Genomic DNA, 230686 nt, shown 5'->3' with positions numbered 1-230686 from the left:
CGAGCTGGAGTGGCGGCTCGGCGTGGTCGGCCTCGGTCGGCCGCGCGTGCTGCACGTCTGCTCCCTCGGGGTGGTGCTGGCGCCGGGCGCCGACGACGTACTCGCGCTGCTGGAGCGCGTCCCGCCGGAGACGCTCGTCTCCTACGACATCAACGTCCGGCCCTCGATCACCGGCACCGGCACGGGGCTGATCGATGCGGTGGAGCGAGTCGCTCGACATGCCGACCTGGTCAAGGCCAGCGACGAGGACCTGGCCGTCCTCTATCCCCAGCACGACGTCGAGCAGGCCGCCCACCACCTGCTCACCCTCGGGGCCCGAGCCGTCGTGGTCACTGAGGGCGCGGGGGGCGCCCGCTGGGTCACCGCGACGCAGACCATCGCCGTGGCCGCCGTCCCGGTCACCGTTGCCGACACCATCGGAGCCGGCGACACGTTCTCGGCGGCGCTGCTCGACGCGCTCTGGGACGACCCGCACCGCGACCCGCGCGAGGTCCTCGGCCATGCCGTCCGCGCGGCCGCTGTCACGGTGTCGCGTGCCGGAGCGAACCCGCCGTACCGGGACGAGCTCTAGCCTCGCCTCACGAGCCGACGACCTGCTCCAGGGAGCGCGCCGGATGCCCGGTCAGGTCGGCGATCGCTGTCGAGACGCCGGCGAGCGAGCCGTCCGCGATCGCGAGGTACGTCGAGACCCAGGCGTCGAGCTGCCAGTCCGGGGCGCCGTACACGGCGCGGGAGGCGTAGGCCTCCGGGACCGTCTCGGCGTGATAGCGGATCGAGCGACCCAACGCCGCCGAGAGCCGCGTCGCGACCTCGTCGAGCGTCAGCGCCTCCGGTCCGGTCAGGTCGTAGGTCGCACCCGCGTGGGCCGACGGATCGCGCAGCACCACGACGGCGGCATCGGCGATGTCGTCCTGGCCGACGGCTGCCACAGCGCCGTTGCCGGCCGGACCGCGCAGCACGCCGTCCTCCCCCACCATCAGCGGCAGGAAGTCGGCGTAGAGGCTGTCGCGCAGGAACGTGGAGCGCAGCCCGCTGGCACGGATGTGCTCCTCGGTCGCCCAGTGGTCACGCGCCAGCGTGAACGTAGCGTCCGGCGCGGCGCCGTAGAACGAGATGTAGACGAGGTGCTCGACCCCCGCGACAGCCGCCGCATCCACGAACGTCCGGTGCTGTGCCACCCGGTCGGGCGTCTCGGCGGCGGAGACCATCAGCACCGTGCCCGCACCGGCGAGCACGGCTCGCACCGCCTCACCGTCGGCGTACGTCGCCTGCGCGACCTCCGCGCCGGCCAGCCGCGGCACCCTGCCCGGGTCGCGCACGACCAGTCGCTGGGCCACGCCCAGCTCCGCCAGCCGGTGGGCGACCCTGCCGCCCAGCCGGCCGGTCGCGCCCGTCACCACGATCGGCGCCGCACTCATGGCCCGATCATGCCACCCACCGACGGAGCGCTAGTGGTGGTGCCCGCCGCGTTGGTGCGCGTGGCTGTGCTCGACCCGCTGCCCCTCGCGCAGGTGGACGTGGCTGTGCTCGTGGATGAGGTTCGCGCTCAGCAGCAGCGCGGTGTCGTCGAGGATCGCCCCCGGCGGCCCGCTCGCCAGGATCCGGTGGTCCTCGGAGAAGACCACGCAGCGGGTGGCGATCTGCTCGAGCACGTCGAGGTCGTGGGTGGCGTAGACGATGGTCTTGCCGGCCGCGTTGAGCTCCACGATCAGCTCGGCCAGCCACTGCTGGGAGCGCGGGTCGAGGGCCGCGGTGGGCTCGTCGAAGAGCAGCACCTCGGGGTTCATCACCAGCACCGAGGCGATCGCGACCTTCTTCTTCTGGCCGCCGGAGAGCTGGAAGGGAGCCCGGTCGGCCAGGTCGGCGATGCCCAGCATGCCCAGGACGTCGTCGACCCGTTGCCGGGTCTCCTCGGCGGAGAGCCCGAGCTGCAGGCAGCCGAAGGCCACCTCCTCGCGGACGGTGGGCGAGAAGACCTGGGTGTCGGAGTTCTGGAACACGAAGCCCACCCGGGAGCGGAACGCCTCGACGTACTGCTCGTCCTCGAGGTTGCCCTCGGTGACCAGGTGACCGAACGCGTGCAGGGTCCCCTCGCTCGGGAAGACCAGGCCGTCGAGCACCTTGAGCAGGGTCGACTTGCCGGAGCCGTTCGCGCCGAGCAGCGCGACCATCTCGCCCGGCATCACGTCCAGGTCGACGCCGTCGAGGGCCGCGAACCGGTCGAGGTAGGAGTAGCGCAGGCCGCGGGCGACGAAGATCGCGCCCGGCGGAGCGTCGGCCGGAAGCGGGGCGTGGTCACCCGCGGACAGGGTGGGCGGGCCGGCGTGGTCGTGACTGATGAGGCTCTCCTGGGTGGTCATCGGCCGAGCATCCGATCGGCGGTGAGCATGAGCGCGGTGGCGAGGACCGCGACGGCCAGGGCGACCAGGTCGGCCCGCCGCAGCCGCAGGGTGTCGAGGACCCGGGCCTCGCCACGGTACCCCCGGGCCACCATCGCCTGGTGCACCTCCTCGGAGAGCTGGTTGGCCTTGCCGACCAGCGCACCGGCGCTGGCACCGACGAAGGCGCGCGCGGTGCGGTCGTGCTTGACCCGCGCCATCGTGCGGGCCTTGCGCGCCTCATACATGTCGGTGACCGAGTCCAGCAGCAGGAAGATGTAGCGGTAGGCCATCCCGATCACCAGGATGAACATCCGCGGCACGCCGAGGCCGCGGAGGCCGGCGAGCAGACGGTTCCACGGCGTGGTGACCGTGACGAGCACGACCAACGAGATCGAGACGGCGACGCGGGAGACGACCAGCGCTGCCGAGCGCAGCCCTTGGGCGGTCAGCCCCTGAGGCTGGCCGTGCCAACTCCACAGCTCGACCACGACATCGCCGTGCGTGACGATCGAGAGCGTCGCCGGCAGCACCACGATCAGGGTGAAGATCGGCACGAAGAGCCAGACCCGCTTGAGGAAGAAGCCGAGCGGGACGCGCGACGCGCCGGCCAGCGCCAGCACGACGACGTACGTCGCCAGCAGCGTCTCGAGGTGGTGCGCCAGCCCCGCCCCGATCAGCAGCAGGAGCATCCCGCCGAGCTTCGCGCGCGGGTCGAGCCGCTGCAGCAGGCCGGAGCGGCGGGCCAGGTCGTCGCTGAACATCACCTGGCGCAGCAGGTCCGAGCCGCCGGTCAGGGTCTTCTCGACGAACGAGCCCTTGGTCCGCTTGCCGATGCAGCCGCACGGGCACAGCCCGACGTTGCTCGAGAGCAGCCACGATGGCGTGGTGGTCGTGGTGTGCTCAGCCAAGGCGCTGTGGCTCCTGCTCGCGCTCCCGGTCGGCATCGCGGCGGCCGAGGACCGCCCGCATCACCAGCCCGATCAGCAGGATCGCCACGCCGACCACCACGATGCCGATCAGCGCCGAGAGGATGTAGCCCAGGTCGGCGTGGTCGCCACTGCTGAAGCCGTAGCCGCCCAGCAGGGTGTGGCTCCAGAAGCCGTTGTACTTGTCCAGCCCTGCCGGCACCGCGTGCAGCCCCAGCTTGTTCAGGTTGAGGTCGTTCGGGTTGTCCTCGCCGAAGGCGCCGCCGGGCGCCAGCAGGCCGAGCGGGCTGAGGACCACCATCAGGACGACGAAGCCGAGCGCGACCCTGGCCGGGGCCAGCGTCCGGGCCGGCCGTGGGGCCCGGTCGGCCTCGGTGAGCGGGATGCCGGGATGGCTGGGCACCAGCCGCGACACGTCGGCCCGCTGGAGGTAGGCCACGATCGCGGCCGACATGACCGCCTCGACGAGCCCCGCGATCGTGAGGTGCGGGATGGCCATCGCGGGGATGGTCTGGCTCAGGTGGTACGGCGAGTAGAGCGGCGTGCCGTCGGCGCTCTTGAACAGGTCCGGCTGGATGCCGAACTCCACTGCTGCGGCCAGGGCGGCGGCGTTGATCCCGACGTACCCGCCGATGGCGGCGGCGACGACGCGGCGCCCGCTCGTCAGCGGCGTGCGCCCGGCGATCAGCCGGTAGATGCCGTAGCCGACGAACGGCAGGATGATCGCCATGTTGACCACGTTGACGCCGTACGAGAGCACGCCGCCGTCGCCGAAGAGCAGCGCCTGGAAGAGCAGCGCCACCGAGACGGCTATCACCGCCGCCCACGGCCCCAGGCAGATCGCGATCACCGCTCCCCCGACCGCGTGCGCCGTGGTGCCGTCCGGGATCGGGACGTTGAACATCATCACCAGGAACGAGAGCGCGGAGAAGACCGCGAGCATCGGCACGTTGCGGGTCTTGACCACCTTGCTGACCCGCTTGCTGGCGATCGCCCACGTCGGTATGGCGACGGCGTAGCCGACGGCGCAGGTGGACGGGCTCAGGTAGCCGTCGGGGATGTGCACGTGGGACCTCTCGTCGATCGCGCACGGCGCGCATCGATCACACCGGCACGTCGATGCTATCGCCATCCCCTGCTTGTTGCGAGTGCCTCGCAATAACGTGGACTACCGCTGCGGCCGATGGGCTCGTCAGCCGTGGAGCCGGTCCGGCACCGGTGACCCGGCGGGCCGCGGCGCCTCGATCTCGACGATCACGTTGGTGGCCTTCACCACCGCGCTCGCCGCCACGCCGGGCTCGAGGCCCAGCTCGTCGGCAGCCTCGCGGCTCATCAGCGAGACCAGCCGATACTCGCCGCAGGCGAGCTCGACCTGCGCCATCACGCCGTCACGGACCACGGAGGTGACCACGCCCGTCAGCCGGTTGCGCGCACTGGAGACCCGCTCGCGGCTGCGGGTCGCGGCGAGCAGCTCGGGCAGTCGGTCCGCGTCGAGCACCCGCTGGTTGCCCCGCCGCTCGAACGCGATCCGGCCCTCACCCTCCCAACGGCGCAGCGTGTCCGGGCTGACGCCCAGCGCCTGGGCCACCTCGCCGATTCGCAGGTACTGGGGCATGGATCGAGGCTAGCGGCTCAGAGCGGGAAGCTGACCCCGCCGGTGCTGGCGAGACCAAGTACCTGGGTAATACCTAGGAAGTATGGTTCGATTCGATCATGCGGACACGGATCCTCGGGCTCTTGGTAGCGGCGCTGATGGTTGCCGGCGGCGCCTCGGCGTGCGGAAGGTCCGACAGTGGTGGCGGCGGTGGCAGCGGGTCGAAGACGACCTTGACGGTCTTCGCCGCCGCATCCTTGACCTCGACGTTCCAGAAGATCGGCGACAAGTTCGAGGACGAGCACCCCGGGGTCAAGGTCGAGTTCAGCTTCGGCGGCTCCTCCGACCTGGTCTCCCAGATCCAGCAGGGTGCGCCTGCGGACGTCTTCGCCTCGGCCGACACCGCGAACATGGACAAGCTGACCGCCGCGAACCTGCAGGCCGGCGACCCCAAGAACTTCGCCTCGAACACCCTGGAGATCGCCACTCCGCCCGACAACCCGGCCGACATCGCTTCGTTCGCCGACCTGGCCAAGCCGGGTGTCAAGGTCGTCGTGTGCGCGCCCGAGGTGCCCTGTGGCGCGGCAGCCGTGAAGATGGAGTCCGTGACCGGAGTGACCCTCAAGCCGGTCAGCGAAGAGGAGTCGGTGACCGACGTGCTGGGCAAGGTCTCCTCCGGTGAGGCCGACGCAGGACTCGTCTACGTCACGGACGTCGCTGCCGCCGGCGACAAGGTCAAGGGAGTCCCCTTCCCCGAGTCGAACAAGGTCGTGAACACGTATCCGATCGTGGCGCTGAAGGACTCCAAGCACTCCGACATCGCCCAGGAATTCGTCGACACGGTGACCGGCGAGACCGGCCAGTCGATCCTGGCAGCCGCCGGCTTCGCCAAGCCCTGAGCACCCCGGTCCTGTGAGCCGACACGATCTCGGTCACGCCTACCCGAGCTGCTCCTCAGTAGGGTCGCCGGGGTGAGCGATCGAACCGTCGGGCTACCCCGGTGGATCTATGTCCCCGCGGTGCTCGGCGCAGCATTCGTTCTGCTGCCCTTGGTGGCCATCGTGGCGAAGGTCGACTGGACCCACTTCGGGTCGCTGATCACCTCGCAAGCATCCAGGGACGCCTTCGTGCTCAGTCTGAAGACCTCCGCGATCAGCACGGGGCTGTGCGTCGTCTTCGGCGTCCCGATGGCACTCGTCCTTGCTCGCCGCGACTTCCCCGGCCTGGCAGTCATTCGCTCCTTGGTGCTCCTCCCCCTCGTGCTCCCGCCCGTCGTGGGTGGTCTCGCGTTGCTGTACACGTTCGGGCGCCGCGGACTGCTCGGCAGCACGCTGGACGCGGCCGGTATCCAGATCGCCTTCACCACGATCGCGGTGGTGCTCGCCCAGACGTTCGTGGCGCTGCCCTTCATGGTCGTCTCCCTCGAAGGTGCACTCCGCACCGGCGGCCAGCGCTACGAGGTCGCAGCAGCCTCGCTCGGGGCGCGCCCGACGACCGTGTTCCGACGCATCACCCTTCCCCTCGTCGTGCCAGGACTGATCTCGGGCGCCGTCCTTGCGTTCGCGCGCTCCCTGGGCGAGTTCGGTGCGACCATCACCTTCGCCGGCAGCCTCCAAGGCCGCACCAGGACCCTTCCGCTCGAGATCTACCTTCAGCGCGAGACAGACCCCGACGCCGCCGTGGCACTCGCGTTGGTGCTGGTCGTCGTCGCCGTGCTGGTCATCGGCCTGGCGGGTCAAGGTCGCGGCACACGATGAGCCTGCAGTTCTCCGCACGCGTCGATCACCGAGACGTCGACATCGCCTTCGAGGTCGCCACCGGCGAAACGCTGGCCGTCCTGGGTCCCAACGGGTCGGGGAAGTCGACGGCGCTGGCCATCACCGCCGGTCTCCTGATCCCCGACAGGGGCAAGATCGTGCTGGACGGACGAGTGCTGACCGATGCCGGTCCCGCGACGTCGCGCGTCGCCGTCGCGCCGCATGCGCGCCGCACCGCGCTGCTGGGCCAAGAACCCCTGCTCTTCCCTCACCTCAGCGCGCTGGAGAACGTCGCGTTCGGGCCGCGTAGCCACGGCACGCGACGTAGCGAGGCCCGGCGAATCGCGCAGAGGTGGCTCGACGAGGTCGGCGTGGGCGATCTCGCGGCGCGCCGGCCGTCCCAGCTGTCGGGAGGACAGGCCCAGCGAGTGGCCGTGGCCCGGGCCCTGGCGGCCGACCCGGGCCTGCTCCTGCTGGATGAGCCGATGGCCGCGCTCGACATCGCTGTCCTTCCGGCGCTGCGCCACACGCTGCGTCGCGTTCTCGCCGACCGGACCGTCGTCCTCGTGACACACGATCCTCTCGACGCCTTGCTCCTCGCAGACCGGGTCGTGGTCCTCGAGGCCGGCCGCGTCATCGAGTCGGGCATCAGCGGCGAGGTTCTCAAGCGACCACGCAGCACCTTCGTCGCCCGCTTGGCCGGCCTCAACCTGCTCGACGGAACGTGGCGCGGAGACCATGTGGAGACCAGTCGCGGCGACCGCATCACCGGCATGGTCGATGGCGATGCGCCCGCCTCGGGAACACCCGTCGTCGCGGCCTTCCGACCTTCCTCGGTCTCGGTGTTCCGCGAGCCGGTTCACGGCAGCCCACGCAACTCGTTCCAGGTGCGGATCAGCGAGCTGGAGCCTCATGCCGACCTCCTCCGCGTCCGAGCCGGCGACCTCGCCGCGGACGTCACGCTCGTCGCGGCGGCCGACCTCGAGCTGGAGACCGGGCAACGTGTCACGTTCTCCGTCAAGGCGACCGAGGTAGCGATCTACCTGCTCTGATCGTCGTCCGGAAGAACATCTACCCCGCGCGGGGTGGTGCCGCACCACCCCTCTGGTTCGGACCATGGTGACTCACCACAAGCAAGCGTCGGTCGAGCCGGGCTCGGCCGGGCCACGGCCGAGTTCCTGCCGGGACCTGCCGGGAGTTGGGAAACGACATGCCAGCAGCCGCCAGCGACGACCCACCCACCCCGAACCCGTCCGCGCTCGATCCGGACATCGTCGAGTACATCGTCATCAGCCTGCCCGACCTGGCGTCGAGCATGACGGTCGCTGAGGCGCTCAAGGGTCTCGCCGAGTCGTCGAAGATCAGGATCCTGGATCTGGTGGGCGTGGTCACCGACGTCCACGGGCGGTATGTCGCCGCCGAGCCGGAGCTGGTCTCGGCCCTGGTCACCCTGGCTGACGTGGACGGCGAGGTCGGGGGCATCCTCAGCGACGACGACATCGCGATCGCGTGCCGGGCGCTGCGCTCGGGCTCATCCGCGCTGATCCTGGTCGCTGAGGACCTCTGGGCCCAGGAGCTGGCGGAGGCGGCCCGCACTGCGGGCGGACAGGTCGTGGGCGGCGAGCGGATCCCGCGGCAACGGCTGGCACAGGCTGCGCGTGCACGTGAGGCACGCCGATCAGAGCGGGGTGAGTGAGATGCGGCGGGTGGCAGGGTCCCGACACGACCACGTGGGCGTTCTGCGCGGGCGACCGCCGCTGGACCCGATGTACGACGCGACGCCGGGCGGCATCACGCCGCGGCGGGTGGACGAGATCCGGCAGGTGCTCGCGCTCGTCGACCGTGGCCTCCTGTCCGAGGAGGAGTTCGACGCCCAGATGATGAAGGTCTACGGACTCGCAGGCGTGATCGATCCTTAGGGTCCCCGCATGAGATCGAGGCGGCGGGCGGCCTCCACCGCCTCGGCACGCGAGTTCACCCCGAGCTTCTGGTAGATCACCCGGACGTGGAACTTCAGGGTGTTGTGGGAGACGAACAGCTCGTCCGCGATCTCCCGCACGGTGAGCCTGGTGGGCAGCAGCCGAAGCACGTCGAGCTCTCGCGCGGTGAGCTCATCCACGAGCGCTCCGGGATGCGGCCGCAGCGTTCCTCTGCCGATGACGACGTGCCGCAGCCGGTCCATCCAGCCATCAGGTACGCGCCAGGCCGCCAGCTCGAGGATGTCGAGCAGCTCGCGACCCTCGGAGCCGACGGTCTCGAGCATGCCGTGCTCGGTCGCGGTCTCCACCGCCGCAGCGACCTTCTTCTCCGCCGCATCCCGTTCACCGACCAGGACGCGAGCCTGCATCAGGTGACGGATCACCTGGTGCCGCGCGCACCGTGGGACCGCCGCAATGAGCGACTCGTCGGCCCGCGCGACCTGCTGCCGGCACAGCGACACGCGTGCCTCCCCCACAGGACGCCAGAACGGATCCTCGACCAGCTGCGACCACTGTGCTGCCGCATCGAGGTCGCCGCGGGCCACCTCCAGCTGGACCCCGCGACGCGCGACCCAGCTGGTGCCGCCGCGCCCGGGGTGCCGACGCTCGGAGGTCTCGACCGCCTGGCGGAACGCCCGGTCCGCGCTGTCGACATCGCCGATCGACAGGTACAGCTCGACCAGCTCGAGCTGGGCCACGAGCCGGACGAAGACGTGCGAGACGGACGCCGTCGTCGACAGCTCGTCCAGGAGCTGCCGGGCCTGCTCGCCGTCGCCCAGCTCGCGCAGGGCGACAGCGTCGGCGAGGCACAGCTCCGCGTGCAGCGTCCTCATCTCGCCGGCGGCCGCAAGACGTCGTACGCCGGCGCTGGTCCGCAGCGCGTCGAGCGGCTGACCAGCCAGTGCCAGACCGACGGCCCGGGTGCCTTCGAGCGCGATCAGACGCTGGGTGTCGTGGCTGATCCCGCGAACGATCGCACCGACCTCAGGAGCCCCGTCGAGCCACCGTTCGTCGAGTGCGATGCCGTGCGCCATCAACGTCCACGCCATCCGCCCCAACGGGTCGAGCCAGGGCGACTCGGGCGCCTGGAGGACCGCGAGTCGAGCGAGCTCCTCACACCGGTGCCAGTCACCGCGGGAGAGCGCCGAGGCCGCCTGCAGCACCAGGAGCCGGCCCGGCTTGACGTCGTCGACCGATGCCGCGGCGGCGCCCTCGGCTGCCGCCAGGGCCGCGTCGACGGAGGGGCCGTCGGCCAGCAGCTGACACCACGCGTACTCGACGAAGGCGTCGGCGTCCGACCCGGCCGGGACCGGTTGGATCTGGTCGATGACGCGGCGGATCTGGGACGAGCGGCCGCTCTCGAAGAGTTCGACGGCGAGGTCGGCGAGCAGCCGGAGCGCCTCGCGGTGCATGCCCGCCGCCAACCAGTGCTCGAGCGCGCTGCTGCTGTCGTCGGCGGTCTCGAACCACCGCGCGGCGCGCGCGTGCTGGCGGCGCAGCCGCTGGGGCCAGCGCCGCTCCAGCTCGGCGAGCAGCATGTCCTTGACCAGCTCGTGCACCTCGAACCAGCCGCCCGACTCGAGGCTGGTCACGAACAGGCCGCGCCGCTCGGCCTCCATCAGGATGTCGCCCGCATCGGCCCGATCCCCGAGGGCCTCCGCCAGCGGGTAGTTCACCCGGTCGACGACCGACACGTCCAGCAGCAGGTCGATCACCTCGGGCCGCTCGGCTCGCAGCACCTCGCGCCACAGGTAGGTGTCGACCAGACGATCGGATCGGGTCGACGGGTCGGGTCCGGCACGAGGCAACGGGACCGCCGCCGTCCGCTGCGTGCGCATGGCGAGTGCAGCCAGTTGGAGCGCCGCCGCCCATCCCCCGGCCCAGAGGGTGAGCTGGGGAAGGTCCTCGGCCGCCACCTCGGGGCACAACGCGGTCAGCATCTCCGTCGCCTCGGCGGGCGAGAACCGCAGCGCCTCGAAGTCGAGATCGGCGAGGACACCGCCGGCCCGCAGTCGGTCGATGGGAAGCACCAGCTGTCGCCTGCTCAGCAGCAGGACGCTCAACCAGGCCGGCGTGTGCTCGACGAAGGAGGCGAGGCAGCTTGCCGCCTCCTCGTCATCGTCGACGAGGTGGACGTCGTCCACCACCAGCACGGCCGGGTCCGCATCGAGATCCTCGAGTGCCTCGACGAGCGCGCGCACCGCGTCACCGGGTTCGTGGGGGCCGCGCAGCATCGCCAACGCCGTCGTCGCCACACCCGGGTCGAGCTGGTCGACCGCAGCGGCGAGTGCGGTCGTGAGCTGGTGAGCCGCACGGTCCGTGTCGTCGAGCGCCAGCCAGGCCGCCCGCCTGCCCGTACGGCGCACCCAGTCCGCGGCGAGCGCCGTCTTCCCCGCGCCGGCCGGGGCGACCAGTGCGGTGACCGGATAATCGGCGAGCGCGTCGAGCACCTGCACCAGACGGGGCCGCCGGACGAAGTGGCCGGGGGCTCGGGGCACACGGAACTTCGACCCGAAGAAGGGCGTGTCGTAGCGTCCCCTCTGCGCGGGCGTCGAGCCGTCTGCCTGGTGACCCATCGGATGTCCTTCGGGAGCCCTGCGGTGAAACTCAACGGGTTACGCGAGCAGTCGGGCCTTCTGCGCGTCGAACTCCGCTTGGGTCAAGACCCCCTGATCTCGCAGCGCGCCCAGCTTCTCGAGCTGCTCGATCAGGTTGTCCCCGCTCGACGGGGCCGGTGCAGCCGGGGGCGGCGGGGGTGGTGCGTAGGCCTGCTCCTGCTGGGTTTCCTGTCCGGCCCAGCGGCCGGCCTGTCGTCGTGACACCCGGTTCGACACAGCCGTCGCGGTACCCGCGACGACTGCCGTTCGGGCCATTCCACGGATGAGTCCCATCTGCGTCCCCTCTCAGGCTTCTTCGGTTTCGAGCGCCTCGAGGACCGCGATGACGTCGTCGGCAGGCAGCCGCCCGCTCGCGATCACCTCGGCACCCGCGTTGCGCATCGCGGTGATGAACGGGCCGGCCCAGGTGTTCTCGTAGAGAAGCAGACCGACGGCATTGCCCGGCTTGACCAGCGCAGCACTCTGCGCGACGTCGTCATCGTCGAGCAGCCCGGACTGAACGCCCTCGAAGACGGCCAGGTCGAGTGACCCGTCACCGTCGAGGTCGGCCAGCTGCACGACGGCGAAGGACCCGTCCTCGGCGACCTTGGCCACCACGAGATCGAGGATCCGGATCGTCCCTCGCTGCGTCAGCTCCAGCAGCGCCTCCAGGCCCTCGCCGTCCAGTCTCGCCCCTGGAAACTCCAGGGCCAGGTAGTCAATGGGGCCCACATCTTGGTCCGGCATCTGGGTTCTCCTCGCTCTGGCGGTCACACGATCGCTTTCGAGCGTGCCACCGCCCTACGCGTGCTGACATCACCCGAAACGGGGTGGGTGCCCGCGCGGCGCGGCCCGTTCCGTCAGGCCCTCGTCGCGACGGTGCTCCATGCGTGGAGCGGACCCGATCACCTCTTCCACCCTCGCCGGGGTGAGGCGCCCCCACCCGGCGCCTGGGCAGCCTCGACACATACCCGTCGACGTTGTCCGACCAGGAGGGACCGATGACGACCCAGGACGCTCACGGCTCAGTCATCCAGCGACATGCCGACCCGGTCGCGACCACTTCCACGGACGTGGCCCGTGACTTCGATGTCGACCCATCGCAAGGGCTCTCCGCCCAGGAGGCCGCCGCGCGCCTCGCCTCCGGTGGTCCGAACAAGCTCGCTGCGGGCAAGCAGGAGCCCGCCTGGCGCGCGTTCGTACGACAGTACGAGGACTTCATGCAGCTGGTCCTCCTCACCGCCGCCCTGCTCAACCAGATCGTCACCGGGGACACCGGGACGACCGTGGTGCTCGCCGGCCTGACGGTGTTCAACGCGGTCATCGGCCTGCGCCAGGAGGCCAAGGCCGAGGAGAGCGTGAAGGCGCTCTCGCAGATGATGAAGACGATCGCCCGCGTACGACGTGGCGGGCAGGCCATCGAGATCAATGCCGAAGAGCTCGTGCCGGGCGACATCGTGCTGGTCGAGGCCGGCAACCGGGTGCCCGCCGACGGCAGGATCTGCGTGGCCGCGACGCTGGAGATCGAGGAAGCGGCACTCACCGGTGAGAGCCTGCCCGTCGGCAAGAGCACCGACCCCGTGCCGGGTGAGGACATTCCCCTCGGCGACCGGCTGTGCATGGCCTACATGAACACCTCGGTCACGCGGGGCCGCGGCGAGATGATCGTGACCGCGACCGGCATGGGCACCGAGATCGGCCACATCGCCGACATGCTCGCCAACACCAAGACCAGCAAGACGCCGCTCCAGAAGCAGCTCGACTCGCTGTCCAAGGTGATCGCCTCGATCGCGGGCGTCGCCCTGATCCTGGTCATCCTGCTGGGTCTGGCGCAGGGCGAGTCGTTCGACACCCTGTTCATCACCGGGGTCGCGCTCGCGGTCGCGGCGATCCCGACCGGGCTGCCCGCCGTCGTGACAGCGCTGCTCTCGATGGGCACCCGGGAGATCGCTCGACGCAACGCGATCGTCAAGCGGCTGCCGGCCGTGGAGACGCTGGGCTCGACGTCGGCGATCTGCTCGGACAAGACGGGCACGCTGACGCTCAACAAGATGACCGCCCGCGAGATCGTCATCCCCGGCCAGAACCGCTACACCGTCTCGGGCGAGGGCTACAGCATCGTCGGCGACATCAAGCACGTCGGCGGTCAGCGCTACGACCTGGACCCGTACCTCCTGCCGATGGTGCTGTGCGCGGACGCCGTGCTCGACGGCGAGGCGCTGATCGGCGATCCGACCGAGGGCGCGCTCATCGTGCTGGGCGCCAAGGGCGGCCTCGACATCGACGAGACGCGCCGGTCGCTGCCCCGGATCGCCGAGGTGCCGTTCGACTCCGACTACAAGTTCATGGCGACGTTCCACGAGATGACCGGCGACGACGGCCGACCGGTGGCGCGGTGCTACGTCAAGGGAGCGCCCGACGTCCTCATCGCGCGGTCGACCTCCCTCCGGCTGCCCGACGGCACCCTGATGTCGCTGACCGCCGACAACCGGCACCTCGCCCTCGAGGCCAACGACCAGATCGCCAACGCCGGCGAGCGCGTGATGGTCGTCGCCCAGCGAGACCTCGATCCGGCGGTGGTCGCGGCGGGGGGTGACCTGATCGGACTGGTCCAGGACCTGACGCTCCTGGCCATGGTCGGCATCGTCGACCCACCCCGGCCCGAGGCGAAAGCCGCGATCGCCGAGTGTCACGAGGCCGGCATCCGGGTCCGGATGATCACCGGCGACCACGCGACCACCGCAGCGGCGATCGCCGGCGAGCTCGGCATCGAGGGCCGCGCGGTGACCGGCGCCGAGTTCGCCGCGATGGCCGACGACGTCCTGCGTGATCAGCTGGACGAGATCGGCGTCGTCGCACGCGTCGCGCCCGAGGACAAGGTCCGGCTGGTGCGGCTGCTGAAGGAGAAGGGCAACGTCGTCGCGATGACCGGTGACGGGGTGAACGATGCCCCGGCTCTGAAGACCGCCGACATCGGGGTGGCGATGGGCATCACCGGCACCGAGGTCTCTAAGGAGGCCGCGGTGATGATCCTGACCGACGACAACTTCGCGACCATCGTGGGCGCCGTGTCGTACGGTCGCACGCTCTACGACAACCTGTTGAAGTATCTCCGCTTCCAGATGTCGACCCTGGTCGCCTACATCGCGATCTTCATCGGGGCGGGCATCTTCGGGATCGCCAACGGAGCGCCGCTGAACCCGCTGCAGATCCTGTGGCTGAACATGGTCGTGGACATCCCGCTCGCGATCGCCCTCGGCTTCGACCAGCCGGCCCGCGGACTCATGTCCCGGTCGCCGCGACCGGTGGGAGCACCGGTCCTCTCGCGCAACAACTGGTACCGGCTGTGCGCCCAGGGCGCGGTCATGACGATCGGCTCGCTGTGCGCCTACCAGATCGGCCATCACCAGGACGGCGCGGTGGTGGCCTCGACCATGCTGCTGACGACGTTGTCCATCTTCCACGTCTTCGGCGCCCTGCTGAGCCGTGACCAGCGCGGCACGATCTTCGACCGAGCCGCGATCCCGGGCCTCATGCAGCTTCGCCGCTACGCCCTGGCACTGCTCGCGATCGTGGCGGTCACCGCACTGAACATCCTCGAGCGCATCTTCGGCACCACCGGACTCGACTTCAACCAGTGGTGCATCTGCCTCGGGATCGCCGCCTCCCTCGTCGTCGTCGAGGAGCTGATCAAGCTCGTGCTCCGTTCCCGAGGATCGGGAGCACACGACGCCCTCCGTCCCGACTGGACCGCTCCCGTCCAAGAACCCGCCTGAGCAAAGGAACCGCCCATGTCCTTCAACCTTCGTCACCGCAGCTTCCTCAAGGAGCTGGACTTCACTCCGGGCGAGCTGAAGTTCCTCCTGACCCTCTCCCGAGAGCTCAAGGCCGCGAAGTACGCCGGCTACGAGCGCCCCACCCTCACCGAGAAGAACATCGCGCTGATCTTCGAGAAGACCTCCACCCGGACGCGCACGTCGTTCGAGGTGGCGGCCAAGGACCAAGGGGCGCACGTGACCTATCTGGAGCCCAGCGGCTCACAGATCGGCCACAAGGAGTCCATGAAGGACACCGCGCGCGTGCTGGGGCGCACCTTCGACGGCATCGAGTACCGCGGATCCGCTCAGGAGAACGTCGAGATCCTCGCGCAGTACGCCGGCGTACCGGTCTGGAACGGTCTCACCGACGAGTTCCACCCCACCCAGATCCTGGCCGACGTCCTGACCATGACCGAGCACAGCGACAAGCACCTCTCCGAGATCGCCTTCTGCTATCTGGGCGATGCCCGCAACAACATGGGCAACTCGCTCATGGTCGGCGGCTGCAAGTACGGCATGGACGTCCGACTCTGCGCCCCGAGGGCGCTGTGGCCCAGCGACGAGCTGGTCGAGACCTCACGAGGCATCGCGAAGGAGACCGGCGCACGGCTCACCCTCACCGAGGATGTCGACGAGGGCGTCGCCGGGGCCGACTTCCTCTACACCGACGTGTGGGTCTCGATGGGCGAGGACAAGGCGGTGTGGGCCGAGCGGATCGACCTGCTGAAGCCCTACCAGGTCAACGCGGACGTGCTCGCCCGCACCAAGAACCCGCAGACCAAGTTCATGCACTGCCTGCCGGCCTTCCACAACCGGAGCACCAAGGTCGGCGAGGACATCTTCCAGCAGTTCGGCCTGGACGGGCTCGAGGTCACCGACGAGGTCTTCGAGTCCGCCAGCTCGATCGTGTTCGACCAGGCCGAGAACAGGCTGCACACCATCAAGGCGATCATGGTCGCCACCCTCGGGGACTGAGCGGCCATGCGCGCCGTGGTGGCCCTCGGCGGGAACGCGCTGCTCAAGCGCGGCGAGCCGATGACGGCAGAGAACCAGCGCACCAACGTGCGTGTCGCCGCGCCTGCGCTCGCGTCCGTGGCGCGTGCGCACCAGCTGGTCCTCTCCCACGGGAACGGGCCTCAGGTCGGACTGCTCGCCCTGCAAGCAGCGGCGTACGCCGACGTCGACCCCTATCCCCTCGACGTCCTTGGAGCCCAGACCGAGGGGATGATCGGCTACGTCCTGGAGCAGGAGCTGGGCAACGTCCTCTCCCGCGACGTCCCCCTGGCCACCATCCTGACGATGGTGCAGGTCGACCCTGCCGACCCTGCGTTCAAGGACCCGACCAAGTTCGTCGGTCCGATCTACACCCGCGCCGAGGCCGACGCACTGGCCGCCGACAAGAGCTGGACCTTCAAGCAGGACGGCGACAGCTGGCGAAGGGTCGTGCCCTCGCCGCAACCACACCACATCTTCGAGATCCGCCCGATCCGCTGGCTCCTCGACCACGGCGTCGTCCTCATCTGCGCCGGCGGCGGCGGTGTGCCCACGATGTTCCTGCCGGCCGCGGAGACCACCCTGATCGGCGTCGAGGCCGTCATCGACAAGGACCTCGCCAGCGAGCTCCTGGCGCGCGAGGTGGACGCCGACCTGTTCGTGATGGCGACCGACGTCGACGCCGTGTACGTCGACTGGGGAACCCCGCAGCAGCGAGCACTCGGGCAGGTGAGCGTCGCGGAGCTGCGCCGGCGAGAGTTCCCGGCCGGCTCCATGGGGCCGAAGGTCGAGGCGGCCTGTCGATTCGTCGAAGCCACCGGAGGTCGTGCCGCGATCGGCTCACTGAGCGAGATCGATCAGATCGTCGAAGGCGTAGCAGGCACCCAGGTGGTGCCGGGAATGGAGGAGCGATGACACTCGGAGTGCACTCGGAGGTGGGCCGCCTGCGCAAGGTGATGGTCCACCGGCCCGACCTGAGCCTCAAGCGGCTCACCCCGTCCAACCACGACGAGCTGCTGTTCGACGACGTTCTCTGGGTCGACCGGGCGCAGTACGAGCACGACCAGTTCGTGGCGAGGATGCGCGAGCGAGGCGTCGAGGTGTTCCTCCTCCAGAACCTCCTCGGCGAGGCGCTGGCCGCGAGCGACGAGGGCCGCCAGCGCCTGATCGAGGTGACCGCGTCGGAGTTCACCGTCGGCGCGTCCATGGTCGAGGACGTCCGCAGCCTGCTCTCGGAGATGCCGGCGGAGAAGCTGGCCACCCACCTCATCGGCGGCCTGACCGTGGCCGAGTCCGGCCTCGACCTCACCCGGCTGCGCTCGACGTCGGTCATCGCGGCGGCGGTCGACGACCCCGGCCTGTTCGTGCTGCCGCCGCTGCCCAACACCCTCTTCACCCGCGACTCCTCGTGCTGGATGTACGGCGGGGTCTCGATCAACCCGATGTTCTGGCCGGCGCGGCGGCTGGAGGCCTACAACGTCGCGGCGATCTACCGTTACCACCCGATGTTCGCTGCGGAGGACTTCGAGTTCTGGTATCCCGAGCTGGGCGACGACAAGAGGTTCTCCATCGAGGACTTCGGCAAGTCCTCGCTCGAAGGTGGCGACGTCCAGCCCATCGGCAACGGCACCGTGCTGATCGGCATGAGCGAGCGGTCGCAGGCGCGGATGATCGAGCAGGTCGCCCGCGCCCTCTTCGAGAAGGGTGCGGCCGAGCGGGTGATCGCGGTCGTCATGACCAAGGACCGGGCGCACATGCATCTCGACACCGTCTTCACCATGCTCGACCGCGACGCGGTCACGCTCTACCCCCAGGTGATGAGGTCGGTCCGGGCGATCAGCCTGCGCCCGGGCGTGAACGGTGCACTGTTCCACGTGACCGAGGAGAAGGACTTCCTCTCCGCGGTCGCGGACGCCGTCGGCGTACCCGCGCTCCGCGTGATCGAGACCGGCGGGGACGCCTACCAGCAGGAGCGCGAGCAGTGGGACGACGGCAACAACGTCGTGGCCCTGGAGCCCGGTGTGGTCGTCGCGTACGAGCGCAACACCTACACCATCGCCAAGATGCGCGAGGCCGGCATCGAGGTGATCCCGATCGAGGGCTTCGAGCTCGGCAAGGGTCGCGGCGGCGGTCACTGCATGACCTGCCCGTTCGAGCGGGATCCGCTGTGAGCACGGGCGTGCGCTGGGTCGTCATCGGCGCCTGCGCCCTGCTCATCGTCGGCCTCCTGATCTGGGCCCGGGGCCCGGAGCACCACCGCGGCAGCGAGGTCGGCGCCACGGCGCAGGTCGCGAGATGACCGACCCGCGCCCACCGAGCCTGTTGGACGCGCTGCTGCCCATCGTCGTCCTGATCGGCCTGCTCGCCCTGACGATCGGCCTCTTCGGCGTATCAGCAACCGACGGTCCGCTGCAGGTGGCGCTCCTGCTCAGCGCGGCGTTCGCCAGCCTGATCGCGTTCAAGAACGGCTACACCGTCCAGACCGTGGCCGATGCAGCGGTGGCAGGGGTGACGGCCGCGATGAGCGCGGTGTTCATCCTGCTCGCCGTCGGGGCGCTGATCGGCACGTGGAACATGGCCGGAACCATCCCCACCGTCGTGGACTACGGGATCAGGCTGGTCAGCCCGGCGTGGTTCTACTTCGCCACAGCAGCCGTGTGTGCCCTGGTCGGGATGGTCACCGGTAGCTCCTGGACGACCGCGGGCACCCTGGGGGTCGCCTTCGTCGGGATGAGCAAGGTGCTCGGCCTGGACGAGGCCATCGCCGCCGGAGCCGTCATCTGCGGCGCCTACTTCGGCGACAAGATGACGCCGTTGTCGGAGACGACGATCTTGGTTCCGAAGCTGGTCGGCGGCGGTCTGACGACGGGGCAGCACGTCAGGAACATGATCTGGACGGCGGGCCCGGCCCTCGGCATCAGCCTGGTCATCTTCCTGGTGCTCGGCCGCTCGGCCAGCGGTGACTCGCAGGCCTCCGTCGACCAGGCCCGCGCAGCGCTGGGCGACGCGTTCAACATCTCGGTCCTCAACCTGCTTCCGCTGGCGCTGCTCGTCATCCTCGCCTGTCTGCGGATGCCTCCGTTCCTCTCGATCCTGGGCTCGGCCCTGTCCGCCGCGATCCTCGCGCCGTTCCTGCAGTGGGACGCGGTCGTGGCCTTCGTCGACGACCCCAGCCAGGGCAGGCTCAGCACCGCGATCGAGGCGGGGTACGCCGCGATGGCCACCGGGTTCACCAGCCACTCCGGCTTCGCGCCGGTCGACGACCTCTTCTCGCGGGGCGGGATGGCCAGCATGCTGACGACGATCTGGCTGGTGCTCGGCGCACTGTCGTTCGCCGCGATCATGGAGCGCGCCGGATTCCTCCAGCGCCTCCTCGAGCCGGTCGTCGCCCGGGCCCGGAGCCGCGGCTCGCTCATCGCCGCGGTCATCTGCAGCGGGATCGGCCTCAACGTCATCGCCGGAGACCAGTACGTCGCGGACGTGCTGCCGGCGCGCACCTTCCGTGCCGAGTTCGCCCGGCGCGGGATCGCTCCGCAGGTCCTCAGCAGATCGGTCGAGGACTCCGGCACGGTGACCTCGGTGCTGGTGCCGTGGAACACCTGTGGCGCCTACATCTCCGGCGTCCTCGGAGTGTCCACCGCTTCCTACCTGCCGTTCTGCTTCTTCAACCTGCTCAGTCCGGTGCTGGACGTCATCTACGGCTTCGTGGGCTTCAAGGTGCCCGACGCCGATGAGCCGTGGAGCGACGAGCAGCCGCCCGCCTCCGTACCGAGCCTCCCCGAAGGGAACGCGTGATGTCTGCCTCCACCGACACCGACCCTGTCGAGTCCCACCGGGGCTTCAAGCTGCCGTCGGCGTACACCATCTTGTTCGCGCTCATCGTGCTGATGGCGCTCGCCACCTGGATCGTGCCGGCCGGCGTCTACGACCTCGACAAGGCCGGCAGCCCGATCCCGGGGACCTACCACTCGGTCCCCTCCCATCCCGCGCACATCCTGGTCGACTCGCTGACCGCACCGATCAACGGGCTCTACGGCATCCAGGACAGCAAGGGGAACATCAACTACTACAACAGCGGGTCGCTGTTCGGCGCGATCGACGTCGCGCTCTTCATCATCGTCATCGGCGGGTTCCTGGGCGTGACCATGCGCACCGGCGCCATCCAGAACGGCATCGGTCGCCTCGTGCAGCGACTCCGCGGCCGTGAGCGCTGGATGATCCCGATCCTGATGATCGTGTTCGCGCTCGGCGGGACCACCTACGGCATGGCCGAGGAGAGCCTGGCGTTCTACTCCCTGATCGTGGCGGTGATGATCGCCGCCGGGTACGACGCCATGACGGGCGCGGCCGTCGTGCTGCTCGGATGCGGCATCGGCACCTACGGCTCCACCATCAACCCGTTCGCCACCGGCATCGCCTCCGGGTTCGCCGGTGTCTCGATCAGCGACGGCCTGGTGCTGCGACTGGTGATGCTGATCGTGGGTCTCGGCGTCGGGATCTTCTTCGTCCTGCGCTACGCCGACCGGGTGAAGGCGGACCCGTCCCGCTCGATCGTCGCCAACATGCGCGAGGAGAACGAGCAGCGCTTCAGTACCGGGACTGACGGCGCCGATGCGGCGCTGACCGGGCGGCACAAGCTCATCCTGGCGGTGTTCGCACTCGCCTTCGGCGTGATGATGTACGGCGTCATCCCGTGGGAGGACCTGAACCTCCCGCTGCCGACGCTGTGGTGGTGGTTCCCGGAGATGACGGCGTCGTTCATCCTCTTCAGCGTGATCATCGGGCTCATCGGAGGGCTGTCCGAGGAGAACCTCACCGGCTCCTTCGTCGACGGCGCGCGGGACCTCCTCGGGGTGGCACTGATCATCGGCATCGCCCGCGGGATCACCGTCATCATGAACAACGGACAGATCACCGACACCGTTCTGAATTGGGCCGAGCAGGCCCTGGGCGACGTCGGGCAGGCCGCGTTCGCGATCGTGATGTTCCTGCTCTTCCTGCCGCTGTCGTTCCTGATCCCCTCCTCGTCGGGCCTGGCGACCGTCGCGATGCCGATCATGAGCCCGCTGGCCTCCTTCGCGGATGTTCCCTCCGAGCTCGTCGTGACCGGCTTCCAGAGCGCGTCGGGAATCATGAACCTGTTCATCCCCACCTCCGCGGTCGTGATGGGCGGCCTCGCCATCGCCCGCGTTCCGTACGGGAGCTACCTGCGCTGGGTCTGGCCGCTGCTGGCGATGCTCGTCGTGCTGAGCGTGGTCGCCCTCGGCCTGGGCGCACTGTTCTCGTGATCGACCACCCTGATCGGGGGAGCCGACCTGCCCCGGCACGGAGAAGAGTTCAACCGGGGCGCGCCCCGACGATCGGTCCGGCACCCTCGGCCGGACCGGCGACCAACGACGGGAGGAAGTCGCGATGACGACGTTCACGGTATGGAAGTTCGAGGACCCCGACGGGGCCTCGCAGGCGGAGAAGGTGCTCAAGGCCGCGTCCTCCGACGGCCTGGTCAGCATCGTCGACCACGCGCTGATCACCTGGCCTGACGGCGCCGACAAGCCGGACCTGCACCACGTGCACGACAGCCCGAAGCGCGGTGCCGCGTGGGGGGCGCTGTGGGGCATCCTCGGCGGCGCGCTGTTCGCCATCCCGGTCGCGGGTCTGGTCGTCGGTGCGGGGCTCGGCGCGCTGGCCAGAGCCACCTCGGGCACCGGCATCACGAAGGAGGACCTGGAGCGGGTGCGGACCGAGATCGGCCCCGGCACCTCGGCCCTCTTCCTGGTCACCGAGGACGCCGACCTGGACCGCCTCGGTGAGCGCTTCCACGCCCGCGGCGCCAGACTGATCACCACCAACCTCACCGAGGCCGAGCGCTCGACCCTGCTGGAGACATTCGGTGGAAGCTGACCCACCTCGGACGGGCGTGCTCAAGCTGTTCGCCGGTGGTGAGGGCGCGATCACCGGAACCGTGGTCTGTGCCGCCGTGATCGCGTACGGCGCCGGCCACGCAGGCTCGACCGCGCAACTCAGCGGGGCGATCGTGGTCACGGTCGGGGTCTACTGGCTGGCCCACCTGCACGCTGTCACGATCGGCAACTCGCTGACGCACGGGCACCACCCGCTGATAGCCGCTCGCCACGCGCTGAGGGAGACGGCTCCGGTCGCCGCCGCCTCGATCCTCCCGCTCGCGGTCCTGCTCATCACCCGGCTCCTCGGCGCCGGCCTCTCCGCGTCGGCCTGGATCGCACTGCTGGCGACGATCGCGCTGCTGGCGATCTACAGCTACGTGGCCGGCGCCCGCGGCGGCCTCGACATCCTCGGCCGCCTCACCAGCGCCGCGGCAGGCGCGGGCATCGGCGTCATCGTCGCGCTGCTGAAGGTCGCGCTGCACTGACCTCGCGGCGCGAGTGCCGCAGCCGCCGCATGATGTCTCCGAAGCCCGCCCGCGATCGGTCGCAGGCCACCCCGACCGGGGTGGGGATCGACGCCTGGACCCGGTGGAACGATGACCCGGTGACGGGAGCGCCATGAGCGGGCGGAGCGAGGTCTACGAGTCCCTGGACCTGGCGCTCCGCGTCGGCGAGCTGCTGCTCTCGTCCGGCGCGGCAGCCACCGACGTCACCGCGACGATGCTGGCCGTGACGTCCTCCTGCGGCGTGCGCCACGTGACCGCCGACGTCACGTTCGTGGACCTGACCCTCCGTCACCAACCGAGCGCCGAGGAACCCGCCGCTCTCCAGATCCGTCGGCTGAGTGGCGCTGTCGTCGACTACACCGCCTTCACCAACACCGACCGGACGGTCAACGATCTCGTCGCCGGGCGCATCACGCGATCAGAGGCTAGCGCGCAGATCGCACAGATCGTCGCGGCCGAACACCCCCGGCGACGTTGGGCGGTGAGCATCGGTTGGGGGGTGATGGGGTCGGGCGTCGCGCTCACGCTGGGAGGAACCTTGCTCATGTGCCTGTTGGCGTTCCTCGCGGCCTGGGCGATCTACTGGACCCAGCGGCCGATGTTCCGCCGGCATACCCCCACCTTCTACGTCCAGCTGGCGGGCGGCTTCGTCGCCACCCTCGTGGCGGTCCTTGCCGCCGCCGCCGATACCGACCTCAACCCGTCACGCGTCGTCACCGCCGGCATCGTGATGCTGCTGGCCGGCGTGGGCATCATGGGCGCCACCCAGGACGCTCTGACCGGCTCGCCGGTGACGGCGAGCGCGCGCCTCCTCGTCGCCGTCCTGGACACGACCGGCATCATCGCCGGGGTCAGTGCCGGCCTGACAGCCGGCCGGATCTTCGGCGTCGGGCTCGGCACGATCAAGGCCGGCGCGGCGGGCAACGCTGACCTGAGGACGACGCTGGTCGGCGCGGCGGTGGCGGCGGCTGCATTCGGGTACGCGTCGTACGCACCGGCGCGCTCCCTGCTGGTCATCGCCCTGGTCGGCGCGCTCGGGCAGGGCGTCGACTTCGCGGTGGGCTCCTCGACGAAGGTCGGGCAGACCTGGGCGGCCGCACTCGCGGCCGTGACGATCGGGGCGGTCTGCCGTACCGGGGCTCGGTGGTTCCGCGTCCCGCCGCTGGTCGTCGTCATACCCGCCGTGGTGCCGTTGCTGCCCGGCCTGGCCATCTACCGGGGGCTCGCACTCCTGGCAGGCGGGGAGGACGGAGTCCTTCAGCTCGCCTCGGCCTTCGCGACAGCGCTGGCCCTGGCCGCGGGCGTCATCCTCGGTCAGTACGTCGCTCACCCGTCCGGGTGGGGGCCACGCCGGCTGGAGTGGCGGGTCCTTCGCTGGTCGGGGCGTTTCGCAAGCACGAGCGGCCAAGGGCGTCGTCGACAGAATACGACGCAGACGCCGTCCGGGCCGGATCCGACAACGCGAGGAGTCGAGCATGGTTGAGGGAGACCAAACCCCTGGTCAGCGACCGGCGGGACCGATGGAACCGACGCGGCGGCCTCTGACGGTCCGCCAGGCGGCGTTCATCGGGGTCGGGTCCATGGTCGGTGCCGGAATCTTCGCGCTGCTCGGTGCGGCCGGCGAAGTGGCCGGCTCGGCGGTCTGGGTCTCGTTCCTCCTGGCCGGGGCGGTCGCTGCGCTGCAGGGCTACTCCTTCGCCAAGCTCGGGGCGAGATACCCGTCGGCCGGCGGCTTTCTCGAGTACGTCATCCGCGGATGGGGGCAAGGACACTTCACCGGTGTCATCGCCTGGATGCTCCTGACCGTCAATGCCGTCATCACCGCCATGGTCGCCGTCTCATTCGGCAGCTACGCCAGCTCGGCGGTCGCCGACAACGCGGACTGGGTCGTCCCGTTCGCGCTCCTCATCCTGGTGGTGATGGCGCTGCTCAACGTCCTCGGCTCCCACATCGTCGCGAGGGCGCAGACGGTGGTCGTAGTCGTGGTCGTGGGGATCCTGACGCTGTTCTCGGTCGTGACCCTGGCCAACATCGACCCTCACCTCCTGGCCTTCTCGGGCTATCCCCCGCTGGGCGACGTCGTCTCCAGCGTGGCGCTGACCTTCTTCGCCTTCCTCGGCTTCGGGGTGATCACCTTCACCGCCAAGGATCTGCGGGACCCGGCCCGCCAGCTGCCGCGGGCCGTCTACCTGGCCCTCGCCATCGCCACCGTCGTCTACGTCGCGGCGGCGCTCGGAGTCTTCGGCACCCTGACCGTCGCCGAGGTCAGTGCTTCCGGCGGTACGGCGTTGGCCGTGGCGGCCGAACCGGTGCTCGGCTCCGCGGGCTACTGGTTGATGACCGTGACGGCACTGTTCGCCACGGCCGGAGCCACGAACTCCGGGCTGTACCCGGCCACCGGCCTGAGCGAGGAGATGGCAGCCGCGGGGCAGTTCCCGCCCTTCATGGCCCACCGGGTCGGGGGGAAGGCGCCCATGGGCATCATCGTGACGGCGGTCGCGGCGATGATCCTGAGCGCATTCTTCGACCTCAACGCGATCGCGTCGATCGGCAGTGCGGTGGCCCTGATCGTCTTCACGCTCGTGACCTTCGGTCACCTGCGGATCCGACGCGAGACCGGCGCGCAGGCCTGGCTGCTGGTGCTGGCGGACCTGACGACGCTGGTGGTGCTGGTGGCGTTCGCTGCGACAACGTTGGTGGACGAGCCGGGGACCGCAGTCGCCCTCGTCGCGATCGTGCTGCTGGGCGTGGTGCTGGACCTCGTGTGGAAGCGAAGGCGAGCGGCGGCGCCGGACGCGATGTGACAGCACGGAGCAGGACCACCAGCCATGGACCGGCCTCTACCGTGGGAGTCGGGAAGTCCAGCTCGAGGAGAAGGAAGACAGCATGCGCGCGCTCATCCAGCACCGGTTCGGCGACCCCGCCCAGGAGCTGCACGTCGAGGAGGTCGAGACCCCCTCCCCCGGCCCGGGCGAGGTCCTGGTCCGGACGACGCTCTCGCCGATCCACAACCACGACCTCCTCACCGCCAGCGGCGACTACGGGTTCAAGCCCGAGATGCCGGCCCGGTCGGGCACCGAGGCGGTCGGCGTGATCGAGCAGCTCGGCGAGGGCGTCACCGGTCTCAGCGTCGGTCAGCGGGTCTCGGTCGGCGGCGTCTTCGGTGCCTGGGCGGAGTACTTCGTGGTCTCCGCGGGCGGCGTCATCCCGGTGCCCGAGGGGCTCCCCGACGAGGCGGCGGCGCAGCTGGTGGCGATGCCGTTCAGCGCGATCGCGCTGCTCGACTTCCTGGAGGTCACCGAGGGGCAGTGGATCATCCAGAACGCCGCCAACGGCGCCGTCGGCCGGATGCTCGCCCAGCTGGCCCGGGCCCGGGGCGTCAACGTCGTGGGCCTGGTCCGACGAGCGGCCGGCGTGCAGGAGCTGGCCGAGGCCGGCATCGACAACGTGGTCGCCACCGACACCGATGGCTGGCAGGACGACGTACGTCGGATCACCGCGGGTGCGCCTCTGGTCGCCGGCGTGGACTCCGTCGGCGGCACGGCCAGCGGCGACCTTCTCGACCTGCTGGCCGAGAACAGCACCCTGGTGATCTTCGGGGCGATGGGCTCGACCCGGCTCGACCTCGCGCTCGGCGACGTCCTGTTCAAGCAGGCCACCGTCAAGGGCTTCTGGGGCGCCAAGATCAGCCCGGCGATGGACCCGGCCAAGCGCCAGGCCCTCTTCGGCGAGCTGCTTGCCCGGATCACGTCGGGCGAGATGACGCTGCCGGTCGAGGCGACCTTCGACCTGGAGCAGATCGCCGATGCGGTGGCCGCCAGTCGACGCCCCGGCCGCGGCGGGAAGGTGCTCCTGCGCGCCTGAGACCGGCTGCTCCTCGGCCGGCGGGCACCTCAGCCGTCGGCGCGACGGGCCTCGAGGAGGTGCCGGGTGGAGTGGGCGACGAACGGCGTGCCCGAACGCATGCTGCGATCCAGCTCGCGGAGCCTGTCGCCGTACTGCTCGACGCTGAAGTCCGGGACCCACCACACGCACTTGCGCAGCAGCCAGACGACGGCACCCACGTCGCGGATCTCGATGCGGCACCGGGCGGTCCGCAGGTCGAGGATCTCCAGGCCTGCGGCCCGCGCGGCCGCCGTCTCGAAGGTGGGGTCGCGGGCCAGGCGCTCCCGCTCGAGGGGCCCCAGGAAGAACTCGATGAGCTCGAACGCCGAGGCAGGGCCGACGTGCTGGCCGAGGTAGTGCCCGCCCGGGGCGAGCACCCGATGGATCTCCGGCCAGTCCGGCGCGACCGGGTGACGGGAGGTGACCAGCTCGAAGGACCCGTCCGGGAAGGGCAGCGGTGCACCGGCCTCGGTGGCGACCACCTCGACGCCTCGCGGACCCAGCAGGGCGCTCGCCCGGGCGAGATTAGGCGGCCACGACTCGGTGACGGTCATCCGCTCGGGCAGCGTCGGCGCCTCCGCGACGACCTCACCGCCACCGGTGTCGAGGTCGAGCGCGGATCCGACGCCTCGCCAGCGCTCGGCCAGCAGCCGCGCATATCCCCAGCCCGGCCGCTGCTCGCTGGCCCGGCCGTCCAGCCAGCCGAAGCCCCACCCGGTCACGTCGGCGGCCAGCGCCTCGGCGATCAGCTCCTCGAAGCTCCGCATGCGCTACCCGAGCGGGTTGTCGACCATGTTGCCGATGATGCCACGCAGGACGTTGGTGCCGTCCTCGCCCCGCAGCTCCTCGTACCAGGCCTCGGTCAGCTCCGGATCCTCGCCGTGCATGAGCGCCGCCCGACGACGGGCCCAGAGCACGAGGTCGCCGGCCCGCCGGCTCCGCGCCGCCGCGTAGCGCGCCAACGTGTCGGGCACGCTGATCGTGGTGGTGGCGAACGCGCGCTCCAGCACGACGGTGTCCTCCAGCGCCGAGCACCCGCCCTGCCCGATGTCGGGCGTGGTGTTGTGGGCAGCATCCCCCAGCAGCGCCACGCGACCCTTGACCCAGGTGTGGAACGGGTCGAGGTCGAAGATCTCGACCCGGTTGGTGGTCTCCGGGTCCATCAGTGAGATGAGCCGGTGCACCTCCGGCGCCCAGCCGGCGAAGTGCGCGGCCAGCGACTCGCGGACGGCACCGCGCTCGGGGCGGAGGCCCGCCGGCTCGACGACGTCGAAGAAGAAGTAGAACCGGTCACCGCCGACCGGCATGACCGAGACCCGCTTGCCCGCACCCACCCACAGGGTCCACTGGTCCGTCGGCGCGACCTCGGGGTCGGCCCGGACCAGTCCGTTGACGTTCACGTAGCCGGCGTAGCGCCGTTCCAGCTCCTCGCCCACGACATAGGCACGGGCGAGCGACTTGGCACCGTCGGCGGCGATCAGGGCGTCGCCGGTGGCCGTCGTACCGTCGGCGAACGTCACGGTGACCGAGTGCTCGTCCTGCTCGATGGCGCTCATCCGCTTGCCGAAGCGGATGTCCTGCACGCCGAAGGCCTCCATCAGCATCGCCTGGAGCTCCGCCCTGGCGATCGGATAGGGGCGCTGGCCCATCTGCTCGGTCACCGGGGCCAGGCTGAAGCGGCACATCGTCTCGCCCGTGGCCGCCTCCCGGTAGGACATGAACTCCACCCGGCCGCCCAGCGCGGCCGTCTGGGCGCCGAGTCCGAGCCAGTTGAGCACCTTGACGCCGTTGGGCCACACCGAGATCGCGGCGCCCACCGGCCTGTTCTCAGTGACCTGCTCGTAGATCTCGACCTCGTGGCCCAGCCGCCGCAGCGCGATGCCCGCGCTCGCTCCGCCGATGCCCGCGCCGATGATGAGGATCTTCACGTGGTCGCCTCCGTTCGCGGGGTCATCAGACGTCGAGGGTGAGCACGGGGGTGCGGGAGCGGGACACGCACACGTTGATCTGGCTGTTCGCGGCGTGCTCGGCAGCGGTCTGCACCTCGTCGCGGTGGTCGGGGACACCGTCGACCACGCGGGTCAGGCAGGACCCGCAGATCCCCTGCTCGCACGAGAGCACGACGTCGTAGCCGCTGCGCTCGAGGACCTCGGCGATGGTCTCGCCGTCCGCCACCGCCATCCGCTCGCCCGTCGACGCGGCGACCACGGTGAAGGCGTCCCCGCCGAGGTCGGCCGGCACCTCGGCGGTGAAGCGCTCGACCCGGACGCGATCCGCCGCGAGCCCGGCATCGGCGGCGCGCTCCCGCACCGCATCGAGGAAGCCCGCCGGTCCGCAGGCGTAGACGACCGTGTCCTCGGTGATCGACCACGCCGGCGCCGCCTGCCGCAGGGAGTCGCCAGCGTCGCTGTCGTGCCAGCGGACGCGATCGGCGTACGGCTGGCCGGCGACGTACTCGGCCAGGGGCAGTCGGCCGCGGCCGTAGCAGTGCAGCTCGAAGCTCATCCCCTGCGCCTGCAGCCAGCCTGCCATGCCCAGCAGGGGCGTCAAACCGATGCCACCGCCGAGGAGTACGGCGTGGTGCGCACCGTCCTGCACCGCGAACGTCGACCGCGGCGCGGAGATCGTGAGCCTGTCGCCGACGCGGAGCCGCTCGTGCACGTGCCGCGACCCTCCGCGGCCCTCGGGCTCGCGCTGGACGCAGATCAGGTAGCGGCTCGGGTCGGTGACGTCGAGCAGCGAGTACTGCCGCACCGCCGTGCCGGGTGTCATCGGGAGGTGCAGGTCGACGTGCGCCCCGGGCGCGGCCGGCGGCAGGTCGACGTCGACGGGTCGCAGCTCGACCAGCAGGGCCCGCTCCGAGGCCAGGGTCTGGGCGTGCACCACCACTGGAATCGTGCTCATACGGTGAAGAACGTGCTGAGACCGAGCCCGCGCAGGGCGCGGCGATAGGCGATCGAGGAGCGGTCGGCCGGGATGTGGACCTCGAGCTTCGGGTCGAGCGGGAGGTTCTCCGGCTTCTGCGCCTCCACCATCTCCCGGTCCTCCTCGAAGATCTGCTGGTTGAAGTCGTAGACGTCCTGGAGCGGCCCGTCGGTGTCGAAGTCACGGACCCGGGCGTCGAACATCCGCGTCTTCGTGGCCGAGACCGGAGAGGCGGCGTTCATGATCGAGAGCTTGGTGCCGTCGGGGAAGTCGATGACGAGCGTGGCGGTGAACGGCACGTGCAGCCGGAAGTGTCGCGACCAGACGTAGTCCGGCTCCGCCTTGAGGCCGGTGAAGTGCGGGTAGTTGCCCACGCTCGACAGGTAGCGGGCCTCGAAGCCGTCGCTCGTGGTCTCCACGGTGTAGTCCGGGACCTCCGCGTTCTCCGGGTCGGCGAACGAGCCTTCGTGCACGAAGGCGAAGTGGGCCACGTCCAAGAAGCCCTCCACCTGGCGGCCGGCGAACGCGGCCACGTCGATCGACGGGCAGTTGATCTGCTGGAATCCCGCGTCGCCCCAGTGCGGCACCGGCGGGATCGCCGCGTCCTCGACCGGGTCGGAGGGCAGGCTGGCCAGGCACGTCCAGACCAGCCCGTAGCGCTCGATCGCGCCGTACGCGTGCAGGTTCATCCGGGCGGGGATCTTGTTGGTGGGGTGCGCCGGGATCGCGGTGCAGGTGCCCTCGGCGCCGAACCGGAGCCCGTGGTAAGGGCAGCGGATGCCGAGGCCGTCGTCGAAGGCCTTGCCCAGCGAGAGCTGCATGCCCCGGTGGGGGCACAGGTTGTCGGCGACGACGACCCGGCCCTCGAACCGGTAGATCACGAGGGGCTGGTCGAGGAGGGTGGTGCCCTGCGGGTCGGCGGTGACCTCGCTCGCCACGGCGACCGGGTACCAGTAGCGGGCGATGATCTGCCAGTCGTCGGGGTCGAAGGTGCAGCGGCGCGGGATCGGGAGGACGCGCTCGGCGTACGGGAGGGCGGTGGCGGAGACGTCGGTGGGCACGGTGGGCTCCTGGGCTGTCGAGAGGTCGGAGGGGCGCGACGGGCGCGCTGGGCGCGGCGAACGCACCGGCCGCGAGGCGGCGAGGACGAAACGAACGTCTCGGGCCTCAGCGGCCGTGCGCGACGAGGCCTCGCGGCCAGGCGGTGCCGTGGCAGAGGCGGCGAAGATCAGGCACGGTCGCCGGGGTAGCCGGGGTCGCCGTCATCGACATGGCCGTCCTCCTCGGGGGCTCGAACTCCGCTCGTGATGCCAGTCTGGGCGACGGATGTGTCCTCCGCGTTACGTCTCGATCTCCGAGGGAAACGGACCTGACGTCATCGGCGGATCGCCCAGGAACACGGATGAAACATTCGTTCCATACGGTGCTCGGGTGGCCCTCCCCCTCCTGCAGCTCGGCGACGGCGCGATCCGTGGCGCCTACCTGCCCAGCACGACCGACAACGTGATCTGGGGACGGCTCCCGTGCGCCGCCGACGCCCCCGCGCTGTCGGTGGAGCCGGGCACGGAGGTCACCGTGGACACCCTGAGCCACGAGGGGATCCTGGAGGACCAGGGTCGCGACCCCCGCGCCTTCTTCGCGCCGTACGACGTCGACGTGCTCGAGGACGCCGTCGCCCTCGCGGCGAGCGCCGTCCCCCGGACCGCCGGGGTGGACGGTCCCCACGTCGTGAGCCGCCCGATCGAGGTGATCGGCGCACGACCCGGCGACCTGGTCGCGATGACCGTGCTGGAGACCACGCCACGTGTCCCCTACGGCGTCATCTCCAACCGGCACGGCCGCGGTGCCCTCGCCGGCGAGCTCCCGCGGGACGGCGCGCCCCTGCACTGCGTCTTCGCCCGGGTGGACGAGGACGCCACCCACGGTCTGCTGCCGCTGCGCGAGGACCAGGAGGAGGGCGGCCCCAGGGCGCGGTTCGAGCTCGCGCCGTTCCTCGGCATCATGGGCGTGGCCGTCCCGGGCAGCGCCCGCCCCCACTCGGTGCCGCCCGGGCCGCACGGCGGCAACCTCGACATCCGGCTGCTGACCACCGGCAGCACCCTCTACCTGCCCGTGCAGGTCGAGGGCGCCCGTGCCTACGTCGGGGACCCGCACTTCGCCCAGGGCGACGGGGAGGTGAGCCTGACCGCGATGGAGGCGAGCCTGCGCGCGACGATCCGCCTCGACGTCATCGCCCGCGAGGAGGCCGTCCGGCGCTTCGGCGAGCTGGCCGGACCGCTGGCCGAGACCTCGGAGCTGCTGGTGCCCACCGGCCTCGACGAGGACCTCGACGTCGCGGTGCAGAACTGCGTGCGGGCCGCGATCGCGCTGATCAGCGCCCGGTTCGGCATGGACGAGCGGCTCGCCTACGCCTACCTCTCGGCCGCCACCGACTTCCGCATCTCCCAGGTCGTCGACGTCGTGAAGGGCGTGCACGCGACCATCCGCAAGGGAGACTTCCCCTCGTGAGCGGATCCGTGCTGCGCCCCGTGCCCGACGGCCTGATGACGGCCTTCCGCGCCTATGAGTCGGCGCTGATGGCCGACGACCTGCCGATGCTCGACCGGCTCTTCGCCGAGGAGCCCGGAACCCTGCGCGGCGATGCGGAGGGGCTGCTGGTCGGGCACGAGCGGATCAGCGCGTTCCGTGGCCGTCGCGGCGGTGCCGCGCCGCGCAGGATCGTGCAGACCCACGTGCAGGTGATCGACGACGACCACGTCCTCGTGGTCGCCGTCACCGAGCTCGCCCGAGGCGGCCGCGGCCAGCAGACCCAGCTGTGGGCACGCTCCGCCGACCGCTCGCGCGGGCTCGCCGGCTGGCAGGTGACGGCTGCCCACGTCGCGGTGCCGGCACCCGCTCTCGACACGCGGGTGTGGCGCGTCGTCGGCGACCCGCTGGCTCCTCCCCTCCAGGCGGGACCGCTGAGCGGGGAGAGCATCGCGGTGAAGGACCTCTACGCGGTCAAGGGCCAGCCGATCGGCGTGGGGAACCCGGCCTGGCTCGCCGCGGCAGCGCCCGAGACCGAGTACGCCGCCGCAGTCCGCGCCCTGCTCGAGGCCGGAGCATCGATCCGCGGCATCGCACGCACCGACGAGCTCGCCTACAGCCTCGCCGGACAGAACGCCCACTACGGCACGCCGCCCAACCCGCGCGCGCCGTACCGGATCCCGGGCGGCTCGACGTCGGGCTCGGCCACGGCTGTGAGCCTCGGGCACGCCAGCATCGGTCTCGGCACCGACACCGGCGGGTCGATCCGCGTGCCCGCCGCCTACCAGGGTCTCTTCGGCGTCCGGACCACGCACGGCGCCGTCGACCGCACCGGCGTGGTCCCGCTGTCACCCACCTTCGACACGGTCGGGTGGCTGACCCGCTCGGCCGCGTTGCTGTCACAGGTCGGCGAGGTGCTGCTCCCCGCCGCACCGGTCCACGGTTCCTCCGACCTGGTCGTCGTGCCGAGCCTGCTCGGGCTGGCCCAGCCGGACGTCGCCACTGCCATCGAGGAGTGGCTGCCGGGCCACGCCGTACGGGAGTCCTGGCGGCTCGACGACCTCGGCGGATGGCTCGCGGCGTTCCAGACCTGGCAGGCCTTCGAGGCCTGGCAGGAGCACGGCGGTTGGCTCGCGTCCCGGATGGACAGCCTCGGGCCCGACGTCCGCGGACGCTTCCAGGTCGCGGCGAGCATCACCCGCGAGCAGGCGGCCGCGGCGTGGGACGTCGTGCAGGCCGCCCGGTACGCCGTCCGCGAGCTGGTCGGCGACCGCGTGCTCGTCCTGCCGAGTGCGGCATCGGTCGCCCCGGAGCCTGCCGAGGCCCAGGCGGCCCGTGACGCGACGATGCGACTGACCTGCCTGGCCGGCCTGGGCGGGCTGCCGGCGGTGAGCCTCCCGCTGCGGACCGCCGCCGGGCTGCCCTGTGGCGTGTGCCTGCTCGCCGCGCCGGGCCGGGACCGCGATCTGCTCGACCTCGCCGTCCGGCTCGGGTCGTAACGGAACTGAAACTGGAGTTTCATCGACGGTCACATCTGTTTCCTATGGTCAGGGGACACGACGGCGCAGTGCCACCTCGAGAGGGACGGAACCTTGGAGATAGTCGACTTCAACGCGATGGACGCCGATGCCGCCGCGGCGTACGTGCGGCCCTGCGCCTCGATCGGATCGTTCGTCTCGGGCCTGGTGACCGGGCGGCCCTATCCCGACCGGACGACGCTCCTGGCCCATGCGGAGCGGCTGGCCTCGGAGTGGACGCGCACCGAGGTCGACGAGGCGCTGGCGGACCATCCGCGCATCGGCGAGCGCCACCGCGGGACCGGTGCGAGTGCCGCGATGTCGGATGCGGAGCAGTCCGGTGTCGCGTCCGACGACGACGTCCGGCGACGACTCGCCGAGGCGAACCGGCGCTACGAGGAGCGGTTCGGCCAGGTCTACCTCGTGCGCGCCAAGGGACGCAGCGCCGAGGAGCTCCTCCTCCTGCTGGAGCAACGCCTGGGCAACGACGACGCCGCCGAGGCGGAGGTCGTCCACCAGCAGCTGACTCAGATCGCGCTGCTGCGGCTGAGCGCGCTCGTCGAGGACGCCGCATGAGCTGCACGATCAGCGCCCACGTCCTCGATGCCGAGCGTGGCCGGGCGGCGTCCGGGATGAGTCTGCGGCTCACGCTCGCCGACGGCACCACCCGCTCGGGCACCACCGACGCCGACGGCCGGGTCCGCGTCGCCGCTGAGGTGACCGCAGGCGTCCACACCCTGAGCTTCGCGACCGGCCCCTGGTTCGAGAGCCAGCGACGCGCCACGTTCTATCCCGGCATCGACGTCACGTTCGAGACCGAGGACGACGAGCACTACCACGTCGCGCTGCTGCTGAGCCCCTTCGCCTACACCACCTACCGCGGGAGCTGATCGATGCGCATCGACGCGATCCGTGCCCAGCACGTCCTGATCGACGACGACTTCGTCCCGGCGACCCTACGACTGCGGCAGGGTCGGATCGAGGCGATCGAACCGCCGGAGTCGGAGGTCGCGGGGCTGCTCCTCGAGGTCCCCGACACCGCCTACGTCGTCCCGGGTGTGGTGGACACGCACGTGCACGTCAACGAGCCGGGCCGCACCCACTGGGAGGGCTTCCTCAGCGCCACCGAGGCCGCGGCTCTGGGCGGGGTGACCACCCTGATCGACATGCCGCTCAACTCGGTGCCGCCCACCACGACCCTCGCCGGCCTGCGGGCCAAGCAGGAGGCCGCGACCCGCAAGCTGATGGTGGACGTCGGCTTCTGGGGCGGCGCCGTGCCGGGCAACCTGCAGCACCTGGAGCCGCTCTGGGATGCGGGCGTCTTCGGGTTCAAGTGCTTCCTGGCGCCCTCCGGCGTCGACGAGTTCCCACCACTGGACGGCGCGGGGTTCACCGCCGCCCTGACGGAGATCGCGCGCTTCGGCGGCCTGATGATCGTGCATGCGGAGGACGCTGGTGTGCTCGACGCGCACGCGCCCACCTCCGGCAGCCGGGCGTACGCCGACTTCCTGCTCAGCCGGCCCGACGAGGCCGAGCTGGCCGCGATCCGGCAGGTGATCGACGGCACCCGCGAGACCGGGGCGCGGACCCACATCCTGCACCTCTCCTCGGCCCGCGCCCTGGACCTGATCAAGGACGCCAAAGACGAGGGACTCCCCCTGAGCGTCGAGACCTGCCCGCACTACCTCTGCTTCGCCAGCGAGCAGATCCCCGACGCCTCGCCGCAGTTCAAGTGCTGCCCGCCGATCCGCGACGCCGGCAACCGGGAGGAGCTCTGGCAGGCGCTGCGCGCGGGGGTCATCGACACCATCGTCAGCGACCACTCACCGGCCGACGCCGAGGAGAAGGGCCGCGGCGACGGCGACCTCCAGCAGGCATGGGGCGGCGTCTCCGGTCTCCAGGTCGGCTTCAGCGCCGTCGCCACCGAGGCGAGACGGCGCAACATCGGGCTGAGCCGGGTGAGTCGCTGGATGTCTCGCAACACCGCCGACCTCGCCGGGCTGCGGAGCAAGGGACGCATCGAGGTCGGCGTCGATGCCGACCTCGCGGTCTACGACACCGGCGCCGAGCTCCGCGTCGACGCGACCCGGCTGGCCCACCGCCACCCCATCTCGGCGTTCGACGGGCTGCGCTACGGCGGCCGGGTCACCCACACGATCGTCCGGGCGAACGCCATCGACGTCGAGCGTCCCGACCACGTGTGGGGACGCCAGCTCAGGAGGGTCTCGTGACAGCACTCCCACCACTCTCGATGCCGCCACGACTGTTGATGGGCCCCGGACCGATCACCGTCGACCCACGCGTCCTGCAGGCGATGTCGACCCAGCTGGTCGGCCAGTTCGATCCCACCATGACCGCCGCCATGGGTGACGTGATGGCGCTCTACCGGACCGTGTTCGCCACCGCCAACGACCAGACCTTCCTGGTCGACGGGACCTCCCGCGCCGGGATCGAGGCCGCGCTGGTCTCGTTGATCGAGCCCGGTGATCCCGTCCTGGTGCCGATCTTCGGGCGGTTCGGGCACCTCCTGGTCGAGATCGCCGAACGCTGTGGCGCCGATGTCCACACCGTGGAGGTGCCCTGGGGCGACGTCGTTCCCGCCGAGGACGTCGAGCGGGCTGTGCGCGCCGTACGGCCGAAGGTGGTCGCCGTCGTGCACGGCGACACCTCCACCACGATGTGCCAGCCGCTCGCCGACATCGGCGCGATCTGTCGCACCTACGACGCGCTGCTCTACGTCGATGCCACCGCCTCCCTCGGGGGCAACGCCTTCCGCACCGACGACTGGGGCGTCGACATCGCGACGGCCGGGCTGCAGAAGTGCCTCGGCGGGCCGTCGGGCAGCGCGCCGATCACCGTCTCCCCGCGGGCCGTCGCGGTCATCGAGGCCCGCAAGCACGTCGAGGCCGGCATCCGCGACGACGGCGACACGGCCACCGGCCTGCGGATCGCCTCGAACTACCTCGACCTCGCGCAGGTGATGGACTACTGGGGGCCACGGCGGCTCAACCACCACACCGAGGCGACCTCCATGCTGTACGCCGCCCGCGAGTGCGCGCGGCTACTGGTCGAGGAGGGGCTCGCGAACGCGATCGACCGGCACGGACTGCACGGGCGGGCGATGCTGGCCGGCGTCGAGGGCCTAGGACTGAGGGTCTTCGGCGACGTGGCGCACAAGATGTCCAACGTGGTGGCCGTCCACATCCCCGACGGCGTCGACGGCGACTGGGTCCGGGCGGCGCTGCTGACCGACTACGGCATCGAGATCGGCACCTCGTTCGGCCCGCTCCACGGCAAGGTCTGGCGGATCGGCACGATGGGCTACAACGCCCGCCGCGACGCCGTCATGCTCACCCTCGCAGCACTCGAGCAGGCGCTCCGCTCCGCCGGTGCGCAGGTCCTCGCCGGTGGCGGCGTCGGCGCTGCGCGCGAGGTCTACGAAGGGGGCCGACCGTGACGCCTCTGGCGACCACCAGCGCGACCGAGGTGCTGCGCCGGTGTGCCGAGCTCGACCGGCACTCGGCCAGCCCCACCCACCTCGAGCGGACCTACCTCACCCCCGAGCACGCGGCGGCCAACCGGGCGACGGAGGGCTGGATGCGGCAGGCCGGCCTGCGGACGTGGGTCGACGCCGCCGGCAACCAGTACGGGCGCCGCGAGGGCCCCGAGCCCGGCATGCCCGCACTGCTGCTCGGCAGCCACCTGGACACCGTCCCCGACGCCGGGTCGTACGACGGCATGCTCGGCGTACTGATGGCCATCGCCGTGGCCGAGCGGCTCCGCGCGACCGAGCTGCCCTTCGCACTCGAGGTCGTCGGCTTCAGCGACGAGGAGGGCGCCCGCTTCGGCAAGGCGCTCCTCGGCAGCCAGGCCGCCGCCGGCACGTGGGACCAGGCCTGGTGGCACCTGCGGGACCGCGACGGCGTCACGCTCCGGGAGGCGTTCGTCGGCTTCGGGCTGGACCCCCTGCGGGTGCACGAGGCGGCGCGGAGGCCCGGCGAGCTCGTCGGCTACGTCGAGGCCCACATCGAGCAGGGGCCGCTGCTCGAGGCCGCCGATCGGTCACTCGGCTACGTCACCGCGATCGCCGGCGCCCGCCGCTTCCACCTCACCGTGCACGGGGAGGCCAGGCACGCCGGCGGCACGCCGTACGAACGACGCAAGGACGCGCTCGTCGGCGCCTCCGAGGCGATCGTGGTCATCGAGCGGCTGGCACGGGCGAGCACGTGCATCGCGACCGTGGGCCGCATCGAGGTCCAGCCGGGTGCGGTCAACGTGATCCCCGGCCGGGCCGACCTCAGTCTCGACCTCCGCGCCGCCACCGACGCCGAGCGCGACGCGATGTGGCAGCGGATGGAGGCCGAGATCACCGCGCTCTGCGAGGCCCGAGGACTGCGGCTCAGCACCGAGGAGACCCACCGCGCGTTCGCCGCACCGTGCGCACCGTGGCTGCAGGACGCCGTCGGCGTCGGCATCGCCGCAGCCGATGCGAGCTACCCCGCGGGAGCCGCGCCGATGGGGCTGTGGAGCCGCGCGGGGCACGACGCGATGGCCATCGCCGCGGTGACAGAGATAGGAATGCTGTTCGTGCGCTGCTTCGACGGCATCAGTCACCATCCCGGCGAGGACGTCCGCGAGATCGACGTGGCCCGTGGTCTCGACGCGCTCGAACGAGCGGTCCTGGAGGTCGCTCGCGTCGTACGGGAGCGATCGTGACCGCGCCGCAGACCGGCCACCGCATCGACGAGCGGATCGCGCTGTGCCACGACGCCCTGCCGCCCCAGGAGCGGCGCGCCGCGGAGGCTCTGCTCACCCATCTCGACGACCTGGCCACCTACCGGGCGGCCGAGCTGGCCAGCCTGGCCGGGGTGTCGAAGGCGACGATGAGCCGGCTGTTCCGGTCCCTCGGCTTCGCCGACTTCGACGAGGTGCGCGACCACATGCGTGGCCTGCGCATCGCCGGTGAGCCACGCCGTACCGAGGGGGCGCCGAGCCTCGCCGGCCACATCGCCAATGAGGCCGACGCGATCCGGCACCTGCTGGAGAACGCGCCGATCGCCGAGGCCACCGCCCTGCTCGCCGAGGCGCGGCAGGTCCTGGTCGCCGGCTGGCGCAACAGCTATCCGGTGGCGCTGCACCTGCGCGAGCAGCTGGCCCAGACCCGTCCCGCCGTCACCCTCGGGCCGCAACCCGGCCAGACGATCGGTGAGGAGCTGGCCGGCTTCGGCGCCGAGGACGTGGTGATCGCTGTCGGATTCCGCCGGCGACCGGCGGGCTTCTCCTCCTTCGTCGGCGAGGCGGTCCGCTCCCGGGCCGCCGTCATCGTCCTTGCCGACCCAACCGCTGCGGCCCACCTGCGCCGCGCCACCGTCGCGCTCGAGTGCGCCGTCCAGGGCGAGCTCGCCTTCGACTCCTACGCCGCGGCGATGAGCCTGGTCAGCGTGCTGGCCGACGGCGTGCTCGAGCGGCGTGGGCGCGAGGGGCGCGACCGCGCCTCCGCGATCGCGTCGGCCTACGACCGGCTCGGCGAGATCGAGTAGGACGGCGCCGGCGCCGGCGCCGGCGGCCCGGGAGACCGAACGAGCGTTTGGCGTCTGTGAGGCACGTGCGCGCACCGAACAACCGTTCGGCGCCGCGAAGCACCACCCCCACCCCGAACAACCGTTCGCCCCCGCGAAGCACCACCCCCACCCCGAACAACCGTTCGGCGGCGGTATCACCCCGGATGGCGCGCGATGTCCCAGCCCGCGTCCGTGCGGGTGCACAGCAGGCGGTTCGACGGACCGTCCGCGTCACCGCGCCAGAACGCGATCCGCCGCGGTGTGAGCGCATAGCCCACCCACGTCGACGGCGGCTCGAGAGCCGGGTGCGCAGCGTCGAAGGCCGCCCATCCGGCCTGGCGTTCCTCGACCGTCGCGGCTGCTGCAGCATCGTCGTTGAGCCACGCGAGCAGCTGCAGGTAGCGCGAGCGACGCTCGTAGGCCTCGACCTGACCGGCTGCCTGTTGTACCGCGACGTCACCGGACACGGCCAGCTGCCGGGCCAGGCCCGGCCAGACCACCGCCACGCTGGCGCGCGGGTTCGCGGCCAGCTCGGCGGCCTTGCGTGAGCGGCTGTCGGTGTGGAAGGCGATCCGGCCCTCCTCGTCGCAGCGCGAGAGCAGCACGTGCCGGCTGTCCGGATAGCCCTCGGCGTCCACGGTGGACAGCGTCATCAGCGGGGTCACGTCACCGTCGCAGTGGGCGAGCCAGCCACGCAGGAGGGCGATGGGGTCGACGATGGCCTCGTCGATGGCGACGTCGTACCCGAAGCTGTCGTCCGGGTTCACCCGGCCTGCTTGTGGTCGAAGCGGGCGATCTCGTGCAGCGAGGCGACGGCCTGGGCGACCGACGCGTCGTACAGCTTCGCGCCGAAGGCGGTGGTGGCCTGGGTGGGATCGCCCACCACCCCGCCGGTGCCGAAGTCGCTGGAGAGCCACCCGAAGCTCACCGGGAGACCGTTGAACCCGATGTGCCGGAAGGCGGCCAGGTGCTCGGGCACCCAGCGCTCGGCCCGGCTCAGGTCCACCAGCTCGGGGCGCATGTGCATCACGATCGAGGTCTCGGCGGCGCCGCCGTGGATGCCGAGGTTGCGCTCGTCGAGCCCCTCCCCCGCCGGCGGGTCCGTGCGGATCAGGGTCGGCATCAGGAAGGTCTTGAGGCCGTAGAGCTTGCGGATCTCGCGGAGCACCACCTGCAGCAGCGCGGTGTTGCCGCCGTGCCCGTTGGCGAAGACCAAGGTGCCGGCGCCCATCGTGTCGACGGCCCGGCCGATCTCGACGCAGGTCCTGTACATCGTGTCCCAGTCCAGCCAGACCGTGCCGGGTGCCCAGCTGTGCTCGTCCGACTTGGTGAAGGCGAGGGTGGGCAGCCGCCACACGTCCAGGCCGTCGACCGCGGCCTGCTCCACCGCGGCGCCGCCGATGACGTCGGCGAGCAGGTAGTCGGTGTTGAGCGGCAGGTGCGGGCCGTGGTGCTCGATCGCCCCGGTGCCGACCACCACGATCGTCTCGCGGGTGAAGTCCGCGGCGACGTCCGGTCCGGGGAGCTCGACGAGATCGCGCCTCATGCCATCAGTCCTTCTGCCGCCGCCTCGCGGGCAGCCTGGTCGTTGACGTGTCCGGCGGGCTGCGCCGAGGCGGTGCTGTTGCCCAGCACCACGTCCTCGGGGGCACCCAGCTTGCCGGGGTTGAGCAGCCCGCGCGGGTCGGTCCTGGCCTTGAGCGCGAGCACGTTGTCGATGTCGTGGTCGACGTACCACTGGTGCGGGCTGTGCACCCGGACCCCGAGCTCCTGGAGCTTGGGGTAGCCGGCGTACACGTCCGCCGCACCCGTGTACGGCGCCGCCAGCATGCCGATCGGGAACAGGTGGGCGGCCTCGATGTGCAGCATCGCGCCCGGATAGACCGCGTGCACCTCCTCGACCCGGTCGATCAGCGCCTCGCCGCCGACCTCGACGTGGAAGTAGGTGGTCTCCGGGGTGTTCTTCTTCAGCCAGTAGATGGGGTGGTTGTAGGAGAGCATCGAGAGCCGCACCGACTGCTGCATCCCCTCGCGGACGTCGAGCACCGCGCCGCCCGCGGTCTCGATCAGGCTCCGGGCCTCCGGCGCGGTGGCGGCATCGAGGATGGCGCGCAGGCTGCAGCCGTCCTTGGGGATGCCGGGGTCGTCGGGCAGCTTGGCGCTGATGGTGGGTGTGTCGGCCGAGACCAGTCGCGGCGCCGGCTCCAGGCCGCGCAGCGAGCGCAGCACCGCCTGGGCGGTCGCGAAGGAGGAGAAGGAGGCATACAGCGAGCGCCAGTCCTGGGCCGGCTCGAGCCGGACGGTGGCACGAGCGATGACGCCGGCGGTGCCATAGGTGTGCACGAAGGTCTGCGCCTCCTCGCCCTCGACGTGCAGCAGCGTCGGCTCCTCGCCCGGCAGCGCCACGTCCAGCGCGGTGACGAAGCCCATCCAGTTGGAGCCGTGGGTGATGGAGCCGGTGCCGCCGGATCCGCCGGAGAGGAAGCCGCCGATGGTGCTCTGGGCGGTCGAGGGATACATCCACAGCTGCTGGCCGGCCTCGTTGGCCGCCTGCTCCATGGCGATCATGGTCGCGCCGGCCTCCGCGGTGATGACGCCGTCCTCGACCGAGACCACGGCGCGGGCGCGGCTGGTGTCCAGCACGAGGCCGCCGTGCATCGGGATGCCCTGGCCGTAGTTACCGGTGCCCTTGCCCCGCGGGGTGAGCGGCACGCCGTGGCGGTACGCCGCCGACACCACCGCGGCGATCTCCTCGGCGTTGGTCGGCCAGGCGACGAGGTCGGCGAGACCGAGCGGGAGCTGCTCGGCGATGATCGGCGACATCGTCGCCTCGTCGACCGAGGCGCGCTCGCGGGTGCGCTGGTCGATGCTGGCGCCCCGCTCGCCGAGGAGCTGCACGAGCTCGTGGTGGAGGGCCGAGACTGCGTCAGGGGCGACCGGTGGGGTGCTCACGGGTGGGTCCTTCGCTGGTCGGAGGGTCGGGGAGGTCGGGGCCCGGGGCCGCCGCCGGGATGGCGGCGGCCCCGGGAGTGCGGGTCAGAAGCCGAGCGAGATCTTCTTGTCGAGGAACTGGTTGGTGAACAGGTCCTCCGGCTTGAGGCCCGCCTTCACCCCCGCGTCCTTGGTCTTGTCGAAGATCGGCACCGCGACGTCCATGAACTGCTGCACGCGGCTGGCGTCGAGGTCGCCGACGTAGCCGTCGGTGCCGTCGGAGGCGATCTGGAGCGTCTTCATCTGGTCGGCGGCGAACTGACCGACCTGGGCGTCGTAGGTCCAGCCGTTGTTGTAGGACTTGACGAGCTTGTCGATCAGGTCGTTGGTCGGCGTCGGGTTCTTGAAGTAGTCGACGTCGGCCTGCTGCATCACCGGCACCAGCTTCTGCAGGCACGGGGTCAGCTTCTGCAGGTCACCGGTGCGCACCGACATCGTCTCGGGGTACGGGTTCCAGCCGGTGTCGGCGATGAGCTGGTACTTGACCGGCTTGCCCCACGCCTTGACCTCGTGCTGGTAGATGTAGGGCTCGGCGGTGGCGAAGCCCTGCTGGGCGGACTTGCCCTGGTCGGTGACGAACTTGGCCGGCGTACCGTCGTAGGAGCCGTCGGTGACGTCCTTGGAGAGGTAGCCGGCGCCGATGAGGTGTTCCATGTAGGCCGCGCCGCTGAAGTAGCGGACCACGCCGCCACTCTTCTTCAGCGCGGTGCCGAGGCTCTTGATGTCGGTGACGTTGAGATACTTCGCCGGGTCCCACATCACCACCATCGGGGACTTGTCGTTCTCGGCGAAGACGGCCGTGGTCGGCAGCTTGCCGGAGAACTCGACGGCCTCGTCGGTGGAGACGTAGCCCATCGTGATGGACTTGTCCTGGTACATCTGCGCGCTGACCGTCGAGTAGCCGATCGCCGGGCCGCCGGCGCGGATCTCCAGCTTCACGCCGGTGGACTGGCCGTTGGCGTACAGGTCGCCGGTGACGCTCTTCTTGTTGCTGTCGATGGTCGGGTTCGGCCCGAGCATCTGGTAGAGGTGACCGTGGTCGGCCTCCGGGTTCCAGTCGGTCTGTACGACGACGGTCGAGGGGCACACCCCCGAGAGGTCGACGGCCGCGCCGGTCGCGGCCGAGGAGGCGGCAGCAGGCGCGCTGCTGCCGCTGTCGGCGGCGCTGGTGTCGGACGAGTTGCTGCTGCCACAGGCGGTGGCAGCGAGAGCGAGAGCGCCGAGAATCGCTCCGGCCGCGGTCATACGCGATCGAGTGCGCATGGTTCTCCGTTTCCTTGGGTGGGTGCGGGTGCTGCGGTTGGGACGGTGCGGTTGGGACGGTGCGGACGACCTCGGCCGCGGATGATCGGCTCGCGCCTCGCTCAGCGGAACGAGTACCAGCGGCCGATCGCGAGCTTCCCGAGAAGCCCGAAGAGCAGGAACACGGCGACGCCCAGCAGGGAGGCCGTGAGGATGGCGGCGTACATCTCGGGCCCGAGCAGGCGCGAGGCGTCGACCTGGATCAGGACCCCGAGCCCGGGAGTTCCGCGCTGGAAGAACTGGTCGCCGACGATCGAGCCGATCACCGACAGTCCGGCGGCGATCCGCAGGCCGACGAAGATGCTCGGCAGCGCCGCCGGGATCTGCAGCTTGGCGAGCCGGGTCCAGGCACGGGCGCCCTGCAGCTGGAAGAGCTCGCGCTGCCCCTGGTCGGTGGCCTGCAGGCCGAAGAGGGTGTTGGACACCATCGGGAACAGCGAGATCATCACGGTGACGATCACGCGGGACTTGAACTCGTAGCCGGCCAGCGCTCCGATCAGGGGGACGAGCGCCAGGATCGGGATGCACTGCAGGATCACCGCGTAGGGGTAGAGCGACTGCTCGATCCACTTCGCCTGCGCCATCAGCACCGCCCAGGCCATGCCGATCACGATCGCGATCGCCAGGCCCGTCAGCGCTACCTCGGTGGAGCGCCACAGCGCCACCACCAGGTCGTGCCGGGTCGTGGAGTCCAGGAACATCGCGTGGAAGACGTCGTGCGGGTAGGGCACGAGGTAGGGCAGGCCCTTGTCGGCGTAGTGCTTGGCGGCGGCGTACCAGAGCCCGATCAGCGCCGCGAAGACGACCAGCACCTTCCACCACGGCGCACGCCCGAGTCGGCTCAGCGGACTGGGCCGCCGGTGCGTCGGGGTCGCGGCAGTCGCCGTGTCCCCGGTCGTCTCGGTCGTCTCGGTCGTCTCGGTCGTCTCGGCTGCTTCGGTCGCGGCCATCAGCGGTGTCCTTCCCTCAGCGCACGGGAGACCCGGCCGACGAGCTCGCCGAACTCGGGGGTGAAGCGGATGTCGGGATCGCGAGGCATGTCGAACGGCACCTCGAAGGTGTCGACGACGTTGCCGGGCCGGCCCGACATCACCACGACCTTGGTCGAGAGGTAGACCGCCTCGGAGACGGAGTGGGTGATGAACAGCCCGGCGAACCGCTGCGCGACGAAGAGCCGCAGCAGCTCGTCGTTGAGGCGCTCGCGGGTGATCTCGTCGAGCGCGCCGAAGGGCTCGTCGAAGAGGAAGAGCTCGGGGTCGAGGGTGAGCGAGCGGGCCAGCGAGACGCGCATCCGCATGCCGCCGGAGAGCTGGCGCGGCAGCGACTTCTCGAAGCCCTGCAGGCCCACCAGCTCGATCGCCTTGGCAGCCTTGGTCGCGCGGGCCGATCGCGACGTCCGTCCGTCCAGCTCGGCCAGGAGCTCGACGTTCTTGGTGACGTTGCGCCACGGCAGCAGGGTGGCGTCCTGGAAGACGTAGCCGATGTGGTCGGTGTTGACGCTCGCGACGCCGTCGGAGGCCGTCTCGAGACCCGAGGCGATCCGCAGCAGGGTCGACTTGCCGCAACCGGAGGGGCCGACGACCGAGACGAACTCGCCCCGACGCACGGTGAGGTCGACACCGCGCAGCGCCACCGTCCCGTTGGGGAAGGTCATCTCGGTGTTCTTGAAGTCGAGCAGCACCCCGGTCGGTGGTGCGGCGGGCTCAGCGGTGAGGGTCACGGGAGCTCCTTGGGGCGTCTCAGGCGGACAACACGGGTACGGCGACGCTGCGGTGCAGCGCGGATCGGGCGACGACGCGACCGGCGTGGATGACGACCCGGTCGGCCGGAGCGTTGGCGATGGCGTCGAGCAGGTTGGTCGCGCGGACGGCGAGCAGCTCCGCGCGGGCGCCGGCACGAGGACCGGCGAGGGGCAGGCCCATCACCGAGCGCGCGCCGTCGCTGACCAGGTGCCAGGCCTCGGCCGGGGACAGGTGGCCGGCGCTGACCAGCAGGGAGGCGGTCTCGAAGGCGTCGCTGCGCCCTACCGGGTTGAACGGGTCGCGGACGTTGTCAGCGCCGGCGGCGACCCGGACGCCGGCGTCGATGAGCTCGCGCAGCGCGGTCAGTCCGCGTGGCTTGGCCACGGAGTGCTGCCAACCCTGCAGGTAGAGGTTGGTGATCGGGTTCGCGATCACGCCGATGTCGGAGAGCCTGACCTCCTCGACCATCTCCGCGAGCTGGTCCGGCGGCATCGTGCCGAGCCGGCAGCAGTGCCCGGCCGAGTACTGCCGGTCGCGGGGCAGGTCGCGCACGGCGCGGGCGTAGACGTCGAGGGTGACCGGGCCGTCCAGGCTCTCGTCGGTGTGCAGGTCCATGCCGAGGCCGCGCCGACGGGCGACGGCGACCAGCCGGCGTACCTCTCCGGCGGGGTCCTCGGCCAGGTGCGGTGCGCCGCCGACGAGGTCGAGGCCGGCGTCGAGCGCGGCCTCGATGTCGGCGTCACCGGCGAAGGTGCTGCACAGCGCCACCAGCTCGATGTCGACCAGGCCGGCCAGCTCGTCGCGGACCCGCACCAGCGCCTCGGCGCCTCGGGTAGGCGCACCGGGGTGGACATCGACGTGGGTGCGGATCGCGGTGATGCCGTTGGCCAGCATGGCGAGCGCCTGGGCACGGGCCCGCTCGACGATCGAGTCGACCGTCATGGTCCCGGCGTACGCCGTCCAGGAGGCGATCGCGGAGCCGAGGTCGCCGTGCGGCGGGTCGATCAGGTCGAAGCTGAGCGCCTTGTCCAGGTGCGCGTGCGGCTCGGCCGGCGCGGTGAGTAGCAGCCACCCGTCGAGATCGATCGTCTCCTCGGGGTCCGTGACAGGCACGCTGCCCGCCGGGGCGAGGCTGCTGATGACCGGCCCGTTGAGCACCACGTCGCAGCGCCCGCCGTCGGCGAGGGTGGCGTGTCGCAGCAGCGTCACCGAGGTGGGCAGGGAGGTCATGGAAGGAACGTACGAAACGCTCGTTTCCTCGGTGTAAAGAGCAGGGCCGGGCAATATTTCCGCATGTTGCCGCGTGTTACCAGCGCCTGAACTTCTGCGCAGCCTCCCGCGTGGAGGCACCTCGGACGGCCCTGAGACGTCTGTTCCAAGGCTAGGTTGACGCCCATGACCGCGGACCGTCTGATCCCCTTGCGCGTGGCCGAGCGCCGCGCCATCGCCGTCGGCGTCCTGGAGCTGCGCCTCGAGCACGCCGAGGGCCGGGCACTCCCCTCCTGGGAGCCCGGCGCGCACGTCGACCTGGTGCTGCCGGACGGCACCGAACGCCAGTACTCCCTGTGCGGACCCCGCGCCGACGACGCCTGGACGGTGGCGGTGCTGCGCGAGCCGGCCGGGCGCGGCGGATCGGCGTACGTCCACGACATGTTGCCGGTCGGCACCCCCGTCCCGGCCAGGGTGCCGCGCCAGCACTTCTCCTTCGAGCCCAGCCGCCCGGCCCTCTTCATCGCCGGCGGCATCGGCATCACGCCGCTGCTCTCGATGATCGCCGCCGCCGAGGAGGCCGGCACCGACTGGTCCCTCGCCTACGCCGGCCGCAGTCGCGAGGCGATGGCCTACCTGGCCTCGCTGGAGGAGGCGTACGGCGAGCGCGTAAGCGCCTACCCCGCCTCCGAGCGGAGACTCGACCTGGCCGGCGCGCTCGCCGAGGCCCGTCACGCGGACCGGGCGGTCTACTGCTGCGGGCCCGCGCGGCTGATCGAGGAGGCCGAGCGGCTCTCCGCCGATGCCCCGGCCGGGTCGGTGCGCTTCGAGCGGTTCGTGCCCAAGGCGCACGAGCAGCACGAGGAGGTGGCCTTCGAGATCGAGGCCGGCGGCCAGGTGCTCACCGTGGCGCCGGACCGATCCATCCTCGAGGTCTGCGAGGAGGCCGGGATGCTGGTGCTCTCCTCGTGCCGGGAGGGGACCTGCGGCACCTGTGAAACACCGCTGCTGGAGGGCCGGGCCGACCACCGCGACTCGGTCCTGACCCCCGAGGAGCAGGCGGACGACCGCAGCCTGATGATCTGCGTCTCCCGCGCGCTCTCACCACGCCTGGTGCTCGACCTGTGACGCCGGACCGGACGACCTGCAGACCGACAGGGGGAGAAGCATGCTCACGCTGACCAACGCCGTGGCCATCGTCGGTGAGGTCGACGGCGCCGAGAGGCAGGGCGATCTCGTCCTGCCGAGCACCGCCGAGGAGACCATCGACGTCGGTGACTGTGTGGTCACACCCGGCCTGGTCAACGCCCACCACCACCTGCTGCAGAGCGCGTTCCGCACCTTGCCCGGCACCCGGGGGGTGGCCATGAGCGCGTGGCTGCCCACGATGGCAGCGGCCTACGGCCGGGCCGGGCACGATCCGGAGATGTACGGGCTGGCAGCGAGCGTGGGCGTTGCCGAGGGGCTGCTGTGCGGTGTGACGACCGTGGCCGACCACCACCTCAACTGGCCGCACGATGCCTCCGCGGACGCGACCGTGGAGCTGGCCGCGGCGACCACCTCGGCAGCACGGGAGGTGGGTCAGCGGCTGGTCTTCGTGCGTGGCTCGGCGCGGGACGACGCCGCCCGGGCCGCGGCGTCGGCCGAGGCGATCCTCGCGGCGTTGCTTCCCGGCGCGCCCGGCGGCGTCAGCGCCGACGGGATGCTCCAGCTCGCGGTCGGGCCGGCGGGCGTGCACTCCGACGGCCGGGAGACGTTCGCGGCGCTGCGCGAGGTGGCGCTGCGGCACGGGCTGCGGCGTCGTACCCAGGCCAACGAGCAGGTCGACACCGCCATCGCGCTGGAGCACTACGGCCGCCGCCCGCTCGACCTGCTCGAGGAGTGGGGCTGGCTCGAGCCCGGCGTGACGATCGCCCACCTGTGCGACGTCACCGAGGCGGAGATCGCCCGGCTCGCCGCGGCCGGGGTGTCGGCGACGCATGCGCCGGGGTGCGACGTACCGATGGGCTGGGGTGTCGCACCGGTCGCCGCGCTGCTCGCGGCGGGGATCGCGACGGGGCTCGGGACCAGCGGCGGCGGCAGCAACGACGCCGGCCACCTGCTCGCCGACGCTCGCCTCGCCATGCAGGTCTCCGGCCTGGTGGGCCCCCAGCTCCCGGCCCGCACCGTGCTGGGGATGGCGACGGCGGGCTCGGCCGCCGGGCTCGGCCGGTCCGACCTCGGCCACCTCGGACCGGGTACGGCGGGCGACGCCTGCGTCTGGGACGTCGGCGGTGTGGCGGACGCCGGCATCGCCGATCCCGTGGCCGGCCTGCTGTGGGGATCACCCGGTCGCCGGCCGCGACACGTGATCGTGGGAGGCCGCGTCGTAGTGCACGACTACCGGCTCACCACGATCGACGAGCAGGAATTGGTCGCGCGGCTGCGCGAGCGGCTGCGGCGTACGCCGGTGGCGTGAGCGCCCCTACCTGGCCAGCACCGACAACCGCCGGAGTCCCGCCCGCGAGACCAGCTCGGTGGCCAGCGGCCGCGAGCGCTGCACGACCTCGGCGACGTCGACACTCACCACCTCGCCGTCGGCAAGGCTGAGCTCTCCGTCGACCCAGACCTCCTTGACCTCCCGGCTCCCGGCCACGAAGACGACCGCCTGGTAGGGGTCGTGGACGTTGGCGAGCGTCGGACCGGAGCCGTCGAGGACGACCAGGTCGGCCTTCTTGCCGACCTCGACCGAGCCGATCTCGCTCTCCATCCGGAGCGCACGCGCGCCCCCGATCGTCGCCATCTCGAAGGCCTCCCGGGCATGCATGGCGGTGGCCTGCAGGTCGCGGACCCGGGCCAGCAGGGCCGCGGTCTTGATCGCCTGGAGGTAGTCCTGGCTGTCGTTCGAGGCCGCACCGTCCACCCCGATGCCGACGTCGACGCCGAGCTGGCGCAGCTCGGCCACCGGGGCGATGCCCGAGGCCAGGATGCCGTTGGCGACCGGGTTGTGGGCGACGCCGACGCGATGCTCCGCCATGAGCTGCCGGTCGGCGCGGTCGACCCACACGCAGTGCGCGGCCAGCGTCGGGGCCGCGAAGAGTCCCTCGTGCGCGCAGTGCCCGACGACGGTGCGGCCGGTCCGCTGGTGGGTGGCGGTGACCTCCTCGCGGATCTCCTGGACGTGCATGTGCACGCCGTGCCCGCTCTCGATGGCGTAGCGCACCGTCTCGGTGAACATCGCGTCCGACTGGAGTCCCAGCGCACCGACCCCGACCCGGAAGGTGGAGAGCCGGGAGGACTTCGCCGCCTCCTCCAGCGCCTGGTGCTCCTCGAACTCGGCAGCGATGCTCGCACCCGGTCGCTGGTCCCCCGCGCCGAACGAGACAACGCCGCGCAGCCGCAGGTCGTCGAGCGCGCGCACCACGTGCGGCGTGATCGGTGCGGCGGTGCCCGGGTCGCAGACGAACATGTCGTTGGCCGTGGTGACACCCGAGCGCAGCATCTGGATGCCGGCCACGAGGGTGCCGACGTACGCGATCTCGGGCGTGTAGTGCGGACGCAGCGGGTTGATCAGGTCGTGGATCCACTCCCACAGCGTCAGGTCGCTGCCGATGCCGGTGACCAGGCCCTCGGAGAAGTGGCCGTGGGTGTTGACGAAGCCGGGCGTCACGATGTCGTGCGCACTCCCGTGGACCGGTGCCTCCGGGTGCGCGGCGGCCAGCTCGCGGTAGGACCCGACGGCGAGGATGCGGTCGCGTTCGACGAGTACGGCGCCGTCCGCGATCGGCTCGGGGCTCATCACCCAGCCGCCGCGAATGAGGTGGGTCATCGGGTCCTCCCGTCGTGTGGCGCGGGGCACGGGTGGGGTCCCGCGTCCCGCCACGACGCTAGGTCCTGCGCCGGCGACCCGAGGGGTGCGTCACACGGTGTTTACGGCTGCCGCCACAAGGTTTTCGCCGCCGTTACACGGCAATGGCGGCGGCTCCGCGTGCTCATCTCACGAACGACGGGCGATCAGGTCCAGCATCGCGTCGAGGGCGGCCTCCAGAGCCGTGGTGTCGCGCTCGATCTGGGTCAACAGCAAGCCTCCCTGGAGCGCGGCGAGCAGCGCCAGGGCGAGCGCGTCCGGATCAGTCTCGGACGACAGGCGCCCCTGGGCATGCATCTCGCGGAGGCCCCGACGGATGCTCGCTTCCCACCGCTTGAACCCCGCGGCGACCTGGTCGCGGCCTTGGGAATCGGTCTCGGCCAACTCGCTTCCCAGGGAGCCGATCGGGCAGCCACCGACGCAGGAGGTCTCGCGCTGGTGCTGCACGACCCAGTCGCGCCAGGTGCGGATGCCTTCCAGCGTGCTGAGATCGAACGTCTCCTGACCGCCGACGATGACGTCGGACTGGTGCTCGATGACCGCTCGAACCAGGGCGGGCTTGTCGTCGAAGTAGTGGTACAGCTGCGAGCTGGAGACACCCGCCGCAGCACGGACCTCCTCGATCGTCGTGCGCGCGACACCCTGCTCGAAGATCAGGTCGGCCGCAGCCCCCACGATGCGCTGGCGCGTCTCCTGTCCCTTGCGCGTCAGACGACGCGGCGAGGACGCGGCCGAGGTGCTCATGGCCACATCCTACCAACGTAATGGATCAAGCAATCCATTTCGTGCTAGTTTGGATTGCGCAATCCATTTTATCCGGCCGGCCAGTACCGGCAGAGCAGGGAGCACAGGCATGACACTCACAGGCAAGACAGCACTCGTCACCGGCGCAACGTCCGGCATCGGCCGCGCCGTCGCCGAGCGACTCGCGAGCCAGGGCGCCGCGGTGATCATCACGGGCCGCGATCGGGTCCGGGGCGATGAGGTGGTCGCCACCATCGCGGCCGCCGGTGGACATGCCCGCTTCATCTCCGCCGACCTGGGGGACTTCGCGGACGTCCAGCGGCTCGCCGAGGCGGCGAGCGACGTCGACATCCTCGTCAACAACGCTGGGGTCTTCCCCGGTGGCCCGACCGCCCAGACCACGCAGGATTCCTTCGACCTGACGTTCGACGTCAACGTCAAGGCGCCGTTCTTCCTCACCGCCACGATCGCCCCACGGATGGCGGCCAGGGGTGGCGGAGCCATCATCAACGTCTCCACCATGGCCGCCACCATCGGCATGGACGGCCTCGCCGTCTACGGCGCCTCCAAGGCTGCGATCGAGTCGCTCACCAAGGCCTGGACCGCGGAGTACGCCGCCCAGGGCGTCCGGGTCAACACCGTCGCGCCCGGCCCGACACGCACCCCGGCCAGTGCAGCCATGGGCGAGATGTTCGACGTCCTGGCCTCCAGCACGCCGGCCGGACACGGCGCCACCCCCGAGGAGATCGCCGCTGCCGTCGCCTTCCTCGCCTCCGACGACGCGAGCTTCGTCTACGGCGCGATCCTGCCTGCCGACGGCGGCCGCGTCGCGGTCTGACGCCCCGCGACAGGCGCATGCCGGGCAGCCCTTGTCAGCGCCGGAACCGACGAGGCCCTCGCCCAGATGGCGAGGACCTCGTCCCGGAAGATTGCGAGGGTCCTCCTAGGTGAGGCCCGGAAGCAGCACCGAGAACCGGCAACCTCGGGTGCTCTCGACGTTCTCCACCTGCACCCGGCCGCTGTGTGCCTCGACGATCCCCTTCACGATCGCCAGGCCGAGGCCGGCACCCTGCGCCAACGACCCGTCTGCCCGCGTCCGCGCCTGGTCTCCTTGCCAGCCCAGGTCGAAGACTCGTTGGAGCTCCCCCGGCCGCAGGCCACCACAGCCGTCACTGACCGACAGCTCGACGGCGTCGCCACGGCGACGTCCGGTGACCTCGACGACACCATCGGCCGGAGTGTGTCTGATCGCGTTCATCAGGAGGTTCGAGAGCACGCGGGAGAGGCCCGCGGGGTCGGCGCTGACCTCGAGGCCCGCATCGACGCTCCCTCCGATGCGGATGCTGTGAGCGGTCGCGACCGGCGCCGCGCCGGCGAGTGCCTCGCTGACGAGATCACTCAAGGCGAGCGTGGTCGGGTTGAGCTTGAGGACGCCGGCGTGGATCCGGGAGAGCTCGAAGAGATCGTCCACCATCGCGGCCATCCGGTCGACGTCGGCACGGATCTGCCGGTGGAAACGGTCGGGATCCGCGGCGATGCCGTCTTCGAGTGCCTCCGCCATGGCGCGGAGCCCCGCCAGCGGCGTGCGCAGGTCGTGCGAGACCCAGGACACCAGTTCACGCCGGGACTCCTCGAGCCACAGCTCGCGCTGTCGGCTGCTCTCCAGCCGCTGCTGGACATCGGCGAGCTCCGCCGAGAGCGCCCGAAGCTCTGCAGGGCCGCGATCGTCGAGGCGCGGCGGGGTGCCGAGCTCAAGACCCCGGACCTGCTCGTGCAGCACGGTGGACCACCCGCTCACTGCCCGCCCGACCACTGCCGCAACGAGGGTGGCCACGACCGCCGAGACGCTGCTGACCAGCGTCATCACGGTCAGATCATGCGCGGAGAGGAACATCAGCTGAGCGATGGCCAAGGCTCCGGCGTACGCGCCGAGAGCCGCCACTGTGGCAACCAAGAGGAGCTGCCAGCGCAGGGAGCGTCGGCGGATCAACCGCGCGACCAGCAGGCCGATCGCCCCGACCACGAGTGCGCAGCCGAGCGCGACGCCGAGGATCTCCGCTGCTGCCCCGGTCGTCATGCGCTCGCCTCCCAGCGGTAGCCCACGCCCCACACGGTCATCAGTCGTCTCGGACGCGTCGGATCGTCCTCGAGCTTCTCGCGCAGCCGCCGCACGTGGACGGTGACCGTCGAGCGGTCGCCGATGGTCCAACCCCAGACGTGCTGCAGCAGGTCCTCGCGGGTGTACGCCGTGCCCGGGTGGCCCACCAGGAAGCGCAACAGCGCGAACTCACGGGTGGTCAGGGGCAGCGGCTCGCCGGCGAGGGTCGCAACGTGACGGTCTCCATCGACGACAAGCGCACCGTCGCGGACGACGCCACCGCTTCCGGCCGAGGAGCCCGACGTACGCCGCAGCACCGAGTCGACGCGCAGGGCGAGCTCTCGTGGGCTGAACGGCTTGCCGACGTAGTCGTCCGCGCCGAGCTCGAGCCCCACCACGCGGTCGGCCTCGTTGCCGAGCGCGGTGAGCATGATGATCGGGACGTCGCTCATCGCACGCAGCCGACGGGTGACCTCCAGTCCGTCGATCCCCGGCAGCATCAGATCGAGTACGACGAGGTCCGCCGGCCGCTCCCGCATCAACCGGAGGGCCTCTTCACCGTCGCCGGCCTCGACGGCGTCGTGCCGGTGGGCTCGCAGATAGGAGGCGAGCACCTCACGAACCGTCAGGTCGTCATCGACGACGAGGACGCGGGCCATGCGCCATTCTCCCTCGGGATCGGTGGGACCGGTCGAATCGGTGGACGAGCCCCGAGGCCGCGGCCCCGACGGCAGTGGTGAGAAGGATCAGTGCGATGACGAGAATCCAGCCGCCGACGTAATCGCGGTCGAGGAGCGTGTGGTTGGCTCCCCCGGCGGCGTACCCGTCGAGGACGGGGATCGCGACGATCGTCAGTGTCCCCGCCAGGACGAAAGCCACCGTGGCCGCGCGCGCCACCGTTCGAGGCAGTGCCCGCCCGCCGATCCATCCGAGCGTCAGGGCGAGCGGCGCGATCAGAGCGTCGTGCAGCACCACGGCCGCGAGCGCCCAGGTAGTGGCCTGGGCGAGCTGGGCCGGCCGCTGGGTGTGGAGGAGCAACCATCCTCCGTAGGCAAGCAGGATCAGGCCGACGACGACCAACCCGGCCCGGATGTGGACCATCAGAGCGCCTCGATCCGGCTGATCCACTTGGTCTGGAGCGTGCCCGGCCGGTCCGGCGCCATCAGCCGGGCCGGGTAGCCGTGGTCCAGCGAGAGGGGCTGACCGTCGAGCAGCAAGGCGACGAGGGTGCGCTCATCGTCGGCGACGTTCGCCGGAAGCACCGTGACCCGGTCCGCGCCGCGTTCCTGCAGTGAGTGCACCTGGACGTTGCGGCCACGAGGGATGCCGACGTGGTCCAGGAGGGTGCGCAGCGGAACTCCGGTCCACGTTCCGTTGGCGCTCCAGCCTTCGACACAGGCGATCGGCAAGACGTGCGTGGCCTGCGGAAGGGCGAGGAGCTCGGCGCGCGAGAACCCGGCGGCTTTCTCGCCATGCACCACCTCGCAACGGTACGAGCCGCTCATGGCCGAGGCCGCCACGCCGACCTGGGAGGCCGTACGGTTGATCGGGATGCCGGAACGCCGCGACCGCGGCGACAGGACTGCGAGACGGTCGAGGCCGCGGATGGTTCCCGCAGCGCTGCTGCCGACCAGGGCGGCGAGCAGCGCAGCGCCCCAGGTCGTCCGGAGCAGGGTGCGACGGCTGAACGCACCGGGACGTACCGCCTGCGGACGGTCCGCCTCAGTGTCCTCGACATCTCCTCCGAGCGCCTCTCGGGTGATCGGCAGCTTGACCGCGATGTGGATCATCAGGGCGCCGATCACGACGAAAGCGAGGGCGTAGTGAACACGCTTGAAGCTGAAGTCCCAGGCGTACCACTGCGCGACGTTCATCAGCCCGATGGCCAGCTCGAGGATCGAGCCGGCCACCAGCACCGCGATCGAGCCACGCTCCAGACCCACGAGGACGATCTCACGAAGGCGGCGCGGGAGCGGGGCGAAGAGCTTGGGGTAGACCGCCCACAGCTTGACCAGAAGCAGGGGGATCGCCGCGGTGCCGGTGGTGACGTGGAGGCCTTGGGTGACGCGGTAGAGCCAGACGGGATCGTTCGGGAACGGCACCGGCTGGTGGGTGGACTGCGCGTAGTGGCTGACCAGGCCGGTCACGAAGGCGACTCCGAAGCAGACGCCCAACCACAGCCCGATGCGCGCCGCGACCGCCGCGCTGCGCAGCCGCGAGGAGAAGGACTCCTCGCGGGGCACCGGGACGTGAGGACGGGCAGGCAGCTGGACCCTCATCATGGCTCCTCGAGGACGACAGCCCAGCGCTCGCCCAGCCGGGTTCGGTGGGCCACGACAAGACCGACCCGGGATGCCAGTGTCGCGATGTCGTCGACGCCGACGATCGCCCAGGAGAACGGGTCGCTGGTGCCGCAGTCGCAACCGAGCCGGGCCCGGAAACGCACCGATCGGACGCCCGGAGGGCCCACCTCGACGACGATCCTTCCCCCGGGGGCGAGCAGGCGACGGACCCGGCCGAGGAGCACCGTGGGATCGCCGCCGATGCCGATGTTGCCGTCCGCGAGCAACGTGGTGTCCCAGCGTCCCTCCCCGGGGACGGGACCGAAGACATCGCGTCGTAGAGCCGGCGCACCGCGGCGGACCGTCTGCTGTACCGCTTCGTACACCAGGTCGATCCCCAGCGTGACGTGCCCCAGCAGGCCGAGCTGCTCGGTCAGCCGCCCGGGACCACAGCCGATGTCGAGCGTGCTCCCCCGGCACAGACGCAACAGCGCTCGGTCCTCGACGTCGGCGGCGCGGGTCCAGTCTGCGACGGGCAGGAGGTCCGACGTGGGCGGGCCAGAGGATGGTCCGATCAGATAGGTCGGCTCGCCGCGCAGCGCGTGGGCGAACACCTCCTCCGCAGGCAGTTCGGCCGAGGTGAAGAGTTGGAGGGAGGGCAGGCTCACCGGACGGCCTGCCCGAGCTCGCGTCGGACGCATCGGGCGAAGTCCGTCGCCGGAGCCGCGTCGGCCACCGTCAGTGCGTCGTCGAGGTGGTCGACATCGGTGAGCACCGGTGCGGAGGCGACGACGAGGCCCGCGGCGGCGAGCGCGGCACGCGTGTCGGCGTACGTCGTCGGCGTCGACATCCGTACGCCTGCCAGCGGCCTCGCCAGCCGACCGTCGCGCAACGCCAACACCCACCAACCGCCATCGGAGGCGGGGCCGAGGACGGCGTCGTGGTCGCGGAGCCCGGCGACCACCTCGCTCAGGAGCGCTGGCGTGATCTGGGGGGTGTCCATCCCGACCTGCACGATCGGACCGCTGACCTCGGCGTGAGCGGCGGCCAGCCGCTCGCCGAGACTGTCGCCCCGCTGGCCGACGATCTCCCAGTCAGCCAGCGCGTGGCGGATCTCAGCGCCACGGGTCGCGCCGCCCAGGTCCCCGGTGAGCGCGATGCGGCGCCGGCAGTGGAGGGCGTTGCCGAGCGCGATCGTGTCGAGCAGCGCCGCGGCGGCGAGCTCCGCGGCGAGGAAGGGGTCGTCCACGTCGGCGGCCAGCCGGGTCTTCGCCACACCCGGAACGGGGGCCTTCGCGACGACGAGCAGCGTCAGAGCCTCGACCGGGGTGCTAGCCCAGGTGCGTTCGACGTGCGTGGACGCCCTCATGCGAGGACCCGCCAGAAGTCGCGGGCGGCACGCACGGTGCCACGCACGGAGCCGGAGACCTTCGACCGGGTCCCGGCGGCTCGCGGGAGATAGCGCACGTCCTGCTCGACGATCCGCCAACCGGCCTGGGCAGCGCGGTCGAGCAGCTCCACCGGGTAGCCCATTCCGCGGTCGGCGACCTCGAGCCCCAGCAGCGACTCACGTCGCGCCGCTCGCAGGGGACCGATGTCACGTACCCGCACGCCGAGCCGACGTCGCAGGAGGGCCAGGACGAGCGCGTTGCCGAGGCGTGCGTGCCAGGGCCAGATCCCGCGTCGTACCGGAACACGTCGCCCCAGCGCCAGATCGGCCTCACCGAAGCGCACGCGGGCGAGCAACGGCACGATCTCTCCTGGATCGAGGGAACCGTCGCCGTCCATCACCACGACGTACGGCGCCGTCGCCGCCTCGAGCCCGGCGTGGACCGCGGCGCCGTACCCGCGTCTGGGCTCGGTCACCACCTTCGCGCCGTGGGACCGGGCGACCGCCGCGGTGTCATCCCTGGAGCCGTTGTCCACCACGATCACACCGAGGCCGCGAGGCACACGCGGCAACAGCTCGCGCAGCGCCGGTCCCTCGTCGAGACAGGGCAGGATGAGCTCGCAGTCGGGGGGTCCTGGGGTGGAGTGCGCCATGCCGATCAACGTAGGAAGGTCGAGACGTCGACGGGGCGTTCAATCCTTACGGTCCGGTGACGGCACCGGCTGAGCCACCCCCGGCAGGCGCCACGGTTCCTAGGGTCGCGGTCATGACCAAGGCGCCGTGGATCGGCTTGAGTGCCACGCTCGTGCTCATCGGGCTGGCAGTCGTGGTGCCGTTGGCTACCGGCTGGCAGGTCCACGCCCGAGCCGGCTCCTCGCACGGCGTCGCGCCCCTGCACGCGCTGTGGGCCCCGAACGTCGGCCCCGGGACCGTGCCGTCCATCGCGCTCGCCCTCGGCGCGGTGTGCTGGGCGCCGGCGCTGGCCGAGCGCATGCCCTGGGGTCGGCTCCTGCTGGCGGCCTACGTCGCCAGCCTCGCGTGGCTCTCGTGCTTGGCGTTGGTCGACGGCCCCGCGGGCATCAGCCGGGTGCTGGGAAACCCGGACGAGTACCTGCGCTCGGCGCGGCGGGTCGGCAACGTCCATCTGCTGCTGGAGAGCTACATCAGCCGGATCCCACTCGCCTCCACCGATCACTGGCCGGTCCATCTTGCCGGGCATCCGCCCGGGATGGTGCTGTTCTTCGTCGGCCTGGTCCGGCTCGGGCTCGGTGGCGACCTGGCCGCCGGCCTGGTCGTGATCGTGCTGGCGGCGACGCTGCCGCTCGCGGTCCTCGTCACGCTGCGGACGCTGGATCGCGAGGAAGTGTCCAGGCGGGCCGCGCCGTACCTCGTCTGGACTCCGGCTGCGGTCTATCTCGCCGTATCGGCGGACGCGGTCATGGCCGTCGTCGTGGCCTGGTCGATGGCCTGCCTCGCTCTCGCCAGCCAGCGACCGCCGGTGCGCGGATGGCCGTGGGCCGCCGTCGCCGGGCTCGGATTCGGTGCTGCGGCGATGATGTCCTACGGGCTGGTTCTCGTGGCCGTCCCGGCCCTCGCTCTGCTGTGGGCCGCACGCGTGTGGTGGCCGATCCCCGTGGTGGGCATCGTTGCGATCGGCGTCGTGCTGGCCTTCGCCGCCTGCGGGTTCGCCTGGTGGGAGGCCTACCCGGTCTTGCGGCGGCGTTACTGGGACGGGATCGCGTCCTCGCGTCCGGGCGCCTACTGGGCCTGGGGCGACCTGGCCGCGCTGGCGCTGAGCGCGGGCCCGCTTGTCGGCGCGGGTCTCGCCTCCACCTGGGCCCGTCGCGACGACGATGGGCGGGATCGGGTGGTGCTGGCGCTCGTCGGCGGGGCCGTGCTCGCCGTGGGCCTCGCGGACGCCTCCCAGATGAGCCGAGCAGAGGTGGAGCGGATCTGGTTGCCGTTCGTCCCGTGGCTCACCCTCGCGCTGGTCTCGCTGCCCGACCGCTGGCGCCGCCCGGCGCTTGCCGGACAGGTCCTGACCGCCCTGATCGTGCAGCATCTCCTCTACACGAGCTGGTGACTCTCGCGCAGCGGCGACGAGGCGAACGCCGGCAGTCCGACCGCCGGGCTGATCCGGGCCCGGAAGCCGAGCTCGGCCTCGGCGCGGGCCGGGGAGGCGACGATGTGCCGGACGTCGCCGAGTCGGTAGCCGCCGGTCGTCTCGGGCGTGATGCCCGATCCGGCGCCCAGGAGGGCGGCGACCTCGCCGATCGTGATCGGGTGCCCGGATGCGACGTTGTAGGCCGACACGTGCTCCTGCGCCGCTGTCGCGACAGCTGTGAGAGCTGCGGCGTTGGCGCGCGCGACGTCCTCGACGTGGACGAAGTCCCGCGTCTGCCGCCCGTCCTCGAAGACCTGAGGTGCCTCACCGCGCTCGAGCGAGGAGCGGAACATCGCGGCGACGCCTGAGTAGGGGGTGTCGCGGGGCATGCCGGGTCCGTAGACGTTGTGATAGCGCAGCGCGATCGCCGCGCCGGCCGCCTGACGCGCCCAGGCTGCGGCGTAGTGCTCCTGGGCGACCTTGCTGGCCGCGTACGCGCTGCGCGGCTCGAACCGCGCGTCCTCCGGGACCGCCGCCCAGTCCAGGGCCCCGCCGCAGACAGGGCAGGGGGTGTCGAACCGCCCGGCCGTGAGCGCTGCCACCGGCCGGGTTCCCGGTCGTTGCACGCCGTGTTCGGCGCACCGGTAGCGGCCCTCGCCGTACACGACCATCGACGAGGCCAGGACGAGGCGCCGTACGCCGCGCGCGGCCATCGCGGCGAGCAGTGCCGCCGTGCCCAGATCGTTGTGCGACGCATAGGCCGGCAGATCGGCGACGGTGACGCCCGCGCCGACGACCGCTGCCTGGTGACAGACGACGTCGACGCCCTCGAGAGCCGAGGCCCAGGCCGACTCACCAGCGGCGAGGCGTACGTCGAGGCGAAGGACCCCGGGTGGGGTCACGGACTGCCCGTGTGCTTCAGGCAGCATCAGGTCGATCCCGACGACGTCGTGGCCCGCGGACTCCAGCTCGTGCCGGACGGCACCGCCGATGAAGCCCGCGGCACCGGTGAGCAGCACCCGCATCAGAGCCGTGCTCCAGCCACCGCCGGCACGGTTGCCGGGATCTCGTAGGCCAGATCCAGTCCCGCTGCCCAGGTTTCACAGCCACACCCCGCCGGGTCGGGAAGTCGCTCGATGGCCGCGGCGAGGACCGCGCCGAGCCGGCCGAGATTCGCCGCGAAGCGCGCGTAGACCTCGACCTCGCCGACGCCGTCCCCGGTGCCGACGCCGGCATCGAGGTCGGTCACGAGTGCGAGGGCGGCGTAGCAGATCCGCATCTCGCGGGCAAGCACGGCCTCGGGGTGGCCGGTCATGTTGACCAGGTCCCAGCCTTGCGCGGCGTACCACTGCGACTCGGCCCTGGTGGAGAAGCGCGGTCCGTCGATCACGACCATCGTGCCGCCGAACCGCACGTGCGGATCGGCCCTCGTCAGCGCCGCGCTGACACGCGGGCAGTAGGGATCGGCGAAGGGCACGTGGGTGGCGCCCGACTCGACGAATGACTGCACGCGGCCGGTGGTCCGGTCGACGAGCTGGTCGGGCACCACGAGGTCGCCCGGGGCGACCTGGTCGGCCCGCAGGCCGCCCACCGCGCACGGTGCGATGATCTGGCGTACGCCGAGCGACCGCAGCGCCCACAGATTCGCCCGGTAGTTGATCCCGTGCGGCGCAAGCGCATGGCCCTCGCCGTGTCGGGGAAGGAACGCCACCTGCTGTTCGCCGACCTCGCCGATCGTGATCGGCCCCGACGGCGCTCCGTACGGCGTCTGGACCACGACCGCCGTGGTCTCCACGGAGTCGTCCAGCCACCGATCGAAGCCTGTACCCCCGATGACGGCGACCAGGGATCTCGCATCTCTCACCATGCCAGCCAACGTGGCAGTGCAGCGCGTCTCGCGACAGTGCCGCGGCCCATCCGTCACTGATCGGTAAGAACTGCGGGGCTCGCCACAAGTGTTCCGCGACCGGCTCGACGACCGCCCTTTAGGGTCTCCGGCATGACCTCGACCGCGACTCCCGCACGGGCCCGCACGCTGTCCTACGGCTGGTTCGCCGCCATCGTCATCGCCTACCTGGTGGTCATCAAGGGAGTCGGCTACCTGTGCGGTCAGATCTGGGACACCAACGACGGTCTGTACACGACCAAGGACGTCATCGTTCAGATGTGGATCCCGCTCGGGGCAGCCTTCGTCTTCACGTACGCCGTCGTGGCGGTGCTGCGCTGGTGGGATCCGGTCCTGCGGGAGTCGCGGCCGGTGCAGCGCTGGGTCTGGGTGGTCCCGATCATCTTCGCGATCTGCATCGCGATCGCGATCGACTACGCCGACCTGTTCGACAAGTCCCTCGGCTACATCCTGGCGCTCCTGGTCGCGACCCAGCTCGTCGGCTGGGGAGAGGAGGGCATGTTCCGAGGCATCGGTGTCACGACCCTGCGCTCCCACGGCCTGACCGAGGGGAAGGTCGCACTCTGGTCCAGCATCATCTTCGGCGCCGTCCACATCAGCAACGCGCTGACAGGTGACCTGTCCAAGGCGCTGCCCCAGGCCATCGCGGTGAGCTTCGCGGGCTACTTCTTCTACCTGATCCGCCGGGTGAGCGGCGGGAACGTGCTCAACTCGATCATCCACGGCATGTTCGACTTCTCCATCCTGACCGGGACCGCCCTTCTCGTCGACCAGGGCGCCTACGCCGGCTCGGCGGCGGCGATCCTGGCCTACGTCATCGTCGCGGTCGTGCTGATCATCCGACGAAAGTCGATCGAACCCGCGCCGGCGCGGTAGGACTGAGCGAGATGAGGAAGGCCTCCTGATCTACGTTTCCGCAGATCAGGAGGCCACTCCTGTCCGTACCCCGTACCGGATTCGAACCGGCGCTACCGCCGTGAAAGGGCGGGGTCCTGGGCCGCTAGACGAACGGGGCGCGAGCGTCGCTCAGCATAAGGCGCGCCGGGCGAGGCGCCCAACTCAGTGCCTGGTTTTCAGTGCAGCTCGACAGCTACCCGTTCGCGCAGCTCGGCGAGGGTGATGCCGTAGGTCTCCCGCACGGTCGCGCCGTCGGGGCCGAGGTCGAAGACGGCGTGGTCGGTGTAGACGCGCGAGACACAGCCGACACCGGTCAGCGGCATCGTGCAGGCCTCGACCAGCTTGGCCTCCCCGTTCTTCGCGAACAGCGACATCATCACGAAGACATCCTTGGCGCCGATGGCGAGGTCCATCGCGCCACCGACGGCGGGGATGTCGCCGGGCTTGCCGGTGCTCCAGTTCGCCAGGTCGCCGGTGTGAGCGACCTGGAAGGCGCCCAGTACGCAGACGTCGAGGTGGCCGCCGCGCATCATCGCGAAGGAGTCGGCGTGGTGGAAGTAGGAGCAGCCGGGGGTCTCGACCACGGGGACCTTGCCAGCGTTGGTGAGGTCGGCGTCGACCTCGTCGCCCTCGGCTTTGCGGCCCATGCCGAGCATGCCGTTCTCGGTGTGCAGGATGACGCCGAGCTCGGCCGGGAGATGGTCGGCGATCTTGGTCGGCTGGCCGATGCCGAGGTTGACGAAGGAGCCCTCGGGGATGTCCCGGGCGATCACCTTCGCCAGCTCGTCCATGGACAGCGGGGCGTCCGAGAGCTGGGGCGCCTCTGCGGCTTCGGCGTACGTCTCATCAGTCATCAGCGGGCTCCCTGCACGGTGTAGTGGCGGGCCTCGACCTGGACCACCCGGTCGACGTAGATGGAGGGCGTGACGACGGCCTCCGGGTCCAGCTCGCCGGTCGGTACGACGTTGCTCACCTGCGCGATCGTCGTGGTCGCGGCGGTGGCCATCACGGGGCCGAAGTTCCTGGCCGTCTTGCGGTAGACCAGGTTGCCCAACCGGTCGGCGGTGTGGGCCGCGATGAGCGCGTAGTCACCCTTGATCGGGTACTCCAACACGTAGTCGCGTCCGTCGATGGTGCGCTGCTCCTTGCCCTCGACCAGCGGCGTGCCGACAGCCGTCGGGCAGAAGAAGGCGCCGATGCCGGCACCGGCCGCGCGCATCCGCTCGGCGAGGTTGCCCTGCGGCACCACCTCGAGCTCGATCTCGCCGGCCCGGTAGAGCTCGTCGAAGACGTAGGAGTCGACCTGCCGCGGGAAGGAGCAGAGCACCTTGCGCACCCGGCCGGCCTTGAGCAGTGCCGCCAGCCCGACCTCGCCGTTGCCGGCGTTGTTGGCCACGATCGTCAGGTCCTTCGCCCCCTGGCGGATCAGCGCGTCGATCAGGTCGAACGGCATGCCCGCCAGGCCGAAGCCGCCCACCAGGACGGTCGAGCCGTCCTCGATGCCGGCCACGGCCTCGTCGGCGGTCTCGAGGATCGAGGTCTTCGCCATCTCAGGCCACCCCCGTCGCGTCGGTGTTCTCCAGGACCACGGCCAGGCCCTGTCCGACGCCGATGCAGATCGCCGCCACGCCGTACCGCTGCTTCTTCTCGCGCAGCACGGCGGCCAAGGTGCCGAGGACGCGGCCGCCGGAGGCACCCAGCGGGTGGCCGATCGCGATCGCGCCGCCCTTCTGGTTGACGATCTCGGGGTCGCTCAGCCCCTGGCCCAGCCAGGTGTCGACGCAGACCAGGCTCTGCACCGCGAAGGCCTCGTTGAGCTCGACGGCACCGACCTGGTCCCAGGTGATGCCGGCGCGGGCCAGAGCGCGGTTGGCCGCGTCGACCGGCGCATAGCCGAACTCCTGCGGGTCCAGCGCGAAGGCGCCGCGGCCGATGATGCGGGCGATCGGGTCGACGCCGATCGTGTCGCGGGCCTGCTCCGAGCCGAGCAGTACGGCGGAGGCACCGTCGGAGAGCGGTGAGGCGTTGCCGGCGGTGATGGTGCCGTCCTTGCGGAAGGACGGCTTGAGACCGGCCAGCTTCTCCACACTGGAGTCCGCGCGGATGCCCTCGTCACGGGCGAGGCCCTCGACCGGGGTGATCAGGGCGTCGTAGAAGCCGTCGTCCCAGGCCTGCGCAGCGAGACGGTGCGAGCGGACCGAGAACTCGTCCTGCCGCTCGCGGCTGACGCCGTACTTCTCCTGGAGCTGCTCGTTGCACTCGCCCAGGGAGATCGTCCACTCCATCGGCATGTTGGGGTTGACCAGCCGCCAGCCCAGCGTGGTCGAGACGGCGGCGAGGTCGCCGGCCGGGAAGGGGCGGCCCGGCTTCGGGAGAACCCAGGGTGCCCGCGTCATCGATTCGACCCCGCCGATCAGGACGACGTCGGCGTCGCCGGTCTCGATGGCGCGCGAGCCGATCATCGCGGCGTCCAGCGAGGAGCCGCACAGCCGGTTGACGGTCGTGCCGGGGACGGACGTCGGCAGGCCCGCGAGCAGACCGGCCATCCGGCCGACGTTGCGGTTCTCCTCGCCGGCGCCGTTCGCGTTGCCCCACACGATCTCGTCGATCGCTGCCCTCTCGAGGCCGGGCGTCCGTTCGAGCAGGCCGGTGATGGCTGCGGCAGCGAGGTCGTCGGGCCGGGTCCCGGCCAGCGCCCCGTTGAACTTGCCGAACGGCGTACGCGTCACGGCGTAGAGGAAGGCGGTCATACTGAAGACGCTAACCCGTCGGAGCAATATGGTGAAGTATCGATATTCACGTGCATTAGGATGCTCGCAATATGGATCTTCGTCACCTGCGTTACTTCGTCGCCGTCGCCGAGGAGAGACACTTCGGCCGCGCCGCCGAGCGCCTCCACATGGCCCAGCCGCCACTCTCGCAGTCGATCCGCCAGCTCGAGTCCGAGCTCGGGGTGACGCTGCTGCAGCGCACCACCCGCCGGGTCGACCTGACCGAGGCCGGGCGGGCCTACCTCGAGCGCGCCCGCGGCATCCTCGGCGACGTGGAGGGTGCCGCCGATCTCGCCCGTCGAGTCGCGGCCGGGTCGGTCGGTCACCTCACCATCGGTTGCGTCGGTACGGCGACGTACAGCGTGCTGCCCACCCTCTCCCGGCGACTCTCCGACGAGCTGCCGGGGGTCGACTTCGCCTTCCGCGGCGAGATGCTCGTGCCCGACCAGCTGACCGCGCTGCACGACGGCGCGATCGACGTGGCGCTGCTCCGACCGCCGGTGGCCGACCTCTCGCTGGCCGTGGAGCCGCTGCGCAACGACCGGCTGATGGTGGCAGTGCCTGCCGACCACGGGCTGGCGGCGCGTGCGGAGATCCGGGCGCGCGACCTGGCCAGGGTCGACCTGATCGTGCACTCGGCGGACCGCCGATCGGTGATGTACGGCGTGGTCCTGCGGCTGCTGCACGACGCCGGCGTGGAGCCGCAGATCCGGCACGAGGTCGGCGAGACCTCCACCCTGCTGACGCTCGTCGCCGGCGGCCTTGGCGCCGCGATCGTGCCGGAGCCGGTCACCGCGCTGGCGCTCGAGGGCGTCGCCTACCGCCCGCTCGTCCAGCCCACCGCGAGCGTGGAGCTCGCCGTGGCCCACCGCGCGGACCGAACCGAGCCGCACCTGCAGCGCACGGTGCAGGTCATCCGCGCGCTGGTCTGAGCCCTCACGCGCCGACGGGCGCGAGCACGATGTCGAACCGCACCCGGCTCCACGTGCCCTCGACGACCCGGCCGTCCGGCGTCGGCGCCCCGGCCGCCTGCTGCTCGAACCGCTTGACCAGCGACTGCTTGAGCCCGAAGACCGAGTCCCGCTCCCCGATCGGATCACCCTCGGGGAAGATATGCGTGACGAGCGTCCGGGTGCCCGGGTGGCTGACCATGAAGTGCAGGTGGCTGGCTCGCAGCGGGGAGCGGCCGACCGCGGCCAGCATCTGCCCGACCGGGCCGTCGTCGGGGATCGGGTACGGCGTCGGCGTGAGCCCCCAGAACCGGTAGGACCCGTCGGCGGCGCTGAAGAGATGGCCGCGCGCCGAGCGCTTCCCGGCGTCGTACTGCACGTCGTAGAGGCCGTCCTCGTCCGCCTCCCAGACCTCGATCCGGGCGCCGGCGAGCGGGTTGCCCTGGGTGTCGGTGACAGTGCCCTCGACCCAGCAGGGCTCGCCGGGGGCGCCGAAGGCCACGTCGCCGCCGAGCTCCACGTGCGGTGCGTCCTCCACGAAGAAGGGGCCGAACACGGTGGCCTCGGTGGCATTCTCGTAGGCGGCGTTGTTGATGTTGATCGTCTGCATCGAGGCGCCGAGGGTGTCCGAGAGCAGGATGAACTCCTGGCGTACGTCGTCGGTGATGTGTCCGGCCCTGGTGAGGAACTCGATCGCCTCCCCCCACTCCTCCTCGGTCAGGCGCACGTCGCGGATGAAGGCGTGCAGGTGGCGCACCAGGGAGACCATCAGCTCCTTCAGGCGTGGGTCGCTGCAGGCGTCGAAGGAAGCGACGACCGCCTCCACCAGACGGGCCTCGACGACCTCCTGCTCAGGGGAGGTGGCGGGTCGGGTCATGCCGGGTCTCCTTCCCACGCCGCGCGCAGCAGCGCGGTGAGGTTCTGCTCCGTGACCGGAGTGGGGTTGTCGGGTGGAATGGCGGCGAGGACGGGAGCCACCGCCTCGGCGATGCCGTCCTCCGGCATGCCGTAGTCCCTCAGCGCACGCGGCGCATCCACCGCGGCCCGCAGTGCCGCCATCCCCTCGACGGCCGTGCTGCTGCCGAAGGCGGCGGCGATCCGTCGCTCTGCCTCTGGGGCGTTGGGCGCGTTGAAGGCGAGCACGTGCGGCAGCACGACGGCATGGGTCTGCGCGTGCGGCAGGTTGAACATGCCGCCGAGCACGTGGCAGATCTTGTGATGCATCCCCGAACCCGCCGAGGCGAAGGCGACGGCGGCGAGGTAGGCGCCGTACAGGGTCTGCTCGATGCCCTGCACCAGCGCTCCTTGCCGCGCTCCTTCCCGGGCGATGACCGGCAGCCCACCGGCGAGGCCACGGATGCCCTCACCGGCCAGCGCCTGGTCGATCGGGTCGACCCGCGGACCCCACATCGCATCGATGCAGTGCGCGAGCGCGTTGAGGCCGCTCGCGACGCTCAGCTCCGCCGGCAGCGAGGTGAGCAGCGTGGCGTCGTAGACGATCGAGCGCGGCAGGACCGCGTCGTCGACACCGGTGGACTTGGTCGTGCCCTGCGTCAGGCCCCAGACGTTGGTTGCCTCAGAACCGGCATAGGTGGTCGGTACGGCGAGGATCGGCAGCCCACCCGGGCGCTCGCTGGCCAGTGCCACGGCCTTGCCCAGGCCCGTGGCCGAGCCGCCTCCGACGGTGAGGATCGCATCGACGCCGGCCGCCGCCGCGGCCGTGCGGGCCCGGTCGGCCACCTCGACCGGGACGTGCATCACGACCTCGTCGTGGTGCAGCACCACGGGCAACGCCGCGGTGATCGGGGCCACCAGCGCGGCCTCCCGGGCGGAGGCGATCAGCATCACGCGGGTCGCACCCAGCGCGGCGATCTCGGCGGCCAGCGCCGTCGCGGCGTCCCCGCGAGCGAAGACCACCCGCTGCGGCAGCGTCTCGTGGGTGAACCTCATGCCCGACCCACCAGCCTCGTGGCGGCTTCGCGCAGCGCCGCGGCAGGGTCGTCGGGCAGGCTCATCGACCGCCAGGCGACATGCTTGTCGGGCCGGACCAGCAGTGCGCCGGACTCCTCGACCTCGCGCAGCTTGGCCCAGTCGTAGTAGAGATCGGTGACCTCGTGGCCCGGTCCGATCACGACCGTCTGCAGCGGCAGTCCGAGCTCGGCCGACACCTTCGCCGCGGCCGCGGCCCACGCCTCGCCGGCGACCCCGGTGAACAGCGTCCAGCGGGAGTAGGGCGCGAGGTCCATCAGGGCGTGCTTGTCCACGTTGTTCCCTACCCAGGCGTGCGGCAGGTGCGCGCCCGGCGACGTCGACATGACGTGGTAGAGATCCTCGTCCGTGCTGGGGGCCGGCCGGGTGCCGTCGGAGAGGATCGCGTTCGACTCGTAGAACTGGCCTAGCTCCACGCCATGGGCGTTGAACTCGTAGTTCTTGGTCTCCATGGCTCGGACGAGCGCGGCCCGCTTGGCCGCGCCCTCGGGCGTGTTGGCCTTCCGCTCCTCGATCGCGGCGGCCATCTCCTCGCCGGACAGACCGACCACGCCGAGCGCGGTGAAGATGTCGCCGAACTCGCGGGCCGAGGTGTTCGCACGGGTGACGATCCGCTTGGCGACCGGGGCGCGCTCGGCGGTGTAGGAGTCGAGGAGGGAGGTCGCGGCGTACCCCTGGAGGACGGCGGCGAGCTTCCAGGCCAGGTTGTAGGAGTCCTGCACCGAGGTGTTGGACCCCAGCCCGTTGCTCGGTGGGTGCCGGTGGATCGCGTCGCCGACGCAGAACACGCGGCCCTTGTGCAGCGTGGTCGCATACATCTCGTTGACGCCCCAGAGGCTGTAGCCGGTGATCTCCGGCTCCAGGTCGGGCATGCCCAGCAGGTCGCGGACGATCTCGGTCGCCATGGTCGCATCGAGCTCGGGCGTCGGACCGTCGATGTCGTAGCCCCACACGATCAGCCACTCGTCCCACGGCCGCACCATCCGGACCAGGCCGGTGCCGATGCCACCGACGTTGGAGCCGGGCTGGATCACCCAGTAGAGGACGCTCGGGCGGTGGTCGACGAGCGCCGAGATGTCTGCCTTGAAGGTGATGTTCATCGAGCCGGCGATGTCCATCCGGCCCTCGAAGGGCAGCTCGATGTCCGCGGCGACCTGGGAGCGGGCGCCGTCGGCACCGATCACGTACTTGGCGCGGATCTGGTAGGCGTGCCCGGTCAGCCGGTCGCGTACGTCGACGGTCACGCCGTCGGCGTCCTGGACCAGGCCCAGGTACTCGGTGGAGAACCGGGTCTGGGTGCCGCGCTGGGTGGCGTTGCGGACCAGGATCGGCTCCAGGTAGGTCTGCGGGATGTCGACCGTCAGGCACGGCGAGGCGAGACGGTAGTCGGCCTCGCGGTCGGGGCGGGTGCCCCAGGTGTGGATCCGGCCGATCTCCTCCCCGGCGATGCTGGTGCAGAACACCGTGTCCCCCACCAGCTCGTGCGGCGTCGCGTCCGCCAGCACCTGGTCCTCGATCCGCAGGTCGCGGAAGATCTCCATCGCGCGCTGGTTGGTGATGTGCGCCCTGGGCGTGTTCGCCGTCCAGCGGTACTTGGTGATCATGATGGTGGGCACGCCCAGCTCGCTTAGGAAGAGCGCGGCCGCCGCGCCCGCAGGTCCCGATCCGACGATCAGCACGTCGGTCTCCACCACCGATCCGGTGGGTGCCTCGGTCTCAGCGAGGCCATCGTCGAACACCGGCATGGCGCACCTCTTTCTCTCGTCTGCCTCCGAGTCTTCTCAGCGGCTGCCGGGTGCGGAAAGCGTGCGCAGCGAGGTGGCGGAAATGCGTAGGTCGAAGGCCACCGTCGCGCTCGTGACGTGTGCCACGATGGACGGCGGAGGTGGCAGGCAGATGGCGCGGATCCCGTGGGCGCAGATCCCGCAGGCGCAGTCCTACGAGGTGGACCAGCAGGTCGACCAGTGGGAGGAGCACAACGCGCGGTCGCTGATCGAGCTCACCTGCGGCGTCGCGCAGGACGCCCGGTTCCGTGCCCGCCAGGTCAACCTCCAGCTCGACCAGCTCCACCTGGCCCAGGTCACCGCGACCGCCCACCGGGTCAGCCGCGACCGGACCGTGATCGCCAGGCGGCCGGCGGGCGCGATTGCCGTCTACGTCGGTCTGCGTGGCGACTCGCTCTTCGAGTACGACGGCGGCCGCCGCGTCATGCATCCGGGCCAGCTGCTGGTCTGCGACGTGGACCAGCCCTTCGCCCGCGACTTCGGGCACGGACTCCACGAGCTCGCCGTGAAGGTGCCGCGCGCCGCGTTCGCGACACACACCGAGACCGCCACCCTGACCACCCCGCTGGTGCTGGAGGCCCGCGGCCCCGACGACGACCCGTATGCCCGTGCGCTCGCCCGGCTGGTCGGCCGCGCCGTGGCGGCGACCGTGCCGGTGCCGGCTGACGAGCAGGCGGTGCTCGAGCTCGTCGCGGTGCTGGCCACCGGCAGCCGCAGGAGCTTGCCCCTGGCCCACCGAGCGGCCGCACGGGCGTTCATCGACGACCACCTGAGCGACCCGAGCCTGTCAGCCACGGCGGTGGCTGCGGGTGCCAGCATCTCGGAGCGGCACCTGTCACGGCTCTTCGCCGACGCGGGTACGTCGGTGCCGCGCCACATCCTGGGTCGTCGGCTCGACCTGGCGCACAGCATGCTGACCCACGGCGTACCTGCGCACGTCCGGATCGTCGACGTGGCCGCGCAGTGCGGCTTCACCTCGATGGCGCACTTCGCCCAGGCGTTCAAGCGGCGCTTCGGCGCGACTCCGGGCGAGGTGCGCTTCGGCGCCGGAGCCGGAGCCGGACCGGCCTGAGCGGGTCATCCGGGCACTGGGCGGTCCGGGCGAGCCGCTACTCCTCGGCCAGCACCCGGCGAGCGACACCGAAGGCGGTGTTCGCCGCCGGTACGCCGATGTAGACGGCCGACTGCAGCAGCACCTCGATGATCTCCTCGCGGCTCAGCCCGTTGCGCAGCGCCGCGCGCAGGTGGAACTCCAGCTCCTCGAAGTGCCGGCCGGCGACCAGCGCGGTCAGCACCGCGATCGAGCGGTCCCGCCGGGCCAGGCCGGGGCGGGTCCAGATCTCGCCCCAGGCGTAGCGGGTGATGAAGTCCTGGAAGTCGGCCGTCACCTCGGTGGTGCCGGCGATCGCGCGGTCGACGTGCTCGTCCCCGAGTACCTGGCGCCGGACCTGCATGCCGGCCGGCGCGGGGTCGTGACCGACCAGCGCCTCGACCAGGCTGGCCACCGTGCGGGGGGCCTCGGCAGGTGCGAGGTGGGCGACGCCGTCGAGCTCGACGAACCTCGCGCCAGGGATCCGCGCGGCGTGCTCGCGCAGGGTGGCGGCCGGTGTCGGCACGTCCTCCGCACCGCCGACGGCCAGTACCGGGACGCTGATCTCGCCGAGCCGCTCGCGCACGTCGAAGGCGCCGAGCGCCTCGGTGACCAGCGCATAGCTCTCGGCATCGGCATGCTGCAGCGACCGCAGCAGCTCGGTGCCGACCTCGGGCTCGCGCTCGAGGAAGCCGCTGCCGAACCAGCGCTTGGCCGAGGCCTCGACCACGGCCGGGGTGCCGGAGGCACGCACCACCGCCGCCCGCTCCGCCCACGACTCGGTGGTGCCGATCTTGGCGCCGGTGCAGAGCACGGCGACCCCCGTCAGCCGCTCCGGTACGTCGAGGGCGAGCTGCAGCCCCACCGCACCGGCGACGGAGTCCCCGGCGTACGCGAAGGTGACCTGGCCGAGCGTGCTGTCGATGGTCGCGACCACGCCGGCCGCGACGTCCGCGAGGGTGAACGGCTCGGTGGTGGGAGCGCCGTGGCCGTGGCCGGGGAGCTCCCAACCGACGACGTGGAAACGCTCGCCGAGAAGCTGCGCGGCCCTGTCCCACAGCGCCGTCACCGACGTGCCGAGCGAGGGGCCGACGACCAGGACGGGCTGTCCCTCCGCGCCGGCAAGGTGGACGAGCGAGAGCTGCATCAGAGGTCACTCCAGACTCGAGCAGCGCGCTCGAGGATGTTGTCGATGAACAGGTCGTTGGCACCCAGGTAGGCACCGGTCGCCGAGCCTGTCGAGGCACCGGTCGCCGAGCCCGTCGAGGCGCGCATGCTGCGCTGCTCGGCGTGCAGGGTCTCCTCGACCTCGCTGACTCGGGCGGCCATCCGGTCGGCGTCGACGACCAGACCCTCCAGCAGGTCGGCGGCCTGAGAGGCCGCGACGACGCTGCGGCGGCCGAGCGTGGCGAGGGTCTCCCACTCCACGTGCCAGCCGCCGTCGGGACGCTCGTCGACGTAGGTCGCAGCGGCGACATGCAACGTCGCGGCCAGCTGCGGAGCAGCCAGCGCGTGGCGGCGCAGCAGGATCGAGAGCACCGGGTTGGCCTTGCCAGGCATCGTCGAGGAGCCGCCACCGGCGCCCTCGCGCAGCTCGCCGATCTCAGGGCGGGAGAGCAGCGCCACGTCACCAGCGAGGTGGCCGAGCGCGTCCGCGAGAGTGACGAGGGCGTCGGCGGTCGCGGTCAGCGGCGTCCGGCGAGTGTGCCAGCGCGCACCACCTTGCAGGTCCAGGTCGTCCTTGACGCGGCGCACCAGCGAGAGCGCCGTGGCCACCGGGTCCTCGTGGTCCCTGGCCAGCTCGACCACGGCGGCGAGCGTGCCCGCGGCTCCCCCGATCTGCACCGGCAGCTCCTCGCGGACGCGGCGCAGCTCTCGCACGGCCTCGTCGAGTCCGGAGAGCCAGGTGGCGGCCTTGAGCCCGAAGGTGATCGGGACGGCGTACTGGGTCAGCGTGCGGCCGACCATCGCCGAGCCGCGGTGCTCGCGCGCCAGCCGCGCAAGCGCGCGCGCGGAGCGCTCGACGTCGGCGAGCGTCGCATCGACCGCGGCGCCCAGGCACAGCACCAGCGCGGTGTCGAGGACGTCCTGCGAGGTCAGCCCGCGATGCACGTCGGGCGACTGCGCGCGCAGCGCCTTGACCAGCGGAATGACCGGGTTGCCCCCGGACTCGGCGCCGGCAGCGACCACCTCCAGCGGTGGCACGCTCAGGGACGCCGGCGAGGCCAGGCCCGCGCCCACCAGGGCGTCCAGCCACGCCTGCTCGACCCGGACCATCGCGGCCAGGAACGCCTCATCGGTGAAGACGTCCCCCGCGCGGGCGTCGCCCGGCCAGAGAAGATCACCCATGGGTGAGGAAGACGGTCTCGCGCTCGCCCTGCAGGTGGATGTCGAATCGCAGCCCCTGTGCATCGGACGCCGCGACCAGGGTGGCGCGCTCGTCGTCGGGCAGCGAGGCGAGCAGAGCGTCGCTGTCGTTGGCTGCGTGGCCCGGCAGGTAGATCCGGGTGAGCAGCCGGTCGAGCAGCCCGCGGGCGAAGACGGTGACCGCGAAGAACGGCGCCTTGCCGTCCTCCGTCGCGCCCGGGAGCACCGTGCTGAAGGAGTAGTGCCCGGTGGCATCGGTCGAGCAGCGACCCCAGCCGGTGAACGTCCAGCCGTCGCGGTGCAGCGAACCCTCGACCTGCGGCACCTCACCGGCCGCATCGGCCTGCCAGATCTCGATCAGGGCGTCGGGGATCGGCGTACCGGCGCCGTCCAGGACGTCGCCGTGCAGCCGGATCGCGTCGGCCCGGCCCGGCGGGACCAGCTCGTTGTCGCCCTCGTAGGGCAGCGCCTGGCCGTAGAAGGGGCCGACGGTCTGTCCGGGCGTCAGCAGGCCCGGGTGGGAGAAATCAGTGCTCACTGGTCTGCCTCCTCAGGCTCCATCCAGGTGCGGTCGCCACCGGACAGGACGATGTCCCATCGATAGCCCATGCTGTACTCCGGCACGGTCAGATCATGGTCGTACGTCGCCAGCAGCGCATCCCGGGCCCTCCGGTCGGTGATCGCCTGGTAGATCGGGTCGAGCGCGAAGAGCGGGTCTCCCGGGAAGTACATCTGGGTGACCAGGCGCTCGGTGAACTGGTTGCCGAACAGCGAGAAGTGGATGTGCGCCGGCCGCCAGGCGTTGCGGTGGTTGCCCCACGGGTAGGGGCCCGGCTTGATGGTCTTGAACCAGTACTCCCCCCGCTCGTTGGTCAGGCAGCGGCCCACGCCGGTGAAGTTGGGGTCGAGCGGAGCCGGGTGCTGCTCGTTCTTGTGGATGTAGCGGCCGGCGGCGTTGGCCTGCCAGATCTCCACCAGCTGGCCGGCGACCGGACGGCCCTCGCCGTCGACGATGCGGCCGCTGACGGTGATCCGCTCGCCGATCGGCTCGCCCCAGACCTGCGAGTTGGTGCCGGCGTGGGCACCGAGCGTCAGGTCGGACTCGAGCTTGTGGACGTCGCGCTGCCCGAAGACGGGCGCCCAGCGCTCGATCGTCTCGGGGTCCGCGTGCCGCGGGTCCTTGGTGGGGTGGCGCAGGATGCTGGAGCGGTAGGGCGGGTAGTCGATCCGCGGCTGCTGCCCCGCCGTCTGCTTGCGGGCGCCGATCTCGGCGATCTCGGCGGAGATCTCCGCCTGCGTGGTGGCGGCGGCGTCGGACGACGGCACAGCCGTCTCCTCCGCCGCATCGGTCCTCGGTGTCGTGCTCACCGTCACAACCTACGGACCTGCGGGCTATCCTGCCGAGGGGACGCTTCCACTGAGCGGAAGGAATGTCATGGCTGGCCGTGCCGGCACACCAGGAACGACCGTCACGTCGCGCACCTTGGCGATCCTGGCGGCCTTCAACGAGCAGCACCGGTCCCTGACGCTCACCGAGATCGCCACGCGCTCCGGGATCAGCCGACCGACCGCCCACCGGCTCATCGCCGAGCTCACCGGCTGGGGCGCCCTGCGCCGCGACAGCCACGGCCGCTACGTCATCGGCCGGCGACTGTGGAACCTCGGCATGCTCGCGCCTGTCCAGACCGACCTGCGCGAGACGGCCTCGCCCTTCCTGCACGACCTCTACGGCGCCACCTTGGAGACCGTGCACCTCGCCGTCCGGGACGGCCTCGAGACGCTGTACGTCGACCGGCTCGCCGGCCACCGCTCCGTCCCGATCGTGAGCACCATCGGCTCGCGGCTGCCGATGCACGCGACCGGCGTGGGCAAGGTGCTGCTCGCATTCGCTCCGCCAGAGGTGCAGCAGGCCGTGCTGGGAGCACCGCTACGGCGCTTCACCCGCTACACCGTGACCACTGCCCCGCGCCTCGCCGACCAGCTCGAGCGGGCGCGCAGCGAGGGGTATGCGACGACGGTCGAGGAGATGAGCGCAGGGGCCTGCTCGGTGGCCGTCCCGGTCCTGGTGGAGAACACCGCCGTGGCCGCGATCGGCTTCGTGGTGCCGGACCTGCGGCGTACGCGTCCTCGACTGGTCGCCGCCCTGCAGGTCGCCGCTCAGGGCATCGCCCGCTCGCTCTGATCTGACCTGTCAGACGCCTCCGCCGGCCGCGGCACCCGGTCAACCCGTCCTGGACTCACTCCCCCAAGTACGGATCGGCCCAGGCGCTGACGATGCGCGCCGCCCGCTTCGCCTGGCCGGGCGCGGTGAGGAGGTGGTCGGAGCCCTCCAGCGACACGAAGCTGCGCGGGTGACGCGCGAGGTTGAAGATCTCGCTGGCGTTCTCGATGCCGACGGTGACGTCGGTCGGCGAGTGCATCACGAGCAGCGGGCGGTGCAGCTTCGGGATGACGTCGAGGAGCTGCGCGTGGCGTACGTCCTCGACGAAGGCGCGCTTGAGGGTCAACGCCTTGGAACCACCCACCAGCCACTGCGCCGAGCCGTCGTCGAGCACGCGGTCGACCACCGCGTCGTACTGGTGCTCGGCATGGCTCGGGTCGGAGGGCGCACCGACCGTCGCGACGGCACGGACGCCCTCCACCCGCCCGGCCGCGGCCAGGACGGCGCAGCCGCCCCACGAGTGCCCCACCAGCAGCCGGGCCGGGGTGCCGCGCTCGGCCATGAACCCGACGGCCTCGATCGTGTCGGCCACCTTCACGGTGAACGAACCGTCGCCCCAGTCGCCCTCAGAGTCCCCCAGGCCGAGGTTGTCGAACCTGAGCATGCCGATGCCCTCGCTGGCGAGCTGCCGGCAGATCCGGGCCGCAGCGGGTGAGTCCTTGCCCAGGGTGAAGCCGTGGGCGAAGACGCCCCACCCTCGGACCTCGCCCTGAGGGAGATCGATCAGGCCGGCCAGCATCGGACCGGTCGAGCTGCGGAAGTGCACGCGTTCAGCCACGAGCACCGATCTTCCCGCAGGTCCGGCCCGAGCCGGAATTCCTTGCCACGACCGGGCCGATCAGACCGGGTCGCCCACCAGCTCGACGTCGACCGTCTTCGGGATGGCGTCGTCGTACGGCGCGTCGCTGCGACCGTAGCTGCGGTGCAGCGCCATGTAGACCAGCCCGAGCACGACCACCACGGCCGCGCTCAGCAGCACCAGGTAGTTGTCGTACCAAGCGGCGTCGGGCGTGCGCGGCCAGGCCATGTTGACCATCGCGCCGACGCCGTAGGCCAGAGCCAGGATGTTGACCGGCAGGCCCCACTTCCCCAGCTGGTAGACGCCCGACGGCTTCCAGCCCTTGATGCGTGCACGGAGCGCCGCGAAGACGACCATCTGGAAGCCGAGGTAGATGCCGAAGCCGGCGAAGCTGACGATCTTGGTGACAGCGTCCGCGCTCACCTCGGAGAGCAGGATGATGAGGGCCGGCACGACCGCGGCGAGGACCAGCGAGTACGGCGGCACCCCGCGCTTGGCGTCGAACTTACGGAACAGCTGGGACCCCACGATCATCTCGTCGCGGCCGTAGGCGTAGGTCAGTCGACTGGCGGCCGCCTGCAGCGACATCGCGCAGGAGAGGAACGAGATCAGCACGACGCACAGGACGATCCGGGCGCCGACGGATCCGAAGGCGTCGGTGAGCACGGTGTTGATCGGGTCGGCGTCCTTGCCGCCGATGACCGCCGGGATGTCGGCGACCGACATGGTCAGCGCGAGGCAGACGAAGATGGCGGCGGCGCCGCCGATGTAGATGGTGCGACGCATCGCCTTGGGGATGAGCTTGCCCGGGTTCGGCACCTCCTCGGCGACATCGCCGCAGGCCTCGAAGCCGTAGTACTGGAAGATGCCGATCAGGCTGGCCGCGAGGAACGCCGAGACGTAGTGGCCGTGGCCGGCGCCGTAGCTGTGGAAGATGACCCCGATGCCGTGGTAGCGGTGCGTGAAGATCAACCAGAAGCCGACCGCGAGCGCGCCGAGGAGCTCGGCGCTGAAGCCGATGATCGCGCAGATCGCCAGCACCCTGGTGCCGAGGAAGTTGATGATCGTGGCCAGCACGATGGTCGCGATGCCGCACAGCACGACGGTGTTGGTGCTCGCCTCGATGCCGAGGACCGGCGCGACGTAGAAGCCGGCGGTGTAGGTCACGGAGGCGATCGTGGTGAACAGGGCGATCATGTAGACCCACCCGGTCATCCAGGCGTACTTCTTGCCCCACAGGCGGCGGGCCCACGGGTAGACGCCTCCGGCCACCGGGAACTGCGCGACGATCTCGCTGAAGACGAGGGCGACCAGGAACTGGCCGATGCCCACGATGACCAGCGACCAGATCATCGGCGGGCCCGCCAGCGCCAGGGAGAGCGCGAAGACGGTGTAGATGCCGACGACCGGGGAGAGGTAGGTGAAGCCGAGCGAGAAGTTCGCCCAGGGGCTCATGTCGCGACGGAACTCGGACTCGTAGCCGAGGGCCGCGAGGTGCGCGTCGTCAGAGTGATGCATGGTGGGCCTTCGGGGTCGGAAGATGGGCAACGAGCGGAAACATACAGAACTAGAGGTTTCGTGGCTAGGGTCACATCCGACATACCTCGCGTAAATTCCGCACCACCGGCGAAGCATCGACCCAGGGAGCGACCATCGACACGTCCATCCTGATCGCGCCGTTGCGTGGCGCCAGTCGCGCGGCGGAGATCGCCGACCGGGTCACCGAGGCGATCCACCTCGGCCTGCTGGCGGACGGCGAGCGGCTCCCGCCCGAGGCCGAGTTCGCCCACAGCCTCGGCGTCGCGCCGATGACGTTGCGCGAGTCATTCGCCTTCCTACGCGAGCGTGGCCTCGTCGAGACCCGGCGCGGACGCAACGGCGGCACGTTCGTACGCCGCAACCTCGAGCCCCCGGCCGAGCCGGATGCCGCCCGCCTCCGGTCGATGTCGGTCGGCGCGCTGCGCGACCTCGCCGACGAGCAGATCGCCATCTCGGCGACCACGGCCCGGCTCGCGGCCGAGCGCGCCACCGCCCACGACGTACGCCGGATCGAGATGCTTGCGGGGCAGCTCGCCGTGGCGACGACCCGCGGCGCCCTGATCAAGTCCGACAGCCGTTTCCACGTCGAGATCGCGATCGCGACCCGCTCGGAGCGACTGCTTCGCCGCGAGGTGGCGCTGCAGGCCGAGTCCGCCGGCATGCTGTGGCTACCGGGGCCAGGTGCCGAGACCGTGGGCGCCGCGGCAGCGGAGCACCTGCGGATCGCCGAGGCGATCCGCGCCGAGTCGGGCGAGGCGGCCCATGCCGCCGCGATCCACCACGCCCGCGAGAACCTACGACGCCTCGCCGCCACCCGCCAGGAACTGGTCGAGGCAGAAGGGAGCCCGGCATGACGTTCGAGGACGTACGCCGTCAGGTCGCCGCGCTGGTCGAGCACGAGCTCGCCCCCGTGATGACCCTGGCCCGCGCCTACGAGGAAGCGATCCAACCCGCCCGGATCGGCCGCCTCGGGGACGCCGAGATCGCGGAGAAGGTCGGCGTCCTGCGCGAGGAGCTCGCCACTACCGAGGCACTGGTCGGACTGGGCTTCGCCGCCGGCCGCGGCACGATGGCGGCCGGCGACAACTACCTATTCTGGCTGCTGAAGACCGCGCAAGGGATTCGGCGGCTCGCGCTCAACCTGCAGCCGGGCGACCCGGACCTCTACGACTACCACGGGTCAGAGTGGTTCACCGGCGCCCAGACGCAGCGCACGCCGTCCATCTACGGGCCCTATCTCGACTACAGCGGCGCGGGCCTGCTGATCCATACCGCCGCGGTGCCGATCACCAGGGGCGACACCTTCATCGGTGTCGCCGGCGGCGACCTGCTGGCCGACACCGTCGAGGAGCAGCTGTCCCGACTGCTGCGTGGCCTCCACGGCGATGCGCTGATCCTCACCCGCGACCGGGTCGTGATCGCGGCCACCGGGTCGCGGTGGCTGCCCGGCGAGCGCCTGGCCACCCATCCGGTCGAGGGGCAGTGGGCCTCGGTCGCCCCGATCGGCGACTGGACCGGTTGGACGATCGCCGCCGGCCCCACGGACTGACCCGCGACCCGACCCGCGACCTGACCCACGGCGCCGACCCCACAACTCGCCCTCGGAAGGCTCTTCCCAAATAAAAACTCTAGTTCTAGAGTAATTGCATGATGATCACCGGCATCAAGAGCCGGCCCGTCTACGACGTCCTGACCCCGATGCCTGGCGCGCTGCGCCACGTGCTCGCAGGTCAGGGCAGTGGCGGTGCCCCGCTCGTGCGCCTGCTCGGCGAGATGAGCCCCGAGCAGCGCGCTGCCACCACCGTGCTCTACGCGACCGAGTCCTTCACCGGACGCAACCACCTCGAGGACCTGCGCGCGGCCGGGCCGGGCGGCCTGCTCGTCTTCGCCGCCAACGCCCAGGCCGTGGCCGGACTCGACCAGGTCCTGTCCACCGCGACGATGGGCACCCGGCTCTACCTCGCCGGTTCGGAGAGCTTCATCGGCACCGCGATGCAGGTCGCCCAGTCCTACGACCTCGACCGCGACGAGGTGCTGCGCGAGCACGCGGGATCGGTGACCCGCCGGGTCTGGTGCGCGCACTGCAACACCTACACCGAGAACGTCACGCGCCGCGTCTTCGAGTGCCCCGGCTGTCACCTCGACCTGATCGTCCGCGACCACTACTCGCGCCGCCTGGCCGCCTTCCAGGGCGTCAAGGCCGACGGCGAGGTACCCGGAGAGCTGCCCGAAGCAGAGGAGCTGGACACGTGAGCACCGCCCATCAGGGGACGCTGGAGGTCCGCGTCGAGCGGATCGAGCCGGTCACCCCCGAGATCAACCGCTACACGCTCTGCGCGGCGGACGGCTCGTGGCTGCCGCCCTTCTCCGGCGGCTCCCACGTCACCGTGCTGATCCCCGACGGCGAACAGACCCGCCGCAACGCCTACTCGCTGATGAGCTCTCCCTACGACGCCGGCACGTACCAGATCGCCGTACGTCGGGTCCCGGACGGCAAGGGCGGCTCGCGCGCCATGCACGACGGGATCAAGGAGGGCGACCTGCTGGACATCACCATCCCGGCCAACCTCTTCCCGCTGTCCAAGCACGCCCGCCACCACGTCTTCATCGCCGGCGGCGTCGGCATCACGCCGGTCTTCGCCCAGCTCGAGGAGCTGTCGATGAAGGGTGGCTCGTTCGAGCTGCACCTCGCGGTGCGAGGGCCGGAGCACTCCACCCTCGGCGTCGAGCTGGCAGCGAGGTACGGCGACGCCGTCACCATCTGGGAGGACACCTCGGAGGTACGGCTCTCGATCGCCCAGGTGCTCGCCGATCGCCCGCTGGGCACGCACGTCTACGTCTGCGGTCCGGCCGGGATGATCGAGGCGGTGCTCGCCACCGCGCACGGCCTCGGCTGGACCGACTCGCACATCCACTACGAGCGGTTCGACGACCTCGGCTCGACCGGCGAGCCGTTCACGGTGACGCTGGCCAGGTCCGGCGTCGAGGTGTCCGTCTCCCCCGAGCAGTCACTGCTCGAGGCGGTGGAAGGGGCCGGCCACCGGCTCCCCTACCTGTGCCGGGGCGGGGCCTGCGGCGAGTGCGAGACGGAGGTCGTCGAGCTCGTCGGCACCATCGACCACCGCGACGACTGGCTCTCGCAGAGCGACCGCGCGGCCAACAAGCTCATCATGCCCTGCGTCTCGCGGGCCACCTGCAGCAAGCTCGTCATCAACGCCTGAGGAGACGGACATGACCACGTACAAGCTCGACGAGACCTACACGCCCGAAGGCGCCTACACCTACGAGAACTCGCGGGAAGCCGTACGACGCCTGCCGTTCCCCTTCCCGGACGACGAGTACATGTACTCGATGAACCTGGAGCCGCACGTCCCCGCCGGGGAGGGCGCCCTCAAGGCGCGCTTCGACATCGATGAGCACTACGTCTCCGAGTGCCGGCACCGGGCGGCCACCATCGACGCCGCGCCCGGCGTGCACTACCTGGCCCTCCCTCACATGATGGAGGCGCAGTGGGACATGCTCGAGCTGATCTTCGAGTCCTATGCCGCGGACTACCCGCAGCACTTCACGCTCACCAAGAACGGCAACGAGTGGCGCTGGCAGAACCGGCTGCTCGGACTCGACGACACCTTCACCTTCGGTGACCCGACCACGCTCCCCTACGAGCCACTCGAGTACGCCACCCGGCAGGCCCAGGGCGAGTTCGTCGTCCTGGAGGAGAAGGACGGCACCCTCATCATCGGCGCCGGCATGACGACCCAGCGCGCCGACTACTCGCTGCGGTTCAACATCGGGATGAACTTCACCGAGTTCCACGGGCCCGTCCCGAAGCTGCACACCATGGGCATCCTCGATCGTGCCCTGAAGTTCCTTCTCCGGATGAAGCCCGGCCACCCCGTACGTCGGGTGAACTGGTCGCTCACCGTGAACCCCCGCCTGGAGACCTCGGTCGAGACCCTGCCCGACTGGGCTCCGGACCGCGCCACGGTCACGGCCGAGAACGCGGGCGAGCTGGTCAACCTGCGCATCGAGCTCCAGCCGCTGCACCGCCTGCCGCGCTCGAACGCGATCGTCTTCCCGGTCCGCACCTACCTGGTCTCGCTGCAGGAGCTGGTGGACCACGCGCCGGACTGGGCCAAGCGGATCCACCGCGCGCTGGCCTCGCTCGACCCGGAGCTGGTGGACTACAAGGGCTTCCACCGCTACCACGCCGCGGCCGTCGAGTGGCTGTCCCACCACGACGACGGTGCTCCGCTGGCATCCGGCTACCCGTGGTACCCCGACGGCATCCAGCCCGGCTGAGGACCCCTCGTCCCGAGCCTCTCAACCCTCGGTTGGCAGAGCGTCAATCGTACTGTCGGGTAGTTTTCCAGGACGGTCGACCGCAGCGCATAGTGGACGCCATGAAGACCGCCACCGCCGCTTCGAACTCCATCACGATGCGCCTCCACACGGCCCCCGACCACGGCGTGGTGGGTGCGGTCGCGACGGCGATCTCGGGCGTGGGCGGCGTCGTCACCGCGATCGACGTGGCCGACTCCAGCCACGATCGGCTGGTCGTCGACGTGACCTGCTCGGCCGCCGACGCGGAGCACGCCGTCGAGCTGGAGAAGGCGGTGGCGTCGGTTGAGGGCGTGACGGTGCACAAGGTCTCCGACCGCACCTTCCTCGCCCACCTCGGCGGCAAGATCGAGGTCGGCTCCAAGGTGCCGCTCAAGACCCGGATGGATCTCTCGATCGCGTACACGCCCGGCGTCGGCCGCGTCTCCAAGGCGATCGCCGAGCACCCCGAGGACGTCTCCCGCCTCACCATCAAGGGGAACACCGTCGCCGTGGTCACCGATGGCTCAGCCGTGCTCGGGCTGGGCAACATCGGCCCCGGCGCGGCACTGCCGGTGATGGAGGGCAAGGCGGCGCTGTTCAAGCGGTTCGGTGACATCGACGCGTGGCCGATCTGCCTGGACACCCAGGACACCGACGAGATCGTCCGCACGGTCGAGCTGATCGCTCCCGGCTTCGGCGGGATCAACCTCGAGGACATCGCGGCTCCGCGCTGCTTCGAGATCGAGGCCCGGCTGCGCGAGCGGCTCGACATCCCGGTCTTCCACGACGACCAGCACGGCACCGCGATCTGCGTGCTCGCCGGCCTGACCAACGCCCTGCGCGTGGTCGGCAAGAAGCTCGAGTCGGTGAAGGTCGTCGTCTCCGGCGGCGGCGCAGCAGGTACGGCGATCGTCGGCCTCCTGCTGGCCGCGGGCGTCACCGACGTGGTCGTCTACGACCGCCTCGGCTGCCTGGTCGCCGGCGACGAGTCCCTCTCCCCCGCACACCGGGAGCTCGCCGGCCGGACCAACCCCCGGCGGGTCGCGGGCGACCTACGCACCGCGTTGCAGGGCGCCGATGTCTTCATCGGCGTCTCGGCCCCGGGTGTGCTCCAGCCCGAGTGGATCGCCGAGATGGCCGAGAAGGCGGTCGTCTTCGCGATGGCCAACCCGGACCCGGAGGTCGACCCGGTCGCCGCCGCGAAGTACGCCGCCGTCGTCGCCTCCGGCCGCTCCGACTTCCCCAACCAGATCAACAACGTGCTGGCCTTCCCGGGCGTCTTCCGCGGTCTGCTCGACGCCCGCGCCCAGCAGGTCACCGTCGAGATGATGCTGAGCGCGGCCGACGCGATCGCCCACGTCGTGAGCGATGCCGAGCTCAACCCGAGCTTCATCATCCCGAGTGTGTTCCACCCCGACGTGCACACCGCGGTGGCGAACGCGATCGCCGGGCACTGAGCCTCCTGCGTACGCCGCCGGCAGGTGTCGCGCGCCGGTGACGCGGTGACGCCGGGGCTGGTCGCTTACTTCGGCGAGGGTTGCACGAGCATCCCGTCGTTGTCGGGATAGGCCCCGTGGTTGGGTGCTTGGGCACACCCGCGCCCATAGGCCCCCCTCGCCGTCCAGGTCGCGGTACCCGCCTGGGCGGTGCGCGTCGCCGTGATGGTGCCGCGGACGTCGACGCATCCGGTCAGCGGAACGTAGAGGAGCCCCAGGTCCTCGCTCTTGTCGGTGCCGGCGCGGGTGAAGGTGACAGGGAGACCGTCCTCGCCGTTCCCGGTCGCGGTCACGACGACGGACGTGATGGCCCAACCCGCCTCGTAGAACTCGGTGTCGGTCTGCACGCACAGGCCCGTTGACAGGGTCCCGACCGCCAGGAGGGACTGGAACCGGGCGAGCTGCGCGGCTTCTCCAGCCGCGGGCCTGAACCTCGTCGCATCCTGTTGATGCGCCCAAGCCTCGACACAGGGCGCTGAGACCTTGGTCGCCGACCCGCCGCCGTCATCGACCGAAAGCGTGGCGACCGCTGCCACCGCAGCGCCGGCCACAGCAGAGGCGACCGCGACCCCGGCCAGCCTGCGGGTGCCCACCATCTCGACAATCACCTGCTTCTCTTGATCAGTCGAACAGCTTGTTGCACGCGTCGTTCTCCTCGGCGAGGACGTACCACGACCGGCCCACCTCGATGACCTCTCGCCCTTCCTCGCCACCGTTGTGGAGCGGGAAGTAGGCGAGATCCAACGTGGCCGATGCCGACCCGCCGCCCGTCACGCTGCTCGGCGGCGAGACCCGGGCCCATCTCACCGGCGCACCCGCGACGGGATGCAGGTGCGCCAGACCCTGCTCCTCCAGCCGTGCGCACTCGAGGGGAATGCGCGCGCCCGTCACCAACGAGTCGGGGTCTCCGTCCGGCTGATAGGCCAAGAACGAGCGGAGCGCCTCCGCATCGGACTTCTCGATGGCGGCAAGGTAGCCCTGCACCGCCGCCGGCTTCGTCCGAGCGTCGTCGGAGCTGCAGCCAGGGCACAGGCAGACCAGTCCGATGCAGACAGCAGCCAGCGCCGATCTTCGGCCGCCAGTCCCGCCGCTCACGTCGGCTAACGGGTCACCGCGTAGCCGAGCAGAGTGCGGGTCGCAGTCGGCTTGTAGCCGGTGTAGGCATAGCCGTGTGTCTGCTGCTTCACCGCGGCCCACTTGTAGGTATAGGCCGGTCGCGTCGCGTTGAAGGTGAACTTCGGCACCTTCTTGTTCGCCACCTTCTCGGAGAAGGCCAGATCGACCAACCTCATGTCGCTCGCATGGGCACTACGCCACGCAGCACCCGTGGTCGTCAGGGACGCTCGAGTCACCGTGGTACTCGCACAGAGGACCTGACCCAGCGAGATCGACGGTCCGACGCCGAAGAACGAGTAACCGACACTGACCGACGGGCATCCCGACAGCACGGTCTTCCGGTAGGTCGGCGTCGCGTTGTAGACCCTGCTCTTGGCGGGCAGGGACGACGCGACCCTGACGGCCCACGTGCCGTCCCTGCCTTCGAGTCCAGCGTCAGCCTTCTGGGTGACCTTGAAGGACATGCGCACTTCGCTGATGTAGTAGTCGGCCGAGGTGTCCTTGTCGCTGAGCCGGTACTTGTACGTGCAGTAGGTCACCGTGCCGCCCGCGCCGTGGCCCTTGTAGCCCGGGTACAGGTCGGGAACCTTGCCGTCGCCGATGCCCTCTCGGTAGCCCAGCGCCGCACTACAGCCTGACGTCACGATCCTCGCCGGCACGCTCACCGGCAGCGCCTCGGCGCTGGGGACGGCCATCAGGCCGGCACCGAGAGTGATCGCCAGGGCACCGACGCCCAGCCATGGGTTAGCACGCATAGATCTACGCCTCTCAACTTCCCGGATCGGACCGTGTCGGGAGGTCAAGAAACACGCAACGCATGCCAAGCACCCCGAGCTACACCAGGCACTCAAGCACAGATATGGTCTTTCATCAATCTTTTGTGCCTTTTACTGACTCTTCGGTGTTCAGTGCCACTACCGCTCGACTCCGCGGACGCGCTGCGGCGGTCGCACGGTCTCCGGGGAGGCCTTTCGGGTGCTCAGGACCGGCCGAAGGCCCGCTCGACGATGTGCTCCGCGATGGCCAGGCTGGAGGTGGCGGCGGGCGAGGGCGCGTTGCGCACGCTGGTGATCCCGTCGCCGGAGTGGATGACGAAGTCGTCGACCAGCGAGCCGTCCCGCTCCAGCGCCTGGGCGCGCAGCCCGAGCCCCGCCCGTACGACGTCGGCGGCACCGATCTCCGGCACGTACCGCTGCGCGGTGCGCATGTAGGCCCGACGCGACAGCACGCCGCGCAGCTCGGTGACGCCGGCGCGCCAGTTCTCCCGCGCGAAGCTCCAGAACCCGCCGAACGCGAGCGTGTCGCCCAGGTCGCGGGCGTCGAAGGAGAGCCGGCCGTAGCCGCTGCGGCTGAGCGCCAGGAACGCGTTCGGTCCGACCTCGAGGCTGCCGTCGACCCGGCGGGTGAAGTGCACGCCGAGGAACGGGTAGCGCGGGTCCGGCACCGGGTAGACCATCCCGCGCACCAGCTCCTGCTTGGCCTCCGCGACCCGCATGTACTCGCCCCGGAACGGCACGATCCGGGGCGAGGCCGGACCGCCGACCAGCGCACCCAGCCGGTCCGACTGCAGCCCGCCGCAGATCACCAGCTGATCCACCGTCCACACCTCCGTCGAGTCGGGCCTCCGTCCCCGTCGAGTCGGGCCTCCGTCCCCGTCGAGTCGGGCCTCGGTGCGCACCTCGACCCCGCCGGCGACCCGGCGGACGCCGGTGACCTCGGTCCCGAGCAGCACCCTCCCTCCGGTCTCCTCGATCTCCCGGCCGAGCGCCTCGGCGACCGCGACGTAGTCCGTGATGGCCGTGGCCGGCGAGTGCAGGGCCGCGATCCCGAACGCGTGCGGCTCCACCTCGGTGATCTCGGCTCCGTCGAGCCGCCGCAGGCCCGGTACGCCGTTGGCGCGGGCGTTCTTCTCCAGCGCATCGAACCGCTGCATCTCCCCGGGGTCGACCGCGACCACGAGCTTGCCGCACTCGAGCAGCGGTACGCCGTGCTCTGCGGCGTACTCCTTGAGCAGGTCGCGCCCCCGCGCGCACAGCTGCGCCTTCAGGCTGCCGGGCTTGTAGTAGATGCCCGCGTGCACCACACCGGAGTTGTGGCCGGTCTGGTGTGCGGCCAGCCGCGGCTCCCTCTCGAAGAGCGTCACGATGGTCCCGGGCCGCCGTCTGACGACCTCCCGCGCGACGGCGAGGCCAACGATCCCACCGCCGACGATGCCGACGGTCTGTGGACTGGAGGCGATTGGGTGCGAAGGGGTCACATCCGGTAGTGTCTCGCATCGCTTGGCCAGGTAGCTCAGTTGGTACGAGCGATCGACTGAAAATCGATAGGTCGGCGGTTCGACCCCGCCCCTGGCCACCACACTCAGAAGGCCGCCTCATCACCCGTGAGGCGGCCTTCTGGTTTGTGAGGGCGTCCCGCCAGGGCTGCTCCTGACGGACACGTCGGCCCCCATCCGAGTGCGTCTGCGACACGCAGAGGGTCAGTCTTGTGGCGTTCCGACCTGATCGATCGCGATCCCCAACTGCCGACAGACATCGAAGACGTGCTCCTCATGTAGCCGCTTGTCCAAGTCGTCGCGGTGGGTGATGGCTTCGAGCAGTCGGTCGTGCTCGAACTCGACCAGGACGGCGTCGTCAGACCTGCGGAGGACGCGCAGCACGGTCGGGTCCTTCGGTTCCCAGTCGAACACCAGCCACAGCGGCTCGGGGCTGAACCAGACGATGAAGGCCCAGACCCGATGCCGGACGCGTGCAGCTCCACTGACCGACACCGGGTCCAGACGCACGCGCAGGTACCGTGCCGCCTTCGAGGAAGCAGGCACGGCATCAGCATCGGTAGTGCTCACGGCGAGATCGTACGAGCCACAGCCTCACAGAGTGCGAGGTCCGCGCATACGCACCCGCATGGGCGAAGTGCCCAGGAGCCGAGCGATACTCAGAGCGCCCTGGAGGCAACGCCAAACGGATCGCCCACCGACCCCGCCAGCGAAACCGACACATGGCCGCAGCACCGGCTCCAGAACTCGTCCCATCGCCCACTCCCGGTGGCCGGCTGCCCTCACCAGCACTTCGCAAGCGTGTCGAAGGCGTTTTGTTCGCCACGAACAAAACTCGGTGCCCCTTCCACGTCGCGCCCACATGAACCGGCCAGTAAAGACGGCCACGATGGTCGCACCATGGTCGACATCAGCTATCCCGCCGTCATCGCCGCCGCCCGCACCTGGTTCAAGCTCGGCGACCTCCGCATCAACATGACCGGTGAGGAGAACATCCCGACCGAGGGCGGAGCGCTGCTCGCCGTCAACCACCTGTCCTACGTGGACTACATCATCGCGGGCTTCCCCGGCGCTGAGCGCCACCGGCTGACCCGCTTCATGGCCAAGCGCGAGGTCTTCGACCACCCTGTCGGCGGCCCCGTGATGCGCTCCTTCCACCACATCAGCGTGGACCGCTCCGCGGGCGCCGAGGGCATGATGGTCGCCGCCCGCAAGCTGCGCGAGGGCGAGCTGGTCGGGATCTTCCCCGAGGCCACCCTGTCGCGCAGCTTCCAGATCAAGGATCTCAAGTCCGGCTCGGTGCGGATCGCTGCCGACGCGGGTGTGCCGCTGATCCCGGTGGTTCTCTTCGGCACGCAGCGGATCCTCACCAAGGGCCGCAAGCTCGACCTGACCCGGCACCGCACCGTCGGCATCGAGGTCGGGGAACCGATGCATCCCACCGGCACCGACCCGGTCGCGGAGACCGCCGAGCTCAAGGCCCGGATGGAGCAGATGCTCGACCGGCTGATCCGCAACCACCCCGCCGACGAGATCGAGCCGAACGCCTGGTGGATGCCGAAGGCGTATGGCGGCTCCGCGCCCACGCTCGAGGAGGCCGAGGCGATGTACGCCGAAGAGCGTCGCGAGCGCGCAGCGCGCAAGCGGGCCAAGGCGCAGGCCAAGAAGCGCTGAGAGCTCGCTGCCGCTCGCACCGCGACCGTCGGGAACGGCGCTACCGGACGACCCGTCGGCTCATGAGATGCGAGAGGATCGCGGGGTGCACCTGCCCCGGTTCGAGCCCGCTGCCCGGCTGCGTCCGGTCTCCCTGCTGAGCACGGTCCAGGTGCGCGCCCACGGATCGCGCTCGGCCGCACCCTGCCCGCGGCCGGCGCCGTACGCCGCGGTTCTCGCCTCCGGCCCCGGCGAGCGACTGGTGCTCTTCTGGCGCTCCGGGGAGGACCTCCTGGAGGCGGAGTACGCCGCGGGTCGCGTGCTGCTGCGCGTCACCACCGGTGGCCGCACCACCGAGCACCGCAGTCGTCGCTTCTCCCGGCTCGGCTCGCCCGCGACCGATGTCGCCCTGACCCTGACCGGGACGCACCTGACCGTGCTCACCCGCAGCGCCGGCGAGGACTGGCTCGCCCGCGCGCGGGTCGACCTGGCGAGGGCAGCCAGGTCCGGCACGGCCGCGCTCATCGACACCCGGAACGCGGCCTGGCTCGGTGCGCTCGAGGTCGGCCACGAGGGTGCCGTGGAGGCCCTGGAGGCGGGCGGGTTCGGCCAGCTGGGGCTCCGCGACCTGCGGCTCGCCAGCCATGCCGACGGCACGGCGTACCGACTGCGCGACGGCCGCCCGGTGCTGACGGCGACGAGCGCCGGGCCGGGGTTCTTCGACACCGCCCACACCTCGGTGTGGGCGCTCGACCCGGTCGCGCCGACGCTCGAGCACCTCAGCGACCTCTACTTCCACCGCCCCGACAGGCCCGGCGTCTTCGGAGATCACGCCACCCACCTGGTCCGGGATGAGAGCCCAGACACGGGCCCAGAAACGGGGCCGGACGGCGGCCGCTGGCTCGTCGCGACGAGCACCTGGGGTGACTTCGATGCCAACCGTGCGGGTGCCAGCGTCGAGGTCACCTTGGCCCGGACCGACGCCGACCTGCTCGACGGCGAGCACGTGTTGGAGACCGAGCCGCTCAGGCTGCCGACCGACGGCTTCACGTCGGTCGGGGTGTGGGACCCACACCTCGTCCGGGTCTCCGCAGGCTCGACCGACTCCACCGACCCCACCGGCACGACCGGTGAGGAGAGCTGGCTGGTCGGCTACGTCAGCGCACGGCGGTTCTTCCGCTTCCACCCCGTCCTCGCCGCCGGCCCGAGCCTCGATCGACTCACCGTGCGCGGCGTGGACCCACGCCGCCGGGCCACCGAGGGGACCACGCTGGCGCGGATCGCTGGCGCCAGCGCCGACCCCACGCCCGCCGACCCAACGCCCGCCGACCCAACGGCGCCCGAGGGCGACTGGGTCGTCCTGGCCAGCGACGGTCGGGACGGCCGCACCGGGCAGCGCGAGCGCTACCCGGTGTTCGACCTCGACCTGCGAGAGATCGGCACGTTGTCCGCGCCGTACCCGACGAACATCCCCTGGCCCACGCTCGTGCCGACCTCAGCGGACGGAGACGAGCAGGTGCTGGTGGGATTCGACGGCACCGGATGGGGTGGCAGCCTGCTCGGCTACGGAACCCACGGTGACGTCGTGATCGCGAGGAGCGTCAGCGACTGAGTCGCTGCGTCAATCGCGCGAGGGACCTCGATAGTCGGACCATTGGTCTGACTCATCGATGGTGTCAGACTCATCCGTATCGGCTTCATCGCCGTGCAGCTCTCGCGCAAGAGCACCGAAGTCGGTGTCATGAGTGCGGTACTTCAGGTCGCGAGCGACCTTCGTCTGCTTGGCTTTAGCTCGGCCGCGCCCCATAGGGTCCAGCCCCCTCGCACACTTGGCCGGGATGACTCCCGGACTGCCTCAAAAGTTGTCGTGGGGGCAACGCTACCTGTTCGGTGCCGCCAAACGCACACCCACGGATCGAAAAGGCGTTCGCGCGCGGCGAACGTCACGTTTCGAGGGGGTCCCTCACCAGCCCGCGTGCTGGCCGACGAGCTCCACCCGACCGCCCGCGGCGCCCGTGGGGGCAGCCGTCACCTCGCCGGCGACCCAGGCCTCGATGCCGCTCTCCGCGAGTACGGCGAGGGCGGCCTCGACCGCGTCGGGAGCGGTCAGCGCGACCATGCCGACACCCATGTTGAGGGTCGCCTCGACATCGGGCTGGGAGACGTCGCCGGTGCGCTTGACCAGGTCGAAGATCGGCCCAGGGGTCCACGTCGAGCGGTCGATGGTGACCGCCACCGACGCCGGCAGCACGCGCTCGAGGTTGTTCGCCAGGCCACCGCCGGTGACATGGCTCATCGCGTGCGTGGCGGTCTCGCGGGCCAGGCGCAGCGCCGGCTTGGTGTAGAGGCGGGTGGGGACGAGCAGCTCCTCGCCCAGGGTCTTGCCGAGCTCGTCGATGTGCCGCTCCAGCGGCAGCGCGGCGGTCGTGAGGAGCACGTGCCGCACCAGGCTGTAGCCGTTGGAGTGCAGGCCGCTAGAAGCCATCGCGATCACGACGTCGCCCGCGACGACCTTGTCGGGGCCCAGCATCGCGTCGGCCTCGACCACACCGGTGGTGGCGCCTGCGACGTCGTACTCGCCCGGCTCGAGCAGGCCGGGGTGCTCGGCGATCTCGCCGCCGACCAGGGCCACGCCGGCCTCGGCACACGCGTTGGCGATGCCGGTCACGATCGCGGTGATGACCTCGGGGACGACCTTGCCGGTGGCGATGTAGTCGGTCATGAAGAGCGGCTCGGCACCGCAGACGACGAGGTCGTCGACGACCATGCCGACCAGGTCGAAGCCGATCGTGTCGTGGATGCCGAGCGCCTGCGCGATCGCAACCTTGGTGCCGACGCCATCGGTCGAGGTGGCCAGGACCGGCCGGTCGTACGCCTTCAGCGCGCTGGCGTCGAAGAGGCCGGCGAAGCCACCGAGACCGCCGATCACCTCGGGCCGCTTCGTCTTCGCGACCGCCCCCTTGAACATCTCGATCGCGGCGTCCGCTGCGTGGATGTCGACACCGGCTTGGGCGTAGGCGTTGGTCACTGGACTCCTCGTGGATCGAGCTGGCGAGATCAGGGGTTGTTGAGGACCGGGAGGGCCTTGCCGGCCGTCGGGGACTGCAGCGAGACCTCGAGCAGGTGCTTGCCGAGCAGGCTCTCGTCGGGGAGGGCGACGGGGTACTCGCCGGTGAAGCAGGCGGCGCAGAGCTGGTCCGCGGGCTGACGAGTCGCCTCGATCATGCCCTCGAGCGAGATGTAGCCCAGCGAGTCGGCGCCGATGGAGGCGGCGATCTCGTTGACGTCGAGGCCGTTGGCGATCAGCTCGGCGCGGGTGGCGAAGTCGATGCCGTAGAAGCACGGCCACTTCACCGGCGGGGAGGAGATCCGCACGTGCACCTCGGCGGCACCGGCCTCGCGCAGCATCCGGATCTGGGCGCGCTGGGTGTTGCCGCGCACGATCGAGTCGTCCACGACCACGATCCGCTTGCCCCGGATGACGTGCTCGAGCGCGTTGAGCTTGAGCCGGATGCCGAGCTGGCGCAGCGTCTGCGACGGCTGGATGAAGGTGCGTCCGACGTAGGAGTTCTTCACGAAGCCCTGGCCGAAGGGGATGCCGGACTCCTCGGCGTAGCCGGTCGCCGACGGCGTACCGGACTCCGGCACCGGGATGACCAGATCGGCCTCGACCGGGAACTCACGCGCGAGCACGCGGCCCATCTCCACACGCGACTCGTGCACGTTGCGGCCGGCGATGTTGGCGTCGGGTCGGGCGAGGTAGACGTACTCGAAGACACAGCCCTTGCGGGCCGGCTCGGCGAACTTGTGCGAGCGCAGTCCGTCCTCGTCGATGACGATCATCTCGCCCGGCTCGATCTCTCGTACGACGCTGGCACCGACCGTGGCCAGTGCGGCGTCCTCGGAGGCGACCACCCAGCCGCGGTCCAGGCGGCCCAGGACGAGCGGACGGATGCCCTGCGGGTCGCGGGCGGCGTACAGGGTGTTCTCGTTGATCCAGACCAGGCAGAACGCGCCCTTGACCAGCGGCAGCAGCTCGATCGCACGCTGCTCCAGGCTGGTGTCGGGGTGGTGCGCGAGCAGCTCCGTCAGCAGCGAGGTGTCGTTGGTCGAGACCGGCTCGGAGGCACGGACCGGGTCGGCCGCACGCTCGGGCAGCGCGGCGACCATGTCACGAAGGTCGTGGGTGTTGATGAGGTTGCCGTTGTGGCCCAGCGCGATCGAGCCGTCAGCCGTCGGCCGGAAGGTGGGCTGTGCGTTCTCCCAGGTGGAGGCGCCGGTGGTGGAGTAGCGGGCGTGACCGACGGCCAGGTGACCCTTCAACGAGTCGAGGGTGGTCTCGTCGAAGACCTGCGAGACCAGGCCCATGTCCTTGTAGACCAGGATCTGGCGGCCGTTGCTCACCGCGATGCCTGCCGACTCCTGGCCACGGTGCTGGAGCGCGTAGAGACCGAAGTAGGTCAACTTGGCGACGTCCTCACCTGGCGCCCAGACGCCGAAGACGCCGCACTGGTCCTGAGGGCCCTGGTCGTGGGGGTCGAGGGCCGCGGTCAGCCGACCGTCGCCTCCTCGGCGGGGACTGCCGGTGCGACTCGTGTAAGGCACTCATCCATCGTACGGGCCACCCGCCATCGCGGCCGAAACCGCGCGAAGAGGTGCGCGGATGCTCCACACTTGGGTCGCTCCCAGTCCACCCCACCCAGCCGGTGACGATGTTCTCCATGCTCTCGCCCCTCGGCGTCGCCGACGCTGACGGTGATCTCGACGACCTGCTGCAGTCCTCGTTCGACCTGATCGCCGACGCCACCTGCGCGTTGGCCGGCTTCACCGCCGTCGCACTGATGGTCCGGGTCGGGGAGATGGTGCGGAACGTCGCGATCTCGGGCAACGAGGACGCTCGAGCCGCCCTGCTCGGCGCGGAGATCCCGCTGGCCGATCTGGAGAGCATCCTGCCCAGCGGCGAGCAGCACGGGCGCTACATCTTCCTGCCTGCCGAGGCCGACTACCCGGAGTCGTTCGACGGGCACTCCTGGATCCCACCGATCGAGGCCAGCGACGACCCGGAGCGCTGGCACCCCGAGGACGCCCTGCTGGCGCCCCTGCGCGACGACGACGGCGACATCGTCGGCATCTTGAGCCTCGACCTGCCGGCGAGCGGACGCCGCCCCGCCGGCGCGGAATGGGACGCGCTGCAGGTCTATCCGGAGCAGGCCCGCAACGGGCTGCTCGCCGTGCTCGAACGGCTGAAGGTCGCCCAGCAGCTGCACCAGTTGGAGTCGGCACGCGACCTGATCCGGGCCGCCATCCATGACTCGGGCGACGCGGCCGGCACCCGGGAGACCGGGGAGACCGGCGAGACCGGCGAGAAGCTGGAGCCGGTGCTGCGCCGGGTCGGCAATACCCTGTTGACCCACTTCGGGCTGGACGCAGCGTGGTTCCATGTGTTCGGCGGACCGGGCCGGGAGTCGACCACGCTCGACACGACGGGGCCCCGCGACCTGCCCATGGAGCTGCGCTTCATCCCGTACGGCGAGGACATCTCCCGGCGGCTGTGGAGCGCGCAGGAGCTCGCCGTGCTCGGTCGCACGCAGCGGATCAACGTGGACGAGTCCAACACCGGCGCCCTCGAGCTGGCCGGCGCCTACCTCGCGGACAACGACGTCGAGTCGATGCTCTACGTGCCGCTGGGCGTCGGCGCCGAGTGCCTGGGCCTGATGATCCTGCTCCGGCCCCTGGGAGCACTGCCCTGGCGGCGGGTCGAGCGCGAGGCGATCGTCGAGATCGGGCGCGACCTCGGCGGGCTGATCGCCGGCGTGTTCGCCCGGCAGCGGGACGAGCAGGTGCTCGCCGACCTGCGCGTCCTGGAGGCCTACAAGAGCGAGATGGTCTCCACCGTCTCGCACGAGCTGAAGAACCCACTCGCCGCGATCCGGACCAACCTCGAGCTGCTCGCGGAGACCTCGGCCCCCGACGAGGCGGCGTACCTGCTGGCGGCGGTACGCCGCAGCGCCGCCCGGATGTCGGCCATCGTCGAGGACCTGCAGAGCCTCGGCTCGGCCAGCAGCGCCGCGCACCGAGGCGTGCGGCCGGTCGAGCTCGACAGGATCCTGCGCGACGTCTGCGCCCACAACGAGGACACCGCGCAGCGGCGCGGGCTCCGCCTCACCCTCGACCTGCCTGCTCGCAGCGTGCTCGTCGCGGGAGCGGCGGCAGAGCTGGACCGGTTGGCCGGCAACCTGGTGAGCAACGCGGTGAAGTACTCCCCCGCCGGCGGCGAGATCCGGGTCTCGCTCACCGAGGTCGGCGACGGCGCGGTGCTGAGCGTCTCCGACGACGGCATCGGCATCTCGGCGGAGGACCAGGCGCTGCTGTTCACCGAGTTCTTCAGGACCAACAACGCCGAGGCCCTCCTCGAACCCGGCACCGGCCTCGGCCTGGCGATCGTACGTCGGATCGTCGAGCGCCATTCCGGTCGCATCGAGGTCGACTCCCAGCTTGGCGAGGGCAGCACGTTCCGCGTCCACCTTCCCCGCGAGGTGGCGAGATGACGGCCGTGGGCGGGCAGCCGAGCGGCTTCCGCCCCGACCCCACCGACACCCGCTTCTTCGAGTTGGTCGCCGACGGAGTCGGCCGGATGCTCGGCTTCGGCATGGTCGTGGTCAGCGTCCGCGACGGCGACGAGCTGGTGGCGGTCGCGGTCGCCGAGGGCGGCGAGCTCGGCCGCCTGCCCGATGGTCGGCCGGTGCCGGCAAGGGGGCTCCTCGGCGCGCGGTGGCACGTCGACGAGGCCGCCGAGGTCCTCGCCGCGAGCGAGGACTGGGGCACCTACAAGTTCAGCGGCCGCTACCGCACCGATGACGGCGCCCGCGGGGCCGGCGACGCCGGCGGGTCCGATGATCTCGACGACCTCGGTCGCTGGCATCCCCAGAGCGCCCTGCGAGCGCCGAGCTACGCGCCCGACGGCCGGCTCATCGGGATGCTCAGCGTCGCGCTGCCGCACGACGGCCGGGTGCCCGGCCCGGAGCAGCTCGCGGTTCTCGAGCGCTACGCCCGTCAGGCCGGGAAGGCGATCTTCTCCGCCTTGGAGCGCAACCGGCTGGCCGAGCGGGCGCAGCTGCTGCGCATCGCGCGCGACGCCGTACGCCGGGCCTCGGCGCACACCACCCTCGCAGGTGCGGTCGATGAGGCGAGCTCCGCGATCTTCGAGGGCTTCGACGTCGTCGGCCTGCGGGTGCGCATCTTCGATGCGGAGGAGCCAGGGTTCGTCCGGGGTCTGGGGCAGCGGCCGATCTCGATGAGTCGCGAGCTGCTGGCGGTGAGCGAGGCCGCTGCCGAAGAGCTGTGGCGCCGCGGCGAGGTCCTGGTCCGCGGCGTGCGCCAGCCCCTGTCTCCGACCCAGCTTCAGACGGCCGCCACCCAGATGGTGCTCGCGGATCTGGCCGACAACGGGCTCGACTCGTTGCTGCACGTCCCGCTGGGCTCGGGCGAGCACTGCTGGGGCGCGCTGGTGCTGCTGCGCGACGTCGGTGCACCGCTGTGGACCGACGTGGAGTGCGCCGTCGCGCTCGACATCGGTCGCGACCTCGGGCGGGTGCTGCACCGCGCTCGGATCCAGGAGCGGCAGCGTGCGCTGATCCGCGACCTCTCCGCCCTCGACGACTACCAGAGCAGCCTGATCGGCACGGTCGCGGAACAGCTGCGCGGACCCCTTCGGACGATCGAGGAGAACCTCGAGCGGATCGGTGACCCGGCTCGTGCCATCGACGAGGCGGCCGTGGCCGGCATCGAGCAGGGCGCCGGTGTGATGATCAAGGTGGTCGAGGCGCTGCTGCTGCTCTCCCGCCTCGCGCATCCCGACGACCATCCGCACCGCGAGGTGCTCGACCTGCGCACCATCGTGCGCGGTACGACGAAGGCGGCAGGCCCCGAGGCCGCGGCCAAGGGGCTGGCGCTCAGCGCCCGGCTGCCGCTCGGCCCGGTGCTGGTGAACGGCGACGGTGACGAGCTCAGCCGGCTGATCTGCGAGCTGATCGAGAACGCGTTGCGCTACACCCCGACCGGGGGCTCGGTGACCGTGCGGCTCGAGCAGCACGGCACCGAGGCCTCGCTCACCGTCGCGGACAACGGCATCGGCATCCCCGAGGACGAGCGCGCGCACGTCCTGGACGACTTCTTCCGCGGTGCCGCCGCGCGGGCCGGCGGGCCCTCGGGCATCGGGCTGGGCATGCCGATCGTCGACCGCATCGTCCGGCGCCACGGCGGCAGCTTGGAGATCCAATCGGAGGTCGACCCGGAGGTCGGGACCGGGACCCAGGTGCGGGTCACGCTCCCGACCAGCACCGTCGCCGGGGCCTGAGGGATCAGCCCTGGGCGAGGTTGCGCAGCAGCAGCGCCTCGCCGAGCACGACCCGCTCGAACTCGGCCAGGTGCAGGCCCTCGTTGGGCCCGTGTGCACGGGTGTCGGGGTCCTCGACACCGGTCACCAGCACGCTGGCGGCCGGGAACGCCTCCTTGAACTCGGCGATGAACGGGATCGATCCGCCCACGCCCATGTCGATCGGCGCGACGCCGTCCCAGGCCTCGGTGAAGGCAGCGCGCGCCGCGTCGTACGCCGGACCCGTCGCCTCCAGCACCGTCGCCTCGCCGGTGTCGATCACCTTTGTGGAGAGCTCCGCGCCCCACGGCACGTGCTTCTCGAGGTGGGCCTGCAGCCGCGCCACGGCGTTCTCGCCGGTGTCGCCGGGTGCGATCCGGATGGTGACCTTGGCCCGGGCGACCGGAGTCAGCGTGTTCGAGGCGCCGTCGACCTTGGGGGCGTCGATGCCGGTGACGGTGACGGCCGGCTTGGTCCACAGCCGCTCGACCGAGGAGCCGGTGCCGACCCAGTGGGTGCCCGGCGCGGCGCCGGACTCCGCCCGGAGCCGCTCCTCGGGGTAGTCGACGTCCGCGGCCGGGCCGCTGACCAGGCCCTCGACGGCGCACGAGCCGTCCTCGGTCCACAGCGTGCTGAGCAGGCGGGTCAGCGCCATGATCGCGTCCGGCACCAGGCCGCCCCACATGCCGGAGTGGACCGCGTGGGTGAGCGTGCGGACCTGGACGTCGACGCGGATCAGCCCGCGGAGCGAGGTGGTCAGGGCGGGGACGCCGATGTCCCAGTTGCCGGAGTCGCCGATGATGATCACGTCGGCCTTGAGCCGGTCCTGGTGCTTCTCCAGCAGCTCGGGCAGGGTCGCCGAGGCGACCTCCTCCTCGCCCTCGATGAAGAGTCGCAGCGTCACCGGCAGACTGTCACCGAGGGCACGCACCGCGCCCAGGTGCATGGCGATGCCCGCCTTGTCGTCGGCCGCACCTCGGCCGTAGAGCCGGTCGCCGCGCACGGTCGGCTCGAAGGGCGCGCTGTCCCAATCGGCCGGGTCGTTCTCGGGCTGGACGTCGTGGTGGGCGTAGAGCAGCACCACCGGGGCGCCCTCGGGGCCCTTCTTCTCGCCGACGACCGCCGGCGGGGCACCGTCGTAGGCCCGGACGATCTCGGCCTCGAAGCCCTCGGCGGCGAAGAGGGCGCGGGTCTTCTCCGCACTCTTCTCGACCTCGCTCAGCCGGGCCGGGTCCGCGCTCACGGACTCGATCCGGACCAGATCCTTCAGGTCTTCCAGCAGGGCCGGCATGAGGTCGTGGACGGTCGTCTTGAGGTCGGTCATGGACCGAGCGTAATCGGCCGGGCAGATCACCCCGGAGCCGGCGGTGGCACACGCCTGGGTCGGATCGATGTCGTGGGGGCGGGGTGCCGTTGCGGCGGCCCGACTACGCGAGGGGCAGGTATGGAGCCAGGTCGGCCCGCTCGCCGCTCGCGCTGATCCGGCCGCTGTCCTGCGCCTCGCTCCAGGTGGACTCGCCGGTCGCCAGCTCGATCCAGGTCGCGGCGTCGGTCTCGATCACCGCCGGCGGCGTGCCGCGGGTGTGCCGTACGCCGGGAACGCACTGGATCGCCGCGAACGGCGGCACCCTGACCTCGACGCTCCGGCCCGGCGCCTTGGTCTCCAGCAGTGCGAGGTAGTGCTTGGTCAGCAGCTTGAGGTCCGCCTTGGCGGGAGCCTCGCCCGCTGCCGCGGCGGCGCGGAGGCGGCCGAGTGCGGCGAGCACGTCCTCGCGCGCGGCAGGCTTGAGCCGGGCAGGCATCAGTCGTCCTCCGGATAGGGCTGGATCAGCTGGTAGACCGAGTAGGTCACCCGGCCGTCGTCATGCCCGCGGGTGCGGTCGCGCCAGCGCTGGTGGAGCTGCTCGATCTCGTGGGCGAACTCGACCAGCTCGTCGGGGTGGAAGCGCAGGGACGCGTTGAAGACCCACTTCTCGGCGTCGGGGACGTCCGGCTCGACCGAGCGATCGACCAGCTGGTGGCCCCAGGCACGTGCGCTGCGGCGGTAGACCTCCATCGCCGCGTCGCCGCCGGGTTGGGCGAGCATGTCCTCGCTGCGGAAGGAGATGCCGTCGTCGGCGGCCATCCGCCAGACCCGGTCGCGCTTGTCGCGGGCCTCGTCGGGCGCCTCCTCCACGAGTCCGTACTTCGCCAGCTGGCGAAGGTGGAAGCTCGCCTGGTTGGCCGGCATGTCGAGGGTCCTGGCGACGTCGGCAGCGCGCAGGGAGCCGCCGGCGTAGAGCTCGGAGAGGATCCGCCGGCGCGCCGGGTGCGCGATCGCACGCAGGATCCGCGGGTCGTCGTACTGGGCCACGAGGGGATCCTAGCGAATTCCGCACGCACTATTGCGCAACGATCGTTGCGCAACATAGGGTGCGGGTATGGCCGCACCCTTCGAACAGCACTGGCGCGCACTGGCTCGCAACCACGACTTCAGCGTGTTGTGGGTGGGCCAGACGATCTCCGAGCTCGGCACCCGGGTGAGCACGTTCGTCTATCCACTGCTCGGCTTCGCCCTCACCGGATCGGCGCTGTGGGCCGCATCGGTCGAGGCTGCCTACCTGCTCGGCATGGTGACCACGCTGCTTCCGGCCGGCCTGCTCGCCGACCGCTTCCACCGGCTGCGGATCATGCGGATCTCCTCGGCCCTCGGCGTGGTGCTCTACGCGTCCCTCGTCGTCGCCGGCATCCTCGGCGTGCTGACGATCGGGCACCTGTTGGCGGTCGCGCTCGCGACCGGCGTCGCGAGCGGGCTGTTCTCGCCAGCGGAGATGTCGGCGATCGGCGCCGTCGTCGCCGACGAGGAGATGCCCACCGCGATGGCCCAGCAGCAGGCTCGCCAGCATGTCGCCGGCCTGGTCGGCGCCCCGCTCGGGGGCGTGCTGTACGGCCTGACGCGCTGGGTGCCGTTCCTCTTCGACGCCGTCTCGTACGCCGTGGCGTGGGTCTGCCTCGGCCGGATCAGAGCCGACCTGTCGGCCGCACCCGTGTCCGTCTCCAGGCCGGTGCGTGACCTGCGCGAGGGGCTGCACTTCACCTGGCAGCAGCCCTACCTGCGGGTGCTGCTGATCTGGTCACCGCTGGTCAACCTGACGACCAACGCCCTGTTCCTCGTCGCGATCCTCCGCCTGGTCCAGGACGGCACCCCGCCGACCGCGATCGCCATCGTCGAGGTGGTGGGTGGACTGTGCGGCATCGCCGGCGCTGCCTTCGCGCCGTGGCTGATCGACCGGTTCCCGACCGGCCGGCTCACCCTGGCGGTCGTGTGGAGCATGCTGCCGCTGATGCTGCCGATGGCCTTCTGGGGCGCCCCGCTGGTCGTCGCCGCAGGGTTGGGCGCGATCCTGCTGCTCAACCCGGCCGGCAACGCCGGCACCAGCTCCTACCGGATGGCGGTCACGCCGGGTCCTCTCGTCGGCCGGGTGCAGTCGGCGATGCAGTTCACCTCGCTCGCCCCGATGCCGCTCGCCCCGGTCCTGGCCGGCCTGCTGCTCGGAGGTGTCGGCGGCCGGGAGGCGATCCTGGTGCTGGCCGCACTCACCGCGTTGGTCGCGCTCATCCCCACGCTCTCGCGAGCGGTGCGCTCGGTCCCCCGCCCGGCCGAATGGCCGACGGATCGCGTCAGCGCTCGGTCAGCCGCTGCGGCGTGACCTCGACGGCGAACGGGCGCTCCAGTCGCATGGTCTCCTCACCGACCGCGCGGCCCGCCTCGACGTACGCGCCGTCACCGAGCTCCCAGGCGACCACGGACGGCTCGTCCGGGTCGACCACCCAGTAGTGCCGGCAGCCGAAGTCGCGCAGCCGCGCATGCTTGGTGGTGAGATCGGTCGTGCGAGTGCTCGGCGAGAGCACCTCGATCGCCAGCACCGGCGGGGCCGGCAGGTTGCGCTCGGTGAGATCGGCCATCCGCGCGATCAGCACGTCCGGCTCGAAGGCGGTGTAGTCGTCGATGACCACGTCGAACGGTGCCGTGAACAGCTCCCAGGCGGGCAGCGTCAACGGGTCCAGAAGACGCACCAGCTGGAGAACCACGCGCTGGTGCAACCGCGAGGGCGAGGGACTCACCAGCAGCGCCCCGTCGAACAGCTCGTAGCGACGCCCGTCATCGGGCATGCGCTCCAGGTCGGCATACGTCAGCGGGCGCGACGGGACCGGGAGGTCGAGGGTGCTCATAGCAGTCATGGTAGGTCTCCTTCGAGGTCATGACCACGAGTCAACGGCCGCCTCAAGAGACGCACAACGGCCGCCTCGACGCCTGTGGAGACCGGTGCCGGAGGCGGCCGTTGTGGACGAAATCCGCCAAGTTGGTAGCCCAGCCGATCAGCCCAGCGCGGCCGGCAGAGTGGCCTTCCAGGCGGCGGTGAGCTCGTCGAGCGGGATCTCGATCCGGCCCGCAGCCGTGTCGACGGCGTACGACGACCCGCCGGTCTCGCCCAGCTCGGTCAGCGCCACGCCGTGCTTGGCGGCGAGCTCGGCGAGCGTGCCTGCGCGCTCCGCGGGCACCGTCACGAGCACGCGCGCGGTGGACTCGGAGAACAGCGACACGAACGGGTCGCCCTCGACCGCCACCGAGACGCCGATGCCCGAGGTCATCGCGGGCTCGGCCAGTGCCTGCATGAGGCCACCGTCGGAGAGGTCGTGCGCGGAGGAGGCGACGCCGACCAGCTCGTGCAGCAGCTCGGCCAGCGCCTTCTCGGCGGCAAGGTCGACCCGCGGGGGCAGGCCGCCGAGGTGACCGTGCGCGACGTGGGCCCACTCGGAGCCGGAGAGCTCGTCGCGGGTCTCGCCGAGCAGGAAGACGCGCTCGCCGGCGGCCTGGAACTTCGACGGCGTGCGCGCCGTGACGTCCTCGATCACGCCGAGCACCGCCACCACCGGCGTGGGGTTGATCGCCACATCGCCGGTCTGGTTGTAGAGCGACACGTTGCCGCCGGTGACAGGGATGCCGAGCTCGAGGCAGGCATCCTTGAGGCCGCGGCAGGCCTCGGCGAACTGCCACATCACGGCCGGGTCCTCGGGCGAGCCGAAGTTGAGGCAGTCCGAGATCGCCAGCGGCACCGCGCCGCCGGTGGCGACGTTGCGGTAGGACTCCGCGAGGGCCAGCTGAGCACCGGCGTAGGGGTCGAGCTTGGCGAAGCGGCCGTTGCAATCCGTGGAGACCGAGACGCCCAGGTTCGTCGACTCGTCGACCCGGATCATGCCGGAGTCCGACGGCTGCGCGAGCACGGTGTTGCCGCGCACGTAGCGGTCGTACTGGTCGGTGATCCAGGACTTGTCGCACAGGTTGTCCGAGGCCACCAGCGCCAGGACGGTCGAGCGCAGCTCTGAGGCCGAGGCCGGACGGGCGAGCGTCTCGGCGCCGTCGGCCTGGAGGGTGTCCTGCCACTGCGGGCGGGCGAAGGGGCGCTCGTAGACCGGACCCTCGTGGGCGACGGTGCGCGGGTCGACGTCGACGATGGTCTCGCCGTTCCAGTCGATGACCAGGCGACCGCTGCCGGTGACGGTGCCGATGGTGGCGGCCTCGACGTCCCACTTCTTGCAGATCTCGTAGAACGTGGCCTCGTCCTCGGGCGCAATGACGGCCATCATCCGCTCCTGCGACTCGCTCATCAGGATCTCCTCCGGCGCGAGCGTGGAGTCGCGCAGCGGCACCTTGGTCAGCTCGACGTGCATGCCACCGTCGCCGGCCGCGGCCAGCTCCGAGGTGGCGCACGAGATGCCGGCGGCGCCGAAGTCCTGGATACCGCGCACGATGCCGGAGGCGAACAGCTCCAGCGTGCACTCGATCAGCAGCTTCTCCATGAAGGGATCACCGACCTGGACCGAGGGTCGCTTGGCCGGACCGTCCTCGTCGAACTCCACCGAGGCCAGGATCGAGGCGCCGCCGATGCCGTCGCCGCCGGTGCGGGCGCCGTACATGATGACGAGGTTGCCCGCTCCCGAGGCCTTGGCGAGGTGCAGGTCCTCGTGCTTGAGGACGCCGATCGCGAGCGCGTTGACCAGCGGGTTGCCCAGGTAGGAGGCGTCGAAGACCGCCTCGCCGCCGATGTTGGGCAGGCCGAGGCAGTTGCCGTAGCCGCCGACGCCGGCCACGATCCCGGGCAGCACGCGGTGGGTGTCGGGCTCGGAAAGCGGGCCGAAGCGCAGCGGGTCCATCACGGCGACCGGGCGGGCGCCCATCGCGAGGATGTCGCGGACGATGCCGCCCACGCCCGTCGCGGCGCCCTGGTAGGGCTCGACGTACGACGGGTGGTTGTGCGACTCGACCTTGAAGGTGACCGCGTAGCCCTGGCCGACGTCGAGCACGCCGGCGTTCTCGCCGATGCCGGCGAGCATCTTCCCGGCGGGCGTCTCCTGCGGGATCTCACCGAACTGCCGCAGATGCACCTTGGAGGACTTGTAGGAGCAGTGCTCGCTCCACATCACCGAGTACATCGCGAGCTCGGCGCCGGTCGGGCGACGCCCGAGGATGCGCTTGATCTCGGCGTACTCGTCCTCCTTGAGCCCGAGCTCGGCCCACGGCTGGGACCGGTCGGGATCGGAGGAGGCGTTGGTGACGGTGTCAAGGACGGGCTGCACGGGCGCGGTCACGGCGCCAAATCTATCCGGCGCGGGCCGTCTGCACCGACTCGGCGATGAGCCGCGGACGCCAGCCCCGCGCCAGGATCAGCCCCAGGTCCGCCTCAGGGTCAGCCCGGCGTCAGGCCAGCAGGCCGTCGGCGACGACCTCGAGCATCGGCCGTACGGCGTCGGTGTCGAGGTCGGCGTTGTCCGCGACGGTGGCCACGCCGCCGATCAGCCGCGCCATCTGCAGCGGCTCGATGCCGCTCTTGAGGGCGTCGCCGAGCTCGTCGATCACCCGACCGTTGGCCTGGGTGAGGATCTGGCACTTGGTCAGGATCGGCGAGGCCGGATCGCCCATCGCCGAGGTCAGCTTGGCCGGGTTGCCCTTGTAGGAGCTGATCAGGCCGACATAGCTGTCGAACCAGCCGAGCAGCACCTCACGCGGCGAACCCTCGCGCGCCAGGGCCTTCTCGGTGGCGACGTCGACACTGTCGACCCACGCCTGCATGACGGCGTCGAGCAGCGCGTCGCGAGTCGGGAAGTGCCGGTAGAGCGTGCCGGCACCCACGCCTGCCTTCTTGGCGATCTCGTCGAGCGGGGCGTCGTAGCCCTTCTCCCGGAAGACCTGCCGCGCCACTCCCACGATCTTGTCGTAGTTGCGCTTGGCGTCTGCGCGCACGGCCTTCCTCCTCCTGGATCCGGGCTGGATCGGTGCTGCACGACCATAGCCCCTTGCTAAACGGAGACATTCTCCGTATCGTTGTCAGCGAACCGGAGGAACTCTCCGGGTTCAACTGTACCTCGGCCTCTCCGGCCAGAACAGGAGAAACCATCCATGTCTTCGACCGTACTGTCGCGCGCCCACAAGGCGCCCCTGCCCACCGAGCTGCCGCCGAACGCCGGACGCGCCGCCACGGGCATCTTCATCGTCCTGATCGCCCAGCTGATGCTGGTCCTCGACGCCACTGTCGTGAACGTCGCCCTCCCGCACATCTCCACTGATCTTTCCTTCAGCCCGGCCGGACTGTCGTGGGTGCTCAACGGCTACACGCTGGCCTTCGGCGGACTGCTGCTGCTCGGTGGCCGGCTCGGTGACGTCTTCGGACGGCTCCGCGTCTTCTGGCTCGGCCTGGCCGTCTTCACGCTCTTCTCCTTCGTCGGCGGCTTGGCCCAGTCCGCCGAGATGCTGGTCATCAGCCGCGCCCTGCAAGGAGTCGGCGCGGCGATCGCCGCCCCGTCGGTGCTGGCCCTGCTGACCACCAGCGCGCCCGACGAGGCGGCGCGCAACCGCGCACTCGCCCTCTTCACGGCCGTCTCCTCGGGCGGCGGCGCGCTCGGGCTGATCCTCGGCGGCGTGCTGACCGACCTGATCTCGTGGCGCTGGACGCTGTTCATCAACGTCCCGATCGGGCTGTTCGTCCTGCTGACCGTGCGCCGCTTCGTCACCGAGACACCGCGCCGTCCCGGTCGGTTCGACATCGTCGGCGCCATCTCGGCGACCGGTGGTGCGGTGGCGATCGTGTGGGGCCTCATCGGTGCCCCGGACCACGGGTGGGGCTCCGTGCACACCATCGGTGCGCTCGCACTGGGCGCCGTCCTCATCGCCGTCCTGGCGGTGACCGAGCGCCGGGTCGCCCACCCGCTGCTGCGCCCCAGCCTGCTGCGTAGCCACGATCGCGTCGCCTCGCTGGCGATCATGGCCATGTTCTACGGCGGCATGATGGCGATGTTCTTCCTGATGGTGCAGTTCCTCGAGGACGACCTCGGCTTCTCGCCACTCACCACCGGGCTGGCGTTCCTGCCGATGCCGCTGAGCATCTTCACCCTGGCCCGGATCACGCCCCGCCTGGTCGCCCGCTTCGGTCAGCTCCCGCTGATCGTGGTCGGCACGACCGGCATGACCCTGGGCTTCCTGCGACTGGCTGCGCTCGGCTCCGGCGCCGGCTACGTGGACGTCTTCCCCTCCCTGCTCACCCTGGGCATCTCGGCGGGCCTGACATTCATGCCGATCACCTCGCTGGTGCTGCGCGGCGTCGAGCCGGAGCACGCCGGTGCCGCCTCGGGTCTGCTGCAGACGATGCAGCAGCTCGGCGGCTCGGTCGGGCTGGCCGTGATCGCCTCGGTATACGCCGCCAACGCCGTACCGGGCGACTTCCTGCACGGCGCACGTTCCGGCTTCCTCGCCTCTGGGATCCTCGCGGGGCTGGCTCTGGTCAGCGCGCTCTCCCTGGTGGCGCGGCGGATGCCGAGGCGGGCACCGCGGGCCGTGCTCGACTGACCCGGAAATCGCGTTGCCCCAGGTCAGAAGGCATTTAATTACATCCATGTAGTTCACCGCGAAGCCTGTTACTCGTGTGACTGGAGTGCTTAGAGTGCTCTCGCCATGCCTGTCATCTCGCCTCGCAACCTCACCGCCGCAGGCCTGCTCCGACTCCTCGGAGCAGGCCTTGCGGCCCTGTTGGTCGCCACCCTGCTCACCGTCCCGCACCGCGCCGGGTCCGCCCCGATCGCACTGGTCAAGGCCACCGCCTCGACCAACCCCCCGACACCGGGCAGCTTCACCGGCTACGGCTTCGACCAGTGCCAAGCTCCGAGCCAGGCGGCGATGGACACCTGGCTGGCGACCTCGCCGTACCTGGCGGTGGGCGTCTACATCTCGGGCAACTCGCGGGCCTGCCGCACCCAGACCAACCTCAACGCCACCTGGGTCAGCACCCAGCTGGCCAAGGGGTGGAAGCTGCTGCCGATCACGCTCGGCCCCCAGGCCAGCTGCAGCACGCGCTTCCCGCGCTACGGCACCGACCCGGTCATCAACGCCACCAAGACCAGTGGCAAGTACGCCGCGGCGACCGCCCAGGGCAAGGCGGAGGCGGACAAGACCCTCGGCGTCGCGGCCGGCCTGGGCCTGGTGCCCGGCAGCACCATGTACTACGACCTGGAGGCGTTCGACTCCACCAAGACCAGCTGTCGCGAGTCGGCGCTGACCTTCCTGTCCGCCTGGACCACCGAGATCAAGGCGCACGGCTACCTCTCCGGCGTCTACTCCAGCGCCAGCTCGGGGCTGAAGATGCTCGACCAGGTCCGGCAGACGACCCCGACCGCCTACGTGCTGCCCGACCAGGTCTGGATCGCGGACTGGAACAAGCAGGCCAACACCGCCTCGACCTACGTCTCCAGCACCGGCTGGATGCCGCACGCCCGGGTCAAGCAGTACGTCGGGGGCCACAACGAGACCTACGGCGGCGTGACCATCAACATCGACCGCGACTTCCTCGACGTCGGACAGGGCAGCACCGCTCCGGCCGAGTCGCACTGCGGCGGCGTGCCGGTGGACTTCTCGACGTACCCGAACCTCAAGGTGCCCGCGCCCGGCAGCACGGTGCCGGCCTCGAGCAAGCCGTACGTGAAGGCGCTCAAGTGCCTGCTGACCGAGCGTGCGGGCTATCGCGGCAAGGTCAACGCGAAGTTCGGCAAGCCGCTGGTCGCGGCGGTGCACAGCTGGCGTGCCGCTCACCGGTTCGCCACCACGTCCAGCACCTGGAACAAGAAGCTGTGGCTCTCGCTCTTCGCCACCAACGCCCGACCGACGCTGAAGTACGGCTCGGCGTCGAGCGCCGTCCGCGATCTCCAGCGCGCGCTGACCATCGCGGTGCCGACCGCGCGGCCCGCCATCACCGGCCGCTTCGACAGCCTCACCGCGACGGCGCTGACGGCGTACCAGAAGAAGCTCGGGGTCAAGCACCAGGGGATCGCCGCCGCGACCACCTGGGCGATGATCGGCGCAGGCAAGCGCTGAGGCACCTGCGCCCGGTACGAAACGGTGGCGGCGACGGCGTGTCGCCCACCGTTTGGTACGGGGCGCGGGTGCTCAGGCGAAGACGCGCTCGACCACGCCGGCGAAGAAGCCGAGGCCGTCGGTGCCGGAGCCGGTCAGGTCCTCCACGGCATGCTCGGGGTGCGGCATCAGGCCGACGACGTTGCCGCGCTCGTTGGTGATGCCCGCGATGTCGCGCAGCGATCCGTTCGGGTTGCCGTCGAGGTAGCGGGCCACGACCCGGCCCTCCCCGTCGAGCCGGTCGAGGGTCTCGCCGTCAGCGACGAAGCCACCCTCACCGTTCTTGAGCACGATGGTCACCTCGGCACCCTCGGCGTACGTCGAGGTCCAGGACGTCCGGTTGTTCTCGATCCGGAGACGCTGGTCCCGGCAGACGAACTTGCGGTGCTCGTTGCGGATCAGCGCACCCGGGAGGAGGTGCGACTCGCACAGGATCTGGAAGCCGTTGCAGATGCCGAGCACGGGCATGCCCTTGCCGGCGGCCTCGATCACCTCGGCCATCACCGGCGAGAACCGCGAGATCGCGCCGCAGCGCAGGTAGTCGCCGTAGGAGAAGCCACCGGGCAGGATCACCGCGTCCACGCCCTTGAGGTCGTGGTCGCCGTGCCACAGCGCCACTGCCTCGTTGCCTCCGATGCGGACCGCGCGGGCGGCGTCGACGTCGTCGAGCGTGCCCGGGAAGGTGACGACGCCGATCTTCACTTCTGGTCCACCCGGACGGTGTAGTTCTCGATGACCGTGTTGGCCAGGAAGGTGTCGGCGATCTTCTCGATCTCGGCCAGGACCTCGTCGGTCACCTCGGGCACCTCCAGCTCGAAGCGCTTGCCCTGGCGGACCTCGCTGATCCCGGAGAAGCCGAGCCGCGGCAGAGCACCGAGAACAGCCTTCCCCTGCGGGTCGAGGATCTCGGGCTTGGGCATGACGTCGACGACGACTCGAGGCATGGCGCGGATTCTATCCGGCACACTGGGGGGCATGAGCAATCCTGCCGTGCAGTCCGCACTGGGCGCCGCCCGGTTCCGCCTGCAGTTCCCCCAGTCACTGGCGACGTACGACGACTATGCGACCGCGCAGAAGACCGTCGACTTCCTCTCCGACGAGGGATTCCCCGTCGAGAACTGCATGATCGTCGGCACCGACCTGAAGCAGATGGAGCGGATCACCGGCCGCCTCACCACCGGACGGGTCGCCCTCAGCGGCGCCATCTCGGGCCTGTGGCTGGGACTGTTCGTGGGCATCCTGTTCAGCTTCTTCGGCACCGCCAACGCCGTCGCCGAGATCGTCTCCACGATGCTGCTCGGCCTCGTCTTCGGCCTGGTCTGGTCGCTGGTCGGCTTCGCGATGAGCCGTGGACAGCGCGACTTCGCCTCCGTCACCCAGGTGATCGCGACGAAGTACGAGGTGCTGGTCGAGCACAAGGTCGCAGCCCAGGCGCGCGAGGTGCTGGCGAAGCTTCCGGGCGCGCTGCCCAACCCCTTCGCCTGAGCCACATAGTCGAGAGGTCACTTTCCGCGGGTCGAGTGTCCAGCTCGCTGGACACTCAACGTGCGGAAAGTGACCCCTCGACGCTCTCAGCTCAGCTCGCGCTTGAGGATCTTCCCCGTCGCGGTCATCGGCAGCGACGGGACGATCTGCACGACCCGCGGGTACTTGTAGTTGGCCATGTTCTCCTTGCACCACGCGACGATGTCCTCGCCCGTCGCGCTGGCGCCCGGCTTGAGGATCACGAACGCCTTGATCTCCTCGCCGTGCACCTCGCTCGGCACGCCGATCACCGCCGAGAGCGAGACGGCGGGGTGCGTCATCAGCACCTCCTCGATCTCGCGCGGGTAGACGTTGTAGCCGCCGCGGATGATGAGGTCCTTGGTGCGGTCCACGATGTAGTACCAGCCGTCGGCGTCGCGCCTGCCGAGGTCGCCGGAGCGGAACCAGCCGTCCGGACTGATCGCCGCGGCGGTCGCCTCGGGGCGCTTGTAGTAGCCCTTCATCACGTTGGTGCCGCGGATCGCGATCTCGCCCACCGCGTGCTCGTCCCAGGCGATCGGGTCCCAGCTCTGCGGGTCGATCAGCTCCAGCTCGCAGCCCACCACCGGCATGCCGATCGAGCCGGGCCGTGCGGGCTCGCCCCAGACCGAGAACGACGCCACCGGCGAGGTCTCGGAGAGGCCGTAGCCCTCCATGATCGTGACGCCGAAGCGAGCCTCGAACTCCTTGTGGATCTCCACCGGCAGCGCCGATCCGCCCGAGACCGCAGCACGGAGGTTGGCCTTCAGCGCCGTCACGTCCACCGTCTCGTCGAGCGCGCCGAGCAGGCCCCAGTACATCGTCGGCACGCCGGCGAAGAAGGAGACCTTCTCCTTCAGCATCAGGCCGAGCGCGGCACGGGCCTCGAAGCGCGGCAGCATCACGATGGTGCCGCCGTACGCGAGCGCGCCGTTCTGCACGACGGTCTGCCCGAACGCGTGGAAGAGCGGGAGTACGGCGAGGAAGGTGTCGGGGTGCTCGGTGCTCGCACCGAAGGCGGTCGCACCGATCTGCGCGTTGTCGCGCAGGTTGCGGTGCCGCAGCTCGGCGCCCTTGGGCTGGCCGGTGGTGCCGGAGGTGTAGAGGATGACGGCGGTGTCGTCCTCGTCGGTCGCCACCGTCTCGAAGACCGACGGCTGCTGGCCGATCGCGCCGAAGAGCGTCTGCACCGGATTCTCGGGGCTGCCCTCGATGGAGGAGGCCGCCATCGGGTCGGCGGTGATCAGGAAGAAGTGCTCGCAGGTCTCGGCCTGGTTGAAGCCGGCCCAGCCGTCGGCGCCGGTGGGCAGCTCGGGGGTGCCCTCGAAGCAGAAGAACGCCTTCGCCTCGGAGTCGGTCAGGTGGTAGGCGACCTCGCGGCCCTTCAACAGCACGTTGAGCGGCACGACTACGGCACCGGCCTTGAGGATGCCGAAGTAGACGATGGTGAAGTACGGCGTGTTGGGGCTCGTCAGTGCGACCTTGTCACCCGGTCCGATGCCGCGGGCCTGAAGCGTGTTGGCGACCTGGTTGGCGAGGCCGTCGACCTGGGCGTAGGTCAGACGGGTCTCGCCGATGACGATCGCATCCCGCTCGGGATGGTCTGCAGCTCCGCGCTCGAGCAGGTCGCTGAGGTTGTACGCGCTCATGTCTCCTCCATCGCGTTGGCACGTGTGCAAGCAACCTACTCGCCAGTCACATGAGCCAGGATCGCGGTGGTCCAGCAGCGCTCAGAACCGCTCGCCGGTAAGCCGCTCGAAGGCCTCGATGTAGCGGGTGCGGGTGCGCTCCACGATCTCCTTGGGGAGCGCCGGAGGGCGCTGACCCGAGCCCTTGTCCCAGTTGTCGAGGAGCCAGTCGCGCACGATCTGCTTGTCGTACGACGGCTGCGACTGCCCCGGCTTCCACTCCTCCAGGGACCAGAACCGGGAGGAGTCGGGCGTGAGCACCTCGTCGGCGAGCACGATCGCGGGCTTGCCCCCACCGAAGTCGCGCTCGTGGTCGTTGCGCATGCCGAACTCGAACTTCGTGTCCGCCAGCATCAGCCCCACGCCGCGGGCGATCTCGTCGGCGCGGGTGTAGACCTCGAGGGTCAGCCGGCGCAGCTCGGCGGCGTCGGTGTGCCCGATCTCGCGGGCGACGTGCTCGTAGGAGACGTTCTCGTCGTGGTCGCCGACGGCCGCCTTGGTGGCCGGGGTGAAGATCGGCTCGGGCAGCCGACTGCCGTCGACCAGCCCGGCCGGTAGCGGGATCCCGCAGACCTCGCCACGCTCGCGATAGTCGAGCAGACCCGAACCGGTGAGGTAGCCGCGCGCCACGCACTCGACCGGGAACATCTGCAGCTTCTGGCAGATCACCGCACGGCCCTTGACCGCCTCAGGGACGTCGGTGGAGATGACGTGGTTCGGCACGATCTCCGACAGCTGGTCGAACCACCACAGCGACATCCGGGTCAGGATCTCGCCCTTGCCCGGGATGGTGGTGTCGAGCACGTAGTCGAACGCCGAGATCCGGTCGCTGGCCACCATGAGGAGCTGACCGGCGTACTCGCCGTCGGTGAGCTCGTAGAGGTCACGGACCTTGCCGCTGTGCAGGTGCCGAGCACCCTCGATCGCAGGAGCGGGGGGAATGTTCAGCTCGGGCACGGGAACAGCCTAGAAGATCTTCGCCTCAATGCCCTTATGGAGTTAGTACACTGGCTCACACCACTTAACTTTGGGGGTGCCAAGGTGAGCATCAGCACGCGAGCGCCGCGTCCCGACTTCCTGATCGTCGGAGCGCCGAAGGCGGGCACGACCGCGCTGCACAGCGCGCTGGCACGCCATCCGGAGGTGTTCATGAGCTCGCCGAAGGAGCCGAAGTACTTCCTCTGCGACCAGGCCCCGCCGCCGCACTGGCGCGGGCCCGGGGACAAGCACTCGCAACAGGAATGGGTCTGGCGGCGCAGCGACTACGAAGCGCTCTTCGCCGAGGCCCCGGCGCATCACGTGCGCGGCGAGTCGACGCCGTTCTACCTGTGGAGTCGCGGCGCCCACCGGCGCATCGCCGAGGCGCTGCCCGACGTACGGCTGATCGCGGTGGTGCGCGACCCGATCGACCGGGCCTACTCCAACTGGATGCACCTGTGGTGCGACGGCCTCGAGCCGGTGCCGGACTTCCTCAAGGCCTTCAGGATGGAGCCTCGACGGATCCACGACGGCTACGCGCCGTTCTGGCGCTACCGCGAGCTCGGTTGCTACGGCGAGCAGCTGCAACACCTCTTCCGGTACGTCGACCCCGACCGGGTGCTGGTGATGCGCTACCGCGAGCTGATCGAAGACCCGTGCGGGGCCGTCGACCGGGCGAGCTCGTTCCTCGGCATCACGACCGGCCACGTCGGTGAGATCCCGAGCGACAACGCCCGGACCTATGTCGAGCCGAGCTGGCGCACCCGCGCGCTCGGGCCGGTCGTGCGAGGTGGAGCGTGGCTCGGGCAGTTCGCACCGCCGCAGGTGTGGCGCCGCGCCGCGCCTCCGTTGATCCGGCAGCTGGGCGGATCCGGCGAGGCGCACCGCCCGCTGCTGAGCGAGGAGCAGCGCTCCTCGCTGATCGACGTCTTCGCCGACGACATCGGCCTGCTCACCGACATGACGGGGCAGGACTTCTCGCAGTGGCTCTCGCCGGTGAGCCGAGGCTCGTTCCGGCAGCGCGCCACCGCGTAACGGTCGCCGAGCCTGTCGAGGCGCCTCGACAGGCTCGGCGGACGTCTCTACAGGCTCGGCGGACATTTCTACAGACTCGGCGGATGCCTTCCGCTCAGCGCACGACGGTGACCAGGTCGTGGGCGCCGTCGGGCCTGGCGGCCTCGACGTAGTAGCGGATCCGACCGTCCGGGAGGGGTACGGCGGCGGCATAGCGGAATGCCCCGTCGGAGTGCGGCGAGGTGATCGGGGCGATCTCGGCCTCCGGCACCAGCCGGCTGCCGTCCCAGCGCGCCACGCCGGTGGTCTCGAACCAGTTGGACGCCGCATCCGGCCGCCCGTCGTACAGGTAGAGGTCGGTGCCGATCGGGGTGGTGACGCGGGCGCCGCGCTCGTCCCACTCCCCCGCACGTCCGGCCAGGACGACGCCGTGGTCGTCCCAGGTCAGACCGTCGACCGAGGTCAGCCGGCGGGTGGTCATCCGATCCTCGTGACCGGGCTCGGTGAGCGGGTGGCAGCACAGCCACATCTCCCAGCCGTCGGCACCGGCCGTGATCACCGGGTCCTTGACCGCCTCGACGTCGTCGCCCGCCAGCACGACCTGACGGCTGCCCTGCGGCAGCTCCTCAGGGGTCGCCGCGGTGAGGCTGTCGACCCACCAGTGCTTGGAGTTCCAGGTGGCGCAGGAAAGGTAGAGCCTCCACCCGCCCTCGGGCAGCGCGATCAGCACCGGCCGTTCCAGCGACTCGCAACCGAAGATGTCGCGGCTGACCTCGGCGACCGTCTCGAAGTGGACGCCGTCGGTCGAGCGGGCGACGTCGACCGTCACGCCGCGTCCCTCGGCGAGCGGGCGGCGATTGCGCCAGGTCAGCCAGTAGACGCCATCGACCAGGATCGCGCTCGCCGCGCCGGCCCAGTTCCCCGGCCCGTCACCCGGTGCCTCGATGACGACCTCTGCACCGTCGTACGAGGGCAGGGTGGGCAGCGCTGTGATCGACATGTCGCCACTTTAGTCGACCAGCGAGATCGACAATCGGATTGTCGACAAGCCACCCGCGGATCGCGACGATGGCCGGCATGTGGAATGAGCTGATGCACGTCCAGACCCCGCTCGGCGACAAGGTCATCCGCACGGTGGTGGTCTACCTGGTCCTGGCCGTCATCCTGCGACTCTTCGGCAAGCGCGACCTTGCCCAGCTCAACGCCTTCGACCTGGTCGTGATGCTGCTGCTGTCCAACGTCGTGCAGAACGCCATCATCGGGCCGGACAACTCGTTGCTCGGCGGTGTGATCGGCGCGTTCGTGCTGGTCGGCGCCAACGCGATCGTGGTGCGCTCCATGCGCCGCTCGGATCGGCTGGCGCGACTCCTCGAGGGCACCGCGACGGTGCTCGCCCGTGACGGGCACTGGGAGGACGAGGCTCTGCGAGCCGAGGGTTTGCGCCGCGCCGACGTCGAAGCGGCGCTGCGCCGTCAGAACGCCAACCGGGTCGAGGAGGTCGAAGAGATCTCGATCGAGCCGGGCGGCGCGATCGTCGTCACCCTCAAGCCCGGCGAGGAGTCCGCGACGGTCCAGGACATCCAGCGGCTCGAGGCCAAGATCGACGCCCTGCTCGCGGCCCGCTGAGGCAGGAGTGGTCCGGTAGGGCCTGGGGTAGGGCCTGGGGTAGGGCCTGGGGTAGGGGCTATCTCCGACGTGCGGTCCCGGGTGCCGGTTCCTCGGCAGCACGTGCCCGTTTCTGAGCCAGAAAAGTGCCACATCTCACCGTCAGGACGGCAACGGCCGCCCTCAGATCGGCAACGAAATGAGCGAGTCCCAGATGGCCCGGCACTGGGGTGGAATCACTAGAAATCGGGACCCCCGAATCTTTACGTTCCGCCCTAGGATTCATTCGCCACCAGCCGATCTGAACAGGTAGGCGGAACGCGCGTCACCGCCCCAAATCCACGCGCACGTCTCCTGTGACGGGCGCAAGAAAAGAGGATCGATCACCGTGCTTCCTCTCCAGCGCCGGCTCCGCCGAGCCGTTCCGACCCTCGTTACCCTCACCCTCTCCCTGGGCGTGGCTCCCGCGGCCCACGCGGCCGCCCCGGACCGGGTGCCGTCAGTGACCGCCACCTCGAGCGGGCCCACCACCACTATCCTGGTGACCGGATCCGCGGCCGCCGTGCTGCAGGGCAAGCAACTGGTGCGACACGACAGCAGCTTCACCGACCTGCCGGTCATCCGCGGCTTCTCGGTGAAGGCGAGCGCCGCCGAGCGTGCCCAGCTCATCGCCCTCGGCCTGAACGTCACCGAGAACGTGCCTGTCAGCGTCGCCGACGCCGACTGGGGCCAGGACAGCCACGACGCCTCGGCAATCTATCCCCAGGTCGACGGTGCCACCAGCGCCTGGGCGAACGGCATCGACGGCAAGGGCGTCGGCGTCGCGGTGATCGACACCGGCATCAGCGACACCGGTGACCTGGCTGGCAAGGTCATCGATGGCTACGACTTCTCCGGTGAGGGCAGCTACACCACCGACAGCTTCGGGCACGGCACCTTCGTCGCCGGCACGATCGCCGGCTCCGGTACGGGCTCCGAGGGCGCGATCAAGGGTGTCGCACCTGGCGCGAACCTGGTCGCCCTCAAGGTGGCCGGTGCGGACGGCTCCAGCGACGTCCTGCGGGTGATCACCGCCGTGCAATGGGCAGTCAACCACGCCGCCAAGGACAACATCCGCGTGCTCAACCTCTCACTGGGCACCGACTCCACCCAGGACTGGCGGATCGACCCCCTCGACGCGGCCGTCGAGGGCGCGTGGCGCGCCGGCCTGGTCGTCACTGTCGCGGCTGGCAACAACGGAAGCGGCGGCATCGGGAAGCCGGCCGACGACCCGTACGTGATCACGGTCGGCGCGAGCGACGACGGCACCACGCTGGGGACCGACGACGACTCCATCGCGCCCTTCTCCTCCACCGGTCCGACCGCGGCCGGACTCGCCAAGCCCGATCTGGTCGCTCCCGGCACCCACATCGTCTCGAGCCGCTCGCCGGGTTCGACGGTCGACACCACCTACCCCGACTCCGAGGTCGGGTCGAGCTACTTCCGCGGTAGCGGTACGTCGTTCGCCGCTCCTCAGGTCGCCGGCGCGGTCGCACTCCTGCTCCAGCAGCGACCCAACCTGACCAACAACCACATCAAGGGCATGCTGATGCGCAGCGCGGTGCCGCTGCCGGATGCGCCGACCACTGCCCAGGGTCAGGGCGAGCTCAACATTCCTGCCCTCCTCGCCGCCGACACGGCGCCGTCTCCCAACAAGGGCCTGGACACTTCGGACGGTTCCGGTTCCGTTGCCGCCTCCCAGGGCTCGCTGGCTGACGCCGGCAAGCCGACCGGCGGTGACTCGACCGCCTGGAACTCCACGGCGTGGAACAGCACTGCCTGGAACTCCACCGCCTGGAACGACGCGGCGTGGAACTCCACCGCCTGGAACTCCACCGCCTGGAACTCCACCGCCTGGAACTCCACCGCCTGGAACAGCACCGCCTGGAACTCCACCGCCTGGAACTCCACCGCCTGGAACAGCATCGCCTGGACCTCGATGGGATTCTGGTCCACTGCATGGAACTGATCCCACCGTCACGGCAGCCCGCAGGGTCCTCGGACCCTGCGGGCTCGGCCGCGTTGGGAGGGCGGCATGTTCCGGAGTCCGAGGGGCGTGCCGCGGCGGTCGATGACCGCACCTCCGCGGATCCACAGCTCACCGACCAGCCGCGCGTGCTCTCCTCGCGCGGCCTCGCCATCGTGTGCATCTCGGTGGCCGTCGCGGCGGTGGTGGTCATCGCCTTCGCCGGGGCAAATGCGCACGGGGACGCGTTCGCCGATCCTGTGGCACTGCTGGTGCTGACGGCTCTCCTCGCGTTCACGCACATCCGCCCCAACCGCCTGGTGCACCGTCACGGCGGCATCGAGTCCGATCACCTGGACGAGGCGCTCTTCCTCCCGATGGTGCTCATGCTCAGCCCCGTCGAGGTGGGCGCCGCCGTTGCCGTCGCTTCACTGGTCGGCAACCTCCTCGCTCGACGCGCGGCGGTCAAGGTGCTCTTCAATGTCGGCCAGACCGTGCTCGCCTGTCTTCTCGGCTATGCGGTGGCCCGGGCCGGCGGCGCCGGTCCCGGCGAACCGATCACGCCGATGGCCATCGTCGCCGGTGGGTGCGGTGGCCTCGTCTTCGCCGCCGTCTCCTCGGTAGCGGTCGCCGCCATCGTCCGCCTGGCCACCGGCCATTCGCTGATCCGCGGTCTGTGGGAGCAGTGGCGCAGCCGTGAGGTCGCCAACTTCGGCGCCCTTCTGTTCGGCATCGTCGCCGGCGTCGCGGTGGCCGAGCACCCCTGGATGGCCATACCCGCGATCGCCCTCGGTCTGACCGTGGAGCGTGCGTACGTCGCGGTCGTGGTCCAGCGGCAGGCGCGGCTCGCCGCGGAGGCACTACGCGAGGCGGTCGTCGCCGTGCGGAACTCCGACGATCCGGAGGCAGTCCGCGAGCAGCTGCTCAGCTCCGCGATGTCGGTGCTGCACGCGCGTGAGGCGGTGCTGGTCGACCCGAGCACCCCGTGCCCGCCCGGTGCGCTGCAGGCGAACGTCGATGACATCACGCTCCAGGTCGTCGATCGCATCGGCGGCGGCTCCTGGCTCGACAGCGAGCGCTCGGCCCTGAGCACGCTGGCGACCGTCGGCAGTGCGGCGCTACGCAACGCACGCCTGCTCGCACACATGTCGGCGATCACCGACAGCCAGAGCGAGGGCGTGCTGGCCATCGATGCCTCCGGCGTCGTCACCTTCGCCAACCCGGCCTCGCAGCGCCTCGTCGGCTGCGAGGACCTGGTCGGCCGTGTCGCCGACCACGTGTTCGGACTGACCGGCCACGACGGCCCCGTCGACCTCACCGCGCTGGCCGGCTCGCACAGCGGCAAGCGCGACACCGACGCGGTCCTCCTCGCCGGCGATGCGCGGACCCCCGTCTCCTTCACCGCGACCGGGCTGACCGAGCCGCAGACCGGCGTCGTGCTGGTCATCCACGACATCACCGAGCGCAAGGCGTTCGAGGAGAAGCTCACCTACCTCGCCTTCCACGACCCGCTGACCTACCTGCCCAACCGACGCCTCTTCGAGGACAGGCTCGACCACGCCCTGCTGCTGGCCGAGCGCCACCACACCAAGAGCGCGCTCCTGATGGTCGACCTCGACCGGTTCAAGCTGGTCAACGACTCCTACGGCCACCCGGCCGGCGACTCGCTGCTGGTCCAGGTGGCCCACATCCTGCGCCGCTCGCTGCGCCGCGAGGACACCTGCGCACGGCTCGGCGGTGACGAGTTCGCCATCCTGCTCGAGGACGTCACCGACGTCCACCACGCCACGTCCATCGCACAGCGGATCCTCGAAGCCCTGGCCAACGGTTGCATCGTGGACGGTCACGAGCTGTTCGTCAGCGCCTCGATCGGCATCGCGACCTCGGATCAGGCCGGCTCGCGCGAAGAGCTGGTCGCTGCGGCCGACTCCGCGGCGTACATGGCCAAGGCGGCCGGCAAGGGGCAGTACCGGGTCTTCGCGCCGGAGGGCGCCGAGAACCCACGCGCGAGGCTGGAGATGGAGGGTGCGTTGCGGCGTGCTCTCGACCACCAGGAGTTCGTGCTGCACTACCAGCCGCTGGTCGACACCCTCACCGGCGAGGCCGTCGGTGCCGAGGCGCTGGTGCGCTGGAACTCCACCGACGGCCTGATGGCCCCGCACACCTTCATCCCGCTCGCCGAGGAGACCGGCCTGATCGTGCCGCTCGGGGCATGGGTGATGGAGGAGGCCTGCCGGCAGGCGCAGGAGTGGACACTCGCCCACCCCGAGCTGCCGCCGCTGGAGATCAGCGTCAACCTCTCCGCCCACCAGCTCAGCAGGCCCAACATCGTCGGCGAGATCGGTGAGGTTCTCAAGCGCACCGAGCTTCGGCCCGAGCAGCTGTGCCTGGAGATCACCGAAACGGTGATCATGCGCGACGCCGAGGCAGCGATCACCTCGCTGCGCCAGCTCAAGCGGCTCGGGCTGCAGCTCGCCATCGATGACTTCGGCACCGGCTACTCCTCACTGTCCTACCTCAAGCAGTTCCCGGTCGACGTGGTCAAGGTGGACCGCACGTTCCTCGCAGGGCTCGGCGACAACGCGGTCGACACCGAGATCGTCGCCGCGGTGATCCGGCTCGCAGCCGCCTGCGGCATCACGGCCGTCGCCGAGGGCGTCGAGACCGTCGAGCAACGCGCGCTGCTGGAGGAGATGGGCTGTCCCCTGATCCAGGGGTTCCTGATCAGCAAGCCGATGCCGGCCGAGGCCTTCGCGACGTACTGGGCCACGGAGGCACCGCTGCTGCTGCCGGGTCCTGACCGACGGGTGCCGAACCCGTCCATGCCGACGAACTGAGGCCTCTCAGATCGCGCGCAACGCCGGGACCACCCGTCGGCTGGTCAGCTCGGCGACGGCCGGATCGGTCTCGAGCTCGTCGAGGGTCGCCCAGCGCAGTTCCTCGATCTCGGCCGCCACCACCGCGACGACGCGCGCCGGGTGCGTGAAGACGGTCGAGCGTACGACGTGTCCAGGCTCGTTGGCGGCCGCGGCCTCGAACTCGCCCAGCAGCACCAGCTGTGCCGGATCGAGTGCGGCACCGAGCTCCTCGGCGACCTCGCGTACGGCGGTCTGGCCCGGCGTCTCGCCGGGCTCCGGCTTCCCGCCGGGCAGCATGAACCGGCTGGTGCCGCGCTTGCGCACGCTCAGCACCCGGCCCGCATCGTCGCGCAGCACCACCGCTGCGACGACGATGGTCTCGACTCGCTCGGCCCCCGGGGACCCGATGGGTGAGGCGTCTCGACGTGAGACCACCGGCTAGAGGATCTCCCCGGGCTGGTAGTCAGCCGCCTCAGGATGCGCCGCGGCGACCGCTTCGACCCGGCGCACCACCGCCTGCACCTGGGCGACGGCGGCGCCGGTGAAGGTGATCGGCTCGGCCACCAGGCCGGCGAGCTGCTCCTGGGTCAGGCCCAGACGGGGATCGGCGGCGAGCTTGGCGAAGACGTCGTTCTCGGCCTGGCCCTGGCGCATCGCCAGAGCAGTACCGACGGCCGCCTCCTTGATCGCCTCGTGCGCGGCCTCGCGGCCCACGCCGTTGCGCACCGCCGCCATCAGCACCTTGGTGGTCGAGAGGAAGGGCAGGTAGCGGTCCAGCTCGCGCTGGATCACCGCCGGGAAGGCGCCGAACTCGTCCAGCACAGTGAGGAAGGTCTGGAACAGGCCGTCGGCGGCGAAGAACGCGTCGGGCAGGGCGACGCGGCGTACGACGGAGTCGGAGACGTCGCCCTCGTTCCACTGGTCGCCGGCGAGCTCGCCGATCATGCTGAGGTAGCCCCGAAGCACCACCGAGAGGCCGTTGACCCGCTCGCAGGAGCGGGAGTTCATCTTGTGCGGCATCGCCGACGAGCCGACCTGACCCTCCTTGAAGCCCTCGGTGACCAGCTCGTTCCCGGCCATGAGACGGATCGTGGTGGCCAGGTTGGACGGACCGGCCGAGAGCTGCACCAGCGCCGAGACGGTGTCGAAGTCCAGCGAGCGCGGGTAGACCTGGCCGACGCTGGTGAAGACGTCGGCGAAGCCGAGATGCTGAGCCACGCGCGCCTCCAGCTGCTCCAGCTTGGTCTCGTCGCCATCGAGCAGGTCGAGCATGTCCTGCGCCGTACCCATCGGGCCCTTGATGCCGCGCAGCGGATAGCGGGAGATCAGGTTCTCGACCCGGTCGAGACCGACCAGCATCTCGTCGGCGACGGTCGCGAACCGCTTGCCGAGCGTGGTCGCCTGCGCGGCCACGTTGTGCGAGCGGCCGGCCATCACGGTGGCCTCGTGCTCGGCGGCCAGGCGGCCGAGCCGGGCCAGCGCAGCGACGGCGCGATCGCGGATGATCCGCAGCGAGGTCAGGACCTGGAGCTGCTCGACGTTCTCGGTCAGGTCACGTGAGGTCATGCCCTTGTGGATGTGCTCATGCCCGGCGAGGTCGGAGAACTCCTCGATCCGTGCCTTCACGTCGTGCCGGGTGACACGCTCCCGCGCCGCGATGCTCGCGAGGTCGACCTGGTCGACGACCTTCTCGTAGGCCTCGACCACTCCGCCCGGTACGTCGATGCCGAGGTCGCGCTGTGCCTTCAGGACGGCGATCCAGAGCTGCCGCTCGAGCACGATCTTGTGCTCCGGGCTCCAGATCCGGGCCAGGTCGTCGGCGGCGTAGCGGGTGGCGAGGACGTTCGGGACGGTCACGGTGGGTCATTCTCCCATTCGAACGGCGAGGACTGCCAACGCGACCACTTCGCGCGGTCAGGCACCGCTGAGCCGTAGCTTCCGCGGGGCTTCCCAGCCCGGCATCGTCCACTCCCGGCCCCGTCCGGTCGGCACCCGGGTCTCGCGGAGCTGGTCGAACCACTCGCCCGGGTCCGCGAGGGTGAAGTCGTGCGTGGTGCCGTCGTTGCCGTCGCCGCCGCCCGACATGGCAACGCCGGTGACGTCGAACCCGTCAACGACGAAGCCTCCGACCGTGGCGACCAGGGGCAGGAAGCCGTCGGTGGCGAGACGGGCGACGATGAGCAGCTGGGTCACCAGCCCGATCGGCCAGCCGCGACCGAGAGTCTGGCGTCGTTGCGCCGAAGGCCATCGCACGTCGACTTGTCGTCGGCTGACGAAGATCCCATGGGGGAAGCGCCGCGCGCACTCCTGCGCGCCGATGGTCGGCCGGGCTCGGAGCGCGGAGATCGCATCATCGTCATAGAGCCACGTACTGCCGCCGATCCGCGGCGTGCCGGCAAGGCCGCACGCCAGCACCCGTCGTGCAGATCGCTGAGTGAGCGAGGTGGGCGGCAGCGTCAGCAGCAGCGCTGCCTGACGTCCGCTGAGGTCCATGCGGCGAACGTTCGGCGCACCCGCCTCCGCCACTAGCCGTCGGTTCGGAGCTGTGGATAAGCCGCCCGGTGAGCGCCCGAGCGCTGGCCGGCGTCAGGCAGGCATCGCTTGAGCGACATGGGCATAGGGGCACGAGCGTGCCCCTTTACCCATGCCCGAACTGGCCCTTGGCCCGTGGCCGGAGCCCGCGAGCCCCCGAGCCCCCGAGCACCTGAGCCCTGAGCCCGGGTTCGGATCAGCGCAGCGAAGCACCCTCGACCACGCCGAGCGGCTCCGCGGCGATGTCACTACGCCGCTGCATCCCCTCGAAGCTGATCAGCCCGGCCGCGGCATAGGCGTTGGCCCGCGCCGCGGCGACATCAGCCCCACCCGCACGTACGGCGAGGACACGCCCGCCCGCGGTGACCAGCCGACCGTCGCCGTCCAGCGCCGTACCTGCGTGTATGACGTCAGCGCCTGTGGCCGCGGCGTCCTCGACACCGCTGATGACGTCCCCCGACGAGGACGACTCGGGGTAGCCGGCGGAGGCGAGCACGACCGTGACCGCCGCCTCGTCCCGGAAGACGGGCGCCGGCACCGAGTCCAGCGCGCCCGTCGCGGCCGCGTGCAGCAGCGCGCTGAGCGAGGAGTCCAGCACCGCGAGCACGGGCTGGATGTCGGGGTCGCCGAAGCGGCAGTTGAACTCGATCACCTTCGGGCCCCTCGCGGTGAGCGCGAGTCCGACGTAGAGGCAGCCGACGAAGGGGGCTCCGCGGCGCCGCATCTCGGCAAGCGTCGGCTCGACGACCGTCGCGATCACTACCTCCGCGAGGTCGGACTGAGCCCAGGTCAGCGGCGTGTAGGAGCCCATCCCACCCGTGTTCGGGCCGCGGCCGCCGTCGAAGATCCGCTTGAAGTCCTGGGCCGGCTGCAGGGCGTAGGCGCGCTCGCCGTCGCAGACCGCGAACAGCGAGACCTCGGGGCCATCCAGGAACTCCTCGATGACGACGGTCTCGCAGGCCGCAGCATGCGCCGCCGCCTCGTCGCGGTCACGCGTGACGACGACGCCCTTGCCGGCGGCGAGTGCATCGTCCTTGACGACGTACGGCGCACCGAACTCGTCGAGGGCCGCTGCCACCTCCTCGGCGGTGCGGCACACCCGCGAGCCGGCGGTCGGGACTCCCGCTGCGGCCATCACCGACTTCGAGAACGCCTTCGAGCCCTCGAGCTGCGCCGCCTCCCGCGAAGGCCCGAAGACCGGGATGCCGGCGGCACGGACGAGATCGGCGACACCCGCGACCAGAGGGGCCTCGGGGCCGACCACGACGAGGCCGGCGCCGAGTTCGGTCGCCAGCGCCGCGATGGACTCACCGGACATCGCGTCGACGTCATGGAGCGTGGCGATCAGACCGATACCGGGGTTGCCCGGTGCGGCATGCACCTCGGCGTCCTGGGCGAGCTTGAGGGCCAGCGCGTGCTCGCGGCCGCCGGTGCCGATCACAAGGGTCTTCACGGCCGTCGACCCTATCGCCTGGCAGGCGCGATCAGCGCACCGCGGCGATCCGCAGGCTGGCCTCGATCGGCTCGAAGGGCACGCGCAGCACGAAGGCCGACGGGCCTTGTGCGCTGGGGGCCTCATAGGTCACCTCGCCGCCGTGTCCTCGCGCGATCTCGCGCACGAGGTAGAGCCCGAGCCCGGTGCCTCCGGTGCGACCTGCGACTGCGAAGCGGTCGAAGAGCTGCGGCACGAGGTCCCTCGGGACGCCCGGCCCGGTGTCGCAGATGCGGATCTCCACGCCCGACACCGTCGGCCGCCCTGCCACCGTGACCGGTGCCCGGCCGTGCCGGATGGCGTTGTCGAGCAGGTTGTCCACGGCCTGCGCGAGCCGACCGGCGTCGGCGACGAAGGAGACGTCCTCGATCAGTTCCAGCTGGATCTGGGCGCCGTTGTTGGCCGCGCGCGTGCGCTCGATGGACGCGGTCAGCAGGGCACCGAGCGTGACCTCCTCGGGTCGCAGCACCAGGGCGTCGTTCTGCAGCCGCGAGGCGGTCGCGAGGTCGGTGACCAGGCGCTGCAGCCGGTGGGCGCTGGTGCTGATCCCCGACAGCAGCTGCGTCCGATCCGCCTGGCTGAGCCGCTGCCACTGCTCCTGCAGCAACGAGGCCGACCCCTCGATCACAGCGGTCGGCGTACGCAGCTCGTGCGCGGTCACCGCCAGGAGGTGGGTCTGCTGCTCGGTGGCGGTCTGGTGCTGGTCGGCGTAGAGCCGCTGCTCGGTCTGGTCGCGGGTGACCTTGGCGAAACCGATGTGCTCGCCGTCCTCGCCATAGACCGCAGTGATCACGACGCTGGCCCAGAACTGGCTGCCGTCCTTGCGCACCCGCCAGCCCTCCTCGGCGAAGGCGCCGTTCTGCAACGCGAGCGCGAGGTTGTGCTCGGGGTGGCGGGCGTCCTGCTCCTGGTCGGGGTAGAAGAGCCGGAAGTTCTGCCCGATGACCTCCTCGGCGCTGTAGCCCTTGATCCGCTGTGCGCCGATGTTCCAGCTCGCCACGTTGCCCTGCGGGTCGAGCATGTAGATCGCATAGTCGCGCACGGCCGTGACGAGCATCCGGAACAGTTCCTCGTTGCGCCGCAGGTCGTCCTCCGCCTGCAGCTGGGCGCTGATGTCCTGCACCTGGGCGAACACGTAGAGGGCTTGGCCCTTGGAGTCGCGGATCGGCGCCAAGGTCACCCGCACCGTCTGGTCGATGGCATCGGGCAGTCGGTGCTCGAAGGTGACCATCGACTCGCCCCGCAGGCTGATCGCCTCCAGGCCGGCGTCGAGGGCGTCGCCCTGGCCGCCGGTGAGCTGGCCGTAGTCCACGCCGACCAGGTCGACGGGCTGGCATCGCATCAACTCTGCGAGCGCCGCGTTCGCGCGCACCACGCTGCCGTTGAGGGTGAGGGTGGCCATGCCGATGGCGGCGCGCTCGAAGACCTCGCGGAAGCGCTCGAGATGCTCGTCGAGCACCGTCTGCTCGACCGAGTCGCTCTCCTCGCCGTCACTCTGCCCGACCACGCGCAGCCGATTGCGTCCCGGGGGCGGTGGCGTCGCCGGCCGGGTGCCGAGCAAGGTCAGAAGGCGATCGGCCAACTCGTCGATGCGGATCGACTTCTCGATGAAGTCCACGGCACCCAGCTCGCGGGCAGCGTCGGCCAGGCCGCGCTCCTCGAAGCCGGTGAAGATGACCACCTTCGTGTCCGGCGCCAGGGTCAGTACGGCGGGGAGTGCCTCGAGCCCGTCCATGGTGGGCATCGAGGTGTCCATCAGCAGCAGATCAGGCTCGTGCCGATACGCCAGACCGATCGCCTCGGCACCGTCACGCCCTTCACCGACGATCTCGAACTGTCCGGAGAGCTGCAGCCGGGTACGGACCAGCGCACGTACCTCGTCCGAGTCGTCGACGAGGACCAAGGTCGGCTTGGGCATGCGGCTCCCTTCTCCCCCATGGTGGAACGCTGTACCCGGCCGCGAGTACGTCATGCGCCGCGCGGCCGGGCAGCGTCACACTCAGCTCAGCTCAGCGCTTGAGCAGATCATGCACCACGACGCTCTCGTGGCGACCGGGACCGACGCCGATCACCGACATCCGGGCACCGGAGAGCTCCTCGACGCGACGAACGTAGGCCTGCGCGTTGGCCGGCAGGTCGGCCAGGATGCGGGCGCCGGAGATGTCCTCGCTCCAGCCGGGCAGGTACTCGTAGACCGGCTCGGCGTGGTGGAAGTCGGACTGGTTGACCGGCATCTCGTCGTGCCGTACGCCGTCGACGTCGTAGGCGACGCAGACCGGGATCTGCTCCAGGCCGGTGAGCACGTCGAGCTTGGTCAGCACGAAGTCGGTGACCCCGTTGATGCGCGCTGCGTAGCGGGCGATGACCGCGTCGTACCAGCCGCAGCGACGCGGCCGACCGGTGGTCGTGCCGAACTCGAAGCCGTTCTCGCGCAGGAACTCGCCCGACTCATCGAGCAGCTCGGTCGGGAACGGTCCCTCACCCACGCGGGTGGTGTAGGCCTTCACGATGCCGATCACCTGGTCCAGCCGCATCGGCGGGATGCCGGAGCCGGTGCAGGCGCCGCCCGAGGTCGCCGAGGACGAGGTGACGAACGGGTAGGTGCCGTGGTCGACGTCGAGCAGCGTGGCCTGCCCGGCCTCCAGCAGCACGACCTCGCCCTTGTCCAGGCCCTGGTTGAGCAGCAGGGCGGTGTCGCACACCATCGGGGCGAGCCGCTCGGCGTAGGAGAGCAGGTCCTCCACGACCGCGTCGACGGTGAAGCCGCGCCGGTTGTAGACCTTGGTGAGCAGCTGGTTCTTCAGCTCCAGCGCGCCCTCGACCTTGGCGCGCAGGATCTTCTCGTCGAACAGGTCCTGGATCCGGATGCCGATCCGGTTGATCTTGTCGGCGTACGTCGGGCCGATGCCGCGTCCCGTCGTACCGATCTTGCGGGAGCCGAGGAAGCGCTCGTTGACCTTGTCGAGCTGGCGGTTGTAGTCGGCGATGACATGCGCGTTCGCCGAGACCCGCAGCAGCGAGGTGTCCACGCCGCGGGCGTTGAGCCCGTCGATCTCCTCGAACAGCACCTGCAGGTCGATGACCACGCCGTTGCCGATGACCGGCGTGACACCGGGGGTGAGGATGCCGCTGGGCAGCAGGTGCAGCGCGTACTTCTCGTTCGAGCCGTCCGGCTGCGGGATGACGACGGTGTGGCCGGCGTTGTTGCCGCCGTTGAACTTGACCACGTAGTCGACGTCGCCGCCGAGCAGGTCGGTGGCCTTGCCCTTGCCCTCGTCGCCCCACTGGGCACCGATGATCGCGATTGCGGGCATGTACTACTCCTTCACGACGGACGGAGTCCCTCCGCCCCGCGGGCGGCTGCTCAACGCACCTGGATTGGGTCCGATCAGCAAGGAGCCCCGCGCAAGACCGAGGGTCAGGCCGGGGGCTCTTGCAACCGTACGTTACCAAAGCGGGCGGTGAACGCCCCTCTTCGCTCGATCGCCGGGACCCCGCTCAGCGCATCACGGTAGGGCCTGCGCCCTCGTCGTCGAGCCAGTCGCTGCCGTCGTCCCACAGGTCATCAGCGGTCTGCTCGCCGCGCTTGCGGTCGCGCCCGCGACCACCGGCCGACGCGCCCGCGCCGCGGCTGCCACCCCGGCTGCCCCCGGCCGCGACCCGGCGGCCGCCCGCTCCACGCGCGCCCGATCCGGCACCCCCACCTGCGGCGACCGTGGGCCGACCGGCAGCCGCCTGCTCCTCGGCGCCCAGCGCACCCCCGGCCACTCGACCCACGGCCGAACCACCGATCGTCTGGCCGGACTCGAACCGCAGGGCGGGCAGCGATCCGGCGCCGGCACCACCCGCGCCGGAGCCGCCCAGACCGCCCAGCGCACCTGCGCCGAGGACACCCGCGCCGCCGACCCCACCAGCGACCCCGCCAGCGACCCCGCCGGCGCTCAGGCCACCGCTCAGGCCAGCCGAAGAGGCGACCGGCACGCTGGGCGTGACCGGCGAGGTCGGCGCGGTCGGCGCGGTCGGCATCGGCGTCCCGCCGCCCTGCAGCAGACCGCCGTGATCGCCGCCGGTGCTGGTGCTGGGGGTGGTCCCCGGCGGGATGGTGGCCGTCGTGCCCGGGTGATGCGTCGTCCCTGGGTCGGTGGATCCGACGGTGGGGGTCGCAACGAACGCCGTCGGATCCTTGATCGCGCTCTTGCGACCGCTCGTCCGGCTACCGCCGGTTGTGCCCGACGGCGTGCCCGACCCGGCCCCGCCGGGCGACGGCGCCGGCGTCTCTCCGTGGATCTCCCGCATCGTCAGCGCAGCATCGTCGAAGGCAGTGTCGAGGGCCCGGATCTGGGCTGCCGCGGCCGTTTCGTTGTCGTTGTAGGCCTTGCCAGCAGCGTCCGACTTGGCCTTCCAAGCGTTGTACTTCTTCTTCTGTGCCGGGTCGCTCGGGTCCGTGACGGTCGGCGCGGTGCCGGCATCCGCGGGCGGGGTCAGTCGCTGCTGCTCGCTCTGCGCGACGATCAGCTGGGCGTGCACCGTCGTGAGCTGCTGGCTGCCGGCCTCGAGCTGATCGGCACGCGAGGTCATCGTGTCCGCGGCCTTCTGGAACGCTGCGGTGGCGGCCGCCGTGACCTCGCTGTCGGCCCCGAAAGCCGAGTCGAGCGTCGTGGTGTGCAACGTCAACGAGTGAGCGATGGTCCGCAGCAGCGCTGCGCTGCTGTGCCAGTCGGCAGATGCGTCCGCGATCGTCGACACGGTCGCGTGGGTGCCCTCGAGGTAGGTGTCGAGGAGGGCACGGTTCGGTCCCTTCAGCTCGCTCACTGGGCACCTCCCATGGGTCCGCCCGACGTGGCGGTGGACCCGCCGGTCGAGGCCGGCGCCGTGGTCGTCGGCTGCTGGCCACCGACGGTGGACTGGCTGACGGTCGTGCCGTGGGTGTCTGCGCCGTCGAACGTGGTGTCCACCCGGTCCAGCGACGAATCGATCTGGGTGGTGGTCACGGCACTGTCCTCGTCCACGTCGGCGAGATGTGCGGAAGCCTTGTCCAGGGCGCTCGCGAAGCCCGCCAGCCCCTCGGCCATCTCCTTGAGCACCGCGACGACGTGCTGATGGGCCAGGTCGGCATCGGCGCCCAGGCTCGCACCCGGAGCGCTGGCGCCGAAGTCACCGTGCCCGACGGGCGTCACCTTCTGGTCCAGGACCTCCGAGTGGTGCCCGGTCAGGAGCTTGCGCAGCTCGCCGATGGTGTCCTCGTCCATCAGGATGCTGAGCGTCTTGGCGGTGGCACCGCCGTCAAGCAACAAGTCAGGCAACATGGTCAACCCCAAGATCCGTCACGTCCTACCGCGACCCACATTCCCTGCTCAGGCCGCGCCAAAACATCGGATCGGATCGGCTAGTCTGCCGCCCTGTCGACCAGGAGGTACTCGGGTGTCCCGTCGGGTCAAGGTGACGACCGTCGCGGCGCTGGCCGTCGCCTCGCTCGCCGCGCTCAGCGGCTGCGGGAGCGGGAGCGGGAGCGACGACGCCGCATCCGGCCCGAGGCCCTCCGGCGCTGCCTCAACCCCCGGGAGCGCGGCCGCGACACCGTCTGAGGCCGCGTCCAGCCCCTCCCCTTCTCAGTCCGGCCTGACGGGCCCTGTCGCCACGCTCGACGCCGGCACCGTCCGTGCGCCGGCCGGATGGACCCTCAAGCCGGGCGACGCGGCCTGGCAGCTTGTGTTGACGGGTCCGGTCCGCAAGGGCGGTCAGGTGATCTACGCCGACCTCGACGACCACGTCTTCGGCACCTCCGCCAGCCCGACCCCGGCCGCGCTCGACGCCGTGGTCAAGGTGGTGCACCAGGACAAGGGACTGACCTGGACCCGTCGCCCCAACGTGACCCTCGGCGGCGTGCTGTTCTACCACCTGGTCGACGACACCAACGACGTTCTTCTCTACGAGGAGTACGGCTCGATCCACAACGGCCGCGACGTCGTCCTCGACTTCGAGTTCGAGAAGCCGCTGGTCAAGGCCAGCGAGCGGCGCCGGCTGATCGACGCGATGGCAGCGAGCTACCAACCCAGCTGAGGAGCGACCCGGCGCCTCGGACCCGTCTCACAACCAGCCGCGACGGCACGCCTCGACACCCGCCTGGAAGCGCGAGTCGACACCCAGCTCGGCCATCACCTCCGCGACCCGACGACGGACGGTGCGCAGGCTCAGCCCCAGCCGGCGGGCGATCTGCTCGTCCTGGGCGCCTGAGGCGAGCTGGTGCAGGAGCTGACGGCGGGGCTCCTCACCCTTCGCGCCCCGCTCGTACTCCACCACCGGTGAGGCCCGCTCCCAGAGCTCCTCGAAGAGCAGGGCGAGCGCCTCGACCAGTCCTCGCTGCCGCACCATCATGCGGGGCGTGGTGATCTTGCCGAGCGGCTCGGGCAGGATCGCGTGGGTCGTGCCGATGACCAGCAGGCGGGTCGGGATGATCGGCAGCACCCGGACGTCCTCGCCGATCTCGACCCGCGCCTCGAGTACGGCGGGGACCTCGGCCAGCGCTCGCACCGGGTAGATGGCGCGCGCCCGCCGCCCGCTGGCCACCGCGTCGGCGACCAGCTGGTTCATGTCCGGCTCCCACGGGAACGTCCACTGGTCCGGTCGCAGCCAGGCCAGGTCGCCGGTGGTTCGCCGTACGAGGCTGCTCAGACTCTCCGGGAAATAGCGGCCGGTGTAGATCTCGCCGTCGATCGGCTGACCGGACTCCTCCAGGTCCACGTCGGAGAGGCTCGCGGCGCGGGCGGCGATGTGCGGAACCGCCCGGCTGATGTTGAGCAGCTGCTCGTGGGCCCGACGGGCCCGATCGGCGGCCGTCTCGATCATCCGGGACAGCGCGAGCGCCGGGCCGAGCACCTGAACAGCGTCGGGACGCAGCTCGACGATCTCCGCCTCCACCAGGTCCGCGGCGATCACCCCGAGCTCGTCGCGGGTCAGGCCCAGATTCTCGGCGACCTCCCCCCACGGCCTGCCCGACAGTGCCTGCAGGCGGTCGTAGAGCCGGGCGACCTCAGGCGGGAAGCCGAGAGCGGTCATGAGCTTCTCGGCACCCAGGGTGTCCATGCCCGCCACCCTAGTGCCGGGCTCAGGCGTGCGCCTCCGGCTTGAGCAGCGGGAAGAGGATCGTCTCGCGGATGCCGGAGCCGGTGAAGAGCATGATCATCCGGTCCAGGCCGAGGCCGAAGCCGCCCATCGGCGGGGCGCCGTACTCGAGCGCACGGAGGAAGTCCTCGTCGAGCTGCATCGCCTCGGGGTCGCCGCCGGCGGCCTTGAGCGACTGTGCGGTGAGGACCTCGCGCTGCACGACCGGGTCGATCAGCTCGGTGAACGCGGTCCCGCGCTCGACACCGCCGATGATGAGGTCCCAGGCGAGCACCTGGCGCGGCTCGGCGGAGTTGAGCCGGGCCAGCGGCTGCGCCTCCGCAGGGAAGTCGCACAGGAAGGTCGGCTGGAGCAGGCCGGGCTCGACGAGCTCGCCGCACAGCTCCATCACGACCTTGCCGGCGGACCAGGCCTTGTCGATCTCGACCTCGTGCTCGGCAGCCAGTGCGACGAGGGTCTCCAGCGGGGTGTCGGGCGTGATCTCCCGGCCGACCGCCTCGGAGACGCCCTGGTAGACGGGCAGCCAGCGCCACTCGCCGCCGAGGTCGATGATCGTCTCGAGGGGCTCGAGCTCCGATCCTGGCTCGTGGCCCTGCCGGTGGACGATCTGGCGAGAGCCGATCAGGTCGGCGGCGTTGAGGTACATCTCGCGCATCAGCTCGGCCATGGTGAACTGGTCGCCGTAGGCCTGGTAGCCCTCGACCATGGTGAACTCCGGGCTGTGGGTGGAGTCCACGCCCTCGTTGCGGAAGACCCGGCCGATCTCGAAGACCTTCTCCACGCCGCCGACGACGGCCTTCTTCAGGTTGAGCTCCAGCGCGATGCGCAGGGTCATCTCCTGGTCGAAGGCGTTGATGTGCGTCTTGAACGGCCGCGCCATCGCACCGCCGTGGATCAGCTGCAGGATGGGGGTCTCGATCTCGAGGTAGCCCTCGTCCTCGAGCGTACGGCGGACGGCGCGCGTGACCAGGCTGCGGGTGCGGACCATGTCGCGCGCCTCCTGACGCACGATGAGGTCGGCGTACCGCTGTCGGACGCGGGTCTCCTCGGAGAGCTCCTTGTGGAAGACCGGCAGCGGCCGCAGCGCCTTGGAGGCCATCTCCCAGCCGGTCGCCATCACGGAGAGCTCGCCGCGCCGCGAGCAGATCACCCGGCCGGTCACCGAGACGTGGTCGCCCAGGTCGACGACGGCCTTCCAGTCGGCGAGCGACTCCTCGCCGACCTCGGCCAGGCTCAGCATCACCTGGAGCCGCGTGCCGACGCCTTCCTGGAGAGTGGCGAAGCAGAGCTTGCCGGTGTTGCGCACGAAGACCACCCGGCCGGTGACCGAGACGACGTCCTGGGTCTCCTCGCCGGCCCCGAGGTGCGCCCACGTCTCGCGCACCTCGGCCAGGCTGTGGGTGCGCGCGACGTTGGTCGGGTAGGCCTGGCGGCCCTCCTCCAGCAGCCGCTCCCGCTTGGCTCGGCGGACCATCCGCTGCTCATCGAGGCTGGGCTCGGTGAGGTCCGGCTCCGGGGCGGTGGTCTGCTGCTCGTCGGTCACGGGCGCAAGGCTATCGGCGCAGGCGCCCGCCGACCGAACCCGCTGGCGTGGCCTCAGTCGCCGAGGAGCGCGTCGTACGCCGTCGGGCTGCTGTCGCGCAGGAACTCGCTGCAGCGCTGCCACTCCTCGTCCTCGCCGATCTCCCGGGCGGAGCGGGCGAGCAGGGCCAGGCACATCAGGAAGCCGCGGTTGGGCTCGTGCTCCCACGGCACCGGGCCGTGGCCCTTCCAGCCGTTGCGGCGCAGCATGTCCAGGCTGCGGTGGTAGCCGACGCGGGCGTAGGCGTAGATCGTCACCGGGTCGGCACCGTGCTCGGTGGCGATGGCACCGAGCGTCGCCCAGGCGATCGGGGAGGCCGGATGGCGACGTACGACGTCGGCGACCTTGGCGGGATCGGTCAGCTCGGCGAGCTCGGCTGCTGCGGGGTCGACCGGAAGATGGGTGGGCGGCGGGCCGGCAAGAAGGTCCTGGTTGAGACTCATGTCTCCGATTGTCCCCAACAACCCGGAAGAGATTGTCAGTGGTCTGCTGTTGACTTGGGATGTGACCCAGACAGCCCCTCCCCAGACTGCGCCAGACGTGCGCCCGTGGCCAGCGCTGTTCGCGCTGGTGCTCGGCTTCTTCATGATCCTGGTCGACCTGACCATCGTCACGGTGGCGACACCGACCATCATCGATAAGCTCGATGCCAGCGTCAACGAGGTCGTGTGGGTCTCCAGCGCCTACATGCTCGCCTACGCCGTGCCCGTGCTGATCACCGGGCGACTCGGCGACCGGTTCGGCTCGAAGTATCTCTACCTGATCGGCCTCACGGTCTTCACGCTCGCCTCGCTGTGGTGCGGCCTGACCTCGACGATCGGCATGCTGATCCTCGCTCGGGTGGTCCAGGGCATCGGCGCCTCGATGATCACGCCGCAGACGATGGCGATCATCACCCGCATCTTCCCGCCGGCCGAGCGCGGCAAGGCGATGGCGGTCTGGGGCGCCACCGCGGGCGTGGCGATGGTCGTTGGACCGGTCCTCGGCGGCGTCCTGACCGACGCGCTGGGCTGGGAGTGGATCTTCTTCGTCAACATCCCGGTCGGCATCGTGGGGTTGATCCTGGCCATCCGCTGGGTGCCGGCGCTGCCGACCCACGAGCACAGCTTCGACTGGCTCGGCGTGGCGCTCTCCGGCGTCGGCCTGTTCCTGCTCGCCTTCGGCATCCAGGAGGGCCACGACAAGCACTGGGCGGGCTGGATCATCGCGATGATCGTCGGCGGCATCGCCTTCCTGATCGCCTTCGTGCTCTGGCAGGCCCGCAACAAGCGTGAGCCGCTGGTGCCGCTGAGCCTGTTCGGCGATCGCAACTTCTCGGTCTCCAACGTCGCCATCACCACCATGGGGGCGGTCGGCGCCTCCATGGGCTACCCGCTGATGCTCTACGCCCAGGCCGTGCGTGGCGACAGCCCCACCCAGGCGGCGATGCTGCTGGTGCCGATGGCGGTGATGTCGATCGTGCTGGCCAAGTTCGTCGGCAACCTGACCGACCGGCTGCACCCGCGCAACATCATGGGCTTCGGGTTCGCGGCCAGCTTCGTCGGCATGCTCGCCGTGGCACTGCAGCTAAGTCCGGACTCTCACGTGTGGTCGCTGTGCGTCGGCATGGTCATCCTCGGCATCGGCAACGCCTTCATCTGGGCACCGACCGCCGCCACCGCGACCCGAAACCTGCCGATGCAGCTGGCAGGCGCAGGCTCCGGCGTCTACAACGCCACCCGGCAGGTCGGGTCGGTCATCGGCTCGGCGGCCATCGCGGTGCTGATGGATGCCCGCCTGGCGGCTCTGCTGCCCGGCGCGAGTGCCCACGGTGACGCAGGCGCCGCCCAGATCAACGACCCTCACGTCGCCTCACTGTTCTCGCAGGCGATGCGCGACGCGATGCTGCTGCCGACCTTCCTCTACGTCATCGGCTTCATCGCGGTGATGTTCTACGAGCGGCCCAACCACGCCGGCTTCGGCGGCGCGGTCCCCGCGGTCGCCCACGCGGACTGACGCACGCACCAACATCCTGCGCCCCCGGCCGCTTCGGCAGCCGGGGGCGCAGGTCGTTGCGGTGTCCTACTTGATCGATCGACCGGCCGAGCTGAGGTGCTGGCAGGCCTCGGTCACGCGGGCCGCCATGCCGGCCTCGGCTGCCTTGCCCCAGCTGCGCGGGTCGTAGAACTTCTTGTTGCCGACGTCGCCGTCGACCTTCAGCACGCCGTCGTAGTTGCTGAGCATGTGCCCGGCGACCGGGCGGGTGAAGGCGTACTGGGTGTCGGTGTCGACGTTCATCTTGACCACGCCGTAGGAGACCGCCGCCTCGATGTCCTGCTCGCTGGAGCCGGAGCCGCCGTGGAAGACCAGATTGAGCGGCTTGTCGCCCAGGGCGGTGCCGTACTTGGCGACGATCGCCTCCTGCGCGCTCTTCAGGATCTCCGGCCGCAGCTTCACGTTGCCCGGCTTGTAGACACCGTGCACGTTGCCGAAGGTGAGCGCGGTCATGTACTCGCCGTTCTCGCCGAGGCCGAGCGCGGCGACGGTGGCCAGCGCGTCCTCGGGGGTGCTGTAGAGCTTGTCGTCCATCGCACCGACGACGCCGTCCTCCTCACCGCCGACGACGCCCACCTCGATCTCCAAGATGATGTGGGCGGCCTTAGCCTTGGCCAGCAACTCCTCGGCGATCTGCAGGTTCTGGTGCAGCGGCACGGCCGAGCCGTCCCACATGTGCGACTGGAACAGCGGCGCCTCACCGCGAGCGACCCGCTCGGCCGAGAGCGCCAGCAGCGGGCGCACGAAGCCGTCCAGCTTGTCCTCGGGGCAGTGGTCGGTGTGCAGGGCGATGTTGACGTCGTACTTCTTGGCGACCTCGACGGCATACGCCGCGAACGCCACCGAACCGGTGACCATGTCCTTCACCGTGGAGCCGGAGAGGAACTCCGCGCCGCCGGTGGAGATCTGGACGATGCCGTCGGAACCAGCCTCGGCGAAGCCCGCCAGGGCCGCGTTCAGCGTCAACGAGGACGACACGTTGATGGCGGGGAACGCGAAGCCCTGCGACTTCGCGGTGGCGAGCATCTCGGCGTACTTCTCGGGGCTTGCGATCGGCATCGGGAACTCCTGTGACCAGTCGTACGGCGCATCCCGCACCGCTCCTGTCGACCGACAGTAGTGCGGGAACGGCCTGCTGAAACTTGGAGCGATCCAAGCGCGGGAACCCACCACCTACCCGCTACGGTCACCGCATGACTGCCTTCCTGGTGCTCACCTCGCCCGCCGCCGGCAACACCCAGGACGAGGTTGTCGAGCCCGCGCTGGAGGTGCTGCGCGCGGCCGGTCCGGTCGAGGTGATCGCCACCGGGACACCCGAGGAGCTCGATGCAGCGCTGCGCGAGCGGGGAGACCGCACCCTGGTGGTCGCGGGTGGCGACGGCAGCCTGCACGCGGTGGTCAACGGGCTGCACCGACGCGGTGAGCTCGACAAGGTGACCCTCGGGCTGCTGCCCCTAGGCACCGGCAACGACTTCGCCCGTGGCCTGGAGCTGCCGACCGAGCCGGCCGAATCGGCGAAGGTGATCCTGACCGGAAGGCCGCGCCTGCTCGACCTGCTCCTCGACGAGGACGACGGCGTGGTGGTCAACAGCGTGCACACCGGCGCCGGGGCTCAGGCAGCGCGCGCCGGGCGGGCCTGGAAGCAGCGCTGGGGTCGGGCGGGCTACGCCATCGGTGCGGTCCGTGCGGTGATCTCGCCGCCCGAGGTGCGGCTCCACGTCGAGGTCGACGGCGAGACCCTGTGCACGCCCGATGACCGGATCCTCCAGGTGGCGATCGGCAACGGCCGGTACGTCGGAGGCGGCGCTCCGCTGACCCCCGAGGCGGAGCCCGACGACGGGTACGCCGACATCCTGGTCGCCTCGACCCGCGGCCTCGGCGCCCGGCTGGCCTACGCCGCCGGCATGCTGCTCGGCCGGCACCACGAGCGCACCGACGTCACCTCGGTGCGCGGGCGAGAGGTGCGGGTCTCGGGCGAGGACTTCTGGTGCAGCGAGGACGGCGAGCTGACGGGCCCCTACCGCGAGCGGGCCTGGCGACTGCTGCCGGCGGCGTACGCGATCCTGGTGGGCAGCGCCTGACCGGGCTCATCCGCGCCAGGCATCCTCCGAGGACAGGTCGGCGTACTCCCGGATCCAGGTGTGCATCGCGATGGCCGCCGCCGAGGAGGCATTGATCGAGCGGGTCGAGCCGAACTGCGCGATCGAGAACGTCCCGTCGCACACCGCTCGCGCCTCCGCCGAGAGCCCGGGGCCCTCCTGGCCGAAGAGGAGGCAGACGTCGCGCGGCAGCCGCATCGTCTCCAGGTGCAGCGACCCGGGCAGGTTGTCGATGCCGAGCAGGCGCACCGGACCGCCGGGCAGCTGGTGCAGGTAGGCGGCCAGGTCCGGCACCGTCGGGTGGTGCCGGATGTGCTGGTAGCGATCGGTGACCATCGCCCCGCGCCGGTTCCAGCGGCGGTTGCCGACGATGTGGACCTCGGCGGCGAGGAAGGCGTTGGCGGTGCGCACGATGGTGCCGATGTTGAAGTCGTGCTGCCAGTTCTCGATGGCCACGTGGAAGCCGTGCCGACGGCTGTCGAGATCGGCGACGATCGCGGCCATCGTCCAGTAGCGGTAGCGGTCCACGACGTTGCGCCGATCCCCCTCGCGCAACAGGTCGGGGTCCCAGTGGTCTCCCTCGGGCAGCGGTCCGTCCCACGGCCCGACACCGACCTCCTCAGGGCCGTGCGGCATCGGGTCGTACGGCGCCCGAGCGGGGTCGTCGGCGACGCCCGATCCGGCCGCTGCTGCGTCGTCTTCATTCATCAGATGTGTCCGCCGTCATCGTATGTTCAGGTCCTGCAGATTAGGGTGCGTGTGTGCACGATCTTCTCGTCCAGGCCATCAGCCTTCATGACGTCACCCAATGGCTGAGCCCGGACTACCTGCTCCACCGCTTCGGCGCGGCCTTGTTCTGGGTCGGCATCATCGTTCTTTTCATCGAGTGCGGCCTGCTCTTCCCGTTCCTCCCCGGCGACACCCTGCTCTTCGCGATGGGCCTGTTCATCGCCGAGGGCAAGGTCGAGATCATCCCCGGGGGCCACGTCGCAGACCTGATCTTCGCGATCGTCGTCTACACGGCCGCCGCCTTCGCCGGGAACGTCACCGGCTACTACATAGGCGAACGGCTCGGGCCAGGGATCTACGAGCGCGACGGCAGGATCGTCAAACGCGAGTACCTCGACCAGACGTCTGCGTTCTTCGACAAGCACGGCCACACCGCACTGGTCGCCGGCCGGTTCGTGCCCTTCGTGCGCACCTACATCACGCTGGTCGCGGGCGTGACCAACATGCGCAAGCACGTATTCTTCGTCTGGAGTTTCATCGGCGCGGTGGCCTGGGTCGTGGCACTGACCCTGATCGGCTACGTGCTCGGCCGGTCGTTCCCGGGCCTGGGCAAGTACATCGACCTGGTCACCTACGGCCTGCTCGCCATCACCGTGGTCGTGCTGGCCATCGAGTGGCTGCGCAAGCGTCACGAGCAGTCGTCCAAGGCGAGCAGCCCGGGGCAGAACTCCGGCGTCGGCCACCACTGACCCAGCCCCGCCCCGGGCCGATTCCGGCGGGGCGGCTCAGCCCTGCTGGACAGCATCCAGCTCGGCGCGGGTGAGCACCGAGCGGATCGCCAGGTCGACGTCGCGCAGCGACTCCCCCGGCTCCGGCGAGCGGTCGATGGCGCACACCACGGTGTCGACGATCGCGCCCGCCGGCCGCAGCGCGTTCACCGCGTCGCGGACCGCACCCCCCGAGGTGATCACGTCCTCGATCAGGGTCACCCGCCTGCCGTCGTACGCCGGGCCCTCGGCCAGCTTCGCGGTGCCGTACTCCTTGGCCTTCTTGCGGATGAAGATCACCGGGATGCCGGTCTTGGCCGAGACCATGGTGGCGATCGGGATGCCGCCCATCTCCAGGCCGCCGAGCAGCTCGGTGCCCTCCGGGAGGAGCTCGACCATCCGGGCGGCGACGCGCTCGAGCAGGGCGGGCTGGGCCTCGAAGAGGTATTTGTCGAAGTAGGTGTCGCTCACCTGGCCCGAGCGCAGGGTGAAGGTGCCGTGCAGGCGGCAGGCGGCGTCGATGTCGGCGGCAAGAGTCGCGTCGTTCAGGGGCAGATCGGTCACGCCGCTAGCCTAAAGCGCGTGACCGTGTCGCGCCTGCGGGGCATCCCTCCCACGATCTTCGCCGAGATGTCCGCGCTGGCGACGGCGACCGGTGCGATCAACCTGGGCCAGGGGTTCCCGGACGTCGATGGGCCGGCGGACGTGGTGGAGCGCGCCGTGGCGGCGCTGCGCGGAGGCGCGAACCAGTACGCCCCGGGCCCCGGCGTACCCGTGCTGCGGGAGGCCGTCGCTCGGCACCAGCAGCGGCACTACGGCTTGGACCTCGACCCAGCCACCCAGGTGGTGATCACCACCGGAGCCACCGAGGCGATCGCGGCCGCCATCCTCGGACTGGTCGAGCCGGGCGACGAGGTGGTGCTGCTCGAGCCCTACTACGACTCCTACCCGGCGATGATCACGATGGCAGGAGGCGTACGCCGCCCGGTCACCCTCCGGGCCCCCGACTTCCGGCTGGACGTGGCCGCACTGCGGTCCGCGGTGAGCGAGCGGACCCGGGTGATCCTGCTCAACACTCCGCACAACCCGACCGGGACGGTGCTCACCCGCGCCGAGCTGCAGGCCGTCGCCGACGTGGCGGTCGAGCACGACCTCATCGTGGTCACCGACGAGGTCTACGAGCACCTGACCTACGGCACCGGGACCCACCACAACGAGCACCATCCGCTCGCCACGCTGCCGGGGATGTTCGAGCGGACGCTGACCCTGTCCAGCATCGGCAAGTCCTACTCGTTCACCGGCTGGAAGGTCGGCTGGGCGAGCGGGCCCGCGCACCTGGTCGCGGCGGTGCTGGCCGCCAAGCAGTGGCTGACCTTCACCTCGGGAGCACCGCTGCAACCTGCCGCGGCGTACGCCCTCGACGAGGAGCCGGACTGGCCGGCCCGGCTGGCCGCCTCGTTGCAGGAGCGGCGCGATCTGCTCTGCGAAGGCCTGCGCGCCCTCGGGCTGGCCGTGACGGTGCCGCAGGGCACCTACTTCGCCACCACCGACATCACCGGCCTCGGCTGGGCCGACGGCGACGCGTTCTGTCGGGCACTGCCAGGGCGCGCGGGGGTGGTGGCGATCCCGACCCAGGGGTTCTACGACCCTGACCGCGATGCCGCCGACAACCCCGGCCGGCAGCTGGTGCGCTGGGCGTTCTGCAAGCGACCCGAGGTGGTCGAGACGGCGCTGGAACGGCTGGCGGGCAGCGACCTCAGCGGGCCGCGGGGATAGTCCTGGACGATCTGGCTGGTCGATCGGCGTCCTGGCCGGCCACATCGTCCAGGACTATCCCGCCGCCGGCCTCGACCTGTACCAGCGACCGGCCGGCGGGAGCAGCAGGAGTAAGGCCGAGAGTGCGGCAGCCACGCCGAGGAGCACGACCACGACACCGGTGACCACTTCGCCGGCCGCATCGTCGTCGACGATCAGGCAGATGCCGATGAACGCGACGAGCACAGCAGAGGCGAAGCCGAGCACGATCGTGACGACGCGTGCCCACTGCCTCCTGGCCAGGGCGAGGGCACCGAAGACGATGGCGGTGACGCAGAGGGCGATAGCGAGGCCCAACACCGCCAGGCTGACCGCCGTCGCAGCGCTGCTCAGATGGTCCTCGGGGTCGGAGTCCGCGTGGAGGGCGAAGACCCCGATCACACCGAGGAGCAAGCAGGCGATGGTCAGGCCGATCATCACGAACGCGATGACGACGCCAGCCACCACCACACCGGGCCGCGGCTCCTTGGCGACGTACCACGGCCCGTGTGCCACCTGGGACGGGTTCGGTGGCGGCATCGGCGGGAGCCCCGGGGACCCAGATGGTGGCCCCGACGGCGGGCCAGGCGGTGACTCGGAGCCGGGCGGCGGCCCGGGCGGGATCTGGTTCGGGTACGGCGGGGGCGCGCCGTACGGATTTCCGTACGAACCGTAGGCGTCAGACATCTCAGGCCGTCGTCTCAGGCGCCGGGCCAGGAGCCGCCGGGATAGACCGGCGGTGCGGGCGGCCGGGCTCCGCCGCCGGCGAACCAGTCGCTGGAGGAGCGCTGGTACAGCAGCACGATCGTGGCGATCGCACCGGCCAGGGGCAGCACCGCGACGACCGAGGTGATCGTGATGAGGCTCGTCAGGATGGTGAGCGCCGAGAACACCGTGAGCACCACCCGCGCACCCCGCGAACGACGAAGCACGAAGATCGCCACCACGATCGCCGCCAATGCGACCACCACCACGAAGCCTCCGATCACCGCCAGCCCGACCGCAAGCTCGTGGGAGGTCACATTCGTGATGTCGTAGCCCCGATCCGCCAGGTCGCTCAACAGATCGTCGGACACCGCCGCGCCGACCACTGCCAGGATCACCCCGAGGATCGCGGTGACGCCGGACAGGACGATGGTGATGATCACCGCCGCCGTCACCGGACCCGGTCGGGGCCCGACCTCACCCGGCCGGCCCCCTTGGGGCGCGTACGGCGGGTATGGCTGCTGCGGCTGCTGCGCGTGCGGGTTCGGCGGCCAGGTGCCGGGCTGAGGCGGCGGCGCCGGAGCCGCACCGTAGGGCGGCTGCCCGAACGGCGGAGGCGGCTGCTGACCGTAAGGCCCGGCAGGCGGCGCAGGGATGGGCGGCGGCACAGGGGCAGCCGGCTGCACGGGACCGGCGGAGCCGGACGGGGTGGGCGAGGCAGGCGGCCGTGGCGCATCGCTCATGGCCTGCATCTTGCCCGGAGCGGCCGGGTCGAACCATGCGTTCGCCGAAGGAAGCCACAGCACCACCACCCCGAAACCGACGAGCAACGCGAAGATCGGACCGCTGGCCAGTCCGGCGAGGACCAGCGGCACCCCGATCACCAGCAGCGCGATCCGCGCCGAACGGGAACGCTGCAGTGCCTGCCAACCGAGGATCGCAGCGGCGGCGGCACAGGCACCGGAGACCATGCCGAGGACCTTGAGCACCTCCAGCCAGGTGTCGACGGTGATGGTGAGGCCGCTCGGCTGGTCGGCGACGAGTCGCTCGACGGTGGTGCGGGTGTCCAGGCTGTGCAGCGTGGAGATCTGCTGGAACGCGCTGATGACCAGCGCCACCGAGCCGAGCACGACGCCCCAGCCGGCGTAGGTGACCTGCTGGGGACGCGGCGATGTCGGGTTCGCGGGGCCGGGCTCGGCCAACTCAGAGCTCCTCGTGCGTGTCCGGGTCGCCGTCGAAGAGCCGGCCGTCGGGCCGGCCCAGGGCGCTGATGGCGCTGACCTCCGCCTCGGTCAGCTCGAAGTCGAAGAGCGAGAGGTTCTCCACCTGCCGCGACGGGGTCGCGGACTTCGGGATCGGGATGGAGCCGAGCTGGACGTGCCAGCGCAGGATCACCTGCCCCGGTGTGACGCCCAGGCGAGCGGCGGCGGCCTTGACCGGCTCCGCGTCGTACTGGCCCTGACGCTTGCCCATCGGGCTCCACGCCTCGGTCTGGATGCCCAGCTCGGCGTGGACCGCGCGCATCTCGGCCTGCGGGAAGAGCGGGTGCAGCTCGATCTGGTTGACCACCGGGGTCACCCCGGTCTCGGCGATGATGCGGCGCAGGTGCGCCTCGGTGAAGTTGGAGACGCCGATGGACCGGACCAGACCCTGCTTCTGCACCTCGATCAGGGCCTGCCATGCCTCGACGTAGAGGTCACGCGACGGGTTGGGCCAGTGGATGAGGTGCAGGTCGAGATGGTCGAGGCCGAGCCGGTGCAGCGACTCCTTGGTCGAGGCGATGGCCTCGTCGTAGGCGTGGTGACGACCGGGGATCTTGCTGGCGACCTGGACCTCGTCGCGTGCCAGGCCGCTGCGGCGCAGCGCCTCGCCGACCTCGGCCTCGTTCTCGTAGTTGACCGCCGTGTCGAGCAGCCGGTAGCCGTTCGACAGGGCGCTGGTGATCGCCTGGATGCCCTCCTCGCCGCGCAGCGGGTAGGTGCCGAAGCCGACCGCGGGCAGGGTGGTGCCGTCGTTGAGGGTGTACGTCGGGACGTTGCTCACCCCACGATCCTACGGAGCCGGACGGCCGACCGCTCACCCCACGCGTGAGGCAGCGCCGTCGACCGCACCCCGGGCCACCCGGGGTGCGGTGCCGAACACGGCCTTCGGCGTCAGGAGATGACCAGGCCGCTCTCGCCCGCGTCGACGACCACGTGGCCGCCGTCGCCGACCTGGCCGCCGATCAGCATCTTGGCCAGCTGGTCGCCGATCGCGGACTGCACCAGTCGCCGCAGCGGCCGGGCGCCGTACGCCGGGTCGTAGCCGACCTCGGCCAGCCACTCCTTGGCCGCCGTGCTCACCTCGATGGTGATCCGGCGCACCGCGAGCCGCTTCTCCAACGATGCCAGCTGCAGGTCGACGATGTGGGTCAGCTGCTCCTTGGTCAGAGCCTCGAAGACCACGATCTCGTCGAGCCGGTTGATCAGCTCGGGCTTGAAGCTCTGCCGCACCACCGCCATCACCGATTCGCGCTGCTTCTCGGGCTCCAGGGTGGGGTCGGTCAGGAACATCGAGCCGAGGTTGCTGGTCAGGATGATGATGGTGTTGCGGAAGTCGACCGTGCGGCCCTGGCCGTCGGTGAGCCGGCCGTCGTCGAGCACCTGCAGCAGGATGTCGAAGACCTCGGGATGGGCCTTCTCCACCTCGTCGAGCAGGACGACGGAGTAGGGCCGCCTGCGGACCGCCTCGGTCAGCTGACCGCCCTCGTCGTACCCGACGTAGCCCGGAGGGGCACCGACCAGGCGCGCCACCGAGTGCTTCTCGGCGTACTCCGACATGTCGATGCGCACGATCGCGCGCTCGTCGTCGAAGAGGAAGTCGGCCAAGGCCTTGGCCAGCTCGGTCTTGCCGGTGCCGGTCGGCCCCAGGAAGAGGAAGGAGCCCACCGGTCGGTTCGGGTCGGCGATGCCGGCCCGCGAGCGGCGTACGGCATCGGAGACGGCCGTGACGGCCTGGCTCTGGCCGATCAGCCGACGGCCGATGACCTGCTCCATCTCCAGCAGCTTGGCGGTCTCGCCCTGCAGCATCCGGCCGGTCGGGATGCCGGTCCAGGCCTCGATCACCTCGGCGATCTGCTCGGGACCGACCTCGTCGCCCACCAGCGGCTGGCTCTCGCCGACCTCGGCGGCCTTCTCCGCATCCTTGGCCTGCTCGATCTGCCACTCCAGGGCCGGGATCCGGCCGTAGAGCAGCTCGGAGGCACCGCCGAGGTCGCCCTCGCGCTGCAACCGCTCGGCCTCGCTGCGCAGCTGGTCGAGCTGGCGGCGCAGCTCGCCCTCGCCCTCCAGCGAGGACTTCTCCCGCTCCCAGCGGATCTCCAGGCCGCGCAGCTCCTCCTCCTTGTCGGCGAGGTCGGCGCGCAGCGCGGCCAGCCGCTCGGCAGAGGCATCGTCGCTCTCCTTGGCGAGCGCGAACTCCTCCATCTTGAGCCGGTCGACCTGGCGGCGCAGCTGGTCGATCTCCTCGGGGCTGGACTCGATCTCCATCCGGAGACGGGACGCGGCCTCGTCGATCAGGTCGATCGCCTTGTCCGGCAGCTGGCGACCGCTGATGTAGCGGTCGGACAGGGTCGCGGCGGCGACCAGGGCGGCGTCGGTGATCCGGACGCCGTGGTGCGCCTCGTACTTCTCCTGGATCCCGCGCAGGATCTGGATGGTGTCCTCGACCGACGGCTCGCCGACGAAGACCTGCTGGAAGCGTCGCTCCAGTGCGGGGTCCTTCTCGATCGACTCGCGGTACTCGTCGAGGGTGGTGGCGCCGATCATGTGCAGCTCGCCGCGGGCCAACATCGGCTTGAGCATGTTGCCCGCATCCATCTGGCTCTCGCCGCCGGCGCCGGCACCCACGACGGTGTGCAGTTCGTCGATGAAGGTGATCACCTGGCCCTCGGCCTGCTTGATCTCCTCCAGCACGGCCTTGAGCCGCTCCTCGAACTCGCCGCGGTACTTCGCACCGGCGACCATCGCCGCAAGATCCAGGCTGAGGACGCGTCGACCCTTGAGCGAGTCCGGTACGTCGCCGGCGACGACGCGCTGTGCCAGGCCCTCGACGACGGCGGTCTTGCCGACGCCGGGCTCGCCGATGAGCACCGGGTTGTTCTTCGTGCGCCGGCTCAGCACCTGGATCACGCGCCGGATCTCGGCGTCGCGGCCGATGACCGGGTCGAGGCGACCCTCCTCGGCTGCGGTGGTGAGGTCGACGGAGTACTTCTCCAGCGCCTCGTAGGTGGACTCGGCGTCCTGGCTGGTGACCCGACGGCTGCCGCGGATGGCACTGAGCGACTCGCGCAGGCCCTCGGCGGTCAGGCCCGCTTCGGTCAGCACCCGCTTCGCGCTGCTCTCCACCGTGGCGATGCTGATCAGGAGGTGCTCGGTGGCGACGTACTCGTCCTTCATGGACTGCGCCAACTCGAGCGCGCCCGCAAGGACGCGCGAGAGCACGCCGCTGCCGCTGGGCTGGCCGACCGTCTCGCCGGAGACCCGCGGCAGCGCGTCCCGCTGGGCCGCGGCCGCACGCACCAACGCCGGTGCGTCGGCGCCGGCCTTGCTGACGAGGTTCGCGGCACTGCCGTCCTCCTGGAGGAGGAGCGCGACGAGGAGGTGGATCGGCTCGATGGTGGAGTTGCCGGCGGTGGTCGCCGACAGCTGGGCGGCCTCGATGGCCTCCCGGCTCTTGGTGGTGAACTTGTCGACCCCGAACTGACTCATCTGTGTCTTGTTCTCCTGCTGACGTGTGGACGTGTGACCCAGCACAGCCGGCTGCTGCCTACACCGGACAGTGTGCTGCCCACTGTGCCCAACACACCAGAAGTTGAGTCCATTCCACTCAACTTCAGATTCGCTCGAGGTTTGGATCTCTGGTCATCTGGAACTATTCGGATAGTCCGAACGGGCTACCCGCGTCGCCCGGCAACGAGGAGTTCCATGCCGTTTCTCACCCACGACCTGCCGCGCGGCGGCCGCCACGTCGCCCCGCCGCCGACGGTTCCCGACGCCTCCGCACGGACCCGACTGCGGCAACTGCTGCCGGTCGGGCTGCTGGTCGCCGCGACCGGGGCCGGCGTCGTCGCCGCCCCCGTCATCGGTGGCGCCGCTTCCGCCGACGGGAGCCACCACGGCGGTGGCCGGGCCGAGACTCAGGCCGAGACTCAGGCCGGTCCCAATACCTCGCCTCAGGCGCCCTCGTCGCAGCCGGCCGTGCCGCAGGCCGCGACGGCATCGGCCGTCGCGCCGGGCACCGACCTGGTGCCTGCGGCGTACGTGCTGTCCTCGGGCAAGCACCGCGCCGCCGTCGGCGGCGAGCCGCTGGCGGCGCCGGCCGGCGGCAAGCACCGTGCGGGCTCCGGCGCGCACGCCGACAGCACCCATGCCGCGAAGGCGAGCGCGGCCGCCACCGCCCCGACAGCCACCGCGAGCACCTCTGCTCCGGCCGCCACCACGTCGACGTCGGCCACGTCCGGTCGCGGCGCCGCAACGACCGGCACCGGCAGTACGTCGAACGGACTCGTCGCTGGCGTGGTCGGCACGGTCACCGACGCCGTGGGCGGCCTGCTCGGCGGCACGGACTGACGCCGCAGGACCTCGTCGCTAGCCCTTCGGAGGCTCCGAGGTGTCCGAGGCGACCGGCGCGGAGTGCTCCGGGAAGTCGGCATCCGGGTCATCGACCAGGCAGGCCCGGCAGAAGCCGACGCCGAACGGAGTGAGCTGGATGGAGCGCCGCACGACCCGGGTGGCCCGAGTGGCGTGCAGCGCGGCCAGCACGTCCGGCTGCGCCTCGACGACCTGATACTCCAGCGGGTCCTTGAGCTGTTCGCGAGAGAACCAGATCAGCCCGAGTCGGAAGAGGTTGTTGAGGTAGGCCGGCACCTGGTCGACGTGCTTGAGCCCGGCGCGCGCGCCGATCATGTTGAGCTGTGCCGCGATCAGGTTCGAGGAGACCATCCCCATCGGACCGCCGGTCCGCACGTCCACGCTCGGCTGAGGGCCGCCCTGGACCAGCAGCACCAGGATGCGTGCCTCGTCGGGCGCCAGCTCGCCCAGGATGCGGGCGTACGCCGGATGCGCGCTGTCGTCGTCCCACACGTCGCGCGAGCGCGCCAGCAGCGCTTCGCCCTGCTCCCGCAGCGAGCGTCGCGCGGCCAGGGCCTTCTCCTCGCGGGTGCGGGGAGCGTCGCGGTGACCGGGGTGGCTGAGCGCCTGACCCACATGAGCCACCGCCTCGCCGACGGTCATCCCGGAGCCGATCCCCTTGGCCACGTCAGCCACCACGCCCGAGGCCGCGGCGACTCCGGCGGCGATGTCGACGGCCAGGTGGGGATTGACGACAGCACCGGCGACCCGGCGCCCGGTGCGTACCCCGGCGACCACGCCCCACTGCGCCGTGCGCAGCCATGACGTCGCCGCCAGTCGCGCGATGCCGGGCAGAGCCTCGACGGCCGAGCCGCGGCGTACGTCGGGGAGACGTTCGTCCGGGACGCTGTCGTGGTCGCTCATCGTCCGCCTCCCAGGCCGAAGATCGAGAGGTGGATGAAGCCACCCACCGCGCCCATGATCGCGCCGTGTGCGTAAAGCATCCACTCATCCTCCTTGATGGCCGAGCGCATCATCTCCACGAAGTCACGTGGCGGCAGCTCCTTGGTGCGCTGCGCGATCAGCACCCTGATCCTGTCCGACTGCTGCCGGCTGAACTCCTCGTCCCGGAAGGGCGTCAGCGTCCGGTCGACGGCCTCGGTCGCGAATCCGGTCTTGATCGCCTCGTAGGACCGCGGGCCGAGGGCGATCCGCGCCGCACCCCGGGCCAGGCCGGCCGCCTTGTCGATCGCCGGACCGAGGGCCGTCATCAGCATCTGCCGGGTGCGGTCGCCGCTGGGCCCGTCGACCAGGAAGTCCCCGATCCGCTCCAGCGTGATCACATCGTCGGCGATGATCTGGGCGTAGACCTCGGCGGCCTCGTCCTGGCGGCGGAGGAACAGGCCGTGGAACCTGATGCCGAAGTAGCGGGTGGGCTCGACCGGCTCGAAGATCAGCCACATGCCGAGCAGGTTGGTCAGCCAGCCGACGCCGATGCCGAGGATCGGCAGCAGGTACCACTCCTGGAACCAGTGATCGATGAAGGCGACCGGGATACCGAACAGGAAGCCGAAGACGAACCCGATGTTGACCATCGTGTTGAGCTCCGTCTGGCCGATGTCCTTGAAGACCTTGACGACCAGGTCGGGGTGGGCGCGGAAGTGCTCGATCACCATGATCTTGGGGTCGAGCAGCTGGTCGATGTGGGTGCCGATCTCATCGGTGATGCTGTGCACCACCCCCGGCAGCTGGGCCTGGACGCGGGCGACGACGGCGCGCTTGGCCGGTACCGGCAGATCGCGCCAGGCGGCCGGGTTGGTGCGCCGCATGACGTCGTCCACCACGGCCGGGATCTCGGGCTCGAACAGCGTGACGATGTGCTCGGCGATCCGGTCGGGCTCGAGCTGCTGGTAGAACTCCGCCGGCGTGCCGAGCTTGGCGATCGCCTTGTCCACCGCGATGCTGCCCATCTTCGCGGCACGCGCGGGCACGATCCCCTGCCAGCCGACACCACCTTGCAGGATCCCCGGGATCTCCTGGATCTTGCGCGGGAGCAGCCGCGCGAGCTCGGCCATCCCCTTGATCCGTACGCCGTGGAAGCGGATCGGGTAGAAGAGCATGATCAGGCCGGTCCAGTTGATCAGCCAACCGATCACGCCGGTGAAGACCGGGATCGAGAGGAAGCCGAGCCAGTCGCCGACGGTGTCGAGGTTGCTGAGGTTCCAGTCGACGTTGCCCAGATAGTGCTTGAGATGCTCGAGCGTCGGGCTCACCACCTTCTCCACTGACGACGACGCCCCATGCCTCGTCTGCCGTGCGGTGTGAGACTAGTGCTACTCGCCAGTCACCGGGATCGCTCGTCCAACGCCCTGGTCGCGTCAGCGACCGCGGCGCCAGACCACCACGGACTGGCCCACGTCGGGCGGCCGGATGGCCGGCACCCGGGAGGTCGCGGCCGAGGACGTACGACGCACGGCGAGCGCATCCCGCAGTGCGTCGCGGGTCGCGACCAACTCGGCGGCCAGCTCCTCGTTGCGCGCCACGAGGGCGGCGACCTTGTTCTCCAGGTCGAGGATGCGGCGTACGCCTTCGATGCCGATGCCTGCCGCCGTGAGGTCGGCGATGGTGCGCAGCAGCTCGATGTCGCGGTGTGAGTAGCGTCGGCCACCGCCGCCGGTCCGACCGGGGGTGATCAGCCCCATCCGCTCGTAGGTGCGCAAGGTCTGCGGGTGCAGCCCGGTCAGCTCGGCCGCCACCGAGATGACATAGACGGCCAGGTCCTGATCGGGCGCTGCCGGGCCGGGGTTCGCCGGCCGACCTCCCCCGCTCGGGACGCGGCCGGCCATTACTGCGCAGCCTCGTCGAAGAGCTTGCTGCGCAGCGGCTTGTGCGCGGTGGCGGCCCGGAAGGCCTCCACGGCAGCGCGAGCCTCACCGTCGAGGACCGCCGGCACCTGCACCTCCACGGTCGCGAGCAGGTCGCCCATGGTGCCGTCGGACTTGCGAGCACCCTTGCCGCGGACACGGAACGTGCGACCGTTCGGCGTACCGGCCGGGAGCTTGAGCGTGACCGGGCCACCCGACAGGGTGGGCACCTTCACGTCGGCACCCAGCGCCGCCTCGTCGAAGGAGATGGGTACGTCGATGGTCAGGTTGTCGCCCTTGCGCCCGAAGACGCGGTGCGGCGTCACCCGGACCGTGACGTAGAGGTCGCCGGCCGGACCGCCGTTCTCGCCCGAGCCGCCCTTGCCGCGCAGCCGGATCCGCTGGCCGTCCTTGACACCGGCGGGGATGCGCGCCTGGATGGTGCGCGAGGAGGCGCCGCGGCCACTGCCGTGGCAGGTCGGGCAGGGCTCGTCGTAGATGAGCTGTCGGCCGCCGCAGCGCGGGCAGGTCTCGTTCATCGAGAACGCACCGCCGACGCTCTGGGTGATGTAGCCGGCACCCTCGCACTCGGGACACACGCGCGGCTTGGTGCCCGGCTTGCCGCCGGTGCCGGCGCAGTCGGGACACGGGGCGTCGGAGGAGAGCCGCAGGGAGATGGTCACGCCCTCGAGCGACTCGGTGAAGCCGATCGTCGCCGTCGACTCGACATCCTGGCCCTTGCTCGGCCGCTGTCGCGACTGCCGTCGGCCGGTGCCGCCGAAGAGGTCGCCGAACATGTCGCCGAAGCCGCCACCACCGGACTGGGCGCGGTCGCCGAAGAGGTCCTCGAAGTTGTAGCCGCGACCGCCGGTGCTGCCACCGGGGAACCCGCCGCCGGGAAAGCCCCCGCCGAAGCCGCCACCGTAGAGCGAGCGCATCTCGTCGTACTTCTTGCGCTTGTCGGGGTCGCCGACGACGTCGTACGCCTCGGCGACTCGCTTGAACCGCTCGTGCTTGGCGGCGTCGTCCGGGTTGGAGTCGGGATGGTTCTCCCGCGCCAGCTTGCGGTAGGCCTTCTTGATCTCATCGGCGCTGGCTTCCTTGCCGACACCGAGCTCCTTGTAGAAGTCCTTGGTGGCCCAGTCGGACCGGTACTCCTCTGCCATGCGGGTCCTTCCTCCTCCCTCGTTGAATAGGGGATTTCGCAGGAGTGAATCAGGGATCTTGCAGGACGGCCAGGAGCGGAACTCCCGATTCGACGCTGCAAGATCCCCGATTCGACGTCACTCGGGGTCGACCACCAGCACCTGCGCGGCGCGGACCACCCGCTCACCGATCCGGTAGCCCGCCTTGGCCAGCACCTTGACGGTGGTCACCTCGACGTCCGGGTCGGTGCCCAGGTGGGACAGCGCCTCGTGCAGCTGCGGGTCGAACGGCTCGCCGGGCTCGCCGAACTTGCTCAGCCCCAGGCTCAGGACGATCCGCTCCAGCTGGTCGGCGACCGCCTTGAAGCCGCCCTCGACCTCGCCGTGCTCACGGGCACGGTCGATGGTGTCGAGCACCTCCACGATCGGAGCCAGCACCTTGTACGTCGCATTCTGCGCCACCAGCTCGCGGTCGCGATCGACGCGCTTGCGGTAGTTGACGTACTCGGCCTGGAGCCGCTGAAGGTCGCCGGTCAGCTCGTCGATCTTCGACTGGAGGTCGGTCTCCGGCGCCTCGTCGACGGCCTCCGGGTCCGAACCTGCTGCGTCGGCCGAGCCCCCGTCGGCCGAGCTCGTCGAGGCCTGCGCCTCGACGGGCTCGGCGTCCGCGGCGTCCGGCGAGCGCTGCTCGTCGGTCACTTGTCCTCGCCCGGCTCGTCGACGATCTCGGCGTCGACCACGTCGTCGTCGGCCTCGCCGGTCGCGCCGGTGGTGCCGCCCGCAGCAGCCTGGTCGGCCTCGGCCGCGGCGTACATCGCGGCACCCATCTTCTGGCTCGACTCACCGAGCTTGCTGATGGCGGCCGAGATCTCGTCCTTGTCGGCCTCGGCGTTCTCCAGGACGGCCTTGAGCGCGTCCAGGTCGGCCTGCACCTCGGTCTTGATCTCCTCGGAGATCTTGTCCGCGTTGTCGGTCAGGAACTTCTCGGTGGAGTAGACCAGCGAGTCACCCTGGTTGCGCACCTCGACCGCCTCGCGACGCTTGGCGTCCTCCTCGGCGTACTGCTCGGCCTCGCGGACCATCCGGTCGATCTCGTCCTTGCCGAGGGCCGACCCACCCGAGATGGTCATGGACTGCTCGCGGCCCGATGCCTGGTCCTTGGCGGAGACGTGCACGATGCCGTTGGCGTCGATGTCGAAGGTGACCTCGATCTTCGGCACGCCACGCGGTGCCGGCGGCAGGCCGGTCAGCTCGAAGTTGCCGAGTGCCTGGTTCTGCGCCCAGATCGCGCGCTCGCCCTGGGCCACCTTGATCTCGACCGACGGCTGGTTGTCATCGGCCGTGGTGAAGATCTCCGAACGCTTGGTCGGGATGGTGGTGTTGCGCTCGATCAGGGTGGTGAAGACACCGCCCTTGGTCTCGATGCCCAGGCTGAGCGGGGTGACGTCGAGGAGCAGGACGTCCTTGACCTCGCCCTTGAGGACGCCGGCCTGCAGGGCGGCGCCGACGGCGACGACCTCGTCCGGGTTGACGCCCTTGTTGGGCTCCTTGCCGCCGAGCAGCTCCTTGACCAGGTCGGTCACGGCCGGCATGCGGGTCGAGCCGCCGACGAGTACCACGTGGTCGATGTTGGCGACGGAGACTCCGCCGTCCTTCAGCACGCTCTGGAACGGCACCTTGGTGCGGTCGAGCAGGTCGGCAGTGATCTTCTGGAACTCCGCGCGGGTGAGCGTCTCCTCGAAGTGGAGCGGGCCGCTCTCGCCGTGCGTGATGTAGGGCAGGTGGATCGTGGTGTTCTGCGAGGAGGACAGCTCGATCTTCGCCTTCTCCGCCGCCTCCTGGAGACGCTGGGTGGCGATCTTGTCCGCGCTCAGGTCGACGCCGTTGGCGTTCTTGAACTTGGTCACCATCCACTCGACGACCCGGTTGTCCCAGTCGTCGCCACCGAGGTGGTTGTCGCCGCTGGTGGCCTTCACCTCGACGACGCCCTCGCCGATCTCGAGGAGGGACACGTCGAAGGTGCCGCCACCGAGGTCGAAGACGAGGATGGTCTGGTCCTCGCCCTTGTCCAGACCGTAGGCCAGCGCCGCGGCGGTCGGCTCGTTGACGATGCGGGCGACGTTGAGGCCCGCGATCTCGCCGGCCTCCTTGGTGGCCTGGCGCTGGGCGTCGTTGAAGTACGCCGGCACGGTGATGACCGCGTCGGTCACCGGCTCACCGAGGTAGGCCTCGGCGTCGCGCTTGAGCTTCTGCAGCACGAAGGCGCTGATCTGCTGGGGGGTGAACTTCTTGTCGTCGATCTCCACCGACCAGTCAGTGCCCATGTGGCGCTTGACCGAGCGGATGGTGCGGTCGACGTTGGTGACCGCCTGACGCTTGGCGACCTCGCCGACGAGAACCTCGCCGGACTTTGCGAACGCGACGACGGAGGGGGTGGTGCGCGCACCCTCCGCGTTCGCGATGACGGTGGGCTCGCCGCCCTCAAGAACCGACACCACGCTGTTGGTGGTGCCGAGGTCGATGCCGACCGCACGTGCCATGGGTGTTACCTCCGAAGTGTTTGTGGTGCTCTACGACCATCCTGACGCGCTTCGGCCAGTCTGGCAAACAAGTTGAGCGAGATCAACTCAACTTTGTTCATTCGTCTGAACGCACACACGACCTCGCCCATTCCCGCACGGCAGCTGACACCCCGGACCGGGGCGGGTCGGTCGATCAGCGCAGCGCGACAGGGATGCCGCCACTGACCCGGTAGGGGAACGAACCGGCCTGGACCGACGTCCCGACCCTCGCGCCGTGCAGGACGGCGGTGTAGGCACCCGCCAGGTCCCAGTCGGTGTCGAAGCACACGAGCGGGTTCGCGTCCGGCGTGTCGGGGATGAACCCGGCGCTGTACTGAGGCGGGTTCGTCCCCGACGTCCAGCCGGCGGCCCAGCTCTGCTCCCCGGTCGTGACCTTCGCCGACGGCACGCCCTGGAGGTCCGGATAGGTCCACGACTCGATCCCGATGAAGGTCGAGCCAGAAGTAGCGCGGGCCGCGGCCTGCAGCGCCGGCGCGACCACGTCACCACCGTCGAAGACGAAGGTCGTCGGCCAGGCCGGGGCACGACGTACGCACGGCTTCGACGACGCGTCCTGCCGCCGGAACCCGGCCGGGACGCTCACCACCAGATCGCCGTCCACAGCCCGGGAGAGTCGCACCTCACCGGCCGGCGGAGTCGGACTCAAGCGGTAGACGTCGTCGGCGCCGGCGACCGCGTAGACGACGTCGCTGAGGTAGAGCGCGTCGTGCGCCTTGCGCGTCGCCACGGCCCGCGCAACCGCCACCGCACGCTTCTCGGCCTTGTGCCGCGCCCGCTTCGAGACACCCGCCCGCTTCAACGCCACCGTCGCCCGGCTCGCGGCCCGCTTGGCGTCCTTGCGGGCCGCGGCCGCCGTCCTGCCCTTGCCCGAGACGCTCCGGTGCGTGACGCCGCGGCCGCTCGCCGTCTGGGTGGTGCTGGCGGCCGCACCGGCGGACCCGTCGGGGCAGATGCCGGTGACGAGCCGCACCGTCGCGCTGCCCTGGGTGGCGGTGAGTCGGATGCGGGCGACGTACGCGTGCTTGTGCCGCTTCGTCACCGTGGTCGCGCTGCGGCTGACCTTGACCTTCGCAGGTGCATGCGCGTGGCGCTGCGCGATGCTCTGGCTCGGCGCGCAGGCGGCACCGGCCGGTGCGGTCACGGTGCCGGGCAGGAGCGCGAGGGCGCCGGTGAGCAGGGGGAGGGCGCCTGCGAGGGCGAGCGTCCTGGGTGCGCGGATGTTCATCGGATCCCGAGTCCTTCGAGCAGGCGAGTCACCGGCCCCAACGGGCCGGTCGCCCAGGACTTACCCCGCTACAAACCCGCTCAACCGCAATCCGGTGTCGACCATGCTGGTGTGCGGCAGTCCGGCCACGTCGGCCAGCGCGAACCAGCGCGCCTCGTCGGTGGTGCCGTCGGCCTCGTTCGCAAGCTCACCGCCGACGATCCTCGCGGAGAAGAAGACCCGGACAGCCTTCAGCGGGCGGCCGGTGTCGGTACGCCGCTCGTCCGGACCGAACACGTCCGTCTCGATGCCCAGCAGCCCGACGAGCTCGACGTCGTACCCGGTCTCCTCACGGACCTCCCGGACGGCACCGTCCTCGACCGTCTCGCGCAGCTCAACGCCGCCGCCGGGCAGCGTCCAGCGCTTGCGGTCCTCCTCGTTCCACAGCGCGAGCAGCACCTCCTCGCCGCGCACCACGACGGCGTAGGCGGCCAGTCGGGTGTCGTACTCGGTGTAGTGGGGAGCGGGGTGGGAGGCCTGGGTCACGTGTCTATTGTCGCGGTATGGCCGTTCCATCACTGACACTTCACGATCAGACCACCATCCCCCAGTTCGGCATCGGCGTGTGGCAGGTGCCGCCGACCGACTCCGAGCGCGTCGTGAGCGAGGCTCTGGAGCTGGGCTACCGCCATGTCGACACCGCGCAGATGTACGGCAACGAAGCGGGCGTCGGAGCCGCGATCTCGGCCTCGGGCCTGGCCCGCGACGATGTCTACGTGACCACGAAGCTGAACAACAGCTTCCACGAGCCTGCCAAGGCCCGCGAGTCACTGAAGAGGTCCCTGGACGAGCTCGGCCTCGACCAGGTCGACCTGTTCCTCATCCACTGGCCGCTGCCCACCCGGTACGGCGGAGACTTCACCGCCACGTGGGCCGCGCTCATCGAGCTGCGCGAGGCCGGGCTGACCCGCTCGATCGGCGTCTCGAACTTCCAGCCCGCACACCTGGACACGATCGTGCAGGCGACCGGCGTCGTACCGGTGGTGAACCAGATCGAGCTGCATCCCTACTTCGACAACCCGGCCCGGCCGGCGACCCTGGAGCACGGCGCACTCGTGCAGGCCTGGTCGCCTCTGGGTCAGGGTGGCGGCGAGCTGACCGACCCGGTCATCACCGCACTGGCGGACAAGCACGGCAAGACGCCTGCCCAGGTGGTGCTGCGCTGGCACCTCGACCGCGGCGACATCGTGTTCCCGAAGTCGACTCATCGCGAGCGGCTGGCGGAGAACATCGACGTCTTCGACTTCACCCTCAGCGACGACGAGGTCACCTCGCTGAACGCGCTGGACAAGGGTGAGGCCGGCCGGACCGGGCCCAACCCCGACACCTTCGACTGGATCCCCAACTGAGGCGTTCGCCGAACTGAGCGTCCGCCGAGCCTGTCGAGGCGCCTCGACAGGCTCGGCGGACCTCGGCGGGCGTAGGCGAGTCAGCCGACGGTGACGGCGACGACGTTGGAGACCTCACCGGAGGTGGTGTCGCGCACGCGGAACTTCTGCACGCCCAGCTGACCCGTCTGCACGTACGTCGAGAACTGCCCACCCGAGACCGCGGCGTCGACCGACAAGAAGTCCTGCCACTTGCCGTCGAGCTTGCGCTGCACCTGCAGGATCGCGCCCTCGCCGCCGGGATAGACGCCGGTGAGGTCGATCTGCTGCATCGGCGCGACAGCCGTCTCGCCGGCCGAGAGGGTGATCTGCTTGGCCGCCGACGAGGTCGCGCTGGGGCTCTCGCTGGGCGTGGCCTGCTCGGTCGGCAACACGGCGCCGGACTGCTGCGGCGCCAGCGTGACCAGCGGATCGCTGTTGGTCGGCGTGGGGCTGGGCGTGGGCAGGTAGAGGGTCTGGCCGGCGGAGGACGAGCCGTTGTCGTCGCTGCCGACCCCGGCCACGTGGGAACCGACGAGGGTCACGATGCCGAGCACCACCCCGACCGCCACCGTCACGGCGACCAGCGCGATCAGGCCAGCGGCGATCGGGTGCTTCTCATCCTGGCGCGGCTGGTGTGGCACGGACGTCCTTCCTCGAGCAGGTCGCGCCCATCCTCTCAGGAATCACCAAGCAGCGACGAAACCGCTCCTCACACCCGCTCGAGGCCCACGATCTGGTGCTGCAGTGCGACCTGGTCACGGACCGCCCGGCACGTCAGCGTGACGGGATCGGAGTGGGTGGTGCGCACCCGTACGGCGTACGCCTGTCCGTCGTGGACGAAGGTGGTGTCGGTGACCAGCCCGTCCCCCTTCGCCGCCTCGCCGGTCTGGGCGCGGGTGGCGAGGCGCAGGCCACCGGGCGAGGTCAGGCCGAGGTGGCGGCGCAGCGCGATCTCCGCGGCCTGGACCGGCATCGGATAGCAGCTACGACCTCGCAGGTGGTCCAGCTCGACGTCGCCGGCGATGCGCGCCCGAGCGATGGCGACGGCGGACTCCGGGTCGAGGCGACCGTAGTAGAAGCCGTCGGGAGCCACCAGCATGTTCGCCGCGAACCTGTCGCCGCCCAGGTGGGAGACCTCCCAGACGTGCTCGGGCAGCACGCTCGCCAGGGCAGCCGCGACCGGCCGGCCCCGCTCGGCACAGCACGCGTCGTGCCGGCCGTGGGTGCAGACAGCGAAGACCGGCTCGTCGTGGGCCTCCAGGCCGAGCGAACGCCCGGCACGCAGCTCGGCGAGGTCGAGGTCGAGCACGGCACGCGGGTCGTCGAGCAGCGCGGTCTCGGTCCAGGAGTACGGCGCCCGCGCGTGCACGGCGAAGATCCGCCGACCGGCGTCGGCTGCGGCACCCGGTCCGGCCGTGGCCGTGCGTCCGGGCCGGCGGATCAGCAGCAGCCGCACCCCGGCCGCGCTCGCATGTGCGCGCAGTTCCTCGCCGACGCCGTCGGGCAGGCGGGCGTCGCGCAGCGCGTTGACGCCCCACGGGCCCGGGTGCTCGAGCATCAGGAAGGCCGAGACGGTGGATGCGCTGCCGGCCAGGTCCTCCCATCGGGCCTCGCTGGAGGCCGAGCAGCGGAAGTCGCTCAGCGTGCCACCTCGAGCATCCCCTCGCGGACCAGTCGCCGGCACAGCACCAGCCGGCTCTGCTCGTCGAGCGCCAGTTCGGAGGGCGTGAACGTCTCGGCGCCCCGGATCTGCTCGAGTGTCGGCCGGATCCGCGCCGGGAGGGTGAGCACCCGGTCGCCCAGCAGCACGTCGATCCGGTCGCCGGGGACGTCGCGGAGCACGCACGGCCGACCGGGTCGGCGGCGCAGTGCCGTGGCGTCGAGGATCTCGGTCACCGCGTCGAGCAGGCCGCCGGCGAAGCGGGGGGTGCGTGCGGTCAGGAAGCGGCGTACCTCCGCCTCGGCGGCGGCTCCCACCTCTACGGCCTCGATCCGGTCGGCGAGCTCGCGCAGTCGCGCGGCCAGGCCGTCCTGGAGGGCGGCCGGGTCATCGAGGTAGCCGGCCGGGAGGTGCTCGTCAGGAGGCAGCACGCCCTCGACCGTACGGCGCAGCAGCCCGCGCCAGGTGAGCTGGTTGATCCCGATCGTGACGTGCAGCGAGACCGTCTGCTGCGTCCGGGCGGCGTGCGGCGTCCCGGTGGGAAGGTAGAGCGAGAGGCCGGGCTCCATCGTGATCGCCTCGACGGTCGGGGTCTCCTCGCGGGCGGTGGTGATCTCCCAGTCCTTGGTGCCGGCCGTCTGGAACACGAAGACGTCGTGGGTATCGCTGTGGGTGGCGAAGCCCTGCGAACCGGGCGGCGTGAGGTAGGCGTTGGCCTGGCAGGGGTGGCCCAGCTCCAGCTCAAGCTCGGCGACCAGGTCGGCGAGCGGCTGGTGATAACGGTGCAGCCCCTGGAAGACGATGGTCGCGCCGTCGCGGAACAGCGCCAGCGCCTTGGCCGGGTCGACCAGGCCGCTGAGCTGCTGGCCGGCGATGGTGGCGTGCCGGGTGAACCGTTTCTCCGGCAGCACGCTGCCGGACTGCGCGATCCGCAGCGCGGGTGTGCGCAGGGCCGAGGCGGTCAGCAACCGGTCGGCGTCCTCCAGCGACAGCAACCCGACCAGCTCGGCCGGGTCGGCGCGGTGCAGGTGGGTGCGGGACGCCCAGATCTTCTCGGTGAAGAGCCGGGCGTCCCCACTCAGCAGGTCGAGGGCGCTCAGGACAGCCCGCCCGCAACGCCGTCGGTGCCGTCGGTGCCATCGCCGTCGGTGCCGTCGGTCCCGTCACCATCCGTGCCGTCGGTCCCGTCACCGTCGGTGCCGTCGGTCCCGTCACCATCCGTGCCGTCCGTCCCGTCACCGTCGGTGCCGTCGGTCCCGTCACCATCCGTGCCGTCAGTCCCGTCACCGTCGGTGCCATCGGTCCCATCACCGTCCGTGCCGTCACCGTCGCTGCCGCCGGGCTGGGGCGCGTCGGCGGGACCGGCGTACGTCGTCGTCATGTCCTCGTCGGTGAGCGACTCTTCGGGAAGATCGGTCATGGCTGCCTCCAAGCAGGTCGGTGGTTGGTGCTTGCGCCGGTACCCACCCGGGCATTCGTCACACACCGGTCACCCGGCCTGTCGGTGCGATGCGGCATGCTGCGGTTATGGAGTTCCAGGACGTGGTACGCCGCCGAAAGATGGTGCGCCGATACACAGACGAGCCGGTCGCCCCCGAGCAGCTGGAGCGGGTGCTGAGCAATGCCGTGCGCGCGCCCAATGCGGGCTTCTCCCAAGGTTGGTCGTTCCTGGTGCTGGACAGTCCCGAGGACACCGCCCGCTACTGGGACATCTTCGTCGGCGACGAGGAGTGGGAGGCCGACGGCTGGCTGCGCGGCATGCGCACCGCGCCGGTGCTGATCCTGCCGTGCTCGTCGAAGGCCGCCTACCTGAGCCGCTACGCGCAGAGCGACAAGGGCTGGACCGACGAGGACGAGGCCCGCTGGCCGATGCCCTACTGGCACATGGACACCGCGATGGCGGTGATGCTGATGCTGCAGACAGTGGTCGACGAGGGGCTCGGCGCCTGCTACTTCGGCATCCCGCCGCGGCACGAGGCACAGGTGCGAGCCGAGTTCGGCATCCCCGACGCCTGGGACCCGATCGGCGTGGTCTCGATCGGCCACCCGGACACCGGCGGGGCGAAGGGCTCCCCTACCCGTCGCCAGCGCGCTCCGATGAGCGACGTGGTGCACCGTGGCAGCTGGTGACCTCGACGAGGCCGGCGTCCTCTCCCGACTCCAGACCCTGATCCGGATCCCGACGGTCAGCGACGCAGACCCCGCGGTGTTCGACGACCTGCTCGCGACCATGCGAGATCTCTACCCGCGGGTGCACGCCCTGGAGACCGTCCGGATCGGCAGGCAGGGTGTGCTCATCCACTGGCCGGGCGCCTCCGCCGCGCGACCGGTGGTGCTGATGGCCCACCTCGACGTGGTGCCGGCCGTCGGCGAGTGGAGCGTCCCGCCGTTCTCGGCAGAGGTGATCGACGGCCAGGTCTGGGGCCGCGGCACCCTCGACGACAAGGGCAGCGTCGCCGCCATCTGCGAAGCCGTCGAGTCGGCCATCGCCGACGGCGCCGTGCCGGCCCAGGATGTCTGGCTGCACTTCGGCTGCGACGAGGAGGTCTCCGGCGAGTCCGCGCCTGCCGCGGCGGCCGAGCTCACCCGGCGTGGGGTGCGGCCGTGGTTCGTGCTGGACGAGGGCGGCGCCGTCGCCGAGCAGGCCTTCCCGGGCGTCTCGGCGCCCATCGCGGTGGTCGGCCTGACGGAGAAGGGCACGACGACCCTGTCGCTGACCGTCACCGGCGAGGGCGGCCACGCCTCGGTGCCGACCCGCAACGGGCCGACCGTGCGGCTGGCCAAGGCGCTGACCCGGCTCGACACCCTGGCCATGCCGGCACACCTGCCGGAGCCCACCGTCGAGCTGCTGCGCCGGATCTCGCCCTACCTACCGGCACCGCTGCGCCCCATCACCGCGAACATCGACCGGATCGCGCCGGCCGCCACCCGGCTGCTGCCGCTGGCCGGTGCCGAGGCGGCCGCGATGATCCGCACGACCTTCGCCATCACCACCCTCGAAGGCAGCCCGGCCCACAACGTGATCGCCTCGACGGCACGCGCCGGCGTCAACGTGCGGGTGATGGTCGGCGACTCCGTCGCCGACGTGGTGACAGCGGTCCGCAAGGTGATTCGCGACGACGGTGTCATCGTCGAGGTGACCGAGGCCAACGAGCCGAGCCCGGTGAGCCCGATGGACGATGCCTTCGAGCTGATCGAGACCTGTGTCGAGGAGCTGTTCCCCGAGGCCGTGGTAGCGCCGTACGTGATGATGGCGGCGACCGACTCGCGCTTCCTCACCGGGATCTGCGAGCGGGTCTTCCGATTCACGCCGTTCCGGATGAGCAAGGCCCAGCGCTCCGCGATCCACGCCGCCGACGAGCGCATCGGCGTGGAGGACTACCGGCGCGGCATCACCTGGTATCGCCGGCTCATCGAGAGCCTGCCCGCATGAGCGGTCTGACCCGCACGCCCGCCCCCGCCCGCGTGAGCGTCTGGTCGGTGGTCGGACTGCTGGTCCTGCTCGAGCTCGGCAGCGGGGTGTTGCAGGGCTACTACACCCCGATCTACACCGACATCGCGCGTCACCTCGACATCAAGGACGCCGACGTCAACTGGTTCGAGGCCGCGCAGCTGATCGTCTCGGCGATCCTGGTGCCGCCGCTGGCCCGGCTCGGCGACCAGATCGGGCACAAGCAGGTCCTGGTCGGTGCAACGATCGTGACGGCGCTGGGCACCTGGGCGCAGGTCTTCGCGCCCTCGTTCGGGACGTTCCTGGTCGCCTGGGCGATCACCGGCGCGTACGTCGTCTGGCTGCCACTCGAGATCGCGATCGTGCACCTGCGCGCCAACGGCGACGAGGAGCTCACCCGACGTGGAGCCGCCCTGCTGGTGGCGGTGCTGGAGACGTCGGTGATCGTCGGCGCCGGTATCTCCGGCGCGATCGTCGACTCGGTGCCGATGACGGTGGTCCTGGCGGTTCCGGCAGTGGTGATCACCGGAGTGCTGTTCGGGATCTGGCGCTGGCTCCCAGCGACAGCGCCACGCGGCGGGGGTGGCTTCGACTGGTCCGGCCTGAGCCTGCTCACCCTCCTGCTCGTGCTGGTGATGGGCGGTCTCGTGGTGGTCCGTGTGCAGGGTCCAGGATCGGTGACGGCCTGGCTCCTGGTCGCCCTCGGCCTGCTCGCCACGGTGCCGTTCGCCCGGGTCGAGCTGCGCTCGCCCGCTCCCCTCGTCGACATCCGGCTGCTGCGCTCCCCCGCCCAGCTGCCGATCCAGCTCACGGCGGCACTGTCCGGCATGTCGGTGCTCGGCGCGCAGATCCCGCTCTCGACGTTCGCCCGGACCGATCCCGACACGGTCGGCTACGGCCTCGGCGCCGACGCAGGCTTCGTCTCGGTCCTCATCGTCGTCTACGTCTTCGCCATGGTCGTCGGTGCGTTGCTCTACCCGCGGTTGGCCCGACGCACCTCCGCCCGCTCCGCCATGATCGCCTCCGCGCTCCTGGTGGCGGTCGGCTATGCGATGTGGCTGCCGTGGCACCACTCGACCGAGCAGGCGCTGCTCAACATGATCGTGGCCGGTGTCGGATCAGGGTCTCTGGTCGCCGCGATCCCGGCTGCGGCGGTGGCCGCCGCTCCGGCAGACAGCGCCGGCATGGCCACCGGGCTCACCAACGCGATCAAGACCGTGGGCGGGGCGGTCGCCTCCGCGATCTTCGCCATCGCGCTCTCGGCCACCGGCTCGATCGCCGACCCCAAGCGCGGCCACGCCCCGCTGTCGGGATACCTCACCGTGTGGGCGGTCTGCTCGGCCGCCGCGCTGGTCGCGGCGGTGGTCCTGTTCCTCACCCGCAGGGTCGAGTCGGGCCTCCGTCCCCGTTGAGTCAGGCCTCCGTCCCCGTTGAGTCGGGCCTCCGTCACCGCCTGCGGAACCAGCGCCGCCTCGGTGCGGGCTGCGGCGTAGGCGGAGTCGCCACCGCCCTCGCCGTACGGCGCTCGCGCCAGGCGGCGACTGTCTCCTCCACATCGCGCGGCTGAGTGACCAGCGGCGGACCGGTCGGGATCTGGTAGCGCGCCCGGATCACGCGCGCATTGAAGTCCTCGACGGCCTCGCGCGCCGCCTGCTCGGTGGCCTGCCGATCGAGCAGCTCGTCGAGCTCGGCGTCGTCCTTCCGCAGCTGGATGCTCGGCGGGAGTACGACGAGCCGCTCGCGCTCGACCAGGTTCTTGAGCCACCAGTCCGGGTCGTGCTCCTCGCCGAGTCCCTCGATCGGCTTCCCGGCGCCGGGGAGGTCGTCGAAGTCCCCGCGTGCGATCGCCTGCTGGATCTGCTGGTCGACCCAGGTGTGGATCAGGCGCTGTCGCTGCTCGGCCTCAGCCTTCGAGGCGGCGTCGCTGAGCGGCTCGATCCGGATGTCCTCGAACTCCTCCTCGCCCATCCCACCAGCCTACGAGCGCGCACGGAGGCCCGACTCGACCCGCACGGAGGCCCGACTCGACCCGGACGGAGGCCCGACTCGGCGGATGTGACCTATGCCGCACCTACCGGTAACTACCCGCCGGTAGGCTCCGCGACATGAGCTTCAAGTCACCCAAGGACTTCTTCGTGCCGCTGGCCGTGGGTGCGCCGGCGCCGCTGCGCGAGATCCCGGCCCGGCCGAGCCGCGCGATCCACTTCTTCGACCCGAGCAACCCGAAGATGGTCGACAAGATCCCGCAGATGGTGGGCACCGTCGACGTCCTTCTGGGCAACCTCGAGGACGCGATCAAGGCCGACAACAAGGTTGCCGCCCGCGAGGGTCTGGTGTCCATCGCCAAGGCCACCGAGGGCCTCGGCGGGCAGAGCGGGACGACGCAGCTGTGGACCCGGGTCAACAGTCTCGACAGCCCGTGGGCGCTCGACGACCTGATCACGCTGGTCACCGAGATCGGCGACCGGCTCGACGTGATCATGGTGCCGAAGGTGCAGGGCCCGGAGGACATCCACTACGTGGACCGGATCCTCGCCCAGCTCGAGGCCCGCGCCGGCCTCACCAGGCCGCTGCTCGTGCACGCCATCTTGGAGACCGCGCGCGGCGTCGCAAACGTCGAGGCGATCGCGCTGGCCAGCCCGCGGATGCAGGGCATCAGCCTGGGCCCGGCCGACCTCGCGGCCGACCGCAAGATGAAGACCACCCGCGTCGGCGGCGGCCACCCGGGCTACCTGGTCCGCCAGGACCCGGTCGACGGTGACATCCACGGCGCGCGCACGGTCTTCCAGCAGGACCTGTGGCACTACACCATCGCCAAGATGGTCGACGCCTGCGCGGAGGCGGGGATCTATCCCTACTACGGCCCGTTCGGCGACATCACCGATGTGGTGGCGACCGAGGACCAGTTCCGCAACGCGTTCCTGCTCGGCTGTGTCGGCACGTGGTCGCTGCACCCCAAGCAGATCGAGATCGCCAACCGGGTCTTCTCCCCCAGCGTCGAGGACATCCAGCACGCTCGCCGGGTGGTCGCCGCGATGGGCGACGGCACCGGAGCGGTGATGCTCGACGGCAAGATGGAGGACGACGCCTCGCTCAAGCAGTGCCTGGTGCTCGTCGAGCTCGCCGAGGAGCTCAGCAAGATCGATCCGCAGCTCAAGGAGCTGTACGCGACCATCGAGGTGGAGGCCTGATGTCGACGAGTTCCACCTCCGCAGCCGAGTTCCGGCCGCGCCGCTCGGTCCTCTACATGCCCAGCTCCAACGAGAGAGCCCTGGAGAAGGCCAAGACCCTCGCGGTCGATGCGCTCATCCTCGATCTCGAGGACGCGGTCGCGCCCGACGCCAAGGCCCAGGCCCGGCTCAACGCCGCGGCAGCCATCACCAGCGGCGAGTACGGCGCCAAGGAGCTCACCATCCGGATCAACGGCACAGGCACGCAGTGGCACGCCGCGGACATCGCCGCAGCTGCCGCCGCCGGGCCCGATGCCATCGTCGTCCCGAAGGTCGACACGGCGGACCAGGTCCGAGGACTCGTCACAGCGCTCGAATGGGCCGGGGCGCCTGAGCACACCAAGCTGTGGGCGATGATCGAGTCGCCGTACGCGATCCTGCACGCCGAGGAGATCGCGGCCGCCAGCGAGCGGCTCACTGTGCTGGTGATGGGCACCAACGACCTGGTCAAGGAGCTGTACGCCGACCACGTCCCGGGCCGCACCAACCTGGTCACGTCCCTGCAGCTCGCCGTGCTCGCCGCGCGAGCCACCGGCAAGGTGATCCTCGACGGCGTCTACAACGACGTGAAGGACGTCGACGGCTACCTCGCCGAGGTGGCGCAGGGCCGCGACTTCGGCTTCGACGGCAAGACGATCATCCACCCGGGCCAGATCGACGGCGCCAATGCCGGCTTCGCTCCCAGTGCCGAGGCGGTGGAGAACGCTCGCGGCCTGATCGAGGTGTGGGAGGCCAACGCCGGCGCGGGCGTGGTGACCTACCACGGCAAGATGGTGGAGAACCTCCACGTCGAGTCCGCCCGGCGCACTCTCTCGATTGCCGAGGCGATCGCGGCGCTGGCCTGAACCCGTCGAGAGGTCACTTTTCGCGCGCCGAGTGTCCAGCCGGGCTGGACACTCAACCCGCGGAAAGTGACCTCTCGACGTAGAGCCTGGGGAAATCGGCGATACCTCTGAGCGTGAAATCCCATATATTGAGAATCAAATCTCATTTCTTGGGACGATAGCGCTTTACTATCCCGGTGACCGCCACCTCCGCCGACCCCTTGTCCGTCAGCGAGACCCGCCGCTGGGCCATGCTCGGTGTCAGCACGTTCGCCCAGGCCGCCGGCGTGGTCGCGAACAACGGCGTCGCCTACCTCATCCCGACGCTCCACCGGCACGACGGCTACTCGCTCTCCACCGCCGGTGCGATCGCGGCGGCGCCGTCCTTCGGCGTAATGGCGGCCCTGGTGGCGTGGGGCTGGCTCGCCGATCACCGCGGTGAGCGGCTGGTCCTGCTGTGCGGTGCCGTCGCGACCGCCGCCTTCAGCGCGGCGGCCGCACTGACGCACGGCGTCGCGCTGCTCTGGGTGTTCCTGTTCCTCGGCGGCGCGGCCTCGGCGGCGGCCAACTCGGCGTCAGGCCGGGTGGTGGTCGGCTGGTTCCCACCGCACCGACGCGGGCTGGCGATGGGCATCCGGCAGATGGGCCAGCCGATGGGCATGGCCATCGCCGCCCTCTCGATCGCGCTGGTCGCCGCCCACCACGGCGTCCACGCAGCGCTGTGGGTGCCCGCGGTCGGCAGTCTGGTCGCGGCCGCCGCGGTCGCCCTGGTGGTGCTGGATCCGCCCCGGCCGCCGAAGAAGGCCGGCAGCGCCCCGAACCCCTACCGGCAGGACTCCTTCCTGGCCCGCATCCACGGTGTCTCGGTGCTGCTGGTCGTGCCGCAGTTCGTGATCGCGACCTTCATGCTGCTGTGGCTGACCGACTCCCGCGGCTGGAGCACCGGCGCGGCCGGCGCTCTGGTCGCCGCGGCCAACATCCTCGGCGCCTTCGGTCGGATCGCCGTCGGGCACCTGTCCGACCTGGCCGGCAACCGGATGGGTCCGCTGCGCTGGGTGGCCGTGGCCGCCTGCGCCGTGATGGTCCTGCTCGGGATCACGGCAGGGCTCGACTGGGTCGTCGCCGTACCGCTGATCGTGCTGGCCTCTGTGCTGACCGTCGCCGACAACGGCCTGGCCTTCACCGCCGTCGCCGAGCGCGCCGGCCCGTTCTGGTCGGGCCGGGCGCTGGGCCTGCAGAACACCGCCCAGTTCCTCACCGCCGCCGCGGCGGCACCGATCGGCGGCCTGGCGATCGCCCACATCGGCTACGCCTGGACCTACGTGCTGACCGGCGTCCTGCCGATGCTGGCCGTCGGCCTGGTTCCGGTCGGCGGCGAGCGGCGGGTGAGCTAGGCGCTGCGCCTCGCGCCTACCTGTGAGCCCGATCAGCCCTGCGTCATCGCGACGTGCCGCTTCGCGAGCAGCGAGACCAGGTCGTAGGCCACGTGCGAGGCCGCGATGCCGGTGATCTCGGCGTGGTCGTACGGCGGGGACACCTCGACCACATCCGCACCGATCAGGTTGAGCCCGTCCAGACCGCGCAGGATCTCGAGCAGCTCACGCGACGTCATGCCGCCGGCCTCCGGGGTGCCGGTGCCCGGCGCGTGCGCAGGGTCGAGCACGTCGATGTCGATGGAGATGTAGAGCGGCCGGTCGCCGATCCGCTGACGGACCCGGTCGATCACCTCGACGACGCCCTGGTGGTAGACATCCGCGGCGGTGACGATGCCGAAGCCGAAGCGGCGGTCGTCCTCGAGGTCCTTCTTGCCGTAGAGCGGCCCTCGCGTGCCGAGGTGACAGAGCGCCTCGGTGTCGAGGATGCCCTCCTCGAAGGCCCGACGGAACGGCGTGCCGTGGGTGTAGTCGGCGCCGAAGTAGGTGTCCCAGGTGTCGAGGTGTGCGTCGAAGTGCAGCAGCGCGATCTCGCCGTGCTGCGCCTTGGCGGCGCGAAGCAGGGGCAGCGTGATGGTGTGGTCGCCGCCGACGGTGAGCAGTCGGGTGCCGTCGGCGGTGAGCTCGCGGGCGGCCTCCTCGATCGTGTCGAGGGCGTCGCGGATGTCGAACGGGTTCACCGCGATGTCGCCGGCGTCGGCGACCTGGGCCACCTCGAAGGGAGAGACGTCGAGCCCGGGGTGGTAGGGCCGCAGCAGCCTCGAGGACTCCCGCACGTGGGCCGGCGCGAAGCGCGCACCGGGACGGTAGGAGACACCCGCGTCGAACGGTACGCCGGCCACCACGATGTCGGCCTTCTCGACCTGGTCGAGGCGGGGCAGCCGGGCGAACGTCGCCGGGCCTGCGAAGCGCGGGATGCGGGAGCTGTCGGTGGGTCCGAGAGGAGTCGTCATGTCAGTCAGCCGTTCGTGATGATCTTGTTCTGGGAGGCCGGACCGGCCGGGACCACGCGCGGCCCCTCGGGGCCGAATGCGTCCGCCGGCTCGGGGAAGATGAGGAGCAGCGCCGGGTAGAGGATCGCGGCCAGGCCGATGCCGATCGGGATGCTCAGGTCGATGCCGTTGTCGAGCGCTAGGACCCCGACGAACTGGCCCGGCAGGTTGACGAAGCAGATCGCCAGCGCGGCGGGTACCAGCCAGCCGAGCAGGCCGCGCCAGTTCCACCCGTGCGCGAACCAGTAGCGACCGCCGGTCTGGCGACGGTTGAAGACCTGCAGCGAGTCGGAGTCGTACCAGCCGCGGCGTACGACCCAGCCGATCATCATGACGATCATCCACGGGGCGGTGCAGCTGACGATCAACACTGAGAAGGTCGAGATGCTCTGCACCACGTTGAAGGCGAAGCGGCCGACGAAGATGAAGGCGATCGCGATCGCGCCGATGAACAGGGTCGCCTGGACGCGGTTGAACTTCGGGAAGACGCTGGAGAAGTCCAGGCCGGTGCCGTAGAGCGCCGTCGTACCGGTGGACATGCCACCGATGAGGGCGATCAGGCAGACCGGGATGAAGTACCAGGTGGGCGCGACCGAGAGCAGGCCGCCGACGTAGTCGCCGTTCGAGATGAAGGTCGGCGCGTCGGTAGCGATCACGGTGGCCGTGACCAGACCGAAGAAGAACGGCACCAGCGTGGCGATCTGTGCCAGGAAGGCGGCGCTCATCAGCCGGCGCTTCGGGGTGTTCTCCGGGATGTAGCGCGACCAGTCGCCGAGGAAGGCGCCGAAGGAGACCGGGTTCGACATCGCGATCAGCGCGGCACCGAAGAAGGAGGGCCAGAACATCGACTTGGTCGCGGCGTCCGCCCCGGCGCCGTAGATGCCGGCGTACGAGGAGTCGAACGGGCCGAAGAAGGCGAAGGCGCCGAGGACGAAGAGCAGGGTGGCCGCGATCACGGCGACCTTGTTGACCAGCAGCATGAAGCGGAAGCCGTAGATGCACACGGTGAGCACGAGCACCGCGAAGATGCCGTAGGTGACAGCGAGAGTGGCGTCGTTGTTCGGCAGGTGTACGGCGCGGTGAGCGGCGCCGACCAGCGCGTCGCCCGAGGACCACACCGAGATCGAGAAGAACGCGAACGCGGTCAGCAGCGACAGGAACGAACCGACCACCCGACCGTGGACACCGAGGTGCGCCGAGGAGGACACGGCGTTGTTGGTGCCGTTGCGCGGACCGAAGATCGCCATCGGCGCGAGCACCAGGGCGCCCACGACGACGCCGAGGACGGTCGCGGCGGCGCCCTGCCAGAAGCTCAGCCCGAAGATGATCGGGAAGCTGCCGAGCACGACGGTCGCAAAGGTGTTCGCGCCGCCGAAGATCAGGCGGAACAGGTCCAGCGGCCCGGCGGTGCGCTCGTCGGCCGGGATCGGCTCGACGCCGTGCGCCTCGACCTCGGTCGCCCTGGGCGCTTCGATGGCACCCGCGCCGGCGCTCTCGTTGGTGATGGACATGGGCTTCCTTCAGTCGTTGGCCGGAGCCGGAGAGAGGTGCTCGTGAAGGGCGACCAGACGGTCACCGTCGCGGACGAAGACGATCGACTCGCGCTCGTACGTCGTGGTGCGTTCGCCGCCGACCGAGGTGACGGTGCGGACGCTGTGGCTGAGGATGCCGGTCTCGCCGTGGACCTGGACCAGCCGCTCGGTGCTCTCGCACTCCTCGACCCGCCAGCCGTCGGCGACCCAGCCCGCCCACAGCGTCTCGTAGGCAGCCCGGTCATCGAGACGGTGCGGTTCCGGGTGGAAGACGAACGTCGCCGACTCGGCGAAGCACGCGAAGTAGGCCACGGTGTCGGTGGCAGCGAAGGCGGCGACGAGCCGGTCGGTCGCCTCCAGCACCTCGTCGATGGTCAGTCCTGGCATCGCCGTCTCCCTCTGCTAGGCGCTTTGCCCGCAAGAATCTAAGAAGCCCCGACCCTTCTGGCAAGCACTTCCTGAGCGTCGATCGGGTTCCGAATCACGATCTGCCTGCGCTGATAGCAGATGACAGTAAGATCGACGTGCGCTCGCGCCTCATTCATCACTGAGTGATGGGCAACACAGCGCAAAATTCACCGGCAAATTTCTTCGAGAGCGGGCCATGGACGAGACCGATCAGGCGATCGTGCGGCTGCTGCAGGCCGATGGGCGGCTGGGCCATCGCGAGATCGCGGACGCCGTCGGGCTGTCCCGATCGGCTGCCGCGGGCCGGATCAACCGGCTGATCGAGAGCGGCCAGGTCATCGTGCGCGGGGTGGTGCATCCCGCCGTGCTCGGGCGCGGGTCGCTGGCCCACGTCGGGCTGCTGGTGCGCGGTCCGGCCGAGCCGGTCGCCACCATGGCCGCCGAGCGCGAGGACTGCCCGTTCGTCTCGCTCACGTCCGGCCCGCACGCCATCGTCGCGGAGCTGCGCACCTCCTCGGCACACGAGCTGGACAGGGCGCTCTCGGGACTGCGCGCCCTGCCCGGGGTCCAGGGCGTCGACACGCTGTCCTACATCGAGGTGCTGCGCGATGTGGTCGGTCCGGTCGGCGAGGCCGACTACCAGATCGACACCATCGACGCGGCCCTGCTGTACGTGCTGCAGAGCGACGGACGGGCGTCGTACGTCGATCTCGCCGATCACGTGCGGCTCACGCCCGCTGGCGTACGGCGCAGAGTCATCCGTCTGCTGGACTCGGGCGTCGTCCGGATCGGCGCGCTGGTGCGCCAGCCGGGACGAGACGGCCAGGCGGCGATGGGGATCGGGCTGAGGGTCAGCGGCGATCCTCGTGACCTGCTCGACCGACTCAATGAGTTGCCGCAGGCGAGCTTCCTCGCCCGGACGCTCGGTCGCTACGACCTGGTCCTCACCCTGCGGGCCTATGACCCGGCCGAGCTGCTGAGCGGGCTCGAGCAGGTGCGCGAGCTCGACGGCGTCACCGAGACCGTCTCCTGGACGCACCTACGGGTGGTCAAGGAGACCTACGCGTTCGAGGGACTGGCACCCGGACCCGTGCCGGAGTGAGGCTGACCTAACGCCGGATGGGGAAGTTACCCGTGGGTACAGTGCGTCGTCAGTGGGATTTCTAACGCTTCCCACCCTGGTGAGCAGCACCTAGGCTCACCTAGCCCCGCAGAACCAGCACAGCCAAGGAGGCCTGCCGCATGCTGCAGACCATCGCCATCGTCCTGGCGCTCGCCCTGACTGCCGTCACCGTCGTCGTCGTGGTGAAGGCGATCCGGTCGATGGTCGGCGTCTTGAAGGTGGGCCAGCCCGCCATCGGTCGCACGGACAACCCCGCCAACCGCTCGGGAACGATGCTCAAGGAGACGTTCCTCCACACGCGGATGTTCCAGTGGCGCTGGGTCGGCGTGATGCACTGGTTCGTCTACTTCGGCTTCCTGATCCTCGCCACCGCGGTGGCGACCGGCTTCGTGCAGCTCTTCGACCCGAGCTTCCAGCTGCCGATCATCGGCCACTGGTTCGTCTACGAGTGGATCTGCGAAGGCATCGGGGTCCTGTCCACGATCGGCATCATCTTCCTGATCGTGTACCGCCAGCTGCACATGCCCAAGGCGCTCGGGCGGAAGAGTCGTTTCTTCGGCTCGACGTTCTGGCAGGCCTACTTCGTCGAGTTCATGGCGCTGCTCGAGGGCTCGGCGATCCTCTTCATCCGCGGTGCGGAGCGGCAGTGGAACCTCCTGCGGGGCGAGGAGGGCGCGCACGTCAGCACGTTCCACTTCCCGATCTCGCACCTGTTCAGCGGGATGTTCGGCAACACGGCCGACACCGCCCGCAACTGGGTGATCGTGATCGCCTTCATCAAGGTGGCCTCGGCGCTGGCGTGGCTGATCGTGGTCGCGATGAACCTCACCATGGGCATCGCCTGGCACCGCTTCACCGCCTGGCCGAACATCTGGTTCAAGCGCGAGTCCAAGGGCCGCGACACCGACGGTGCGACCACCGCGCTCGGCGCGATGAAGCCGCTGACCTCGGGTGGCAAGGTCATCACGCTCGACGACATCGACGACCTCGACGAGGACGCGAAGCTCGGCGTCGGCAGCATCGAGGACTTCTCCTGGAAGGGCATCCTCGACTTCACCACCTGCACCGAGTGTGGTCGCTGCCAGTCGCAGTGCCCGGCGTGGAACACCGAGAAGCCGCTCTCGCCCAAGCACCTGGTGATGAGCCTGCGTGAGCACGCCTACGCCTCCGCGCCGTACCTGGAGGACGGTGCCCAGGAGGGGGCCCAGCGTCGCGAGCTGCCGCTGATCGGCAAGACCGACGCCGATGCCTCGGTGGGCGAGGGCGACGAGGTCCTCGACTGGTTCTACAACCCCGACTCCGAGCACGGCGGCGGTGGCTTCGTCATCGACGAGGACGTGCTCTGGTCCTGTACGTCGTGCGGCGCCTGCGTGCAGCAGTGCCCGGTCGACATCGAGCACGTCGACCACATCATGGACATGCGTCGCTACCAGGTGCTGGTCGAGTCGAACTTCCCCTCCGAGCTCAACGGCCTCTTCAAGGGCCTGGAGAACAAGGGCAACCCCTGGAACATGTCGCCGAACGCGCGACTGGACTGGGCCAAGGACCTGCCGTTCGACGTCAAGGTCGTCGGCGAGGATCTGGACTCCCTGGAGTCGGTGGACTGGCTTTTCTGGGTCGGCTGTGCCGGCGCCTACGAGGACCGCGCGAAGAAGACGACGCGGGCCGTCGCTGAGCTTCTCGACCTGGCCGGCATCTCCTTCGGTGTGCTGGGCAACGGCGAGACCTGTACCGGCGACCCCGCCCGCCGCGCCGGCAACGAGTTCGTCTTCCAGGGCCTTGCGCAGCAGAACGTGGAGACGTTCAAGGAGTTCAAGGTCAAGAAGGCCGTCACGACCTGTGCGCACTGCTTCAACACCCTGAAGAACGAGTACAAGCAGTTCGGCATCGAGCTCGAGGTCGTGCACCACACCCAACTGCTCAACCGACTGGTCCGCGAGGGCAAGCTGACCCCCGTCGCCGACGGTGCCGGCGCGCACAAGCGCTCGATCACCTACCACGACCCGTGCTACATCGGTCGCCACAACGGCGTCTACACCCCGCCGCGCGAGCTCCTCCAGGTCCTCCCGGGCGCGGACTTCGTGGAGATGCCGCGCAACTCCGAGCGCTCCTTCTGCTGCGGCGCCGGCGGTGCCCGGATGTGGATGGAGGAGAAGATCGGTCAGCGGATCAACCGCAACCGCACCGACGAGGCCGTCTCCACCGGAGCCGACCAGATCGCCGTCGGCTGCCCGTTCTGTCGCGTCATGCTCTCCGACGGCCTCACCGCCGCCCAGGCCGACGGTACGGCGCGCGAGTCGGTCGAGATCCTCGACGTCGCTCAGATGCTGCTCGCCTCGGTCAAGGGTGAGCAGGCCACCAAGCTGCTCCCCGGCGAAGGCGCTCCTGCGGGCGCGCCCGCTGCCGCTCCGGCTGCTACGGCTGCTGCAGCCGCCGACGTGGCGACCAAGGCTGAGCCGTCGGTCGGTGACGTGACCGTCACGGCGAACACCATCACCGAGACCGCCGACGCGGGGCCGGCCGCCAAGGCCAGCCAGGATGCGGGCGGCGGTTCATCGCTGTTCGACGCCGCACCGGCTGCTCCGAGCGAGCCGGCGGCACCGGCTGCTCCCGCGGCACCGGCTGCTCCCGCGGCACCGGCTGCTCCCGCGGCCGGCGGATCGCTCTTCGACGACCCGTCTTCACTGTTCGACACGCCGGCGTCGGCGCCCGCGGCAGCGGCGCCCGCGGCAGCGGAGCCGGCTGCTCCCGCGGCTCCGGCCTCGGGCGGGTCGTCGCTGTTCGACATCCCGGCCGATGCGCCGGCGGAGAAGGCTCCTGAGACGCCTGCCGAGCCCGTGGCCGAGTCCGCGGAGCCAGCCGAGGCTGCTCCCGCCGTCGACCTCAACGCCGGCGGATCACTGTTCGACATCCCGGCCACCCCGCCGCCTGCGGCTTCTCCCGCAGCGACATCGGCGCCGGCTCAGGTTGAGCCGGTCGCCGAGCAGGCGGAGTCGGCACCGGCGGCCGAGACGCCCGCGCCGGCTGCCGAGGCCGCGGCCCCGGCGATCGACCTCAACGCCGGCGGATCACTGTTCGACATCCCGACCACCCCGCCGCCTGTAGCTTCTCCTGCCGCGACGTCGGCACCGGCCCAGGCTGAGCCCGTCGAGGCCGAGCCGGAGGCGGCTCCGGCTGCGGAGGAAGCACCCGATCAGCCGGTCGACGTGGCGGCCGAACCGGTGGCAACGGCCCAGCCTGCTGCACCGACGGCGCCGGCCACCAGTTCGGGTGCTGCGCACACGCCGCGCGCAGACGTCGCCATCGACGAGGTCTCCTCGCTGTTCGACATCGAGGCGCCCGAGCCGGTCGTCGTCGCTCCGGCAACCGAGGCGACGGCGCAGAAGGCCCCGGCCGTCGACGCTCCGACTGCCGAGGACTCGGCCGTACGGGTCCCCACAGCGGAACCCGTCGAGGCCGAGACCCCGGTCGAGGCTCCGGCCCCTGAGCCCACCGAGCCCGAGCCGACGACCGAAGCCACCGAGCCGGAGCCGACGCCGAAGGCGGCCGAGGAGAAGCCGGCCACAGCGCCTGCGGCCGGCTCGGGTGCCGCCCACACGCCACGCACCGACGTGGACATCCATGGCGCGGGGTCACTCTTCGACCTCTGAGTCGAGGCGAACGCGGGAGGGCTGGAGCCGTCTGATGGCTCCAGCCCTCCGTCGTCACCGGGTCGGGGTGGACGCGGGACCGAACGATCGTTCGGGAGATGCGGCCCATCGTCGGCGACCGAACAAACGTCCAGCGCGCGGCACCCACCCCCGGCATCCGAACAAACGTCCAGCGCGCGCCACCCACCTTCAGCGGCCGAACAACCGTCCGGTGAAGCCTCACGCTCGACGGAGCCATCGCCGGCGCGGGCTGACTCAGCCGGGCGACCGGATCGTCAGCACCGCCTCCACCGCGGCCCCGCCGAGCGCCTCGTACCCGTGTTCCACGTCGCTGACCCACACCGCCGTCTCGCCGACGCCGACCTCCCGCTCCTCTCCGAGCGCGCCCGCGCGCGCCCGGCCGTGGGTGACGAGCAGGTGCTCGGTGACGCCGGGGCCGTGTGCGACGGAGCGGTGGGCGACGCCGGGCTCGAGATGCAGCAGGTACACCTCCACGGTGGTGCCATCCCCGTGCCGGCGCGCGTCGAGCAACCTCGCCTCGATGCCGGGGGACGCCACCTGCGCGCCGGGGTCGACCAGCAGCGTCGCCAGAGGTACGCCGAGAGCACCGGCGACCGCGTAGAGCGTCGACAGCGTCGGGTTGCGGGTGCCGTTCTCGATCTCGGAGAGCGAGCCCTTGCCCACGCCCGCACGCCCGGCGAGGCCACCCACGGACAGCCCCGCCTGCTGGCGCGACGCGCGCACCCGCGCGCCGACAGCGGCAGAGAGGTCCGGATCCACGATGCCGAGCCTAGTAGGGTTCTGTATATGGAACGCTGGCGCATCGCCACTGCAGGGGCTGTCACGGCGCTGGTCGGATTCGCCAGCTCAGCGCTGGTGGTGATCGCGGGGCTTCGCGCGGTCGGAGCCAGCACCACCCAGGCCGCCTCCGGCCTGCTCGCGCTGAGCGTCGCGCAAGGCATCGGCACGCTCTGGCTGAGCCGCCGCCACCGCATCCCCGTGTTGCTCGCCTGGTCCACGCCTGGCGCCGCCCTGCTCGCCTCGACCGGCCGTGTCGCAGGTGGCTGGCCGGCGGCCGTCGGCGCATTCCTCGTCGTCGGCGTCCTGATCCTGCTCACCGGGCTCTGGCCGCGGCTGGGTCGCCTGATCGCCTCGATCCCGCCGGCGCTGGCCCGGGCGATGCTCGCCGGCGTACTCCTCGAGCTGTGCCTCGCCCCCGTGCACGGGGTGATCGCACATCCGGCCCTGCTTGCGCCGCCGCTGCTGCTGTGGCTCGTCCTGCTGCGGTGGGCGCCGCGCTGGGCGGTGCCGGCGGCGTTCGTGGCCGCGATGGCCACGCTCGGGATCTGGCTGACCCAGCACGGAGGCCTCGACGGGCCGCTGCTCCCTCGCGTGGAGCTGACCGCACCGACCCTCACCGGCGGCGCGGTCCTCACCATCGCGCTCCCGCTCTACGTCGTCACGATGGCCTCGCAGAATGTCCCGGGCGTGGCAGTGCTGGCCTCGTTCGGCTATCAAGCGCCTTGGCGGCCGGCGATGACGACGACCGGGATCGGGACGATCGCGGCGGCCTGCGCCGGTGGCCACGCGATCAACCTGGCCGCGATCACCGCGGCCCTCGCCGCCTCACCGGAGGCTCATCCCGACAAGGACCGGCGCTGGCGGGTCGCGGCGGCAGCAGGCTGGACATTCCTGGTGCTCGCGCTCGGCTCGGCGGCACTGACCACCCTCGTCGCGGCCGCACCTGCCGGCGTGGCGACCGGCGTCGCCGGCCTGGCCCTGGTCGGAACCCTCGCCGCCTCGCTCAACGCCGCGATAGCCGAGGAGCGCGACCGGCTGGCGGCTGTGGTCACCTTCGTGGTCGCCGCCAGCGGCATCACCGCGCTCGGCATCGGGGCGGCGTTCTGGGCGCTGCTGGCGGGGCTGGTGCTCCGCGTTGTGACGGTCCGCCCCGCCGCAACGGGCACCACCACGACGAACACCGCCGCGACAAGCACCCACACGACACAGCGGGCCGGGCGCTGAATGCGCCCGGCCCGCTCAGACGGATATTGCTCAGCTGTCCTGCGACGGCTGATCAGCGACGACGATCGGGCGGAGCTTGGCCCACGCCAGGAAGATCACCCCGGTGAGGAGCAGCGCTGCGCCGCCCCACCAGTTGTCGCTGTTGTCAGTGCCCTTCGGCCCTCCGCTGTGGAAGGCCGCGGTGAGCAGCAGGATGACGCCGTACAGACCCAGGAGGGCACCGATCACGTTGCGGATGTCGAAAAATCCGGCTGTCTTGCGTTCGCTCATGATCGACTCCTAGAAGATCACGTTGAGGATGATGACGAGGACCAGCGCCACCCCGGCAAGCGGCACCGGACGTCGGTACCACGGGTAGTCGACGGCGTCAGCATCGACCAGCGAGCTGCGCGGGGTCTCGGAGTAGACCAGGCCGGTCAGCTCCTCGGCCGGCTTCGGCTGGGTGAACAGCGAGACGACGATCGAAAGCACCAGGTCGACCACGAAGGCCGCACCGGCGGCCACGAAGGATGCCCCCTGGCCCGACAGGTTCAACGTGCCGGTCGACCACGACCCGAAGGCGTCCTTGCTCAAGAAGGCCACCACGATCGCCGACAAGGTTCCGCTCACCAGGCCGACCCAACCGGCCGTGGCGGTCATCCGCTTCCAGAACATGCCCACGATGAACGTCGCGAACAGCGGCGCGTTGAAGAACCCGAACAGGGTCTGCAGGTAGTTCATGATGTTGGAGAAGTTCGACGCCAGCGACGCGGTGAAGATGGCGATCACCGTGGCGGCGACCGTCGCCAGACGACCGATCCGCAGGTAGTAGGCGTCGCTGCGGTCCTTGACGATGTAGCGCTCCCACAGGTCGTAGGACAGCACCGTGTTGAAGGCGGAGATGTTCGCCGCCATGCCGGCCATGAAGGAGGCCAGCAGACCGGTGATCGCCACTCCCAGGAGACCGTTGGGCAACAGGTCTCGCATCATGAAGATCAGCGAGTCGTTGAAGGTCACGCCGTCGCCCGACGATCCCCCTGGCACCGTGCCCCCGGCCTTGATCTTGGAGATCTCGGTGATCAGCACCGCTGCGATCATGCCCGGCAGGATGGTGATGAAGGGGATGAAGATCTTCGGGAACGCACCGATGATCGGCGTGCTCCGCGCGGCTGTGATCGACTGCGAGGCCATCGCACGCTGCACCTCGACGAAGTTCGTGGTCCAGTAACCGAAGGAGAGCACGAAGCCGAGGCCGAAGACGATGCCGATGATCGAGAGCAGGTCGGAGGAGAAGCCGGTCAGGTTGGTGCCCGGCCACGAGTGGAGCTGCTGCGCGGCCGTGGATGACGCGCCAGGATGCGAGGCCGCTTCGGTGATCTTGTCCTTCAGGCCGTCCCAGCCACCGACGCGGTGGAGGCCGATGATCGTCAGCGGCGTGAGCGCGGCAACGATCACGAAGAACTGCAGCACCTCGTTGTAGATCGCCGCCCTCAGCCCACCGAGGGTGATGTAGGAGAGCACGATCAGCGCGGCCACGATCAGGGCCAGCCACAGCGGCCACCCCAGCAGCGCGTGCACGATCGCACCCAGCAGGTAGAGGTTGATGCCGGCGATGAGCAGCTGGGCGATCGCGAAGGAGATGGCGTTGACCAGGTGGGCGCCGGGGCCGAACCGTCGGAGCATGAACTCCGGCACCGATCTGACCTTCGAGCCGTAGTAGAACGGCATCATCACCACGCCCAGGAAGAGCATGGCGGGGATGGCTCCGATCCAGAAGTAATGAACGCTCGGAAGCCCGTACTGCGCGCCGTTGGCACTCATTCCCATGATCTCGACGGCGCCGAGATTCGCGGAGATGAAGGCGAGGCCCGTCACCCAAGCAGGCAGCGAGCGCCCGGACAGGAAGAAGTCCACCGAGTCCGAGACGCCGCGGCTGGCGACGACACCGATGCCAAGAACGAAGGCGAAGTACAGGGCGATGATCACGTAGTCGATCCAGGACGCCTGGATCAGAGTCAGGCTGTACACGCCCCTCAGTGAACCATCAACGACCCTCTCAAACCTACGACATCACGACCGTTGTCTTTGACATCACTTTGATGTCATAGTGGTGCGCATGGACATCACGCCATACGTCGAAAGCCTGCGACGCGACCTGCTCGCCGCAGCCGAGGCCGCCGGTCCCGAAGCCCGTCAAGCCACCGAGCGGCTCAGTTACGCGCTGGATCCGTCCGCCCGGCTGGCCCTCATGGAGGCCATCTCCCAGGCCGCCGCCGAGATCACCGCCGAGCTGCCCGCGGGCAGCGTCGACGTACGGCTCAACGGCCGCGAGCTGGAGTTCGGCATCCACCTGCCGCCGCCGACCGAGCCTGCCACGCCGCCGACTGTCGACTCCGAGGCCGAGGAGGTCGACGAGGGCAATCTCGCGCGGATCACGCTACGGATCCCCGAGTCGGTCAAGGCCAAGGCGGAGGAGTACGCCGCCAGGTCAGGCAACTCCCTCAACACCTGGCTGGTGAACGTGGTGCGGGCGGCCACCCGGGCCGACGCGATCAACATCGACGTCGACCTCTCGTCCATCAACGCGACCATCAACTCCGCGCTCGGCGACCTCGGCAACCGTGGCGGCCGGCGCATGACCGGCTGGATCTGAGGAGCACCCATGACCACCTACGACTACGAGACCAGCGGACCGGTCGAGCTCTCCGTCGAGCTCGCCAAGGGCCGACTGACCATCGACACGACGGAGAGGAACCATGCCCACATCGAGATCACCGGCCGCGACGCCGACCGGGTCCGCGTCCAGCAGCGCGGCAACCGGCTCGACGTCACCGACCCCAACGCCCGCCGCCCCTTCAGCTTCGCGAACCTTGACATCGCGATCGTGGTGCCCGCTGCGAGTGGTCTTGCGCTGAGGACCGGCACCGCGGACGTGGACGTGACGGGCACCGTCGGCGCGACCGTCGTCCACACCGCGACCGGTCCCGTCCGGCTCGACCATGTCGCCGGAACGGCACTGGTGCAGAGCGGCAGCGGCACCGTCACCATCGCCACCGTCGACGGCGGCGTGCGGGTGAAGTCGGGCTCGGGGGACGTCATCGTCGGCACCGCGCACGAGGAGGTGGTGGCCTCGACCGGCTCCGGCGACATCGCCGTCCGGACCGCCCATGGCCCTGTCACCGTCAAGACCGGGAACGGCGACCTGCGGGTCGCCGAGGCCCGCCACGACGTCAGCCTGACCACCGGCTCGGGTTCCCTCGAGGTCGGCCACGCGACGCGCGGCCGGGTGGTCGGCAAAGCCGCCTCGGGCCACATCCGGGTCGGCGTCCCCGCCGGCACCCCGGTGTGGACCGACATCACCACCGTCAGCGGGCACATCCGCTCGGGGCTGCGCTCGGTGGGTCAGCCGCAGGACGGACAGGCGCACCTGGAGCTGCGGGCGCGCACAGTCAGCGGCGATGTGACCCTGGTCGAGGTCTGAGCCGTGTGCCGGGATAGTCCGGGGCACAAATCAGCACTACTGACGGGTAACCCCTGATTTGCGCCCCGGACTATCCCTTCTTCACGCACGCATCGCCACACCCTGGCGCCAGTAGCCCATGAAGGCGACCTGAGTCCGCGGCATGCCCAGCTCACCGACCAGATGACGCCGCAGGGCGGTCACCATGCCGGCCTCGCCGGCGATCCAGGCATAGCGTCCGTCGACCGGCGGAGCCACCTCCTCGGCGGCCTCCCCGAGGGCGGAGTACGTCGGAGTCTCCCAGGGCATGTCGTCGGCCGAGGGCGGCGCGGCGTCGGCCGGCTCCACCGCTGCCGACTCCGCTGCTGCCGGCATCGGCGCGAACCCGAGATGTGCCGCGACCGACTCCATCATCGGCGCACCGACCGCGCGCTCGCCGCGGGGCAGCCACGTCACCTCGACGCCGTCGACCACGGGCAGGTCGCAGATGTCCTCGGCGCACGGCACCTCGACGAAGACGGCGCCCGTGCGGCCGCCGGCACGCTCGGGCAGCTCGCGCAGGATCTGGTGGATCGCCGGCAGCGCCGTCTCGTCACCGACGAGGAGCAGCCGCTCGGCGTCACCGGGCTCGAACTCGATCCCGCCGCCGACCGTGCCGCGCCTGGGCAGCACCGCCAGCAGCTCGTCGCCGGGTGAGGCCTGCTGCGCCCAGTCCGAGCCCGGTCCGTGGGCGCCGGGGTGGATGACGAAGTCGACCACGATGCGGGTCTCGGCGCCCGCGCCCGCCACGTCGGCGATGGTGTAGGTCCGCACCGCGCCGCGGGTCTCGGCCTCCAACGATGTGTAGTCGCTCCACCAGTTCTCCGCGGACAGGGCTGGGAGACCCTGCGGACCGGGGAAGACCAGCTTGATCCGCTGGTCGAAGAGCGGTCCGTCGACACCGAAGTCGGCCAACTGCGGGCCGCCCAGCTCGATCCGGGCGAAGGACGGCGAGGGTCGTTCGACGGAGCGCACCGTCACGTTCGCGAGCAGCATCAGGAGACCTTTGCGGGAGGGGTGACAGCGGGGAGGTGGTGACGCCCGATCGGCACCACGAGGGGCGTGCCCGAGACGGGGTCGGTGACGACCTGCGCGTCCAGGCCGAAGACGTCGCGGACCAGGTCGGGCGTGACGATCTGGGACGGCGCGCCCGCCGCGAGCACCTTGCCCTCGCGCATCGCGACCAGGTGGTCGGCGTACCGAGCGGCGAGGTTGAGGTCGTGCAGCACCATCACGACGGTGGTGCGCTGCTCGACACGCAGGGAGTGCAGCAGGTCGAGCAGGTCGATCTGGTGCGACACGTCGAGGAACGTGGTCGGCTCGTCGAGCAGCAGGATCTCCGGCTGCTGGGCCAGGGCCAGCGCGATCCACACGCGCTGCCGCTGGCCACCGGAGAGCTCATCGACCGGCCGAGCCGCCAGGTCCAGCGTCCCCGTCATCTCCAGCGCCGACGCGACAGCGGCCTCGTCCGCCTCGGACCAGCGGGAGAGTGCGCCGCGGTGCGGCTGGCGGCCGCGGGAGACCAGATCGACGACGGTGATGCCCTCCGGGGAGAGCGGCTGCTGGGGTAGCAGGCCCAGCACGCGCGCAACCTCGCGGGTCGGTCGCTTGTGCACCGCCTCGCCGTCGAGCAGGCACGCGCCGCCGGTCGGCTTGAGCAGCCGGGCGAGACCACGCAGCAGGGTCGACTTCCCGCAGCCGTTGGCGCCGACGATGACGGTCGTGGCGGCGTCGGGGATCTCGAGGGTGACCTGGTCGACGATGGTGGTCGCGCCGTACCCGAGGGTGACGCTGTCGGTCGTGAGTCTCATCGGCGTCCTCGCTCCGCTCCGGGCGCCGATGAGGCACCCATGTCGCTGCGTTGAATGATTTGCTCGCTGCGCTCGCTCATGCGGACCTCCGGGAGACGGTGAGCAGCCAGAGCAGGAAGGGCGCCCCGAAGGCGCCCGTGACGACGCCGACCGGGAGGTTCACGTCGTGGAAGGCGTAGGCGCCGACGTAGTCCGCAGCGACGGTGACGGCACCGCCGACCAGGGCCGCGCCGGCGAAGGTCACCCGTCCCCCGTTGAGGGCGCGGGAGATCGGGCCGGCGACGAAGGCGACGAAGGCGACAGGACCCGCGGCCGCCGTGGCCGCGGCGACGAGCAGGACACCGCACAGCAGCAGGACGTCGGCGCGGCGCTGTCCGACGCCCAGACCGGCCGCGACCTCGTCGCCGAGCTCGAGCGCCCGGGCCGAGCGCGCCGCGAGCGCGGTGGCCGGCAGCAGCACCACCAGTACGACGGCCAGCACCCGGATGGTCGGCCAGGACGCATCGCTGACCGAGCCGGTCATCCAGCGCAGCGCGAGCTGGGCGTCGTACACGTCGGCGCGGGTGAACAGGTACTGGATGACGGCGCTCAGACCGGCGGCGACGGTCACGCCGACGAGCACCAACCGCTGCCCCGCACCGTTGCCGGCCAGCGACCGGACCAGCAGCGAGGTGCCGACGGCACCGACCAGCGCGAGCACCGCCAGGTCCCAGCCGGAGGCCGACCACACCACGATGCCGAGCACGGCCGCCGCGCTGGCGCCCATGCTGACGCCGATCACGTCCGGGCTGGCCAGCGGGTTGCGCAGGGTGGTCTGGAAGATCGCGCCACCGACGCCGAGCGCCACGCCGACCAACACCGACTCACAGGCGCGCGGCAGCTTCGACTCGGTGAGGATGAAGGTCGCTCCCGGGATCTGCTTGCCGAAGACGATCCGCCAGAAGTCACCGAAGGTGATGGTGTAATCGCCGCCGAGGACGCGCAGCCAGAACAGCGCGATCAGCGCGACGGCGAGCCCGGCCAGCACCCACCACAGCCGGCGCCGGGGGCGACGCCGAGCAGCGCGTACGAGCGCAGTCGACGCCACGGCCGCCGCAGTCCTCGAGCCTTCTCCGGCCATCGAGCCTTCTCCGGCCATCGAGCCTTCTCCGGCCATCGAGCCTTCTCCGGCCATCGAGCCTGTCGAGATGCTCATGCCGCCCCCAACCGACCACGGCGCAGGAACCAGCAGAAGACCGGCACCCCGACGACGGCGGTCATGATCCCGACCTGCACCTCGGTCGGCGGCAGGATCACGCGCCCGACGACGTCGGCGATCGTGACCAGCACGGCACCGTAGAGGGCCGAGAGCGGGAGGACACGGGTGTAGGCCGCGGTGCCGGTCGCCCGGACCAGGTGAGGCGCGAGCAGGCCGACGAAGCCGACCGGGCCGGCCAGCGCGGTGGCGGTGCCGGCCAGCAGCACGATCGCCACCCCGATCACCAGCCGGTCGAAGGCCACCCGACGACCGAGGCCGCGCGCCAGGTCGTCGCCGAGCGCGAGGGTGTCGAGGGTGCGGGAGCCGGCCAGCGCGAGCACCGCCCCGAGGATCAGGAAGGGCAGTCCCGCGGCGATCACCGACCAGCCGCGGCCGCCGACCGTGCCGACCTCCCAGCGCCGGTAGACGTCCATGGTGTGGTGCTGCAGCAGGAGTACGCCGGAGGTCCACGAGGAGAGCCCGGCCGTGACGGCGGCTCCGACCAGGACGAGCTTCCCCGGCGTGGCACCGTCGCGCCCCAACGAGGCCAGACCGTGCACAAGCAGCGCCGCGACGGCTGCCCCGACGAACGCGAACCAGAGGTAGGCGTGGATCGAGCTGACGCCGACGTACCCGATGGCGAGCACCATCGCGAAGGACGCACCCGCGCTGACGCCGAGCAGACCCGGGTCTGCCAGCGGGTTGCGGGTCAGCCCCTGCAGGCAGCCGCCGGCGATGCCGAGGGCGGCGCCGACCAGGAGGGCGAGGACGGTACGGGGTAGGCGCGCCTGCAGGATGGCGTGCCCCGAGGCGTGCGGGTCGAACAGTCCTGCAGGGCCCACCATCCGCGAGCCGACCAGCACCGAGGCGGCGATCACCACGAGGAGGCCGACGACCCCGATCACCAGGGGAAGAATCCGGAAGGAGGCACCGGAGGGCCGCAGGGGGGCGACCCCGCCGGCACCTCCTTCCGGCATGCCCGGGCCCCGTGTGGCAACGGCGGGCCAGGCAAGCTTGGAGGTCACTTGAGCGCGGCCGCGATCTTCGGGATGAAGTGATCGATCGCGTAGGGGATGGCGAGTACGTCGGGCGAGCTGCCGGCCAACGCGGTCGGGTCGGCCAGGAAGGTCGCCAGGTGACCGGCCTTGATCGCCGGGATCTGCCCGATGAGCTTGTCGTTGGTGTAGGTCTGCGCGTCGGAGGCCTTCTCGCCGTAGGTGAGGAAGACGTCGGACTTGAGGTCGGCGTAGCGCTCCGCCGAGACGGTGCCGTAGAACTGGCCCTTCTTGGAGAGCTTCTCGATGATCGGCGCGTTGACCATGCCCAGCGAGGCCAGGAAGGACGGACGGCCGTCCTCCGGGGTGTAGTACGAGACGCTGGAGAGATCGGTGGTCTCCAGCGCGCCCCAGATGAAGGTCTTCCCGGCCAGGTCGGGGTTGGTCGTCTTGGCGGCGGCCACGGCCGCGTCGGTCTGGTCGAGGACCTGCTGGCCCTTGGACTCCAGGCCGAGTGCCTTCGCGTCAAGGGTGAGGCTGTCCTGCCAGCTGGTCGTCCAGGCGGCGCCCGGGTAGGCGACGACCGGGGCGATCTTGGAGAGCTGGCGGTACTGCTGCTTGGTGAGGCTGTAGTTGGTCGCCAGGATCAGGTCGGGGGCGACCTTGGCGATCTCGTCGATCGGCACGCTGTCGCTGTCGTCGTACTGGGCGGGCATGGTGCCGCCGAGCTTGGCCAGCTGGTCCTCGAACCACGGCGTCGAGCCCTTGCTGTCACCGCCCCAGGTGATCTTGGTGACGCCGACCGGGACCACGCCGAGCGCGAGCAGGTTGTCGCCGTCCTGGGTGCCGAGCGCGGCGACGCGGGTCGGCTGCTTGTCGATGGTGACCGAGCCGAAGTTGGCGTTGTCGATCGTGACCGGGAACGCGCTGGTGTCGGCAGCGGTGCTCGCCGAGCCGCCCGCGCCGGCGTCGTCGGAGCTCGTTGAGCCGGTCGAGCAGGCGGTGAGGGCGGCAGCGGTCAGCGCAGTGGCGGCGACGATGCCGCAGGTACGACGGAGCACAGGAGAGCCCTATCTAGTTAGGTGAGCCTTAGTGAGGCCAGCCTAACCCAACTTAGGTCGCCCTAAGCAAGCACTTCGATGAAGTTGTTTCGATGGCAGCGCGCGGGAAGCGCTCAGATCGCGGTGCGGTGGAAGTTCTGGAAGCTGCGCGACGCTGTCGGCCCACGCTGGCCCTGATAGCGGCTGCCGTACTTTTCCGAGCCGTAGGGGTGCTCGCTCGGCGAGGTGAGCCGGAAGAAGCAGAACTGGCCGATCTTCATCCCCGGGTAGAGCTTGATCGGCAGCGTGGCGACATTGGCCAGCTCCAGCGTCACGTGCCCGGAGAAGCCGGGGTCGACGAAACCTGCGGTGGCGTGGGTGAGCAGCCCGAGCCGGCCCAGCGAGGACTTGCCCTCGACGCGAGCGGCGATGTCGTCGGGCAGCGTGACCGTCTCGTACGTCGAGCCGAGCACGAACTCACCCGGGTGCAGGATGAACGGGTCCTCGCCCTCGGTCTCGACCTGACGGGTGAGATCGGATTGGTCCGCGGCCGGGTCGATGGTGGCGTACTTGTGGTTGTCGAAGACGCGGAAGAACCGGTCGAGGCGGACGTCGATGCTCGAGGGCTGGAGCATCGCCGGCTCCCAGGGAGCCAGCACGATCCGCCCGTTGTCCAGCTCGGTCTTGATATCCCGGTCACTCAGCAGCACGGGGTCAACCTACCCAATGCGCGCTCCGGTGCCGGGCCGTCGCACAATGCGGTCATGCCGTTCACCTCCTACGTCGCCCTCGGCGACTCCTTCACCGAAGGCGTCGGCGACCCGGACCCCGCGCGCCCCAACGGCGTGCGCGGCTGGGCCGACCGTGTCGCCGAAGTGCTGGCCTCGCAGTCACCGGACTTCCGCTACGCGAACCTCGCCATCCGGGGCCGGCTCTATCGCAACATCTTGGAGGAGCAGGTCCCCCGGGCGCTCGACCTGGAGCCGGACCTGGTCTCCCTCAGCGCCGGCGGCAACGACCTGATCCGGCCGAAGGTCGACATCGACCTGATGGTCGAGGAGATCGGCCGAGCGGTCAACGCCTTCCGCGCGATCGGCGCCAGCGTCGCACTCTTCACCCACGGGGACGGCGGCAAGTCGGGCGTCTTCGGCGCCATCCGCGGCCGCGTCGCCATCTACAACGAGCTGCTCCGCGACTTCATCGCCGCCGACCCCGAGGGGATCGTGCTGGTCGACAACTGGCGCCTCAAGGACGGCCACGATCTCCGCGTCTGGGACGCGGACCGCCTCCACCTCAACCCGATCGGGCACCAGGGCATCGCGATCAACATGCTCGACGCCCTGGGCGTCGACCACGACCTCCAGCCGATCCCGATCCCCGAGGGACCGGTCAAGACCAAGCAGCAGCAGCGCGCCGAGGATCTCGCCTGGGCCCGGACCCACCTCGCCCCGTGGGTCAAGCGCCGCCTGACCGGCCGGTCCTCGGGCGACGACATCAGCCCGAAGTACCCCACCCTGACGCCGCTGCACCACCCCGCCGGGGACGTGGGGTAGCATCCTCACCGCGATCCTCACCGAGGGTCGCATGCGGATGTAGCTCAGTTGGTAGAGCGCGACCTTCCCAAGGTCGATGTCGCGAGTTCGAGTCTCGTCATCCGCTCCATATCACCCGATGGCCGCGCCGACAGGCGCGGCCATCGCGCATCTCATCCCCTTCTCTTCGGCCACGGCGCGCCGTTGCTGAGCCTTCGCTAGCGCTTACCTGTGTGACAGATGTGGCAGTTGCGACATTTGTGAATTCGGCCGATAGTGGAGCGTCGAGATCCTCCGCTCTCGATCGACCAGGCACCTTCCCCCAGCCTCTCGGAGTACGCCATGCATCGCCCCCGTCCCCGCACCATCGCCGTCGGCGCCCTCGTGCTCCTCCTCGCCGCCGCGCCGTTCATCCCGCGCGGCAACGACGACAACGGCGCGATCAGCCCCTCGGGCGATCGGCCGACGTTCGCACCGCGCGAAGCCACCGCCGTCGGGTACGGCGCGGTCACGCCCGCGATGCGCCAGCAGATCGACCGCGTGGTGGCCACCACCGCGTCCCTGCCGCAGCAGCACGGCCGGCTCTCCCCCCACGCGGCGACCACGCTGACCCAGTGCGCCGACCTCGACGGTCAGACCTACTGCCTCGGCGAGGGCTGGACCGACGAGACGCAGGCGAGCGTGCAGGCGCGGGTCGCGACCGAGGTCGCCCCGCCGGCTGGGCGACGTACGACCCACAAGAAGCTGCGACAGACCGGGGACCTGTCCGCGAAGAACGCGCTCAAGCGGCTCGCGAAGATGAGCCCGAAGAAGCGCGCCAAGGCGGAGCGCAGGGAGCTCACGCAGGCCGCCCGCTCGGTCGCCAAGGTGTGGATGATCCGCAACGAGATCCAGGGCGTCCCGCTCCCGGCCGGCTTCCTGGCGGCGCACCCCGAGGCGCGTGTCACGGTGGGCGCCGGTCGCGTCGCCGCCGCGGTCGCCACCCCCGTCGCCACCCCGGCGCCGTCCAAGACGCCGACGGTGCGGCCCACCACCGGCACCGTCGCGACCGTGGCGAGCAGCAAGGCCCCGATCCCGAGTGCCAGCGCGTCGATCGCCGCTTCGGTGCCGGCGAAGTACCCGGTCAAGGCCAAGGTCCTGAAGAACAAGCAGACCGCCGAGCAGATCCGCACCTACTGGTGCGGTCCGACCTCGATGCAGATGATCGCCTGGGGCTGGAAGCAGAAGGACAAGGGCGCCGCGCACTGGGCCGCCAAGCTCGGCACCACCTCCGCCGGCACGGCGATCTCGGACATGGTCCGGGTCACGAACAACAACACCGGCTGGGACAAGCTCGCGGGCCCCTACGTCACCCTCGATGTCAGGAGCTTCACCACCGCACAGTTCTGGGCGCTGCTGCAGAAGCACATCGCGCAGTACAAGGCGCCGATCATCCTTCACCCGCAGCTGCTCACCCGTTACTTCCCCTACCTGGACCACAGCGGCAGCGGCCACTTCCAGGTCGGCCGCGGCTACAAGACCACAACCACCCACGTCCAGGAGATCGGCTACTACGAGCCGTGGAACCAGCAGCGGTTCCACCCCTCGGAGCCCTACATCTCCCGGGTGCAGTGGCTGCCGGTCGACCGCGAGCTGGGCGCGATCAAGGCGAACGCGTTCCACAACATCGGCGTCTGATGCGACGGATCCGACGTACCGGCCCCGCCGCGCTCGCCGCGCTCGCGCTGCTCCTCGCCGTCGCCGGCTGCACGAACGCCGACGACCAGCCCGACAACGCAGCCTCGCCGGGCGAGCAGCCTTCGCTCGCGTCCGACAGCCCCTCGAGTACGCCGACAGCCGCCGTCTCGCCGACCGGCCCGGCCACCCCGACGGCCGCAGGGACGGCGAAGGCCACCGCGGCCTCGGCACCGCTGACCTGGACCGCGCTGCCGGGCGACGCCTCCGACACCGTCTCCACCAACGGCACCTGGACGCTGCGGACCGGCCAGGATGGCGGCTGGTGGTCGCTGGGCCGCAGGTCTGGCGGATCCGAGTCGGTGAAGCGGACCAAGGCGCCCGCCGGCTTCCAGGTCGCCGACGCCCAGCTCTCCGACGACGTCGCCGTGGTGGTCTACGGCGACCCCGACGGCAAGAAGCAGCAGCGCGCCGTGGTCACCACCCTCTCCTCGGGCAAGGTGCGGACGCTGGACAGGACAAGCGACCTGCCGCCCTCGACCGACGGCTCGTGGTCGCTGGACGGGACCACGCTGTGGTACGCCACCGACCACGCCGGCTCCTACTGCCTGGCCAGCACCGACCTCGGCACGATGACCTCGAAGCTCAGCTGGTGCGCCCCGGCGCTGCACGGCTTCACCAACGTCCTCGCCGCCGGCGGCCGGACCTCGATGATGACCTTCGACAACCAGCAGCCGTCGTGTCGCACCGTGGTGACGGTCAGCGGTACCCAGACCTCGCCGTACCCCGACGTGCCGAAGTGCAAGGGCGCCGAGGGTGCCGCGCTCGGAAGCGGGTCGACGGCGTCGCGGATCTGGTCGATGGTCCCGAAGGAGAACCGGTACCAGCAGGTCCATGTCTACGCCTCCACCGCCACGGGGGTCGTCGACCTCGGGCTCGGGGTGAACAGCACCCTGACCGTGTGCGGCTCGGCGGCCTACTGGGCACGCGACAAGACCGGCTCCGCTCCCGCCGCGCTGATGCGGTGGGACGGCTCCAGGCTGACGGTCGCCTACGAGTCCAAGGGCTTCCTCGGCCAGCCGCTGTGTGCGGGCCGTGTGCTGAGCATCCTGGACTCCTCCGACAGCGGCGACCGGCAGCTCAGCGCGACCGTGTCGTAACGCTCGTGCGTTCGCGCGCCGACCTGACGAGCGTCACGACGGCAGCAACGGTGACGATCACCTCGGCGGTCAGCGCCGGGTAGCCGAGCGGCTCGGACCAGTTCCCGATGTCGTCGTGGATCTGGGGCAGTCCGACGGTCCGCGAGAGCAGGAACGCCAGCACCGAGGCGGCGCCCACGACTCCCGTCGCGGCCCAGACCATCGGTGGGTCGGCGACCAGCAGCACGACGGCGAGCAGCACCGCCACCACCGAGAGCGCGACGAAGAGCCACCCGACGTACGGCGCCTCCTCGAGGTGCATGCGGATCAGCGGCACGTGTGTGGCCGAGGTGACCAGAAGGGCCAGGACCGCGGCAGCGCGATCCGGACTGCGCAGTGCGTGACGAACCATGACGACGCTCACTTCCTTACCGGGGCGGGCGCGCCGCCACGCGCCCACCCCGGAGGTCTCACTTCACCGAGAAGAACAGGAACAGGTTGGTCGGGATCGCCGCAGTGGTCTTGCCGGCCTTGATCTCCTTCTTCAAGAAGGCGGCCGAGCGGTGAGCGGTGATCTTGTTGTACTCAGACTTCTTGGTGACGCCGACGACCTTCACGTCCCACCAGATCCGCTTGCCCTTGGCGCGGGTGGTGATGAAGTGCTGGTGGCCGGGGGTGGCGGCGTTCTGCAGGGCCGTCGTCAGCTGCGCGTCGGTCAGCTTCGGGTAGAGCGGCTTGAGGGTCGGCTCGAGCCGGCTCAGGTCGATCGTGCCGGGGTGGTCGACGCAGACGAGCCCGTCGGGGCAGTCCATTTTCGACTTCTTCACCGTGAAACCGAGCGGCACGGTGATGAAGAGGGGCTCGATGCGCCCGGCCGGTGCCTTGTTCGCCTTGGCGCCGACCTCACAGCCCGAGGTGGCCGCCGAGGCCACCGAGGTGTCGCAGAAGAAACCCTTGCTGTAGGTGAAGCTCAGGGCCTTGCCGTCGTAGAAGGCCTTGGTCATGCCGTACTCGTTGACGCCATGGCCCATGTTCATCGCGTTGCTCGGTGGATCTGCCGAGGCAGAGACCACGGCTCCCACGCCGCCTGCGACGGCCAGCGCCGTCGCCGCCGCCACAAGCCGTAGGTTGGTGCGTCCTAGCTTCTTCATCGTCTTCTCCTTGCCTAGACGGATGTGATGCACATCTCGAAGGGTTCGGAGCGACGGGGCTGATCGGATTGGTCCGCTCGGCTGCGGCGCCGCGTCTCGCCTTTGAGACGATGGCGCCATGACGTTCGAAGGCTTCCCGGTCGCGGCACTCGACTTCTACGACGACCTCGAGGTGGACAACACCAAGTCGTTCTGGGAGGCGCACAAGCACGTCTACGCGGAGTCCGTGCTCGCACCCATGAAGACCCTGACCGCCGCCCTGGAGCCCGAGTTCGGCAAGGCGAAAGTGTTCCGGCCCTATCGCGACGTGCGATTCGCGAAGGACAAGACGCCGTACAAGACCCACCAGGGCGCCTTCGTCGCGGTCGCTCCCGAGACCGGGTTCTACGTCGAGGTCTCGCCGCGCGGCGTGCGCACCGGCGGCGGGTGCTACTGGTTCAACCCCGGCAGGATGGCCGCCTTCCGAGCGGCCATCGTCCACGATCAGTACGGCGCCGAGCTCGAGCGGCTGATCGCCGAGGTCACCGGCTCCGGCTACGAGGTCAGCGGCGAGCGCCTCAAGACGACTCCGCGCGGCTTCGACAAGGAGCATCCCCGCATCGAGCTCCTGCGGCACAAGTCCCTCACCGTCGGTCGGATGCTCGGCTTCGAGCCAGTCATCCACACGGGCGAGCTGCTGGACCTGGTGCGGGAGGACTGGCAGGCGATCCGGCCGGTGGTGGACTGGATCCAGCGCAACGCCAACGCCTGAGGTCGGAGCGCACCGGCACCCCGGTGTTGCCTCCAGCAAGCACCCTTCCTATCATGGATGTTACCGGCCAGTAGCCGATTGACCCCCGAGACAGAAGGTGGAGCAGTGAGCCACTACAAGAGCAACCTGCGCGATGTGGAGTTCAACCTCTTCGAGGTGTTCGGTCGCGACAAGGTCTACGGCTCCGGCCCGTTCGCCGAGATCGACGCAGACACCGCCAAGGAGCTCCTCGGCGAGATCGAGCGGATCTCCCGCGAGGACCTCGCCGCGTCCTACGAGGACAGCGACCGCAACCCGCCGGTCTTCGACCCGAAGACCAACGCCGCCCCGGTCCCGGCCAGCTTCAAGAAGTCCTACGACGCCTGGATGGAGTCGGGCATGTGGGCCGTGCAGACCCCGGCCGCGATCGGCGGCCAGGACGCACCCCCGAGCCTGATCTGGTCCTCCGCCGAGTTCATCCTGGGCGCCAACGCCCCCATCTGGATGTATGCCGCCGGCCCCTTCTTCGCCTCGGTCGTGCACAAGAACGCCAACGGCGTCGAGCGGGACCTGAAGATCGCCAAGCACATGGTCGAGCGACTGTGGGGCGCGACCATGGTGCTGACCGAGCCGGATGCCGGCTCGGACGTCGGCGCCGGCAAGACCTTCGCCACCGACAACGGTGACGGCACCTGGAACATCACGGGCGTGAAGCGCTTCATCACCAGCGCCGAGTCGGACCTCCAGGAGAACATCATGCACCTGGTCCTCGCGCGCCCCCGTGGCGTCGAGGGCGTCGGTGGTCCGGGCACCAAGGGCCTGAGCCTCTTCCTGGTGCCGAAGCTCCACTTCGACGTCGAGACCGGTGAGCCGACCGGCGAGCGCAACGGTGCCTACGTGACCAACGTCGAGCACAAGATGGGCATCAAGGTCTCCAACACCTGCGAGGTCACCTTCGGCGACCCGCAGGTCGGCGGTGGCGAGCCGGCTCGCGGCTGGCTGCTCGGCGAGGTGCACGACGGCATCCGGCAGATGTTCGACGTGATCGAGAACGCCCGCATGATGGTCGGCACGAAGGCGATCGCCACCCTGTCCACCGGCTACCTCAACGCGCTCGAGTACGCCAAGAGCCGCGTCCAGGGTGCCGATCTGACCAACTCGGCCAAGGACGCGCCGCGCGTCACCATCACCCACCACCCCGACGTACGCCGCTCGCTGCTCGTGCAGAAGTCGTTCGCCGAGGCCATGCGTGCCCTGGTGGTCTACACCGCGACCTGGCAGGACGACATCCAGATCGCCCGCGCGACCGGCGAGGCCGCCGGCTCCGAGAAGCTGGTGCTCGCCGAGGCCGTCAACGACCTGCTTCTCCCGATCGTCAAGGGCTACGGCTCGGAGCGCTCGTGGGTGCTGCTCGGCACGGAGGGTCTCCAGACCTTCGGCGGCTCGGGCTTCCTCCAGGACTATCCGCTGGAGCAGTACGTCCGCGACGCGAAGATCGACTCGATCTACGAGGGCACCACGGCCATCCAGGGCCAGGACTTCTTCTTCCGCAAGATCGTGAAGAACCAGGGCCAGGCACTGGGCTACATCGCGGGTGAGATCAAGTCGTTCCTCGAGGCCGAGGGCAACGCCGAGCTCAAGGAGAGCCGCGCGCTGCTCGCCACCGCGCTCGAGGACGTCAACGCGATCGCCGGCCACATGTTCAACGACCTGATGTCCTCGCAGGAGGAGATCACGAACATCTACAAGGTCGCCCAGAACACCAGCCGCCTGCTGATGTCCGTCGGCGACGTCGTCTGCGGCTGGCTGCTGCTGCGCCAGGCAGAGGTCGCGCTGGCCAAGCTCGCCGGCGACCCCGGCAAGGACAAGGACTTCTACACCGGCAAGGTGGCGGCGGCGAAGTTCTTCGCCTCCTACAACCTGCCGAAGCTGTCCGCGGAGCGCGCGATCGCCGAGGCGGTCGACAACTCGATCATGGAGCTCGACGAGAGCGCCTTCTGATCCGGCGCAGCCGGTAACACGTACGCCGAGCCGCCAACGCGTACGCCGAGCCTGTCGAGGTGCCGCCTCGACAGGCTCGGTGTACGTCGGCGCACGCATCGCCCCTCCGGCCCCAACACTCACATGCGATTCACAGCGCGTATGACCGTGCCGGTGACCGACCGCCGCTAGCCTCAAGACTCCTCAGCCGTCTCGGAGTCAGGTTCATGCAGCTCGTTCCCTCCCGCCCGCGCCACGGGCAGCTTGCGCGACGGGTCCTCGTCGCAGTCGCGGTCCTGCTCACCTGCGCCGTACCTGCCGCCGTCGCGATGCGCCCGCTCCCGCTGGACTGGAAGCACACCGTCGGCGACCCGAGCGTGGTCAAGACGACGAAGAACTACGTCGTGATCGCGACCGGCGCGAAGGTCAACCGGGCACTGTCGAAGAACGGCAAGGTGTGGAAGTGGAAGTCCTCCGCGCTGCCCCACCTGCCGAGCTGGGCCAAGCCGAACGGCGGTGATATCTGGGCCGCCGACATGGAGAAGGTCGGCTCCAGGTACGTCCTCTACTTCGCCGCGCCGGTGAAGGGCAAGACCGTCAGCAGCAGGTGCATCGGCGTGGCCACCTCGAGCAGCGCCAAGGGCACCTTCGTGCCGGTCGGTACGGCGCCGCTGGTGTGCCCGAGCACGTTCAAGAGCGTCCCGACGGCCGGCGACCGGGTCATCGACCAGTCGGCGCTGGACAGCTACACCAGCGCTTCCGCCGCGGCCAAGAAGGCGCTGGCCGACTGCCAGGCATCCCTGTCCGCCAGCCCGACGGCCTCGGCCACGCCGACGAGCTCCACCACGCCGACGGTCACCGCGAGCGCGACGAACAGCACCAGTCCCGCCACGAGCGGTGCCCCCACCACCAGCGCGCCGGCCAGCCCGAGCCGGAGCCCCACCGTCGGACCGACCTGCAAGCCCACCAAGGTTCCCCCGCCCAACACGCCGTCCACCGTGATCGGCGCGATCGATCCGTCGTTCTTCCTCGACACCAACGGCACGCCGTACCTGCTCTACAAGACCGACGGCCGGCCGTCCTCGATCCGGATCCTCAAGCTGAGCGCCGACGGGCTGCACGCGGCGCCGGGCGCCTACAGCGAGGAGCTGGTGAACAACGCCGGAGTGCTGGAGAACCCGGTGATGGTCAACCACGGCGGGATCTACTACCTGTTCAACTCCTACGGGGACTACGCCCGCTGCAGCTACTCGACCGTGTGGCGCGCATCGACGTCGCTGCACAGCTGGACCGCCTCGCCGGCCCACAGCCTGCTGACGCGCAAGAACACCCACAAGCTCTGCGGACCCGGCGGCGCGGACGTGCTGGTCCAGCCGGGCAAGACAACGATGTACTTCGAGGCCTGGACCTGCAACCGCACCTACAAGCCGTGCGGCGCGAAGTTCTGGGCCTACAGCGCGAAGTTCGAGCGCAAGCACCCCGTCCGCGCGCTGTACGCCGTCAAGCTCGGCTTCGCCAACCGTGCGCCGTACGTGAAGAAGTTCGTGAAGGGCTCCAAACACTGATCGGACCGGACGCGGTCGGACGGACGCGGGCCGGTAGCCTCCCCGGGTGTTCCAAGCATCCCTGGGCGGTCTGGTCGCCGGGCTCACGCTCATCGTCGCGATCGGCGCGCAGAACGCCTACGTCCTGCGCCAGGGCCTGCTGCGCTCGCACATCGGCCCGGTGGTGGCGGTCTGCGCCCTCTCCGACCTGGTCCTGATCGCCGCCGGCGTCAGCGGGATCGGTGCCATCGTCGAGCACGCCGACTGGGTGCTGACGGTGGTGCGGTGGTTCGGGGTCGCCTTCCTGGTCTGGTACGCCGTCGGCTCGCTGCGGCGCGCCCGGCATGCCGAGTCCCTCGCCGCCGCGGCGGAGGCCCGCCAGGACAGCCGTCGACGGGTGCTTGCCCGGGTGGTCGCGCTGACCTGGCTGAACCCGCACGTCTACCTGGACACGGTGCTGCTGCTCGGCTCGATCGCGCAGGGGTACGACGATGATCGCTGGTGGTTCGCACTCGGCGCCGGGCTGGCGAGCATCCTGTGGTTCTCCGCGCTCGGCTTCGGTGCACGGCTCGCAGCCCCTGTGCTGGCGCTGCCGCGCGCCTGGCAGGTGCTCGAGGTGCTGATCGGCATCACGATGCTGGTGATCGCGGTCAGGCTCGCCCTGGCCTGAGCTCGCTGGCCTGAGGGTCGCCGGCTCGACTGCGGTTGTCGGCGCGTAGCAGGCGTGAGCCCGACGGGCTCTGGCATAGGTTGACCGCATGACCTGGACGACGTCCGACATGGGGGACCTGGGCGGGATGACGGCTGTCGTCACGGGCCCTTCGCGTGGTGGGATCGGTTACGACACCGCCCTCGAGCTAGCCAGGCACGGCGCCCGGGTGGTGCTGGCGGGTCGTTCGCAGGGCAAGCTCGACGAGGCCGCCGCGGGGATCAGGGGCGAGGTGCCCGATGCGTCGCTCGAGCAGGTCATCCTCGACCTGAGCGACCTGTCCTCGGTGCGCGCCGCAGCTACCGCGATCGCGGAGCTCGGCCCGGTCGATCGGCTGGTCAACAACGCCGGGGTGATGGCCACGCCGTACCGGCGGACCTCGGACGGGCTGGAGCAGCAGCTCGCCACCAACCACTTCGGACCGTTCCTGCTGACCGGGCTGCTGCTGCCCTCGCTGGTCGCCTCCGGCTCGGCGTTCGGCGGTGCGCGGGTGGTGACGGTGTCCAGCGTGGGACATCGGATGGCCACCAGCGCGCCGGTCGGTGATCCGCTGACGCAGGGTCGCTACCACCGCTGGCCGACGTACTTCCGGACCAAGCTGGCCAACCTGCTCTTCACCTACGAGCTCGACAGCCGGCTGCGCGCCGCCGGGCTCGCAGTGAGCGCGCTCGCGGCCCACCCGGGCCTGGTCAGCAGCCACCTGATCAGCAACGGCGGCTCGTTCGGACCGCTGTCACGGATCGCTGACGTGGCCTACCCGGTCATCTCGCAGAAGCCGGCACAGGGCGCATGGCCCTCGCTGATGGCGGCCACCGCCGACCTGCCCGGCGGCACGTACGTCGGCCCGTCCGGTCCGGCCGAGTCGCGGGGCGCCCCCGAGGTGGTCGGCTCGAACAGGCGCTCGCACGACGCTGACGCCCAACGACGCCTCTGGGAGGTCTCGGAGCGCATCACCGGCATCACCTACCCCTGACGTCGAGTCGTGGGTTTCGCAGGCCCGAGTCGTGGGTTTCGCAGGCCCGAGTCGTGGGTTTCGCAGGCCCGAGTCGCGGGTTTCGCAGGCCCGAGTCGTGGGCTTCGCAGGCCCGATTCCCGACTCGACCCACCAAAATCTACGAATCAACGCTGCGAAACCCCCTACTCGAGGTCAGCGGGCGCGGGGCCGATAGACCGGCTGCTCCTTCTTGAACGCCGCCTTCTGCGCGATCTTGGTGTTGGCGCCCAGCAGCAGCCGGAGTTGCTCGATCCGCTCCCGGGAGAAGGTACGCCGCGGCGATGCGTTCCAGGTGTCGTTGAACAGCCGCTTGGCCGCAGCCAGCGCGTCCGGCGAGCGCTCGGAGAGCTGTCGCGCGAAGGCGGTAGCGGCCTCGACCGGGTCGGCGGCGACCTCGGTGGCCAGCCCCAGTCGGTGCGCCTCGGTGCCGTCGAACATCGCGGCGGTCATGGTGAGCCGCTTGGCGACGTCGATGCCGACGACCTGCGCCAGCGACCGGATGCCGCTCATGTCCGGGATGATCCCCCACTTGCCCTCGAGCACCGACCAGGTCGAGTCGGGGGCGGCGAAGCGGAAGTCGGCGCCCAGCGCGATCTGCACGCCGCCGCCGAGGCAGTGGCCCTCGACCGCCGCGATCACCGGCACCGGCACCCGACGCCACGCCCAGGCGGCCTCCTGGAACGTGTTCGTGCCGCGCCAGGGCCGCGGGGTGAAGCTCGTCCACATCTTCCGCTGCTCCTTGAGCACGGAGGCGAAGTCCAGGCCCGCGCAGAAGGAGGCGCCCTCGCCGGCGAGCACGACGGCGCGCAGGTCGCGGTCCTTGCCGAGCCCGTGTGCGGTCGAGACCAGCTCGGCGAGCAGGTCGAGGGTGAGCGCGTTGAGCTTGTCAGGGCGGTTGAGCCGCACCTGTGCGATGCCGTCGGTGACGGTGGCGGTGACCAGGGACATGTACTGAAGAGTAACCAAGGCCCTGCGTGAGCCGCGCCGGTCTCGGGCACCATGGACCCATGGCTGATCCTCGCGCCGGCACTCCTGCCACCCTGGCCGACCTGGTCGACGTCCCCCAGCTGGTCACGGCGTACTTCGCCCGCACCCCCGATCCCGACGACCCCGCCCAGCAGGTCGTCTTCGGTACGTCGGGCCACCGCGGCTCCTCGCTGAAGACGTCGTTCAACGAGCAGCACATCGTGGCCACCACCCAGGCGATCTGCGAGTACCGCAGGCAGCAGGGTTACGACGGCCCGCTGTTCCTCGGCCGCGACACGCACGCGCTCTCCGAGCCGGCGTACGTCTCGGCGATCGAGGTGCTGATCGGCAACGAGGTCACCGTGCTGGTCCAGGGCGGCTACCAACCGACGCCGGCGGTGTCGCTGGCCATCATCACCGCCAACCGCGGGAAGGTCTCGACGGGCTCGACCGCCGAGAGGTCGTCCGGGCTGGCCGACGGCATCGTGGTGACGCCGTCGCACAACCCGCCGACCGACGGCGGCTTCAAGTACAACCCACCGCACGGCGGTCCGGCCGACACCGATGCCACCGGCTGGATCGCGAAGCGCGCCAACGAGATCATCCGCGACGGCCTGCGGGACGTGCGCCGCACGTCCTACGAGTCGGCGATCCGGGCCACCTCCTCCTACGACTTCCTGGGCCAGTACGTCGCCGCGCTCCCCAGCGTGCTCGACCTCGACGCGATCCGCGCCGCGGGCGTCCGGATCGGCGCTGACCCGCTCGGCGGCGCGTCGGTCGAGTACTGGGCCCGGATCGCCGAGGAGCACCGGCTGGACCTGACCGTGGTCAACCCCGTCGTAGATCCCACCTGGCGCTTCATGACCCTCGACTGGGACGCGAAGATCCGGATGGACTGCTCCTCGCCGTACTCGATGGCCTCGCTGGTCGCGCGCCGCGCCGACTTCGACATCAGCACCGGCAACGACGCCGACTCCGACCGGCACGGCATCGTCACCCCCGACGCCGGCCTGATGAACCCCAACCACTTCCTGGCCGTCGCGATCGACCATCTCTTCGGCGGAGCGCGCCCCGGCTGGCCGGACAGTGCCCGGATCGGCAAGACGCTGGTCTCCTCCTCGATGATCGACCGGGTGGCCGCCTCGCTGAGCAAGCCTCTGGTGGAGGTGCCGGTCGGGTTCAAGTGGTTCGTCGACGGCCTCCAGGACGGCTCGTTCGGCTTCGGCGGCGAGGAGTCGGCCGGGGCGTCGTTCCTGCGCAAGGACGGCTCGGCCTGGACCACCGACAAGGACGGCATCATCTTGGCGCTGCTCGCCTCGGAGATCCTGGCGACCAGCGGCAAGACGCCCTCGCAGCGGTACGCCGAGCTGGTCGCCGAGCACGGCGAGCCGGCCTATCAGCGCATCGACGCGCCGGCCACGCCCGAGGAGAAGGCGGCACTGGGACGGCTCTCGCCGGATGCGGTGACAGCCACCGAGCTGGCCGGCGAGGCGATCACCGCCAAGCTGACCCGCGCGCCCGGCAACGACGCCCCGATCGGCGGCCTCAAGGTGACGACCGAGTCGGCCTGGTTCGCGGCCCGGCCGTCCGGTACCGAGGACGTGTACAAGATCTACGCCGAGTCCTTCCGCGGTCCCGAGCACCTCGCTCAGGTGCAGGAGGAGGCGAAGTCGGTGGTGGCTGCGGCGCTGGGCTGAGGCTTCGGTCGCGCGGTTTTGACCCCCGGGGGTCAAAACCGCAGGTTGTTGGGCAAAGCATTGCCCGTCAACGTTTGGTTTTGACCCCCGGGGGTCAAAACCAAACGGCCCTCGTTTCGTCCGGCGACGAACCATCCCGCCGTCACGATGGAGATATGAGCTCGAGCCTGACCGAACACACCAAGGACCACGCGGGCACCGCGCGATGGCGCAGGACTGTCCTGCTCGTGGCCCTGTCGCTGACCTTCGGGGTGGTCCAGCTCGACGCCACCATCGTCAACGTCGCTCTGCAGACGCTGCGCACCGACCTCGGCGGCGGTGTCGGGGCCGCGCAATGGGCGGTCGACGGGTACGCCGTCCCGTTCGCCGCGTGCATGCTCACAGCGGGCGCCCTCGGTGATCGCTACGGGCACCGGCGCGCGTGCGTGGCCGGCTTCGCTCTCTTCGGACTGGCGTCGGCGGGGGCCGCGATGTCCGCCTCGCTGACGACACTCATCGGCGCCCGCGTCGTACAGGGTGTCGGCGCCGCGTTGATGCTGCCGGCGTCGCTCGCGATGATCACCGCGCTCTACCCCGAGCCGCGCGAACGCTCCCGCGCGCTCGGCATCTGGGGTGGCATCGCGACGCTCGGGTTCGCTGCTGGTCCCCTGCTCGGCGGCATCCTCATCACCACGTCCGGCTGGCCGGCGATCTTCTGGATCAACCTCCCCATCGCCGCTCTGGTCGGCGGCACCATCGCCCTGCTCGGGCCGCGCGACATGCCGCGGGCACGCCCGATCCGCCCGCTCGGCACCGCGCTCGGCGTGATCGCGCTGGCGGCTCTGACGGCCGGCATCATCGAGGCCGGCGAGCGGCGCTTCCTGATCGCGGCGGTGCTGGTGTGTGGCGGCCTCGCCGCCGGCTGGGGGTTCGCCGGTCACGAGCGCCGCAGCGCGGATCCGCTGGTCCCGGGCCAGCTGTTGCGCGCTCCGGCGTACCGATGGGGCCTGGGGACGGGCTTCGTCTTCAACTTCGCCATGTACGGCGTCCTGTTGTGCGTCTCGCTGCTGCTGCAGAACAGCTATGGCTACTCCGCGCTCGCCGGTGGGCTGGCCGCCCTGCCCATGGCGATCGTGGTCAGCGTCGGTGCGACCTGCAGCGGCTTCCTGGCGGCCGCGATCGGTCCGCGACGACCGATGGTCACCGGGTTCGCCTGCTCGGCGGCGAGCCTGGGGGTGATGCTAGCCGGCGGCCTGAGCAGCTCCCCGGTCATGATCGTGATCGGGCTGGCCGGCCTCGGCCTGTGCTCCCTGGCGATGCCCGCGATGACCGCGGTGACGCTCGGCGCGGCCAGCGCCGAGCATGCCGGCCTCGCCAGCGGCTCACTCAACACCGCCCGGCAGATCGGCGGCGCCGTCGGGGTGGCCCTGCTGGGCGCGGCGCTCAACGCCGGCGGGGCGCACGGCGGGTTCGCGACGGCTGTCGCTCTCGGTGTGGTGGCCTGCCTCGCCGGGATCGGCACCAGCGTGGCGGCGACCGGCGGCACAGGGCACCGCTTCAGCGAGGAGTCGCCTCATGGCCGGTGACGCCGACATCGCCCGCGTGGCCGACCTGATGGCCGACCGCGCCCGCAGTCGGATCCTGCTCGCCCTGGTAGGAGGTCGCGAGCTCTCGGCGAGCCTGCTGGCCGAGGAGGCGGGCGTGAGCCGGTCGACGGCCAGTGCCCATCTCAAGCGGCTGACCGAGGGCGGCCTGATCGACGTACGTGCCGACGGGAAGCGGCGCCACTACCGCCTGTCCGGACCACAGGTCGCCGACGTCCTCGAGCGCCTGATCGCATTGGCGCCGCCCGAGCCGATCGCGTCGCTGCGGGAGAGCACCCGCGCCGCACAGCTGCGGCGTGCCAGGACCTGCTATGACCACCTCGCCGGGCGGCTCGGCGTCGCGCTGATGCAGCGGATGCTCGACCGCGGGTTCATCGTCGGCGGTGATGGCACCTTCGATGCCGGCCGACCGGGGCAGGACGCTCCCGCGTCGTTCGGGCAGGACGCCGAGTACGAGCTGACCAGCGACGGCCGCGGCTTCTTGGACGCCCTGGGCGTGCGGCTCGCCGGCGGCCGTCGGCCGCTGGTGCGCTACTGCGTCGACTGGACCGAGACCCGGCACCACCTCGCCGGGCAGGTCGGGCGCGGGCTGCGCGACAGGTTCGTGGAGGCGGGCTGGGTCGAGTCGGGCGGCACCCACCGTGCGCTGCGGATCACCACGACGGGAGCCGAGGCGCTGCAGCGGGAGTTCGGCATCCCCACCTAGCCGGGCCCGATACGGTGAGGCTCGTGCAGGGGACGATCGTGACGCTGGGCGGTGGCGGCTTCTCGATGGCCGAGGACGGTGCGAGTGCGCTCGACGACCTCCTGCTCGGCCTGACCGGGAAGCGGCGACCGCGGGTCTGCTTCGTCGGCACCGCCAGCGGCGACTCGTCGGCCTATCGCGAGCGCTTCCTCGACGCTTTCCGCAGCCGTGCCGAGGCGAGCGCGCTGGTGCTGTTCGGCCAGGCGACCCACGACTACACGCCGCCCGAGACGCTGCTGGAGCAGGACCTCGTCTACGTCGGCGGCGGGTCGACAGCGAACCTGCTCGCGCTGTGGCGGCTGCACGGCGTGCCGGCGCTGCTGGAGAGGGCCGCCGCGAGCGGGACGATCCTGGCCGGCATCAGCGCGGGCATGAACTGCTGGTACGAAGCATCCTCGACCGACTCCTTCGGCCCGCTCGCCCCGTTACGGGACGGCTTGGGCTGGCTGCCGGGCAGCGCCTGCCCGCACTACTTAGGTGAGGAGGGTCGCGCCGAGCGGTTCCGCGGCTGGATCGCGGAGGGCACCCTCCCACCCGGGTACGGCGCCGACGACGGCGTCGCCCTGGTGTGGCGCGACGGCGTACTGGCTGACGTGGTCAGCGAGCGCGCCGACGGGCAGGCGTTCGCCGTCACGGCTGAGGATGAGACGCCGCTGGACGTGCGTGTGCTGTGAGCGGGGGCCGGCGGTTTTGACCCCTAGGGGTCAAAACCGCAGGCTGTCGGGCAAAGCTTTGCCCAACAAGGTTCGGTTCTGACCCCCAGGGGTCAAAACCGACGCGACCGCCACCGTCACAGGTGATCAGGGACGATCAGCGCGTCGGGGTCCTGTCGTACCGGCAGGCTGGCCAGCGCCCGCTTGACCAGGGACACCCGCGTGAGGAGCAGCGCCTTGCGGCGGAGCCGGCCTTCGTCGCCGAGCCGTTCCTCGACCGCCGCGGTGATCTGCGCGTCGCTGTACGTGGGCCGCTCGCCGGCCGGGACCTCCACGTCCGGCAGCCCGATGAGCACCGGCAGGATCTGGTCGCCGAGGCCGTCGAGCACGAGGAACCGCTGGTAGCGGCTGACCGACTCCCACAACTCGTCCTCGGTCCGCCGCCCCTTGCGAACGGCCCTGTCCCGCGCGGCCAGGACGCTCTTGGCCACACCCGTCATGGCGAGCGTGAGCTCCTGCTCGGTGAATCTCATCTCTCGTCGTGCGACCGGCCCGGATCAGGCGAGGTACGCCGCCTCCAGGTCGAGCTGCTGCTGCAGTCGACGGCGCTCGGCGCGCGAGCCGCGCGTCATCTTCCACAGCACCTTGAGCTGCGAGGGGAGGTTGCTCGGCTTGGTGGTGGCCAGCCAGTTGTTCGGCAGTGAGAGCCGGACGACCTTGTGCCAGGCGGAGTAGACCTGGGCCGGCATCGAGGCGGAGTGATAGCGCAGACCGTACTTCTCGAAGAGCGCCTCCACCTTCGGCGCAACCTCGGCGTACCGGTTCGAGGGCAGGTCAGGCCAGAGGTGGTGCTCGATCTGGTGCGACAGGTTGCCGCTCATGATGTGCATGGCCTTGGAGCCGGAGATGTTGGCCGAGCCGAGCATCTGGCGCAGGTACCACTCGCCACGGGTCTCGTTGGGGTCGATCGAGGCCTTCTCGTAGGTCTCGACACCCTCGGGGAAGTGACCGCACATGATGACGCTGTGCGACCAGACGTTGCGCACGACGTTGGCGGTCAGGTTCGCCGCGACCGTGCTCAGGAACGACGGGCCCGAGAGCAGCGGGTGCACGACGTAGTCCTTGAGCGCCTGCTTGCGGACCTTCTTCAGCGTCTTGGAGACGTTCTCGGCGAACTCGGCCGGACGCTTCTCCTTCGGCAGCCGCAGGTTGCGGCCGAGCTCGAGGTCGTAGGCGGCGATGCCGTACTCGAAGACGAGCATGTTCACGAAGTTGAACAGCGGCTGGAGCAGGCTGGAGGGCATCCAGCGCTGGTCCTCGTCCACGCGCATGATGCCGTAGCCGAGGTCGTTGTCCTTGCCGATGATGTTCGTGTAGGTGTGGTGCAGCTCGTTGTGGCTGTGCTTCCAGCCTTCGGCGGTCGAAGCGCTGTCCCACTCCCACACCGTCGAGTGGATCTTCGGGTCGCGCATCCAGTCCCACTGGCCGTGCAGGATGTTGTGGCCGATCTCCATGTTGTCCAGGATCTTGGCGACCGAGAGCCCGGCCGTGCCGACGACCCAGGCCGGCGGGAACATCGAGGCCAGCAGCACAGCGCGCGAGCCGAGCTCGAGGTAGCGCTGGGTCTTGATGACGCGGCGGATGTAGCGCGCGTCGGACTCGCCGCGGGAGTCGATCACCGACTGCCGGATGGCATCGAGCTCGCGCCCGAGCTCCTCGATGTCCTCGGGCGTCAGATGGGCGATCGCGCTGTCAGGCTTCTTGGTGATGACGGTCATCGGACTCGCTCCTTGTGCTCGATCGTGCACGCGCCGGCGGCGGCGCTGATACAGGTCTGGACGGGGAGGCCGGCAACCGGCGTCTCCCCCGGTACGGCGACGGTCACGTCGCCGGTGCGCAGGTCGCGCACCGCACCCTCCCTGAGCGGGAGGATGCAGCCCATGCAGATGCCCATCCGGCACCCGCTGGGCATCAGGACGCCGGCTTCCTCGGCGGCATCCAGGATCGTGGTCGCCCCGTCGAGCTCGAGGGTCTGCCCGGCGATGGAGAGGGTGCCGCCCTCGCCGGCCTCCACGGCACCGACGCGGAACTGCTCGGTGTACAGCTCCAGCCCGCGCTCGGCGTGGTGTGCCTCGAGGGCGTCCAGTAGTCCGTGCGGACCGCAGGCGTAGGTGGTGCGCTCGGCCAGGTCCGGGACGAGCTCGGCGAGGGTGGCGACGTCGAAGACGCCGTGGACGTCGTCGTACCGCGGGATCACGGTGACCGCGCCGGAGTCGTGCAGCTCGGTCAGGTTGCGTCGGAAGATCGTCTGCGGCTCGCTGGGTGCCAGATGCACGACGACGATGTCGAGGCCCCTCGACAGGCTCGGGGACCGCTGGTCGAGCTTGTCGAGGCCGAGGACGCCGGAGTCGGTGACCGGGAAGAGGTTGCGCAGCATGCCGATCACCGGCGTGATGCCGGAGCCGGCGGTGACGAAGAGCAGCTTGTGGTGGGTGTGGTCGAGCACGAACTCACCGGCCGCCTGCTCCAGGTGGACGAGCGTGCCGGGCTTGGCCTGGTGCACCAGGAACTGGCTGACCACACCGCCCGGGACGGCCTTGACCGTGATCGAGATGTGCCGGTCGGGACGCGGGCCGTGGGTCAGCGAGTAGGCGCGCCACTGCCGGCGCCCGTCGACGTCGATGCCGATCCGGATGTACTGGCCCGGGATGTGACCGGCCCAGTCCTTGCCCGGCTTGAGCTCGATCGTGGCGGCGTCGTCGGTCTCTGCGTGGACCGCGACGATCCGCGCGCGCAGCTCGGCGCCGCGACGCAGCGGGTTGAAGAGGTCGAGTACGTCGGAGGGCTCCAGCGGAGTCACCGCCGCGGAGGCGACCTTGTGCAGCCGCTCCCCGAGCGAGCGCCGCAGACCGCCTGCGCGCGGGGTAGTGGTGCGCTGGGTCGTCGAGCGAAGGGCTGCACTGCTCATAACATCAAGGTTGCTACGCATTGGGCGTAAACTCCTGTGTTACGCACGTGAATGTGCGCGCCACAATTGTTCGCTGGAGACAAAGAATGACCAAGATCGAGCCGATTCTCCTTCTCCCGCCCGACATCGTCGACCGGCTCCGCGAGATCCTCCCGCGGGTTGGTGAGGACGTCGTGGCGGCGGTGATCAAGGAGGTCCCGCCCTACCAGGGTGCCTGGTCGGACCAGATGAGCCTGACGATCCAGACGGCTGTCAAGGTCGCCCTGGGTGGCTTCCTCTCGGTCGCCTCGGGCGAGATGGCCGACGCCGGTCAGGCCACGCCACCGGCTGTGCAGGGTGCCTACGAGCTGGGCCGCGGCGAGGCTCGCAGCGGGCGGACCACCGAGGCGCTGCTGGCGGCGTACCGGATCGGGGCGCGGGTGGCGTGGCGTGAGCTGTCCAAGTGCGCGGTCGAGGCGGGCCTCCCGGCGGAGTCGCTGGTGGAGCTGGCGGCGCTGGTCTTCGCGTGGATCGACGAGGTCTCCGACGCCTCCGTCGCCGGGCATGCCGACGAGCTCGCCACCGCGGGCCGGGTGCGCCAGCAGCTGCTCTCCCGGCTGGGACGGATGCTGCTGCGCGGCGACGCCCCCGACGCCCTGGACGCAGCCGCCGAGCGGGCGAGCTGGATCAAGCCGAGCACCCTGACGGCCGCACTCGTGCCGGCCGCGCAGGTCGGCCCGGTGCTGGCGATGGTCTCCCAGGCCACCTTGGTGATCAACGACGTCACCGACCTCGAGGACGTCACCCTGCTGCTGGTTCCCGACGTGCACGACCGCGGCCGCGGCGCCCTGTTGCGCGTGCTCGAGGGCCGCGGCGCGGTCTGCGGTCCGGCCAAGCCGTGGCGCGAGGCGCGGGTGTCGGTCGAACGAGCCCTGCGTGCACGGACCGCCGACCTGGGCCCCGACACCGACCAGACCCTCGTGCCGCTGGTGCTCGACGCCGATCCGGACGCCCGCGCCGACCTGCGCGCGGCCGTGCTCAAGCCGATGGCGCAGCTGCGTCCCAGCACGGCCGAGAAGCTCACTGAGACGCTGCGATCCTGGTTGCTGCACCAGGGCCGGCGCGAGGAGGTCGCCGCGGAGCTGTTCGTGCATCCGCAGACGGTGCGATACAGGGTCAGCCAGCTGCGCGAGGTGTACGGCGACAAGCTCGAGGACCCGACCTGGCTGTTGGCGCTGACCGTGGCGCTGGGGTAGTCCGGGGCGCAAATCAGGGGTTACTGGCGGGTAAGGCTGGTCTGCGCCCCGGACTACCCCAACAAGCGCCCTGGCCCCGCCGCCTACGGTGTGAGCATGCGTCGCACGCCCGCCCTCGTCGTACTGGCTGCCGGGGCCGCCCTCGTGCTGGCCGGCTGCGGCGACTCGGCGCCGGACCAGGACGCGAAGGCGCCGGCGCCCTCCGGAGCGTCCGCGCCCTCCACGCCCTCCACGTCCGCCACGGCGTCCGGGCAGGAGATGTCTGGCGCCTATGCGGCACTGGGCGACTCCTACTCGGCAGCGCCCGGCGTGCCGACGATCGACTTCGCGGCCGGCTGCGTGCGCTCGACCACCAACTATCCCCACCTGATCGCCGCAGCCGTGCCGGGGCTGACGCTGAGCGATGTGACCTGCTCGGGCGCTACCACCGACTCGCTGTCCGGATCACAGCACACCGCCGCGGCACTCGATCTGCACGTGCCGCCGCAGCTGGATGCAGTGAGCGCCGCGACCCGCTACGTCACCGTCGGCATCGGCGGCAACGACGTCGGACTGTTCAACGGACTGGTCACCTGCATGACCAACGGCGGCTGCAAGGCGACGTACGGCGCGGACGCCGACTCGGCGATCGAGACCATCGGCAAGGACGTCACCGGGGCGCTGGAGGCGGTGCGTGCCAAGGCACCCCAGGCGAGGGTCGTGCTGGTGGGCTACCCGCAGCTGATCCCCGCCTCGGGGAGCTGTGCCGCACTACCGCTCGACGAGACGGACAGGGCCTTCCTGCACCAGGTCTTCATCGACATCTCGCAGCGGATGGCGCTGGCCGCGTCACAGGCCGGCGCACGCTTCGTCGACGTCCTGGACGCGAGCCAGGGCCACGACATCTGCTCCTCCGAGCCGTGGATCAACGGGCCGCAGACCAACGGGGAGGCGTTCGCCTTCCATCCCTACGAGGCCGAGCAGCGGGCCGTCGCCGCGATGGTGATCAAGGCATTCTCCTGAGGCGCGCGCGTCGGTTTTGACCCCCAGGGGTCAGAACCGATACCCGCGCCTCACAGCTCGGTGACCCGTCCGTCCTGCACCCGCAGCTGCCGCGTGGTTCGTACGGCGGAGAGCATCCGGCGATCGTGCGTCACCAGCAGCAGCGTGCCGGGATAGGAGTCCAGCGCCGTCTCCAGCTGCTCGATCGCGGGCAGGTCGAGGTGGTTGGTGGGTTCGTCCAGGACCAGCAGGTTGACGCCGCGCGCCTGCAACAGCGCCAGTGCGGCACGGGTGCGCTCGCCGGGGCTGAGGCTGCCGGCCGGCCGGGTGACGTGGTCGGCCTTGAGGCCGTACTTCGCCAGCAGCGTGCGGACCTCCTCCGGCACCAGGTCGGGGACGTGGACGGAGAACGTCTCCATCAGCGCATCCTCGCCCTCGAACAGCCCGCGCGCCTGGTCGACCTCGCCGACCACGACGCCGGGGCCGAGATAGCTCTCGCCGGCGTCCAGCGGGATCCGGCCGAGCAGGGCGCCGAGCAGGGTGGTCTTGCCGGAGCCGTTGGGACCGGTGATGGCCACCTTCTCGGCCCAGCCGATCTCCAGGTCGGCGGGACCGAGGGTGAAGCCACCGCGACGCACGACCGCGCCCTTGAGCGCCGCCGTGACGGCACCCGAGCGCGGCGCCGCGGCGATCTCCATCCGAAGCTCCCACTCCTTGCGTGGCTCCTCGACAGCATCGCGTTGCAACCGCTCGATCGCCTTCTCGGACTGGCGCACCTTGGCGGCCTGCTTCTCCGCGGAGTCCGCGGCGAAGTTCTTCACGAACTTGTCCCGTTCGGTGGCCTGCTTGCGGCGCGCGTTGCGCACCCCCTGGGTGGCCCAGTTGCGCTGGGTCACCATCCGGTCCTTGAGGCCACCGACCTTGTCGGCGTACTCCTCGTAGGCGTCGCGAGCGTGCTCGCGGGCGATCTCCCGCTCACGCAGGTAGGCCTCGTAGCCGCCGCCGTAGAGGTTGACCTGATGCTGGTGCAGGTCGAGCTCCAGCACGCGGGTGACGGTGCGCGCGAGGAACTCGCGGTCGTGGCTGACCACCACCACGCCGGCCCGCAGACCTGTCACGAAGCGCTCCAAGCGGTCCAGACCGTCCAGGTCGAGGTCGTTGGTGGGCTCGTCGAGCAAGAAGACGTCGTACCTGCTCAGCAGCAACGAGGCCAGGTTGGCGCGGGCCGCCTGCCCGCCGGAGAGGCTGGTCATGGGGGCGTCCAGGCCGACGGTCAGGCCGAGATCGGCGCTCACCTGCTCGGCGCGCTCGTCCAGGTCGGCCCCGCCGAGGGCGAGCCAGCGGTCGAGGGCCTCGGCGAACTCGTCCTGCACGGGCCCGTCCGGGTCGGCTTCGTAGGCGGCGGTCGCCGCGTCGTAGCGCTCCTGGGCAGCCGCCACGCCCGTACGCCGCGCCAGGAAGCCGCGCACCGTCTCGCCGGGACGGCGCTCGGTCTCCTGCGGCAGGTAGCCGATCACGGCCGTCGGCGGCGTCAGCGCGATCGAGCCCTCCTCGGGCGCCAGCTCGCCGGCCAGCGTGCGCAGCAGCGTCGACTTGCCCGCCCCGTTGGGCCCGACCAGTCCCACGACGTCCCCGGGTGCGACGACGAGGTCGAGGGCATCGAAGAGGGCTCTCGCGCCGTACCCGGCCGCTAGTTCACGGACCTGCAAGGTGGCGCTCATAGGTCAGAACGCTACCCAGCACCTCCACCGGTTTTCCTACTCTGGCCCCCATGGGGAACCGACAGAACGCCACCGAGCTGATCAGCCTCGTCCTCGACGAGGGGTCGTGGGAGTCGTGGGACACCCCGCCCGAGTACGGCGCGATCGGCGAGGACTACCGCGCCGACCTGACCGCCGCGCGGGAGCGATCGGGGGTGGACGAGGCGGTGCTCACCGGCGCGGGGCTGATGCGCGGGCGGCGGGTGGCGGTGATGGCCAGCGAGTTCCGGTTCCTGGCAGGCTCGATCGGCCGGGCGACGGCCGAACGGCTGATCACGGCGATCAAGCGGGCGACCGCTGAGAGGCTGCCCCTGCTGGCCGCACCGGCCTCAGGCGGCACCCGGATGCAGGAGGGCACGCCGGCGTTCGTCCAGATGGTCCGGATCGGCGAGGCGGTCGCCGCGCACAAGGCCGCCGGACTGCCCTACCTCGTCTACCTGCGCCATCCGACCACCGGCGGGGTGATGGCCTCGTGGGGGTCGCTCGGGCACGTCACCGTGGCCGAGCCCGGCGCGCTGCTCGGGTTCCTCGGGCCGAAGGTCTACGAGGTGCTGCAGGGCGCGCCGTTCCCTGCCGGCGTGCAGCAGGCCGAGAACCTCTATGCGCACGGCATCGTCGACGGCGTCGTGCCGCCCGAGGAGATCGCCGCGCTGCTCGACCGCGTGCTGACGATCCTCACCGTCCGGCCTGCGCCGAACCACGCCCCGTACGAAACGGTGGCCGACACGCCGGAACCCACCACCGTTTCGTACGGGACGCAGGCGACCTGGGACGCCATCACGCGCTCCCGGCGCCCCGACCGCCCCGGCGTCCGTGCGCTGCTGAAGCTGGCCGCGGCCGACGTCGTACCCCTCAACGGGACCGGGCAGGGCGAGCGCGACCCCGGGGTGATGACGGCGCTCGCCCGGTTCGGAGACGCTCCGTGCCTGATCCTGGCCCAGGATCGACGGGAGCAGGCGCACCAGCCGTTCGGACCCGAGGGGTTGCGCGAGGCCCAGCGTGGCCTGCGGCTGGCTGCCGACCTCGGCCTGCCCGTCCTCACCGTGATCGACACCCGCGGCGCCGCGCTCTCCCCCGAGGCCGAGAACCGGGGTCTGGCCGGCGAGATCGCCCGCTGCCTGGCCGCACTGGTCACGGTCAGGGCACCGACGCTGTGCCTCATGCTCGGCGAGGGCAACGGCGGTGGCGCACTGGCGCTGCTGCCGGCCGACCGGGTGATCGCCGCGCAGCACGCGTGGCTCTCCCCGCTGCCGCCAGAGGGCGCCTCCGCCATCGTGTACGGCGACGCGGACCACGCTCCCGAGCTCGCCGCGAAGCAGCGCGTGCTCGCAGCCGACCTGGCCACGCTCGGCGTCGTCGACCGGCTCGTGCCGGAGCTGCCGGATGCGGCCGAGGAGCCGGAGGCCTTCTGCCGACGCGTCGGACTGGCGCTGCAGGAGGAGCTCAGCGGGCTGCTGGCCACCGGGCCGGGTACGCCGGAAACGCGCGCGGCGCGCTACGACTTCTGAGTTGTGAGTGTCAGCGTGGCTCCAGTGCCGCGCTGACACTCACAACGCGACTCAGAACAGCAGTGCCGTCGCCGGGTCCTCGAGGATGCTGGCCACGTCGGCGAGGTACTGCGAGCCGGCCGCGCCGTCGATGTGCCGGTGGTCGAAGCTCAGGCTCAGCGTGCAGACGTCGCGCGGCACGACTTGGTCCGCCACGATCCACGGCTTGCGCTTGATCGCGCCGAAGCACAGGATGGCCGACTCGCCGGGGTTGATGATCGGCGTACCGGAGTCGATGCCGAACGAGCCCACGTTGGTGATGGTGAACGTGCCACCGGCCAGGTCGGGCGGCGGCGTCTTCCCGTCCCTGGCGGTCGCGACCAGCTGGTCCAGCGCGGCCGCGAGATCGGGCAGGCTGAGCGCGTCGGCGTCCTTGACGTTGGGCACCACGAGACCCCGCGGGGTGGCCGCGGCGATGCCCAGGTTCACGTAGCGCTTGAACACCACCTCCTGGGCCTCCTCGTCCCACACGGAGTTGATGATCGGCGTCCGCCGAGCGGCCAGGATGCAGGCCCGAGCGAGCACCAGCAGCGGCCCGACCCGTACGTCGCGCAGCTCGGGTCGCTGCTTGAGCCGGGCCAGGAGCTCCATCGTGCGGGTGACGTCGACGGTGACCCACTCGGTGACGTGCGGAGCCGTGAAGGCCGAGCGGACCATCGCCTGGCCCATCTGCTTGCGCACACCCTTGATCGGCTCGCGGTACTCCCGCTCGCCGCCGACCGCGTCCCGGCCCTGCGACGCGACATGGCGGCCGTCCCCGGACGCGTGTCGATCACCGCTCTGCAGGTCCGCGGTGGTGACGACGCCGTCCTCACGCGCAGGTACGACGTCGGCCAGGTCCACGCCCAGCTCGCGTGCGAGGGCCCGTGCCGGCGGCTTGGCCAGCACCCGCGGCCGCCGCACCACCGCTGCCTCCTTCGGGCCCGACCCGACCAGGGTCAGCGGCTGCTCGACCTCGGCGGGGTCGGCATCCTTGGCCTCCGCCGGCTCGGCGAGCGGCTCGGCGGGCACGGCCGGATCCACCTGGGCCGCCGTCTCGACGCCGTCCACAGCAGTCGACTCGGCGGCCATTTCGACCGAGTCGCCGACGCGGATGATCGGCGTACCGACCTCGATGGTCTCGCCCTCCGGCACCAGCAGCGCCTGCACCACTCCGGCGTAGGGCGAGGGCAGCTCGACGACCGACTTGGCCGTCTCGATCTCGCAGATGATGTCGTTGATCTTGATCTCGTCGCCGACCCCGACGTGCCAGGTGACCAGCTCGGCCTCGGTGAGGCCCTCGCCGACGTCGGGGAGGAGGAACTCGTTCACACTCTGCCCAGTCACCACGTGAGGCTCCGATCCACGGCGTCGAGGAGGCGGTCGAGGTCGGGGAGGAAGTGCTCCTCGGCCCTGGCGGGCGGGTAGGGGGTGTCGAAGCCGCCGACGCGCAGCACCGGCGCCTCCAGGGAGTGGAAGCACTCCTCGGTGATCCGGGCGGCGACCTCCGCGCCCATCCCCAGATTGGTGTGGGCCTCGTGCACGACCACGGCGCGACCGGTGCGGCGTACGGAGGCGAACACCGGGGCGAGGTCCAACGGGGAGAGCGTGCGCAGGTCGATGACCTCGAGCGACGTGCCCTCCTTCTCGGCGACGGCGGCGGCGTTGAGCGCGGTCTTCACCGTCGGCCCGTAGGCCAGCACCGTCACGTCCTCACCGCGGCGCACGACCCGGGAGGAGAACAGCGGGACGGGAGGCACGGCGAGGTCGAGCTCGGCCTTGTCGGAGTGGTAGAGCCGCTTGGGCTCCAGGAAGACGATCGGGTCCGGGGACGCGATGGCCTGCTGGATCATCCAGTAGGCGTCGATCGGGTTGGAGCAGGCGACCACCTTGAGGCCCGGCGTGTGCGCGAACTGCGCCTCCGGCGATTCGCTGTGGTGCTCCACGGCACCGATCCCGCCCGCGAACGGGATCCGGATGACCATCGGCATCGCGATCTTGCCGCTGGTGCGGAAGTGCATCTTGGCGACCTGGTTCACGATCTGGTCGTAGGCCGGGTAGACGAATCCGTCGAACTGGATCTCCACCACCGGGCGGTAGCCGCGCAGGGCCAGGCCGACGGCGGAGCCGACGATGCCGGACTCGGCCAGCGGGGTGTCGACGACCCGGTCCTCGCCGAAGTCCTTCTGCAGACCGTCGGTGATCCGGAAGACGCCGCCGAGCCGGCCGATGTCCTCGCCGAGGAGCACCACCTTCGGGTCGTTCTCCATCGCCTTGCGCAGCCCGGCGTTGAGGGCCTTGGCCAGGGTGATCACGACGCGGCCCCCTCGAACGTGGCCAGATAGGCGTCGTAGGCGTCCCGCTGCGCGGCGAGCTCGTCGCTGATCTCGGCGTAGACCCGGTCGAAGAGCTGGTGCGGCGTCGGCTCCGCGAGCTGGCGTACGCCGGCCCGCAGCCGCTCGCCCAGCGCGTCGGCATCGGCGCCCAGCTCGGCGAAGAAGTCATCCGAGGCGAAGCCGTTGCGACGCAGGTAGGCCTCCACCCGGGCGAGCGGGTCCTTGAGCTTCCAGTGCTCTACCTCGTCCGAGAGCCGGTAGCGGGTCGGGTCGTCGGTGGTGGTGTGCGCGCCCATCCGGTAGGTGTAGGCCTCGATGAGGGTCGGGCCACCGCCCTCGCGTGCGCGTTGCAGCGCGGCCTGGGTGACGGCGTACGTCGCGAGGATGTCGTTGCCGTCGACCTGGACGCCGGGGAAGCCGAACCCCTCGGCACGACGGTAGAGCGGGATCCGCGACTGCCGCTCGAGCGGCTCGGAGATGGCCCACTGGTTGTTCTGGCAGAAGAAGACCACCGGCGCCTGATAGGAGGCGGCGAAGACGAAGGCCTCGTTGACGTCGCCCTGCGAGGTGGCACCGTCGCCGAAGTGGGCGACCACGGCGGTGTCACGGTCCGGATCGCCGGTGCCGACGGCGCCGTCGCGCTGCACGCCCATGGCATAGCCGACCGCGTGCAGGGCCTGAGCGCCGATCACGAGGGTGTAGAGGTTGAAGCCCTTCTCCACCGGGTCCCACGAGCCGTAGTCGATGCCGCGGAAGAGGCTGAGCACCTGCAGCGGATCGACACCACGGCACCACGCGACGCCGTGCTCGCGGTAGGTCGGGAAGACGTGATCCTGCGCCCGCAAGGCCCGGCCGGCGCCCACCTGCGCGGCCTCCTGCCCGACAAGCGGAGCCCACAGGCCCAGCTCGCCGTGCCGCTGCAGTGCTGTCGCCTCTGCATCGAAGCGACGGACCAGCGCCATGTCGCGGTAGAGGGACCGGATCTGGTCGGGGCCGCCTCGGTAGTCGTAGTCCGGATGCTCTCTGCGCTCACCCTCCGGGGTGAGCAGCTGCACGAACTCACTCATGTGCGCTCCTTCGTCCTGCGGCCTGCACGGGATCACCACGCGACCGTTGCCGAGGGATCTCCGGCCCACTCGACACAGGGGTGGCGCGCCTGTGAACCAGGTCACCCGATGCTGTCAAAGTAGCGCGCCGCGAAGTTACTCGCGAGTGGGCGCCCGCCCGCACGTGCGCACACGGCGCGCCTCACCGTCACGGTCGCGTCAGTCTTGAAGCCTTTCGGCAACCCACAGTGCGCCTGCTGTGGCCACCGTTCGCGCCAGCACCGACAGTCCCTTGAGTATCTCCACACACGGGAGACGCTGCACCGGCGCGACCATGACGTCGGTCAGCTGCTCAAGGCGTGACTCCCGGGCTGGACAGCACGCGGCACGACTGGGCGTGGTCGCCCTTGAGCTCTCGCCTCGCCCGGGCCCGAGATCCGGGCGAGGCGAGAGTGCTCAGTCGGCCCGTTGACGCGGGTCGGCTCCTGGGTCGGTCATGCGCTTCGGCGCACCGGGACTGCCGTCACGATCCGGTTCCTGGTGTAGTGGAAGCGGCCCGAGGACGCGTCGTGGATCTCGCCGGTGCAGGTGACCAGCTCCAGCTGGCGCCGCATGGCCTGCTGGAAGATCGACCGGGGCAGCCGGCGCCGGTCCACCGAGGTGACCGAGACGATCCGCCAGCGCTGCCGGTGCCCGCCGGCGTAGGTCGTGACGACCTGGCCCCGACGGACGTGGTTGAGATGGGCGAACGCGCCCGGCTCATCCTCGGCGTCGGAGACGTGACCGTAGACCAGCGTCGTACCGACGACCGCGTCCAGGGCGGCGCCGCCGCTCCAGATGCCGCCCTCTCGTACGTTGCTCGGAGCCGACAACGTGGAGCCTCGGAACGACTCACCGACCAGGGCCGACCTGAACCGGGCTCCGGGCACCCTGACGAACTGCCCGAACGTACGCGCCGGGCTCGCGATGCCGTCGAACCCCGTGTCGATCTGGGGGTGATGTGGGACCTGCGCCTTCTTCGGCTTCACCGTCACCGTCTCCTCGGCGACCGGGAGGGTCCAGCCGGTGCCGCTGGTCGCGTGGGTCTTCACCGCCCGCTCCTCGAAGACGTAGCAACCGGCCTCCTTCGCCCTGCCGGCGTCGACCCGATAGGTGCCGTCGCCGGTCACGGCCGTGAAGGATCCGTTGGCATACAAGGGAGCCTTGGACCAGTCCAGCCCCGCACAGGAGCCGTTCCTGCTCGCCTGGATCGGGCCCAGCACCCGCCACTGTCCCGGCACTGCGACGCCCTGCGTACCGCTGACGGTGACGAGGTCGACCAGCTGACCACCGACCGTGACGAGCCGGCGCTGGGCCTCGGTGTGCAGGACGGGTGCGGAGAGCACCGAGCTGGTCTCGGTGGAGGTGCCGGGCGCGGTCCACCCGGTGCCGGCGACATAGTCGTCGGCCTCGCTCTTCTCGATGTAGGTGTAGCAGCCGGATGCGGGGGCCTTCGTCGATCCGACGTCGTAGGTCCCGTCGCCGGCGACGGTGAAGACGCCGGAGCCGGCGACCTTCGCCCCGCTCCAGTCGAGGTGGTCGCAGGACCCGGTCCTGGTGGGCGCGGTCGGGCCCAGGAGCTGCCAGGCACCGGTGATCTGGTGACCACCGGTGCCGACGACCTCGACGTGGTCGACCAAGGTCGCTCCCGGCGTGGCTTCCTGGGCGTTGACCTGGGTGGCCAGCGCCGGGGTCCAGAGCTTGTAGTCGGTGAACGAGGAGACCAGGGGTTGGGTCTGGTCACCGTCGTCGCCACTGGCCGCGTGCGCGAGCTTCGCCCTGGTCCCGGCCTCCGGGGTGAAGCCACTCGGCTCGGTCGAGAGCACCACCCACCAGTCGTAGTCGGGGTCGAAGATCGCCGGGAAGTCCCAGTGCGCGTGCGCGGAGCTCCCCGCACCGACGACGTCGGCTGCACTGAAGGTGTGGGCCGCGCCGGCGGGAACCGCACCGGTGGGGCTGCTCTGGTGCACCGTGACCGTCGCTCCGACCATGCCGGCCAGGTCGCCCGGGTCGGAGCTGTCGGTGAACTTGTCGACGCCGAGCGGGACGAGCTGATCGGCCGCCGCGGCGTAGACGTACGCGGTGTTCTTCAAGGACACCTGACCGGCGTTGAACCCGACCCGCTGCGCTCCGTGCAGACTGGGCTGCAGCTTGTACTGGCTGTTGGCGAGCCCGGTGATCGACTCCTTCACCTTGACCGGGTTGGCGGTGGTGATCGAGGCGCCGTCGGCCGAGACCCACCCGTACTTCTTCACGCCGCCGTCGGAGGCGAGCGCAGAGTTCTCCGACCTGGTCGGATCGAAGGTCATCGTCTTGCCGTCGGCCGAGATCGTCACCGTCGAAGGCTGGTCGGACGCAGGCGACCATCGGGCATCGCCGATCAGTGTCAGGGTGATGGCGGCGCCGTCGACCCAGTTGCCGGCCGCTGACCGCACGCCAGGATGATCGACACTGCCGCCGGTCGTCGAACCCGTATCGAGCTGGATCGAGAAGCCGTCCGGGATCGCATAGCCGTCGTTGTCGGGCGCGTTCGCCGCGACCCAGTCGAGGATCGCCCGACGGTCGGACTCCATCTCTGCGGCGGCGCCGGGAAACTCGTCGTGGAACTCGTTGATCGACCCGGCCATGTAGGACGGGTTGGAGTTCATCCCCAGGTCCTTGCCGACCACGACCCACAGTGCGGCCGCCTCGGTCGCGTCCGCGCGAGCGGCAGCCATGAAGTGGCTGATCGCGGCGCCGACCTTCGCGTTGGTCTTCGTGATCGGCGTCGTGGTGCCCGACGGCCACGACGAGGCGCCCGCGTCGAAGCAGATGCCCTCGGTCCCGTCAGCCAGCTCGGCGATGCCGAGTTGGCGGCCGTCGGAGAGCGCCCAGCCGGTGAAGCCGGGGTCGGACACCTTCCCGGGATAGCCATGCGCTCCATCGTCGGCCAGCGCGGGGCGGGCGAGCCCCGCTACGGCCAGGCCGAGCACCGCCGCGAGTGCCACGGCGTGTGCTCGGCGCGACGCGCCGAGCCGAGACGAGTCGGACGGAACTGTCCGTCCTGGGTGCAACAATCTCATCGGTCCCCCTGCGGGATCGGGACCCGTCGCGAGGATGCAGAACCTCCAAGAACCGCTCCTCGAGGCGGGTCGCTTATTACGAGCCGTAGGACCGGATGGCCCTACCTCAGGGAGACGCTCGAACTGCGGCGGGGATGATAGCCGCCGCAGTTACAAATTGTTGCCTTGCATGTTTCTGCAAAAATCCTGACGCCAGTTCAGCCGCGGCCGTGCGGCGTCAGCCAGCCGGCCAGGTCCGGGCCCTTCGGCACGACCTGCGACGGATTGATGTCGCTGTGCACCACGTAGTAGTGCGCCTTGATCTGGTCGAAGTCGGTGTTCTCGCCGAAGGCGGGCTGCTGGTAGAGATCGCGGGCGTAGCCCCACAGGTTCGGCAGCTCGGTGAGCTTCTGCCGGTTGCACTTGAAGTGTCCGTGATAGACGGGGTCGAAGCGGGCAAGCGTGGTGAACAGCCGTACGTCGGCCTCCGTGATCGCATCGCCCATCAGGTAGCGGGACTCCCCCAGTCGCCCCTCGAGCCAGTCCATGGCGGTCCACAGCCGGTCGTAGGCCGCGTCGTACGACTCCTGCGAGCCGGCGAAGCCACAGCGGTAGACGCCGTTGTTGACCTCGGTGTAGATCCGCTTCATCACCGCCTCCATCTCCTCACGCTGGTGCGCGGGCCAAAGGTCGGGCGCACCCTCGCGGTGGTGCTCGCGCCACTCGAAGAAGAAGTCGTGCGTGATCCAGGGGAAGTCGTTGGTGACGACCTTGCCGCTCTCGACCTCGACGACGGCGGGCACGGTGATGCCGCGCGGGTAGTCGGGGAAGCGCTTGTCGTAGGCGTCGCGCAGGAAGTGGATGCCGAGCACCGGGTCGAGCCCGTCGGGGTCGAGGTCGAAGGTCCAGGAGCGGGCGTCGTGGGTCGGGCCAGGGGTCCCGAGGCTGATCACGTCCTCGAGGCCGAGCAGCTGCCGCACGATGATCGTGCGGGTCGCCCACGGGCACGCCTTGGCGGCGATCAGCCGGTAACGGCCCGGCTCGACCGGCCAGGTCTCGCCGTCGGTCGGACCGTGCTCCGGCACCCGCGCGTCCCGCGTGATCCGGTCGGAGATGTAGCGGACGTCGCGGGTGAACTCCTCGCCCTGGGCGACGTAGGTCGGCGTGTGCTCGGCGGTCATGAGACCAGCATAGTTCGAAATTCAACCAACTGCGCGTCCATGTGCACCCGTTACCCGCCAGCCCCTCCGGGTAACGGACGGCGTGACCTCCTCCGACGTGGCTCCCGACGGGGCTCCTGATCTGGTTCTCGACGTCGCCCTGCTCGACATCGACGGCACCCTGCTCGACTCCACCTACCACCACGCGCTCGCCTGGTCGCGCGCGTTCGCCGCCGTCGGTGAGCCGATCCCCGTTCACCGCCTGCACCGGCTGATCGGCATGGGCGGCGACAGGATCGTGGCCGCGGCGGTCGATGACGAGACGGAGGCGCGGCTCGGCGACGAGCTCCGGGAGCGCTGGAAGCGGGAGTACGACGACCTGATCGAGGAGACCCGCCTCCTCCCCGGCGCCCGCGCCCTGCTGGACCGCCTGCAGGGCCTGGGGCTGAAGGTCGTGCTGGCCAGCTCGAGCATCCCGGAGCACGCCGAACACGCGCTGCGCGCACTCGGCGCCGGCGGTCGCACCGACGCCTGGACCACCGCCGAGGACGCCAGCGAGTCCAAGCCGCATCCCGAGCTGCTGGAGAAGGCACTGGAGCAGGTCGGCGGATCTCGAGCGGTGATGATCGGCGATGCCACGTGGGACGTCGAGGCGGCCACCCGGGCCGGCCTTCGCACCATCGGGCTGCGCAGCGGCGGGATCAGCGAGCAGGAGCTGCTCGATGCCGGTGCGGTGGCGGTCTACGACGACCCGCTGAACCTCCTGGAGCATCTCGAGTCAGCGCTCGCGGCGGCCGTCGCGCCGGCCCCCGGCTCCGCCGGGCCGACCCTGTAGCCCCCGGCGTACTCGTCTCGGCTTGGCCCGGCATGTCACGATCGGCCTCGTGAGGTTCGTGTCGTGGCTCGCAGTCAACGCGGTGGCGCTCGCGGTGGTGCTGTGGCTGATCCCCGGGATCTACCTGGACGGTCCGACGCAGGGCTGGGACGAGATCAGGCACAAGATCCCGCCGCTGCTGGTGGTCGCGGTGATCCTGGGCGCGGTCTCCAAGCTGATCAAGCCGGTGCTCACCATCCTGAGCCTCCCCCTCATCATCCTGACGCTGGGCCTGTTCCTGTTGGTGGTCAACGCCGCGATGCTCGGCCTGACCGCCTGGCTGCTGGGACCGACCCGCGTCGGCTTCCACGTCGACGGCTTCTGGCCGGCGGTGTGGGGTGGTCTCATCTTCGCGATCGCGGGCTTCTTCGCGCGCGGATTCCTGACGGACGAGCGCCGATGATCCCGGCCGCACGCGTCGAGGGCACGTACGCCGTCGCCGCGGTCTGCCTCGGCAACATCTGCCGCAGCCCGATCGCCGAGGTGGTGCTCCGCTCACGGCTCGACGAGGCCGGCCTGACCGAGATCGAGGTTCACAGCGCCGGCACCGGTGGCTGGCACGTCGGGGACCCGATGGACCCGCGCGCGGCGGCCGCCCTGCGTGCGGGTGGCTACGACCCGAGCCGGCATCGTGCCCAGCAGTGGGTACCTGCCTGGCAGGACCGGTTCGACCTGGTGCTCGCGATGGACGCGCAGAACCTCGCCGACCTCGGCGGCCCCGACGAGCGCACCATGGTGTTCCGGGAGTTCGATCCGGACGGGGCGGGCGACGTACCTGACCCCTACTTCGGCGGCGACGACGGGTTCACGGAGGTGTTGGCGATGGTGGAACGGACGGCCGACGCGCTCGTCGCAGACCTGATCACGACACTCGACCCGACGCCCGGCACCCAGGCGGTTCGGTCGCAGTGACCCGGCTGCCCTCCATCGCCCGCCGCGCCGAGCAGCTGCTCGGCCGGGCGGTGGTGAGCACCGCGCCGGTGGCGGGCGGCGACGTCGCCACCGCGACCAAGCTGCGGCTCGCGGACGGCACCCAGGCGCTGATGAAGACGCTGCCGCACTGCCCCGACACCTTCTTCCCCAGCGAGGCACGCGGCCTGGCCTGGCTGGGCGAGGCCGAGGGCGTACGTGTGCCGGAGGTGCTGGCGGTGGAGACCGACTGCCTGATCCTGCGCTGGATCGAGCCCGGTCGCCCGACCGGCGACACCGCCGCCGAGCTCGGCCACGCGCTGGCGAGGACCCACCGAGCCGGCGCCGACTCCTTCGGCCTGGACGAGGACGGCTTCATCGCCCGGCTGCCGCTGCCCAACGGGCCGGCGGCCACCTGGGCGGAGTTCTTCGCCACCCGCCGGGTCCTGCCCTACCTCAAGCTCGCACACGACCGCGGCAGCGTCGACGATCGACACGTCGCCACCGTCGAGCGCGCCCTGGCACGGGTGGCGACGATCGTGCCCGAAGAGCCGCCTGCCCGACTGCACGGCGACCTGTGGACCGGCAACGTGCTCTGGTCGCACGACGGCCGTGCGTGGGCGATCGACCCCGCCGCCTATGGCGGCCATCGCGAGATGGATCTCGCCATGCTCGCCCTCTTCGGGCTCCCCCACCTCGAGCGCCTGCAGGAGGCGTACGGCGAGGCACACCCTCTCGCCGATGGCTGGGAGGAGCGGATCGGCCTCCACCAGCTGTTCCCCTTGCTGGTGCACGCCTGCCTCTTCGGCGGCGGGTACGGAGTGCGGGCCGCGCACGTCGCCGCACGCTACGTGTAGCGCCGCGGCCGTCTCATGCCGGTGTCGTCCCGACGTCACTCCCGTCACTCCCGGCACGGCAGTCACACAGGTTCTGGACAGATTCCCATGTGACGGTCGGGGTACCCACGCATTCGAAGCAACAGCCATCCTCCCCATGGCCCTGCCGAAGGGATACAGACTCATGCATCACCTCTTCCGCCGCATCACCGTCCCGGCCATCGCCGCCGGGTTCCTCGTGCTCCCCGCGCTGGGCGCTGCGTACGCCGACGGCGGCGCGGTGCCCGCCGACACCCCGCCTGCCGGGCTGCTCTGCAACGGGGTCGCACCGACGATGTGGGCGACCGCGGACAACCAGACCATCACCGGCACCAGCGGCAACGACATCATCGCCGCCAACGGGTTCCACGGCCTGACCATCAACGGCGGCGCCGGAGATGACCAGATCTGCGGCTCCAACGACCCCGCCGGCACCGCCAGCAACACCACCCTCAACGGCGGCGACGGCAACGACACCCTGATCAGCACCGGCAGCCGCGACCGACTCATCGGCGGCGCCGGGAACGACAGGCTCACCGGCACGATCAACAACGACGTCGTCTACAGCACCGACGGCTACGCCGCGGGTAGCACCGGCATCACGGTGAACCTCGCCGCCGGCACCGTGACGGGCGCCCGGACGGGCACCGACACGCTCAGCGGCCTCGACCAGGCGCGCATCTTCGGCACCGACGGCGTGGACACCTTCACGGGTGACGACGCGGCGAACTGGTTCGACGGCGGCGCCGGCGCCGACGACATCCACGGCAACGGCGGCGACGACTGGTTCCACGCCGTCGACCCCAACTACATCGGCGGCAACTCCGGCGACGACACCATCACTGTCGGCTACGGCGGCAGGGTGTCCGGGGGAAAGGGTGACGACACCATCGCCGCCGACCCCAACAACCAGCTCTCCGGCGCCAGCGCCGACAGCGCCCCGGCCGTCACCGGCTACACCCTCAGCGGAAACACCGGCGACGACGTCTTCAAGATCGGCACGCTGAAGACGGACGCCACCACCTGGAGCACCGCCGCGGCGATGCACTGGAAGGGCAACATCACCGGTGGCAAGGGGACCAACGCCATCGACTTCTCCTGGCTCGGCGACAAGGCCGGGCTGCGCACGTCGAACGCCGCCGGCGCGGCCAACTGGGCGCTGGGCCACGTCGGCTACACCTCCGTCGACAAGATCGTCGGCACCCCCGGCGACGACCTGCTCAAGGGCGGCTCGGGCAACGACACCCTCCTCGGCCAGGAGGGCAATGACACCCTGCGCGGTCGCAAGGGCAACGACAACCTGCACGGCAACCAGGGTGACGACCTGATCTTCGGCGGCGCCGGCACGGACAAGGCCAACGGCGGCAAGAACAGCGACACCTGCACGAGCGTCGAGCACGCCACGTCCTGCGAGTACTGACCCGCAGCTGACCTGGATCCGGGGCGGCTCTGGACGAGCCCGGCTTCGCCGTCGAACGGTGGAGCCGGGATCGTCCGGGCCGCCCCGGCCGTCGTCCCGCTCAGCCGACCAGCAATGGCGCGCGCAGCCAGTCGACGAACTCCGCGGCCGTCAGTGGCCGGGAGAACACGTACCCCTGCCCGGTCACGCAGGTGAGCCGGCGCAGTCCCGTCACGGCAACGTGACGAACTGGCTGAAGGAGGACTGGCCGCTGCCGAAGTCGTCGAGCGCGACCAGGAGCCCCAGGTCGCGGAGTCGCTGCACGGTAGGGGCCCCCGCCGCACCCTCCAGGATCCGGCTGCGGCGTACCCGAGTAAAGGGACGTGCGCCGTCCCGGGCCTAGGCTCGGGGTCGTGGAGAGCCCAGCACCGACCGCGACCACCCTCGGCGAGGAGGCCCTCGCGGGCTTCCGTGAGCGCTTCGGCCGGGAGCCGGACGGTGTCTGGTCCGCGCCCGGCCGGGTCAATCTCATCGGCGAGCACACCGACTACAACGAGGGGTTCGTGCTGCCCGTCGCGATCGACCAGCGCACCTGGGTGGCCGTCGGCAGGACCGAGGATCGGGTCGTGCGGCTGGTCTCGACGTCCTCCTCGGCCTCGGGTGAGACGGTGATCGAGCACGGGCTCGACGACATCACGCCGGAGTCGGTGGACGGGTGGTCGGCCTACCCGCTCGGTACGGCGTGGGGTGTCCTGCAGGGCGCCGAGGGGGCGGACCTGAGCGCCGTCGGTGGTTTCGACGCGTACTTCACCTCCGACGTACCACTGGGCGCCGGGCTGTCGTCCTCCGCCGCGATCGAGTGCGCCCTGGCCACCGCGCTGGTCGACCTGTGGGCGCTCGACCTGAGCGACGACGAGTTGCTGCGCGCGACCGTCCAGGCCGAGAACGTCATCGTCGGTGCCCCCACCGGCATCCTCGACCAGTCCGCGTCGCTGTTCTCCCGCGCGGGCCACGCGCTCTTCATCGACTGTCGCGACTCCTCGCGCGAGCCGATCCCGTTCCTGGCGACGGAGGCCGGCCTGAGCCTGGTCGTCATCGACACCCGGGTGAAGCACGCCCACGCCGAGGGCGGGTACGGCGATCGCCGCGCCGCCTGTGAGGAGGCTGCCCGAATCCTCGGCGTACCCGCGCTGCGCGACGTCACGGCGGAGGCGCTGGAGGCGGGCCGCGACCGGCTCGACGAGGTGACCTACCGGCGGGCGCGCCACATCGTGACGGAGGACGAGCGGGTCCAGCAGACGGTGGCGCTGCTGCGGTCCGAGGGTCCGCGATCGATCGGCGACCTGCTGCTGGCCTCGCACGCCTCGATGCGCGACGACTTCGAGATCTCGGTGCCCGAGCTGGACACCGCCGTGGAGGCGGCCGTGTCCGCCGGGGCGATCGGTGCCCGGATGACCGGCGGCGGGTTCGGCGGCTCCGCCATCGCGCTCGTCGACACCGATCGGGTGGAGATGCTCACCGACGCGGTCCGGGCGGCCTTCGCTGAGGCCGACTTCAAGGAGCCGGCGATCTTCGTGGTCGCTGCGTCCGACGGCGCGCGCCGCGAATCTGACTGACGTGCGGGCACCGCGCCCCTAGGGTGCGGCTATGGACGTCCCCAGCGTGACGACGGTGCTGGAATGGCTGCTGCTCACGCTGGAGGTCGTGCTGCGAATCGTCGCGCTCGGCGTGATCCCGGGAAACCGCAAACCGTCGACCGGCATGGCCTGGCTGCTGCTGATCCTGATCGAGCCGATCATCGGCTTCACCATCTTCCTGCTCGTCGGCCGCACCGCACTCGAGCGCAAGCGGGTCGAGCGGCAGAAGGAGGCGATCGGCGTCATCCGCGCGTATGCCGAGCGCCAGGATCGGGTCCCCGACGACGAGCTGTCAGCGTCGCTGGCCCGGATCGCCGACCTCAACCAGCGGCTCGGCGCACTCCCCCTCGTCGGCGGCAACCAGGTCTCGCTCGCGCCGGGCTACCGCGAGGTGATCGAGCAGATGGCCGACGAGGTCGACAGCGCCGTCTCCTACGTGCACATCGAGTTCTACATCACCGCGTGGGACGAGGTGACCGAGCCGCTCTTCGCGGCGATGGAGCGAGCCGCGGCCCGCGGTGTCGCCGTACGGCTGCTCTTCGACTTCCTCGGCTCACGCCGGATCGCCGGCTACAAGGCGATGCTCCGGCGGCTGGACGGATCCGGGATCGACTGGCACCCCATGCTGCCGCTGCGGGTGCTGAAGGGCCGCATCCGCCGCCCGGACCTGCGCAACCACCGCAAGCTGATGGTGGTCGACGGACGGGTCGGGTACACCGGATCGCTCAACCTCACCGAGCCGGGCTACAACAAGCGCGCGAACCACAAGCGCGGCCGGGAGTGGGTGGAGCTGATGGTGCGGCTCGAGGGACCGGTGGTGGCCTCGCTCAACGCCGTCTTCGCCTCGGACTGGTATGCCGAGACCGCCGACGTGGTCGACCGCCACACCCTGCCGACGCCGAGCGACGCGCCGGCCGATGCACCAGTGCCAGGCTCCGAGGCGGTCCGCGACGCCGCCTGCCAGGTGGTGCCCAGCGGTCCGGGCCTGGTGGCGGAGAACAACCTGCGGATGTTCACCGCCCTGATCTACACCGCCACCGACCGGATCTCGCTGACCTCGCCCTACTTCGTCCCGGACGAGTCACTGCTCTACGCCGTCACCACGGCGGCGCAGCGCGGCGTGGACGTCGAGCTCTTCGTCAGCGAGATCTCCGATCAGTTCATGGTCGGGCGCGCGCAGGCGTCGTACTACAAAGCCCTGCTGGAGGCCGGCGTCCGGATCTACCGCTACCCGGCGCCGCTCATCCTGCACGCGAAGCACTTCACCATCGACGCGGACGTGGCCGTGATCGGGTCGAGCAACATGGACATGCGCTCGTTCGCGCTCAACTACGAGATCTCGCTGATGGTGCCCGACGCCGCGGTGGTGACCCACCTGTGCGCCGTGCAGGACCACTATCGCTCGATCTCGCGCGAGCTCACGCTGGCCGAGTGGCTGCGACGCTCTCCGGGGGCGAAGTACGTCGACAACGTGATGCGGCTGACCGCCGCGCTGCAGTAGTCCGCTCCTGCGGACCAGTGGCGGCGGCTGCGTCGGGACAGCAGACTTAGGGGCACTGCCGACGTCGGCGACCCGCCCACCCTGGAGGCCAGCTCGTGTTCGTCCCCTTCAGCGTCAACGACTTCCTCGACCGCGCCGTCCAGGTCTACGGCGACCGCCCTGGCGTCGTCGACGAGCCCGACCAGCCGGCGAACCCGCTCGGCGAGTTGACCTTCCGCGAGATGGGGGACCTGGCCCGGCGCCAGGCGGCCAAGCTGGACGAGCTCGGGGTGGGCGTCGGGGAGCGGGTCGCGGTGGTCAGCCACAACAGCGCGCGGCTGCTGACCTCGTTCTTCGGCGTCGCCGGCCATGGCCGGGTGCTGGTGCCGGTCAACTTCCGGCTGCGCCCCGACGAGGTGCAGTACATCGTCGCGCACAGCGGTGCCAAGGTCGTCTACATCGACCCCGAGCTGGACGACGCACTCGCCGAGGTGACCGCGGAGCACCGCTTCGTGCTGGGGAACGACGAGGATCTCTACGCCGCACCGGGCGCGGAGCCGGTGGCGTGGGAGCACGACGAGAACGCCACCGCCACGATCAACTACACCTCCGGCACGACCGCGCGACCCAAGGGCGTGCAGATCACCCACCGCAACATCTGGACCAACGCGATCACCTTGGCCCTGCACGTCGGTCTGACCGACCGCGACGTCTATCTCCACACGCTGCCGCAGTTCCACGCCAACGGCTGGGGGATGCCCTTCGCGGCCACGGCACTGGGCGTCAAGCACGTCATCCTGCGCAAGGTCGACGGCGCCGAGATCCTGCGCCGGGTGCGCGACCACGGCGTCACGGTGATGTGTGCCGCCCCCGCGGTGGCGGCCGCGGTGCTCGATGCGGCCCAGACCTGGGAGGGCGAGATCCCCGGCCGCGACCGGGTGCGGATCGTCATGGCCGGAGCGCCTCCGCCGACCAGGACGGTCGTACGGGTGCAGGAGGAGCTCGGCTGGGAGTTCATCCAGATCTACGGGCTGACCGAGACCTCGCCGCTGCTCACGGTGAACCGCACCCGCGCCGAGTGGGACGACCTCGACCCGCACGACCGGGCGGCCAAGCTGACCCGCGCAGGCGTCCCGGCGCTCGGTGTCTCGGTCGCGATCGACCCGGAGGGCGAGGTTCTGGCCCGCTCCAACGTGGTCCTCGAGGGCTACTGGGGGCAGCCCGAGGAGAGCGCCAAGGCGCTGGCCGACGGCTGGTTCCACACCGGCGACGGCGGCTTCGTCACCGACGACGGCTACCTGACGATCAGCGACCGCAAGAAGGACGTCATCATCACCGGCGGGGAGAACGTCTCCAGCATCGAGGTCGAGGACGTGCTCTTCTCCCACCCTGCGGTCGCCGAGGTGGCCGTCATCGGCGTACCGAGCGAGAAGTGGGGCGAGACCATCAAGGCGCTCGTCGTGCTCGCGCCCGACGCGACGATCACCGAGGGTGAGCTGATCGCCTGGTGCAAGGAGCACGCGGCCGGCTACAAGGCGCCCACCTCGGTCGAGTTCCGCGACGAGCTCGCACGTACGGCGACGGGCAAGCTGCAGAAGTTCAAGCTGCGGGCGCCGTACTGGCCCACGGCCGGCCGGCAGGTGAACTGAGCTCGGCTTAGGAGCGCGAGCGCGTCGTGCGGTTTTGACCCCCAGGGGTCAAAACCGCAGGTTGGGGGGCAATGCATTGCCTGACAACGTGCGGCACTGACCCCCAGGGGTCAAACCCTCACGGGGCAGCCGGCACAAGCAGGGTCTTCCGCCGGAATCCGGCGCGGGGGCCGGGTCCTGGTGTTCGCCAGGACCCGGCCCCCGCTTCATGGGAGGAGAGGTTGCTACTTGATGGTGACCTTCTTCGAGGTGGCGCTCACGCTGCTACCTGCAGCGCTGGCGGTCACCTTGACCGAGACCTTGTGGTGTCGGTCGGCACCGACCAGGTGGTACTTCGCACCTGTCGCGTGCTTGATCGGGTGACCGTTGCGCAGCCACTGGTAGCTCAGGTGAGCACCCGCGGTCGCGGACGCGGTGGCCTTGAGCGACTTGCCGACCTTGGCCTTGCCGGTGATCACCGGCTTGCTCACCCTGAGCGCGGCCTTGACGGTGATCGAGGCGGTGGCGCTGGTGTTGCCCGCCTTGTCGGTGGCCCGGTAGGAGAAGGCCTGGGACAGCCCCGCCACCTTGACCGGAGCGGTGTAGGTGCTCCAGGTCCTGCCACCGTTGGTGGAGTACTGCACCGTGCGCACACCCGAGACGGCGTCACTGGCCGAGAGGGTCAGCTTCCCGCCAGTGCCGGCAGCCTTCACCGTCGGCGCCGCCGAGTCGATCTTGACGTCGATGGTGCTGTCGCCGAAGCCACCGTTGCCGTCGCTGACCATCGCACGGACATGGTGGACACCGTCACCGGAGACGGTGACCGGTCCCGTGTACAGCGTCAGTGCGCCGCCGTCGATGCCGACGTAGGCGGTGTCGGCGTCGCTGTCGCCGACCTGGGCCGCGACCTTGACCGGTCCGGTGAACCAGCCGCTGGCAGGGGTGGCCGGGGTGGTGGACAGAGACACGGTCGGGGGGTTGCTGCTCGGCGCGTTGACGACCGAGCCGGTCGATGCGGTCAGCACCGTCGGCAGGTCGAACTGTGCCTCGTAGCTCTTCACCGAGACGCCCTTGACGCCCTGGTTGGTGGCGAGCTGCTGGAACGGAGCCGACTGCATCACGACGTTCAGGATGTTCGCCACGCTGCGCTGCAGGTCGCCTAGGCGCATCGGGTAGCTCGTCGCGGTGTAGTTGCCCTTGATCGTCACCGTGTACGACGTCACCGCACTGGTCATGTCACCCGGCGTCGCGTAGGTCAGCGGGGTGATCGTGATCGCAGCCTTCTGGGTGGCGTTCAGCGCACTGCCTGCGAGCAGGGCCTGTGCGTAGTTGTAGGCGTCGTTGACCGTCGCGAGCTTGGGGTCGGCCACGAACGTCTGGTTGTTGATCACATCCGTGGTCGCCGTGCCCGAGATGGGCTGCTTTGTCAGGTCGGTGGTGCCGTCGATCGTGGTGGAGATCGTCTCCGTGCCGGTGGCCGACGGGGTCAGGCCGCCGAACTGCCACGTGTAGGACGTCCGCGTGGGCGAGACGTTCTTGGTGTAGGCCGGCAGACCGGCGACGTCGATGGTCGGCGCCTGCTTCTCGATCCCGTTGATGACGTTCTGCGGCGAGCCGCCGGGCTCGATCAGGTCGTTGCCGGCGTACAGGGTCGAGGTCGCGCTGTGGCTACCGCCCCAGTCGGACATGACCAGGCCCTTGAAGCCCCACTCACCACGGAGCATGTCGGTGACGGTGTCGTAGTTCTCGGCCGCGTAGGTGCCGTTGATCCTGTTGTACGACGTCATCACGGCCATCGGCTGACCGGTGGTGACAGCGATCTGGAAGGCCCGCAAGTCCAGCTCACGGGCGGCGGCCTCGCTGACGACGGAGTTGCCGCCGCTGCGTCGGGTCTCCTGGTTGTTGAAGGCGTAGTGCTTGATCGTCACGCCCACGCCCGGGTTGGACTGCACACCCTGTGCGGTCGCCGCGGCGGTCAGGCCGGCGACGAGCGGGTCCTCGGAGTAGTACTCGAAGTTGCGGCCGTTGAGGGGGTCGCGGTGCAGGTTCATGCCCGGCGCGAGCCACAGCGTGACGCCGGCGTCGATCATCTCCTTGCCGACCGCCTCGGCGACCTTCTTGACCAGGTCACGGTTGAAGGTCTGGGCCAGCATGGTGCCGACCGGCCAGGCCGTCTCGTACTGGTAGGTCTTCGGCGTGGTCGCGATCTGCTGGGTCAGCCGCAGACCGGCCGGACCGTCGGAGAGTGCCATGCCCGGGATGCCGAGGTTCTCGTACTTCGCCGTGGTGTAACCGGCCGCGCCGATCGCGGACGGCGTGGTGCCACCGACCGAGGCGCCCTCGACGATGTTCGCCATCTGGGTCACGCTGAGGCCCGCGACGAAGTTCTGCATCGAGGTCTTGCCCGAGGCGACGTCGTAGAGCGTGCTGGTCGGGTCGGTGGTCACCTGCTCGACCTTCTCGCCCGACTTAGCGATGTACGGCGAGCCGGTGCCCTCCCAGTTGGTCTGGTTCTTGTCGAGGTAGGTCGTGACGCTGGAGACCTTGTTGTGCTCGACGGCGTCATAGGGGAGGGAGGTCGGGACAGGCACGTCCTGCTCGTACGCCGACCGGTCGTCCTTGGGCTGGTAGCCCGCGGTGTCGAGGGTGACCTTCGGGGCGGCGGCGAGCTGGGCGGCCTCGGCGGAGTAGCTGTAGAAGTTCGCCGGGTCGCTGGTCAGCTCGGTGGCAGGTCCGGGTGCGGCAGCACCGTTGGTGACCTCGGGGTTGACCAGCTCGGTCGCGGTGGTGGCGCCGAGATCGAGTCGAGCCGCCACCGACGTGTTGCGCGAGGAGTCGCCGACGCGGACGACGTACTCGCCCGGGTCGAGCTGCCACTGCGACGGGCTCTGGTTGAAGAAGGCCATCGAGGAGGGCGCGAAGCTGATCGTCACCTGCTGGGAGGCACCCGGAGCGAGGTTGTCGGTCTTCGCGTAGCCGGTGAGCTCCTGGTAGGGCTTGTCCAGCCCCGTCTGCGGCGTGGAGACGTAGGTCTCGACGACCTCCTTGCCGCTGTAGGTGTCGCCGACGTTGGTCACCCGCGCCTTGACGGTGACCTTGTCCATGTTCGCGGTCACGCTCAGCGGGGTGATGTTGAAGTCGGTGTAGGACAGGCCGTAGCCGAACGGGTAGTTGACCACGCTCGCCGGGTCGACGCCGTTGTCGGCGCCGATCTTCTTGTAGAAGGAGTCGAAGTAGCGGTAGCCGATGTACTGGCCCTCGCTGTAGCTCTCGTCGTTCCCGGTGCCGTCGTTGTTGGCGAAGGTGCCCGAGGCTGGGTAGTAGGAGTACTTCGAGGCCCAGGTGTCGGTGAGCTTGCCCGACGGGCTGACCTCACCGTCGAGGACCTGCACCAACGCGGCACCGCCCTGCTCGCCGGCCTGGCTCATCAGCAGCAGCGAGTCCAGCGCGGTGCCGCCGGCCGGGTCGACCTCCGAGGCGTTGATGTCCTTGAAGAAGGACGTGTCCATGATGCCGCCGGTGTTGAGCACCACGACGACGTGCTTGTAGGTCTGGCCGAGCAGCTCGATGTCGTCGTGCTCGGTGTCGGTGAGGAGGTAGTCGCCCTTGCCGGAGGAGCGGTCGGCCCCCTCACCGGAGTTACGAGCCACCACGAAGATCGCGGTGTCGGTGGGCGCCGTCGGCTTACGGCTCGAGGCGGTGAGCGGCTGCTCCACCGAGGAGTAGTCGGGCGCCGCGCCCAGCACTCCGCCATTGGGGTTCGGCGGGTACTTGGTGTCGAAGGCCGAGGTCATCGCGTTCCAGTAGGCGGGGCTGGTGGTGATGTTGTAACCCGCCGCCTCCAGACCCTGCCTGACGGTCACATTCGACCGGTTGTTGACAGCACCGGACCCGGTGCCGCCCTTGACCGTGACATAGGCGCCGACACCGAAGAGCGCGACGTTGCCGCTCGTGGCCATCGGCAGCGCGTTGTCGTGGTTCTCCAGAAGGACCATGCCTTCGGTGGCCGCCTGCTGTGACAGGGCGGCGTCGGCCTTCTCGAGCGAGGAAGGAGCCGGATTCGTGGTGGCGGCCTGTGCGACGGAGACGCCGCTGAAGGCCAGACACCCGGCCGCGAGGACCGAGATCCCGCGGGCGATGCCGCGAGGAGTTGGTTGACGCATGAGTCGTCCTCTCTGACAACCCTGGGCGCTATATAGCCGCCCAATGCGAATGTGACGCCCCTCACGCTAGGGCGGGACCTTTCGGCCGTCAACAGGTTGAAAGAAGGAAGTTCTCAGGTTTTTTTGTTCGTTTTTTGACCAAAAAGAGCGTCGCACGGAGTCCCTGCGTCCCCTAAAGTCTTGGCGTGGTCGACTCCACCCCGCGCCAGCGCAACCGCACCGAGATGCTCCGACTCATCCGAGCCGGGCAGGGAGTGACGCGCGCCGACCTGGCCCGGAGCACCGGACTCTCGCGCAGCGCCGTCCAGGCGATCGTGTCCGGACTCCTCTCTGAGTCGCAGGTCAGCGAGCTCGAGGTCGAGGAGAAGGGCCCCGGTACAGGAAGCGGTCGGCCCGGCACACTGCTGGTGGCCGTCGGCGACCCCGTCGCGGGCATCGACTTCGGCCACAACCACCTGCACGTGGCGATCGCCGACTCCTTCGGCCGGCTGATCGGCGACCGCCGGATCGAGATCGACGTCGACCTCGCAGCTGAGGAGGCGATGAACGCCGCCGCCGAGCTGCTCTCGACGCTGCGTGCCGAGCACGACGTGACCCGCCTGCAGGCGGTCGCGGCGGGCATCCCCGGTCCCGTCGACCTGGCCTCCGGACTGGTGCAGTCGCCCACCATCCTCTCGGGCTGGGTCGGGCTCTCCCCCGCGACCGAGCTGGGGCGACGCATCGGCGTACCTGTGCGGATCGAGAACGACGCCGCCCTCGGCGCCCTCGGCGAGCTGTACGGCGGGGCAGGCCGCAACCACCGGGACTTCCTCTACGTGAAGGCCTCCCACGGCATCGGCGCGAGCCTGGTGCTCGGCGGCGACCTCTACCGCGGCGGCACCGGGCTCGCCGGCGAGATCGGCCACACCCACCTCGGCGGCCGCACCGAGCTGTGCCGTTGCGGCAACCGCGGCTGCCTGGAGGCGGTCGTCTCGGTGGCGGCCGTCATCGACCAGATCGCGCACACCCACCCCGGCGGTGACCGTGCCGCCATCACGCTCGAGTCGTTCACCGACCCGATCACCGAGCGCATCCTGCACGAGAGCGGCCGCATCCTGGGCCAGGTCGTCAGCGACCTGTGCAACCTGGTCAACCCGACCGCCGTCATCATCGGCGGCGAGCTCGGCGCTGCCGGCGAGGCGTTCGTGCAGGGCGCCGAGCAGGCGATCCGGCGCTACGCCCAACCGGCCACCGCGGCGGCGTTGGTCGTCCGGGCGGCAGAGCTCGGCAACCGGGCCGAGCTGCACGGGGCGCTCGCGCTTGCCGCCCGCGCCCTGGTGTAGAAACGGAGTCCGTGACGACGATCGGCCTGCTCGGCGACGACCGAGGACACCACAGCCACCACGAGCTCAACGCGCTCGTGCCACGACTGAACGAGGAGCTGGGCGTCGCGGCGAAGTGGCTGCCGTCCGAGTCCGACTTCGACGTCACCGCCTACGACGGGATCTGGCTGGTCCCGGGCTCGCCCTACGCCGATGACGACGCGGTGCTCGCAGCGCTGCACCCCGTGCGGACCAACGCGATCCCGTTCCTCGGCACCTGCGGTGGCATGCAGTACGCGGTGATGGAGTTCCTCCGCGCCGAGCTCGGACAGCGAGCCACCCACGCCGAGTCTGACGGCGAGAGCGACGACAACGCGGTGGCGCTGCTGGCCTGCTCGCTCTACGGCAAGGAGAGCACGGTGACGCCCGTCGCCGA

At 70.5% G+C, this 230686-nt stretch carries 213 protein-coding genes and 3 tRNA genes (2 of these 216 only partly in view); 97 read left to right on the top strand and 119 right to left on the bottom strand.

Going from position 1 to position 230686, the window contains the following annotated elements; all coding sequences use genetic code 11:
• On the top strand, positions 1–571 hold the 3' portion of the coding sequence (locus H036_RS0109265; protein WP_017934508.1) for a PfkB family carbohydrate kinase. It extends 296 nt beyond the left edge of the window; only the last 571 of its 867 coding nucleotides appear in the window; its start codon lies off the left edge, out of view; the stop codon is at positions 569–571.
• 7 nt (positions 572–578) lie between these two features.
• On the opposite strand, the gene H036_RS0109260 is transcribed toward H036_RS0109265, so the two are convergent.
• The 5 genes from H036_RS0109260 to H036_RS0109240 form a co-directional block, all read right to left on the bottom strand.
• Positions 579–1418, bottom strand: coding sequence for an SDR family oxidoreductase (locus H036_RS0109260; protein ID WP_017934507.1), 840 nt, complete (start codon positions 1416–1418; stop codon positions 579–581).
• Between the two features lie 30 nt (positions 1419–1448).
• The gene (locus tag H036_RS0109255) at positions 1449–2360 is read right to left on the bottom strand and encodes an energy-coupling factor ABC transporter ATP-binding protein (RefSeq protein ID WP_017934506.1); all 912 of its coding nucleotides are present in this window, start codon (positions 2358–2360) and stop codon (positions 1449–1451) included.
• Positions 2357–3289, bottom strand: a complete 933-nt coding sequence (gene cbiQ, locus H036_RS0109250) for a cobalt ECF transporter T component CbiQ (RefSeq protein ID WP_017934505.1) — start codon at positions 3287–3289, stop codon at positions 2357–2359. The genes H036_RS0109255 and cbiQ overlap by 4 nt, the downstream gene beginning before the upstream one ends.
• On the bottom strand, positions 3282–4373 hold the full coding sequence (gene cbiM, locus H036_RS0109245; protein WP_017934504.1) for a cobalt transporter CbiM: 1092 nt from the start codon (positions 4371–4373) through the stop codon (positions 3282–3284). Before cbiM ends, cbiQ begins: the two co-directional genes overlap by 8 nt.
• Before the next feature lie 126 nt (positions 4374–4499).
• Positions 4500–4922, bottom strand: coding sequence for a TOBE domain-containing protein (locus H036_RS0109240; protein ID WP_017934503.1), 423 nt, complete (start codon positions 4920–4922; stop codon positions 4500–4502).
• Positions 4923–5020: 98 nt separating this feature from the next.
• Between H036_RS0109240 and modA the strand changes: the two genes are divergently transcribed.
• The 5 genes from modA (at position 5021) to H036_RS0109215 (ending at position 8577) form a co-directional block, all read left to right on the top strand.
• Positions 5021–5800: a molybdate ABC transporter substrate-binding protein gene (modA, locus tag H036_RS0109235; protein ID WP_017934502.1), complete on the top strand. Its 780-nt coding sequence runs from the start codon at positions 5021–5023 to the stop codon at positions 5798–5800.
• 72 nt (positions 5801–5872) lie between these two features.
• Positions 5873–6658, top strand: coding sequence for an ABC transporter permease (locus tag H036_RS0109230; RefSeq protein ID WP_026145913.1), 786 nt, complete (start codon positions 5873–5875; stop codon positions 6656–6658).
• Positions 6655–7710 carry a sulfate/molybdate ABC transporter ATP-binding protein gene (locus H036_RS0109225; protein WP_017934500.1) on the top strand — a complete coding sequence of 352 codons (1056 nt, stop codon included), beginning with the start codon at positions 6655–6657 and terminating at the stop codon, positions 7708–7710. Before H036_RS0109230 ends, H036_RS0109225 begins: the two co-directional genes overlap by 4 nt.
• Before the next feature lie 158 nt (positions 7711–7868).
• Positions 7869–8354, top strand: coding sequence for a DUF6325 family protein (locus H036_RS0109220; protein ID WP_017934499.1), 486 nt, complete (start codon positions 7869–7871; stop codon positions 8352–8354).
• A gap of 10 nt (positions 8355–8364) precedes the next feature.
• Positions 8365–8577, top strand: coding sequence for a hypothetical protein (locus H036_RS0109215; protein ID WP_157417195.1), 213 nt, complete (start codon positions 8365–8367; stop codon positions 8575–8577).
• On the opposite strand, the gene H036_RS0109210 is transcribed toward H036_RS0109215, so the two are convergent.
• Genes H036_RS0109210 through H036_RS0109200 form a run of 3 tightly spaced genes read right to left on the bottom strand, consistent with a single transcriptional unit; the run spans position 8574 to position 11981 of the window.
• Positions 8574–11213, bottom strand: coding sequence for a LuxR C-terminal-related transcriptional regulator (locus H036_RS0109210; protein WP_017934497.1), 2640 nt, complete (start codon positions 11211–11213; stop codon positions 8574–8576). The two genes, H036_RS0109215 and H036_RS0109210, sit on opposite strands and share 4 nt — an antisense overlap.
• Before the next feature lie 39 nt (positions 11214–11252).
• Positions 11253–11528: an SHOCT domain-containing protein gene (locus H036_RS0109205; protein ID WP_026145911.1), complete on the bottom strand. Its 276-nt coding sequence runs from the start codon at positions 11526–11528 to the stop codon at positions 11253–11255.
• 12 nt (positions 11529–11540) lie between these two features.
• Positions 11541–11981 (bottom strand): DUF6325 family protein, encoded by a 441-nt coding sequence (locus tag H036_RS0109200; protein ID WP_017934495.1) that lies wholly within the window; start codon positions 11979–11981, stop codon positions 11541–11543.
• 254 nt (positions 11982–12235) lie between these two features.
• Between H036_RS0109200 and H036_RS0109195 the strand changes: the two genes are divergently transcribed.
• The 12 genes from H036_RS0109195 to H036_RS0109140 all read left to right on the top strand — a co-directional run bounded on the left by H036_RS0109195 (position 12236) and on the right by H036_RS0109140 (position 26318).
• On the top strand, positions 12236–15010 hold the full coding sequence (locus tag H036_RS0109195; RefSeq protein ID WP_017934494.1) for a cation-translocating P-type ATPase: 2775 nt from the start codon (positions 12236–12238) through the stop codon (positions 15008–15010).
• A 15-nt stretch (positions 15011–15025) separates the two neighbouring features.
• Complete coding sequence (gene argF, locus H036_RS0109190; RefSeq protein WP_017934493.1) at positions 15026–16027, top strand: ornithine carbamoyltransferase; 1002 nt, start codon at positions 15026–15028, stop codon at positions 16025–16027.
• 6 nt (positions 16028–16033) lie between these two features.
• Entirely contained in the window at positions 16034–16960 is a 927-nt protein-coding gene (gene arcC, locus H036_RS0109185) for a carbamate kinase (RefSeq protein WP_017934492.1), read from the top strand.
• A gap of 41 nt (positions 16961–17001) precedes the next feature.
• A complete protein-coding gene (locus H036_RS0109180; RefSeq protein WP_332308792.1) occupies positions 17002–18216 on the top strand; it encodes an arginine deiminase in 1215 nt (404 codons plus the stop codon).
• Positions 18213–18344 carry a hypothetical protein gene (locus tag H036_RS26075; RefSeq protein WP_017934490.1) on the top strand — a complete coding sequence of 44 codons (132 nt, stop codon included), beginning with the start codon at positions 18213–18215 and terminating at the stop codon, positions 18342–18344. The genes H036_RS0109180 and H036_RS26075 overlap by 4 nt, the downstream gene beginning before the upstream one ends.
• Positions 18341–19840 carry a Na+/H+ antiporter NhaC family protein gene (locus tag H036_RS0109170; protein WP_017934489.1) on the top strand — a complete coding sequence of 500 codons (1500 nt, stop codon included), beginning with the start codon at positions 18341–18343 and terminating at the stop codon, positions 19838–19840. The genes H036_RS26075 and H036_RS0109170 overlap by 4 nt, the downstream gene beginning before the upstream one ends.
• A complete protein-coding gene (locus H036_RS0109165) occupies positions 19840–21333 on the top strand; it encodes a YfcC family protein (protein WP_017934488.1) in 1494 nt (497 codons plus the stop codon). Before H036_RS0109170 ends, H036_RS0109165 begins: the two co-directional genes overlap by 1 nt.
• A gap of 124 nt (positions 21334–21457) precedes the next feature.
• Positions 21458–21946 carry a DUF1269 domain-containing protein gene (locus tag H036_RS0109160; RefSeq protein ID WP_017934487.1) on the top strand — a complete coding sequence of 163 codons (489 nt, stop codon included), beginning with the start codon at positions 21458–21460 and terminating at the stop codon, positions 21944–21946.
• Positions 21936–22433 carry a hypothetical protein gene (locus tag H036_RS0109155; RefSeq protein WP_157417193.1) on the top strand — a complete coding sequence of 166 codons (498 nt, stop codon included), beginning with the start codon at positions 21936–21938 and terminating at the stop codon, positions 22431–22433. Before H036_RS0109160 ends, H036_RS0109155 begins: the two co-directional genes overlap by 11 nt.
• Positions 22434–22566: 133 nt before the next feature.
• Positions 22567–23937: a threonine/serine ThrE exporter family protein gene (locus H036_RS22305; protein WP_017934485.1), complete on the top strand. Its 1371-nt coding sequence runs from the start codon at positions 22567–22569 to the stop codon at positions 23935–23937.
• On the top strand, positions 23930–25258 hold the full coding sequence (locus H036_RS0109145; protein WP_332308790.1) for an APC family permease: 1329 nt from the start codon (positions 23930–23932) through the stop codon (positions 25256–25258). Before H036_RS22305 ends, H036_RS0109145 begins: the two co-directional genes overlap by 8 nt.
• A gap of 82 nt (positions 25259–25340) precedes the next feature.
• Positions 25341–26318: a zinc-binding dehydrogenase gene (locus H036_RS0109140; protein WP_017934483.1), complete on the top strand. Its 978-nt coding sequence runs from the start codon at positions 25341–25343 to the stop codon at positions 26316–26318.
• Between the two features lie 29 nt (positions 26319–26347).
• Here H036_RS0109140 and H036_RS0109135 read toward each other — a convergent pair whose 3' ends face one another.
• From H036_RS0109135 to H036_RS0109120, 4 genes are read right to left on the bottom strand one after another with little or no spacing between them, the layout of a single operon-like run.
• The gene (locus tag H036_RS0109135) at positions 26348–27106 is read right to left on the bottom strand and encodes a class I SAM-dependent methyltransferase (RefSeq protein ID WP_017934482.1); all 759 of its coding nucleotides are present in this window, start codon (positions 27104–27106) and stop codon (positions 26348–26350) included.
• Positions 27107–27109: 3 nt separating this feature from the next.
• On the bottom strand, positions 27110–28267 hold the full coding sequence (hpxO, locus tag H036_RS0109130) for an FAD-dependent urate hydroxylase HpxO (RefSeq protein WP_017934481.1): 1158 nt from the start codon (positions 28265–28267) through the stop codon (positions 27110–27112).
• 25 nt (positions 28268–28292) lie between these two features.
• Entirely contained in the window at positions 28293–29243 is a 951-nt protein-coding gene (locus tag H036_RS0109125; protein WP_081615498.1) for a PDR/VanB family oxidoreductase, read from the bottom strand.
• Complete coding sequence (locus H036_RS0109120; protein ID WP_017934479.1) at positions 29240–30325, bottom strand: aromatic ring-hydroxylating dioxygenase subunit alpha; 1086 nt, start codon at positions 30323–30325, stop codon at positions 29240–29242. Before H036_RS0109120 ends, H036_RS0109125 begins: the two co-directional genes overlap by 4 nt.
• Before the next feature lie 370 nt (positions 30326–30695).
• Here H036_RS0109120 and H036_RS0109115 point away from each other — a divergent pair, with 370 nt between their 5' ends.
• The 8 genes from H036_RS0109115 to H036_RS0109080 all read left to right on the top strand — a co-directional run bounded on the left by H036_RS0109115 (position 30696) and on the right by H036_RS0109080 (position 38847).
• The gene (locus H036_RS0109115; protein ID WP_017934478.1) at positions 30696–31772 is read left to right on the top strand and encodes an acetamidase/formamidase family protein; all 1077 of its coding nucleotides are present in this window, start codon (positions 30696–30698) and stop codon (positions 31770–31772) included.
• On the top strand, positions 31769–33289 hold the full coding sequence (locus tag H036_RS0109110) for an AtzH-like domain-containing protein (protein ID WP_017934477.1): 1521 nt from the start codon (positions 31769–31771) through the stop codon (positions 33287–33289). Before H036_RS0109115 ends, H036_RS0109110 begins: the two co-directional genes overlap by 4 nt.
• A gap of 93 nt (positions 33290–33382) precedes the next feature.
• Positions 33383–33883: a 2-oxo-4-hydroxy-4-carboxy-5-ureidoimidazoline decarboxylase gene (gene uraD, locus H036_RS0109105; RefSeq protein ID WP_036487823.1), complete on the top strand. Its 501-nt coding sequence runs from the start codon at positions 33383–33385 to the stop codon at positions 33881–33883.
• Positions 33880–34197 carry a hydroxyisourate hydrolase gene (gene uraH, locus H036_RS0109100; protein WP_017934475.1) on the top strand — a complete coding sequence of 106 codons (318 nt, stop codon included), beginning with the start codon at positions 33880–33882 and terminating at the stop codon, positions 34195–34197. Before uraD ends, uraH begins: the two co-directional genes overlap by 4 nt.
• Before the next feature lie 3 nt (positions 34198–34200).
• Positions 34201–35538 (top strand): allantoinase AllB, encoded by a 1338-nt coding sequence (gene allB / locus H036_RS0109095; protein WP_017934474.1) that lies wholly within the window; start codon positions 34201–34203, stop codon positions 35536–35538.
• Positions 35535–36764: a pyridoxal-phosphate-dependent aminotransferase family protein gene (locus tag H036_RS0109090; protein ID WP_036487820.1), complete on the top strand. Its 1230-nt coding sequence runs from the start codon at positions 35535–35537 to the stop codon at positions 36762–36764. Before allB ends, H036_RS0109090 begins: the two co-directional genes overlap by 4 nt.
• Positions 36761–38023: an allantoate amidohydrolase gene (locus tag H036_RS0109085; RefSeq protein ID WP_017934472.1), complete on the top strand. Its 1263-nt coding sequence runs from the start codon at positions 36761–36763 to the stop codon at positions 38021–38023. The genes H036_RS0109090 and H036_RS0109085 overlap by 4 nt, the downstream gene beginning before the upstream one ends.
• On the top strand, positions 38020–38847 hold the full coding sequence (locus H036_RS0109080; protein ID WP_017934471.1) for a MurR/RpiR family transcriptional regulator: 828 nt from the start codon (positions 38020–38022) through the stop codon (positions 38845–38847). The genes H036_RS0109085 and H036_RS0109080 overlap by 4 nt, the downstream gene beginning before the upstream one ends.
• A gap of 176 nt (positions 38848–39023) precedes the next feature.
• Here H036_RS0109080 and H036_RS0109075 read toward each other — a convergent pair whose 3' ends face one another.
• The 7 genes from H036_RS0109075 to H036_RS0109045 form a co-directional block, all read right to left on the bottom strand.
• Positions 39024–39635: a pyridoxine/pyridoxamine 5'-phosphate oxidase gene (locus H036_RS0109075; protein ID WP_017934470.1), complete on the bottom strand. Its 612-nt coding sequence runs from the start codon at positions 39633–39635 to the stop codon at positions 39024–39026.
• Positions 39632–40414 (bottom strand): creatininase family protein, encoded by a 783-nt coding sequence (locus H036_RS0109070; RefSeq protein ID WP_017934469.1) that lies wholly within the window; start codon positions 40412–40414, stop codon positions 39632–39634. Before H036_RS0109070 ends, H036_RS0109075 begins: the two co-directional genes overlap by 4 nt.
• Entirely contained in the window at positions 40411–41820 is a 1410-nt protein-coding gene (locus H036_RS22300) for an FAD-binding oxidoreductase (RefSeq protein ID WP_017934468.1), read from the bottom strand. The genes H036_RS0109070 and H036_RS22300 overlap by 4 nt, the downstream gene beginning before the upstream one ends.
• Before the next feature lie 84 nt (positions 41821–41904).
• Complete coding sequence (locus tag H036_RS0109060) at positions 41905–43122, bottom strand: hypothetical protein (RefSeq protein ID WP_026145907.1); 1218 nt, start codon at positions 43120–43122, stop codon at positions 41905–41907.
• A 101-nt stretch (positions 43123–43223) separates the two neighbouring features.
• Positions 43224–44111 carry an ABC transporter permease gene (locus H036_RS0109055; RefSeq protein WP_017934466.1) on the bottom strand — a complete coding sequence of 296 codons (888 nt, stop codon included), beginning with the start codon at positions 44109–44111 and terminating at the stop codon, positions 43224–43226.
• A complete protein-coding gene (locus H036_RS0109050; RefSeq protein WP_017934465.1) occupies positions 44111–44881 on the bottom strand; it encodes an ABC transporter ATP-binding protein in 771 nt (256 codons plus the stop codon). The genes H036_RS0109055 and H036_RS0109050 overlap by 1 nt, the downstream gene beginning before the upstream one ends.
• A 19-nt stretch (positions 44882–44900) precedes the next feature.
• Positions 44901–46133: an amidohydrolase family protein gene (locus H036_RS0109045; RefSeq protein WP_017934464.1), complete on the bottom strand. Its 1233-nt coding sequence runs from the start codon at positions 46131–46133 to the stop codon at positions 44901–44903.
• A 165-nt stretch (positions 46134–46298) separates the two neighbouring features.
• Between H036_RS0109045 and H036_RS0109040 the strand changes: the two genes are divergently transcribed.
• On the top strand, positions 46299–47240 hold the full coding sequence (locus tag H036_RS0109040) for a PDR/VanB family oxidoreductase (protein ID WP_017934463.1): 942 nt from the start codon (positions 46299–46301) through the stop codon (positions 47238–47240).
• 40 nt (positions 47241–47280) lie between these two features.
• Positions 47281–48570: an amidohydrolase family protein gene (locus H036_RS0109035; protein ID WP_017934462.1), complete on the top strand. Its 1290-nt coding sequence runs from the start codon at positions 47281–47283 to the stop codon at positions 48568–48570.
• Between the two features lie 6 nt (positions 48571–48576).
• Here H036_RS0109035 and H036_RS22295 read toward each other — a convergent pair whose 3' ends face one another.
• Together H036_RS22295 and H036_RS0109025 are read right to left on the bottom strand one after the other, a co-directional pair.
• Entirely contained in the window at positions 48577–49920 is a 1344-nt protein-coding gene (locus H036_RS22295) for an amidohydrolase family protein (protein WP_017934461.1), read from the bottom strand.
• A gap of 168 nt (positions 49921–50088) precedes the next feature.
• A complete protein-coding gene (locus tag H036_RS0109025; RefSeq protein ID WP_017934460.1) occupies positions 50089–50703 on the bottom strand; it encodes a TetR/AcrR family transcriptional regulator in 615 nt (204 codons plus the stop codon).
• 109 nt (positions 50704–50812) lie between these two features.
• Between H036_RS0109025 and H036_RS0109020 the strand changes: the two genes are divergently transcribed.
• Positions 50813–51541 (top strand): SDR family NAD(P)-dependent oxidoreductase, encoded by a 729-nt coding sequence (locus H036_RS0109020; RefSeq protein ID WP_017934459.1) that lies wholly within the window; start codon positions 50813–50815, stop codon positions 51539–51541.
• Between the two features lie 105 nt (positions 51542–51646).
• On the opposite strand, the gene H036_RS0109015 is transcribed toward H036_RS0109020, so the two are convergent.
• From H036_RS0109015 to H036_RS0108985, 7 genes are read right to left on the bottom strand one after another with little or no spacing between them, the layout of a single operon-like run.
• Positions 51647–52780: a sensor histidine kinase gene (locus H036_RS0109015; RefSeq protein WP_036487962.1), complete on the bottom strand. Its 1134-nt coding sequence runs from the start codon at positions 52778–52780 to the stop codon at positions 51647–51649.
• Positions 52777–53460 carry a response regulator transcription factor gene (locus H036_RS0109010; protein WP_017934457.1) on the bottom strand — a complete coding sequence of 228 codons (684 nt, stop codon included), beginning with the start codon at positions 53458–53460 and terminating at the stop codon, positions 52777–52779. The genes H036_RS0109015 and H036_RS0109010 overlap by 4 nt, the downstream gene beginning before the upstream one ends.
• Entirely contained in the window at positions 53435–53902 is a 468-nt protein-coding gene (locus H036_RS0109005; protein ID WP_017934456.1) for a hypothetical protein, read from the bottom strand. Before H036_RS0109005 ends, H036_RS0109010 begins: the two co-directional genes overlap by 26 nt.
• A complete protein-coding gene (locus tag H036_RS0109000) occupies positions 53902–55080 on the bottom strand; it encodes a molybdopterin-dependent oxidoreductase (RefSeq protein WP_017934455.1) in 1179 nt (392 codons plus the stop codon). The genes H036_RS0109005 and H036_RS0109000 overlap by 1 nt, the downstream gene beginning before the upstream one ends.
• Positions 55080–55751: a methyltransferase domain-containing protein gene (locus tag H036_RS0108995; protein WP_017934454.1), complete on the bottom strand. Its 672-nt coding sequence runs from the start codon at positions 55749–55751 to the stop codon at positions 55080–55082. Before H036_RS0108995 ends, H036_RS0109000 begins: the two co-directional genes overlap by 1 nt.
• Positions 55748–56452 carry a TIGR04282 family arsenosugar biosynthesis glycosyltransferase gene (locus tag H036_RS0108990; RefSeq protein WP_017934453.1) on the bottom strand — a complete coding sequence of 235 codons (705 nt, stop codon included), beginning with the start codon at positions 56450–56452 and terminating at the stop codon, positions 55748–55750. The genes H036_RS0108995 and H036_RS0108990 overlap by 4 nt, the downstream gene beginning before the upstream one ends.
• A complete protein-coding gene (locus tag H036_RS0108985; RefSeq protein WP_017934452.1) occupies positions 56449–57126 on the bottom strand; it encodes a glycosyltransferase family 2 protein in 678 nt (225 codons plus the stop codon). The genes H036_RS0108990 and H036_RS0108985 overlap by 4 nt, the downstream gene beginning before the upstream one ends.
• Before the next feature lie 113 nt (positions 57127–57239).
• Between H036_RS0108985 and H036_RS0108980 the strand changes: the two genes are divergently transcribed.
• Positions 57240–58556 (top strand): hypothetical protein, encoded by a 1317-nt coding sequence (locus H036_RS0108980; RefSeq protein ID WP_017934451.1) that lies wholly within the window; start codon positions 57240–57242, stop codon positions 58554–58556.
• Here H036_RS0108980 and H036_RS0108975 read toward each other — a convergent pair.
• Both H036_RS0108975 and H036_RS22290 read right to left on the bottom strand, forming a co-directional pair.
• The gene (locus H036_RS0108975; RefSeq protein WP_017934450.1) at positions 58541–59602 is read right to left on the bottom strand and encodes an NAD-dependent epimerase/dehydratase family protein; all 1062 of its coding nucleotides are present in this window, start codon (positions 59600–59602) and stop codon (positions 58541–58543) included. The two genes, H036_RS0108980 and H036_RS0108975, sit on opposite strands and share 16 nt — an antisense overlap.
• Positions 59602–60444, bottom strand: coding sequence for an S-methyl-5'-thioadenosine phosphorylase (locus tag H036_RS22290; RefSeq protein ID WP_017934449.1), 843 nt, complete (start codon positions 60442–60444; stop codon positions 59602–59604). The genes H036_RS0108975 and H036_RS22290 overlap by 1 nt, the downstream gene beginning before the upstream one ends.
• Before the next feature lie 132 nt (positions 60445–60576).
• On the opposite strand from H036_RS22290, the gene H036_RS0108965 reads away from it, so the two are divergent.
• Positions 60577–61359, top strand: coding sequence for a CPBP family intramembrane glutamic endopeptidase (locus H036_RS0108965; protein WP_017934448.1), 783 nt, complete (start codon positions 60577–60579; stop codon positions 61357–61359).
• Between the two features lie 66 nt (positions 61360–61425).
• Here H036_RS0108965 and H036_RS0108960 read toward each other — a convergent pair.
• The 4 genes from H036_RS0108960 to H036_RS0108945 all read right to left on the bottom strand — a co-directional run bounded on the left by H036_RS0108960 (position 61426) and on the right by H036_RS0108945 (position 64130).
• Positions 61426–61498: transfer RNA gene (locus H036_RS0108960), tRNA-Glu, on the bottom strand.
• Positions 61499–61556: 58 nt separating this feature from the next.
• Positions 61557–62234, bottom strand: a complete 678-nt coding sequence (locus H036_RS0108955) for a 3-oxoacid CoA-transferase subunit B (protein WP_017934447.1) — start codon at positions 62232–62234, stop codon at positions 61557–61559.
• Positions 62234–62929 (bottom strand): 3-oxoacid CoA-transferase subunit A, encoded by a 696-nt coding sequence (locus H036_RS0108950; protein ID WP_017934446.1) that lies wholly within the window; start codon positions 62927–62929, stop codon positions 62234–62236. Before H036_RS0108950 ends, H036_RS0108955 begins: the two co-directional genes overlap by 1 nt.
• A 1-nt stretch (position 62930) precedes the next feature.
• On the bottom strand, positions 62931–64130 hold the full coding sequence (locus H036_RS0108945; RefSeq protein WP_017934445.1) for a thiolase family protein: 1200 nt from the start codon (positions 64128–64130) through the stop codon (positions 62931–62933).
• A gap of 71 nt (positions 64131–64201) precedes the next feature.
• Here H036_RS0108945 and H036_RS0108940 point away from each other — a divergent pair, with 71 nt between their 5' ends.
• Entirely contained in the window at positions 64202–65083 is an 882-nt protein-coding gene (locus tag H036_RS0108940; protein WP_017934444.1) for a LysR substrate-binding domain-containing protein, read from the top strand.
• 4 nt (positions 65084–65087) lie between these two features.
• On the opposite strand, the gene H036_RS0108935 is transcribed toward H036_RS0108940, so the two are convergent.
• Genes H036_RS0108935 through H036_RS0108925 form a run of 3 tightly spaced genes read right to left on the bottom strand, consistent with a single transcriptional unit; the run spans position 65088 to position 68835 of the window.
• Positions 65088–65978 (bottom strand): dioxygenase family protein, encoded by an 891-nt coding sequence (locus H036_RS0108935; RefSeq protein WP_017934443.1) that lies wholly within the window; start codon positions 65976–65978, stop codon positions 65088–65090.
• A complete protein-coding gene (locus tag H036_RS0108930; RefSeq protein WP_017934442.1) occupies positions 65975–67051 on the bottom strand; it encodes a maleylacetate reductase in 1077 nt (358 codons plus the stop codon). Before H036_RS0108930 ends, H036_RS0108935 begins: the two co-directional genes overlap by 4 nt.
• Positions 67048–68835: an FAD-dependent oxidoreductase gene (locus tag H036_RS0108925; RefSeq protein WP_017934441.1), complete on the bottom strand. Its 1788-nt coding sequence runs from the start codon at positions 68833–68835 to the stop codon at positions 67048–67050. The genes H036_RS0108930 and H036_RS0108925 overlap by 4 nt, the downstream gene beginning before the upstream one ends.
• A gap of 82 nt (positions 68836–68917) precedes the next feature.
• Between H036_RS0108925 and H036_RS0108920 the strand changes: the two genes are divergently transcribed.
• The gene (locus tag H036_RS0108920) at positions 68918–69946 is read left to right on the top strand and encodes a helix-turn-helix domain-containing protein (protein WP_017934440.1); all 1029 of its coding nucleotides are present in this window, start codon (positions 68918–68920) and stop codon (positions 69944–69946) included.
• A gap of 37 nt (positions 69947–69983) precedes the next feature.
• On the opposite strand, the gene pcaDC is transcribed toward H036_RS0108920, so the two are convergent.
• From pcaDC to pcaH, 4 genes are read right to left on the bottom strand one after another with little or no spacing between them, the layout of a single operon-like run.
• Positions 69984–71111 (bottom strand): bifunctional 3-oxoadipate enol-lactonase/4-carboxymuconolactone decarboxylase PcaDC, encoded by a 1128-nt coding sequence (gene pcaDC, locus H036_RS0108915; protein ID WP_017934439.1) that lies wholly within the window; start codon positions 71109–71111, stop codon positions 69984–69986.
• Positions 71111–72313, bottom strand: a complete 1203-nt coding sequence (locus H036_RS0108910) for a lyase family protein (protein WP_017934438.1) — start codon at positions 72311–72313, stop codon at positions 71111–71113. Before H036_RS0108910 ends, pcaDC begins: the two co-directional genes overlap by 1 nt.
• Positions 72306–72869 (bottom strand): protocatechuate 3,4-dioxygenase subunit alpha, encoded by a 564-nt coding sequence (pcaG, locus tag H036_RS0108905; RefSeq protein ID WP_017934437.1) that lies wholly within the window; start codon positions 72867–72869, stop codon positions 72306–72308. The genes H036_RS0108910 and pcaG overlap by 8 nt, the downstream gene beginning before the upstream one ends.
• The gene (gene pcaH / locus H036_RS0108900; protein WP_232421836.1) at positions 72866–73699 is read right to left on the bottom strand and encodes a protocatechuate 3,4-dioxygenase subunit beta; all 834 of its coding nucleotides are present in this window, start codon (positions 73697–73699) and stop codon (positions 72866–72868) included. The genes pcaG and pcaH overlap by 4 nt, the downstream gene beginning before the upstream one ends.
• 67 nt (positions 73700–73766) lie before the next feature.
• Here pcaH and H036_RS0108895 point away from each other — a divergent pair, with 67 nt between their 5' ends.
• Positions 73767–74513, top strand: a complete 747-nt coding sequence (locus tag H036_RS0108895) for an IclR family transcriptional regulator (RefSeq protein ID WP_017934435.1) — start codon at positions 73767–73769, stop codon at positions 74511–74513.
• Between the two features lie 55 nt (positions 74514–74568).
• On the opposite strand, the gene H036_RS0108890 is transcribed toward H036_RS0108895, so the two are convergent.
• Both H036_RS0108890 and H036_RS22285 read right to left on the bottom strand, forming a co-directional pair.
• Entirely contained in the window at positions 74569–75330 is a 762-nt protein-coding gene (locus H036_RS0108890) for an alpha/beta hydrolase family protein (RefSeq protein WP_026145903.1), read from the bottom strand.
• Between the two features lie 60 nt (positions 75331–75390).
• The gene (locus H036_RS22285; protein ID WP_017934433.1) at positions 75391–76869 is read right to left on the bottom strand and encodes an APC family permease; all 1479 of its coding nucleotides are present in this window, start codon (positions 76867–76869) and stop codon (positions 75391–75393) included.
• A gap of 161 nt (positions 76870–77030) precedes the next feature.
• Here H036_RS22285 and H036_RS0108880 point away from each other — a divergent pair, with 161 nt between their 5' ends.
• The 6 genes from H036_RS0108880 to H036_RS0108855 all read left to right on the top strand — a co-directional run bounded on the left by H036_RS0108880 (position 77031) and on the right by H036_RS0108855 (position 82670).
• Positions 77031–77744 (top strand): FadR/GntR family transcriptional regulator, encoded by a 714-nt coding sequence (locus H036_RS0108880; protein WP_017934432.1) that lies wholly within the window; start codon positions 77031–77033, stop codon positions 77742–77744.
• Positions 77741–78439 carry a cache domain-containing protein gene (locus H036_RS24350; protein ID WP_017934431.1) on the top strand — a complete coding sequence of 233 codons (699 nt, stop codon included), beginning with the start codon at positions 77741–77743 and terminating at the stop codon, positions 78437–78439. Before H036_RS0108880 ends, H036_RS24350 begins: the two co-directional genes overlap by 4 nt.
• Before the next feature lie 98 nt (positions 78440–78537).
• A complete protein-coding gene (locus tag H036_RS0108870; protein WP_017934430.1) occupies positions 78538–79143 on the top strand; it encodes a dimethylamine monooxygenase subunit DmmA family protein in 606 nt (201 codons plus the stop codon).
• Positions 79140–80111: a PDR/VanB family oxidoreductase gene (locus H036_RS0108865; RefSeq protein WP_017934429.1), complete on the top strand. Its 972-nt coding sequence runs from the start codon at positions 79140–79142 to the stop codon at positions 80109–80111. Before H036_RS0108870 ends, H036_RS0108865 begins: the two co-directional genes overlap by 4 nt.
• Before the next feature lie 10 nt (positions 80112–80121).
• Positions 80122–81192 (top strand): heme-dependent oxidative N-demethylase family protein, encoded by a 1071-nt coding sequence (locus tag H036_RS0108860; protein ID WP_017934428.1) that lies wholly within the window; start codon positions 80122–80124, stop codon positions 81190–81192.
• 101 nt (positions 81193–81293) lie between these two features.
• Positions 81294–82670 carry an NAD-dependent malic enzyme gene (locus H036_RS0108855; protein WP_026145902.1) on the top strand — a complete coding sequence of 459 codons (1377 nt, stop codon included), beginning with the start codon at positions 81294–81296 and terminating at the stop codon, positions 82668–82670.
• 65 nt (positions 82671–82735) lie between these two features.
• Here the strand turns inward: H036_RS0108855 and H036_RS0108850 are convergent, their stop codons facing one another.
• The 4 genes from H036_RS0108850 to lhgO all read right to left on the bottom strand — a co-directional run bounded on the left by H036_RS0108850 (position 82736) and on the right by lhgO (position 86082).
• The gene (locus tag H036_RS0108850; RefSeq protein ID WP_017934426.1) at positions 82736–83317 is read right to left on the bottom strand and encodes a hypothetical protein; all 582 of its coding nucleotides are present in this window, start codon (positions 83315–83317) and stop codon (positions 82736–82738) included.
• Between the two features lie 13 nt (positions 83318–83330).
• A complete protein-coding gene (locus tag H036_RS0108845; protein ID WP_157417191.1) occupies positions 83331–83804 on the bottom strand; it encodes a hypothetical protein in 474 nt (157 codons plus the stop codon).
• Positions 83805–83809: 5 nt separating this feature from the next.
• Positions 83810–84580, bottom strand: coding sequence for a hypothetical protein (locus H036_RS0108840; protein ID WP_017934424.1), 771 nt, complete (start codon positions 84578–84580; stop codon positions 83810–83812).
• Positions 84581–84804: 224 nt separating this feature from the next.
• Positions 84805–86082, bottom strand: a complete 1278-nt coding sequence (lhgO, locus tag H036_RS0108835) for an L-2-hydroxyglutarate oxidase (RefSeq protein WP_017934423.1) — start codon at positions 86080–86082, stop codon at positions 84805–84807.
• Between the two features lie 24 nt (positions 86083–86106).
• On the opposite strand from lhgO, the gene H036_RS0108830 reads away from it, so the two are divergent.
• Positions 86107–86183: transfer RNA gene (locus H036_RS0108830), tRNA-Phe, on the top strand.
• A 121-nt stretch (positions 86184–86304) separates the two neighbouring features.
• On the opposite strand, the gene H036_RS0108825 is transcribed toward H036_RS0108830, so the two are convergent.
• Positions 86305–86670, bottom strand: a complete 366-nt coding sequence (locus tag H036_RS0108825; protein ID WP_017934422.1) for a hypothetical protein — start codon at positions 86668–86670, stop codon at positions 86305–86307.
• A 330-nt stretch (positions 86671–87000) separates the two neighbouring features.
• On the opposite strand from H036_RS0108825, the gene H036_RS0108820 reads away from it, so the two are divergent.
• Both H036_RS0108820 and H036_RS26070 read left to right on the top strand, forming a co-directional pair.
• Positions 87001–87774 (top strand): lysophospholipid acyltransferase family protein, encoded by a 774-nt coding sequence (locus H036_RS0108820; protein ID WP_017934421.1) that lies wholly within the window; start codon positions 87001–87003, stop codon positions 87772–87774.
• An 85-nt stretch (positions 87775–87859) separates the two neighbouring features.
• Positions 87860–89365 carry a hypothetical protein gene (locus H036_RS26070; RefSeq protein ID WP_017934420.1) on the top strand — a complete coding sequence of 502 codons (1506 nt, stop codon included), beginning with the start codon at positions 87860–87862 and terminating at the stop codon, positions 89363–89365.
• Positions 89366–89374: 9 nt separating this feature from the next.
• On the opposite strand, the gene H036_RS24875 is transcribed toward H036_RS26070, so the two are convergent.
• From H036_RS24875 to purF, 3 genes are all read right to left on the bottom strand, one after another.
• The gene (locus H036_RS24875; RefSeq protein ID WP_081615496.1) at positions 89375–89560 is read right to left on the bottom strand and encodes a DUF3073 domain-containing protein; all 186 of its coding nucleotides are present in this window, start codon (positions 89558–89560) and stop codon (positions 89375–89377) included.
• Between the two features lie 156 nt (positions 89561–89716).
• Positions 89717–90781 carry a phosphoribosylformylglycinamidine cyclo-ligase gene (purM, locus tag H036_RS0108810; protein WP_017934419.1) on the bottom strand — a complete coding sequence of 355 codons (1065 nt, stop codon included), beginning with the start codon at positions 90779–90781 and terminating at the stop codon, positions 89717–89719.
• Between the two features lie 29 nt (positions 90782–90810).
• A complete protein-coding gene (gene purF / locus H036_RS0108805; protein WP_017934418.1) occupies positions 90811–92358 on the bottom strand; it encodes an amidophosphoribosyltransferase in 1548 nt (515 codons plus the stop codon).
• 116 nt (positions 92359–92474) lie between these two features.
• Between purF and H036_RS24345 the strand changes: the two genes are divergently transcribed.
• Both H036_RS24345 and H036_RS0108795 read left to right on the top strand, forming a co-directional pair.
• Positions 92475–94301: a sensor histidine kinase gene (locus H036_RS24345; RefSeq protein ID WP_017934417.1), complete on the top strand. Its 1827-nt coding sequence runs from the start codon at positions 92475–92477 to the stop codon at positions 94299–94301.
• Entirely contained in the window at positions 94298–96109 is a 1812-nt protein-coding gene (locus tag H036_RS0108795; RefSeq protein WP_026145901.1) for a sensor histidine kinase, read from the top strand. The genes H036_RS24345 and H036_RS0108795 overlap by 4 nt, the downstream gene beginning before the upstream one ends.
• Before the next feature lie 4 nt (positions 96110–96113).
• Here the strand turns inward: H036_RS0108795 and H036_RS0108790 are convergent, their stop codons facing one another.
• From H036_RS0108790 to H036_RS0108780, 3 genes are all read right to left on the bottom strand, one after another.
• Entirely contained in the window at positions 96114–97451 is a 1338-nt protein-coding gene (locus tag H036_RS0108790) for a dipeptidase (RefSeq protein WP_017934416.1), read from the bottom strand.
• Between the two features lie 103 nt (positions 97452–97554).
• A complete protein-coding gene (locus H036_RS0108785; protein WP_017934415.1) occupies positions 97555–97929 on the bottom strand; it encodes a sterol carrier family protein in 375 nt (124 codons plus the stop codon).
• Positions 97929–98480 carry a helix-turn-helix domain-containing protein gene (locus H036_RS0108780; protein WP_017934414.1) on the bottom strand — a complete coding sequence of 184 codons (552 nt, stop codon included), beginning with the start codon at positions 98478–98480 and terminating at the stop codon, positions 97929–97931. Before H036_RS0108780 ends, H036_RS0108785 begins: the two co-directional genes overlap by 1 nt.
• Positions 98481–98547: 67 nt before the next feature.
• Between H036_RS0108780 and H036_RS0108775 the strand changes: the two genes are divergently transcribed.
• Positions 98548–99816, top strand: coding sequence for an MFS transporter (locus H036_RS0108775; RefSeq protein ID WP_017934413.1), 1269 nt, complete (start codon positions 98548–98550; stop codon positions 99814–99816).
• On the opposite strand, the gene H036_RS0108770 is transcribed toward H036_RS0108775, so the two are convergent.
• From H036_RS0108770 to H036_RS0108760, 3 genes are all read right to left on the bottom strand, one after another.
• Positions 99788–100339 carry a Uma2 family endonuclease gene (locus tag H036_RS0108770; protein WP_017934412.1) on the bottom strand — a complete coding sequence of 184 codons (552 nt, stop codon included), beginning with the start codon at positions 100337–100339 and terminating at the stop codon, positions 99788–99790. The genes H036_RS0108775 and H036_RS0108770 overlap by 29 nt on opposite strands.
• Before the next feature lie 147 nt (positions 100340–100486).
• Entirely contained in the window at positions 100487–102757 is a 2271-nt protein-coding gene (purL, locus tag H036_RS0108765) for a phosphoribosylformylglycinamidine synthase subunit PurL (RefSeq protein WP_017934411.1), read from the bottom strand.
• A 109-nt stretch (positions 102758–102866) separates the two neighbouring features.
• A complete protein-coding gene (locus tag H036_RS0108760; protein WP_017934410.1) occupies positions 102867–103409 on the bottom strand; it encodes a TetR/AcrR family transcriptional regulator in 543 nt (180 codons plus the stop codon).
• 156 nt (positions 103410–103565) lie between these two features.
• Between H036_RS0108760 and H036_RS0108755 the strand changes: the two genes are divergently transcribed.
• Complete coding sequence (locus H036_RS0108755; protein ID WP_017934409.1) at positions 103566–105008, top strand: MFS transporter; 1443 nt, start codon at positions 103566–103568, stop codon at positions 105006–105008.
• Between the two features lie 105 nt (positions 105009–105113).
• On the top strand, positions 105114–106526 hold the full coding sequence (locus H036_RS24340) for a glycoside hydrolase domain-containing protein (protein ID WP_017934408.1): 1413 nt from the start codon (positions 105114–105116) through the stop codon (positions 106524–106526).
• A 72-nt stretch (positions 106527–106598) separates the two neighbouring features.
• Here H036_RS24340 and purQ read toward each other — a convergent pair whose 3' ends face one another.
• Together purQ and purS are read right to left on the bottom strand one after the other, a co-directional pair.
• A complete protein-coding gene (gene purQ / locus H036_RS0108745; RefSeq protein WP_017934407.1) occupies positions 106599–107267 on the bottom strand; it encodes a phosphoribosylformylglycinamidine synthase subunit PurQ in 669 nt (222 codons plus the stop codon).
• A complete protein-coding gene (purS, locus tag H036_RS0108740; RefSeq protein WP_017934406.1) occupies positions 107264–107509 on the bottom strand; it encodes a phosphoribosylformylglycinamidine synthase subunit PurS in 246 nt (81 codons plus the stop codon). Before purS ends, purQ begins: the two co-directional genes overlap by 4 nt.
• 31 nt (positions 107510–107540) lie before the next feature.
• Here purS and H036_RS0108735 point away from each other — a divergent pair, with 31 nt between their 5' ends.
• The gene (locus H036_RS0108735) at positions 107541–108050 is read left to right on the top strand and encodes a general stress protein (protein ID WP_017934405.1); all 510 of its coding nucleotides are present in this window, start codon (positions 107541–107543) and stop codon (positions 108048–108050) included.
• A gap of 86 nt (positions 108051–108136) precedes the next feature.
• Here H036_RS0108735 and H036_RS0108730 read toward each other — a convergent pair whose 3' ends face one another.
• Positions 108137–109717: a long-chain-fatty-acid--CoA ligase gene (locus H036_RS0108730; RefSeq protein ID WP_017934404.1), complete on the bottom strand. Its 1581-nt coding sequence runs from the start codon at positions 109715–109717 to the stop codon at positions 108137–108139.
• 81 nt (positions 109718–109798) lie between these two features.
• Positions 109799–110713 (bottom strand): phosphoribosylaminoimidazolesuccinocarboxamide synthase, encoded by a 915-nt coding sequence (locus H036_RS0108725; RefSeq protein WP_017934403.1) that lies wholly within the window; start codon positions 110711–110713, stop codon positions 109799–109801.
• An 84-nt stretch (positions 110714–110797) separates the two neighbouring features.
• On the opposite strand from H036_RS0108725, the gene H036_RS0108720 reads away from it, so the two are divergent.
• Positions 110798–111769 (top strand): sulfotransferase family protein, encoded by a 972-nt coding sequence (locus H036_RS0108720; protein WP_017934402.1) that lies wholly within the window; start codon positions 110798–110800, stop codon positions 111767–111769.
• A gap of 94 nt (positions 111770–111863) precedes the next feature.
• Here the strand turns inward: H036_RS0108720 and H036_RS0108715 are convergent, their stop codons facing one another.
• Positions 111864–112748, bottom strand: a complete 885-nt coding sequence (locus H036_RS0108715; RefSeq protein ID WP_017934401.1) for a hypothetical protein — start codon at positions 112746–112748, stop codon at positions 111864–111866.
• A 77-nt stretch (positions 112749–112825) separates the two neighbouring features.
• Here H036_RS0108715 and H036_RS0108710 point away from each other — a divergent pair, with 77 nt between their 5' ends.
• The 3 genes from H036_RS0108710 (at position 112826) to H036_RS24335 (ending at position 118195) form a co-directional block, all read left to right on the top strand.
• Positions 112826–113374: a DUF421 domain-containing protein gene (locus tag H036_RS0108710; protein ID WP_017934400.1), complete on the top strand. Its 549-nt coding sequence runs from the start codon at positions 112826–112828 to the stop codon at positions 113372–113374.
• A gap of 367 nt (positions 113375–113741) precedes the next feature.
• Positions 113742–115361, top strand: coding sequence for a S8 family peptidase (locus H036_RS22265; RefSeq protein WP_017934399.1), 1620 nt, complete (start codon positions 113742–113744; stop codon positions 115359–115361).
• Positions 115352–118195, top strand: a complete 2844-nt coding sequence (locus tag H036_RS24335) for a putative bifunctional diguanylate cyclase/phosphodiesterase (protein ID WP_086003706.1) — start codon at positions 115352–115354, stop codon at positions 118193–118195. Before H036_RS22265 ends, H036_RS24335 begins: the two co-directional genes overlap by 10 nt.
• 6 nt (positions 118196–118201) lie before the next feature.
• Here the strand turns inward: H036_RS24335 and H036_RS0108695 are convergent, their stop codons facing one another.
• The 8 genes from H036_RS0108695 to H036_RS0108660 all read right to left on the bottom strand — a co-directional run bounded on the left by H036_RS0108695 (position 118202) and on the right by H036_RS0108660 (position 127546).
• A complete protein-coding gene (locus H036_RS0108695) occupies positions 118202–118651 on the bottom strand; it encodes an NUDIX hydrolase (RefSeq protein WP_017934397.1) in 450 nt (149 codons plus the stop codon).
• 3 nt (positions 118652–118654) lie between these two features.
• Positions 118655–120073 (bottom strand): adenylosuccinate lyase, encoded by a 1419-nt coding sequence (purB, locus tag H036_RS0108690; RefSeq protein ID WP_017934396.1) that lies wholly within the window; start codon positions 120071–120073, stop codon positions 118655–118657.
• Positions 120074–120130: 57 nt separating this feature from the next.
• Entirely contained in the window at positions 120131–120709 is a 579-nt protein-coding gene (locus H036_RS0108685; protein ID WP_017934395.1) for a hypothetical protein, read from the bottom strand.
• 235 nt (positions 120710–120944) lie between these two features.
• Positions 120945–122201 (bottom strand): phosphoribosylamine--glycine ligase, encoded by a 1257-nt coding sequence (purD, locus tag H036_RS0108680; protein WP_017934394.1) that lies wholly within the window; start codon positions 122199–122201, stop codon positions 120945–120947.
• Positions 122202–122232: 31 nt separating this feature from the next.
• Entirely contained in the window at positions 122233–124158 is a 1926-nt protein-coding gene (locus H036_RS22255; RefSeq protein ID WP_017934393.1) for a PAS domain S-box protein, read from the bottom strand.
• Positions 124159–124249: 91 nt separating this feature from the next.
• Complete coding sequence (locus H036_RS0108670; RefSeq protein ID WP_017934392.1) at positions 124250–125554, bottom strand: adenylosuccinate synthase; 1305 nt, start codon at positions 125552–125554, stop codon at positions 124250–124252.
• A 184-nt stretch (positions 125555–125738) separates the two neighbouring features.
• Entirely contained in the window at positions 125739–127052 is a 1314-nt protein-coding gene (locus H036_RS0108665) for a hypothetical protein (RefSeq protein WP_017934391.1), read from the bottom strand.
• Entirely contained in the window at positions 127049–127546 is a 498-nt protein-coding gene (locus H036_RS0108660; protein WP_036487814.1) for a hypothetical protein, read from the bottom strand. The genes H036_RS0108665 and H036_RS0108660 overlap by 4 nt, the downstream gene beginning before the upstream one ends.
• A gap of 115 nt (positions 127547–127661) precedes the next feature.
• Between H036_RS0108660 and H036_RS0108655 the strand changes: the two genes are divergently transcribed.
• The gene (locus tag H036_RS0108655) at positions 127662–128300 is read left to right on the top strand and encodes a lipase chaperone (protein ID WP_017934389.1); all 639 of its coding nucleotides are present in this window, start codon (positions 127662–127664) and stop codon (positions 128298–128300) included.
• 27 nt (positions 128301–128327) lie between these two features.
• Here the strand turns inward: H036_RS0108655 and H036_RS0108650 are convergent, their stop codons facing one another.
• From H036_RS0108650 to H036_RS0108640, 3 genes are all read right to left on the bottom strand, one after another.
• Positions 128328–129323, bottom strand: a complete 996-nt coding sequence (locus tag H036_RS0108650) for a helix-turn-helix domain-containing protein (protein WP_017934388.1) — start codon at positions 129321–129323, stop codon at positions 128328–128330.
• A 22-nt stretch (positions 129324–129345) separates the two neighbouring features.
• Positions 129346–130836, bottom strand: a complete 1491-nt coding sequence (gene lysS / locus H036_RS0108645; protein ID WP_081615507.1) for a lysine--tRNA ligase — start codon at positions 130834–130836, stop codon at positions 129346–129348.
• Between the two features lie 122 nt (positions 130837–130958).
• On the bottom strand, positions 130959–131387 hold the full coding sequence (locus tag H036_RS0108640) for a DUF3151 domain-containing protein (protein ID WP_017934386.1): 429 nt from the start codon (positions 131385–131387) through the stop codon (positions 130959–130961).
• A gap of 97 nt (positions 131388–131484) precedes the next feature.
• Here H036_RS0108640 and H036_RS0108635 point away from each other — a divergent pair, with 97 nt between their 5' ends.
• A complete protein-coding gene (locus H036_RS0108635; RefSeq protein ID WP_017934385.1) occupies positions 131485–132939 on the top strand; it encodes a DHA2 family efflux MFS transporter permease subunit in 1455 nt (484 codons plus the stop codon).
• A gap of 66 nt (positions 132940–133005) precedes the next feature.
• On the opposite strand, the gene fbaA is transcribed toward H036_RS0108635, so the two are convergent.
• A complete protein-coding gene (fbaA, locus tag H036_RS0108630) occupies positions 133006–134037 on the bottom strand; it encodes a class II fructose-bisphosphate aldolase (RefSeq protein WP_017934384.1) in 1032 nt (343 codons plus the stop codon).
• Positions 134038–134171: 134 nt separating this feature from the next.
• Here fbaA and H036_RS0108625 point away from each other — a divergent pair, with 134 nt between their 5' ends.
• The gene (locus H036_RS0108625; protein WP_017934383.1) at positions 134172–135059 is read left to right on the top strand and encodes a diacylglycerol/lipid kinase family protein; all 888 of its coding nucleotides are present in this window, start codon (positions 134172–134174) and stop codon (positions 135057–135059) included.
• 6 nt (positions 135060–135065) lie between these two features.
• Here the strand turns inward: H036_RS0108625 and H036_RS0108620 are convergent, their stop codons facing one another.
• Positions 135066–135785 (bottom strand): TrmH family RNA methyltransferase, encoded by a 720-nt coding sequence (locus tag H036_RS0108620; RefSeq protein ID WP_017934382.1) that lies wholly within the window; start codon positions 135783–135785, stop codon positions 135066–135068.
• Between the two features lie 53 nt (positions 135786–135838).
• Between H036_RS0108620 and H036_RS0108615 the strand changes: the two genes are divergently transcribed.
• The gene (locus tag H036_RS0108615) at positions 135839–136555 is read left to right on the top strand and encodes a DedA family protein (protein ID WP_017934381.1); all 717 of its coding nucleotides are present in this window, start codon (positions 135839–135841) and stop codon (positions 136553–136555) included.
• A gap of 36 nt (positions 136556–136591) precedes the next feature.
• On the opposite strand, the gene pyrE is transcribed toward H036_RS0108615, so the two are convergent.
• Positions 136592–137137: an orotate phosphoribosyltransferase gene (gene pyrE / locus H036_RS0108610; protein ID WP_017934380.1), complete on the bottom strand. Its 546-nt coding sequence runs from the start codon at positions 137135–137137 to the stop codon at positions 136592–136594.
• Between the two features lie 18 nt (positions 137138–137155).
• Here pyrE and H036_RS0108605 point away from each other — a divergent pair, with 18 nt between their 5' ends.
• On the top strand, positions 137156–138349 hold the full coding sequence (locus H036_RS0108605) for a pyridoxal phosphate-dependent aminotransferase (protein WP_017934379.1): 1194 nt from the start codon (positions 137156–137158) through the stop codon (positions 138347–138349).
• Between the two features lie 54 nt (positions 138350–138403).
• Here H036_RS0108605 and H036_RS24330 read toward each other — a convergent pair whose 3' ends face one another.
• The 4 genes from H036_RS24330 to clpB all read right to left on the bottom strand — a co-directional run bounded on the left by H036_RS24330 (position 138404) and on the right by clpB (position 143820).
• Positions 138404–138907 (bottom strand): DUF4231 domain-containing protein, encoded by a 504-nt coding sequence (locus H036_RS24330; protein WP_157417187.1) that lies wholly within the window; start codon positions 138905–138907, stop codon positions 138404–138406.
• A gap of 161 nt (positions 138908–139068) precedes the next feature.
• Positions 139069–140274: a hypothetical protein gene (locus H036_RS25335; RefSeq protein WP_051068640.1), complete on the bottom strand. Its 1206-nt coding sequence runs from the start codon at positions 140272–140274 to the stop codon at positions 139069–139071.
• A gap of 1 nt (position 140275) precedes the next feature.
• Entirely contained in the window at positions 140276–141115 is an 840-nt protein-coding gene (locus tag H036_RS0108590) for an aldo/keto reductase (RefSeq protein WP_017934377.1), read from the bottom strand.
• 110 nt (positions 141116–141225) lie between these two features.
• Entirely contained in the window at positions 141226–143820 is a 2595-nt protein-coding gene (gene clpB / locus H036_RS0108585; RefSeq protein ID WP_017934376.1) for an ATP-dependent chaperone ClpB, read from the bottom strand.
• Between the two features lie 216 nt (positions 143821–144036).
• Here clpB and H036_RS25140 point away from each other — a divergent pair, with 216 nt between their 5' ends.
• Entirely contained in the window at positions 144037–144681 is a 645-nt protein-coding gene (locus tag H036_RS25140) for a hypothetical protein (protein ID WP_026145897.1), read from the top strand.
• Positions 144682–144699: 18 nt separating this feature from the next.
• On the opposite strand, the gene H036_RS24860 is transcribed toward H036_RS25140, so the two are convergent.
• The 8 genes from H036_RS24860 to H036_RS0108540 all read right to left on the bottom strand — a co-directional run bounded on the left by H036_RS24860 (position 144700) and on the right by H036_RS0108540 (position 153022).
• Positions 144700–145605: an Abi-alpha family protein gene (locus tag H036_RS24860; RefSeq protein WP_017934375.1), complete on the bottom strand. Its 906-nt coding sequence runs from the start codon at positions 145603–145605 to the stop codon at positions 144700–144702.
• On the bottom strand, positions 145602–146954 hold the full coding sequence (locus H036_RS0108570; protein ID WP_198289930.1) for a hypothetical protein: 1353 nt from the start codon (positions 146952–146954) through the stop codon (positions 145602–145604). The genes H036_RS24860 and H036_RS0108570 overlap by 4 nt, the downstream gene beginning before the upstream one ends.
• Before the next feature lie 105 nt (positions 146955–147059).
• Positions 147060–147527 carry a heat shock protein transcriptional repressor HspR gene (locus H036_RS0108565; protein WP_017934373.1) on the bottom strand — a complete coding sequence of 156 codons (468 nt, stop codon included), beginning with the start codon at positions 147525–147527 and terminating at the stop codon, positions 147060–147062.
• Positions 147527–148711: a molecular chaperone DnaJ gene (dnaJ, locus tag H036_RS0108560; RefSeq protein ID WP_017934372.1), complete on the bottom strand. Its 1185-nt coding sequence runs from the start codon at positions 148709–148711 to the stop codon at positions 147527–147529. Before dnaJ ends, H036_RS0108565 begins: the two co-directional genes overlap by 1 nt.
• Positions 148712–148828: 117 nt before the next feature.
• Positions 148829–149389: a nucleotide exchange factor GrpE gene (gene grpE / locus H036_RS0108555; RefSeq protein WP_017934371.1), complete on the bottom strand. Its 561-nt coding sequence runs from the start codon at positions 149387–149389 to the stop codon at positions 148829–148831.
• Entirely contained in the window at positions 149386–151230 is a 1845-nt protein-coding gene (dnaK, locus tag H036_RS0108550; protein ID WP_017934370.1) for a molecular chaperone DnaK, read from the bottom strand. Before dnaK ends, grpE begins: the two co-directional genes overlap by 4 nt.
• Positions 151231–151405: 175 nt before the next feature.
• Positions 151406–152497 carry a hypothetical protein gene (locus H036_RS0108545; protein ID WP_017934369.1) on the bottom strand — a complete coding sequence of 364 codons (1092 nt, stop codon included), beginning with the start codon at positions 152495–152497 and terminating at the stop codon, positions 151406–151408.
• A 60-nt stretch (positions 152498–152557) separates the two neighbouring features.
• Positions 152558–153022: an NUDIX hydrolase gene (locus H036_RS0108540; RefSeq protein WP_017934368.1), complete on the bottom strand. Its 465-nt coding sequence runs from the start codon at positions 153020–153022 to the stop codon at positions 152558–152560.
• 17 nt (positions 153023–153039) lie between these two features.
• Between H036_RS0108540 and H036_RS0108535 the strand changes: the two genes are divergently transcribed.
• The gene (locus H036_RS0108535) at positions 153040–153885 is read left to right on the top strand and encodes an aldo/keto reductase (RefSeq protein ID WP_017934367.1); all 846 of its coding nucleotides are present in this window, start codon (positions 153040–153042) and stop codon (positions 153883–153885) included.
• Positions 153886–153965: 80 nt separating this feature from the next.
• Here H036_RS0108535 and H036_RS0108530 read toward each other — a convergent pair whose 3' ends face one another.
• The 4 genes from H036_RS0108530 to H036_RS25885 form a co-directional block, all read right to left on the bottom strand.
• On the bottom strand, positions 153966–154547 hold the full coding sequence (locus H036_RS0108530) for a hypothetical protein (protein WP_017934366.1): 582 nt from the start codon (positions 154545–154547) through the stop codon (positions 153966–153968).
• A 68-nt stretch (positions 154548–154615) separates the two neighbouring features.
• The gene (locus tag H036_RS0108525) at positions 154616–155590 is read right to left on the bottom strand and encodes a sucrase ferredoxin (RefSeq protein ID WP_017934365.1); all 975 of its coding nucleotides are present in this window, start codon (positions 155588–155590) and stop codon (positions 154616–154618) included.
• Complete coding sequence (locus H036_RS25665; protein ID WP_017934364.1) at positions 155545–156561, bottom strand: JmjC domain-containing protein; 1017 nt, start codon at positions 156559–156561, stop codon at positions 155545–155547. The genes H036_RS0108525 and H036_RS25665 overlap by 46 nt, the downstream gene beginning before the upstream one ends.
• 101 nt (positions 156562–156662) lie before the next feature.
• On the bottom strand, positions 156663–156986 hold the full coding sequence (locus tag H036_RS25885; RefSeq protein ID WP_017934363.1) for a hypothetical protein: 324 nt from the start codon (positions 156984–156986) through the stop codon (positions 156663–156665).
• Between the two features lie 107 nt (positions 156987–157093).
• Here H036_RS25885 and H036_RS0108510 point away from each other — a divergent pair, with 107 nt between their 5' ends.
• Genes H036_RS0108510 through H036_RS0108500 form a run of 3 tightly spaced genes read left to right on the top strand, consistent with a single transcriptional unit; the run spans position 157094 to position 160429 of the window.
• Complete coding sequence (locus H036_RS0108510) at positions 157094–157696, top strand: nitroreductase family protein (protein WP_017934362.1); 603 nt, start codon at positions 157094–157096, stop codon at positions 157694–157696.
• Positions 157683–158999 (top strand): M20/M25/M40 family metallo-hydrolase, encoded by a 1317-nt coding sequence (locus tag H036_RS0108505; protein ID WP_017934361.1) that lies wholly within the window; start codon positions 157683–157685, stop codon positions 158997–158999. Before H036_RS0108510 ends, H036_RS0108505 begins: the two co-directional genes overlap by 14 nt.
• Complete coding sequence (locus H036_RS0108500) at positions 158996–160429, top strand: MFS transporter (RefSeq protein ID WP_017934360.1); 1434 nt, start codon at positions 158996–158998, stop codon at positions 160427–160429. The genes H036_RS0108505 and H036_RS0108500 overlap by 4 nt, the downstream gene beginning before the upstream one ends.
• Before the next feature lie 34 nt (positions 160430–160463).
• Here H036_RS0108500 and H036_RS0108495 read toward each other — a convergent pair whose 3' ends face one another.
• Positions 160464–160985: a J-domain-containing protein gene (locus tag H036_RS0108495; RefSeq protein WP_017934359.1), complete on the bottom strand. Its 522-nt coding sequence runs from the start codon at positions 160983–160985 to the stop codon at positions 160464–160466.
• 137 nt (positions 160986–161122) lie between these two features.
• On the opposite strand from H036_RS0108495, the gene H036_RS0108490 reads away from it, so the two are divergent.
• From H036_RS0108490 to H036_RS0108480, 3 genes are all read left to right on the top strand, one after another.
• The gene (locus tag H036_RS0108490) at positions 161123–162208 is read left to right on the top strand and encodes an HpcH/HpaI aldolase/citrate lyase family protein (protein ID WP_017934358.1); all 1086 of its coding nucleotides are present in this window, start codon (positions 161123–161125) and stop codon (positions 162206–162208) included.
• A complete protein-coding gene (locus H036_RS0108485; RefSeq protein WP_017934357.1) occupies positions 162208–163092 on the top strand; it encodes an HpcH/HpaI aldolase/citrate lyase family protein in 885 nt (294 codons plus the stop codon). The genes H036_RS0108490 and H036_RS0108485 overlap by 1 nt, the downstream gene beginning before the upstream one ends.
• Positions 163093–163268: 176 nt before the next feature.
• Positions 163269–164465, top strand: a complete 1197-nt coding sequence (locus tag H036_RS0108480) for an MFS transporter (protein ID WP_017934356.1) — start codon at positions 163269–163271, stop codon at positions 164463–164465.
• Between the two features lie 32 nt (positions 164466–164497).
• Here the strand turns inward: H036_RS0108480 and speB are convergent, their stop codons facing one another.
• The 3 genes from speB to H036_RS0108465 are packed head-to-tail and all read right to left on the bottom strand — an operon-like array spanning position 164498 to position 167415.
• Positions 164498–165457 carry an agmatinase gene (speB, locus tag H036_RS0108475; protein WP_017934355.1) on the bottom strand — a complete coding sequence of 320 codons (960 nt, stop codon included), beginning with the start codon at positions 165455–165457 and terminating at the stop codon, positions 164498–164500.
• A gap of 5 nt (positions 165458–165462) precedes the next feature.
• The gene (locus H036_RS0108470) at positions 165463–167007 is read right to left on the bottom strand and encodes a purine-cytosine permease family protein (protein ID WP_017934354.1); all 1545 of its coding nucleotides are present in this window, start codon (positions 167005–167007) and stop codon (positions 165463–165465) included.
• A gap of 9 nt (positions 167008–167016) precedes the next feature.
• Positions 167017–167415, bottom strand: coding sequence for a YybH family protein (locus H036_RS0108465; RefSeq protein ID WP_017934353.1), 399 nt, complete (start codon positions 167413–167415; stop codon positions 167017–167019).
• A gap of 217 nt (positions 167416–167632) precedes the next feature.
• Here H036_RS0108465 and H036_RS0108460 point away from each other — a divergent pair, with 217 nt between their 5' ends.
• Complete coding sequence (locus tag H036_RS0108460) at positions 167633–168538, top strand: Lrp/AsnC family transcriptional regulator (RefSeq protein ID WP_017934352.1); 906 nt, start codon at positions 167633–167635, stop codon at positions 168536–168538.
• A gap of 140 nt (positions 168539–168678) precedes the next feature.
• Complete coding sequence (locus H036_RS0108455) at positions 168679–172209, top strand: (Fe-S)-binding protein (RefSeq protein WP_017934351.1); 3531 nt, start codon at positions 168679–168681, stop codon at positions 172207–172209.
• A 255-nt stretch (positions 172210–172464) separates the two neighbouring features.
• Here H036_RS0108455 and H036_RS0108450 read toward each other — a convergent pair whose 3' ends face one another.
• A complete protein-coding gene (locus H036_RS0108450) occupies positions 172465–172989 on the bottom strand; it encodes a helix-turn-helix domain-containing protein (RefSeq protein WP_017934350.1) in 525 nt (174 codons plus the stop codon).
• Between the two features lie 27 nt (positions 172990–173016).
• On the opposite strand from H036_RS0108450, the gene H036_RS0108445 reads away from it, so the two are divergent.
• Positions 173017–174234: a benzoate/H(+) symporter BenE family transporter gene (locus tag H036_RS0108445; RefSeq protein ID WP_017934349.1), complete on the top strand. Its 1218-nt coding sequence runs from the start codon at positions 173017–173019 to the stop codon at positions 174232–174234.
• A gap of 30 nt (positions 174235–174264) precedes the next feature.
• Here H036_RS0108445 and H036_RS0108440 read toward each other — a convergent pair whose 3' ends face one another.
• Positions 174265–174504, bottom strand: coding sequence for a hypothetical protein (locus H036_RS0108440; protein ID WP_017934348.1), 240 nt, complete (start codon positions 174502–174504; stop codon positions 174265–174267).
• Between the two features lie 9 nt (positions 174505–174513).
• Positions 174514–176241 (bottom strand): sodium:solute symporter family protein, encoded by a 1728-nt coding sequence (locus H036_RS0108435; RefSeq protein WP_017934347.1) that lies wholly within the window; start codon positions 176239–176241, stop codon positions 174514–174516.
• An 88-nt stretch (positions 176242–176329) separates the two neighbouring features.
• On the opposite strand from H036_RS0108435, the gene H036_RS0108430 reads away from it, so the two are divergent.
• Together H036_RS0108430 and H036_RS0108425 are read left to right on the top strand one after the other, a co-directional pair.
• Entirely contained in the window at positions 176330–176866 is a 537-nt protein-coding gene (locus H036_RS0108430) for a pilus assembly protein HicB (protein ID WP_036487911.1), read from the top strand.
• A gap of 9 nt (positions 176867–176875) precedes the next feature.
• Positions 176876–177694, top strand: a complete 819-nt coding sequence (locus tag H036_RS0108425) for a DUF4097 family beta strand repeat-containing protein (protein WP_017934345.1) — start codon at positions 176876–176878, stop codon at positions 177692–177694.
• An 81-nt stretch (positions 177695–177775) separates the two neighbouring features.
• On the opposite strand, the gene H036_RS0108420 is transcribed toward H036_RS0108425, so the two are convergent.
• The 6 genes from H036_RS0108420 to dcd all read right to left on the bottom strand — a co-directional run bounded on the left by H036_RS0108420 (position 177776) and on the right by dcd (position 183505).
• Positions 177776–178708: a siderophore-interacting protein gene (locus H036_RS0108420; RefSeq protein WP_017934344.1), complete on the bottom strand. Its 933-nt coding sequence runs from the start codon at positions 178706–178708 to the stop codon at positions 177776–177778.
• Positions 178708–179523 carry an ABC transporter ATP-binding protein gene (locus tag H036_RS0108415; protein WP_017934343.1) on the bottom strand — a complete coding sequence of 272 codons (816 nt, stop codon included), beginning with the start codon at positions 179521–179523 and terminating at the stop codon, positions 178708–178710. Before H036_RS0108415 ends, H036_RS0108420 begins: the two co-directional genes overlap by 1 nt.
• Before the next feature lie 76 nt (positions 179524–179599).
• Positions 179600–180718 (bottom strand): FecCD family ABC transporter permease, encoded by a 1119-nt coding sequence (locus tag H036_RS0108410; protein WP_232421835.1) that lies wholly within the window; start codon positions 180716–180718, stop codon positions 179600–179602.
• A complete protein-coding gene (locus tag H036_RS0108405; RefSeq protein ID WP_081615506.1) occupies positions 180715–181737 on the bottom strand; it encodes a FecCD family ABC transporter permease in 1023 nt (340 codons plus the stop codon). Before H036_RS0108405 ends, H036_RS0108410 begins: the two co-directional genes overlap by 4 nt.
• Before the next feature lie 44 nt (positions 181738–181781).
• Positions 181782–182816: an iron-siderophore ABC transporter substrate-binding protein gene (locus H036_RS0108400; protein ID WP_017934340.1), complete on the bottom strand. Its 1035-nt coding sequence runs from the start codon at positions 182814–182816 to the stop codon at positions 181782–181784.
• A gap of 113 nt (positions 182817–182929) precedes the next feature.
• A complete protein-coding gene (gene dcd / locus H036_RS0108395; protein ID WP_017934339.1) occupies positions 182930–183505 on the bottom strand; it encodes a dCTP deaminase in 576 nt (191 codons plus the stop codon).
• Positions 183506–183559: 54 nt separating this feature from the next.
• On the opposite strand from dcd, the gene H036_RS0108390 reads away from it, so the two are divergent.
• The 4 genes from H036_RS0108390 (at position 183560) to H036_RS24315 (ending at position 187161) form a co-directional block, all read left to right on the top strand.
• Positions 183560–184348 (top strand): SGNH/GDSL hydrolase family protein, encoded by a 789-nt coding sequence (locus H036_RS0108390; RefSeq protein ID WP_017934338.1) that lies wholly within the window; start codon positions 183560–183562, stop codon positions 184346–184348.
• Positions 184349–184381: 33 nt separating this feature from the next.
• Positions 184382–184457, top strand: a tRNA-Gly gene (locus H036_RS0108385).
• A 212-nt stretch (positions 184458–184669) separates the two neighbouring features.
• Positions 184670–186004 carry a C39 family peptidase gene (locus H036_RS24320; RefSeq protein ID WP_051068639.1) on the top strand — a complete coding sequence of 445 codons (1335 nt, stop codon included), beginning with the start codon at positions 184670–184672 and terminating at the stop codon, positions 186002–186004.
• On the top strand, positions 186004–187161 hold the full coding sequence (locus H036_RS24315; protein WP_017934337.1) for a hypothetical protein: 1158 nt from the start codon (positions 186004–186006) through the stop codon (positions 187159–187161). The genes H036_RS24320 and H036_RS24315 overlap by 1 nt, the downstream gene beginning before the upstream one ends.
• Here the strand turns inward: H036_RS24315 and H036_RS22225 are convergent.
• Both H036_RS22225 and H036_RS0108365 read right to left on the bottom strand, forming a co-directional pair.
• Entirely contained in the window at positions 187142–187552 is a 411-nt protein-coding gene (locus H036_RS22225; protein ID WP_017934336.1) for a hypothetical protein, read from the bottom strand. The genes H036_RS24315 and H036_RS22225 overlap by 20 nt on opposite strands.
• Before the next feature lie 58 nt (positions 187553–187610).
• Positions 187611–188291 carry a hypothetical protein gene (locus H036_RS0108365; protein WP_036487808.1) on the bottom strand — a complete coding sequence of 227 codons (681 nt, stop codon included), beginning with the start codon at positions 188289–188291 and terminating at the stop codon, positions 187611–187613.
• Between the two features lie 118 nt (positions 188292–188409).
• On the opposite strand from H036_RS0108365, the gene H036_RS0108360 reads away from it, so the two are divergent.
• The 5 genes from H036_RS0108360 to H036_RS0108340 all read left to right on the top strand — a co-directional run bounded on the left by H036_RS0108360 (position 188410) and on the right by H036_RS0108340 (position 194227).
• Positions 188410–189042 carry a DUF2461 domain-containing protein gene (locus H036_RS0108360; protein ID WP_017934334.1) on the top strand — a complete coding sequence of 211 codons (633 nt, stop codon included), beginning with the start codon at positions 188410–188412 and terminating at the stop codon, positions 189040–189042.
• A 105-nt stretch (positions 189043–189147) separates the two neighbouring features.
• Positions 189148–191022: an acyl-CoA dehydrogenase gene (locus H036_RS0108355; protein ID WP_017934333.1), complete on the top strand. Its 1875-nt coding sequence runs from the start codon at positions 189148–189150 to the stop codon at positions 191020–191022.
• A 206-nt stretch (positions 191023–191228) separates the two neighbouring features.
• The gene (locus tag H036_RS0108350; protein WP_017934332.1) at positions 191229–192566 is read left to right on the top strand and encodes a family 43 glycosylhydrolase; all 1338 of its coding nucleotides are present in this window, start codon (positions 191229–191231) and stop codon (positions 192564–192566) included.
• Between the two features lie 46 nt (positions 192567–192612).
• Entirely contained in the window at positions 192613–193215 is a 603-nt protein-coding gene (locus H036_RS0108345) for a LysE/ArgO family amino acid transporter (RefSeq protein ID WP_017934331.1), read from the top strand.
• A gap of 88 nt (positions 193216–193303) precedes the next feature.
• Positions 193304–194227 (top strand): oxidoreductase, encoded by a 924-nt coding sequence (locus tag H036_RS0108340; RefSeq protein WP_017934330.1) that lies wholly within the window; start codon positions 193304–193306, stop codon positions 194225–194227.
• Positions 194228–194401: 174 nt separating this feature from the next.
• Here H036_RS0108340 and H036_RS0108335 read toward each other — a convergent pair whose 3' ends face one another.
• Positions 194402–195196, bottom strand: a complete 795-nt coding sequence (locus tag H036_RS0108335) for a crotonase/enoyl-CoA hydratase family protein (RefSeq protein ID WP_017934329.1) — start codon at positions 195194–195196, stop codon at positions 194402–194404.
• 59 nt (positions 195197–195255) lie between these two features.
• Here H036_RS0108335 and pgm point away from each other — a divergent pair, with 59 nt between their 5' ends.
• The 4 genes from pgm to H036_RS0108315 all read left to right on the top strand — a co-directional run bounded on the left by pgm (position 195256) and on the right by H036_RS0108315 (position 199913).
• Positions 195256–196911 (top strand): phosphoglucomutase (alpha-D-glucose-1,6-bisphosphate-dependent), encoded by a 1656-nt coding sequence (gene pgm / locus H036_RS0108330; RefSeq protein ID WP_017934328.1) that lies wholly within the window; start codon positions 195256–195258, stop codon positions 196909–196911.
• A 155-nt stretch (positions 196912–197066) separates the two neighbouring features.
• Positions 197067–198476: an MFS transporter gene (locus H036_RS22220; RefSeq protein ID WP_017934327.1), complete on the top strand. Its 1410-nt coding sequence runs from the start codon at positions 197067–197069 to the stop codon at positions 198474–198476.
• Complete coding sequence (locus H036_RS0108320; RefSeq protein WP_017934326.1) at positions 198466–199200, top strand: helix-turn-helix domain-containing protein; 735 nt, start codon at positions 198466–198468, stop codon at positions 199198–199200. Before H036_RS22220 ends, H036_RS0108320 begins: the two co-directional genes overlap by 11 nt.
• Positions 199201–199223: 23 nt before the next feature.
• Positions 199224–199913: a peptidase E gene (locus H036_RS0108315; RefSeq protein ID WP_017934325.1), complete on the top strand. Its 690-nt coding sequence runs from the start codon at positions 199224–199226 to the stop codon at positions 199911–199913.
• 116 nt (positions 199914–200029) lie between these two features.
• Here the strand turns inward: H036_RS0108315 and H036_RS0108310 are convergent, their stop codons facing one another.
• From H036_RS0108310 to H036_RS0108300, 3 genes are read right to left on the bottom strand one after another with little or no spacing between them, the layout of a single operon-like run.
• A complete protein-coding gene (locus tag H036_RS0108310) occupies positions 200030–200425 on the bottom strand; it encodes a hypothetical protein (RefSeq protein ID WP_017934324.1) in 396 nt (131 codons plus the stop codon).
• A gap of 24 nt (positions 200426–200449) precedes the next feature.
• The gene (locus H036_RS0108305; RefSeq protein ID WP_017934323.1) at positions 200450–201670 is read right to left on the bottom strand and encodes a fatty acid desaturase family protein; all 1221 of its coding nucleotides are present in this window, start codon (positions 201668–201670) and stop codon (positions 200450–200452) included.
• A complete protein-coding gene (locus H036_RS0108300) occupies positions 201667–202860 on the bottom strand; it encodes a ferredoxin reductase (RefSeq protein WP_017934322.1) in 1194 nt (397 codons plus the stop codon). Before H036_RS0108300 ends, H036_RS0108305 begins: the two co-directional genes overlap by 4 nt.
• A gap of 86 nt (positions 202861–202946) precedes the next feature.
• On the opposite strand from H036_RS0108300, the gene H036_RS0108295 reads away from it, so the two are divergent.
• Together H036_RS0108295 and H036_RS22215 are read left to right on the top strand one after the other, a co-directional pair.
• A complete protein-coding gene (locus tag H036_RS0108295) occupies positions 202947–204095 on the top strand; it encodes a helix-turn-helix domain-containing protein (RefSeq protein ID WP_017934321.1) in 1149 nt (382 codons plus the stop codon).
• Between the two features lie 96 nt (positions 204096–204191).
• Complete coding sequence (locus tag H036_RS22215; protein WP_017934320.1) at positions 204192–205097, top strand: SGNH/GDSL hydrolase family protein; 906 nt, start codon at positions 204192–204194, stop codon at positions 205095–205097.
• Positions 205098–205147: 50 nt separating this feature from the next.
• Here the strand turns inward: H036_RS22215 and H036_RS0108285 are convergent, their stop codons facing one another.
• The gene (locus tag H036_RS0108285) at positions 205148–206797 is read right to left on the bottom strand and encodes an ABC-F family ATP-binding cassette domain-containing protein (RefSeq protein ID WP_017934319.1); all 1650 of its coding nucleotides are present in this window, start codon (positions 206795–206797) and stop codon (positions 205148–205150) included.
• 50 nt (positions 206798–206847) lie between these two features.
• Here H036_RS0108285 and H036_RS0108280 point away from each other — a divergent pair, with 50 nt between their 5' ends.
• Positions 206848–208344 (top strand): carboxyl transferase domain-containing protein, encoded by a 1497-nt coding sequence (locus H036_RS0108280; RefSeq protein WP_017934318.1) that lies wholly within the window; start codon positions 206848–206850, stop codon positions 208342–208344.
• 51 nt (positions 208345–208395) lie between these two features.
• Here the strand turns inward: H036_RS0108280 and H036_RS0108275 are convergent, their stop codons facing one another.
• The 5 genes from H036_RS0108275 to H036_RS0108255 all read right to left on the bottom strand — a co-directional run bounded on the left by H036_RS0108275 (position 208396) and on the right by H036_RS0108255 (position 216005).
• Positions 208396–209709, bottom strand: coding sequence for a dihydrolipoamide acetyltransferase family protein (locus H036_RS0108275; protein ID WP_232421834.1), 1314 nt, complete (start codon positions 209707–209709; stop codon positions 208396–208398).
• The gene (locus H036_RS0108270; protein ID WP_017934316.1) at positions 209706–210677 is read right to left on the bottom strand and encodes an alpha-ketoacid dehydrogenase subunit beta; all 972 of its coding nucleotides are present in this window, start codon (positions 210675–210677) and stop codon (positions 209706–209708) included. The genes H036_RS0108275 and H036_RS0108270 overlap by 4 nt, the downstream gene beginning before the upstream one ends.
• Positions 210674–211765 carry a pyruvate dehydrogenase (acetyl-transferring) E1 component subunit alpha gene (pdhA, locus tag H036_RS0108265; RefSeq protein ID WP_017934315.1) on the bottom strand — a complete coding sequence of 364 codons (1092 nt, stop codon included), beginning with the start codon at positions 211763–211765 and terminating at the stop codon, positions 210674–210676. Before pdhA ends, H036_RS0108270 begins: the two co-directional genes overlap by 4 nt.
• Positions 211766–212238: 473 nt before the next feature.
• Positions 212239–214770, bottom strand: coding sequence for a class F sortase (locus tag H036_RS26065; RefSeq protein ID WP_026145888.1), 2532 nt, complete (start codon positions 214768–214770; stop codon positions 212239–212241).
• A gap of 272 nt (positions 214771–215042) precedes the next feature.
• Positions 215043–216005, bottom strand: a complete 963-nt coding sequence (locus tag H036_RS0108255; RefSeq protein ID WP_017934314.1) for a glutathione S-transferase C-terminal domain-containing protein — start codon at positions 216003–216005, stop codon at positions 215043–215045.
• Between the two features lie 82 nt (positions 216006–216087).
• Between H036_RS0108255 and H036_RS0108250 the strand changes: the two genes are divergently transcribed.
• The 5 genes from H036_RS0108250 (at position 216088) to H036_RS22205 (ending at position 220062) form a co-directional block, all read left to right on the top strand.
• Positions 216088–216819, top strand: coding sequence for an HAD family hydrolase (locus H036_RS0108250; protein ID WP_017934313.1), 732 nt, complete (start codon positions 216088–216090; stop codon positions 216817–216819).
• 49 nt (positions 216820–216868) lie between these two features.
• The gene (locus H036_RS0108245) at positions 216869–217261 is read left to right on the top strand and encodes a phage holin family protein (protein ID WP_017934312.1); all 393 of its coding nucleotides are present in this window, start codon (positions 216869–216871) and stop codon (positions 217259–217261) included.
• Complete coding sequence (locus H036_RS0108240; protein WP_017934311.1) at positions 217258–217770, top strand: low molecular weight protein-tyrosine-phosphatase; 513 nt, start codon at positions 217258–217260, stop codon at positions 217768–217770. Before H036_RS0108245 ends, H036_RS0108240 begins: the two co-directional genes overlap by 4 nt.
• Positions 217767–218624, top strand: coding sequence for a fructosamine kinase family protein (locus H036_RS0108235; protein ID WP_017934310.1), 858 nt, complete (start codon positions 217767–217769; stop codon positions 218622–218624). Before H036_RS0108240 ends, H036_RS0108235 begins: the two co-directional genes overlap by 4 nt.
• Before the next feature lie 163 nt (positions 218625–218787).
• Complete coding sequence (locus tag H036_RS22205) at positions 218788–220062, top strand: calcium-binding protein (RefSeq protein WP_036487805.1); 1275 nt, start codon at positions 218788–218790, stop codon at positions 220060–220062.
• A 210-nt stretch (positions 220063–220272) separates the two neighbouring features.
• On the opposite strand, the gene H036_RS25320 is transcribed toward H036_RS22205, so the two are convergent.
• Positions 220273–220365 carry an EAL domain-containing protein gene (locus H036_RS25320; RefSeq protein ID WP_017934307.1) on the bottom strand — a complete coding sequence of 31 codons (93 nt, stop codon included), beginning with the start codon at positions 220363–220365 and terminating at the stop codon, positions 220273–220275.
• Positions 220366–220454: 89 nt separating this feature from the next.
• Between H036_RS25320 and galK the strand changes: the two genes are divergently transcribed.
• From galK to H036_RS0108205, 3 genes are all read left to right on the top strand, one after another.
• Positions 220455–221657, top strand: coding sequence for a galactokinase (gene galK, locus H036_RS0108215; protein ID WP_017934306.1), 1203 nt, complete (start codon positions 220455–220457; stop codon positions 221655–221657).
• 31 nt (positions 221658–221688) lie between these two features.
• On the top strand, positions 221689–223179 hold the full coding sequence (gene cls, locus H036_RS0108210) for a cardiolipin synthase (protein WP_017934305.1): 1491 nt from the start codon (positions 221689–221691) through the stop codon (positions 223177–223179).
• Positions 223180–223274: 95 nt separating this feature from the next.
• Positions 223275–224807, top strand: a complete 1533-nt coding sequence (locus tag H036_RS0108205) for an AMP-binding protein (RefSeq protein ID WP_017934304.1) — start codon at positions 223275–223277, stop codon at positions 224805–224807.
• A 224-nt stretch (positions 224808–225031) separates the two neighbouring features.
• Here the strand turns inward: H036_RS0108205 and H036_RS22200 are convergent, their stop codons facing one another.
• On the bottom strand, positions 225032–228949 hold the full coding sequence (locus H036_RS22200) for a glycoside hydrolase family 3 N-terminal domain-containing protein (protein WP_017934303.1): 3918 nt from the start codon (positions 228947–228949) through the stop codon (positions 225032–225034).
• A 185-nt stretch (positions 228950–229134) separates the two neighbouring features.
• Here H036_RS22200 and H036_RS0108195 point away from each other — a divergent pair, with 185 nt between their 5' ends.
• Positions 229135–230271 carry an ROK family protein gene (locus H036_RS0108195; protein ID WP_017934302.1) on the top strand — a complete coding sequence of 379 codons (1137 nt, stop codon included), beginning with the start codon at positions 229135–229137 and terminating at the stop codon, positions 230269–230271.
• Between the two features lie 11 nt (positions 230272–230282).
• Positions 230283–230686: the 5' portion of a glutamine amidotransferase-related protein gene (locus tag H036_RS0108190; RefSeq protein WP_017934301.1), read on the top strand. 292 nt of this gene lie beyond the right edge of the window; 404 of the gene's 696 nt are visible here — the first part of the coding sequence; it begins with the start codon at positions 230283–230285; its stop codon lies beyond the right edge, outside the window.

This window comes from Nocardioides sp. Iso805N (genome assembly GCF_000364605.1).
Lineage (GTDB): Bacteria > Actinomycetota > Actinomycetes > Propionibacteriales > Nocardioidaceae > Nocardioides.
This window is presented reverse-complemented; position numbering and strand designations above follow the sequence as displayed.

Coding starts and splice junctions, on each gene's coding strand:
- H036_RS0109260 (WP_017934507.1), bottom strand. CDS start 1,418: ATGAGTGCGGCGCCGATCGTGGTGACGGGCGCGACCGGCCGGCTGGGC.
- H036_RS0109255 (WP_017934506.1), bottom strand. CDS start 2,360: ATGACCACCCAGGAGAGCCTCATCAGTCACGACCACGCCGGCCCGCCC.
- H036_RS0109240 (WP_017934503.1), bottom strand. CDS start 4,922: ATGCCCCAGTACCTGCGAATCGGCGAGGTGGCCCAGGCGCTGGGCGTC.
- modA (WP_017934502.1), top strand. CDS start 5,021: ATGCGGACACGGATCCTCGGGCTCTTGGTAGCGGCGCTGATGGTTGCC.
- H036_RS0109225 (WP_017934500.1), top strand. CDS start 6,655: ATGAGCCTGCAGTTCTCCGCACGCGTCGATCACCGAGACGTCGACATC.
- H036_RS0109220 (WP_017934499.1), top strand. CDS start 7,869: ATGCCAGCAGCCGCCAGCGACGACCCACCCACCCCGAACCCGTCCGCG.
- H036_RS0109210 (WP_017934497.1), bottom strand. CDS start 11,213: ATGGGTCACCAGGCAGACGGCTCGACGCCCGCGCAGAGGGGACGCTAC.
- H036_RS0109205 (WP_026145911.1), bottom strand. CDS start 11,528: ATGGGACTCATCCGTGGAATGGCCCGAACGGCAGTCGTCGCGGGTACC.
- H036_RS0109200 (WP_017934495.1), bottom strand. CDS start 11,981: ATGCCGGACCAAGATGTGGGCCCCATTGACTACCTGGCCCTGGAGTTT.
- H036_RS0109195 (WP_017934494.1), top strand. CDS start 12,236: ATGACGACCCAGGACGCTCACGGCTCAGTCATCCAGCGACATGCCGAC.
- argF (WP_017934493.1), top strand. CDS start 15,026: ATGTCCTTCAACCTTCGTCACCGCAGCTTCCTCAAGGAGCTGGACTTC.
- arcC (WP_017934492.1), top strand. CDS start 16,034: ATGCGCGCCGTGGTGGCCCTCGGCGGGAACGCGCTGCTCAAGCGCGGC.
- H036_RS0109180 (WP_332308792.1), top strand. CDS start 17,002: ATGGTCCACCGGCCCGACCTGAGCCTCAAGCGGCTCACCCCGTCCAAC.
- H036_RS0109170 (WP_017934489.1), top strand. CDS start 18,341: ATGACCGACCCGCGCCCACCGAGCCTGTTGGACGCGCTGCTGCCCATC.
- H036_RS0109165 (WP_017934488.1), top strand. CDS start 19,840: ATGTCTGCCTCCACCGACACCGACCCTGTCGAGTCCCACCGGGGCTTC.
- H036_RS0109160 (WP_017934487.1), top strand. CDS start 21,458: ATGACGACGTTCACGGTATGGAAGTTCGAGGACCCCGACGGGGCCTCG.
- H036_RS22305 (WP_017934485.1), top strand. CDS start 22,567: ATGAGCGGGCGGAGCGAGGTCTACGAGTCCCTGGACCTGGCGCTCCGC.
- H036_RS0109145 (WP_332308790.1), top strand. CDS start 23,930: ATGGTTGAGGGAGACCAAACCCCTGGTCAGCGACCGGCGGGACCGATG.
- H036_RS0109140 (WP_017934483.1), top strand. CDS start 25,341: ATGCGCGCGCTCATCCAGCACCGGTTCGGCGACCCCGCCCAGGAGCTG.
- H036_RS0109135 (WP_017934482.1), bottom strand. CDS start 27,106: ATGCGGAGCTTCGAGGAGCTGATCGCCGAGGCGCTGGCCGCCGACGTG.
- H036_RS0109125 (WP_081615498.1), bottom strand. CDS start 29,243: ATGAGCACGATTCCAGTGGTGGTGCACGCCCAGACCCTGGCCTCGGAG.
- uraH (WP_017934475.1), top strand. CDS start 33,880: ATGAGCTGCACGATCAGCGCCCACGTCCTCGATGCCGAGCGTGGCCGG.
- allB (WP_017934474.1), top strand. CDS start 34,201: ATGCGCATCGACGCGATCCGTGCCCAGCACGTCCTGATCGACGACGAC.
- H036_RS0109070 (WP_017934469.1), bottom strand. CDS start 40,414: ATGAGGCGCGATCTCGTCGAGCTCCCCGGACCGGACGTCGCCGCGGAC.
- H036_RS0109060 (WP_026145907.1), bottom strand. CDS start 43,122: ATGCGCACTCGATCGCGTATGACCGCGGCCGGAGCGATTCTCGGCGCT.
- H036_RS0109055 (WP_017934466.1), bottom strand. CDS start 44,111: ATGGCCGCGACCGAAGCAGCCGAGACGACCGAGACGACCGAGACGACC.
- H036_RS0109045 (WP_017934464.1), bottom strand. CDS start 46,133: ATGACCTCCCTGCCCACCTCGGTGACGCTGCTGCGACACGCCACCCTC.
- H036_RS0109040 (WP_017934463.1), top strand. CDS start 46,299: ATGACCGCGGACCGTCTGATCCCCTTGCGCGTGGCCGAGCGCCGCGCC.
- H036_RS0109035 (WP_017934462.1), top strand. CDS start 47,281: ATGCTCACGCTGACCAACGCCGTGGCCATCGTCGGTGAGGTCGACGGC.
- H036_RS22295 (WP_017934461.1), bottom strand. CDS start 49,920: ATGACCCACCTCATTCGCGGCGGCTGGGTGATGAGCCCCGAGCCGATC.
- H036_RS0109025 (WP_017934460.1), bottom strand. CDS start 50,703: ATGAGCACCTCGGCCGCGTCCTCGCCGCGTCGTCTGACGCGCAAGGGA.
- H036_RS0109020 (WP_017934459.1), top strand. CDS start 50,813: ATGACACTCACAGGCAAGACAGCACTCGTCACCGGCGCAACGTCCGGC.
- H036_RS0109015 (WP_036487962.1), bottom strand. CDS start 52,780: ATGACGACCGGGGCAGCAGCGGAGATCCTCGGCGTCGCGCTCGGCTGC.
- H036_RS0109010 (WP_017934457.1), bottom strand. CDS start 53,460: ATGGCCCGCGTCCTCGTCGTCGATGACGACCTGACGGTTCGTGAGGTG.
- H036_RS0109005 (WP_017934456.1), bottom strand. CDS start 53,902: ATGGTCCACATCCGGGCCGGGTTGGTCGTCGTCGGCCTGATCCTGCTT.
- H036_RS0109000 (WP_017934455.1), bottom strand. CDS start 55,080: ATGAGGGTCCAGCTGCCTGCCCGTCCTCACGTCCCGGTGCCCCGCGAG.
- H036_RS0108990 (WP_017934453.1), bottom strand. CDS start 56,452: ATGAGGGCGTCCACGCACGTCGAACGCACCTGGGCTAGCACCCCGGTC.
- H036_RS0108985 (WP_017934452.1), bottom strand. CDS start 57,126: ATGGCGCACTCCACCCCAGGACCCCCCGACTGCGAGCTCATCCTGCCC.
- H036_RS0108980 (WP_017934451.1), top strand. CDS start 57,240: ATGACCAAGGCGCCGTGGATCGGCTTGAGTGCCACGCTCGTGCTCATC.
- H036_RS0108975 (WP_017934450.1), bottom strand. CDS start 59,602: ATGCGGGTGCTGCTCACCGGTGCCGCGGGCTTCATCGGCGGTGCCGTC.
- H036_RS22290 (WP_017934449.1), bottom strand. CDS start 60,444: ATGGTGAGAGATGCGAGATCCCTGGTCGCCGTCATCGGGGGTACAGGC.
- H036_RS0108965 (WP_017934448.1), top strand. CDS start 60,577: ATGACCTCGACCGCGACTCCCGCACGGGCCCGCACGCTGTCCTACGGC.
- H036_RS0108955 (WP_017934447.1), bottom strand. CDS start 62,234: ATGACTGATGAGACGTACGCCGAAGCCGCAGAGGCGCCCCAGCTCTCG.
- H036_RS0108950 (WP_017934446.1), bottom strand. CDS start 62,929: ATGGCGAAGACCTCGATCCTCGAGACCGCCGACGAGGCCGTGGCCGGC.
- H036_RS0108945 (WP_017934445.1), bottom strand. CDS start 64,130: ATGACCGCCTTCCTCTACGCCGTGACGCGTACGCCGTTCGGCAAGTTC.
- H036_RS0108940 (WP_017934444.1), top strand. CDS start 64,202: ATGGATCTTCGTCACCTGCGTTACTTCGTCGCCGTCGCCGAGGAGAGA.
- H036_RS0108935 (WP_017934443.1), bottom strand. CDS start 65,978: ATGACCCGACCCGCCACCTCCCCTGAGCAGGAGGTCGTCGAGGCCCGT.
- H036_RS0108930 (WP_017934442.1), bottom strand. CDS start 67,051: ATGAGGTTCACCCACGAGACGCTGCCGCAGCGGGTGGTCTTCGCTCGC.
- H036_RS0108925 (WP_017934441.1), bottom strand. CDS start 68,835: ATGCCGGTGTTCGACGATGGCCTCGCTGAGACCGAGGCACCCACCGGA.
- H036_RS0108920 (WP_017934440.1), top strand. CDS start 68,918: ATGCGTAGGTCGAAGGCCACCGTCGCGCTCGTGACGTGTGCCACGATG.
- pcaDC (WP_017934439.1), bottom strand. CDS start 71,111: ATGCAGCTCTCGCTCGTCCACCTTGCCGGCGCGGAGGGACAGCCCGTC.
- H036_RS0108910 (WP_017934438.1), bottom strand. CDS start 72,313: ATGGGTGATCTTCTCTGGCCGGGCGACGCCCGCGCGGGGGACGTCTTC.
- H036_RS0108895 (WP_017934435.1), top strand. CDS start 73,767: ATGGCTGGCCGTGCCGGCACACCAGGAACGACCGTCACGTCGCGCACC.
- H036_RS22285 (WP_017934433.1), bottom strand. CDS start 76,869: ATGCATCACTCTGACGACGCGCACCTCGCGGCCCTCGGCTACGAGTCC.
- H036_RS24350 (WP_017934431.1), top strand. CDS start 77,741: ATGACGTTCGAGGACGTACGCCGTCAGGTCGCCGCGCTGGTCGAGCAC.
- H036_RS0108870 (WP_017934430.1), top strand. CDS start 78,538: ATGATGATCACCGGCATCAAGAGCCGGCCCGTCTACGACGTCCTGACC.
- H036_RS0108860 (WP_017934428.1), top strand. CDS start 80,122: ATGACCACGTACAAGCTCGACGAGACCTACACGCCCGAAGGCGCCTAC.
- H036_RS0108855 (WP_026145902.1), top strand. CDS start 81,294: ATGAAGACCGCCACCGCCGCTTCGAACTCCATCACGATGCGCCTCCAC.
- H036_RS0108840 (WP_017934424.1), bottom strand. CDS start 84,580: ATGCGTGCTAACCCATGGCTGGGCGTCGGTGCCCTGGCGATCACTCTC.
- H036_RS0108820 (WP_017934421.1), top strand. CDS start 87,001: ATGGTCGACATCAGCTATCCCGCCGTCATCGCCGCCGCCCGCACCTGG.
- H036_RS24875 (WP_081615496.1), bottom strand. CDS start 89,560: ATGGGGCGCGGCCGAGCTAAAGCCAAGCAGACGAAGGTCGCTCGCGAC.
- H036_RS24345 (WP_017934417.1), top strand. CDS start 92,475: ATGCTCTCGCCCCTCGGCGTCGCCGACGCTGACGGTGATCTCGACGAC.
- H036_RS0108795 (WP_026145901.1), top strand. CDS start 94,298: ATGACGGCCGTGGGCGGGCAGCCGAGCGGCTTCCGCCCCGACCCCACC.
- H036_RS0108790 (WP_017934416.1), bottom strand. CDS start 97,451: ATGACCGACCTCAAGACGACCGTCCACGACCTCATGCCGGCCCTGCTG.
- H036_RS0108785 (WP_017934415.1), bottom strand. CDS start 97,929: ATGCCTGCCCGGCTCAAGCCTGCCGCGCGCGAGGACGTGCTCGCCGCA.
- H036_RS0108775 (WP_017934413.1), top strand. CDS start 98,548: ATGGCCGCACCCTTCGAACAGCACTGGCGCGCACTGGCTCGCAACCAC.
- H036_RS0108770 (WP_017934412.1), bottom strand. CDS start 100,339: ATGAGCACCCTCGACCTCCCGGTCCCGTCGCGCCCGCTGACGTATGCC.
- H036_RS0108755 (WP_017934409.1), top strand. CDS start 103,566: ATGTCTTCGACCGTACTGTCGCGCGCCCACAAGGCGCCCCTGCCCACC.
- H036_RS24340 (WP_017934408.1), top strand. CDS start 105,114: ATGCCTGTCATCTCGCCTCGCAACCTCACCGCCGCAGGCCTGCTCCGA.
- purS (WP_017934406.1), bottom strand. CDS start 107,509: ATGCCTCGAGTCGTCGTCGACGTCATGCCCAAGCCCGAGATCCTCGAC.
- H036_RS0108735 (WP_017934405.1), top strand. CDS start 107,541: ATGAGCAATCCTGCCGTGCAGTCCGCACTGGGCGCCGCCCGGTTCCGC.
- H036_RS0108730 (WP_017934404.1), bottom strand. CDS start 109,717: ATGAGCGCGTACAACCTCAGCGACCTGCTCGAGCGCGGAGCTGCAGAC.
- H036_RS0108715 (WP_017934401.1), bottom strand. CDS start 112,748: ATGTCGATCACAGCGCTGCCCACCCTGCCCTCGTACGACGGTGCAGAG.
- H036_RS0108710 (WP_017934400.1), top strand. CDS start 112,826: ATGTGGAATGAGCTGATGCACGTCCAGACCCCGCTCGGCGACAAGGTC.
- H036_RS24335 (WP_086003706.1), top strand. CDS start 115,352: ATGGAACTGATCCCACCGTCACGGCAGCCCGCAGGGTCCTCGGACCCT.
- H036_RS0108685 (WP_017934395.1), bottom strand. CDS start 120,709: ATGGACCTCAGCGGACGTCAGGCAGCGCTGCTGCTGACGCTGCCGCCC.
- H036_RS22255 (WP_017934393.1), bottom strand. CDS start 124,158: ATGCCCAAGCCGACCTTGGTCCTCGTCGACGACTCGGACGAGGTACGT.
- H036_RS0108670 (WP_017934392.1), bottom strand. CDS start 125,554: ATGCCCGCAATCGCGATCATCGGTGCCCAGTGGGGCGACGAGGGCAAG.
- H036_RS0108660 (WP_036487814.1), bottom strand. CDS start 127,546: ATGTTGCCTGACTTGTTGCTTGACGGCGGTGCCACCGCCAAGACGCTC.
- H036_RS0108650 (WP_017934388.1), bottom strand. CDS start 129,323: ATGGACACCCTGGGTGCCGAGAAGCTCATGACCGCTCTCGGCTTCCCG.
- lysS (WP_081615507.1), bottom strand. CDS start 130,836: ATGGTCCGCCGAGCCAAGCGGGAGCGGCTGCTGGAGGAGGGCCGCCAG.
- H036_RS0108640 (WP_017934386.1), bottom strand. CDS start 131,387: ATGAGTCTCAACCAGGACCTTCTTGCCGGCCCGCCGCCCACCCATCTT.
- fbaA (WP_017934384.1), bottom strand. CDS start 134,037: ATGCCGATCGCAAGCCCCGAGAAGTACGCCGAGATGCTCGCCACCGCG.
- H036_RS0108625 (WP_017934383.1), top strand. CDS start 134,172: ATGACTGCCTTCCTGGTGCTCACCTCGCCCGCCGCCGGCAACACCCAG.
- H036_RS0108620 (WP_017934382.1), bottom strand. CDS start 135,785: ATGAATGAAGACGACGCAGCAGCGGCCGGATCGGGCGTCGCCGACGAC.
- H036_RS24330 (WP_157417187.1), bottom strand. CDS start 138,907: ATGCCGCCACCGAACCCGTCCCAGGTGGCACACGGGCCGTGGTACGTC.
- clpB (WP_017934376.1), bottom strand. CDS start 143,820: ATGAGTCAGTTCGGGGTCGACAAGTTCACCACCAAGAGCCGGGAGGCC.
- H036_RS25140 (WP_026145897.1), top strand. CDS start 144,037: ATGCCGTTTCTCACCCACGACCTGCCGCGCGGCGGCCGCCACGTCGCC.
- H036_RS24860 (WP_017934375.1), bottom strand. CDS start 145,605: ATGAGCGACCACGACAGCGTCCCGGACGAACGTCTCCCCGACGTACGC.
- H036_RS0108565 (WP_017934373.1), bottom strand. CDS start 147,527: ATGGCCGGCCGCGTCCCGAGCGGGGGAGGTCGGCCGGCGAACCCCGGC.
- dnaJ (WP_017934372.1), bottom strand. CDS start 148,711: ATGGCAGAGGAGTACCGGTCCGACTGGGCCACCAAGGACTTCTACAAG.
- dnaK (WP_017934370.1), bottom strand. CDS start 151,230: ATGGCACGTGCGGTCGGCATCGACCTCGGCACCACCAACAGCGTGGTG.
- H036_RS0108545 (WP_017934369.1), bottom strand. CDS start 152,497: ATGAACATCCGCGCACCCAGGACGCTCGCCCTCGCAGGCGCCCTCCCC.
- H036_RS0108535 (WP_017934367.1), top strand. CDS start 153,040: ATGGCCGTTCCATCACTGACACTTCACGATCAGACCACCATCCCCCAG.
- H036_RS25885 (WP_017934363.1), bottom strand. CDS start 156,986: ATGACCGATCTTCCCGAAGAGTCGCTCACCGACGAGGACATGACGACG.
- H036_RS0108510 (WP_017934362.1), top strand. CDS start 157,094: ATGGAGTTCCAGGACGTGGTACGCCGCCGAAAGATGGTGCGCCGATAC.
- H036_RS0108500 (WP_017934360.1), top strand. CDS start 158,996: ATGAGCGGTCTGACCCGCACGCCCGCCCCCGCCCGCGTGAGCGTCTGG.
- H036_RS0108495 (WP_017934359.1), bottom strand. CDS start 160,985: ATGGGCGAGGAGGAGTTCGAGGACATCCGGATCGAGCCGCTCAGCGAC.
- H036_RS0108490 (WP_017934358.1), top strand. CDS start 161,123: ATGAGCTTCAAGTCACCCAAGGACTTCTTCGTGCCGCTGGCCGTGGGT.
- H036_RS0108485 (WP_017934357.1), top strand. CDS start 162,208: ATGTCGACGAGTTCCACCTCCGCAGCCGAGTTCCGGCCGCGCCGCTCG.
- speB (WP_017934355.1), bottom strand. CDS start 165,457: ATGACGACTCCTCTCGGACCCACCGACAGCTCCCGCATCCCGCGCTTC.
- H036_RS0108470 (WP_017934354.1), bottom strand. CDS start 167,007: ATGTCCATCACCAACGAGAGCGCCGGCGCGGGTGCCATCGAAGCGCCC.
- H036_RS0108465 (WP_017934353.1), bottom strand. CDS start 167,415: ATGCCAGGACTGACCATCGACGAGGTGCTGGAGGCGACCGACCGGCTC.
- H036_RS0108460 (WP_017934352.1), top strand. CDS start 167,633: ATGGACGAGACCGATCAGGCGATCGTGCGGCTGCTGCAGGCCGATGGG.
- H036_RS0108455 (WP_017934351.1), top strand. CDS start 168,679: ATGCTGCAGACCATCGCCATCGTCCTGGCGCTCGCCCTGACTGCCGTC.
- H036_RS0108445 (WP_017934349.1), top strand. CDS start 173,017: ATGGAACGCTGGCGCATCGCCACTGCAGGGGCTGTCACGGCGCTGGTC.
- H036_RS0108440 (WP_017934348.1), bottom strand. CDS start 174,504: ATGAGCGAACGCAAGACAGCCGGATTTTTCGACATCCGCAACGTGATC.
- H036_RS0108430 (WP_036487911.1), top strand. CDS start 176,330: ATGGACATCACGCCATACGTCGAAAGCCTGCGACGCGACCTGCTCGCC.
- H036_RS0108425 (WP_017934345.1), top strand. CDS start 176,876: ATGACCACCTACGACTACGAGACCAGCGGACCGGTCGAGCTCTCCGTC.
- H036_RS0108420 (WP_017934344.1), bottom strand. CDS start 178,708: ATGCTGCTCGCGAACGTGACGGTGCGCTCCGTCGAACGACCCTCGCCG.
- H036_RS0108415 (WP_017934343.1), bottom strand. CDS start 179,523: ATGAGACTCACGACCGACAGCGTCACCCTCGGGTACGGCGCGACCACC.
- H036_RS0108410 (WP_232421835.1), bottom strand. CDS start 180,718: ATGAGCATCTCGACAGGCTCGATGGCCGGAGAAGGCTCGATGGCCGGA.
- H036_RS0108405 (WP_081615506.1), bottom strand. CDS start 181,737: ATGCCGGAAGGAGGTGCCGGCGGGGTCGCCCCCCTGCGGCCCTCCGGT.
- H036_RS0108390 (WP_017934338.1), top strand. CDS start 183,560: ATGCCGTTCACCTCCTACGTCGCCCTCGGCGACTCCTTCACCGAAGGC.
- H036_RS24320 (WP_051068639.1), top strand. CDS start 184,670: ATGCATCGCCCCCGTCCCCGCACCATCGCCGTCGGCGCCCTCGTGCTC.
- H036_RS24315 (WP_017934337.1), top strand. CDS start 186,004: ATGCGACGGATCCGACGTACCGGCCCCGCCGCGCTCGCCGCGCTCGCG.
- H036_RS22225 (WP_017934336.1), bottom strand. CDS start 187,552: ATGGTTCGTCACGCACTGCGCAGTCCGGATCGCGCTGCCGCGGTCCTG.
- H036_RS0108365 (WP_036487808.1), bottom strand. CDS start 188,291: ATGAAGAAGCTAGGACGCACCAACCTACGGCTTGTGGCGGCGGCGACG.
- H036_RS0108360 (WP_017934334.1), top strand. CDS start 188,410: ATGACGTTCGAAGGCTTCCCGGTCGCGGCACTCGACTTCTACGACGAC.
- H036_RS0108350 (WP_017934332.1), top strand. CDS start 191,229: ATGCAGCTCGTTCCCTCCCGCCCGCGCCACGGGCAGCTTGCGCGACGG.
- H036_RS0108340 (WP_017934330.1), top strand. CDS start 193,304: ATGACCTGGACGACGTCCGACATGGGGGACCTGGGCGGGATGACGGCT.
- H036_RS0108335 (WP_017934329.1), bottom strand. CDS start 195,196: ATGTCCCTGGTCACCGCCACCGTCACCGACGGCATCGCACAGGTGCGG.
- pgm (WP_017934328.1), top strand. CDS start 195,256: ATGGCTGATCCTCGCGCCGGCACTCCTGCCACCCTGGCCGACCTGGTC.
- H036_RS22220 (WP_017934327.1), top strand. CDS start 197,067: ATGAGCTCGAGCCTGACCGAACACACCAAGGACCACGCGGGCACCGCG.
- H036_RS0108320 (WP_017934326.1), top strand. CDS start 198,466: ATGGCCGGTGACGCCGACATCGCCCGCGTGGCCGACCTGATGGCCGAC.
- H036_RS0108310 (WP_017934324.1), bottom strand. CDS start 200,425: ATGAGATTCACCGAGCAGGAGCTCACGCTCGCCATGACGGGTGTGGCC.
- H036_RS0108305 (WP_017934323.1), bottom strand. CDS start 201,670: ATGACCGTCATCACCAAGAAGCCTGACAGCGCGATCGCCCATCTGACG.
- H036_RS0108300 (WP_017934322.1), bottom strand. CDS start 202,860: ATGAGCAGTGCAGCCCTTCGCTCGACGACCCAGCGCACCACTACCCCG.
- H036_RS0108295 (WP_017934321.1), top strand. CDS start 202,947: ATGACCAAGATCGAGCCGATTCTCCTTCTCCCGCCCGACATCGTCGAC.
- H036_RS22215 (WP_017934320.1), top strand. CDS start 204,192: ATGCGTCGCACGCCCGCCCTCGTCGTACTGGCTGCCGGGGCCGCCCTC.
- H036_RS0108285 (WP_017934319.1), bottom strand. CDS start 206,797: ATGAGCGCCACCTTGCAGGTCCGTGAACTAGCGGCCGGGTACGGCGCG.
- H036_RS0108280 (WP_017934318.1), top strand. CDS start 206,848: ATGGGGAACCGACAGAACGCCACCGAGCTGATCAGCCTCGTCCTCGAC.
- pdhA (WP_017934315.1), bottom strand. CDS start 211,765: ATGAGTGAGTTCGTGCAGCTGCTCACCCCGGAGGGTGAGCGCAGAGAG.
- H036_RS0108255 (WP_017934314.1), bottom strand. CDS start 216,005: ATGACCGCCGAGCACACGCCGACCTACGTCGCCCAGGGCGAGGAGTTC.
- H036_RS0108240 (WP_017934311.1), top strand. CDS start 217,258: ATGATCCCGGCCGCACGCGTCGAGGGCACGTACGCCGTCGCCGCGGTC.
- H036_RS22205 (WP_036487805.1), top strand. CDS start 218,788: ATGCATCACCTCTTCCGCCGCATCACCGTCCCGGCCATCGCCGCCGGG.
- cls (WP_017934305.1), top strand. CDS start 221,689: ATGGACGTCCCCAGCGTGACGACGGTGCTGGAATGGCTGCTGCTCACG.
- H036_RS22200 (WP_017934303.1), bottom strand. CDS start 228,949: ATGCGTCAACCAACTCCTCGCGGCATCGCCCGCGGGATCTCGGTCCTC.